The sequence below is a fragment of the Streptomyces sp. Inha503 genome (assembly GCF_047215865.1).
Lineage (GTDB): Bacteria > Actinomycetota > Actinomycetes > Streptomycetales > Streptomycetaceae > Streptomyces > Streptomyces lycopersici.
In genome coordinates, this window is sequence record NZ_CP178360.1 from 9,579,972 (window position 1) to 9,810,657 (window position 230,686).

Consider the following 230,686-nt stretch of genomic DNA (forward strand, 5'->3'; position numbering starts at 1 on the left):
ATCGCCGTGCAGGGTCCAGCCCACGCCGAGGCCCATGACTGCTCCACTTCATCGCTGCGGGGGATTCGCAGCAATGTTAGTTGGCCGAAAATATGTGTCTTGCAGCTATGTGGGATCGGCCGTGGTGAAGTCGTCGGCCAGTGACCGCGCCTCGGCGTAGCCGGGCAGGTCGGCGGCCTGCTCGACAGGGGCTTGGGCGTCCGGGTGGGCGATCGACCACGCCAGCTCGACGGCATGGTCCAGGGCGGCCCGGAAGAGCAGCGAACCGCAGCTGATCCGTCGCACCCCGAGTTCCGCCAGCCGCTCGTAGGTGTGGCGGCCGGGTGTGAAGAGGATGTTCAGCGGGGTCTCGCCGAGGTCGTCGGCCAGCGCGCCGATGTTCTGCTCGTCGATGAGCGCGGGTACGAAGATCCCGTCCGCGCCCGCCCGCACATACGCCTCGATGCGCTCGGCGGTGGTGGCCAGCGAGGGCGGGGTGCCACCACCGATCGCGGCGAGCCAGTGGGTGTCGGTCCGGGCGTTCACGAACAGCCGGGGCACCCGCTCCTTGACGGCCTCGATCATCGCGCACTGCCGGGCCAGCGGCGCGAGGGTGCCGTCGGGGCGTCCGTCCTCGATGTTCACGCCGACCACCCCGGCCCGGTCCAGCTCGGCCGCGACCGCCGCGACCTCCTCGGGCCGTTCGCCGAACCCGCCCTCGATGTCGACGGTCACCAGCGCCGGGAGCCGGGCGATGCCTCGGGCGAGGGCGAGGGTGCCGTCGCGGGCGGCGCCAGTCGCGTCCGGCAGCCCGGCCGCCGCGGCCACGCCGAGGCTGGTGGTGCCGATGGCGGGGAAGCCGCGCCGGACCAGGGCGGCGGCCGAGGCGTGGTCCCACGCGTTGGGCAGCAGCAGGGGCCGGTCGCCGTGGTGGAGCCGGCGGAAGGCGGTGTGGCGGTCGGGGGCCGGGCCGTCGCTCGTATCGCTCATATCACCGACCGTACGGCCGGATCCTTACGGCGCTCACCGAACAATGGCGGTTCCGGAGCCGGACGGTGACCGTGCAGGAACCGACCGACGGCCGTGTCGGAACCGACCGACGGCCGTGTCGGAACCGACCGACGGCCGTGCGGGAGCCGGACCATGGCGGTGCCGGAGCCGGCGCACCGCCCCGGGCTCGCCCCCGTCAGGGGAGCGTGGCCCGGGACGTCGACGGGTCGGGGTGCGGGGCGGAGCCCGCGGCGTCCGTCCCCGCCCGGGGCCGCAGCACCCCGGCCCCCGCGACCAGCCCCAGCGCCAACGTCGTGACCAGGCAGAACGAGATCGTCAGCGAGGTCAGATCCGCGATCGAGCCCATCGCCGCCGGAGCGATCAGCCCCGAGGTGTAGGTGATCGTGGCGACGCCCGCGATGGCCTGGCTCGGGGCCGGGCCGCTGCGCCCGGCGGCGGCGAAGGCCAGCGGCACCACGACCGCGATGCCGAGGCCGATCAGGCCGAATCCGGCGATGGCGAGGGCGGGTCCGGAGGCGGTGACCACGAGGACGCCCCCGGCGGTGGCGAGGACGCCGCCGGTCCGTACGGTCCGCACCGGTCCGAAGCGGCCCACCACCGCGTCCCCGACGAGCCGGGCGCCGGCCATCGTGCAGGAGAAGGCGGTGGTGCAGGCGGCGGCGAGGCCGGGGGAGGTGTCCAGGACGTCGCGCAGATAGACGGCCGACCAGTCCAGGCTCGCCCCCTCCGCGAAGACCGCGCAGAATCCCACGGCGCCGATGATCAGCGCGGAGCGGGGCGGCAGGGCGAAGCGGGGCGGCGGGTGCTCCTCGGGGGCGCTGCGCAGATCCAGCACCCAGTGGCAGGCCACCGCGCCGAGCACCGTGAGGACCCCGGCGGCGATGGTGAGGTGGAGCCGGGCGTCGGCCTCGGCGTGCGCGGCGACCGTGCCCGCCGCCGAGCCGGTGAGCGCGCCGACGCTCCACATGCCGTGCAGCCCGGACATGATCGAGCGGCCGAGGCGGTTCTCGATCTCCACGCCGAGGGCGTTCATCGCGACGTCGGACATCCCTGCGGTCGCGCCGAAGATGAGCAGCGCACCGCACAGCCAGACCAGTCCGGGCGCGAGCGGGGGCATCACCAGCCAGATGGTCCACAGGGCGAGCAGTCCGCGCAGCGCCGTGCGGGCGCCGAAGCGATGGCTGATCCGCCCGGCCAGGGGCATCGCGACCGAGGCCCCGATGGCGGGGAAGGCGAGCGCGAGGCCGAGTTGACCGGCGCTCAGGTCCAGCCGCTCCTGGACCCAGGGGATACGGGTGGCGAAGTTGCCCGTCACCGCGCCGTGCACGGCGAAGACCGCCGCCACGGCGATCCGCGCCCGCCGTACCGGGCGCATCTCGGACGCCCCGGCCTCCTTGAGCCTGCCCATGCTTGTCGCACCCTCCCCGTAGCGCCGACCCGTGTGCGTACCCGTGTGCCTACCCGTGTTCTTGGTCTGTGCCGTTGTTCTTGGTCTGTGCCGTTGTTCTTGGTCTGTGCCGTTGTTCTTGGTCTGTGCCGTGGCCCACCGGAAACTATCAGGAAGGCTCCCTGATAGATAGAGCTTTTCCGACGGCCTTCTGGAAGGATCCCGGCATGACCTCGACGAGCGTGTCCGTGGCGGGCCGCACCGCCTCTCCGAGTACGGCGCGGGCCATCAACGACCGCCTCGCCCTGCACCTGCTCAAGGACAAGGGGCCGTTGACCGCGGGGGAGCTCAAGTCGCTGACCGGGCTGTCCCGTCCCACCATCGCGGACCTGGTCGAGCGGCTGCGGCAGACCGGTCTCGTGGCGGTCGTGGGGGAGTCGGGGGCGGAGCGCCGGGGGCCCAACGCCCGGGTGTACGGGCTCGTCGCCGACAGCGCGCATGTGGCCGGGGTGGACGTCCGTACGGACGGTGTCGCCGTGTGCGTGGCCGATCTGCTGGGCCGGACCGTGGCGGAGGAGTCGCTTCCGGTGGCCCCGGACGTGGATCCGGCGCATACCGTGGCGGCCGTGGTGGCCCTGGTGGAGCGGGCCGCCGAGCGGGCCGGGGCGGCGCGGCTGCACCACATCGGGATCGGGGTGCCCGGCCTCATCGACCCGGCCACCGGGGAGCTCAACTCAACGGGCGGGCTGCCCTCCTGGCACCGGGAGCTGGCCACCGCGCTGCATGGCGGCCTCGCGGCACCGGTGCTGCTGGAGAACGAGGTCAATCTCGCGGCCGTCGCCGAACAGCGGCTGGGCGCGGCGCGGGACCGCGACACCTTCGTACTGCTGTGGCTCGGCCACGGCATCGGCGCGGCCGTGGTGCTCGACCGGGTGCTGCGGCGCGGTGCGTCCGGCGGCACCGGGGAGATCGGCTTTCTGCCGGTGCCCGGCACCGTAGGGCTGCCCTCCGCCACCGGCTGCGACGGCGGGTTCAACTCCCTGGTGGGCAGTGCGGCGGTCTGTGAACTCGCCCGGCAGCACGGCCTGGAGACCGCTGCGGGCGGTTTCGGTGGGGACGGGGCGGAGGGTTCCGGCGCGGCGGAGGCGGTGATCCGAGCGGCCCTGGCGGCGGGGGAGCGGGGCGAGGCGTTCCTGGACGCGCTGGCGGCCCGTATCGCGCTGGGCGTCGCCGCGATCTGCGCGGTGCTCGACCCGGGGTGCGCGGTGCTCGGCGGCGAGGTCGGCCGGGCCGGGGGCGAGGGGCTCGCCCGGCGGGTGGAGGAGCATGTGGCCCGGCTGTCGCCGCTGCGGACGTGGGTGCGCGCGGGGGTGGTGGGCGGTGGCGGGGTGTTGCGGGGCGCCGTGCTGACGGCGCTGGACGCGACGCAGAACGAGCTGTTCGGCGCCCCGTAGCCCTTCGGCGCGCCGCATCGGTGCCGCATCCGTGGGGTGAGGGCATTCCTGTGCGATCTCTTGTCGTGCCCATGGAGCCGTCTTACCCTGAGCCCGATCTCAATTCTGAATAGCGTTCAGCTATCTGATTGGAGTGCTCGATGGGTGCACCTCCAGCGGGACGCGGGCGGATCGCCCGGGCGATCGTCGCCGCAGCCGCCCTCCTGGCCGTCCTGGCGATCCCCGCCGCCCCCTCCGCGCAGGGCGCCGAGCGCGTCCGGCATTCCGGCCCGGTGCCCCGTACGGTGGTGCTGGATGGGCCCCGACTGTCCCTCACCAAGCTGAAACTCCAGCTCGGGGACCGAAATCTGCGGCGGACCGTACGCGATCTGACCGCCCAGGCCGACCAGTGGATGAAGCAGGGGCCCTGGACGGTCACCGACAAGGACCAGGTGCCGCCCAGCGGCGACAAACACGACTACTTCAGCCAGGCCCCCTACTGGTGGCCCAGCAAGCCCAAGACCCAGGACAACCCGTATGGCTGCCCCTACGTTCAGAAGGATGGCCAACGGAACCCCGACGTGGACAAGATGACGGACCGTCCCGAGGTCGGGAAGGTCTTCGAGTCCGCCTACGAGCTCTCCCTGGCCTGGTACTACACCGGTAAGCGGGCCTACGCCGAACACGCCGCGGACATCCTGCGCACCTGGTTCATCACCCCGGAGACCCGGATGAACCCGAACCTGAACCACGCGCAGTTCATCCCCTGCATGTACGACGGCCGCTCAATCGGGATCATCGACTTCTCCCAGGCCTTCACCAGCCTCCTCGACGCCGCAGCGCTCCTCGACACCGGCGCCCCCGGCTGGTCCGACAGCGACCACGCGGGCTTCCGCACCTGGAACAAGCAGTTCCTGGACTGGCTGGTGAACAGCGACTTCGGCAAGGAGGAGGGCGCCGCCGAGAACAACCACGGCACCTTCTACGACATGCAGGTCGCCGCCATCGCCACCGCCGTGGGCGACCGGGACCGCGCCCGCCAGGTGCTCCGCGACGCCCGCACCAAGCGCATCGACACGCAGATCGCGGCCGACGGCACGCAGCCGCAGGAGCTGGAGCGCACCCGGAGCTTCCACTACTCGACCTTCAACCTGGTCGCGTACACCCGGATGGCCGCCATCGGGAAGCACGTCGGGGTGGACCTGTGGCACTACACCGGGCCCGACGGGGCGAACCTCTTCACGGCGGTCGACGTCCTGCTCCCGGCGGCCACGGGCGCCGCGCCCTGGCCGTACCCGGAGCTCGACTTCCGCGCCTACGCGGCGAGCGACATCGTCCACGCGGCGGCCGACGCGGGTGATCGCAAGGCCCGAGCGGCGCTGCCCAAGCTCCAGACCCCGCCCGGCGGCGACCTGTGGGCCCTGCGGCCGGCGGTGGAACAACTCGACAGCATCGCCCAGGGCTGACCAATCCGGCGGCAAGCCCCCGACCCCGCCACCGCACGGGCGGCAGGGGGGCGTGGCGAGTCGGTGGTCGGTGATCGGTGGTTGCGACGGTGCCGGGTGCGTTTCTCCCCGCCCCGCCCCGACCCTTCCCGAACCGGGGGCAGGCCCCCGGCCCCGGGACCGGGGACGGTCTCCGCGTCGAGGCATCCGGCCGCCGGGGACCGGGTGCCCTGCGAGCGGTACCGGGCCCACCTGCGGGGCGCCGGGGCCTCGGTGGACCTCCACGGTGTGAAGGGCGCCCCGAACGGGGCTCGGGGGCTTGCCCCCGATTCGGGAAGGGGCGGGGTGGGGGATCCGCTCCCGGGTCCGGGCGGGGGAAACCCCTCCCGACCGGGATGGGGAAACCGCTCCGGACCGGAGGGATCCACCCCGACCGGGGTGGGGACCCGGCCCGGACCTGGGTGGGATCCGGTCCGGAGCGGGGGGAGGGGGCTCGCCGGAGGGTGGGTGGGTGAGGGAGGCCACATGGGGGTCGCCTCCCACCTGCGCCGATGGCCATGGCACACTGAGTCCGTACCAGTGACGTCAGCGCACTCCGGGGTCGGTGAAAATCCGAACCGGCGGTTACAGTCCGCGACCCGTCCGCCGCCAGCGGCCGGTTGACCAGGTGAAATTCCTGGACCGACGGTGAAAGTCCGGATGGGAGGCAGTGCGCGGCGGTAGCGACATCACCGGTGCGCCGCCTCGGCGGTCCGCCCTCGGGTACGAGGGATGCGGACCTTCGCCGATCCCGGCGCGCTGGCGGCGGCGTTCCCGCTTCCGTGTCATCTCGACAGCCCCGGAGTCCGTGCCCGAAGAGGCAGGAGGACCCGGTGGCCACCGCAGCCGAAGCCCAAGCGATGCGCCATGCCGTCGCGCTCGCCGCCCGCGGCCTCGGCCACACCAGCCCCAACCCCGTCGTCGGCTGCGTCATCCTCGACGCCGGTGGCCGCGTCGTCGGCGAGGGCTGGCACCAGCGGGCCGGCGGTCCGCACGCCGAGGTCCACGCGCTGCGCGCGGCGGGGGAGCGGGCCCGTGGCGGCACCGCCGTCGTCACCCTCGAACCCTGCGACCACACCGGCCGCACCGGCCCCTGCTCGCAGGCCCTGATCGCCGCCGGGATCGCCCGCGTCCACTACGCCGTCGCCGACCCCACCGCCCAGGCCAAGGGCGGCGCCGCGACCCTGGCAGCCGCCGGGGTCGAGGTCGACGCCGGGCTGCTGGCCGACGAGGCCGAGGCGGTCAACGAGCCCTGGCTGACCGCGATGCGCCGCGGTCGCCCCTTCGTGCTGTGGAAGTTCGCCGCGACCCTGGACGGCCGCAGTGCCGCCGCCGACGGCACCAGCCGCTGGATCACCTCCGCCGAGTCCCGCGCCGATGTGCACCGGCTGCGCGCGGAGGCCGACGCCGTCGTCGTAGGCTCCGGCACCCTGCGCGCCGACGATCCCCACCTGGCCGTACGGAACCGGGAGGGCACCACCCAGCCGCTGCGGGTCGTCGTGGACACGGGCGCCACCATCAAGCCCGGTGCCCGGATCCTGGACGACGCCGCGCCCACGCTGATCGCCGTCGCCGAGGACGCGGGCATCGCGCATCTGCCGCGGCGGCCGGGCGTGGAGACCGTAAGGCTGCCGCGCGCGGAAACCGGCCTCCGGATCCCCGCGCTCCTGGCCGAGCTGCACGGCCGCGGGGTGCGCTCCGTCCTGCTGGAGGGCGGACCCACCCTCGCCGGGGCGTTCCTCGCCGCGGGCGCCGTCGACAAGGTCGTCGGCTATCTCGCCCCCGTCCTGCTCGGCGCCGGCCCCGCCGCCCTCGCCGACGCCGGAATCACCACCATCGCGCAGGCGTTGCGCCTCGAGACGGCCGATGTGACCCGGCTCGGTCCCGATCTGCGCGTCACCGCCGTCCCCATCGCCGTTCCCGCCGCCCCCGCCCCCCTCGCCGAGGAGAACTGAAGTGTTCACCGGAATTGTCGAAGAACTGGGTGAGATCGTCGCCATCGAGCACCTGGGCGACGCGTCCCGCTTCCAGGTACGCGGCCCCGTCGTCACCGAAGGGGCGAAGCACGGCGACTCCATCGCCGTCAACGGCGTCTGTCTCACCGTCGTCGACATCATCGAGGACGCGGAGTCCACCCGGTTCAGCGCCGACGTGATGGCCGAGACCCTGAACCGCTCCAGTCTCGGCGCGCTCGACATCGGCTCCCGGGTCAACCTGGAGCGCCCGATGGCGCTGGGCGGGCGGCTCGGCGGCCACATCGTGCAGGGCCATGTGGACGGCACCGGCGCCATCCTGGACCGCAAGCTCTCCGAGCACTGGGAGATCGTGAAGATCTCGCTGCCCGCCGAACTCGGCCGCTATGTCGTCGAGAAGGGCTCCATCACGGTGGACGGCATCAGCCTCACCGTCGTGGACGCGGGCCCCGACTACTTCACCGTCAGCCTCATCCCGACGACCCTCGCGCTCACCACGCTCGGGGTCAAACAGGCCGGTGACCCGGTCAACCTCGAGGTGGACGTGCTCGCCAAATACGTCGAGCGGCTGCTCGGACGGGACAACGGCACGCAGGACAAGGAGGCCACATCATGAGTGAGGCATACGCGGTGACCGACCCGCAGCCGAGCGGCCCGGCCGCCCCTCTGCGAGCCGCGCACTGGCCCGACGAACTGGCGCTCGACCCCATCGAGCGCGCCATCGCCGACATCGCCGCGGGCCGCCCCGTGGTCGTCGTGGACGACGAGGACCGGGAGAACGAGGGCGACCTCGTCGCCGCCGCCGAGACGATCACCCCCGAGACCGTCGCCTTCATGATGAACGAGTGCCGTGGGCTGATCTGCGCGCCCATGGAGGCCGCCGACCTCGACCGGCTGCGGCTTCCGCAGATGGTCGAGGAGAACACCGAGTCCATGCGGACCGCCTTCACCGTCTCGGTCGACGCCACCGCCGACCACGGCGTCAGCACCGGTATCTCCGCCGCCGACCGGGCCACCACCCTGCGGCTGCTGGCCGACCCGGACACCACCCCCGGCGACCTCGTCCGGCCCGGCCACATCTTCCCGCTGCGCGCCCGCCCCGGCGGGGTGCTCGAGCGCGACGGCCACACCGAGGCCGGGGTCGATCTCGCCCGGCTGGCCGGACTGCGCCCGGCGGCCGTGATCTGCGAGATCGCGGGGGAGGACGGCGCCATGCTGCGCCTGCCCGACCTGGTGGCCTTCGCCCACAAGCACGACCTGGCGATCGTCTCCATCGCCGATCTGATCGCGTACCGCAGGCCCGCCGAGCCGCTTGTGCGGCGCGAGGCCGAGACCCGGCTGCCCACCGCCTTCGGCGACTTCCGGGCGTACGGCTACCGCGCGGCCGACGGCGTCGAGCACATCGCTCTGGTCCAGGGCGATATCCGGGACGGCGAGGACGTGCTGGTCCGCGTCCACTCCGAATGCCTCACCGGCGATGTCTTCCACTCGCTGCGCTGCGACTGTGGCCCCCAACTGCACGCCGCGCTGGAGCGGGTCACCGCCGAGGGCCGGGGCATCGTCCTGTATCTGCGCGGCCATGAGGGGCGCGGGATCGGACTGCTGTCCAAGCTGCGCGCGTACGAGCTCCAGGAGCTGGGCCGGGACACCCTGGACGCCAATCTGGAGCTCGGCCTGCCCGCCGACGCACGGGACTACGCCGCGGGCGCGGAGATCCTCGCCGACCTCGGCGTGCGCTCGCTGCGGCTGATGACCAACAACCCCGAGAAGACCACGGCGCTGGTCCGGCACGGGCTGCGGGTCACCGGCCGGGAGCCGATGCCCGTCCAGGCCGGGGAGCACAACCTCCGCTACCTCCGCACCAAGCGGGACCGGATGGGGCATGACCTGCCCTGGCTGGACGGCGACCGCGCCGAGCCCATATCGGCCTGCGGCAACCAGTAGCCACACGGAACCAGTAGCCGTACCAACGCACATCCACGCACCACCACAGAAACACCGAGGAGAGACGTGAGCGGTAAGGGCGCCCCCGAACTGTCCGTGAAGAACTGCGGGGACCTGCGCGTCGCCGTCATCGCCGCACAGTGGCACGAGAAGGTGATGGACGGGCTGCTCGACGGCGCCCTGCGCGCGCTGGGCGAGCTCGGCATCGACGAGCCCACCGTGCTGCGGGTGCCGGGCAGCTTCGAACTGCCGGTGGTCGCCAAGGTGCTCGCGGGCCGCGGCTATGACGCGATCGTCGCCCTGGGCGTCGTCATCCGCGGCGGCACCCCGCATTTCGACTATGTGTGCCAGGGCGTCACCCAGGGGCTGACCCAGGTCAGCGTGGACACCGGTGTGCCCATCGGCTTCGGCGTGCTGACCTGCGACACCGAGGAGCAGGCCCTGGACCGGGCCGGGCTCGCGGGCTCCAGCGAGGACAAGGGCCACGAGGCGGTCACCGCGGCCGTCGCCACCGCCACCACCCTGCGCTCGGTCGCCGAACCCTGGCGCTGAGGGGCGTCGCACGACCCAAGTAGGATGACGGACACGATGCCCAAGAAGACGTTCGAGGAGCTCTTCGCCGAGCTCCAGCAGAAGGCCGCCACGGCCGACCCCGCCACTTCCCGCACCGCCGAGCTGGTCCACTCCGGTGTGCACGCCATCGGCAAGAAGGTCGTGGAGGAGGCCGCCGAGGTGTGGATGGCCGCCGAGTACGAGAGCGACGAGGCGACCGCCGAGGAGATCTCCCAGCTCCTGTACCACCTTCAGGTGATGATGGTCGCCAAGGGGCTGACCCTCGACGACGTCTACGCCCACCTCTGAACACCCCCGTCAGACACCCGCACCCTCGCTACCGAACCAGCCGAGCCACCGAGCCAGCCGAGCCACCGAGCTACCGAGCTACCGAGCCACCGAAGGAAAGAGCACTCATGCTGCGCATCGCCGTCCCCAACAAGGGTTCACTGTCCGAGCCTGCGTCGGCGATGCTCCATGAGGCGGGCTACCGGCAGCGCAAGGACCGCAAGGAGCTGGTCCTGGTCGACGCGGAGAACGAGGTGGAGTTCTTCTTCCTCCGCCCCCGCGACATCGCCGTCTACGTGGGCTCCGGCCGGCTCGACATCGGCATCACCGGCCGCGATCTGCTGCTGGACTCCGGCTCCCAGGCCGAGGAGATCATGCAGCTCGGCTTCGCCGGGTCCACCTTCCGCTACGCGACCCGTCCCGGCACGGCCAAGGACGTCAGCGAGTTCGGCGGGATGACCGTGGCCACCTCCTTCGCCGGACTGGTCACCAAGCACCTCGCCGACAACGGTGTGGACGCCGCCGTGGTCCACCTCGACGGCGCCGTCGAGACCGCCATCCAGCTCGGTGTCGCCGAGGTCATCGCGGATGTGGTCGAGACCGGCACCACCCTGCGCAACGCCGGGCTGGAGATCATCGGCGAGCCGATCCTGGAGTCCGAGGCGGTCGTCATCCGCCGCACCGGCGACCCCAGCGACGACCCCAAGGTCCAGCAGTTCCTCCGCCGGATGCAGGGCGTCCTGGTGGCCCGGCGCTACGTGATGATGGACTACGACATCCGGGTGGAGCAGGTGGAGCGCGCCGTGGCCCTCACCCCGGGCCTGGAGTCGCCCACCGTCTCCCCGCTGCACCACGAGGGCTGGGTCGCGGTCCGCTCGATGGTCCCAGCCAAGGACGCCCAGCGGATCATGGACGAGCTCTACGACCTGGGGGCGCGGGCCATCCTCACCACCGGCATCCACGCCTGCCGCCTCTGACGGCCCGCCCCGTCCCTGCCCCACGTCCCGTTCCCTCCCATCCGAGAGGCCGACCAGGTGTCCGCCGCCGCGCCCACCCCCGCCCTGCCCGTCACCTTCCGGCCGACCAGGACCCGGGCCGTCCTGATGACCGTCGGTGTCGCCGTCCTGGTCGTCCTCACGGCCGTGGCCCTGCTGCTGGAGCGGCTGGGGCCGGGGGAGCGGGCCAGCTTCATCCTCACCGGACTGCTCTTCTTCGGGGGGCTGATGCTGCTCAGCCGCCCCAAGGTGGTGGCCGAGGAGGGCGGTGTGACGGTGGTCAACCTCACCACCAGGCGCCGGCTGGAGTGGGCGGAGGTGCTCCGGGTCAATCTGCGCCCCGGCGACCCCTGGGTCTATCTGGACCTCGCCGACGGCACCAGCCTGCCCGCGATGGGCATCCAGCCGGGCATCGCCAAGGCGCACGCCATCAACGACGCGCGGGCCCTGCGCGCCCTCGCCGAGCGGCACGGGACGGGCCGTGTCACGGATTGAGCCACCCGGCGGGACCGCCCGGCCCCAGCGGCGTTGAGCAGCCCCTTCACATCCACTTCCGCCCCCTGCCGGGCGAGCCCCACGGACCGGCCGACGAGCGGATCGGCACTCCAACGGCGTGAGGGGCCTGCCCGTCATGCCCCATCCTTGATTACTCTGTTGCCGGGGCCGAACGGTGCCCCGCCCCGCCTCTCCAGCGCGCACGCCCGCGTGCGCCCCTGGCGGGCTCCCCTGCGACCCGAGGAGTGACTCCCTCAGCAGATGGACGGATCGTCCTGTAGTACCTGCGCCGCCGCCGACCACGAGGCGGCGGCATGAGCATCACCCTTTCCCTCCTGCTGCTGTCCGCGGCACTCGTCCTGATCCTCGCCAACGGCTTCTTCGTGGCCGCCGAATTCGGCCTGGTCACCGTCGAGCGGCCGGACGCCGAGCGAGCCGCCGACGAGGGCGACAAGCGCGCCCGTACCGTCGTCGAGGCGCTGCGCGAGCTGTCCTTCCAACTCTCCGGCACCCAGCTCGGCATCACCATCACCTCGCTGATCGTCGGCATGCTGGCCGAGCCCGCGCTGGGCCATCTGCTGACCACGCCGCTGGAGGCGGCCGGACTGCCGCACGGCGCCGTCTCCGGTGTCGCCATCGTGCTCGGCATGCTGCTGGCGTCCGCCATCCAGATGGTCATCGGCGAGCTGGTGCCCAAGAACTGGGCGGTCTCCCGGCCGTTGCAGGTCGCCCGCTTCGTCGCGGGCCCGCAGTACGCCTTCGCCCGCTTCTTCCGGCCCGTGATCGCCCTGCTCAACACCGTGGCCAACCGGCTGGTGCGGGCGCTGGGCGTGGAGCCCACCGAGGAGCTGGCCTCCGCCCGTACCCCCGGTGAGCTGGTCTCGCTCGCCCGCCATTCGGCGCGGGCCGGTGCGCTCGAGCAGGACACGGCCGATCTGTTCGTCCGCACCCTCTCGCTCGGCGAGCTGACCGCCCAGCATGTGATGACCCCGCGGGTGCGGGTCAGCGCGCTGCACTCCACGGCGACCGCCGTGGACGTGCTCAATCTCACCCGGGCCACCGGGCTGTCCCGCTTCCCCGTCTACCGCGACCGGCTGGACGAGGTCATCGGGATGGTGCACCTCAAGGACGCCCTCGCGGTGCCGTCCGACGACCGGCTGCGCACCCCCGTCAGCCGGATCGCCCAGTCCCCGGTGCTGGTCCCCGAGACGCTGCCGGTGCAGCCGTTGCTGGAGCGGCTGCGCAGCGAGCAGCCGATAGCCGTGGTCGTCGACGAGTACGGCGGCACGGCCGGTGTGGTCACCCTGGAGGACATCGTCGAGGAGCTGGTCGGCGAGGTGCGCGACGAGCACGACGACGAGGCCGCGGAGACCCCCGACCTGGTGCAGACCCTCACCGATGACGGCCGCACCGTATGGGACGCCGACGGCGCCTGCCGCGTCGACACCCTGCGCCGGATCGGCCTCGACGCGCCCGACGGGCCGTACGAGACCGTGGCCGGGCTGGTGGCCGATCTGCTGGCGCGGATCCCCGCCCCCGGCGACATCGCCGAGCTGCCCGGCTGGAAGCTGGCCGTCCGGCAGGTCGGCCACCACCGGGCGGAACTGGTGCGCATCGTCCGTACGAAGCCGGGTACGCCCCCCGTTCAGATGGCTGCCCCTGCCGTGGCCGGGAAGGGGAGCGGACGATGAGCCTGGTACAGCTTCTCTTCGCCCTTCTGCTGGTCCTGGCCAACGGCTTCTTCGTGGGCGCCGAGTTCGCCCTGGTCTCGGTGCGCCGCAGCCAGATCGAGCCGCGCGCGGCCGAGGGCTCCGGACGCGCCCGTACGGTGCTCACGGGCCTGGAGAACCTGCCGCAGATGATGGCGGCCGCCCAGTTCGGCATCACCGTCTGCTCGCTGACCCTCGGCGCGGTCGCCGAGCCGACCGTCGCCGAACTGCTGGAGCCGGTCTTCCACGCCGTCCATCTGCCCGAGCAGCTGATCCATCCGCTCGGCTACGCCATCGCGCTCGCCCTGGTGGTCTTCCTCCATCTGGTCATCGGCGAGATGGTGCCGAAGAACCTGGCCATGGCGGCGCCGGACAAGACCGCGCTGTGGCTCGGCCCCGGGCTGGTCGCCTTCGCGCGGCTGTGCCGGCCGGTCACCGCGCTGTTGGGGGCTTGTGCCCGGCTGGTGCTGCGGCTGTTCCGGGTGGAGCCCAAGGACGAGGTCGAGGCCGTCTTCACCAGCGAGCAGCTGACCCATCTGGTCGAGGACTCCCGGCAGGCCGGGCTGCTCGACCCCGGGGAGCAGGAGCGGCTCGCGGACGCCCTGGAGCTGGGCAGCCGCCCGGTCACCGACGTCCTCCTGGACCCGGCGGGCCTGGTCACCGTGGACCCCTCGGTCACCCCCCGGCAGATCGAGGAGCTGACCGTGCGCACCGGCTACTCGCGCTTCCCGGTGCGCGGCCCCGGCGGCGCCTTCATGGGCTATCTGCATGTGAAGGACGTCCTGGAGCTGGAGTTCCCGGAGCGGGCCGTGCCGCAGCGGGTCTGGCATCCGATCGAGACGCTCCGCGCGGAGCTCCCGCTGGACGACGCCCTCACCGCGATGCGCCGGGCCGCCTCCCATCTGGCGGCCGTCGCCGACGCGTCGGGCACGGTGCTGGGGCTGGTGGCCCTGGAGGACGTCCTGGAGAAGCTGGTCGGCGAGGTCCACGATCCGGCGCACCGGGGTGGGGCCCGGGACCGGGTGGCCGAGCCCAGGGGCGCCGAGCCAAGGGGCGCCGAGGAGGAGCGGGCGATGGTCGGCTGACCACGCTGCGGTCACGCCTGCGGCGGGCTTTTCCCCTACCCGCCCCTTCCCACAACCGGGGCTCCGCCCCGGACCCCGCTCCTCAAACGCCGAGGGGCTGATTTCAGCCCGGAGGGGCTGTTTTCAGCCCGTCCGGCGATTGAGGACACGCCCGAAGGGCGTCCGGGGTCCAGGGGCAGAGGCCCATGGTTCGGGAAGGGGCGGGTAGGGGAAGGCCCGCCGCAGGCGCGCGCTACCCCAGGGGCGGGTCCTGGGGATCGCGGTACATCGGCCCGCGACCCGACAGAACCTCCCCGTACGCCTGCATCAGATCCGGCAACCGCAACGTCGCGAGGTCATCGCGGCTCGGAGTGCCACTCCACCCCGACAACCGCAGATCCCGGTAAGCGCAACTCTTCTCGTACAGCGTGCGCAAGAACCGCCCGTTCCCCAGCTCGTCGATCCACCCCTGGTCCACCACATGGCCGCTGATACTGCGCAGCTCCTCCACGGCCTCCTCGTCCCACACATCCCCGTTCTCCGCCGCCAGCACCTCCCCGATCCGGGTGAGCTCCAGCGGCCGGTAGCTGGGGAAGTCGACGCGGGTGGTGAAGCGCGAGCCGAGGCCGGGGTTGGCGGCCAGCAGCCGGTCCATGCCCTCGGGGTAGCCGGCGAGGATCACCACGAGCCGGTCGCGGTTGTCCTCGGCCCGCTTGAGCAGCACCTGAAGCGCCTCGTCGCCGTACGCGTCGCCCTTGCTGTAGCCCGAGTTGGACAGGCTGTACGCCTCGTCGACGAAGAGCACCCCGCCGAGCGCCGAGTCGATCAGCTCATTGGCCTTCACCGCCGTCTGGCCCAGATACTCGCCGACCAGGTCGGCGCGCCCGGCCTCCACCAGATGGTCGCCGCCGAGCAGTCCGAGGGCGTAGAAGACCCGGCCCAGGATGCGGGCCACGGTGGTCTTACCGGTGCCGGAGGGCCCGGAGAAGACGAAGTGCCGCTTGGGCGGCTGGACCGGCAGGCCCTGCCCGGCGCGCAGCCGCGCCATGTGGAGCTGCGCCGAAAGCGCCCGCACCTGCCGCTTGACCGGCTCCAGGCCGACCATGCGCTCCAGCTCCTGGAGCGCACTCTCGAGCAGCACCGGATCGGAGGGGCCGGGCTGGGACGGCAGTCCGGCCCGGTCGCGTGTGCCGCCCGCGCCCATCACGGCGGGGCCCATCAGCGGCGGGCCCTCGGGGCCCTCGGCCGCGGCGCGCGGATCGCGGCCGTCGGCCAGCGTGTCGGCGGGGTCGGTGGCGGTGGCGTCCCGGCCGTCCGTGGCGTCCTGGCCACCGGCCCCGGCCAGCGATACGGCGGCGAGGTCCGCGGGCTCGTCAAGACCGTCGGACTCGGCTATCGCCGCCAGCCGCGCCGAGGTGTCCATGAAGGTGGAGTCGATGCGGTGCACCGCGCGGTAGAGGGGGAGCGCGGCGGCGCTGCGCCCGGTGCCCTCATGGGCGCGGGCGAGCCAGTAGCGCAGCTCCTTGCGCTGGGGCTGTTCGCTGCGACAGCGCATTAAGGCGGCGGCGAGCAGCGGTTCGGCCTGGCTGTACATCTCCAGCCGGACCCGCGCCATCCCGGCGAACAGACCGGCCTCGATGCCCAGGAACGGATCGTCCAGCAGCGGCTCGGTGTGGCGCACCAGCTGCTCCCAGTCCTTGACCAGATAGGCGCGGCAGGCGTGCAGGAAGCGGGCCTGCGGATCGGCCTCCACCGGGGGGCAGCCGGCCAGCGCCCGGTCCAGCTCGGGCACATGGCGGCCGTCGAGCCAGTGGGAGGCGTGCGCGAGCAGCAGGTCCCGGCTGGTCTCCAGCACCGGCTGGACCCACCAGCCCAGCCAGTACCAGGAGTTGAGGGCGCGGCGGTGCCGGGCGCGCTGCTCGCCGAAGCGGTCGCGGTGCCGGTACATCCGCAGCAGCGCCGCCGCCGTGTCGGCCCGCAGCGCGTGCAGTCCGAGCCAGGCGTCGGCCATTCCCGGATCGAGCCGGGTGGCGGCCCGGAACTCCTCCTCGGCCTGTGCGTACGCGCCCATCGTGTAGGCATCGACGGCTCGCAGCCAGGCGAGGTCGGCCGGGGCGTGCGAACCCTGCGTGCCGAAATTCATCACGTCCCCCACAACCGCTGCCCCCGTGGATGCCGCAGGGGCGACTGCCCCTTTCGCATCGTACCTGCGCAACTCGCATGGGCCGAGGGTGCCGCACTGTTGTTCGTCGCAATCACACAAGGCCGGACGGGTGTGCGCGGGGGCGTGTAGGGGGCGCGCAAGGTCTGGGGCGGGTCATCACCCAGAGTGAGGAAGTGGCCGCGCAAAGCAGCGGAAAACCGGCGCCAGACAGGACGAAGCCCCCGATCACGGGGGAACAACCGGGGGCTTCGCGTTGTGGGACGACTCGTACGAGTCGCACATTGAGAACGTAAGACCTGTATGGGCCCCAGGTCAAGCCGAGTTGGGGTGCGCGTCATGCCTCGGGCGGCCGCGTCGGCTCCGGTCGGGGACATCGGCTCACGCTGTGTGAGGCCAGGGGGTGTTTCCGTCGGTAGCCGCGGGTCCCGGTAGCACCTCATACCCCTCCTTCCGCTGCTGTACCAAGGCTCCTGCGTACGGACGGGACGGGTCGGCGGCGAAATGCGCACGCTCGGCGGGCAGCCATCCGTCCCAGAATGCGGACATCCCCGGGCCGTCCCGCAGCTGACCGCGCCGCCAGGAATCCCGCTCGGGCAGATCCATCCACAACAGCTGCGCCAGCCGCGGACGCATCGCGCGGCGACCGCTGCCCACGCCCTCCAGCAGCACCACCGGCGCGGGGTCCAGCCGCCGCCGGATGGTGGCGAAGCGGCGCTCCACCCAGTCGTACGGGGCGTACCGCGCCGCCGAACCCCGGGCGAGCGGGGCGAGGACGTGGGTGTGCAGCCTCTCGGCCCAGCCGAAGAGCTCCTCATGGGTGGCGAAGTCGTCCGTGTGCAGCACGGGGGCGCCGCCGAGCGCTTCGGCCAGCTGCCCGGCGAAGGTGGTCTTCCCGGAGCCCGCGTGGCCGTCCACCGCGACCAGCCGGACCGGCCCGCAGGACGGCGGCAGCGCACACAGGCGCCGCGCCAGCGCGTCCAGGCTGCCAACCGGTCGGTAAGTTCGCATCGGGGACCACCATACGGCCCTTCGGGCTCGTTCACTCCATTGGTTCACACCAATATTGATGGAGCGGGCCCTGGGGGAATCACTGGCCTGAGACCACTCGCAGCGGCCATAGTTGTGCGACTGTCGCGCACCCGCCGCCCACTGGACCGGACGACGACTGGGGGAACCCCGCATGACCAGATCTGGATCCACGCCCCGCCGCTCCGTGCTCGCCGCCGCCCTCGGCGTCGCGGGCGCCGCCGCCGTCACCACGACGGCCGCCGCGGCCGCCGGAACGGCCCGCCCGGCCCCCGCCGCGCAACAAGCCTCCGGGGACGCCGCGGCCCCGGCGGGCCCGAAGGCCGAGCCGATCGCGGAGTACCACGGCTGGACCAGCCACGCCGACTGGCTGGCCGGCGCCGCCAAGGGCGTACGCGCCGAGTCCGGCGCCCGCCCCGGCATCGTCATCTCCCGCCCCCTGGGCAGCGTGGACTACACCGATCCGCACACCGGCACCAAGGCCGCCTGGGAGTACGCCACCTGGACCTCCCCGGTGCGCACCCTCTCCGTGCCCGCGACCGAGGCCATCGTCTCCTGGAACGCCCGCACCCCGGCCGGCACCTGGGTCCAGATCGAGCTCAAGGGCACCTACACCGACGGCTCCGCGACCCCCTGGTACGTGATGGGCCGCTGGGCCTCCGACGACGGCGCCTCCTCCATCCGGCGCACCTCGGTGGACGACCAGAGCGACGACAAGAGCTCGGTGTGGACCGACACCTTCTCCATCGACGACCCGGCGAGCGGGCTGCGGCTCGCGAAGTACCAGGTGCGGCTCACCCTCCACCGCAAGCCCGGCACCACGCTCACCCCCACGGTGTGGCGGGTCGGCGCGATGGGCTCGGACGTCCCCGACCGGTTCGAGGTGCCCGCCTCCACGCCGAGTCTGGCCAAGGGGCGCGAACTCGTCGTACCGCGCTATTCGCAGGAGATCCACAAGGGTCAGTACCCGGAGTACGACAACGGCGGCGAGGCGTGGTGCAGCCCCACCTCCTCGCAGATGATCATCGAGTACTGGGGTCGCAAGCCCTCCGCGAAGGACCTCGCCTGGGTCAACCCGGACTACGCCGATCCGCAGGTCTGCCACGCCGCCCGGTTCACCTTCGACTACCAGTACGAGGGCTGCGGCAACTGGCCGTTCAACGCCGCCTACGCCGCCACCTACCGCGATCTCCAGGGCGTGGTCACCCGGCTCGGCTCGCTCACCGACGCCGAGAAGCTGATCGAGGTCGGCATTCCGCTGATCACCTCGCAGTCCTTCCTCAAGACCGAGCTGGACGGCGCGGGGTACGGCACCTCGGGCCATCTGATGACCGTCATCGGCTTCACGGCGGACGGCGACGTCATCGCCAACGACCCGGCCTCGGCCAGCAACGAGGCGGTCCGCCACATCTACAAGCGGCGGCAGTGGGAGAACATCTGGCTGCGGACGAAGCGGTACAACGCCGACGGCAAGGTGGTCTCGGGCACCGGCGGCGTCTGCTACCTCTACTTCCCGGCCAAGGTTTCCGCCGCTCAGCGGCGGGTGCTGAAAGAACTGGGCATCCGCTGAGGGGGGCCAAGCGGCGGCGGCCCGACCGCGTTACGCCGCGGCGCGCACCTCCTGCGCGGCGTCCGCGTGGAGCGCGACCCGGACCAGGGCGGCGGCCAGCCGGGGAAGGTCCTTCTCGGCCACCAGCCCCGCCAGCGACCGCGCGCTCTTCGGCAGCCCGACCCGCTCGGCGCCGTCCAGCGCCTTGCTGTCGAAGTACGGGGCGAACTCGGGCCAGACGCCCTGCACTTCGCGCAGGAAGATGTTCACCCCGGCCGGCCCGATGCCCTTGATCCCCTGGAGCAGCTTCTTCACGTCCCCGGCCTCGCGCAGCCGCCGCAGATCGCCCCCGTACTCCCGGTTCACCAGCTCGGCCGCCTCGCCCAGCTGGCTGGAGGTCCGCTCGTCGTAACGCCGGTAGCCGCCCTCGCCCAGCGCGTCGACCCGCTGCTGCCAGGTGGCCTCCGCCATCCGCCGCGGATCGCGCATCCCGGCGTCGAAGAGGGCACGGGCGGCGGCGACGGCGATGTCGGAACTGATCCGCGCGGACAGCAGATGCGCCAGGACCAGCAGCTGGTAGAGCGGGCCGGGGGTGTCACGGAGCTTGATCCCGGCCTCGGCGGCGAACGTCGTGCCCTGCTGATCGAGCAGAGCGCTCGCCACACTCTTGTTCTTGTCGCCCATTGCCCATCCCGCCTCGTGGTGTGGTGCCGTTGCGTCGGTCACGGGTGCCCGGCGACGCCCCGCTCACGGATCCCGGGCGAGACCTGGTGGGGCCATGGGGTCACTCCGTGCGTCCTTATGTGTTCCGTGCGTCATGTGTTCCGTGCGTCGTCGTGCCTCTCGACGAGACGTAACCTCCTTGCACCTCTCCTTGCGGAGATCCAGCGGCCGAGTACCCCTATTCATGGCAATTCACCGCATGAGGGCGAAAAGGCCGCACGGATTTCGAGCCGCGGGGTGCGGGGGCGGGCATGCGGCCGGGGCCGTCGCTGCCTCGGCCGCGGAGAACCCGGTGTGACGTTCAAGCGCGGCGGACGTGATGGATTTCCTAATTCGACTGCCCACGCCCGGGGTTGGCGCACCGCCAGAACGGGGCTCCCGAACGGGTTTGCCCGAGGCGCTTCCAAAGGCCCGCCCTGTGGAGGGCCGAGGTCAACACGGGGTTCGGGCCACTGGCAGATGACTCTGACAGGTGCTCGACCACCACCGGCGGCGCCCGTCTCCATGATCGGATCCGGATTACAGTTTTCCGTTTTTCCTTTCCTCATCGAACGGTTGATCAGTAATCTCGCCTCAGCAGCGGGTTGCCGTGCCGCTCTTCGTCGTGCTCCACTTCCCCGAGGACGCGGACGACCCGAGGGCGGCCCCGGAAGCCGGAAGAGGGCGAAGGAAGTGCAGGACGTGGACTGGCGGCCGGAGGGCATCGACGCCACAGGCGAGGACGCGGCAGGTTACAGGGACCCAGCCCATGGCGGCTGCCCCGGGGAGCGCACGATATGACTTCCGAATCGGGCGGGCCGAGATGTGACCGCGGCGCCGGGGACGCCGCCGGACACTCCGCCCCCGGGGAGAACGATCCGCTGAGGCGATTCGCGGGCATCTGGTGCCGGGCCGTCCACCCGCTGGCCGCCACCAAGATGACCCCCGAGGAGTTCGAGGGCTATCTGCTGCCGCTGGCCCACCGGTTGAGCGCCGCCCTGCGCTCCTCCCCCTTCGACACCGAGGCCGCGTACGAGGTCGGGGCCGCGCTGGTGGACGCCCAGTGCACCGAGCCCGACGCGCTGCCCGCCATCCTGGGCGTCATCGACACACATCTGGTGTCCTGCTCGTCGCCCGGAGTGACCTTCTCCCAGCCGTCCGGTGAACCGTTCCCCGGGCCGTCCGGTGAACCGTTCCCGGACCCGTCCGACGAGCCCTCCCACGAGCCCTTGGCCGACGAGGAGGCGCGGGCCCGCTGTGTGCGGCTCCAGCACGCCCTCGCCGCCGGGTTCGTCCGCGAGCTGCGCGAGCGCGAGCGCGATGAGCAGGAGGCCATCTCGCGGGCCGCGATGGTCGCCCGGACCGAGGCCGAGAAGGCGCTGCACGCCAGCGAGGCCAAGTTCCAGGCCGTCTTCGAGGGCGCGGTCATCGGCGTGGGCATCGCCGGACTCGACGGCGAGGTGCTCGTCGTCAACGACGCCATGGCCCGGATGTTCGGCGGGATGGACTTCTTCCGTCCCGGCCGCAAGGTCACCGAGTTCGTCCATCCCGACGACGTCCCCGGCGCCCATGAGCTCTACCGTGAGCTGGTCAACGGGGAGCGGGACCACTTCCGCATCGAGAAGCCGCACTACCGCGACGACGGCAGCGAGCTGTGGACCAATCTGACGGTCACCCTGCTGCGCGACTCCAGCGGCGCCCCGCAGTACCAGCTAGCCCTCGCCGAGGACATCACCGAGCACCGGCTGCTCCGGGAGCGGCTGCGCTACGAGGCCACCCACGACGAGCTGACCGGACTGCCCAACCGCACCCTGTTCCTGGAACGGCTGGACCAGGTGCTGGCCGCCGACGCCGACGCCGAGCGGTTCGGCGTGTGCTACCTGGACCTGGACGGCTTCAAGGCCGTCAACGACAGCCTCGGGCACGCCGTCGGCGACCGGATGCTCAAGACCGTGGCCGAACGCCTCCAGCGCTGTGTGAGGGCTCCCGCCGAGCTGCTCGCCCGGGTCGGCGGCGATGAGTTCCTCGCCCTGGTCACCGGCCCCGCGGCGCAGACCGACGGCGCCGGGCTGGCCCGCCGGATGCTGGCCGCGCTCGCCGAACCCGTCCGGATCGAGGGCCGTGAGCTGCGGGTACGGGCCAGTATCGGCGTGGTCGACGGCCGGGCCGGGGAGATCGGCCGGGCCGAGGTGCTGCGCAGCGCCGACATCACCATGTACCGGGCCAAGGCCGCGGGCGGCAACCGGTTCGAGATCGCCGACGCCGACTCCAACGCCCGGGTGATCGCCCGCCACAGCCTCACCAACGGGCTGCCCTCCGCCCTGGAGAAGGGCGAGTTCTTCATCGAGTACCAGCCGCTGGTACGGCTCACCGACGGCACCGTGCGCGGCGCCGAGGCGCTCGTACGCTGGCTGCACCCGCTGCACGGAGTGCTCGGCCCCGACCAGTTCATCCCGCTCGCCGAGGACACCGGGCTGATCGTCCCGCTCGGCCGCTGGGTCCTGGAGCAGGCCGCCCGGCAGGCGCGCGAGTGGCGCGACGCCGCCGAGGACGACGAGTCGCTGCGCGTCAACGTCAACCTCTCGCCGTGCCAGCTGAGCCATCCCACGCTGGTCTCCGACACGGTGGCGGTCCTGGAGAACGCGGGGCTGTGCCCCAGCGCGCTGTGCCTGGAGGTCACCGAGAACGACCTCATCGGCGCCGACGAGACCGCCCTGCGGCCGCTGCGGCAACTCGCCGACCTCGGCGTGGACATCGCCCTGGACGACTTCGGCACCGGCTACTCCAACCTGTCGTATCTGCGCCGGCTCCCGGTCTCCCAGCTCAAGCTGGACCGTTCCTTCACCCGGGGCATGCAGCGGGCACCCGCCGATCCGGTCGACGTCAAGATCGTCGAGGGGATCGTCTCGCTCGCGCACACGCTGGACCTCGCGGTGACGGTCGAGGGCGTGGAGACGGCCGTACAGGCCGAGCATCTGCGGGGGCTGGGCTGTGACACCGCGCAGGGGTGGTACTACGCGCGGCCGGGCCCGCCCGAGCGGCTGCACACTCTGGCGCTGGCCGACGCGAGCTGAGAGCGCGGCAACGCGGTACTCACGCTGAGGGCGCAAGGAAGTGGTGTTCACCCCCTCGTGCCCATCCGGCGGCGCGCCGCGCTCAACTCGCCATGCTCAGCTCGCCGCGCCCAACTCGCCGCGCTCAGCGCGCCGTGTCGTCCAGCAGGCGTGAGCGGATCAGGAAGCGCACGCCCTCCGGCGCCTCCAGGGAGAAGCCGCTGCCGCGGCCCGGCACCACGTCCACCGTGAGATGCGTATGGGCCCACAGCTCGAACTGCGAGGCCGACATCCAGAAGCCCACCGGCTCCTCGACCCCGTCCACCTCCAGCTCCCCGAGCAGCACATCCGATCCACCCGTACGGAACTCGCCGAGCGGATAGCACATCGGCGCGCTGCCGTCACAGCAGCCGCCCGACTGGTGGAACATCAGCGGCCCGTGATCCGCCCGCAGCTTGCGGATCAGCTCGGCCGCGGCCGGTGTCAGCGCGATACGGTCCATGGGCGATCCCTCTCCGTCATGCTGGTCATGCTCACCGAGCGGTCAGAGGTCCGGCCCAGCGAACCCCCCGCCACGTTGCGAGAACGTTGCCCTCACCATGTCACCGGCAGCTCGCGCAGCCCATAGGTGTTCTTGTCCGTACGGACGTGGATTTCGTCGAACGGAACGGCCGGCCGCAGGGCGGGGAACCGGTCGAAGAGCCTGGCGTACGAGCAGCGCATCAGCGAGCGGGCGAGCTGCTGCCCGAGGCACTGGTGAATGCCGTAGCCGAACGCGGCATGGTGGGCCGCCGGACGGGCGACGTCCAGGGTGTCGGGCGCCGCGAAGTGCTCCGGATCGCGGTTGACCGCGGGCAGCGCGAGGGTGACCGAGTCCCCGGCCCTGATCAGGTCGTCGCCGACCTGGACATCCTCCAGGGCGGTGCGGATGGGCCCGAAGTGGGTGACGGTGACATACCGCAGCAACTCCTCCACGGCGGAGTCCATCACGGCCGGGTCGGCCCGCAGCGCGGCCAGCTGCTCGGGGTTCCGCATCAGCGCGAGGGCGCCGAGGGCGAGGGTGTTGCCGGTCGACTCGAAGCCGGCGGTGAGGATGACCATGCCGATCGTCGCGGCCTCGTCCTCCGGCAGATCGGGCTCGGTGGCCAGATGCCCCAGAAGATCCTCCGCCGTCCCCGTCTTCTTCTGCCCGATCAGCTCACGGAACCGCTCATGGATCGCCTGCGTGGCGCGGGTGATCTCCTGGGCGCCGGAGTCGAGTTCGAACAGCGCCGCCGATTCCTTCCGGAACCGCTCACGGGCCTCGTCCGGCACGCCCAGCAACTCCGTGAGGAGATCGAGTGACATCGGCATGGCGAAGTCGGCCACGAGGTCGGCCGGTGGCCCCTGCCGCTCCATCGCCGCCAGCCGCCCATCGGCCAGCTGCTCGATCCTCGGGACCAGCCGGTCCATGCGGCGCACGGTGAAGTGGCGGGTGAGCAGTCGGCGGTAGCGCGTGTGCTCGGGCGGGTCCATGCGATGGAAGACACCGGGCGGCACCGCACGCCGCGACTGCTCGGCCTCGGCGGAAATCGCCACCGGCATACGGGCCAGGTCGGCCCGGTTGCTGAATCGGCTGTCGCCGAGCACCAGCCGAGCGGCCGAATATCCGGTGACCAGCCATCCCAGATGGCCGTCGGAATAGCGCATACGGCTCAGCGGGCCCTGTTCGCTGAGTTGCAGGAGTTCGGTGGGCAGTTCGAACGGACACCGACGCGTGGTGGGCACACCGGTGGGAATCGGAAGAGCGTCCGTCATCGTATCTTCCTCTATGTCCGGATCACGAGTCTTCGTGACCTTGTTCGCGGGAAGGGAAATTTCTGAGTGGCAGGATGGTGCCATTCGGGACCCCAGGCCTGCCCATGAGTCTTGTAGCGATATAGCGGCGGGGTTAGACTCCCGATGCAAAATGACATGAGTATTTCAAAAGTAATTCGGTGCTGCTGCCCGGGAAGTGACCCGATATTAAGCAATGGGTGGTGCTCGTGCAAGACGGGGGAATGAATGGGTCTCGCCATCCTCGAGGGTTTAGCAATCCTCAGGGGGCTCGCTACCCGCTATCCGCTGCCCAGCGGGAGATCTGGGTGGCGCAGCGCATCAATCCGGATGGTCTGCAATTCCAGGTAGGCCAGTATGTCGAGATCCATGGGCCTCTCAACCCCGCCCTTTTCGAATCGGCCCTGCGCCGAGCCGTCACCGAGGCCGACACCCTGCACGCGCGCTTCCCGGACATCGACGGCGACATCGGCGGAGACATCGATGGCGGCATCGACGGCGTGCCCCATCAGGTGCTCGGCCCGCCCGGCGACTGGGCACTGCGGACCCTCGACCTGAGCCACGGCCCCGATCCCCGGGCCGCCGCCGAACGGTGGATGCGCGAGGAACTCAGGACGCCGATGGACCTGGCGCACGGTCCGTTGTTCTCCTTCGCCCTCATCAAGACGGCGGCGGATCGGTTCGTCTGGTACCAGGGGTATCACCACATCGTGACCGACGGAGCGGGCAGCACGCTCTTCGCCCGCCGGGTCGCCGAACTCTACACGGCATTTCACAAAGGCGAACCCGCCGGTGAGTCCCCATTCTCTTCACTGGCCGCACTGCTCGACCAGGAAGCCGAGTACCGGAAATCCGAGGAATTCGAGCGTGACCGCCGGTACTGGCTGGAGCGTTTTGCCTCCCCGCCCCAGGCCGCGCGTCTCACCACCGAGCCCGGCACCGAACCCAGCGATTTCCTGCGCCATACCACCCTGATCGGGGCTGATGAGGCCGACCGCCTCAGAGAAGCGGCGCGCGCCGCCCGGACCCACTGGTCGGTGGTGTTGACCGCTGTTGTCGCGGTCTATCTGCACCGCTTGACCGGGGCGGCGGACATCGCACTCGGCTTCGCCGTTTCGGCGCGTAAGGACCCGATTTCCCGCCGTACTCCCGGAACGCTGGCCAACATACTTCCGCTCCGCGTGGAATTGAGCGCCGCGACGACCTGGACCGATGTCCTGCGACGCCTTTCCCGGGAAGTCCGTATGGCCTTGTCGCACCAGCGCTACCGTGGCGAGGATCTGGCCCGCGACCTCCATCTCACCGGGGGCGTTCCGGCCCTCGTGGGGCCCGAGGTCAACGTCATGTCGTTCGACTGGGACCTGGAGTTCGGCGAGTGCCGGGCCACCCACCACAACCTGGCCAACGGCCCGATCCCCGATGTGTCGGTCATGGCCTACGAACAGCCCGACGGCGGAATCCGCATCGACCTGAACGGCAACGCCGACCTCTACAGCTCCCAGGATCTGGCCGACCACCAGCGGCGCCTCTTCGCCTTGCTGGAGGCGGCGGTGGTGGATGCGGGGCGGTGTGTGGGTGGCGTGGAGTTGGTGTCGGCGGCGGAGCGTGGGGCGCTGCTGGGTTGGGGGAGCGGTGCTCCGGGGGCGGCGCCGGGGGTGTTGGGCGAGCGGGTGGTGCGGTCCGGCGGTGCTGCGGTTGCGGTGAAGTGCGGTGAAGTTGCCTTGGCCTACGAGGAGTTGGGGTCGCGGTCGGATCGGTTGGCGCGGTTTTTGGTGGGGTGTGGGGTGGGGCCGGAGCGGTTGGTGGCGGTGGCGGTGCCGCGTTCGGTGGACTTGGTGGTGGTGTTGCTGGCGGTGTTGAAGGCCGGTGGCGCGTACGTACCGGTGGACCCCGGGTATCCCGCGGAGCGGGTGCGGTTCATGGTGGCGGATGCCGGGCCGGTCTTGGTGGTGACGACGGGTGATGTGGCGGGTCGGCTGCCGTCGTTGGACGTTCCGGTGGTGGCGCTGGACGATCCGGAGACGGCGCGGGAGGTGGATGAGCTTCCGGGCGCGGCGCTGACGGACGCGGATCGTCTGGCGCCGCTGCGTCCATCGCATCCGGCGTATGTGATGTACACCTCCGGTTCGACCGGCACCCCCAAAGGCGTCGTGGTGTCCCATCAGAGCCTGGTCAACACCATCGCGTGGGCCGTCGAAACCCTGGGGACGCGAGCCCTCTCCCACGTGATGATGTCCACCTCGGCGAGTTTCGACGTGTCCGCCTTCGAGCTGTTCGCGCCGCTCGCGTGCGGTGGACGGGTGGAGATCGTGGACGACGCCGTGGCCCTGGTGGAGCGGTTGCCCCACCGGCCGGAAGCGAGCCTGGTGAGCGGCGTCCCCTCGGCCCTGGCCCAGGTCGCGAAGGCCATCGGGCCACGGGACTTCCCGGGCGTCGTGGTCTGCGCCGGGGAGGCGCTGTCGGGCCCGGGGGCCCGCACCATCGGTGACGCCCTGCCCGGCTGCCGGGTGCTCAACGCCTACGGCCCGACGGAAGCCACGGTCTACGCGACGGCGGGGTGGTATGAGGGCGAGGCCGACGGTGCCGCACCGATTGGTGGGCCGATTGCCGGTATGCGGGTGTATGTGGTGGATGGTGGGTTGGGTTTGGTGCCGGTGGGTGTGGTGGGTGAGTTGTATGTGGCGGGTGTGGGGTTGGCTCGGGGTTATGTGGGGCGTGCGGGGTTGACGGCGGAGCGGTTTGTGGCGGATCCGTTTGGTGGGGTGGGGGAGCGGATGTACCGCACTGGGGACCTGGTGCGGTGGGATGCGTGGGGTCGGTTGGTGTTCGTGGGGCGTGTGGATGATCAGGTGAAGGTGCGGGGTTTTCGGATTGAGTTGGGTGAGGTGGAGGGTGCGGTGGGTGCGCATCCTTTGGTGGGTCAGGTGGCGGTGGTGGTGCGGGAGGACCGTCCGGGGGATCGGCGGTTGGTGGCGTACGTGGTCCCTGCCGGGGCCGGGTGCGATGTGGCCGTGGTGCGGGAGTTTGTGCGGGGGCGGTTGCCGGAGTTCATGGTGCCGGGTGCGTGGGTGGTGTTGGACCGGCTGCCGGTGACGGCGAACGGCAAGCTGGACCGGCGGGCCCTGCCGGTGCCGGAGGTCCGTGGAGCTGGTTCGGGTCGTGAGCCACGTACGGCCGTGGAGCGGACGCTGTGCCGTCTGTACGCCGAGGTGCTGGGCCTGGAGCGGGCGGGGGCCGAGGACGGCTTCTACGACCTCGGCGGGGACAGCATCTCCACCATCCAGCTGGTCAGCCGGGCCAGAGCGGCTGGGCTGGTCATCACTCCGGCCGATGTGTTCGCCCACAAGACGGTGGCCCGGCTGGCGCACACGGCGACGCCCACGACCGGTTCGGCCCGTGACCAGGCGGCCGATGTCCCGATCGGACGGGTGACACCGACCCCCATCATGGAGTGGCTTCGTGAGCGGGGCGGCCCGGTCGACGGGTTCTGCCAGGCGATGCTGATGACCACACCCACCGGAGCCGGTACCCCGCAACTCGCGGACGTTCTACAGGCCCTGACCGACCACCACGACGCGCTGCGGCTGCGGTTGGCGGACCGGCCCGACGGGGCATGGTCGCCCGAGGTGACCGTGGCGGGAACCGTACGGGCCGCGCAGCGGGTGCGCCGTATCGAGACCACGGACGACCGCCCCCCGGAAAGCCTGCTGGCCGAGCAGTTCACCGCCGCCCGTGGCCGCCTCGACCCGAGGGCCGGGGTGATGTGGCAGGCGGTGCACTTCGACACCGGGCCGTGGCATCCGGGGCGGCTCCTGCTGGTCATCCACCACCTGGCGGTCGACGGTGTCTCCTGGCGCGTCCTGCTGCCGGACCTGGCGGCCGCCTGGGCGGCGGTGGCGGCGGAACGGCCCGTGGAGTGGCAACCAGTCGGCACGTCGTTCCGCCGCTGGGCCGCACTGCTGGCCGCCGAGGCGAATACGGAGGCTCGGGAGGGGGAGCTGCGCCACTGGGAGGAGGCCCTGGCCGATGTACGGCCCGTGGTGGCGGAGCGGACCAGCGGCGGCCGTGACACCTTCGGGACCGCCGGAAACATGGCGTTGCCCATGCCCGCCGAGGACACCGAGCCGTTGCTGACCCGAGTGCCCCGGGTGTTCCACGCCGGTGTGCACGACGTACTGCTCGCCGCGTTCGCCGTGGCCCTCGACACGTGGCGGGAGCGCCACGGCCGGGGCGCCGCCGGCGGGCCCGTGGTGGTGGACGTGGAAGGACACGGCCGCTCACACCCACTGGCCGAGGAGGTGGACCTCTCGCGCACCGTCGGATGGTTCACCGCCCTCTATCCCGTCCGGCTGGAACCGGGCCGAGTGGACCAGGAGGAGGTCCGGCGTGGCGGCCCCGCGCTCGGCCGTGCGGTCAAGCGCGTCAAGGAGCAGCTGCGGGCCCTCCCCGGCCAGGGACTCGGCTACGGCCTGCTGCGCTACCTCAACCCCCGCACCCGGCCCCGCCTCGCCGCGCTCCCCACGCCCGACACCCGGTTCAACTACCTCGGCCGCATCGCCGCACCGCGCGGCGCGGCGCCGTGGACACCCGCCGGGGACGGTACGAGCGGGCCGCTCATGGCGGGCGCGGACGCCGACGCGCCGCTGCCCTACGCCCTGGAGCTGAACGCCGTCACGTACGACGGTTCCGACGGCCCGCACCTCATGGCGCACTGGTCGTGGGCCCGTGGGCCGCTCACCGAGGAGGAGGTGAGCGACCTCGCGCAGGCCTGGTTCACCGTGCTGAAGGCCATCACGGCGCATGCCGAACGCCCGGACGCGGGCGGCCACACACCCTCCGACCTCCCCCTGGTGAACCTCAACCAGGACCAGATCGACCGACTCGAGGCAGCGTGGAGGAAGAAGCGATGACACAGTCAGGACTGCTCGACGTCTTGCCGCTGTCGCCCTTGCAGGAAGGGCTGCTCTTCCACGCCGTGCATACCGGAAGCGGTAGCGACGGGTACACCGTCCAGATCGTGCTCCGGCTGGACGGGCATCTGCGCCCGGCCGCACTCCGGGCGGCGGCCGAAACGCTCCTGGACCGCCACCAGAACCTCCGCGCCGCCTTTCTGCACGAAGGGATGGACCAGCCCGTCCAGGTCATCCCCCGCGAGATCGAGCTGCCGTGGGAGGAGATCGACCTCACCGCAACCGCCGAAGCCGAAGCCGAAGTTGAAGCTGAAGGTGAGGTCGAAGCCCAAGCCGAAGCCGAGCGCCACGCCGCATGCGAGCGTGTCCTGGACGACGAGCGAAACCATCGGTTCGACCCCACCGACCCCCCGTTGCTCCGCTTCGCCCTGATCCGTATCGGGGTCGACCGCCACGTCCTCGCGCTCACCAACCACCACATCCTGCTCGACGGCTGGTCCTATCCCGTCCTGCTCCAGGAACTGTTCGAGCTCTACGCCCGCGAAGGCGACGACAGCCACCTGCCGCCGGTGACCCCCTACCGGGACTACCTCGCCTGGCTCGCGGCGCGGGACCGCGCGGCCGCCGAGGAAGGGTGGCGGCAGGCTCTGGCCGGGGTCGAGGAACCCACGCTGCTGGCCCCGGCCACCAACCCGGCACGCCCGGCCCGGCGGGACCGGGCCGCACTGGAACTCCCCGGTGACCTCACCGCGCGGCTTGAAGGCTGGGCACGCGACCACGGGCTGACCCTCGGCACCGTCATACAGGGCGCCTGGGCCATCATGCTGCACCGCCTGACCGGCCGTGCCGACGTCGTCTTCGGCATCACCACGGCCGGGAGGCCACCGGAGCTCCCGGGCGTCGAGAGCATGGTCGGACTGTTCATCAACACCGTGCCGGTGCGGATCACACTCGACCAGGACGAGAGCCTGGCCGCGCTGCTCGCCCGGGTGCAGAAGGAGCACATCCGTCTCCTGGAACGCCAGTACACCGGCCTCACCGAGGTATGCCAACTGGCCGGACATCCGCGGCTCTTCGACTCGCTCGTCGTGGTGGAGAACTACCCCATGGACCCGGACGCCGTCTGCCCACCGGAAACCGGCCTCCGGGTGACCGACATCAGCGGTCACGACGGCACCCACTACCCGCTCAGCCTGGTCGTCTTCCCCGGCGAGACGCTGCGTCTCCGACTGGACTACCGCGCCGATGTGTTCGACCGCGCCACGGTCGAGAGTGTGCTGCGGCGGCTGTCCGCCTTGTTGGAGGCGGTGGTGGTGGACGCGGGGCGGTGTGTGGGCGGCGTGGAGTTGGTGTCGGCGGCGGAGCGTCGGGAGTTGTTGGGGTGGGGCGGTGGCGGGGGCGGGACGGTGCCGTCGGGGACCGTGCCGGCGGTGTTGGGTGAGCGGGTTGCCGTGGTGTGTGACGAAGCCGCCCTGTCATTTGAGGAGTTGGGGTCGCGGTCGGATCGGTTGGCGCGGTTTTTGGTGGGGTGTGGGGTGGGGCCGGAGCGGTTGGTGGCGGTGGCGGTGCCGCGTTCGGTGGACTTGGTGGTGGTGTTGCTGGCGGTGTTGAAGGCCGGTGGCGCGTACGTACCGGTGGACCCGGAGTTTCCGGCGGAGCGGGTGCGGTTCATGGTGGCGGATGCCGGGCCGGTGCTGGTGGTGGCGACAGGTGATGTGGCGGGGCGGCTACCGTCGTTGGACGTCCCGGTGGTGGTGCTGGATGACCCGGAGACCGTGCGTGAGGTGGCGGGCCATCCGGATGGCGAGGTGACCGACGCGGATCGTCTGGCGCCACTGCGTCCATCGCATCCGGCGTATGTGATGTACACCTCGGGCTCGACCGGCACCCCCAAGGGCGTTGTGATCACACAGCATGCGCTGGTGGCGCTGGCCCGCGACCAGGCGTTCGACAGCAGTGCACACCACCGCGTGTTGGTGCACTCGCCCCTCGCCTTCGACGCGTCCACCTACGAGCTCTGGGTCCCCTTGCTCCGTGGCGGCAAGCTCGTCCTGATGCCCGATGGTCCGCTCGACACCACCTCCATGGCCAAGGCGATCGCCGAGCATGGCGTCACGGGCGTCTTCGCGACCACAGCACTGTTCAACAGCCTCGCCGATGAGTCACCCGACTTCTTCGCGAACGTCCAGGAGGTGTGGACGGGCGGCGAGGCCGCCTCCCTCGCGGCGGTGCGGCGGGTGACCGACACCTGCCCCGACACGGCCGTGGTGAACGCGTACGGCCCCACCGAGACCACGATGATCGCCACCTACCACCGGGTGGCGAGGGACGGATCGGCCGCCGAGGTGGTACCGATCGGCCGTGGCACGGACAGCACGCGGGTGTATGTGGTGGATGGTGGGTTGGGTTTGGTGCCGGTGGGTGTGGTGGGTGAGTTGTATGTGGCGGGTGTGGGGTTGGCGCGGGGGTATGTGGGGCGTGTGGGGTTGACGGCGGAGCGGTTTGTGGCGGATCCGTTTGGTGGGGTGGGGGAGCGGATGTATCGGACGGGGGATCTGGTGCGGTGGGATGCGTGGGGTCGGTTGGTGTTCGTGGGGCGTGTGGATGATCAGGTGAAGGTGCGGGGTTTTCGGATTGAGTTGGGTGAGGTGGAGGGTGCGGTGGGTGCGCATCCTTTGGTGGGTCAGGTGGCGGTGGTGGTGCGGGAGGACCGTCCGGGGGATCGGCGGTTGGTGGCGTACGTGGTCCCTGCCGGGGCCGGGTGTGATGTGGGGGTGGTGCGGGAGTTTGTGCGGGGGCGGTTGCCGGAGTTCATGGTGCCGGGTGCGTGGGTGGTGTTGGACCGGCTGCCGGTGACGGCGAACGGCAAGCTGGACCGGCGGGCCCTGCCGGTGCCGGAGGTTGGTGGAACGGAGTACACCGGGCCCAGGGATGGGGCCGAGGAACTGCTGTGCCGTTTGTTCGCTGAGGTGCTGGGTGTGGAGCGGGTGGGGGTCGAGGACGGTTTCTTCGATTTGGGTGGGCATTCGTTGTTGGCGACGCGGTTGGTGTCGCGGGTGCGGTCGGAGCTTGGGGTCGAGCTGCCGGTGGGGGTGGTGTTCGAGGCGCCGACGGTGGCCGGGCTGGCTCGTCGGGTGGCCAGGGGCGCGGGTCGGGCTGGTCGGGATCGGCCGGGGCTGGTGCGGTGTGATCGGCGGCCGGAGCGGTTGCCGGTGTCGTTCGCGCAGAGTCGGTTGTGGTTTCTGTATCGGTTGGAGGGGCGGTCGGCCACGTACAACATTCCGTTGGTGGTGCGGTTGTCGGGTGAGGTGGACAGCGAGGCGCTGGCTCGGGCGCTGTGGGATGTGGTGGGTCGGCATGAGAGCTTGCGGACGCTGTTCGCCGAGGTGGATGGGGTGGCCTGTCAGCGGGTGCTGTCGGTGGAGGAGGCCGACCTGCGGTGGCCGGGGTTGGAGACGGTCACGGTGGGCGATCGGGCCGAGGCCGATCGGGCGGTGGCCGGGGTGGTGCGGCACGCCTTCGACCTGGAGGAGGAACTGCCGCTGCGGGCAGTCCTGGTACGGGAGATCGCGTCGGGTCCCGTATGCACACTGGCATTGGTCGTGCATCACATCGCGGCGGATGGGTGGTCGCTGGGGCCGTTGTGGCGGGACGTGGCGGGAGCGTATGCGGCGCGGCGGGAGGGCCGGGCGCCGGGGTGGGAGCCGATGGCGGTGCAGTACGCCGACTACACGCTCTGGCAGCGCCAGGTGCTCGGTGCGGCTGATGCGCCGGGCAGTGCGCTGGCCGACCAACTGGACTACTGGCGTACCCATCTCGCGGGGATTCCCGAACAGCTCCCGCTGCCCACCGACCGGCCCCGCCCCCCGGTGGCCAGCCACCGAGGGCGCTGGATCGCGTTCGAGGTCGGCCCCGAGACGCACGGCAAACTGGCGGCTCTGGCCCGTGAGGCCGACGCGAGTGTGTTCATGGTGCTTCAGGCGGCCGTGGCGGCCCTGCTGACCCGTCTGGGAGCCGGCACGGACGTTCCGATCGGCAGCCCTGTCGCCGGACGTCCCGACGAGGCGCTGGACGACGTCGTCGGCTTCTTCGTCAACACGCTGGTGCTGCGTGCGGACACCTCCGGCGACCCATCCTTCCGGACACTGCTCGAACGGGTCCGCGACACCGCCCTCGCGGCCTACGCGCATCAGGAGCTGCCGTTCGAGCAGCTGGTCGAAGCGCTCAATCCGGAGCGCACGCTCGCCCGCCACCCGCTGTTCCAGGTGTCCTTGGCGTTGCAGACCGCGTGGGATCGGGACTTCGCGCTCCCGGGCACCACGGTCACCTTGGAATGGCCGGAGGCGCGGACCGCCAAGTTCGACCTGGCCTTCATGGTCAACGCACGCCAGGGCCACGGCGGGACGCACACCGGACTCGACGGGGCGCTGGAGTACGCCGTCGACCTCTTCGACCAGGAGACCGCCGAACGGCTCGCCGACCGCTTTCTGCGGGTGCTGGACGATGTGGTGGCGCGCCCGGACGCGCCGATCAGCCGCATCGACATACTGGACGCCGCCGAGCGACACCGGACCCTGGTGGCATGGAATGACACGGAGCGGCCGGATCTGCCACGGCTGTCGTTCGGTGCGCTCTTCGAGGACCGGGTGCGCAGGTCCCCGGACGCCCTCGCCGTGGAGTGCGGAGGGCTCCACCTGTCGTACGCGGACCTCGACGCCCGAGCCAACCAACTCGCCCACCATCTCACCCAGCGCGGTGTCGGGCCGGAGTCGCGCGTGGCGCTGGCCTTCGGCCGTTCCGTGGACATGGTGGTCGGGGCACTCGCCGTACTGAAGACCGGCGCGGCGTATCTGCCGGTCGACCCCGCCTATCCGGCCGAGTGGATCGCCTTCGTCCTGGCCGACAGCGCGGTGAGCGCGGTGGTCACGCGGAGCGCGTTCGCGGAGTCACTGCCGAGTGCGGCCGTCTCCACCGTGGTGACGGACACGCCGGAGACGATGTCCGACATCCGCCGGCAGCCGACCACCTCCCCGGCGGTGTCGGTGCCCCTGGCCGCCGCGGCCTACGTGATCTACACATCGGGGTCGACCGGGCGTCCCAAGGGCGTGGTGGTCACCCACTCCGGCATCGCGGGGCTGGCAACCGCCCAGGTGGAACGGTTCGCTCTGGACCCCTCTGCGCGGATCTTGCAGTTGGCGTCGCCGAGCTTCGACGCCTCCGTGATGGAGTTCCTGATGGCATGGGCTTCAGGGGGCGCGCTGGTCATTCCGGAGCGGTCGGGGGTCCTGGCGGGCGAGGAGCTCGCCGGGGTGATCCGGCGATGTGGGATCACTCATGCGTTGATCTCGCCGACCGTTCTTGCCGGTATGCCGACATCCGAACTCCCCTCGTTGCGAACGCTGTTGGTCGGCGGCGAGGCATGCGGCCCTGAACTCGTCGGGCGGTGGGCGCCTGGGCGGCGGATGGTGAACGCGTACGGCCCCACCGAGGCGACGGTGTGGGCCACGGCCGGTGCCCTGGAAGCCGGACGCCATGCGCCGGCCGGTGGGGCGCCCACCATCGGCGTACCGGTCGTTGGCGCGCAGGTGTATGTCCTGGACGCGTGGTTGCGACCGCTGCCGACCGGAGTGGCGGGGGAGATCTATCTGGCCGGGGCGGGCCTGGCCAGGGGCTATCTGGGCCGTCCCGGGTTGACGGCCGGGCGGTTCGTGGCGAACCCCCTCTCTGGGGCTGGGCTTGGGGCTGGGGCTGGGCCTGGGGCTGGCTCCGGAGCGCGGATGTACCGCACCGGGGACCTGGGCCGATGGCGGTCGGACGGGTCCTTGGAGTACGTGGGGCGTGTGGATGATCAGGTGAAGGTGCGGGGTTTTCGGATTGAGTTGGGTGAGGTGGAGGGTGCGGTGGGTGCGCATCCTTTGGTGGGTCAGGTGGCGGTGGTGGTGCGGGAGGACCGTCCGGGGGATCGGCGGTTGGTGGCGTATGTGGTGGCTGCTGGGAGTGGGTGTGATGTGGGGGTGGTGCGGGAGTTTGTGCGGGGGAGGTTGCCGGAGTTCATGGTGCCTAGTGGGTGGGTGGTGTTGGACAGGCTGCCGGTGACGGTGAACGGCAAGCTGGATCGGCGTGCGTTGCCGGTGCCGGAGGCGCGGGGGGCGGGTTCGGGACGTGGGCCGCGTACGGCGGTGGAGCGGGCGTTGTGTGGTCTGTTCGCCGAGGTGTTGGGTGTGGAGCGGGTGGGGGTCGAGGACGGCTTCTTTGATCTGGGTGGGCATTCGTTGTTGGCGACGCGGTTGGTGTCGCGGGTGCGGTCTGAGCTTGGGGTCGAACTGCCGGTGGGGGCGGTGTTTGAGGACTCGACGGTGGCCGGGCTGGCTCGTCGGGTGGCCAGGGGCGCGGTGGGTCAAGCGGGCCGGGAGCGGCCGGGGCTGGTGCGGTGTGATCGGCGGCCGGAGCGGTTGCCGGTGTCGTTCGCGCAGAGTCGGTTGTGGTTTCTGTATCGGTTGGAGGGTCGGTCGGCTACGTACAACATTCCGTTGGTGGTGCGGTTGTCGGGTGAGGTGGATGGTGGGGCGCTGGGGTGGGCGTTGCGGGATGTGGTGGGTCGGCATGAGAGCTTGCGGACGCTCTTTGCCGAGGTGGATGGGGTGGCCTGTCAGCGGGTGCTGTCGGTGGAGGAAGCGTGCCAGCGGTGGCCGGGGTTGGAGACGGTCACGGTGGGCGGCCGGGTCGAGGTCGAGCGGGCGGTGGCCGGGGTGGTGCGGTACGCCTTCGACCTGGCGGAGGAACTGCCGCTGCGGGCGGTGATGGTGCGCGAGCCTGCGTTGGCGGGGGCTGAATGCACGCTGGTGTTGGTGATGCATCACATTTCGGCGGATGGGTGGTCGCTGGGGCCGTTGTGGCGGGATGTGGTTTGTGCTTATGAGGCGCGGAGGGAGGGCCGGGCACTCGGGTGGGAGCCGTTGCCGGTGCAGTATGCCGACTACACCCTCTGGCAACGGGAAATATTGGGCTCTCCTGATGTACCCGGCAGTGTGCTGGGTGGCCAGTTGGAGTACTGGCGGGTCAAGCTGGAGGGTGCTCCTGAGCAGCTTCCGTTGCCGACTGATTGGCCGCGTCCTGTGGTGGCGAGTCATCGGGGTGCGACGGTGGGGTTTGTGTGGCCGGGGTGGTTGCATGGTGGGTTGGTGGGGGTGGCGGGTGCGGAGGGTGCGACGTTGTTCATGGCGTTGCATGCGGGGCTTGTGGCGGTGTTGTCGCGGTTGGGTGCGGGTGAGGATGTGGTGTTGGGGTCGGTGATCGCGGGGCGTGGGGATGAGGTGTTGGAGGATCTGGTCGGGTTTTTTGTGAATACGTTGGTGTTGCGGGTGGATATGTCGGGGCGTCCTGGGTTTCGGGAGTTGTTGGGGCGGGTGCGGGGGGTGGATTTGGAGGCGTATGCGCATCAGGATGTGCCGTTTGAGTATCTGGTGGAGGCGTTGAATCCGGCGCGGACGTTGGCGCATCATCCGTTGTTCCAGGTGATGCTGGCGTTGCAGAACACCGGGCACAGCGGCTTTGACCTGCCGGGTGCGGAGGGGAAGGTGGAGCAGGTAGGTGCGGGCACTTCGCGGATGGATCTGCTGGTCAGCGTCGGTGAGCGTTACGCGGACGATGGCACGCCGGCTGGGTTGGACATCACGGTGGAGTACAACACGGACATCTTCACCGAGCGGACGGTCGATTCGCTCATCCAGCGGTGGCGCCGCCTGCTGGAGACGGCCCTCACCGACCCCGACCAGCCGGTCACCGACATCGACCTACTGGAAACCGGCGAGCGCACCGCACTCCTCCGCCAAGGCAACCCCGCCACGGCCCACCCTTCACCCGGCACCACCACCCTCCCCGCCCTGCTGACCGCCCAGGCCGTCCACACTCCCCACGCACCCGCCGTGGAATGGGGAGACGAATGCCTCACCTACGAGGAAGCCGACGTAAGGGCGAATCGGCTGGCTCGGTATCTGATCGGGCGTGGAGCCGGGCCGGAAGCGGTGGTGGCCGTGGCGGTGCCACGCTCGTTCGACATGGTCATCGCGGTTCTGGCGGTCCTCAAGTCGGGCGCCACCTATCTGCCGATCGACATGGCGTACCCGCCGTCCCGTATCGGCTTTACGCTGCGCGACTCGCGCCCTCTCGCGGTGGTGACGACGACCAGCCGCGCCCTCGGCGATCTGGGTTGCGAGGACGTTCCTACGGTGGTGCTCGACGACCCGGACACCGCTGACACGATCGCCGCCCTGTCTGGCTCCGATGTCACCGACGCGGACCGCGTGCACCCTCTGCATCCCCTGCACCCGGCCTATCTCATCTACACCTCCGGCTCCACCGGCACCCCCAAGGGGGTCGCCGTGCCGCATGCCGGGATCGCGAGCCTGGCACTGACACAGGCCGACCGGTTCGACGTGGGCGAGGGGAGCCGGGTTCTGCAACTGGCCTCACCCGGTTTCGATGTGTCCATGATGGAGCTGGTCATGGCCGTCGCCACCGGGGCCACGCTGATCGTTCCGCCCGCCCGGACGCTGGTGGGCGAGGACTTGGCCGTCGTGCTGCGGGACCAACGCATCAGCCACGCCGTCATGTCGCCGACCGTGCTGGGCAGCATTCCCGATGGCGCCTTCCCTGACCTCCGCACCTTGATCATCGGGATTGAGGCATGTCCGGGAGAACTGGTCCAGCGGTGGTCCGTCGGGCGGCGGATGGTGAATGCCTACGGCCCCACCGAGGCCACGGTGTACGTCACGGCCACAGGACAGCTCTCCGGTCCGGACGTGCCCCCGATCGGTGGGCCGATTGCCGGTATGCGGGTGTATGTGGTGGATGGTGGGTTGGGTTTGGTGCCGGTGGGTGTGGTGGGTGAGTTGTATGTGGCGGGTGTGGGGTTGGCTCGGGGTTATGTGGGGCGTGTGGGGTTGACGGCGGAGCGGTTTGTGGCGGATCCGTTTGGTGGGGTGGGGGAGCGGATGTATCGGACGGGGGATTTGGTGCGGTGGCGGTCGGATGGGGTTTTGGAGTTTGTGGGGCGTGTGGATGATCAGGTGAAGGTGCGGGGTTTTCGGATTGAGTTGGGTGAGGTGGAGGGTGCGGTGGCCGCCCATTCGTCGGTGGGTCAGGTGGCGGTGGTGGTGCGGGAGGATCGTCCGGGGGATCGGTGGTTGGTGGCGTATGTGGTCCCTGCTGAGGGTGGGTGTGATGTGGGGGTGGTGCGGGAGTTTGTGCGGGGGCGGTTGCCGGAGTTCATGGTGCCGGGTGCGTGGGTGGTGTTGGATCGGCTGCCGGTGACGGTGAACGGGAAGCTGGATCGGCGGGCGTTGCCGGTGCCGGAGGGTGGCGGTGGATTGGAGTACACCGGGCCGAGGGATGGGGTGGAGGAGTTGCTGTGCGGTTTGTTCGCTGAGGTGCTGGGTGTGGAGCGGGTGGGGGTCGAGGACGGTTTCTTCGATTTGGGTGGGCATTCGTTGTTGGCGACGCGGTTGGTGTCGCGGGTGCGGTCGGAGCTGGGGGTCGAGCTGCCTGTGGGGGTGGTGTTCGAGGCGCCGACCGTGGCCGGACTCGCCCGCAAGCTGGCCGGGAATGCGGAAGGACAGGCGGGCCGGGAGCGGCCCGAGCTCGTGCGGTGTGATCGGCGGCCGGAGCGGTTGCCGTTGTCCTTCGCCCAGAGTCGGTTGTGGTTTCTGTATCGGTTGGAGGGTCGGTCGGCTACGTACAACATTCCGTTGGTGGTGCGGTTGTCGGGTGAGGTGGATGGTGGGGCGCTGGGGTGGGCGTTGCGGGATGTGGTGGGTCGGCATGAGAGCTTGCGGACGCTCATTGCCGAGGTGGATGGGGTGGCCTGTCAGCGGGTGCTGTCGGCGGAAGAAGCATGGCAGCGGTGGCCCGGTCTGGAGACGGTCACGGTGGGCGGCCGGGCCGAGGCCGAGCGGGCGGTGGCCGAGGTGGTGCGGCACGCCTTCGACCTGGCGGAGGAACTACCGCTGCGGGCAGTCCTGGTGCAGGACATCACCGACCAACCACAACCGGCTTGGACATTGATGCTGGTCGCCCACCACATCGCGGCGGATGGGTGGTCGCTCGGGCCGTTGTGGCGGGACGTGGCGGAGGCGTATGTGGCGCGGCGGGAGGGCCGGGCGCCGGGGTGGGAACCGATGGCGGTGCAGTACGCCGATTACACGCTCTGGCAGCGCCAGGCCCTCGGTGCGGCTGATGCGCCGGGCAGTGTGCTGGGTGACCAGTTGGAGTACTGGCGCGCCCACCTGGCCGGTATCCCCGAACAGCTTCCCCTGCCGACTGATTGGCCGCGTCCTGTGGTGGCGAGTCATCGGGGTGCGACGGTGGGGTTTGTGTGGCCGGGGTGGTTGCATGGTGGGTTGGTGGGGGTGGCGGGTGCGGAGGGTGCGACGTTGTTCATGGCGTTGCATGCGGGGCTTGTGGCGGTGTTGTCGCGGTTGGGTGCGGGTGAGGATGTGGTGTTGGGGTCGGTGATCGCGGGGCGTGGGGATGAGGTGTTGGAGGATCTGGTCGGGTTTTTTGTGAATACGTTGGTGTTGCGGGTGGATATGTCGGGGCGTCCTGGGTTTCGGGAGTTGTTGGGGCGGGTGCGGGGGGTGGATTTGGAGGCGTATGCGCATCAGGATGTGCCGTTTGAGTATCTGGTGGAGGCGTTGAATCCGGCGCGGACGTTGGCGCATCATCCGTTGTTCCAGGTGATGCTGGCGTTGCAGAACACCGGGCACAGCGGCTTTGACCTGCCGGGCGTGGAGGGGAAGGTGGAGCAGGTCGGTGCGGGCACTTCGCGGATGGATCTGCTGGTCAGCGTCGGTGAGCGTTACGCGGACGATGGCACGCCGGCTGGGTTGGACATCACGGTGGAGTACAACACGGACATCTTCACCGAGCGGACGGTCGATTCGCTCATCCAGCGGTGGCGCCGCCTGCTGGAGACGGCCCTCACCGACCCCGACCAGCCGGTCACCGACATCGACCTGCTCACCCCCGCCGAGCGCGTCACCCTCCTCAGCCAAGGCAACTCCATCACCGTCTACCCCTCACCCGGCACCACCACCCTCCCCGCCCTCCTGGCCGCCCAAGCCGCCCGCACTCCCCACGCACCCGCCGTGAGCTACGACGGCGAAGTCATGACCTACGCGGAGCTCGATGCGCGGGCGAACAGGCTGGCCCGCGTGCTGATTGCCCGGGGAGTGGGGCCGGAGCGCGTGGTGGCCGTATGCCTGCCCCGCACCCCGGAGGCGGTCGTCGCCCTGCTGGCCGTCCTCAAAGCGGGCGGCGCCTATCTACCGGTCGATCCCGCGTACCCGGCCGAGCGGATCGCGTTCATGCTGGGTGACGCCGGGCCGGTCGTGGTCCTGGCCGACTCCGAGACTGTACGGCTCCTACCGCCGCCACCCCCGACCCCGGCCTCGACCCCGCCCCCCGTCCCCGCGCCGGTGTGCGTACTCGACTGCCCGGACATGGTGCGCGCCCGTGCCGAACAGGACGCCACCCCCGTGACGGACCGTGAGCGGCTGGGGCCGCTCACCGCCGGAAACCTGGCGTATGTCCTCTACACATCAGGGTCCACGGGAACGCCGAAGGGCGTGGCGGTGCAACACTCCTCCGTGGTCGGGCTGATGGACTGGGCCCGGGAGCGCTTTGGGCCCGAGCGGCTGTCGTCGGTGTTGTTGTCGACCTCGCTGAACTTTGACGTCTCGGTCTTCGAACTGTTCGCACCGCTGACGGTCGGTGGCCAGGTCGAGCTCGTCGAGCACCTTCCGGCGCTGGTGGAGCGGGGTGGCTGGTCCGGCGGACTGATCAGCGGGGTGCCGTCGATCGTGGCGCAGGTGCTCGGCTCCGGCGCACGGCTGGCCGCGCACGATGTGGTGTTCGCCGGGGAAGGGCTGCCGGCACGTGTGTTCAACGAGGTCAGGCAGGCCATACCGGATGCGCGAATAGCGAATGTCTACGGTCCGACCGAGGCCACGGTCTACTGCCTGGAGTGGCACTCGGCCGGGCAGGAGACGCTCACCCGCCCGGCGCTGACGGGCACACCCCTGCCGAACACCTCCGCCTACGTCCTGGACGCCGAGCTGAAACTGGTCCCACCGGGGGTCGCGGGGGAGCTGTATATCGCCGGGCCGGGGCTGGCCCGGGGCTATCTCGCCCGCGCCGGGCTGACGGCCCAGCGCTTCGTCGCCGATCCCTACGGGCCGCCCGGTACCCGCGCCTACCGCACCGGTGACCTGGTGCGATGGACCGAGGACGGCCAGCTCGACTATCTGGGCCGTGCCGATGAGCAGGTGAAGGTGCGGGGGATCCGCATGGAGCCGGGCGAGGTGGAGGGCGTGGTGGCCGCGCATCCCTCGGTGGGCCAGGTGGCGGTGGTGGTGCGGGAGGACCGGCCGGGCGACCGGCGGCTGGTGGCCTATGTGGTCCTGGCCCCGGCGGGTCTGGACGTGGCGGTCCCGGACGTGGCGGAGCTGCGCGCCTTCGTACGGGAGCGAGTGCCCGAGTACATGGTGCCCGCGGCGTTCGTCGTCCTGGACCGGCTGCCCGTCACCGCCAATGGCAAGCTCGACCGAAACGCCCTGCCCGCACCGGAGTTCACCTCCCAGGCCTCGGGCCGCGCACCACGCACGGCCGTGGAGGAGACCCTGTGTGGACTGTTCCAACAGGTTCTGGGCGTGGCAGTGGTGGATGTCGAGGACAGCTTCTTCGACTTGGGCGGCGACAGCATTTCCTCCATCCAACTGGTCAGCCGGGCGCGGTCGGCCGGGGTGGTGATCACCGCTCGGGACGTGTTCCTGCGGAAGACCGTGGCCGGGCTGGCCTCCGTCGCGGAGGTGGCGGAGGTGGCGGAGGTGGCGGAGATGGCGGGAGCGGTGGGAGCGGCAGGAGCGGCGGAAGTGGCGGAAGCGCCGGAGGGAGCCGGGGCGCTGGCTCCGATGGCGGACCGCGGGGTCGGCGACGTGGCCACGACCCCCATCATGGAGTGGCTGCGGGAACGTGGCGGCCCGGTCGGCGAGTTCTGCCAGACGATGCTGGTCACCGTGCCCGCCGGGGCGGGCTCGGACCGGCTGAGCAGGGTACTGCGGGCCGTGACCGACCACCATGACGTGCTGCGGTTGAGGGTGACGGACCGCGACGGAGGACGGTGGTCGCTCGAGGTGCCCCCGGCCGGATCCGTGGACACCGCGGCGCGGGTGCGCCAGGTGTCCGGTGGCGCGGACGGACACGTAGGGCGGCGGCTGCTCCAGGAGGAGTTCATGGCGGCCCGGGGGCGGCTGGACCCGTGGTCCGGTGTGATGTGGCAGGCGGTGTACTTCGCCGCCGGGCCGGACCGTCCGGGCCGGGTGCTGCTGGTGCTGCACCATCTGGTGGTGGACGGCGTGTCCTGGCGGATCCTGCTGCGCGATCTGCGGGCCGCCTGGGATGCGGTGGTAGCCGACCGGCCGGTGGCGCTGGAGCCGGTGGGCACGTCGTTCCGCCGGTGGGCCGCGCTGCTGACGGCCGAGTCGTGCGCTCCCGCCAGGGAGGCCGAGTCGCCGTGGTGGGAGCGGACCCTCACCGACGTACGCACCCTCACTGACGTACGCACCCTCACCGACGTACGGCCCCTTGCGGACGGGGGCGAGTCCTGGCGGGACGAGGTGGCCGCCGGGCCCGGCACCGCCAGCCTCACCCTGCGGCTTCCCGCCCCGGACACCGAGCCACTGCTGGGGCGGGTCCCCGCGGTGTTCCACGCGGGAGTGCAGGATGTGCTGCTCGCCGCGTTCGCGGTGGCGGTCGACGCCTGGCGGGTACGCCATGGGCGGGGCGTCGCGGGCGAACCGGTGGTGGTGGACGTAGAAGGACATGGCCGGTCGCACCGACTGTCCACCGACGTCGACCTGGCGCGTACGGTCGGCTGGTTCACCACCCTCTACCCCCTGCGGCTGGAGGCGGGCCCGGTGACCTGGGAAGACGTCACCGGCGCGGGCCCCGGTCTGGGACATGCGGTCAAACGTGTGAAGGAACAGCTGCGGGCCGTACCGGACCAAGGGCTGGGCTACGGTCTGCTGCGCCACCTCAACCCCCGTACCGGCCCCCGACTCGCCGCGCTCCCGACCCCGGACATCGGCTTCAACTACCTGGGCCGCTTCACCGAGGCCGACCGCGAGGAACCGTGGATGCCATCGGCCATCGACGACGGCGGGGTCCTGTCGGGGGCCGGTGATGACACCGGAATGCCACCGGCCCATGTGCTGGAGCTGAACGCGGTCACCGTCGACACCTCGCGGGGCCCCTGCCTGACGGCGACCTGGTCCTGGGCGGAGGGAGCACTCAGCCAGGGGGAGGTGGACGACCTCGCGCACACCTGGTTCCGTGTCCTCCGGGCCGTCACCGAACACGCCGGCCGGCCGGGCGCCGGAGGGCTCACCCCCTCCGATGTGAAACCGGCCGCGCTGACCCAGGGCGACATCGAACGCGTCGAAGCAGCATGCGCACCGGCCGCGCTGAGCGACATCCTGCCGCTGACACCCCTCCAGGAAGGGCTGCTCTTCCACGCCCTCTACGACGCCCGCACCACCGACGGCTACGTCGTCCAACTCGGCCTCGACCTCGACGGGCCGCTGGACCGCCACGCCCTGCGCCAGGCGGCCGAGGCGCTGTTGCGCCGCCATCCGAACCTGCGGGCGGGCTTCTGGCACGAGGGGCTGGAACGCCCGGTCCAGGTCGTGCCCGCCACCGTGACGCTCCCCTGGCGGGAGATCGACCTCCGGCAGCTGGACGGTGACGGACAGCCCAGTGGCGACAAGCAGCTCAGTGGCGACGGACAGCTCGGTGGCGATCGGCAGCTACGTGTCGACAGGCAGCGCGAGGAGCTGCGTGAGGAGCAGCGCGAGGAGCTGCGTGAGGTGGCGGCGGCCGAACGCAACCGGCGGTTCGAACCGACCAGTCCGCCACTCCTCCGCCTCACCCTGATACGGCTCGGCGACCACCGCCACCACCTCCTGCTGACACACCACCATCTGCTGCTGGACGGCTGGTCGCTGCCGGTGGTGATGCGCGATCTGTTCCAGCTGTACCGGACCCGGGGAGGCGCGGCCGAGTTGCCGCCCGTCACTCCCTACCGCGACTTCCTCACCTGGCTAGCCGAACGGGACGAGCGGGACCGGGGCGCGGCGGAGGCCGCATGGCGGCAGGCACTCGACGGAGTGGAGGGCCCGACGCTCATCGCTCCCACCGCGGGCCCGTCCGGCGCCTCGCGCCCTCCTGAGGAGGTCTTGACGGAGCTGTCCCCGGAGGCCACGTCCGCGCTGACAGCGCTCGCACGCGGCCGGGGGTGGACGGTCAACACCCTCGTCCAGGGCGCCTGGGGCATCGTCCTCGGCAAACTCACCGGAAGCGATGACGTGGTCTTCGGGGCCACCGTGTCCGGCCGTCCCCCGGAGCTGCCCGGGGTGGAGAACATGGTCGGGCTCTTCATCAACACCCAGCCGGTGCGGATCCGCCTGAACCCGGCCGAATCACTGTCCTCCCTGCTGACCAGGGCGCAGGAGCAGGCGTCCCGGCTCGTCGAGCACCAGCATCTCGGCCTGACGGACATCCACCGCCTGGCCGGTCACCCCCAGCTCTTCGACACGCTCGTACTCTTCGAGAACTACCCCCTCGACCCGGAAGCGCTGCGCTCCCCGTCCGACGGGCCGCGGTTGGCCGGAGTCGAGGGCCACGATGCCACGCACTACCCGCTGTGCCTGGTCGCCACGCAGCAGCGTTCCCTGCGTCTCCGCCTGGACTACCGCCCCGACGCCTTCGACCGCTCCACGGTCGCCTCGCTCGCCCGCCGTCTGGAACGCCTGCTCGCGGCGATGGCCGCCGACCCCGATCGGCCACTGGCCGCCATCGACCTGCTGACCGCGGCGGAACGACGGCGCCTGGCCGCGCCGAACACCACCGAGGCCGCCCTACCGTCGTCCACCGTGGCCGACCTGCTCGCGGCGCGAGCGGCGCGCACCCCGGAGGCACACGCGCTGGTGGCGGGTGGCACGGTACTGACCTACGCGGAACTCCACGCGCGGGCGAACCGGCTGGCCCGTGTGCTCATCGAGCGCGGTGCGGGCCCGGAGCGGGTCGTGGCCCTCTCGCTGCCACGGTCCGCGGACATGGTCGTGGCATTGCTGGCCGTCATGAAGACGGGGGCGGCCTATCTTCCCCTCGACCCGGATCAACCGGCCGAGCGGGCCCGCTTCATGCTCCACGACGCGGCCCCCGTCGCCCTCGTGACCACCGAGGCCGGAGTGGCGAAGCTGTCGGGTGCCGGGGCCTCGGTGCGGTGCCTCCCGCTGAATGCCGCCGAGACCGAGGCCGCTCTGCGGAACCGCTCGGACGCCGACATCGACGACGCGGAGCGGATGGCTCCGCCCCACCCGCTGAGCACGGCGTACGTCATCTACACCTCGGGCTCCACCGGCCGTCCGAAGGGTGTCGCCGTGACACAGCGGTCCCTGCTGAACCTACTGGTGGGGATGGCCGACGAGCTGGGCCTGGTACCGGAGGACCGCTGGCTCGCGGTCACCACGATCAGCTTCGACATCGCCGCGCTCGAACTGTTCGGCCCGCTGCTGGCCGGTGCCACGGTCGTCTTGGCGACCAGGGACGAGGTCCACGACCCGGCACGGCTGTCCCGGCTGCTGACCGAGAGCGGCACGACGGTCATGCAGGCCACGCCGACGCTGTGGGCGGCGCTGCTGGAACACCACCGAGCCGATCTGACCGGTGTACGGATCCTGACCGGCGGTGAGGCGCTGCCCGTGGCCCTGGCACACGAGTTGCGGGACCGTGAGGTTGATGTCGTCAACGTCTATGGCCCGACGGAGACCACTATCTGGTCCACGCTCTCCCGTTGCTCTGAGGACGGAACAACACCGACCATCGGTGGTCCGATCGCCAACACGCGGGTGTATGTGGTGGATGGTGGGTTGGGTTTGGTGCCGGTGGGTGTGGTGGGTGAGTTGTATGTGGCGGGTGTGGGGTTGGCTCGGGGTTATGTGGGGCGTGCGGGGTTGACGGCGGAGCGGTTTGTGGCGGATCCGTTTGGTGGGGTGGGGGAGCGGATGTACCGCACTGGGGATCTGGTGCGGTGGCGGTCGGATGGGGTTTTGGAGTTTGTGGGGCGTGTGGATGATCAGGTGAAGGTGCGGGGTTTCCGGATTGAGTTGGGTGAGGTCGAGGGTGCGGTGGCCGCCCATTCGTCGGTGGGTCAGGTGGCGGTGGTGGTGCGGGAGGACAGTCCGGGGGATCGGCGGTTGGTGGCGTATGTGGTCCCTGCTGAGGGCGAGTGTGACGTAGCTGTGGTGCGGGAGTTTGTGCGGGGGCGGTTGCCGGAGTTCATGGTGCCGGGTGCGTGGGTGGTGTTGGATCGGCTGCCGGTGACGGTGAACGGGAAGCTGGATCGGCGGGCGTTGCCGGTGCCGGAGGGTGGCGGTGGATTGGAGTACACCGGGCCGAGGGATGGGGTGGAGGAGTTGCTGTGCGGTTTGTTCGCTGAGGTGCTGGGTGTGGAGCGGGTGGGGGTCGAGGACGGTTTCTTCGATTTGGGTGGGCATTCGTTGTTGGCGACGCGGTTGGTGTCGCGGGTGCGGTCGGAGCTGGGGGTCGAGCTGCCTGTGGGGGTGGTGTTCGAGGCGCCGACGGTGGCCGCGCTGGCCAGCAGGCTGGAGAGTGGCGACGGTGGCAAGGGCCTCGATGTCCTGCTGCCGCTGCGGCCATACGGCAGCCGTGCACCGCTTTTCTGCATCCACCCGGCCGGTGGGATCAGCTGGCCCTATTCCGGGCTGCTGCGCCATATCGACGCCGACCACCCTGTCTACGGCCTCCAGGCACGGGGGCTGTCCGGTACGGAGACACCACACGCCACGGTCGAGGAGATCGCCGCGGACTATCTGCGCCAGATCCGTACCGTGCGGCCACACGGCCCGTACCACCTCCTCGGCTGGTCCTTCGGCGGCATCGTCGCCCATGCGATCGCGACCCGGCTCCAGGAGGAGGGCGAGGACGTGGCCTTGCTGGCCGTGCTCGACACCTACCCCCTGGCGGCCGTGCCTGCGGAGGAATCACTGCCAGAGGCGGAGGACCGCGACCTCCGGTCCATGTTCCTCGACGTCCTGGCGGATGGGGCGCACTCCCTGGACGAGGAGATCCTGACGGCGCTGTGCCACAGCCACGCGCAGCATGAGCGAGCCGCCAGGGAACACCGGCCTCGGCGGTTCCACGGGGAGATGGACCTCTTCATCGCGACGGAGGAACCCACCGACCACCGGACCGCCGCATGGGGTACGGCTGATTCCTGGGCGCCGTACGTCGAGGGAGACATCCGGACCCACGAGGTGCCCAGTACCCACGACCACCTGATGACGCAGCGGGCACTGGATCACATCGGCCCCGTTGTCGCCCGGGGTCTCGGGCGGCCGTAGCGCACCGGGGCGTGGCGCCCCGGCGCTGAGCGGCTCTCACTCCTCCAGGTCCGCCCACTCGGCTTCGAGGTCGCTCTCGATGTTGTTGATGTCGTGTTGGGTGAGGGTGAGGAGGGGGAGGTCGGAGGGGGTTCGGCTGCTGGTGTGGTGTTGGGTGTGGGTGGTGAGGGCTTTGAGTGCGGTGTGCCAGTGGTGGGCGAGTTGGGTGATGTGGTGGGTGGTGTGGTGGTGGGGGTTGTAGGTGTAGGTGGTGGTGAGTTGGGGTCCGTGGGGGGTGTCTTGGGTGTGGGCGTTGATTTCGAGGGGTGTGTGGTGGAGGAGGTTGGGGTCGGTGTTGCCGTTGAGGGGGGTGGTTTCGGGTGCGTGGGGCCAGGGTTGGGTGGTGTCTGGTGTGGTGGGTGTGGTGGGGGTGTAGCGGCCGAGGTAGTTGAAGGTGGTGGGGGGTTGGGGGAGGTGGGTGAGGTGGGTTTTGGTGGTGGGGTTGAGGTGGCGGAGGAGTCCGTAGGTGGTGCCGTGGTGGGGTGTGGTGCGGAGGGTTTCTTTGATGGTTTTGAGTGCGGTGGTGAGGTGGGGTGTGTTGTGGGTGATGTCGTGCCAGGTGGCGGGTCCGGGGTGGAGTCGGGTGGGGTGGAGGGTGGTGAACCAGCCGATGGTGCGGGTGAGGTCGAGGTGGGGGGTGAGTTCGTGGCGTCCGTGGGATTCGAGGTTGATGAGGATGCTGTTGTCGGGGTTGGGGTGGGGGTTGATGTCGGGGTGGGTGAGGGCGAGGGTGAGGGCGGTGAGGAGGATGTCGTTGATGGCGGCGTGGTAGTGGGTGGGTGTGGTGGTGAGGAGGGGTTGGGTGTGTTCGGGTGGGAGGGTGGTGGTGTGGTGGTGTAGTTGGTGGGTGGGGATGGGTGTGGGGGTTGGTGGTGTGGGGGTGTGGGGGTGGGGTTGGAGGGTGTGGGTCCAGTGGTGGAGTGTGGTGGTGTGGGTGGGGTGGTGGGCTTGTTGGGTGAGGTAGTGGGCCCAGGTGCGGTAGGAGGTGGGGACGGGTTCCAGGGTTGGTCCGGTTTTGGTGGGGTGGTGGTAGGCGTGGGTGAGGTCGGGGATGAGGATGCGCCAAGAGACGCCGTCGATGACGAGGTGGTGGGCGAGGAGGAGGAGTCGTCCGGGGGTGGTGGGTCCGAGGGTGAGGTGGACGGCTTGGAGCATGACGCCACGGGTGGGGTCCAGGCGGGCTTGGGCGGTGGCCTGGTGCTCGGTGATGGCGGCGGGGATGTCGGGGTGGCCGGTGAGGTCGGCGTGGTGGAGCAGGCTCGCAGCGTTGATGCTGCCTGGCGGCGGTATGCGCAGTTCGGGTTCTTCGCTTTCTGCACTGTTGAGGGTGAGGCGGAAGATGTCGTGGTGGTCGATCACGGTTTGCAGTGCGGTGGCGAGGCGCTGTTGGTCGAGGTCGGCGGGAACGGTCAGCAGGACCGATTGGTGGAAGGTCGTGAAGGGCCCGCCTCGTTCAAACAGCTCCCGCATGATGGGGGTGGCGGGGAGGGTGCCGGTGCCGGATTCGTGGCGGGCCGGAACGGTGGTGGGGACGAGGATTGCCGCTGTGGCTAGGGCGGCTGGGGTTTGGTGTTGGAAGACCTGGCGTGGGGTGAGGAGTAGTCCTTCTTGGCGGGCGCGGCTGACGAGTTGGATGGACAGGATGCTGTCGCCGCCCAGCGCGAAGAACCCGTCATCCGGCCCGGCCTCGGGTATGGCCAGGACGTCGGCGAACAACTGGCACAGCGTGCGTTCGTGAGCACCGGCAGGGGCTCGTCCTTGACCGCTGCCGGTGGCTGCCGGTGTGGGGGCGGGTAGGGCGGAGTGGTCGAGTTTGCCGTTGGCGGTCAGCGGCAGGCGTTCCAGTGGTACGTAGTGGGCGGGGATCATGTAGTGGGGCAGTCGGTTGGCCAGTTGGGTCCGGATCTCCGCCGCGGGCGGCGGCTCGCTCCCCGTCTGCGTTGGGGTGAGGTAGGCGACGAGGCGGCGGTCGCCGGGGCGGTCCTCGCGGACGGTCACCACGGCCTGTCCGACACCGGGATGGGCCGTCAGCGCGGCCTGGATCTCTCCGAGCTCGATCCGGAATCCGCGGACCTTGACCTGCTCATCGGCCCGCCCGCAGAACTCCAACTCCCCACCAGGTGTCCATCGCACCAGGTCCCCGGTCCGGTACATCCGCTCCCCGTCCGCCGTACCGTACGGGCAGGCCACGAACCGTTCCGCGGTCAGTCCCGGCCGTGCCCAGTACCCCCGCGCCACTCCGCACCCCGCCACGTACAACTCGCCCACCACACCCACCGGAACCAAACCCAACCCCGCATCCAGCACAAACAAGCGCGTGTTGCCGACGGGTGTGCCGATCGGTGGTGGGCCCGTGTCCTCTGGAGTGGTGAGGTGTCCCGTCGTGTCGACGGTGGTCTCGGTCGGGCCGTAGGAGTTGTGCAGCCGCGCATGCGGAAGCGTGGCGACGAAGGAGTCGCGCAGATCGGCGGTCAGCGGTTCGCCACCGCAGACGACGTGGCGTACGGAGGCGCAGAGCCGCCGTGCTCCCTCCCACTCCAGCAGCAACCGCAGCAGGGTCGGCACACAGTGCACCACCGTGACCCCGTGACGTTCGACGGCGGACAGCAGATGGCCGGGGTCTGCGTGGTGATCGGGGTCGGTGCCGATGATGCTTCCGCCGGTGAGCAGCGGGCAGAAGAGTTCCCACACCGAGACGTCGAAACTCATCGGTGTCCGCATGAGGAAGCGGTCATGTTCGGTCCAGCCGAAGGTCCCGATCCGCCACAGCAGGTTGTTGACGATGGCTCCGTGCGGGACCACGACCGCCTTGGGCGTGCCCGTCGAGCCCGAGGTGTAGATGACGTATGCCGGATGCGCGGGTGTCAGTGGTGTCGGCCGTTCGTTGTCGGACACGTTTCTCGCGGCGTGGCTTTCCGCTCGGGTGTGGGTGTCTTCGGTGTCGAGGAGGAGCCAGGGGAGGGTGGTGGCGCTGGTGGGGAGGGTGTTGGTGAGTGTGCTGGTGGTGAGGAGGAGGGTGGGTTGGCTGTCGTGGAGCATGAAGGTGATGCGGTCTGGTGGGTAGCCGGGGTCGAGGGGTACGTAGGCGGCTCCGGCTTTGGTGACGGCGAGTATGGCGGTGATCAGTTCGATGGAGCGTGGCAGGGCCAGTGCGATACGTGTTTCCGGTCCGGCGCCGTGCTCGATGAGCAGCCGGGCCAGTCGGTTGGCGCGAGCGTTGAGGTCGGCGTAGGACACCCTGTCGTCCTCGAAGACCACCGCCGTGGCCTGCGGAGTACGTGCCGCCTGTTCCTCGAACAGCCCCGGCAGCACCCGCCCCGCTCCCACCCCGGCTCCCACCCCTGCCCCGGCGCCCGCCACCGCCCCGGCGCTCGCTCCCGCCCCGGCGCCCGCCACCGAGGCACCCGTACCCCAGCCCAGCAGCCGCTCCCGCTCCACCTCGGAGCAGCCGTCGACCCGCCCGACCCTGACATCAGGGTCGAGGGCCATGGCCTCCAGCACCCGCACCAGGCGGTCGGCGATCGTCGTGACGCCCTCGTGCCCGAACAGGTCCGGACGGTAGCCGAGCCGCATGTGCAGCCGCTCGTCGGGGATGACCAGCAGGGACAGGGCGTAGTGCACGGCGTCGCGCCCAGTGATGTCGACCGTCCTCAGTTCCCTGCCTGGATCGAGCAACTGCCCTTGGTTGATGGGGTAGTTCTCGAAGACCGTCGTCGTGTCGAAGAGGTCCCCGGAGCGCACTCCGCTCAGCCGCTGGATCTCGGCGAGCCCCAGGTGCTGGTGGTCGAGCAGCTCCGTCTGCTCCTCCTGGAGCCGGGAGAGCAGCCCGCCCAAAGACTCCTGGGGATCGATGCGCAGCCGGACCGGCACGGTGTTGATGAACAGGCCCACGATGGCCTCCACACCCGGCAGCTCCGCGGGGCGGCCCGAGACCGTGGTGCCGAACACCACGTCGTCCCGCCCGGTGAGCCTCCCGAGGACCAGCCCCCACGCCGCCTGGACGAGGGTGTTCAGCGTGAGCCCCGAGCGCCTGGCGCGCTGTGAGAGCCGCGCGGTCAGCTCGGGGGACAGATCGGTGGAGTACTCTTCCGGCCACATCGCGGCACGCCCCGGAGCGGCGGGGGCGACCAGCGTGGGCTCGGTCAGCCCCTCCAGCGCCGTGCGCCAGGCGGCGCGGGCGGCCTCCCGGTCCCGACGCCCCAGCCAGGCCAGATAGTCGCGGTAGGGCACCGGCCGCGGCAGGTCCGTCGCGTCACCGGACCGTTCGTACAGCGCGAACAGCTCGCGCAGGACCAAAGGCACCGACCACCCGTCCCACAGCAGATGGTGGTTGGTGATGACCAGCCAGTGCCGGTCCGGGCCGCCACGCAGGACCGCGAAACGGACCAGCGGTGGCCGCGCCGGGTCGAACCGTACGGAGCGGTCCTCGGCCAGCCACCGCTCCACCGCCTCCCGGTGTTCGCCTTCCGCGACCGTCGTGAGGTCCACCTCCTGCCACGGCACGGACACCGCACCGGCGACGACCTGGACGGGATGGGACAGGCCGTCGTACAGAAACGCGGCGCGCAGATGCGGATGCCGGCGCAGCAGCGCGTCGGCGGCCACGCGGAACCGGCCCGCGTCGAAGGGGCCCTCCAGTTCCAGGCAGAGCTGGACGAGATACACATCCGGGGCCGTGTCGTCGTACACGGCGTGGAACAGCAACCCCTCCTGAAGCGGGCTGAGCGGCAGAACCTCCACACTGCCCGGGGCCTTCCGCTCGACGGTCTCCGACTCCGCCCGGGAGAGCCGGACGAGCGCCGCCTCGGAGCGGCCCAGCCCCTCGGCGGCCGGCTCGTCGGGCGTACGGGCCACGGTGGCGAGTGCCGCGGGCGTCTTGTACTGGAAGACCTGGCGGGGAGTGAGCACCAGCCCCTCCCGGCGGGCGCGGCTGACGAGCTGGATGGAGATGATGCTGTCCCCGCCCAGCGCGAAGAACTCCTCCTCCACTCCGACCTCGGCGAGCCCCAGCACCTCGGCGAACAGGGCGCACAGGGTCTTCTCGCGCGGTGTCGCCGCGGCCCGGCCGGTGGTTCGGCCGGTGGTTCGGTCGGCCCCGGGGTCGGGCACGGGCAGCGCGGCGCGATCGAGCTTCCCGTTCGTGGTCAGCGGCAGCGCGTCGAGCGTCATGAGGGCGGACGGGAGCATGTAGTCGGGCAGGTTCGCGGCGAGGTGGGCCCGGAGGGACGCCACGAGTCCGCCCAGCTCATGGGAGGCCCCGGGGTCGTTGGCGTACGAGCGCAGCGGACGGAGTCCCTTGCCCTGAACGGACGACGCGGACGACGTGGATGTCGCGGACGACGTGGACGTCGCGGACGTCGCGGATGGCGGCACAGACTGGTCGAGCACGCGATGGTCCACACCCGCCGCCGTGTCCACGAAGACCGCGTCGAGACAACCGTCGCTGTCGGACCAGGTGAGAGCGGCACGGTAGCCCAGACCCGCGGCGAGCTCGTGCAGGGCCTCCGGAGCGGACGCCCCGGGCTCCGGCCCCGCGGTGGCCGCCTCGCGGATGGCGTCCGGCGCCACTCCGTGCCGCAGTTGCCGCAACGCCTCCAGCTCGTCCGCGAGCCGGGCGTTGGGAATGCCGTTCACCCGCAGCATCCGGGGCCGGTGGCGCTCCAGGGCCTCCGCCACTTCGGTGGTGGTGCGCACCTCCTCGCCCCACTGCCGCGCCATCGCGTCGACCACCCGGAGCCCGGCCCCCGGTGCCTCCGGAGCAGGCGTCTTGACCAGGACCACGTCGTAACGGTGGCGGGTGAGCTCATTGCTCGCATGGCCACGTTTGATCCGCACATCGACCGCCGCCACCTCGGGCAGCCGGGACGGAAGGGTGGCGAAGAGGTCGGGGTCGACGACGAGTTCGCGCTCCTGCCGGATCGCCTTGTCGACCGTGGACCGTAGGCTCTCGTTCGTCGTGCCGCGCGCGGCCTGGGCCAGGGCGACGGCCGTGGCGAAGCAGCGGAGCAGACGGGCGTTGCGCACATCGCCGATGAAGATCCGGCCACCGGGCGCGAGCAGTCGCATCGCCCCGGCCACCACCTCGACCAGATACTCCACACTGGGGAAGTACTGGACGACCGAATTGAGCACGATGGTGTCGAACCGGCCGGTGGGCAGACCGGTGAAGTCGGCCGCGGGCTGGGAGCGCAGCCGTGTGCGGTCCGCCAGGGCCGGATCGCCCGCGATCCGCTCCCGCAGGTGACCGATGACCGCGGGCGACACATCGGTGGCCCAGTACGCCTCACAGTGCGGTGCCAGGCGAGCCATGAGCAGCCCGGTGCCAACCCCGATCTCCAGCACCCGGCACGGCTCCAGCTCCATGATCCGGTCGACGGTCGTGGTCAGCCACTCCCGCATCTCCGGCAGCGGAATGGGCCGCTGGTCATAGCTGCTGTCCCAGCCGACGAAGTCCTCCCGCAGGACGGTCGCGGCGCGGTCCCGGTACAGCGACTCGTAGACCGTGCGCCACTCCTCCACCTGCCGGCCGGCCAGGTCGCCGTCGGGGCCGGAGCGACGTGCGGGCACCGCGTAGGCCACCAGGCGCCGGTGGCCGGGACGGTCCTCGCGGACGGTGGCGGCGGCCTGCGCCACCTCGGGGTGCGCCGACAGGGCGGCCTCGATCTCACCGAGTTCGATACGGAAACCCCGCACCTTGACCTGATCGTCCGCACGTCCCACGAACTCCAGACGGCCCTCGCCGTCCCACCGCACGAGGTCGCCGGTGCGATACATCCGGGTGCCCGCCGGGCCGAAGGGATCGGCGACGAACCGCTCGGCGGTCATCGCCGCACGCCCCGTATACCCCCGCGCCAGCCCCGCCCCCGCCACATACAGCTCGCCCACCACCCCGGGCGGAACCAGCCGCAGCCCGGGATCGAGTACGTACACCGCCAGATCCGTCAGCCCCCGCCCGATGACACTCGGAGTCCCCGGTACGGCGTCCGCGTGGCCGAGTCGACGGGCGGTGACATGGACCGTGGTCTCCGTGATGCCGTACATGTTGACCACGACGGGGGCGTCGTCGCGGTGGCGGACGTACCAGCCCGCCAGCCGCGCGGGATCCAGGGCCTCCCCGCCGAGCACGATGTACCGCAGGGCCAGTTCCGACCCCAGCGAGGGCAGGTCCTGATCGGCGGCGATCAGCTGGTACAGGGCCGACGGCGTCTGGCACAGCACCGTCACCCCCTCGCTGACCAGCAGGCGCAGCAGGTCCTCGGGGGAGCGGGTCACCTCCTTGTCCGGCACCACCAGCCGGCCACCGTGCAGCAGCGCCCCCCACATCTCCCAGACGGAGAAGTCGAAGGCGTACGAGTGGAACAGACACCACACATCCGTCTCACCGAAGGTGAACTGCTCCCGGGCGGCGCCGAAGAGCCGCGCCACATTGCCGTACGGAACCTCGACACCCTTCGGGGTGCCGGTGGACCCGGAGGTGTAGATGACATAGGCCGGGTGGCGGGCGTCGAGCGGAAACGCGCGTTCGGCGTCGGACAGGTCGTGCGCGGGCAGCCCCCGCAGCCGGGCCAAGGTGCCATCCGCCCCGAGGACCAGGCGCTCCACGGACGGCGCGCCCGGCGGCAGGTCTTCGACGAGGCCGTCAGCGGTCACCAGCAGCGTGGCACGGCTGTCGGCGAGGGCGAAGGCGATGCGCTCCGCCGGGTGATCCGGATCCAGTGGTACGAACGCGGCCCCGGCCTTGAGGACGGCGAGGACGGCCACGACCATGTCGGCCGAGGGCGGAAGGGCGAGTGCCACCCGCGTCTCGGCTCCCGCTCCGGAAGCCACCAGCAGCCGGGCGAGGCGGTTGGCACGCCGGTTCACCTCCGCGTACGTCAGCCTGGTGTCCCGGTGCACCACCGCGACGGCCTCGGGAGTCCTGCGCACCTGCTCCTCGAACAGCAGCGGCGGTACCGTTTCCGCCAGCAGTGGCGCCACCGTTTCCGCCCGCTCCACGGGCTCCGTACGCGCCCCGCCCCATGTGCGCAACATCAGCTCGCGCTCGCCCGGAGCCAGCGGATCGACCGTTCCGACCCGCGGATCGGTGTCCGACACCAGCATCCGCAGCACCCGCAGCAGCCGCTCCGCGACCGACTCGACCGCCTCCCGCGCCAGCAGGTCCGGCTGGTACCCCATCCGGATGTGCAGCCGCTCTCCCGGAATCACCATGAGCGCCAGGGCGTAGTGGGTCGCGTCGTAACTCTCCACCGACAGCGTCCTGAGCTCCGTGGTGGGATCCAGCAGCCGCCCCTCGTCGAGGGGATAGTTCTCGAACACGGTGGTGGTATCGAAGATCTCGCCCGATCCGATCCCCGCCAGCCGCTGGATCTCGACGAGCCCGAGGTGCTGGTGGTCCAGGAGCCGCGCCTGCTGCTCCTGCAACCGGCTGAGCAGCGCGGACACCGGCTCACGCGGATCCATCCGCAGCCGCAGCGGAACGGTGTTGATGAACAGCCCCACCATGGACTCCACACCGGGGATCTCGGCGGGCCGCCCGGAGACCGTGGTGCCGAACACCACATCGTCCCGCCCGGTCAGCCGACCCAGCAGAATCCCCCACCCTGCCTGCACCAGCGTATTGAGGGTGAGCCCCAAACGCCGTGCCCGCAGAGTGAGTTGCTCGGCCAGCTCGGTGGGCAGGTCGAACGAGAACTCCTCCGGGGGGACCGCGGTCCGGCCGGGGGCCGCGGAGGTGAGCAGAGTGGGCTCCTCCAGCCCCGCGAGCGCCCTGCCCCACGCCTCGCGCGCCGCGTCACGGTCCTGGCGTCCACACCACTCCAGATAGGCGCGATAGGGCACCGCCCGGGGGAGCGCCGACTCATCGCCGTTGTGGTCGTAGAGGGCGAAGTACTCCTGGACGACCAGGGGCAGCGACCATCCGTCGAGCAGGATGTGATGATGCGTCAGAACCAGGTGGAAGCGGTCGTCGCCCAGCCGGAAGAGCGCGAAACGGATCAGGGGCGGACGGGTGAGGTCGAAGCGGGTGCCCCGGTCCTCGACCAGCCACCGCTGAAGCTCACCGCGCCGCTCCTCCTCGTCCAGCTCCCTGAGATCGGCCTCGTGCCAACGGAGGGGCACCTCACGCGGTACGAACTGGACGGGCTGCGAAAGGCCATGGTGGAGAAAACCCGCCCGGAGTGGCGGATGGCGCCGTACGAGTGCCTCGGCCGCCCGCCGGAACCGCGCGGGGGTGGCGGGGCCCTCGAGCTCGAAGGAGAGCTGCACCAGATAGACATCCGGCGCGGCGTCGTCGTACACGGCGTGGAACAGCAACCCCTCCTGGACCGCGGTCAGCGGGAGGACGTCTTCCAGCTCGCGCTTGTCCATCAGGCGTTCCTCCACCAGTCTTCGATGTTGTTGATGTCGTGTTGGGTGAGGGTGAGGAGGGGGAGGTCGGAGGGGGTTCGGCTGCTGGTGTGGTGTTGGGTGTGGGTGGTGAGGGCTTTGAGTGCGGTGTGCCAGTGGTGGGCGAGTTGGGTGATGTGGTGGGTGGTGTGGTGGTGGGGGTTGTAGGTGTAGGTGGTGGTGAGTTGGGGTCCGTGGGGGGTGTCTTGGGTGTGGGTGTTGATTTCGAGGGGTGTGTGGTGGAGGAGGTTGGGGTCGGTGTTGCCGTTGAGGGGGGTGGTTTCGGGTGCGTGGGGCCAGGGTTGGGTGGTGTCTGGTGTGGTGGGTGTGGTGGGGGTGTAGCGGCCGAGGTAGTTGAAGGTGGTGGGGGGTTGGGGGAGGTGGGTGAGGTGGGTTTTGGTGGTGGGGTTGAGGTGGCGGAGGAGTCCGTAGGTGGTGCCGTGGTGGGGTGTGGTGCGGAGGGTTTCTTTGATGGTTTTGAGTGCGGTGGTGAGGTGGGGTGTGTTGTGGGTGATGTCGTGCCAGGTGGCGGGTCCGGGGTGGAGTCGGGTGGGGTGGAGGGTGGTGAACCAGCCGATGGTGCGGGTGAGGTCGAGGTGGGGGGTGAGTTCGTGGCGTCCGTGGCTTTCGAGGTTGATGAGGATGCTGTTGTCGGGGTTGGGGTGGGGGTTGATGTCGGGGTGGGTGAGGGCGAGGGTGAGGGCGGTGAGGAGGATGTCGTTGATGGCGGCGTGGTAGTGGGTGGGTGTGATGGTGAGGAGGGGTTGGGTGTGTTCGGGTGGGAGGGTGGTGGTGTGGTGGTGTAGTTGGTGGGTGGGGATGGGTGTGGGGGTTGGTGGTGTGGGGGTGTGGGGGTGGGGTTGGAGGGTGTGGGTCCAGTGGTGGAGTGTGGTGGTGTGGGTGGGGTGGTGGGCTTGTTGGGTGAGGTAGTGGGCCCAGGTGCGGTAGGAGGTGGGGACGGGTTCCAGGGTTGGTCCGGTTTTGGTGGGGTGGTGGTAGGCGTGGGTGAGGTCGGGGATGAGGATGCGCCAAGAGACGCCGTCGATGACGAGGTGGTGGGCGAGGAGGAGGAGTCGTCCGGGGGTGGTGGGTCCGAGGGTGAGGTGGACGGCTTGGAGCATGACGCCACGGGTGGGGTCCAGGCGGGCTTGGGCGGTGGCCTGGTGCTCGGTGATGGCGGCGGGGATGTCGGGGTGGCCGGTGAGGTCGGCGTGGTGGAGCAGGCTCGCAGCGTTGATGCTGCCTGGCGGCGGTATGCGCAGTTCGGGTTCTTCGCTTTCTGCACTGTTGAGGGTGAGGCGGAAGATGTCGTGGTGGTCGATCACGGTTTGCAGTGCGGTGGCGAGGCGCTGTTGGTCGAGGTCGGCGGGAACGGTCAGCAGGACTGATTGGTGGTAGGTGGTGAAGGGTCCGCCTCGTTCGAAGAGCTCTCGCATGATGGGGGTGGCGGGGAGGGTGCCGGTGCCGGTTTCGTGGCGGGTGGGAGCGGTGGTGGTGGGGATGTGGGTTGCCGCTGTGGCCAGGGCGGCTGGGGTTTGGTGTTGGAAGACCTGGCGTGGGGTGAGGAGTAGCCCCTGTTGGCGGGCGCGGCTGACGAGTTGGATGGACAGGATGCTGTCGCCGCCCAGCGCGAAGAACCCGTCATCCGGCCCCGTTTGGGGAAGGCCGAGGATGTCGGCGAACAGCTCACACAGCGTGCGTTCATGCCCGTCCGCAGGGGCTCGTTCGCTGGTGCCCTCCGAGGCGGGGATGGGGAGGGCCGCGTGGTCGAGTTTGCCGTTGGCGGTCAGTGGCAGGTGGTTGAGCGGGACGTAGTGGGCGGGGATCATGTAGTGGGGCAGTCGGTTGGCCAGCTGGGTCCGGATCTCCGCCGCGGGGGGCGGCTCGCTCCCCGTCTGCGTTGGGGTGAGGTAGGCGACGAGGCGGCGGTCGCCGGGGCGGTCCTCGCGGACGGTCACCACGGCCTGCCCAATACCTGGATGTGTGGTGAGGGCGGCCTGGATCTCTCCGAGCTCGATGCGGAATCCGCGGACCTTGACCTGCTCATCGGCCCGCCCGCAGAACTCCAACTCCCCACCAGGTGTCCATCGCACCAGGTCCCCGGTCCGGTACATCCGCTCCCCGCCGGCCGTACTGTACGGGCAGGCCACGAACCGTTCCGCGGTCAGTCCCGGCCGTGCCCAGTACCCCCGCGCCACTCCGCACCCGGCCACGTACAACTCGCCCACCACACCCACCGGAACCAAACCCAACCCCGCATCCAGCACAAACACTCGGGAGTTCGGCACCGGGGAGCCGATGGGCACAGAGGTGTGTGTTGCCCCGTCGGAGTGCCACACCGTGGCGTAGACCGTCGCCTCGGTGGGGCCGTAGGCATTGGCGATGCGCGCCTCGGGGAACCGGGACTGCGCGGTGGCCAGCAGCTGGGGGGAGAGGGCTTCGCCCGCCAGGACGATCGTGTCGAGAGACGGGTCTTCGGTCTGCTGCTGGGTGGAGAGCAGACTTGCCAGGACGGAGGGAACGGCACTCAGCAGACCACCGGCACTCAGTAGCCCGGGATCGGCGGCCGCGGAGAGCAGATCGGGGACGAGTTCCACCGTGCCGCCGAGCGTGAGCGGTACGAGCAGTTCGAAGACGGAGACGTCGAAGGTGAAGGACGTCGTCGCCCTGACCTGCGCCAACCGGTCCGCGCCGAGATCGTTGCGCGCCCAGGCCACCAGGTCCACCACATTGGCGTGGGAGACGACCACCCCCTTGGGCGTGCCCGTCGAGCCCGAGGTGTAGATGACGTATGCCGGATGCGCGGGCGTGAGCGGTGTCGGCCGTTCGTTGTCGGACACGTTTCTCGCGGCGTGGCTTTCCGCTCGGGTGTGGGTGTCTTCGGTGTCGAGGAGGAGCCAGGGGAGGGTGGTGGCGCTGGTGGGGAGGGTGTTGGTGAGTGTGCTGGTGGTGAGGAGGAGGGTGGGTTGGCTGTCGTGGAGCATGAAGGTGATGCGGTCTGGTGGGTAGCCGGGGTCGAGGGGTACGTAGGCGGCTCCGGCTTTGGTGACGGCGAGTACGGCGGTGATCAGTTCGATGGAGCGTGGCAGGGCCAGTGCGATACGTGTTTCCGGTCCGGCGCCGTGCTCGATGAGCAGCCGGGCCAGTCGGTTGGCGCGAGCGTTGAGGTCGGTGTAGGACACCCTGTCGTCCTTGAAGACCACCGCCGTGGCCTGCGGAGTACGTGCCGCCTGTTCCTCGAACAGCCCCGGCAGCACCCGCCCCGCTCCCACCCCTGCCCCGGCGCCCGCCTCCGCCCCGGCGCCCGCCACCGAGGCACCCGTACCCCAGCCCAGCAGCCGCTCCCGCTCGTCGTGGCCGAGGAGGTCGATCCGGCTCAGGGTCTGGTCGGGACGGTCCGCGACGGTGTCCAGCACACGCAGCAGGCGGTCGACGATCGCCTGGGCCGTGTGCTGCTCGAAGAGGTCGGTGGCGTACTCGAGGCTGCCCTGGATGCCGTTCGGCTCCCCGCTCTCGGCGGTGTGCGTCTCCGCGAGCGCGAAGGCCAGGTCGAACTTGGCCGTGTCGGTGGCCACCTCCAGTGGCTCGGCGGCCACTCCCGGCAGGGAGAGTTCGGTCGCCCCGAGGTTCTGGAAGGTGAGCATCACCTGGAACAGCGGGTGCCGGGCCAGGGACCGGACCGGGTTGACCGCCTCCACCACCCGTTCGAACGGCACCTCCTGATGCGCGTACGCGGCTCCGTCCGTCTCCCGCACCCGTTCCAGGAGGGTCAGGAAGTCCGGGTCCCCGTTGGTGTCGGTGCGCAGCACCAGCGTGTTGACGAAGGGGCCGACCAGGTCGTGTACGGCCACCTCGTCGCGGCCGGCGAACGCGGTGCCCAGGGGGATGTCCGTCCCGGCGCCGAGTCGCGTCAGCAGGGCCGCGAGGGCGGCCTGGACCACCATGAACACGCTGGCGTCCTGGGACCGGGCCAGCCGGGTCAGCCTCCGGTGCAGCGGAGCCGGAACGGCGATGTCCACGGTCGAGCCCCGGTGCCCGGCCACCGGCGGCCGTGGCCGGTCCATCGGCAGCGGTAGCTCCTCGGGCAGCTCCGCGAGCGTCTCCCGCCAGAACGCGAGCTGCCGGGAGAGCACACTGTCATCCCGGTCCTCCGCGCCCAGCACCTGGCGCTGCCAGAGCCCGAAGTCCGCGTATTGCAGGGGCAGATCGTCGCTCCAAGGCGGTTCCGAACCGGCCGTCCGGGCCTGGTAGGCGGTGGCGAGGTCGGCGAAGAGCGGTTCCAGCGACCAGCCGTCCGCCGCGATGTGGTGGACCACCACGAGCAGCACATGCTCGTCGGCGCCCTGCGGGAACAGGCTTATGCGCAGGGGGAGTTCGACGGCCAGATGGAAGCCACGCCCGGCTTCCTCGGCCAGCGCCGCCGCGAGCACGTCGTCCGAAGCGAGCACGTCGTCCGAAGCGCGTCCGGCCGAGGCCACGGCCGCGCCCCCGGACGCGCCTCCGCCCGCGCCCCCGCCCGGGTCCGTTTCGTCGGCCACCGGCCGCACGCTCCGTACAACGGCGCGCAGTGCGGACCGGGCCGCATCCGGGCCCAGGACCCGCTGCCACGGCCGCCCGTCGTCCCCGTGCGGATAGACGGTGCGCAGCACCTCGTGCCGGGCCACGACGTCCCCCGCCGCGGCCATCAGCGCCTCCCGGTCCAGCGGGCCGCGCAGCCGCAGACCGACCACGATGTTGTAGGTCGCCGCCCGATCGCCCTCCAACTCCTCGAGGAACCACAGCCGTTGCTGGGCATACGACAGCGGCAGGCGGCCCGTACGCGCCATCGGCCCCAACGGCGGGCGAGCCACGTCCCGTTCCGCGCCCTGGATCACCTCCGCCAACCGCTCCACCGTCGGCGCCTGGAACACCGCACGGATGCCCAGGTCGACGCCGGTACGGGTACGGACCTGCCCCATCAGCCGCATCGCGAGCAGCGAATGCCCGCCCAGCTCGAAGAAGCCGTCCGCCACGCCCACCTCGGGCACGCCAAGCACCTCGGCGTACAGCGCGCACAGCAGCCGCTCCCAGGGGGAGGCCGGTGGCCGGCCGGTGCCCGGGGCGCCGACGGGGCCGGGCGCGGGCAGCGCCTTGCGGTCCAGCTTCCCGTTCGCCGTCAGCGGCAACGCGTCCAGAGGAACCACCGCCGATGGCACCATGTGCTCCGGCAACTGCTCGCGAAGCCAGGAGCGCAGTTCGGCCGGGGTCGGTTCATGGCCGGGCCGGGCGACGGAGTAGCCGACGAGCCGAGGGTCGCCCGGCCGGTCCTCGCGGACCGTCACGGCGGCCCGCGCCACATGTGGATGCGAGGCCAGCACCGCCTCGACCTCTCCCGGCTCGATCCGGAACCCCCGCAGCTTGACCTGGCGGTCGGCCCGGCTGAGGTACTCCAGCCGCCCGTCCGCGTCCCAGCGCACCAGGTCGCCGGTGCGATACATCCGTGACCCGGCCGGGCCGTACGGATCGGCCACGAACCGCTCCGCGGTCAGGCCGGGATGGTTGAAATAGCCGCGGGCCACACCCGTACCCGCGATGTGCAGCTCGCCCACCGCGCCCGGTGGCAGCAGGCCCAGGTGCCGGTCCAGGACGTACGCGCGCATGGTGTCCAGCGGCGTCCCGATCCGCGGCGCGCCATCGTCATCGGCCCGGACGACGCCCGTGGTGCACCAGACCGTGGTCTCGGTGGGCCCGTACAGGTTCACCACCTCGGCGCCCAGCGCGAGCAGCCGTCGCGCGAGCGGGGAGGGCAGCGTCTCGCCACCGCTGAGGACCCGCATCCCCGACAGCACCCCCGACGGCACCCTCGCATGGTCGTCACCGTCGGGCACCTCGCCGAGCACTGCCTGCCACAGCGTGGGCGTGGCCTGTGCCATCGACACCCCGTGGCGGCCCATCAACGCCAGCAGCGCGGCGGGATCGTGCGTCTGGGCCGCCGAGGCGAGGACGATACGGGCCCCTGCCGCGAGCGGCATGAACCACTCCACCACCACCACGTCGAACGACGGCGTGGAGGCCGCCAGCACCGCGTCCGACCCGGTGAGCGGGGTACGCCGGGCCATGGCCCGCAGGAACCGGCCGAGACCGCCCCGGGACGCCACCACACCCTTGGGCCTGCCACTCGAACCCGAGGTGTAGAAGAGGTACGCGGGGTGGTCCGGCAGCAGTGGACACCCGCGGTCCGCGTCCGTCAGGTTGGCCGCCCCCGCCTGTGCCAACCCATCCGCCGTGTCCTCCGTGTCCAGCAGCAGCCGTGGCATCGTGGCCGCCTCAGCCGGCAGGGTTTCGGCGATCGCTTCGGTCGTCACCAGGAGGGTCGGACGGCTGTCGGTGAGCATGAACGCCATGCGCCGCGGCGGGTAGTCCGGGTCGACGGACACGAAGGCGGCCCCCGCCTTGAGGACGGCCAGCGCGGTGATGAGCACGTCCGGGCCACGGGGCAGGGAGAGGGCGACCCGAGTCTCCGGGCCCGCGCCCGCCGCGACGAGCACCCGGGCCAACCGATTCGCCCGCTCGTTCAACTCCCGGTAGCTGAGCCGCTGTTCCTCGAACACCACGGCCACATCGGCCGGGGTATGCTCGGCCTGGCGCTCGAACACCTCCGGCAGCAGCACCGTGTCATCGGCTCCGGTCACGCCGGCCGAGGCGTTGCCCCACTGCCGCAGCAGGCGATCCCGCTCGGTCGGGGTCAGCACGTCGAGCCGCGCCACCGTCCGATCCGGGGTGTCCGCCACGCTCTCCAGCACCCGGACCAGACGCCGCGCGAGCTCCTGTACGGCCGAGTGGCCGAAGGCATCGGGACGGTAGCCCAGCTGGAGCCGCAGGGACTCGCCCGGAATGACGACCAGGGCCAGCGCATAGTGGGTGGCGTCCCGGCCGGTGCTGCCCACCACCCGCAGCCCGTCCTCCGGCGCGCCGACCCGCTCGGGCCGCACCGGATAGTTCTCGAAGACCAGCACCGTGTCGAAGAGTTCGCCGACCCCCGCGAGCGACTGCACCTCGATCAGCCCCAGATGCTGGTGCTCCGACAGCGCCGCCTGCCGCGCCTGCACCGCCTCCAGCAGCGCCAACAGCGTCTGGTCCGGGGCGAGTTGAACCCGTACCGGCAATGTGTTGATGCACAGGCCGACCAGCGACTCGACACCGTCCACCTCCGGTGGCCGCACCGCGGCCGTGGCCCCGAACACCACATCGTCGCGGCCGGTCAGCCGCCCCAGCAGCAGCCCCCACGCCACCTGCACCAGTGTGTTCAGCGTCAGCCCCGAGGCACGGGCGCGCCGGGTCAGCCGTGCCGTCAGCTCGACGGGCACATCCAGGCAGAACTCCCGGGGGACCACCGCCGTACTCCCGTACGCCTCCGGAGCCAGCAACGTCGGCTCCGCCACCCCGGCCAGCGCCTCGCGCCACGCCTCGCGGGCGGCGGTGGCGTCCTGCGCGGTGAGCCAGGCGAGGTAGTCGCGGTAGGCCGCCGGGCGGGGCAGCAGACGGTCGTCCCCGGCCTCCCCGTACAGGAAGAACAGCTCCTGTACGAGGACCGGGGTCGACCAGCCGTCCAGCAGGATGTGGTGGTGGGTCATGACCAGACGGCTGCGCCCACCGCCGAGGTGGAACAGCGTGAACCGCATCAGTGGCGGCCGGGTGAAGTCGAACCGCGTGGCGCGGTCCTCCGCCAGCCAGCGCTCGTACTCCCCGTCCTGCTCGGCGGGGGAGAAACCGCTGAGGTCGATCTCCTGCCACGGTGTCGGCGCATGGCGGGGCACGACCTGGACCGGCCTGGACAGGCCGTGGTGGAGGAACCCGGCCCGCAGATGGGGATGGCGGAGCAGCAGAGTGTCCACCGCCTGCCGGAAGCGGACGCTGTCGACGCCGCCCTCGAGGTCGACACCGCCCTCGAGGTCGAATGCGAACTGCACCAGATAGACGTCCGGGGCCGCCTCGTCGAACGCGGCATGGAAGAGCAGCCCCTCCTGCAAAGCCGTCAGTGGCAACGTGTCGACGGCACCGGGAAACCTCTGCTCGACCGCTGCCACGTCCTCGGTGGTGAGGGAGAGCAGCGGGGACGTGGCGGTGGCCGGACCGCCCGAGCTGGCGGGGGCGTTCGCCGGGGCCGGGGCGTCGGCTGGCGAGGTGAGGCGTGCCAGGGCGGCGACGGTCTGGTGCTGGAAGACCTGGCGGGGGGTGAACACCAGCCCCTCTCGGCGGGCGCGGCTCACCAGCTGCATGGACAGGATGCTGTCCCCGCCCAGTGCGAAGAACCCCTCCTCCACGCTCGGCTCCGGCACCCCCAGCACCTCGGCGAACAGACGGCAGAGGACCGCTTCGTGCGGGGTCGATGGCGGGCGCCCACCGGCCCCTTCGGCGCGCCGGGCGGGCGCGGGCAGCGCGGCACGGTCGAGCTTGCCGCTCGGAGTGAGGGGCAGCGCGTCGAGGACGATGACCGCGGAGGGCACCATATGGGCCGGTAGCCGCTCCGCCAGATACGACCGCAGCTCCTCCGGCGGCGTATCGCGGTGATCCGGGCTGGTGGTGGTGTAGGCGATGAGGTGTTTGTTGCCGTGGTGGTCGTGGTGGAGGGTGGTGGCGGCTTGGGTGATGTGGGGGTGGGTGGTGAGGGTGTTTTCTATTTCGGCGGGTTCGATGCGGTAGCCGTGGTGTTGGATTTGGTGGTCGGTGCGGTGGTGGTAGTGGAGTTGGTGGGTGGTGGGGTGTTGGTGTGCGAGGTCGCCGGTGCGGTAGAGGCGGGTGCCGGGTGGTCCGTAGGGGTTGGCGATGAAGTGGGTGGCGGTGAGGGTGGGGTTGTTGTGGTAGTTGCGGGCGAGGGTGGGTCCGGTGATGTAGAGCTCGCCGGGTGTGTTTGGTGGGGTGGGTTGGAGGTGGGTGTCGAGGAGGTGGGTGGTGAGGTGGGGGAGGGGGTGTCCGATGGGGCTGGGGGTGTTGGGGGTGTGGTGGGTGTTTGGGTTGAGGGGGTGGTGGGTGGCGTGGATGGTGGTTTCGGTGATGCCGTACATGTTGATGATGGTGGTGTGGGGGTGGTGTTGGTGGAAGGTGGTGAGGCGGGTGGGGTCGAGGGGTTCGCCGCCGAGGATGATGCGTTGGAGGGGGAGGGGTTGGTGGTGGTTGTGTTGGTGGGTGTTGATGAGGTGGTAGAGGGCGGTGGGTGTTTGGCAGAGGGTGGTGATGTGTTGTTGGTGGATGAGGGTGATGAGGTCGTGGGGGGAGCGGGTGGTGTTGTGGTTGGGGATGATGAGGGTGTGGCCGTGGAGGAGGGGTCCGAAGATTTCCCAGACGGAGAAGTCGAAGGCGTAGGAGTGGAATTGGCACCAGATTTGTGGGGTGGGGTGGGTGAAGTAGTGGTGGGTGGCGGTGAAGAGGTGGATGAGGTTGGTCTGGGGGATGGTGACGCCTTTGGGGGTGCCGGTGGAGCCGCTGGTGTAGATGAGGTAGGCGGGGTGGCGTGCGTCGGGCGGGGTGGGTTGTTCGGTGGGGGTGAGGTTGGTGGCGGGCAGTTGCCGCAGGCGGGTGGTGGTTTCAGGGTGGTCGAGCAGTACGCGTGGTGTGGTCTGGTTGGGTGTGGGGAGTGTGGTGGCGATGTCGGTGGTGGTGATCAGGGCGGTGGGGGCGCTGTCGGCTAGTAGGTAGGCCAGGCGTTCTTGGGGGTAGTCGGGGTCCAGTGGTACGTAGGCGGCGCCGGTTTTGAGTACGGCGAGGATTGCGGTGATGGTCTGTGCGGAGCGTGGCAGGGCCAGGGCGATTCGGTGTTCGGGTCCGGCGCCGGTCTTCAGTAGGAGTCGGGCCAGTTGGTTGGCGCGTTCGTTGACTTCGCGGTAGGTCCACCGCTGCTCGTCGCACACCACGGCCACCGTGTCCGGGGCTCGTTCCACCCACTCCTCGAACAACCCCGACAAGGACACCTTCGGGTCGGCCTCCGCGACACGGGCGTCGCGGCGCGGCACCAGCCGTTTCCGCTCGTCATCCAAGAGCACATCGATCCGATCGACGTTCCGGCCGGGATCGTCGGCGATGGCCTCCAGGACGCGGACCAGCCGCTGTGCCACCGTCCGTATGGCCGGGGCCTCGAACACATCCGGCCGGTAGCCGAGGCGCAACCGCAGCCGTTCGCCCGGGACCACGACCACCGCCAACGGGTAGTGCGTGGCGTCCTGGCCATCGGTGGCCGTCAGCCGCAGCCCGGCGCGGGCCGCCTGCGCATGGGCCCCGGCGCCCACGGGGTAGTTCTCGAAGACCACAACCGTGTCAAAGAGCTGCCCCGTCCCGGCGGCGGTCCGTAGCTCCGACAGCCCCAGATGGTGGTGTGCGGAAAGCTCGCCGTGCTGCCGTTGTACGGCCGCCAGCAACTCCTCCACCGGTCGGCCCACCGGCACCCGGACCCGTACCGGCACCGTGTTGATGCACAGCCCGACCAATGACTCGATGCCCGCCACTTCCGCCGGGCGTACCGCCACCGTCGTACCGAACACCACGTCGTCGCGGCCGGTCAGCCGGCTCAGCAGGATGGCCCACGCGGCCTGCACCAGTGTGTTGAGGGTGAGCCCCATCCGCCGGGCGCGCTGCTCGAGTTGGGCGGTCCGCTCCACCGACAGATCGACGGCCATCTCGTCGGGGGCCACGGTCGTACGGCCCGGATCGGCCGGTGCCAGCAGGGTGGGCTCCTCCACACCGGCCAGCGCCGTGCGCCAGGCGGCGCGGGCCGCGTCCCGGTCCTGCCGCCGCAGCCAGTCCAGGTACTCCCGGTAGGGCGCGATGGCGGGCAGCCCCGAGTCATCCCCGTCCCGTTCGTACAGCGTGAACAGCTCCTGGACGACGAGCGGTACGGACCAGCCGTCCAGCAGGATGTGGTGGCTGGTCATCACCACCCGGTACTGGTCCGCACCCCAACGGACGAGGGCGAAGCGGATCAGTGGCGGCCGGGTGAGGTCGAACCGCGTGGCGCGGTCCTCGGCCAGCCACCGGTCGAACGCGGCGGGGCGCTGCTCATCGGGAAGGTCGCCGAGATCCAGCTCGTGCCAGACGGAGCGGACAGCGGGCGCCACCACCTGCACGGGCTGGGACAGTCCGTGGTGATGGAAGGACGCGGCCAGGTTCGGGTGGCGGCGCAGCAGGGCGTCCGCCGCCCGTCGGAAGCGTGCGCCGCTGACCTCCCCTTCGAGGTGGAAGGTGAACTGCACCAGATAGACATCCGGGGCCGCCTCGTCGTACACGGCGTGGAACAGCAGTCCGCCCTGGAGAGGTGTCAGCGGCAACAGCTCCGCCGTATCGGTGGCGTGAGTGGCATTCGCCGACAGGCTCGCGTATTCGATCGGGGTGAGGGTCACCAAGGGCCCCGCGTTCCCGGAGGTGAGCTCCTGCGGCGGAGCCGCCGGGCCGTTCCCGGAGTGGGCGGCGGAGGCGAGGCCCTCCGGCGTCCGGTGCTGGAAGACCTGCCCCGGTGTGAGGACGAGCCCCTCCGCGCGGGCGCGGCTGACCAGCCGCATGGCGAGGACGCTGTCGCCACCCAAGTTGAAGAAGCTCGTGTCCGCGCCCACATCGGGGAGGCCGAGCACCTCGCCGAAGAGAGCACACAGCCGTGCCTCCAGTGGTGTGGCCGCCGGCCGTCCGGAAGCGAGCGCGGAGAAGTCGGGCGCGGGGAGGGCCGCGCGGTCGAGCTTGCCGTTCGCCGTGAGAGGCATCCGGTCGAGCGCGATGACCGCCGAGGGCACCATATGGGCGGGCAGCCGCTCGCTGAGATACGACCGGAACGAGGCGACTATCGCACCGTTCCCGTGTGCGAGTCCGGGCTCGTTGGCGTAGGCGGAGGCGGGACGGCGAGGTGTGGTGGAGGGTGGTGCGGCGATGTCGAGGGTCGTCTTATGCAGGTCAGTGCTGAGGCCGATGAACACACCGTCGAGGCGCCCTTCGTCGGCCGCCCAGCGCAGCGCCAGGTCGTAGCCGTGTGTCTCGGCGAGCCGGTGGAGCGCTTCCGGGTCCGTCCCGGCGCCGTTGTGCCCGGCCGTCGGGGCCATTGCCGTGAGGTGGCGCCGGGCGTCGTCCGGGTCGGCGCCGGTGTCGATCCGGCGCAGGGCGGTGAGCTCGCCGGTCAGCCGGGTGTTGGGGATACCAGACACCCGCAACGCTCGTGGGCGGCGCTCCCCCGTCAGCGCGTCGCGCAGGTCGTCCACCGTACGGATGTCCTCACCCCACCGCAGATGCGGCGCACGGTCGGTGGCGAGCAGTGTGACGGGACTCTTGGTGAGGATGACGTCGTAGCGGTGCCGGGTGAGTTCGTTGCGTGCCGAGCCGCGTTTGACGCGGATGTCGACGGCGCCGATGGCGGGCACGACGGATGTGAGGGTGGTGAAGTACTCCGGGTCCACCAGGAGTTCCCGCTCCAGGCGGATGGCGTTGTCCACGGTGGCGCGCAGGCTCTCCGGCGTGGTCCCCGCGGACGCCTGGGTGAGGGCGACCGCGGTGGCGAAGCAGCGCAGCAGGCGATGGTTGCGTACGTCCCCGATGAACAGCTTCCCGCCGGGCTTGAGGAGCGCCATGGCATGGGTGATGACATCGGTCAGGTAGTCGATGTTCGGGAAGTACTGGACGACGGAGTTGATGACGACGGTGTCGAAGCGCCCCTCGGGCAGCGTGCTGAAGTCATGGGCGGGCCGGCACTCGAGCGTCACCCGGCCGTCGCCTGCGCCCAGCGCGGAATCCTGCGCCACACGCTGTTCCAGGGCGGCGATGGCGGAGGGCGAGACGTCGGTGCCCCAGTAGCTTGCGCAGTCCGGAGCCAGATGTGACAGGAGCAGACCGGTGCCGACCCCGATCTCCAGAACATCGCGCGGGCCGAGCGCGCTGATGCGGTCCACGGTCGTGGCCAGCCACTCCCGCATTTCCCGCAGAGGGATGGGCCGCTGGTCGTAGCTGCTGTCCCAGCCGACGAAGTCCTCGCTCAGCGAAGTGGCGGCCCGGTCCCCGTAGAGGGAGTCGTAGACCGCGCGCCACTCCTCGACCTGCTGCTCCACCACGTCCGCCGCCCGGTGAACGCTCTGGCTGGTGGTGGTGTAGGCGATGAGGTGTTTGTTGCCGTGGTGGTCGTGGTGGAGGGTGGTGGCGGCTTGGGTGATGTGGGGGTGGGTGGTGAGGGTGTTTTCTATTTCGGCGGGTTCGATGCGGTAGCCGTGGTGTTGGATTTGGTGGTCGGTGCGGTGGTGGTAGTGGAGTTGGTGGGTGGTGGGGTGTTGGTGTGCGAGGTCGCCGGTGCGGTAGAGGCGGGTGCCGGGTGGTCCGTAGGGGTTGGCGATGAAGTGGGTGGCGGTGAGGGTGGGGTTGTTGTGGTAGTTGCGGGCGAGGGTGGGTCCGGTGATGTAGAGCTCGCCGGGTGTGTTTGGTGGGGTGGGTTGGAGGTGGGTGTCGAGGAGGTGGGTGGTGAGGTGGGGGAGGGGGTGTCCGATGGGGCTGGGGGTGTTGGGGGTGTGGTGGGTGTTTGGGTTGAGGGGGTGGTGGGTGGCGTGGATGGTGGTTTCGGTGATGCCGTACATGTTGATGATGGTGGTGTGGGGGTGGTGTTGGTGGAAGGTGGTGAGGCGGGTGGGGTCGAGGGGTTCGCCGCCGAGGATGATGCGTTGGAGGGGGAGGGGTTGGTGGTGGTTGTGTTGGTGGGTGTTGATGAGGTGGTAGAGGGCGGTGGGTGTTTGGCAGAGGGTGGTGATGTGTTGTTGGTGGATGAGGGTGATGAGGTCGTGGGGGGAGCGGGTGGTGTTGTGGTTGGGGATGATGAGGGTGTGGCCGTGGAGGAGGGGTCCGAAGATTTCCCAGACGGAGAAGTCGAAGGCGTAGGAGTGGAATTGGCACCAGATTTGTGGGGTGGGGTGGGTGAAGTAGTGGTGGGTGGCGGTGAAGAGGTGGATGAGGTTGGTCTGGGGGATGGTGACGCCTTTGGGGGTGCCGGTGGAGCCGCTGGTGTAGATGAGGTAGGCGGGGTGGCGCGCGTCGGGCGGGGTGGGCTGTTCGGTGGGGGTGAGGTTGGTGGCGGGCAGTTGCCGCAGGCGGGTGGTGGTTTCAGGGTGGTCGAGCAGCACGCGTGGTGCGGCATCCGCATCGCTCGGCGGGGGCAGTGTGGTGGCGATGTCGGTGGTGGTGATCAGGGCGGTGGGGTCGCTGTCGGTTAGTAGGTAGGCCAGGCGTTCTTGGGGGTAGTCGGGGTCCAGTGGTACGTAGGCGGCGCCGGTTTTGAGTACGGCGAGGATTGCGGTGATGGTCTGTGCGGAGCGTGGCAGGGCCAGGGCGATTCGGTGTTCGGGTCCGGCGCCGGTCTTCAGTAGGAGTCGGGCCAGTTGGTTGGCGCGTTCGTTGACTTCGCGGTAGGTCCACCGCTGCTCGTCGCACAGCACGGCCACCGTGTCCGGGGCTCGTTCCACCCACTCCTCGAACAACCCCGACAATGACACCCTGTTCGGATCAGTGCATACTGCAAGCGCTGTGTTCTCCACCATTCCACCCAGCCAATTCATCGTAAAGTCGCATCACGTAGAGAGACGCGTGAGGGTAGTTATCAGAATCCAGTGGTTATTTGAATCCGGCCCGGTTTTGAGTGTCCTTGCCCGCTTGTACCAGCGTCGCCGGACGACATCTCATGAGCAAGTGAATGGCAGCTTGGTGCAGTGGCGTCCACGCCGTCTTCGCCGGTCCACCTCGGCATGCTCTGCTGGCATCAACAGGGAGAACGCGCAGTTCAGAAGCGCTGTGCGGAGGGATGTCGAGAACCAGCGGAGGCACCTAGGTGCCACCTGTCCGCATTGCCGGTAATCGCCGAGAAGAATGCCCATTGGAATGTTCTGGCGTCTATTCAAGATCGTTGACGAGCTTGCCCGGCTCGGCTACGTTGAATTATTCGGACAGAGTGAATGCCCGCGTGTCCACCGCACTTCTCGTTGCCCCTTCTTCTCCTTATCCATCTCCGTGCGATCTGCGCGTAGTGCATCAGTGCGAGCGGTCCGAACAGGGGGATTCCCATGGTCCGATCCCGGATCGAAGAGCTTCTGCCGCTGACCCCGTTGCAGGAGGGGTTGCTGTTCCACGCGGTCTATGACGATGGCGCGCCGGATGTGTACATGGTGCAGCTGGTCTTCGATCTCGATGGTCCGGTGGACGCTCAGCGCCTGCGGTCGGCGGCACAGGCGATCGTCGATCGCCATATGAGTCTGCGTGCGGGATTCATGATGCGCGGAGTGCCCCGGCCGGTGCAGGCCATCGCACGGCGTGTGCGGGTGCCGTGGCGTGAGGAGGATCTGCGGGGTCTGGCGGAGGCCGAGGCACGGGACGTCTTCGAGCGGTGGCTGGCGGAGGACCGGGCCAACCGTTTCGACCTGGCGCGGCCGCCGTTGCTGCGGTTCGCGTTGTTCCGCTTCGGCGAGGACCGCTTCCGTCTCGTGATGACGAATCACCACATCCTGTTGGACGGCTGGTCCACTCAACTGCTGATGCGGGAGTTGTTCACCCTCTACCACCACCAGGAGCCCGAGGCCACCGCCTCCACTCTGGCCCCCGCTGTGCCCTGGCGTGAGTATCTCGCTTGGTATGGGTCGCGGGATCGGGGTGCGGGGGTTGCGGCGTGGTGTGGGGTGTTGGCGGGGGTGGAGGAGGCTTCGGTGTTGGGGTCGGTGGTTTCTGGTGGTGGTGGGGTGGTGCCGGGGGAGGTGTGGTGTGAGGTTTCGGAGGGTTTGACGGGGCGGTTGGTTGAGCGTGGGCGGGAGTTGGGGCTGACGTTGAACACGTTGGTGCAGGGGGCGTGGGGGATCCTTCTGGGTCGATTGACTGGTCGGGAAGACGTGGTGTTCGGGGCGACGGTGGCGGTGCGTCCGGTGGAGTTGGTGGGTGCGGAGTCGTTGGTGGGGTTGTGTATCAATACGGTGCCGGTGCGGGTCATGGCGGGGGCTGGGGTGCCGGTGGTGGGGTTGTTGTCGGGGTTGCAGGAGACGCAGGCGCGGTTGTCGGAGTATCAGTTCGTGGGGTTGCCGGAGATTCAGGCTGCGGTGGGTGCGGGGGCGCGGTTCGACACGGTGGTGATTTACGAGAACTATCCGGTGGCGCCTGAGGTCACCGGGGACGACGCTGTGCGGGTCCGGGTCAGTGAGGGCCGGGATGCGACGCATTACACGTTGGCGTTGACGGTGATTCCTGGTGAGCGGCTTCAGGTGCGGTGGGGGTATCGGCCTGATGTGTTCGACCGGGACGCGGTGGAGGTGATCGCGGCTCGTTTTGTGCGGGTGCTGGAGGCGATTGCCGCTGATCCGGGGTGTCTGGTGGGGCGGATCGATGTGCTCAGCGGGGAGGAGCGGGAGCTGCTGGAGATGTGGAGCGGCGATGAGTCTGGTGACGGCGATGCTGGTCATGGACTTTTGCCGGGGTTGTTTGAGGGGTGGGTGCGGCGTGATCGGGATGCGGTGGCGGTGGTGTGTGAGGGGTGTGAGGTGTCGTATGGGGAGGTGAATGAGCGGGCGAATCGTCTGGCTCGGGTGTTGATGGGGTTGGGGGTGGGTCCGGAGTCCCGGGTGGGGTTGGTCGTGCCGCGGTCGGTGGAGTTGGTGGTGGCGTTGCTGGCGGTGGTGAAGGCCGGCGGCGCGTACGTACCGATTGATCCGCGTTATCCGGTGAGCCGGATCGCTTTCGTGCTGGACGATGCTCGGCCGGAGGTGGTGTTGGTCACGGCGGAGACGGCCGGGCGGATCCCGCAGCGTGAGAGCGGTCGGTTGCTGGTGTTGGATGATGAGCACACGCAGCAGCTCCTGAGCCAGGCGTCGGCCACCGATCTGACAGACGGCGATTGCATCAGGCCGTTTGATGCTCGGCATCCGGCGTATGTGATCTATACGTCGGGGTCGACGGGTGTTCCGAAGGGTGTGGTGGTGTCTCGGGCGGCTGTTGAGGGGTTCTTGGCTGCGGTGGGGCAGCGGGTGCCGCTGGGGGGTGGGGATTGGTTGTTGGCGGTGACCACGGTGTCGTTTGATATTGCGGCGTTGGAGGTGTTTTTGCCGTTGGTGTGTGGGGCGGGGGTGGTGGTGGCTTCGGATGCCGAGGTGGGTGATCCGGTGGCGTTGGCGGGGTTGGCCAAGCGGTGGCGGGTGTCGGTGATGCAGGCCACGCCGACGCTGTGGCAGGCCGTCGTCTCCCAGGCCCCGGAGATGTTGCAGGGGCTGCGGGTGCTGGCCGGTGGTGAGGCACTGCCAGCCCCGTTGGCCCGGCGGTTGGGCGAGTTGGGTTCGCGGGTGGTCAACCTCTATGGTCCGACCGAGTGCACCATCTGGTCCGCCACCGCCACTGTCGATCCTGCTGATCGGGGTGTGCCGCCGTTGGGTCGTCCGTTGTCCAATACTTCGTTGTATGTGCTGGATGGTGGGTTGGGGTGGGTGCCGCCGGGTGTGGTGGGTGAGTTGTATGTGGCGGGTGCGGGGTTGGCGCGGGGGTATGCGGGGCGTGCGGGGTTGACGGCGGAACGGTTTGTGGCATGCCCGTTCGCCGGGTCCGGGGGGCGGATGTATCGGACCGGGGATCTGGTGCGGTGGCGGGGGGATGGGCGGCTGGAGTTTGTCGGCCGGGTGGATGATCAGGTGAAGGTGCGGGGCTTTCGTATCGAGTTGGGTGAGGTGGAGGCGGCGCTGGCGTCGCATCCGCAGGTGGCGCGGGCGGCGGTCGTGGTTCGCGAGGACCGTCCCGGGGATCGGCGGTTGATCGGTTATGCCGTGCCGATGGCCGGGTCCCGTCCGGTGGTGACGGAGTTGCGGGAGTTTGTGAGGGGTGTGCTGCCGGAGCATATGGTGCCTTCGGCTGTTGTCGTTCTGGAGCGGTTGCCGTTGACGGCGAACGGGAAGCTGGACCGTAAGGCGCTGCCCGCCCCGGAGTACACCCCGGCCACGGGCCGCGCGCCGGCCACCCCAACGGAAGAATCGCTGTGCGGGTTGTTCGCCCAGGTGCTTGGCCTGGCCGATGTCCCCGCCGACGCCGACTTCTTCGCGTTGGGTGGGGACAGCATCATGTCCATCCAGTTGGTGGGCCGGGCCCGCCGCGCGGGGTTGGTGTTCACCCCGCGTGAGGTGTTCCAGCACAAGACCCCCGCCGCCCTCGCCGCCACCGCCCGGGTCCTCGAGGCCCCGGCCGTTCCCACGCAATCGACGGACACCGCGCACTCCACCTCGTCTCTCCGCCCCCTGATCTCGCTGAGCCGGTCCGACCAGGAAGCCATCGAGGCGAAGATCCCCCAGCACGGTGAGGTCTTGCCCTTGGCGGCTGGACAGGAGGGGTTGCTGTTCCACGCGGTCTATGACGATGGTGCGCCGGATGTGTACATGGTGCAGCTGGTCTTCGACCTGGAGGGTTCGGTGGATGCGGTGCGGTTGCGTGCGGCCGCGGAGGGGTTGTTGCGGCGGTATCCGCAGGTGGGTGCGGGGTTTGTGCATGAGGGTGTGTCGGTGCCGGTGCAGGTGGTGCCTGGTGGGGTGCGGGTGCCGTGGTGTGAGGAGGATTTGCGGGGTCTGGGGGAGGCGGAGGCGCGGGGCCTCTTCGAGCGGTGGCTGGCGGAGGACCGGGTCGATCGGTTTGATCTGGCGCGGCCGCCGTTGCTGCGGTTCGCGTTGTTCCGTTTCGGTGAGGACCGTTTCCGTCTCGTGATGACGAATCACCACCTCCTGTTGGACGGCTGGTCCACTCCGTTGGTGGTGCGGGATCTGTTCGCCTTGTACGAGCGTCCGGGCGAGGAGTCCGCACTGCCCAGGCCGACGCCGTACCGCGACTACCTCGCGTGGTACGGATCGCGGGATCGGGATGAGGCACTGGGGGCATGGCGCGATGCCTTGGCAGGTGTCGAAAGCCCCACTCTGCTGACGCCCGCAGACCCTGGACGCCAGGCCGTAGCCCCCCAGGACGTCTCACAGCTCCTCTCGCAATCCCTCACCGCCTCTCTGACCGAGCGGGCGCGTGCGACCGGTCTCACCCTGAACACCGTGATACAGGGCGCCTGGGGCCTCCTCCTGGCCCGTATGACCGGACGCGATGACGTGGTCTTCGGAACGACGGTGGCCGTCCGGCCACCCGAGATTCCCGGCGTCGAATCCATGGTCGGGCTGTTCGTCAACACGGTGCCGTTGAGGCTTCGCCTACTCGAGGGCGAGAGTCTGGCCGCGATGCTCACCCGGCTACAGGACGAGCAATCACGCTTGCTCGACCATCAGTTCCTGAGTCTGACCGACATCCAGCAGAGCGCCTACGCCGGTACGGGACCGCTCTTCGACACCGCCACGGTCTTCGAGAACTACCCCGTGGACGACGCCGTTTTCGGCCGCACCGACAGCACACTCAAGACCACCGCCATCGCCGCCCACGACGCCACGCACTATCCCCTCGCGTTGATGGTGATTCCCGGTGAGCGGCTTCAGATGCGATGGGGATATCGCCCGGATGTGTTCGACCAGCGGGCAGTGGAGGCTATCGCGGCCCGCTTCGTACGGGTGCTGGAGGCGATCGTCGCCGATCCGGCCTGTCTGGTCGGGCGGATCGATGTACTGACCGCGGTGGAACGGGAGCAACTGACGCACTGGGGTCGAGGCGCGCCCGGTGCGGAAGACACCAGCCATGGGCTGTTGCCGGGGCTGTTCGAAGAGCGGGTGCGGCGCGATCGGGATGCGGTGGCGGTGGCGGTGGCCTGTGAGGGGCGTGAGGTCTCGTATGGCGAGGTGAATGAGCGGGCGAACCGCCTGGCGCGGGTCCTGGTGGGACTCGGGGTGGGCCCGGAGTCCCGGGTGGGGCTCGTCGTGCCCCGGTCGGTGGAGATGGTGGTGGCGCTGCTGGCGGTGGCCAAGGCGGGCGGGGCGTACGTGCCCATCGATACGCGCTATCCCGCGAATCGCATCGCCTTCATGCTCGACGACGCCGAGCCGGACGTGGTGCTCGCCACTAGGGACACGGCCGACCGGATACCCCAGCGCGAGACCACCCGGCTGCTCGTGTTGGACGACGACCACACCCGGCAGCTCCTGGCCAAGGCACCTGCCACCGACCTCACCGACCACGACCGCACGAGCCCGCTCGATCCCCGGCACCCGGCCTACGCCATCTACACCTCAGGCTCGACGGGCACCCCCAAGGGTGTCGTGGTGACGCACCAGTCCTTGCTGAACAACCTCCTGTGGCGGGTGAAGGCGTTCGGCTGGGGCGCTGAGGATCGCTTCCTCATGCGGACACCCCTGAGCTTCGACGTCTCAGTATGGGAAGTGTTCTGCCCGCTGCTGGTGGGCGGGACCATCGTGCTCGCCCACCCGGACAAGCACGCGGACCCCGGGTACCTTCTCGCGGCCGTAAGGCGCCACCAGGTGACCGTCGTCCATACCGTCCCCTCCCTCCTCCAGCATCTCCTGGAGTGGCATGAGGTGGCGGACCAGTGCCGCTCGCTGCGTGACGTCGTTTGTGGCGGGGAAGCCATGTCTGCGGCCGTCCGCGACACCTTCCACGCCACGCTTCCCCGGGCGCGGCTCTACAACTCGTACGGGCCGAGCGAAACCACCATCGACATCTCCGGCCATCCGTGCGAGCCGGGAGAGGAAGGGCCGCCGCCCATCGGGACACCGATCCAGGACACACGGTTGTACGTCCTGGACGGTGGGCTGGGGTGGGTGCCGCCAGGCGCGGTGGGTGAGTTGTACGTGGCGGGTGCGGGGTTGGCGCGGGGGTACGCGGGACGTGCGGGGCTGACGGCGGAACGGTTCGTGGCATGCCCGTTCGCCGAGCCAGGGGCGCGGATGTACCGGACCGGTGACCTGGTGCGATGGCGGCCGGACGGGCGGCTGGAGTTCGTCGGCCGGGTGGACGACCAGGTGAAGGTGCGCGGTTTCCGTATCGAGTTGGGTGAGGTGGAGGCGGCGCTGGCGTCGCATCCGCAGGTGGCGCGGGCGGCCGTCGTGGTACGCGAGGACCGCCCAGGGGACCGGCGGCTGATCGGCTACGCCGTACCCACGCGGCGCACCACATCACGGGGCGAAACGACGCCAGAAGACGCGTCACAGGAAGGCACATCGCCGGACGACACTCCACGGGGAAACACCCCACCGAGCGAAGAGTCGGCGGAGCGCCACGCGGACGAACACATCGGCCACTGGAAGAGCTTCTACGAGTCGCTGTACGGAGACCGCCCCACCACTCTCCGTGAGGACTTCATCGGCTGGGACAGCAGCTACGACGGTCGCCCCATCCCCCTCGACGAGATGCGGGAATGGCTGACGGCCACCGTGGACCGGATCTCCGCACTGGCTCCTCGACGCGTGCTCGAAATCGGTGTGGGCACCGGTCTGCTGCTACGGCGATTGGCGCCCCGATGCGACTCGTACTGGGCCACGGACTTCTCCTCCGCGGTGATCGACATGCTGCGGGACCAGGTCGATCGAGACCCGGACCTGGCTGCCCGCGTGGAGCTGTCCTCCCAGCCCGCCGACGTCTTCACCGGACTTCCGACCGGCCATTTCGACACCGTGATCATCAATTCGGTGATCCAGTACTTCCCCGGCATCGACTATCTCGTCTCCGTGATCTCCGGAGCGATGCGGCTGCTCACACCGGGTGGCTCGCTGTTCCTCGGCGATGTCCGCAACCTCCGCCTGCTCCGCTGCTTCGCCACGGCGGCCGGTCTCAGCAGGTTCGGCGGTGAACTCGCGGGCACGGACCTCCGCAAGGCGATCGAGCAGACCATCTCGCTCGAGAGGGAGCTGCTGATCGACCCGGCGTTCTTCTCGGCTCTCCAGGCAACCGTTCCGGACATCGCGGCGGTCGACGTCCGGATCAAGCGTGGGAAGAGCCGCAACGAGCTGACGCGGTACCGCTATGACGTGGTGCTCCACAAGGCGCCGATCGCCGCCGTACGCGCGGACGAGTCGGCGCCGACGGCGACCTGGGGAACCGATGTGCACCGGACCGAGGAACTGGCGGCACTGCTCTCCCGGCGCCACGACAGGCTGTGGGTGAGGGGCCTCCCCAACGCCCGGTTGATGGACGACCTGGCAGCGGTACGACAGTTCCAGGACGGCACCGCGCCGGAAACCACCGGGCAGACCAACGACACCGCGACGGCTACACCCGGCACCACACCGCGTACACCCGACGTGGCCACGGAAATATCCCATGCCACGCCGCGTACGCCCGACGTGGCCACGGAAATATCCCACGCCACGCCGCGTACGCCCGACGTGGAAACCCTGCACGAGCTGGCCGCCCGCCATGGCTACCGTGCCCATCTGACCTGGTCCGAAGAGCCCGAGCAGCTCGACGCCCTCTTCGTGCTCGGTGCCGAGGATCCGGACCAGACGGTCGTCGACCTGTCCGTCGCCGCCGCCCAGGCGAGCGCGCGACCGCTCACCGACTACGCCAACGAGCCGGGCGCCGGCCCGGAAGCCGATTCGCTGCTCCCCGCACTCCAGGCCCATCTGCGGAGCACCCTGCCGGAGCACATGGTGCCGTCGATCGTGATGGCGATCGACGAGTTGCCACTGACCCCGAACGGAAAGCTGGACCGCAAGGCGCTGCCCGCCCCGGAGTTCACCGCCGGGACCGGCAGGGCTCCGCGAACCCCGCGGGAGCGCGCCCTGTGCGGTCTCTTCGCCGAGGTGCTGGGGCTTGCCGAGGCCGGTGTGGACGACGACTTCTTCGCACTCGGCGGCCACTCCCTCCTCGCGATGCGGCTCATCGGCCGCATCCGCGCCGAGACCGGCACCGAGCTGAGCGTCCGCACACTGTTCCAGGCGCCCACGGTCGACCAGCTGATTCCACGGCTCGGTGACGGAACGAGCCCCGAGGCGACCCGGCGGCCGCCCCTGGGCCCGATGCCACGACCCGAACGGATCCCGCTGTCGTACGCCCAATGGCGCCTGTGGTTCATGCAGGAGATCCAGGGCCCCCGGTCCGCCACCTACACCATCGTGTCCGCGCAGCGGATCACCGGCCCCCTGGACCGCGAGGCGCTGGCCGACGCACTCCGCGATGTCGTGGCCCGGCACGAAGCCCTGCGGACCCTCTACCCGAAGGACGACCAGGGGCAGCCCTGGCAGCATGTGCTCGACGCCGACACCGCGCGCACCCGGCTGCCGATCAGCATGTCGCACGCCGACCCCAAGGACCTGGACGCCATGCTCGCGGCCGAGCCCGGACGGGGGTTCGAGGATCTGGCCACGGAACTGCCACTGCGCGCGGGCATCTACACAACGGCGGACCACGAGCACGTGCTGCTGCTGGTGCTGCACCACATCGCCGCCGACGGCTGGTCCATGGGCCCCCTCTTCAACGACCTCGCCCGCGCCTACACGGACCGCGCCCAAGGGCATGCCCCACAGTGGCAACCGCTCCCGGTGCAGTATGCCGACTACGCCATCTGGCAGCGGCGTGTCCTCGGTGCGGAAGACACGCCCGACAGCCTGATGTCACGCCAACTCGCCTACTGGGAACAGGCCTTGGCGGACCTGCCCGCAGAGCTCGACCTGCCCACCGACCGTACGCGCCCGGCGCTGGCGAGCCATCGCGGCGGCACCGTGGACTTGGACATCCCGGCCGCGCTTCACCAGCGGCTGGCCGATGTGGCACACGCCCACGACGTCAGCGTCTTCATGGTCGTCCAAGCCGGACTGGCCGTGCTGCTGACCCGGCTCGGCGCGGGACACGACATCCCCATCGGCACCCCGTACGCGGGCCGGGGCGAGGAAGCAGTCAACGACCTGGTGGGTTTCTTCGTCAACACCTTGGTGCTACGCGTCGACACCTCCGGCAACCCCGACATCACCACCCTCCTACGCCGCGTCCGCGACGCCGACCTCGCCGCCTACGACCACCAGGACGTGCCGTTCGAGCGGCTGGTCGACCTGCTCAATCCGGACCGCTCCCTGGCCCGGCACCCCCTGTTCCAGGTGATGCTCGGATTCCAGAACACCCACCACTCCGCCCCCGCACTGCCGGGGCTGACCATCGAACCTCTCTGGGTCGAGATGGACACCGCCAAGTTCGACCTGTCCTTCATGCTTGCCGAGTCACATGCCGATGGCGGTGGGCCGGCGGGTATCCACGGAACGCTCGAGTACGCCACCGACCTGTTCGACCGGGAGTCGGTGGAGTTGCTGGCGGCTCGCTTCACGCGGGTGTTGGAGGCGATCGCTGCCGATCCGGGGCGTGTGGTGGGGCGGATCGATGTGCTCACAGAGGCGGAGCGGGATCAGCTGAGGTGCTGGGGTGGGGGTGTGCCCGGTGCGGCCGAGGCGGGGGTTGATGTGCTCCCGGGGTTGTTCGAGGAGGGGGTGCGACGGGATCGGGATGCGGTGGCGGTGGTGTGTGACGGGCGTGAGGTGTCGTACGGGGAGATGAACGAGCGGGCGAATCGTCTGGCCCGGGTGCTTGTGGGGCACGGTGTGGGCCCGGAGAACCGGGTGGGGCTGGTGGTTTCGCGATCGGTGGAGATGGTGGTGGCGCTGCTGGCGGTGGTGAAGGCCGGCGGGGCGTACGTACCGATCGATCCCCGCTATCCCACGTCCCGGATCGGGTTCATGCTCGATGACGCCGCCCCGGAGGTGGTGCTCGCCACCAGGGACACGGCCGACCGGATACCCGAGTGTGAAACCGCCCGGCTGCTCGTGTTGGACGACGACCACACCCAGCGGCTCCTGGCTCGGGCGTCCGACGCCGACCTCACCGACCGCGATCGCACCAGCCCGCTCGATCCCCGGCATCCGGCCTACGCCATCTACACCTCAGGATCCACCGGCGCGCCCAAGGGCGTCCTGGTGACGCACACCAACGTGGTGAGGCTGCTCGAAGCGATCGCGCAGAGCTACGACTACGGCCCGGACGACGTGTGGACCATGTTCCACTCGTATGCGTTCGACTTCTCGGTGTGGGAGATCTGGGGAGCCCTGCTGAGCGGTGGCCGCCTCATCGTGGTCGACAGGGAGGTGACCCGCTCACCTTCGGACTTCCTGGAGTTGCTGGTACGGGAGAACGTCTCGGTCCTGAGCCAGACGCCCTCGGCGCTTTACCAACTGATCGCGGCCGAAGCAGAACGCGGCGGGCCACGCGTGACTACGGCACTTCGCCATGTGGTGCTCGGCGGCGAGGCCCTTGACCCCACACGCCTCGCCGACTGGTACGCCCGACACCACGAGGACGCCCCCGTCGTGGTGAACATGTACGGAATCACCGAGACCACCGTGCACGTCACCCACCAGCCGATCGACCGCGAGCTCACCGGGCCCGGCACGCGGAGCCTGATCGGCCGACCCCTCCCGCATCTGCGCACTCATGTGCTCGATGAGGGGCTGGAGCTGGTGCCGCCGGGTGTGGTGGGTGAGTTGTATGTGGCGGGTGCGGGGTTGGCGCGGGGGTATGCGGGGCGTGCGGGGTTGACGGCGGAGCGGTTTGTGGCATGCCCGTTCGCCGGGTCCGGGCGGCGGATGTATCGGACCGGGGATCTGGTGCGGTGGCGGGTGGATGGGCGGCTGGAGTTTGTCGGCCGGGTGGATGATCAGGTGAAGGTGCGGGGTTTTCGGATTGAGTTGGGTGAGGTGGAGGCGGCGCTGGTGTCGCATCCGCAGGTGGGGCGGGCGGCGGTCGTGGTTCGCGAGGACCGGCCGGGTGACCGGCGGTTGATCGGCTATGCCGTGCCGATGGCCGGGTCCCGTCCGGTGGTAGCGGAGTTGCGGGAGTTTGTGAGGGGTGTGCTGCCGGAGCATATGGTGCCTTCGGCTGTTGTCGTTCTGGAGCGGTTGCCGTTGACGGCGAACGGGAAGCTGGACCGTAAGGCGCTGCCCGCCCCGGACTACACCCCGGCCACCGGGCGCGCGCCGGCCACCCCCGCGGAAGAGCTGCTGTGCGGGTTGTTCGCCCAGGTGCTGGGCCTGCCCAACGTCCCCGCCGATGCCGACTTCTTCGCGTTGGGTGGGGACAGCATCATGTCCATCCAGTTGGTGAGCCGGGCTCGGAGGGCAGGGCTGGTGTTCACCCCGCGTGAGGTGTTCCAGCACAAGACCCCCGCCGCCCTAGCCGCCACCGCCACCCGGACCGCCGAGGCCCCGGCCGTGGAGGACAACGGAGTGGGCACACTGCCCATGACCCCGATCATGTACTGGCTGCGCGAGCGAGAAGGGGCGACCACCGGATATCACCAGTCGGTGCTGCTGGAAGTGCCACCGACGCTGACGCTCGACCGGCTGATCCCATCGGTACAGGCCGTGATCGACCACCATGACGCACTGCGACTGAGGATCGCCGACGGGGACGGTGACGGTCGACCCGGCGGCGGTGGCGCCGACGCCTGGCGGCTGGAGATCACACCGCCCGGCTCCATCGCGGCAGCCGATCTGGTACGCCGGACCGCGGTGATCGGAGGTGGCGACGAGGATCTGGAGGCGGCGGTGGCGGCCGAGAGCGCGGCGGGCCAGGCCGGACTGGACCCGCACTCCGGCGCCGTGCTGCGGGTGGTCTGGCTGGACGCGGGGGACCGACGCCCCGGCCGGCTGCTCCTGCTGGCCCACCACCTGGTGATGGACGGAGTGTCCTGGCGGGTGCTGCTGCCCGACCTCATCGCCGCGTACGAGGCGATCGAGGCCGCCCGGCCGCCCGCACTCCACCCCGTCGGCACCTCCTTCCGCCGGTGGGCGCGACTGCTCGCCGACCAGGCCGTCGACCCTGCCCGGGAAGACGAGCTGGACATGTGGACCCGTATGACCAGGGACCCCGGGCTCACCGTGGCCACCGACGCTCTCGACCCCGCCCGCGATGACGTGCGCAGCCTGCGTTCGCTCACCGTCGTCCTCGACCCGGCACATACCGAGCCCCTTCTCACGACCGTACCCGCCGCGTACCACGCGGGAGTCGACGACGTCCTCCTCACGGCCCTGGTCCTGGCCGCGGCCCACTGCTACGGCACCGCCGAAGCCACCGCCCTGCTGGTCAACGTCGAGGGACACGGCCGCGAGGACATCGCCGAGGCCCTGGATCTGACCCGTACCATCGGCTGGTTCACCAGCATGTATCCGGTACGCCTCGACGCGGGCCCCATCGACTGGACCGACGTGGCAACCGGCGCCGCCGGCCTGAGCGGTGCACTCAAACGCGTGAAGGAACAGCTCCGCGTCCCGGACCACGGCATCGGCTACGGTCTGCTGCGCTACCTCAACCCCCGCACCGGACCCCGGCTCGCGGCGCTGAACACACCGCGCATCGGCTTCAACTACCTCGGCCGGTACACCGGCAGTGGATCCGCCAACTGGCCCTACGCGAAGGAGAGTACGGCCCTCGGCGGCGGCTCCGACCCCGATCTGGCCCTCACCCACTGCCTCGACATCAACGCACTCACCGAGGACACCCCCGACGGTCCGCGCCTCACGGCGACCTGGGCCTGGGCCGGCCACCTGATGACGGAAGCGGAGGTCAGCCGGTTCGCCGAGGCATGGCGCACGGCCGTGGACGGGCTGATCGCCCATCTCAGGCATCCCACGTCCGGTGGCCGCACACCCTCCGACCTGCCACTGGTCCCGCTCGATCAAGCCGAGATCGAACACGTCGAGGCACTGATCCCCGAGGCCGACGACATCCTGCCGCTGACCCCGTTGCAGGAGGGGTTGCTGTTCCACGCGGTCTATGACGATGGTGCGCCGGATGTGTACATGGTGCAGCTGGTCTTCGACCTGGAGGGTTCGGTGGATGCGGTGCGGTTGCGTGCGGCCGCGGAGGGGTTGTTGCGGCGGTATCCGCAGGTGGGTGCGGGGTTTGTGCATGAGGGTGTGTCGGTGCCGGTTCAGGTGGTGCCTGGTGAGGTGCGGGTGCGGGTGCCGTGGCGTGAGGAGGATTTGCGGGGTCTGGGGGAGGCGGAGGCGCAGGGCCTCTTCGAGCGGTGGCTGGCGGAGGACCGGGTCGATCGGTTTGATCTGACGCGGCCGCCGTTGCTGCGGTTCGCGTTGTTCCGTTTCGGTGAGGACCGTTTCCGTCTCGTGATGACGAATCACCACCTCCTGTTGGACGGCTGGTCCACTCCGTTGGTGGTGCGGGATCTGTTCGCCTTGTACGAGCGTCCGGGCGAGGAGTCCGCACTGCCCAGGCCGACGCCGTACGGCGACTACCTCGCTTGGTATGGGTCGCGGGATCGGGGTGTGGGGGTTGCGGCGTGGTGTGGGGTGTTGGCGGGGGTGGAGGAGGCTTCGGTGTTGGGGCCGGTGGTTTCTGGTGGTGGTGGGGTGGTGCCGGGGGAGGTGTGGTGTGAGGTTTCGGAGGGTTTGACGGGGCGGTTGGTTGAGCGTGGGCGGGAGTTGGGGCTGACGTTGAACACGTTGGTGCAGGGGGCGTGGGGTGTGGTGTTGGGTCGGTTGTTGGGGCGTGAGGATGTGGTGTTCGGGGCGACGGTGGCGGTGCGTCCGGTGGAGTTGGTGGGTGCGGAGTCGTTGGTGGGGTTGTGTATCAATACGGTGCCGGTGCGGGTCAGGGCGGGGGCTGGGGTGCCGGTGGTGGGGTTGTTGTCGGGGTTGCAGGAGGCGCAGGCGCGGTTGTCGGAGTATCAGTTTGTGGGGTTGCCGGAGATTCAGGCTGCGGTGGGTGCGGGGGCCCGGTTCGACACGGTGGTGATCTTTGAGAACTATCCGGTGGCGCCCGACGCGGCTTCGGGGGCTCTGGGAGACAGTGGCGTGACCGTGCGGGCCAGCGGGGGCCGGGATGCGACGCATTACACGTTGGCGTTGACGGTGATTCCTGGTGAGCGGCTTCAGGTGCGGTGGGGGTATCGGCCTGATGTGTTCGACCGGGACGCGGTGGAGGTGATCGCGGCTCGTTTTGTGCGGGTGCTGGAGGCGATTGCCGCTGATCCGGGGTGTCTGGTGGGGCGGATCGATGTGCTCAGCGGGGAGGAGCGGGGGCAACTGACGCGCTGGGGTGGGGATGAACCCGATGCGATGGGTGAAGGTGCTGTTGATGTGCTGCCGGGGTTGTTTGAGGGGTGGGTGCGGCGTGATCGGGATGCGGTGGCGGTGGTGTGTGAGGGGTGTGAGGTGTCGTATGGGGAGGTGAATGAGCGGGCGAATCGTCTGGCTCGGGTGTTGGTGGGGTTGGGGGTGGGTCCGGAGTCCCGGGTGGGGTTGGTGGTGCCGCGGTCGGTGGAGTTGGTGGTGGCGTTGCTGGCGGTGGTGAAGGCCGGCGGCGCGTACGTACCGATTGATCCGCGTTATCCGGTGAGCCGGATCGCTTTCGTGCTGGACGATGCTCGGCCGGAGGTGGTGCTGGTCACGGCGGAGACGGCCGGGCGGATCCCGCAGCGTGAGAGCGGTCGGTTGCTGGTGTTGGATGACGAGCACACGCAGCAGCTCCTGAGCCAGGCGTCGGCCACCGATCTGGCGGATGGCGATCGGATTGGTCCGTTTGATGCTCGGCATCCGGCGTATGTGATCTATACGTCGGGGTCGACGGGTGTTCCGAAGGGTGTGGTGGTGTCGCGGGCGGCTGTTGAGGGGTTCTTGGCTGCGGTGGGGCAGCGGGTGCCGCTGGGGGGTGGGGATCGGTTGTTGGCGGTGACCACGGTGTCGTTTGATATTGCGGCGTTGGAGGTGTTTTTGCCGTTGGTGTGTGGGGCGGGGGTGGTGGTGGCTTCGGATGCCGAGGTGGGTGATCCGGTGGCGTTGGCGGGGTTGGTCAAGCGGTGGCGGGTGTCGGTGATGCAGGCGACGCCGACGCTGTGGCAGGCCATCGTCTCCCAGGCCCCGGAGATGTTGCAGGGGCTGCGGGTGCTGGCCGGTGGTGAGGCGTTGCCAGCCCCGTTGGCCCGGCGGTTGGGCGAGTTGGGTTCGCGGGTGGTCAACCTCTATGGTCCGACCGAGTGCACCATCTGGTCCGCCACCGCCACTCTCGATCCTGCTGATCGGGGTGTGCCGCCGTTGGGTCGTCCGTTGTCCAATACTTCGTTGTATGTGCTGGATGGTGGGTTGGGGTGGGTGCCTCCGGGTGTGGTGGGTGAGTTGTATGTGGCGGGTGCGGGGTTGGCGCGGGGGTATGCGGGGCGTGCGGGGTTGACGGCGGAACGGTTTGTGGCATGCCCGTTCACTGGGTCCGGGGGGCGGATGTATCGGACCGGGGATCTGGTGCGGTGGTGGGGGGATGGGCGGTTGGAGTTCGTTGGCCGGGTGGATGATCAGGTGAAGGTGCGGGGTTTTCGGATTGAGTTGGGTGAGGTGGAGTCGGCGCTGGTGTCGCATCCGCAGGTGGGGCGGGCGGCGGTCGTGGTTCGCGAGGACCGTCCCGGGGATCGGCGGCTGATCGGCTATGCCGTGCCGATGGCCGGGTCCCGTCCGGTGGTAGCGGAGTTGCGGGAGTTCGTGAGGGGTGTGCTGCCGGAGCATATGGTGCCCTCGGCTGTTGTCGTTCTGGAGCGGTTGCCGTTGACGGCGAACGGGAAGCTGGACCGTAAGGCGCTGCCCGCCCCTGACTACACCCCGGCCCCCGGCCGCGCGCCGGCCACCCCAACGGAAGAATCGCTGTGCGGGTTGTTCGCCCAGGTGCTGGGCCTGCCCAACGTCCCCGCCGACGCCGACTTCTTCGCTCTGGGCGGCCATTCCCTCCTCGCCATGCGTTTGATGGGCCGGTTGCGCGCGGAGACCGGCGCCCGGCTGGGCATGCAGGCTCTGTTCCAGGCCCCGTCCCCGGCTCGGCTCGCTCGCCTCCTGGACGACGGGGAAAGCTCACACGACTTCGACGCCGTCCTGGCCATCAGGTCCGAGTCGGACACGCCCAAGCTGTTCTGTGTGCATCCGGCGAGCGGTATCGGCTGGGCCTACCAGGCGCTGGCCGGACACGCCGTCGGCAGCTTCTCCCTCTACGCACTTCAGGCCCGTGGTCTCGATGTGTCGCGGGAGGCGGCGCCGAGCATCGACGAGATGGCGGACGACTACGTGGCCACGATGAGGTCGATCCAGCCCTCGGGCCCGTACAACCTCCTGGGCTGGTCCTTCGGCGGACTGGTGGCGCACGCCATGGCCGCACGCCTCGAGGCCATGGGGGAACGGGTCGATCGGCTGTTCCTCCTGGATGCGTATCCCATCGAGCGGCGGAGCACCGAACCGCTCTGGTACCCGTCCCGCAGGGAAGTGGTCGAGGATCTGCTGCGGGTCGCCCGGAATCAGTACGACCCGGTGGCGGACGATGAGCTGTGGCGCCCACCTCTCCTCGAGAACGTGGTCAGCGAGGAGCATGTGGACGGCATCTACCGGGCCTACCAGACGAATCTCGGCATGATGGCACGCCACACTCCTCCCGTCGTCAAGGGCGACATCATCCTGGTGCGGGCGGCCATACCGGAGAGCGACGCCAGGACGGGCGACCCCCTGGATTGGCGGCGTTATGTGGAAGGGGACATCAGGATCGTCGACATCGACTGCACCCACTCGGAGATGCTCGACACCGCGGCGGCGAACGAGATCGGCACCGTCGTCGCTCGCGATGTCGGAACACGGGAAGCATGAGGAGCGAGCGCGGGGAACACGCGGAGTACGGGGGGTGAAGACGCGGGTCACGCCGCGCGCAGCCGGCGGGACGGGGGCCGTATCAGGTGGTCGGGCAGAACCTGGGCGATCCCCAGGGCATGCATGGCCAGTACCAGGTCATGCGTGTGTCCGGGGGTTCCCAGGAGGCGGCAGTTGAGCAGGCTCTCGGCCGCGCGGAGATGGTTGCGGACCGTCTTCAGATGGACGCCGACCTTCTGCGCGGTCTGCTCCACGTTCCCGCCGCAGGCCACCCACGCCGCCAGCGTCCGCCGTAGCTCTCTGCGATCCGCGTCGAGACGTCCGAGGTAGATCCGGGCCCATTCCTGGGCACCATCGTCCGCCAGCAGATCGCCGAGGCTTCGCTCACCGGACACCGCGTTCGCCTTATGGGTCGTATGAGCCGTACGGGTCGCATGGGTCTCATAGGTCACATGGGTCGTAAGGGGCGTATCAGTCGTATGGGGCCTATGGGGAGGCAAGGCCCGGAGCTCCAGGGCGAGGCTGAGCACGGCTCGGTCGGGCAGGCGGGTGAGATCCAGGGCGAGGAGCTCGCTGACCTTCGCGATGCGCGCCGCCACCGTATTGCGATGAGAGCCGATGGCCTTCGCCACATCGAGACGGGAGAACCGCAACGACAGATCGATCGTTCGCAGAATGCCCTCCCGTACGGCGGGGGCGAGGGTGTCGAGCGGGCGGAGGAAAGCCTCTGCCCACGCCTGGCCGGCGCCCGGGTCGAGGAAGAAGGACAGACCGGGTTCCTCCCGGGCCGCCGTCACCAGCTTCTCCTGACTGTTCCCGGCCATGGTGAGGGCCCGATGTGCCTCTTGGTGTGCCTCTTCGAGGCTCGCCAGCGGTTTGGGGTGGCTGGCGCCCATCCGGAGCCCGGGAACGTCGGCCACCAGGTCGTGCAGCCGCTGGACGACACTCGTCCCGCGGTCCTCACCGGGAGAGGGCGAGGGCGAGGGCGGCCACTCGGGTGTGATGACGAAGAGCTGGTCGGAACGGAACGGCGAACGGACGACCAGGGCCTGCTGCCGCAGCGCGTTCTCCAGCTTGGAGGCCATGGCGTTCAGCTCCCGCTCACCACAGGTGATGAGGTGCACCCGGACCTGATCGGCGGAGAACAGCCCTGGGTACAGCGACTGGCCGATCTCCTGGGCGAGTTGGGTGAGGCCGTTCAGCGCCAGATGGAGCACCGCGGCCCGCATCGAGCTCATGGTCTGCTGGAGCCGGTACTGGTCGCTGTCCATCTCCTCCGCGCGGATCAGCAGGCTCAGCAGCACGGTGGAGCGCGCGATGATCTTCTCGGTGGACTCGTTGAAGTCCTGGTCGCGCACCACGATGAGAACCATGTGAGGTGGGTGATAGCCGATCGAGTAGAGCCGCACGCTGTGCTTCCCATGGTTGATGGACGCGGCTCCCACTTCCCCGCCCACGATGCGCGCCACCATGGCGGCCGGCGGCTCCACCAGCGGGCCCCCCGCGCTCAATTCGGCCGTCAGCACGGCCTTGTGCGGGTCGACCAGGCGCACCGACCCCTCCACCGCCTTGGCCAGCCGGTCGAGCAGGGTCTGGAGTCTGTGGTGCCGCTGCCTCCCCGGCCGCCGTATCTGGTCCAGCATCTCCTCCAGTTGCTGAGCGCGGTCCTCGTACTCCCGCAGTCGCTCACGGCTGACGACCTGCGCCACCTCTGATCCGCACAGCTCCTCGCTGCCGACGAGCAGTGGCACACCGTGCTTCCTGGCATTCACCAGTACGGTCTCGGGCACCTCCTGCGGAGTGGTGCGCATGATCGCGAGCCCCGCCGCGCCGCTGCGCGCCAGGATGCGGATCCGGTGCTCGGCGGCGGCCGGGTCGGTCAGCCACGGCTGATCGGACGCCACGATGACCAGCAGATCGCGCAGCCCGGTGTCCAGGAGCCGGATGTTCCTCTCCGACTCCGGATCGGACAGCCAGACACCCAGCACCGTACGGGCCCGGAAGGAATCGCGGTCGACAGCATCAAGGAAATGCAGCCCTAAGGCCGGTTTTTCGCACAGTGAACCCAAACTTGGCACCGATGCCCCCGTGACGAAGATGTTTGTTCAATGGTCCATGAAGGGTGCTGCACCGCAGCGGGAAGTGATGCGCCGCAGCAGTGATACGAGAGCGCACACGCAGGATGAGGTGCGCGGCGGACGTCGCGCTGAAGGCGCTGCTCAGGCCGGAGAATGCCCGGACGCCGACCCTGGCGGACAGAAGCACGGCGGCATGGCCGACATGATGCCGAAAGCCGCGCTGGCGAACTTCCGTAATGACCGCCCGACAGCCACTGGTCCCTGGCTGTGGCGGAAAAGGGCCGCCTTCATCTCTGGTGAGACTTCATTACTGGCACTGCACACCGCAGCAACCTCCCCGTTAACGCAGCCCCGACATCATTCTGCCGTCCCGCGCCGCCTCGGCGCCGTCTCAAGATCCGAGTGGCACTGTCCTGCCACCGGCCAGGTATGCCCGCGGATGCGTGGATGATCAGGGATCGGCGCTCCCGCGGCGCTGTACGCTCCGGGCGGTACGGCGGTACGGCGGTACGGCGGCGGTACGGCGGTACGGCGGTACGGCGGTACGGGGGCATGGCGAACTGGCGGCGCGGCGACTGGCGGCATGAAGAAGGCGCCCCGGTCGCACCCGCGGACGGGCTCTCGCCGGGGCGCCTGTTCAGGCTCCTCGTACGTCTCAGGCTCCTCGTGCGTCGGTCACCAGGCCACGGGCAGCGAGGTGAGCCCTCCCGTCAGTACGTTGTTCCTGGACACCAGCTCGTCGATCGGCACCGCGAGTCGCAGCCCGGGAAGGCGGGCGAACAGCGTCTGGTACAGCACGTCCAGCATGACCCGGACCAGCGGGGCGCCAATGCAGTAGTGCAGGCCGTAGGCGAGCGTCATATGCGGGTTCTCGTTCCGCGTGATGTCGAAACGCTCCGGCTCCCGGAAGACGCGGGGGTCACGGTTGGCCGTCTGCGGGCTCAGCGCGATCAGATCCCCTTCGGAGATCCGCGTCCCCTTGTACTCGAAATCCGCCCGCGCGTACCTGGTGATGCAGGCATCCGAAGCCGGCGCGAACCGCAGGATCTCTTCCACGGCACGGGGAGCGAGGCTGGGATCCGCCTCCAGTAGCGCCCGCTGATCCGGATTCCGCAGGAACAGCAGGGTGCCGTAGTCGGTGAACGACACACTGGTCTCGAAACCGGCGATGATCAGCGTAGATACGTACGTCTGAATGGCGTCGTCCGGCGGGAATCCCGTCTCCTGCTGCTTGAGGACCAGGTCGGTGATGACGTCGTCGGCCGGTTCGGCGCGTTTGAGCTCCATGAACTTCGCGATGTACTCACGCATTTCCAGCATGGCCGTGACGGCGAGCTGCTGGTCGCTGGTGTGGAAGGTGCCTTGCGACCAGGTACCGAGCTGCTCACGGTCTGCAAAGGGGATGCCCAGCAGCTCGCTGATGACAAACACCGGAAGCCGCTTCGCGATCTCCTCGTGGAAGTCGGCCGGCTGCGGAAGCTCGTGGAATCGGCTCAGTAGCTCATCCACCGTCCGTTGGATCCGCGGCCGCAGGGAACGCATCCGCTGGGCACTGAACGATGGAATCAGCACCTGCCGTGCCTTGGTGTGGTCGACGACCTCGGTCTCGTACTCGCCTCGCGGACCGCCGAGAATGACCGCCGCGCTGTAGCGCGGTGCGTTCGGTGGATCGAAGTGCGAGCGGCCCAAACGCGCGTCGGAGATGAGCTTCTTCACATCCTCATGCCGGGTGACCAGCCACGCCGGATCGCCGACGGGGGTGAGGACCTTGACGATGGGATCGTTCTCCCGCAGCTCGGCGAACCGGGGCGGCAACTCCATCAGACCGGACTGGTCGAAGGGCAGGCGCGGAATGCTCTCAGCGGTGCTCTCATCGGTGCTCTCGGCGGCAGACATGCGATGGTCTCCTATTCGGCACGGGCTCTCTTGACGCGGGCCTGTCTACGGTTGCTCGATGACGTGGATGCACTGCCCCGGGCACTCGTAGGCCGCCGTATCGACAGCGTCCTGGTCCTCCTCGGGGACATTCGCCTGGCATGTCTCGCCGCCCGGTTGGTCCAGCAGTCGGCCGTTCTGGCGCACATAGGCGAGACTGTCGTCCGCGATCGAGAACACGCGCGGTGCGGTTTCCTCGCACTGTCTGCTGTTGAGGCATCTGCTCTGGTCGATCCACACCTTCATGGCGCTTCTTTCCTGCTCAATGCCGTAAGGGGGCCGTTGATGCCCTGGATGGCCGCTTTGCCAAAGGGAGAAGATCGGTCCATGACAGCCCCGTAGCGGTACACGGGCGCACCGTTCACTCAACGGGCCCGTCCATGCTGCCGTGTATCCGGCCGTGGCAACGCATGCACAAGCCAAATGGCACTCTCCTGCCATCGCCCGTGAGGCGTCATACGCCGGGAAAACCGCTGAATCCGGCCTATCCGGGCCCTGTACGGAACCTCTATGCACGGAATCTCTATGTACGGAACCTCCATCCGGACCCCGGGAGGGGCGTCCGGGAAGGGGCCCGGACCGCTCGCGGCAGCGCGCCCGCATGGTCGTGTCCGCTGGTCACGACCGTCCGTGCGCCACGCACCTGTGCATCCGTGCCATGGCCACCAGTTGGCCTGTGCAGAGATGACCCTTTCTCTGGTTGGCGGATGGCTTGTAGCGTCGAAAATGTTTTTGGGCGGAGGCTGTGAAGCGGGGGTGGGTCCGTTCATCCGAGCCCTTTCGGCTACTGGCATCGGGTACCACCGTGCCGTCGCCGGAACCGGTCATTGAAGGGATGGAGCACGTGGGTGCAGCCGAGGCACGCCCTGGGCGTTGGCTTCGCCGCTTTCGGAGAGGCGAGTCTCCTCAAGACGTCCGACTGATCTGCTTTCCTCATGCGGGTGGCGCCGCCACCTTCTTCTTTCCCTTCGCAAGAGGGCTGAACGTATCGGCGGAAGTCCTGGCCGTTCAGTATCCGGGAAGGCAGGACCGTCACCGGGACGCCTGCATAGACAGCGTCGAGGAAATGGCCGACCTCATCTTCGAGGATGTGCGGGCCCTGGACGACCGCCCGCTGGCCTTCTTCGGGCACAGTATGGGCGCGGTGCTGGCATTCGAGGTGACACGACGCCTCGAAGAGAAGGACGGGATCAGCCCGCGATGGCTGTTCGCATCGGCCCGCCCTGCTCCCTCGCGACACCGTGACGAGAAGCTGCGGACGGACGACGCCCAGCTCATAGCGGACCTCAAGGCGCTGAACGGTCCAAACTCCGGGATCTTCGCCGATGAGGATGCCCTTCGCGTCATCCTGCCCGCCATCCGCAGCGACTACAAGACGATCGAAGGCTATGTGGTTACTCCCGACACCAGGGTCACATGCCCTATCTCCACGGTTATCGGTGTCTCCGATGAGCGAGTGACCTCTGATGAGGCGGAGGACTGGGGAAAGCACACCACCGGGGATTTCGAGCTGATGGTCTTCCCAGGCGGCCACTTCTACCTCACTGAGCAGCTGCCCGATGTCGCCCGTTTCGTCGCGGAGCGCATCTCTCGGTGAACGAATTCGGCGAGTCAGGCAACTGATTGAGGTCGGAGTCCAGTTGTTCCGGCCCTTTTGGCGCGACCCCTTGAGAGCCCGTTGGCCGGTTTCCGGCTGGAAGGCTGGCGGGTTGTGCACATCTGATATGGCGTAATTCCGTTGGCGTTGGAAGGGTTTGCTGTGCGGGATAGGCGAGTACTCACGGATGCTGAGCTGCGCGATCGACTCTCTGATGCGTCCGAAAAGCGGCAGTTCGAGATAGTGCTCGCCCTGGTACGTGAAGAGATCGCTCGGATACTCGGCTCACGCAGCCCAGAAGACATCGCCGAGCAGGCCTCCTTCCGCTCTCTCGGCGTCTACCGGGAGAAGCGTCAGCAGCTGATCGGCAACCTGACCGAGCGATCAGGGGTTCGCCTCCCGTCGACGGCTCTGTTCGACTACCCGAACCCGGCCGCGCTGGCGCGCTATGTGAGGTCTCGACTCGTGGGCGACGTCGCTGACGCCTCCCACGCCCCGGTTGGCGCGACGGAGGACGACGACCGGCGCGATGCCGACGACCCGATCGCCATCGTGGGTCTGGCCTGCCGCTACCCCGGCGGGGTGAGCTCCCCCGATGAGCTGTGGGACGTGGTGGCGAACGGCCGGAACACCATCTCGGACTTCCCCACCGACCGCGGTTGGGACCTGGAGAACTTGTTCGACCCGGACCCGGCGCATGCGGGCACCTCGTATGTGCGGAAGGGCGGGTTCTTGCACGACGCCGCCGACTTCGACGCGGAGTTCTTCGGAATGTCGCCGCGCGAGGCGCTGGCGGTGGACCCGCAGCAACGATTGCTGCTGGAGACGTCGTGGGAAGCGATCGAGACCGCCGGAATCAACCCCCTTGAGCTGCGTGGCACCCCGACCGGGGTCTACTTCGGAGTCATTTACAACGACTATGCCTCTCGTCTGAGCACCTTCCCGGGTGAGCTCGAGGGGTACCTGCTCAACGGCAGTCGGCAGAGTGTCGCCTCCGGCCGTGTGGCGTATGTGCTCGGTCTTGAGGGCCCGGCGCTCTCGATGGACACGGCCTGCTCGTCGTCGTTGGTTGCCCTGCACCAGGCCAGTGCGGCACTGCGCCGTGGTGAGTGCTCGATGGCCCTGGCCGGCGGCGTGGCGGTGATGTCGGCCCCGGGTCTCTTCCTGGAGTTCTCCCGGCAACGTGGCATGGCGATGGACGGCCGGTGCAAGGCGTTCGCGGACGCGGCGGATGGGACCGGGTTCAGCGAGGGCGTGGGTGTGTTGTTGTTGGAGCGGTTGTCGGATGCTCGGGCGCGGGGGCATCGGGTGTTGGCGGTGGTGCGTGGTTCTGCGGTGAATCAGGATGGTGCGTCGAATGGGTTGACGGCGCCGAATGGTCCGTCGCAGGAGCGGGTGATTCGGCAGGCGCTGGTTAACGCGCGGCTGACGACGGCGGACGTGGATGCCGTCGAGGGTCATGGGACGGGTACAACGCTCGGTGACCCGATCGAGGCTCAGGCGCTGCTTGCCACATATGGGCAGGAGCGTGGTGAGGATGGTCGGCCGTTGTGGTTGGGGTCGTTGAAGTCGAACATCGGTCACACGCAGTCAGCCGCCGGTGTGGGTGGTGTGATCAAGATGGTCATGGCCCTCAACCGTGAGGTACTGCCGCGCACGTTGTATGTGGATCGGCCGTCCTCGCATGTGGATTGGGATGCGGGGGCGGTTGAGCTGCTGACCGAGGCTGTGGCTTGGCCGCGTGGGGAGCGGGTGCGGCGGGCGGGTGTGTCTTCTTTCGGTGTGTCGGGGACCAATGCGCACGTCATTCTCGAGGAAGCGTCGGCGGAGGAATCTGCTGGTGGGGATGTGGCGCCCGTGGTGATGTCTGGGGTGGTGCCGTGGGTGGTGTCGGGGCGTAGTGCGGGTGCGTTGGCGGCTCAGGCGGGTCGGTTGCTGGAGCATGTGCGTGCTGCCCAGGCTGATGGTGGTGTGGATGTGGTGGGTGTGGGGCGGGCTTTGGTGGGTTCGCGTGCGGTGTTTGAGCATCGGGCTGTTGTTCTGGGTTCGGATGTGGAGGAGTTGGCTGCTGGGCTTGCGGCAGTGGCGCGGGGTGAGGTTGTTGGTGGTGGTGTGGTGGGTCGTGTGCGGTCGGGGGTGGGTCGGCCGGTGTTTGTGTTTCCTGGTCAGGGTGCGCAGTGGGTGGGGATGGGTGCGCGTTTGCTGGATGAGTCGGTGGTGTTCGCTGAGGGGATTGCTGAGTGTGAGCGGGTGTTGTCGCGGTGGGTGGATTGGTCCGTTCAGGCGGTGTTGCGGCAGGAGGTGGGGGCGCCGTCGTTGGATCGGGTGGATGTGGTGCAGCCGGTGTCGTTTGCGGTGATGGTGGCTTTGGCGGGGGTGTGGCGGTCGTTTGGTGTGGAGCCGGCAGCTGTCGTGGGCCATTCCCAGGGTGAGGTGGCGGCCGCCTATGTGGCGGGTCTGCTGTCGCTGGAGGATGCGTGCAAGGTGGTGGCGTTGCGGTCGCGGTTGATCGGTGAGCGCCTGGCGGGTCTGGGCGGGATGCTGTCGGTGGCTGTGTCCGAGCAGGAGGCTGTGGAGCGGATTGGGACTGGTGTCTGGGCTGGGGTGGAGGTGGCTGCGGTCAATGGTCCTGGTTCGGTGGTGGTGGCTGGGTCTGGGCAGGCGGTGGAGCGGGTGCGGGGTGTGTGTGAGGAGCAGGGGGTGCGGGCGCGGCGGATCCCGGTGGACTACGCGTCCCACACCACGCAGGTGGAGCAGATCCGTAGCGAGCTGGCCGAGGTTCTGGATGGCTTGAGTCCTCGGGATGGTGGCGAGCGGGTGCCGTTGTTGTCGACGGTGACTGGGCAGTGGGTTTCGCCCGGGGAGATGGATGGGGGGTATTGGTTCCGGAATCTGCGGCAGCGGGTGCGTTTTGCCGAGGCGGTGGATGTCCTCGTCGCCGAGGGTTATGGGGTCTTTGTTGAGGTCAGCGCGCATCCGGTGTTGACGGTGGGCGTGGAGGAGGCGGTGGAGGCCGCCGGTGGTCAGGCGGTGGTGACGGGGACGTTGCGCCGGGACCAGGACACACTCAGGCAGGTTCTGACCTCCCTCGCCCAGTTGCATGTCAACGGGGTGGCCGTTGACTGGGCACCCGCTTTGGGTGGGGTGGATGGGTCGGGTGGTGGGGTGTTGGTGTCGTTGCCGACGTATGCGTTCCAGCGGGAGCGTTACTGGCTCGATGCTCCGGCCGTGGCGGCCGATGCCAGCGGCCTGGGCCTGGAGACTCTTGAACACTCTCTTCTGGGAGCTGCGGTCCCTCTCGCCGAAGGTGGGCGGCTCTTCACCGGACGTATCTCGCTGGAGACACACCCATGGCTCGCCGACCACCAGGTTTGGGGAACCGTGCTGGTGCCGGGGGCCGCGTTGATCGAGTTGGCGATGCACGCGGTGAGGCACGTGGGTCAACAGGGCATAGAAGACATCGCCTTTGAAGCACCTCTCGCAGTCCCCGAAGGGGAGACCGTTCACCTTCAGGTAGTCGTCGGGGAGGCCCAAGAGGATGGTCAGCGCGAGTTCAGCATTCACTCGCGGATGGATTCCGATGATGCCGATCTGGGCTGGAAGCGCCATGCGACCGGGTCCAGTCGCGCGGCGGTCGATGTGGAGCCCGTCTCCGGCGCGCTCAGCGGAGCTAGTTGGCCTCCTCCTGGGGCCGCTCCCGTGGACGTTGACGAGCTTTATGCGGGGTTTGCTGGTCGGGGTTATGAGTATGGGCCGTTGTTCCAGGGGGTGCGGGCGGCGTGGCGGTTGGGTGATGTGGTGTTTGCGGAGGTGTGTTTGCCGGAGGGGGTTGATGGTGGGGGGTTTGGGGTTCATCCGGCGTTGTTGGATGCGGCGTTTCAGGCTTTGTTGATTGCGGGTGAGCAGGGTTCGGAGCAGGTCAAGTTGCCCTTCGCCGTGAGTGGTGTGCGGTTGGAGGGGCGGGGCGCTGTTCGGTTGCGGGTGGGTGTGCGGTTGGTGGGTGTGGATGAGGTTGCGGTTGATCTGGCGGATGAGCATGGGCGGTTCGTAGGTGCCGTGGAGTCGTTGATGGTGCGGTCGGTGTCGGTGGGGCAGTTGGCGGCGGTGGGTGCGGGTCGGGATTGTTTGTTTGAGGTGGAGTGGGAGCGGGTTGCGGCGGATGCGGTGCGGAGTGCGGTGGTGGGTCCGGTGGTGGCGTCGTTGTCGGGTGGCGATGTGGTGGCTTTGGAGCGGTTGGCGGGGTGTGGGGTGGTGCCGGATGTGGTGGTTCTGACTGTTCCCGGGGATGTGGATGAGGGGTCTGGTGGTGTGGTGGGTGGGGTTCATCGGGTGGTGGGGGAGACGGCGGCGGTGTTGGGGAGGTTTGTCACCGATGAGCGGTGGTCGGGGAGTCGTTTGTTGGTGCGGACCAGTGGTGCGGTGGTGGTGGAGTCGGGTGAGTCGGTGGGCAGTTTTGCGGGTGCGGCGGTGTGGGGTCTGGTGCGTAGTGCCCAGGCCGAGCATCCGGACCGGTTCCTGCTGGTCGATGTCGTCGCGGACGACCGTGATGGTGGTGCGGGCCTTGATGCTGGTGTCGTGGGCGGGTTGGCGGCGTGTGGCGAGCCCCAGCTCGCGGTGCGCGGGGATGTGGTGCGGTGCGCCCGCCTGGCACGGGTGAGTGGAGCTGGCGCTGCGGCCGTAGAGCGGGTCGGCGGGTGGCAGGGCCCGGGGACGGTATTGATCACTGGTGGTACGGGAACGCTGGGCGGTTTGGTGGCTCGCCATCTGGTCGCCGAGCACGGGGTCGAGCATGTGCTGTTGGTCAGCCGTCGAGGCCTGGATGCGCCGGGAGCACCGGAGCTGTGTGAGCAGATTGAGGAGCTGGGCGGCCGGGTGACGATCCGGTCCTGTGACACCAGTGATCGTGATGCGGTGGGTGAGCTGCTGGCCGGTATTCCGGCGGAGGCGCCGTTGCGGGGTGTGGTGCATGCAGCGGGTGTGCTGGATGACGCGACGGTGGAGGGCCTGGGCCAGGAACAAATTGAGCGAGTGCTGGCTCCGAAGGTGGATGCGGCCTGGCATCTGCATGAGCTGACTCAGGACATGGACTTGGCGGCGTTCGTTCTGTTCTCCTCGGCGGCGGGTGTGTTGGGCAATGCCGGGCAGGCCAATTACGCCGCGGCCAATACTTTCCTGGACGCTCTGGCTCAGCACCGCCGGGCCCAGGGCCTGCCTGCGGTGTCCCTGGCGTGGGGGTTGTGGGCACAGGACAGCGGGATGACCGGCCACCTGGGCCATGAGGACCACGCGCGCCTGAACCGCACCGGCATCACCCCCATGACCACCGAAGAGGGCCTGTCTCTGCTCGACGTGGCGGTCGACGGCGATCGCCCTTCGCTCCTCCTGGCCCGCCTCTCTCTTACGGCGGTTCAGAGGCATGTGGCGAACGGTGGCACCCTCTTGAGCCTGTACCGAGGATTGGTGAAATCCTCGGTACATCGCGCGGGTGCCACGGCGGCGGCGACTCTTCAGCAGCGGGTGGCGGATCTCGACGACGCCGACCGGTACGACCTCATCCTCGCCACCGTTCGTACTCACATCGCCAAGGTGCTGGGCCACTCGACCGCGGACACCGTGGATGGCGATCGCGCGTTGAAGGATCTGGGCTTTGACTCCCTGACCGCGGTGGAACTGCGTAATCAGCTTGGGGCGGCCACCGGGCTTCGACTCCCGACCACCTTGGTCTTCGACTATCCGACGCCTTCGGCCATCGCCAGGTATCTGGACGGTCGGCTGGGCGCGGACGAGCGCTCGAATGGCGCTGTTGTGGCGCCCGCTGTGGTGGGCGTGGACACGGAGCCGATTGCGATTGTGGGGGTGGGCTGCCGGTATCCGGGTGGTGTGGCCTCGCCGGAGGAGTTGTGGGAGTTGGTGGCCGGTGGGACGGACGCCATTTCCGGCTTCCCGGTCGATCGTGGCTGGGACCTGGAGGCCCTGTACGACCCGGACCCGGACCGCGCGGGGAAGAGTTACGCCATCGACGGTGGCTTCCTGAACGATGCCGCGGACTTCGATGCGGAGTTCTTCGGGATGTCGCCGCGTGAGGCGTTGGCGGTGGATCCGCAGCAGAGGTTGTTGTTGGAGGCGTCCTGGGAGGCGATGGAGCGGGCCGGGATCGATCCGGCTGAGCTGCGTGGGTCGGCCACGGGCGTGTTCATGGGCGTGATGTACAGCGACTACGCCTCCAGGCTGAGGAAGTTCCCGGGTGAGCTCGAGGGCTACCTGGTCTCCGGCAGTGCGGGAAGCGTGGCGTCGGGGCGCCTGGCGTACACCTTCGGGCTCGAAGGCCCGGCGGTGACGGTGGACACCGCGTGTTCGTCGTCGTTGGTTGCCCTGCACCAGGCGAGTGCTGCGCTGCGTAGCGGTGAGTGCTCGATGGCCCTGGCCGGTGGAGCGACGGTGATGTCCACCCCGGGTCTCTTCCTGGAGTTTTCCCGCCAGCGGGGCCTGTCGGCGGACGGCCGGTGCAAGGCGTTTGCCGAGGGGGCGGATGGCACGGGGTTCGGCGAGGGTGTGGGTGTGTTGTTGTTGGAGCGGTTGTCGGATGCTCGGGCGCGTGGGCATCGGGTGTTGGCGGTGGTGCGTGGTTCTGCGGTGAATCAGGATGGTGCGTCGAATGGGTTGACGGCGCCGAATGGTCCGTCGCAGGAGCGGGTGATCCGGCAGGCCCTGGCCAATGCGCGGTTGTCGGCGGCGGATGTGGATGCTGTCGAGGGTCATGGGACGGGGACCCGGTTGGGGGATCCGATTGAGGCTCAGTCGCTGTTGGCCACGTATGGGCGGGAGCGTGGTGAGGGTGGTCGGCCGTTGTGGTTGGGGTCGTTGAAGTCGAACATCGGCCATGCGCAGGCTGCTGCTGGTGTGGGTGGTGTGATCAAGATGGTCATGGCCTTGAACCGGGAGATGTTGCCGCGCACGTTGCATGTGGATGAGCCGTCTTCGCATGTGGATTGGGGTGCGGGTGCGGTTGAGCTGCTGACTGAGGCTGTGGCTTGGCCGCGTGGGGAGCGGGTTCGGAGGGCAGGTGTGTCTTCTTTCGGCGTCTCGGGGACCAATGCCCACGTTCTCCTTGAGGAAGCGCCGGTGGATGAGGCCTCGAGTGTGGAGGTGGTTTCCGCTGGTGGTGGTGTGACGCCGTGGGTGGTGTCGGGGCGTAGTGCGGGGGCGTTGGCGGCTCAGGCGGGTCGGCTGCTGGAGTATGTGCGGTCGGCGCAGGCTGGCGGTGGTGGCGTGGATGTGGTGGGTGTGGGGCGTGCTTTGGTGGGTTCGCGTGCGGTGTTTGAGCATCGGGCTGTTGTTCTGGGTTCGGATGTGGAGGAGTTGGCTGCTGGGCTTGTGGGTTTGGCGCGGGGTGGGGTTGTTGGTGGTGGTGTGGTGGGTCGTGTGCGGTCGGGGGTGGGTCGGCCGGTGTTTGTGTTTCCTGGTCAGGGTGCGCAGTGGGTGGGGATGGGTGCGTGTTTGCTGGATGAGTCGGTGGTGTTTGCTGAGGGGATTGCTGAGTGTGAGCGGGTGTTGTCGGGGTGGGTGGATTGGTCCGTTCAGGGGGTGTTGCGGCAGGAGGTGGGGGCGCCGTCGTTGGATCGGGTGGATGTGGTGCAGCCGGTGTCGTTTGCGGTGATGGTGGCTTTGGCGGGGGTGTGGCGGTCGTTTGGGGTGGAGCCGGCAGCTGTCGTGGGCCATTCCCAGGGTGAGGTGGCGGCCGCCTATGTGGCGGGTCTGCTGTCGCTGGAGGATGCGTGCAAGGTGGTGGCGTTGCGGTCGCGGTTGATCGGTGAGCGTTTGGCGGGTCTGGGCGGGATGCTGTCGGTGGCCGTGTCTGAGCAGGAGGCGATGGAGCGGATTGAGGCTGGTGTTTGGGGTGGGGTGGAGGTGGCTGCGGTTAATGGTCCTGGTTCGGTGGTGGTGGCTGGGTCTGGGCAGGCGGTGGAGCGGGTGCGGGGTGTGTGTGAGGAGCAGGGGGTGCGGGCGCGGCGGATCCCGGTGGACTACGCCTCCCACACCGCACAGGTCGACCAGATCCGCACCGAGCTGGCCCAAGCTCTGGGCGGCCTGGCCCCGGCCGCTCCCCAAGGGCGTGGGGTGCCGTTGTTGTCGACGGTGACTGGGCAGTGGGTTTCGCCCGGGGATATGGATGGGGGGTATTGGTTCCGGAATCTGCGGCAGCCGGTGCGTTTCGCCGAGGCGGTAGATGTCCTCGTCGCCGATGGCTACGGGGTCTTCGCTGAGGTGAGTGCGCATCCGGTGTTGACGGTGGGTGTGGAGGAGGCGGTGGAGGCCGCTGGTGGTCAGGCAGTGGTGACGGGGACGTTGCGCCGGGAGCAGGACACACTTGGGCAGGTTCTGACCTCCCTCGCCCAGCTCCACGTCCACGGGGTGGCCGTCGATTGGAAGTCTGTCCTCGGCGCGGTGGCCACTGACGACAGCACAGCGGCAGACGGCCGTGCACCAATGCTGGATCTGCCCACGTACGCCTTCCAGCGAGAGCGCTACTGGCTCGACGCTCCGCCGGCCGCAACTGACGCCACAGGCCTCGGCCTGGAAACCGTTGAACACCCGCTCCTCGGAGCCGCAGTCGACGCTGCTGGCAGCGAGGCGGTCCTGCTTACCGGTCGGCTGTCGCTACAGACACATCCGTGGCTGGTCGACCACCAGGTGATGGGGGCGGTACTGGTGCCGGGGGCGGCGCTGGTGGAGATGGCGACCCGCGCCGGTGAACACATTGGTTGCAATCGGCTGGAGGAGCTGACGCTGGAGACCCCGCTGGTTCTGCCCGAGCAGGGCGGTGTCCAGGTCCAGGTCGCCGTTGAAGAAGCCGATGCATCGGGCTTCCGGCCGGTTTCTGTCCACTCCCGCGTCGAGACCGGGGAAACGTCTGCCGAGTCCGCATGGACGCGGAACGCCAGCGGTCTGCTCGGCGTCCCGCACCAGGACGAGCAGCACCAGGCGGTGCTCGAACAGTGGCCGCCGACCGGTGCCCAGCCGATGGCGTTGGATCCGGATGAGCTTTATGCGGGGTTTGCTGGGCGGGGTTATGAGTATGGGCCGTTGTTTCAGGGGGTGCGGGCGGCGTGGCGGTTGGGTGATGTGGTGTTTGCGGAGGTGTGTTTGCCGGAGGGGGTTGATGGTGGGGGGTTTGGGGTTCATCCGGCGTTGTTGGATGCGGCGTTTCAGGCTTTGTTGATTGCGGGTGGGCAGGGTTCGGGTGAGGGGTTGGGCGAGCAGGTCAAGTTGCCGTTTGCGGTGAGTGGTGTGCGGTTGGAGGGGCGGGGTGTGGTGCGGTTGCGGGTTCGGGTACGGCCGGTGGGTGTGGATGAGGTCTCGGTTGATCTGGCGGATGAGCATGGCCGGTTCGTAGGTGCCGTGGAGTCGTTGATGGTGCGGTCGGTGTCGGTGGGGCAGTTGGCGGCGGTGGGTGCGGGTCGGGATTGCTTGTTTGAGGTGGAGTGGGAGCGGGTTGCGGCGGATGCGGTGCGGGGTGGGGTGGTGGGTCCGGTGGTGGGGTCGTTGTCGGGTGGCGATGTGGTGGCTTTGGAGCGGTTGGCGGGGTGTGGGGTGGTGCCGGATGTGGTGGTTCTGACCGTTCCGGCGGATGTGGATGTGGATGTGGATGAGGGGTCTGGTGGCGTGGTGGGTGGGGTTCATCGGGTGGTGGGGGAGACGGCGGCGGTGTTGGGGAGGTTTGTCACGGATGAGCGGTGGTCGGGGAGTCGTTTGTTGGTGCGGACCAGTGGTGCGGTGGTGGTGGAGCCGGATGAGTCGGTGGGCAGTTTTGCGGGTGCGGCGGTGTGGGGTTTGGTGCGTAGTGCGCAGGCTGAGCATCCGGACCGGTTCCTGCTGGTCGACGTTGTCGCGGACGACCGTGACGGTGGTGCGGGCCTTGATGCTGGTGTCGTGGGCGGGTTGGTGGCGTGTGGCGAGCCCCAGCTCGCGGTGCGCGGGGATGTGGTGCGGTGCGCCCGCCTGGCACGGGTGAGTGGAGCTGGCGCTGCGGAGTTGACCGACCGGTGGCGGGGCCCGGGGACGGTGTTGGTCACCGGTGGTACGGGGACCCTGGGCGGTTTGGTGGCCCGGCACCTGGTCGCCGAGCACGGGGTCGAACATCTGCTGCTGGCTGGTCGCAGGGGCCCGGATGCGCCGGGGATGGCGGAGTTGGTGGCCGAGCTGGAGGCGGCTGGGGCGTCGGTCACCGTGGCCGCGTGTGATGTGGCCGATCGTGATGCGGTGCGTGAGTTGCTGGCTGGTGTTCCGGCGGAGGTGCCGTTGCGGGGTGTGGTGCATGCCGCGGGTGTGTTGGATGACGCGACGGTGGAGGGCCTGGGCCAGGAGCAGATTGAGCGAGTGCTGGCTCCGAAGGTGGATGCGGCCTGGCATCTGCATGAGCTGACCCAGGAGATGGACTTGGCGGCGTTCGTCTTGTTCTCCTCGGCGGCGGGTGTGTTGGGCAATGCCGGGCAGTCCAATTACGCCGCGGCCAATACCTTCCTGGACGCTCTGGCTCAGCACCGCCGGGCTCAGGGTTTGCCTGCGGTGTCCTTGGCCTGGGGGTTGTGGGCACAGGACAGTGGGATGACCGGCCACCTGGGCCATGAGGGCCACGCGCGCCTGAACCGCACCGGCATCACCCCCATGACCACCGAAGAAGGCCTCGCTCTTTTCGATGTCGCTCAGGGTGTGGGGCGTGGTGTGGTGTTGCCGGTGCGTGTGGATGTGCGGGCGTTTCATGGGCGTGGTGGTGTGTCGGTTCCGGCGTTGTTGCGGAATGTGGTGCGGGGCGGGGTGCGTCGGGTTGCGGTGGGGCGGGATGGGTCTGGTGGGTGGCGGGATCGGTTGGCGGGTGTGGCGTCGCAGGAGCGCGCGCGGTTGTTGCTGGAACTGGTTCGTTCTCATGTGGCGACGGTGCTGGGACATGCGGACCCCGCTGGAATCGACGCCGACCGCGCGTTGAGGGACCTGGGCTTTGACTCCTTGACCGCGGTCGAACTGCGTAACCAGCTCGGGGCGGCCACCGGGCTCCGACTCCCGACCACCTTGGCGTTCGACCATCCCAGCCCACGCGCTGTCGCCTCTTACCTCGACCAGGAGTTGGGTGCGGGTGTGCGGTCGGATGCCGCTGTTGTGGTGCCGGCTGTGGTGGGTGTGGATGCGGAGCCGATTGCGATTGTGGGGGTGGGGTGTCGGTATCCGGGTGGTGTGGCGTCGCCGGAGGGGTTGTGGGAGTTGGTGGCGGGTGGGACGGACGCTATTTCCGGTTTCCCGGTGGATCGTGGTTGGGATTTGGAGGGGTTGTATGACCCGGATCCGGGGCGTGCGGGGACGTCGTATGTGCGGTCGGGTGGGTTTTTGCATGATGCGGCGGATTTTGATGCGGAGTTTTTTGGGATGTCGCCGCGTGAGGCGTTGGCGGTGGATCCGCAGCAGCGGTTGTTGTTGGAGGCGTCGTGGGAGGCGATGGAGCGGGCCGGGATTGATCCGGCTGGGCTGCGTGGGTCTGATACGGGTGTGTTTATGGGGGTGATGTATAACGACTATGCGTCGCGGTTGTCGGTGCTTCCGGCGGATCTTGAGGGTTATTTGGGGTCGGGGAGTGCGGGGAGTGTGGCGTCGGGGCGTGTGGCGTATGTGTTTGGGCTTGAGGGTCCTGCGGTGACGGTGGATACGGCGTGTTCGTCGTCGTTGGTGGCGTTGCATCAGGCGAGTGTGGCGTTGCGTGGTGGTGAGTGTTCGATGGCGTTGGCCGGTGGTGTGGCGGTGATGTCGACTCCGGGGACGTTTGTGGAGTTCTCCCGGCAGCGTGGTCTGTCGGTGGACGGCCGGTGCAAGGCGTATGGCGAGGCGGCGGATGGTACGGGTTGGGGTGAGGGTGTGGGTGTGTTGTTGTTGGAGCGGTTGTCGGATGCTCGGGCGCGTGGGCATCGGGTGTTGGCGGTGGTGCGTGGTTCTGCGGTGAATCAGGATGGTGCGTCGAATGGGTTGACGGCGCCGAATGGTCCGTCGCAGGAGCGGGTGATTCGGCAGGCGCTGGCCAATGCGCGGTTGTCGGCGGCGGATGTGGACGCTGTCGAGGGGCATGGGACTGGGACGAAGCTCGGTGACCCGATTGAGGTGCAAGCGCTGCTGGCCACGTATGGGCAGGGCCGGGAGGACGGTCGGCCGTTGTGGCTGGGGTCGCTGAAGTCGAACATCGGTCACACCCAATCGGCCGCCGGTGTGGGTGGTGTGATCAAGATGGTCATGGCCTTGGAGCAGGAGGTGCTGCCGCGCACGTTGCATGTGGATCAGCCGTCTTCGCACGTGGACTGGGACTCGGGCGCTGTTGAGTTGCTGGCTGAGGCTGTGGCTTGGCCGCGTGGGGAGCGGGTCCGGCGGGCTGGGGTCTCTTCCTTCGGTGTGTCGGGGACCAATGCCCACGTCATCATCGAGGAAGCACCGGCAGAGGAATCTGCTGGCGGGGATGTGGCGCCCGTGGTGATGCCTGGGGTGGTGCCGTGGGTGGTGTCGGGGCGTAGTGCGGGGGCGTTGGCGGCTCAGGCGGGTCGGCTGCTGGAGTATGTGCGGTCGGCGCAGGCTGGCGGTGGTGGTGTGGATGTGGTGGGTGTGGGGCGTGCTTTGGTGGGTTCGCGTGCGGTGTTTGAGCATCGGGCTGTTGTTCTGGGCTCGGATGTGGAGGAGTTGGCTGCTGGGCTTGCGGCAGTGGCGCGGGGTGAGGCTGTTGGTGGTGGTGTGGTGGGTCGTGTGCGGTCGGGGGTGGGTCGGCCGGTGTTTGTGTTTCCTGGTCAGGGTGCGCAGTGGGTGGGGATGGGTGCGCGTTTGCTGGATGAGTCGGTGGAGTTTGCCGACGGTATTGCTGAGTGTGAGCGGGTGCTGTCGCGGTGGGTGGATTGGTCCGTTCAGGCGGTGTTGCGGCAGGAGGCTGAAGCGCCGTCGTTGGATCGGGTGGATGTGGTGCAGCCGGTGTCGTTCGCGGTGATGGTGGCTCTGGCCAAGGTGTGGCGGTCGTTTGGGGTGGAGCCGGCAGCTGTCGTGGGCCATTCCCAGGGTGAGGTGGCGGCCGCCTATGTGGCGGGCCTGCTGTCGCTGGAGGACGCGTGCAAGGTCGTGGCGCTGCGGTCACGGCTGATCGGCGAGCGCCTGGCGGGCCTGGGCGGGATGCTGTCGGTGGCTGTGTCCGAGCAGGAGGCTGTGGAGCGGATCGGGACTGGTGTCTGGGGTGGGGTGGAGGTGGCTGCGGTTAATGGTCCTGGTTCGGTGGTGGTGGCTGGGCCTGCGCAGGCGGTGGAGCGGGTGCGGGGTGTGTGTGAGGAGCAGGGGGTGCGGGCGCGGCGGATCCCGGTGGACTACGCCTCCCACACCGCACAGGTCGACCAGATCCGCACCGAGCTGGCCCAGGCCCTGGACGGCCTGGCTCCCCAGCGTGGCGGCGAGCGCGTGCCGTTGTTGTCGACGGTGACCGGGCAGTGGGCCTCGCCCGGCGAGATGGACAGTGAGTACTGGTTCCGGAATCTGCGGCAGCGGGTGCGTTTCGCCGAGGCGGTGGATGTCCTCGTCGCCGAGGGTTATGGGGTCTTTGTTGAGGTCAGCGCGCATCCGGTGTTGACGGTGGGTGTGGAGGAGGCGGTGGAAGCCGCTGGTGGTCAGGCGGTGGTGACGGGGACGTTGCGCCGGGACCAGGACACACTCAGGCAGGTTCTGACCTCCCTCGCCCAGTTGCACGTCCACGGGGTGGCCGTCGACTGGAAACCTGCCCTCGGCGCCGTGGCCACGGACAACAGCACAGCGGCAGACGGCCGCGCACCGATGCTGGACCTGCCCACGTACGCCTTCCAGCGAGAGCGCTACTGGCTCGACGCCCCGCCGGCCGCAACCGACGCCACCGGCCTCGGCCTGGAAGCCCTTGAGCACTCCCTCCTCGGGGCCGCAGTCCCCCTGGCGGATCAAGGACATGTCCTCACCGGACGCATCTCGTTGGAGACCCATCCGTGGCTGGCTGACCACCGAGTCTTGGGGGCGGTCCTGGTGCCACCGGCTGCGCTGGCCGAGTTGGCGCTGACCGCCGCGAATCGCGCGGGATGCGAGGGAATCCAGGATCTCACTCTCGGGAATCCGTTGTCCCTTCCGGAGCAGGGTGGTGTCCAGCTTCAGGTTGTGGTCGGCGAGGCGGGACAAGACGGTTTGCGCAGTGTCTATGTGCAATCTCGCCTCGAATCGGCCGATGCGGTGTGGGTTCGCCATGCCACGGGTTCGTTGGTGGCGGGGGAGTCGGTTGGTGGTGGGGTGGTGTTGGAGCAGTGGCCGCCGGTGGGTGCGGAGTCGGTGGTGGCTGATCTGGATGCGTTCTATGAGCGGTTTTCCGAGCGTGGGTTTGATTATGGTCCGGCGTTTCGGGGGTTGGAGGCGGTGTGGCGGCGTGGTGAGGAGGTGTTTGCTGAGGTTCGTCTTCCGGGGGAGCGGGTTGGTGAGCTGGAGCGGTTTGGGGTGCATCCGGCGTTGCTGGACGCTGTTTTGCATGCGGTGGCGTTGATTGCTTCGGAGGAGGATGAGCAAGCCGTGCGTGTTCCGTTTGCGTGGTCGGGGGTGCGGTTGCATGCCTCGGGCGCGTCGGTGGTGCGGGTGCGGCTGACCCGGGCGGGGGCGGACGCTGTAGCGCTGGAAGTGGCGGATGCTGCGGGCCAGCCGGTGGTGTCCATCGAGTCCCTGGCTTTGCGGCCGATCTCGGCTGAGCAGTTGCAGGCGGCTCAGGCCAGCCGTTACGACTCGCTCTTCCATCTGGACTGGCAGCCCCTGGACTTCTCCGGCGCATCGAATGTGTCCGGTGGTTCGTGGGCGGTCGTGGGGTCGGATGCCGGGTTGGGTGAGGCGGTGGGCCGTGCGGGCGGGGCGTGTGCCCGGTACGAAGACCTGTCCGCGTTGATCAGCGCCTTCGATGAGGGTGGGGCGGTGCCGGAGACGGTGGTGTTGTCCTGCCCGGTGAGCGGTGGTGATGGCGATGTGGCTGCCGGGGTCGGGGAGTCGCTTTCCGTTGCGCTGTCTGAGGTGCAGTCGTGGCTGGGTGAGGAGCGGTTGGCTGCTTCGCGTCTGGTGGTGGTCACTTGTGGTGCGGTTGCCACGGAGGTGGGGGAGGATGTGGTCGATCTGGTGCAGGCTCCGGTGTGGGGTCTGTTGCGGTCGGTGCAGACGGAGAATCCCGGCCGGTTCCTCCTGCTGGACCATGACCCTGAGCACGGTGACGAGATCAATGCTGTTGTGGCAGATGCGGTGGTGCGGGCCATCGCCGCTGGTGAGGAGTCCCAGCTGGCGGTGCGGGGCGGTACTGTCCTGGTCCCGCGCTTGTCTCGGGTGGCCAAGTCCGCAGCGGCCTCCGAGGTGTCTGGGCGGTTGGTCTCGGGTGGGACGGTGTTGGTGACGGGGGCGTCGGGTGTGCTGGCGGGTGTGGTGGCTCGGCATCTGGTGGCTGAGCGCGGGGTGGAGCATTTGCTGCTGGCCAGCCGTAGGGGGTCGGACGCTCCGGGGGCGGCGGAGTTGGTGGCCGAGTTGGAAGCGGCCGGGGCGTCGGTCACCGTGGCCGCGTGTGATGTGGCCGACCGGGAAGCGGTACGTGAGCTGCTGGCCGCGATCCCGTCGCAGCTTCCGCTGCGGGGTGTGGTGCACACCGCGGCCGTGGTGGATGACGGTGTGGTCGAAGGGCTGAGTGATGAGCGTGTCCGGCGGGTGTTGGCGCCGAAGGTGGATGCGGCCTGGTATCTGCATGAGCTGACCCGGGACATGGGCCTGGAGGCGTTCGTGTTGTACTCCTCCGTCGCGGCCACCCTCGGTGCCGGTGGGCAGGGGAGCTATGCGGCGGCCAACGCCTTCCTCGACGCCCTGGCCCAGCACCGCCACGCCCATGGTCTGCCTGCACTCTCTCTCGCCTGGGGCCTGTGGGCACAGGCCAGTGGAATCACCCAGAACCTCAACGAGACAGACCTCGCCCGTATGGACAGGTTGGGGATCATTCCGATGGCCACTGAGGATGCCCTGGCGCTGTTTGATCGGTCGATGCATGCCGACCGTGCTGCGGTGCTGCCGGTACGGCTGGACCTCAAGGCGTTCGGGGACCGGTCGATGCCCGTCCCACCGGTGCTGCGTCAGTTGGTGCGCAGGCCGATCCGGAAGGCCGTGGCCGGGGATGGCAGTGGCCCGGGCACCGAGTGGCGCGACTGGGTCGCCACGGTCGTTCCGGAAGAGCGGGAGGCGCTGGTGCTGGACCTGGTCCGTACCCACGTCGCCACCGTGCTGGGACGAACCGATCCGTACGGTATCGAGGAGAAGCGAGCACTCAAGGAGTTGGGCTTCGACTCCCTCACCGCGGTCGAGCTCCGAAACCAGCTCAGCAACATCACTGGACTGCGTCTGCCGACCACTCTGGTCTTCGACCATCCGACTCCAGCGGCCATCGCCAACGTTTTGCTCAAGCAGATCGACGGGGCTCCGCAGACCACCGCGCAGGGCATCATGGGCGAGATCGACAAATTGGAAGCGGCCCTTGCCGGCATTGACTGGGCCGATGCCGAGTCGGCCGTCGTTTCCACGCGCCTACGCGGACTCCTCACTAAGTGGGGCAGGAATTCCGGGACGGATACCGAAGACCTCGGAACTGCGTCGGCTGATGAGCTATTCAGCATTCTCGACGGCGAGCTGGAACGTTAAGGATCTCCGGGCTAAAGGAAGGCGGGATAGAACCATGTCGGTTGACGAGAAGACTCTCGATTATCTGCGGCGTGCTACGGCCGACCTTCGCGATGCCCGTGGGCGTCTGCGTGAGTTGGAAGACCGTGCACACGAACCGATTGCCATCGTCGGCATGGCCTGCCGGTATCCGGGGAATGCCGCGTCACCGGATGAGCTCTGGACTCTGCTGGCCAACGGCACAGACGCGCTCTCCGGCTTCCCCGCCGACCGTGGGTGGGGACTGGCGGATCTGTACGATCCGGATCCGGGTCGGCCTGGGAAGACCTATGCCGTGAGCGGCGGGTTCCTGCATGATGCGGCGGATTTCGATGCCGAGTTCTTCGGTATTTCTCCGCGTGAGGCGCTGGCGATGGATCCGCAGCAGCGGCTGCTGCTGGAGACGTCCTGGGAGGCTATAGAGGCTGCCGGGATCGACCCTTCCGAGCTGAGCGAATCACCAGTCGGGGTATTCATCGGAGCCAATGGTCAGGATTATCTTTCGCGGTTCCAGCACGACGCCGAAGATGGTGATGGGTACCTTCTGACGGGTAACACGGCCAGTGCCATGTCCGGCCGTCTTGCCTATGTGTTCGGCCTTGAGGGTCCTGCGGTGACGGTGGATACGGCGTGTTCGTCGTCGCTGGTGGCGTTGCATCAGGCGAGTGTGGCGCTACGCAGTGGTGAGTGCTCGATGGCTCTGGCTGGTGGGGCGACAGTGATGTCCACACCCATCGCATTCGTGGAGTTCTCCCGGCAGCGTGGTCTGGCGGCCGACGGCCGCTGCAAGGCGTTTGCCGAGGCGGCGGATGGCACCGGTTGGGGTGAGGGTGTCGGTGTGTTGTTGTTGGAGCGGTTGTCGGATGCTCGGGCTCGGGGGCATCGGGTGTTGGCGGTGGTGCGTGGCTCGGCGGTGAATCAGGATGGTGCGTCCAATGGGCTGACGGCGCCGAATGGTCCGTCGCAGGAGCGGGTGATCCGGCAGGCACTGGCCAACGCCCGGCTGTCGGCGGCGGACGTGGACGCCGTCGAGGGCCACGGCACCGGCACGAAACTTGGCGATCCCATCGAGGCACACGCGCTGCTGGCCACCTACGGGCAGGGTCGGGAAGACGGTCGGCCGTTGTGGCTGGGAGCGTTGAAGTCGAACATCGGTCACACGCAGGCTGCTGCTGGTGTGGGTGGTGTGATCAAGATGGTCATGGCCTTGAACCGGGAGATGTTGCCGCGCACGTTGCATGTGGATCAGCCGTCTTCGCATGTGGATTGGGGTGCGGGTGCGGTTGAGCTGCTGACTGAGGCTGTGGCTTGGCCGCGTGGGGTGCGGGTGCGGCGGGCCGGTGTGTCCTCCTTCGGCGTGTCTGGGACCAACGCCCACGTCGTCCTCGAGGAAGCGCCGGTGGATGAGGCCTCGAGTGTGGAGGTGGTTTCCGCTGGTGGTGGTGTGCCATCTGGGGTGGTGCCGTGGGTGGTGTCGGGGCGTAGTGCGGGGGCGTTGGGGGCTCAGGCGGGTCGGTTGCTGGAGTACGTGCGTGCTGCCGAGGCTGTTGGTGGTGGCGTGGATGTGGCAGGTGTGGGGTGTGCTCTGGTGAGTTCGCGTGCGGTGTTTGAGCACCGTGCTGTGGTTCTGGGCTCGGATGTGGAGGAGCTGACCGCTGGGCTCGCGGGGCTGGTGGAGGGCAAGTCCGTCGGTGGTGCCGGTGGTGGTGTGGTGGTGGGGCGTGTGCGGTCGGGTGGTCGTGTGGCGGTGTTGTTTTCCGGTCAGGGGAGTCAGCGGGCGGGGATGGGGCGGGAGTTGTATGAGGCCTTTCCGGTGTTCGCGGCGGCTTTCGATGAGGTGTGTGCGGGGTTTGATGGGTTGCTGGAGCGGCCGTTGAGGGAGGTGGTCTTTGCCGATGAGGCTGCTGCTCTTGAGGGTGGTGGGTTGTTGGATCGGACGGTGTTTACGCAGGCGGGGTTGTTTGCGTTGGAGGTGGCGCTGTTTCGGTTGATGGGGTCTTTTGGGGTGCGGGTGGATTTCTTGGTGGGGCATTCGATTGGTGAGGTGGTGGCGGCGTATGTGGCGGGGGTGTGGTCGTTGGAGGATGCCTGCACGCTGGTGGCCGCTCGTGGGCAGTTGATGCAGGATCTGCCTGGTGGTGGGTCGATGGTCTCGGTACAGGCTTCGGCACAGGAGATGGGGCAGGTTCTGGGGGACTTGCGGGCCGAGTCCGGCGGGCTTGTGGGTGTGGTGGAGGTTGCGGCGGTTAATGGGCCGGATCAGGTGGTGGTCTCCGGTGAGGAGGCTGCGGTGGCCCGGGTGGCTGAGCATTGGCGTGGTGTGGGTCGGAAGGTGAAGGGTTTGCGGGTGGGGCATGGGTTCCACTCGGCGTTGATGGAGCCGATGCTGGACTCCTTCCGGCAGGTGTTGGAAGGACTGTCCTTCGCTGCCCCTCGGCTGACGGTGATCTCCAATGTGACGGGTAGGCCCGCAGCGGCGGAGGAGATGTGTTCGCCGGAGTACTGGGTGCATCATGTCCGGCACGCGGTGTTGTTCGGCCCCGGTGTGGAGTGGCTGGCCGGGGACGGTCAGGTGACACGGTTCGTGGAACTGGGACCCGATGGCGTCCTGAGCGCCATGGCCCACAACTGCCTCGCCCACCACACCGATGCCGACAGCGAGGACGGCTCTGGTGCTGAGCCGGAGGTCATCGCCTCCCTGCGCCGGGATCAACCTGAGGTCAATGCCGTACTCGCCTGCCTGGCACGGCAGTTCACCACCGGCACCCCCATCGACTGGACCCCCGTACTCGGCGACCGCGACAGCGACGCCCCGCAGGCCCGCCCGGATCTGCCCACGTACGCCTTCCAACGTCAACGCTACTGGCCCGAGGCCCAGGCGAAGGTCGTCGAAGGCCCGACCGCGACGGCGTCGGCCAAAGAGTCGCGCTTCTGGTCTGCCGTGGATGAGCAGGACGCCGAGGCGGTGTCCGCCCTTCTGGGACTGGCAGGTGACGAACGTGAGCCCGGGTTCCATGAGGCTCTGCCCGTGCTGGCGGATTGGCATCGTAGGGAGAACCGGCGCTCCACGGTCAACGACTGGCGCTATCGGGTCGTATGGAAGCCGATCGTTGAGTCCGGAGCGAGTGGCGGTGCCGACCCGAAGCTCACGGGGACATGGCTTGCTGTTGTGCCTGCTGGATCCGACGCCATGACGACGTGGGTTCACGACGCCCTCACCGTATTGGCCCGGAGCGGGGCGTCCGTGGTGCCCCTCGAGGTCTCCGCCGGTGCTGGAGCCGACCGGGCGGCCCTGGCCGAGGACATTCGTGCCGCCGTCGACCGCCATGACGCCGAGGAAGGCACCGAGGGCGGTACGACCTCGGCGGTGGCCGGGGTGCTGTCCTTCCTCGCCTTGGAGGAAGGACCGGAACCCGTTTTCCAAGCGGCTCCAGCCGGCGCGGCGGCGACGCTGACCCTGGTCCACGCGCTGAGCGACCTCGCTATGGACCTGCCCCTTTGGCTGATGACCAGGGGCGCTGTCGCGGTCGGCCGTTCCGATGCGCTGCCCTCGCCAGTGCAGTCGATGGTGTGGGGACTCGGCCGGGTCATCGGACTGGAACACCCGCAGTGGTGGGGTGGTCTGATCGACCTCCCCGATGTCCTGGATGATCGAGCGGCCCGGCGATGGCTTGCCGCCCTCTCTCCCTCCGCCGGTGAGGACCAAGAGGACCAGGTCGCTATCCGGACGTCGGGAGCCTTCGTACGGCGCCTCGTGCGGGCCCGGGCCGGAGAGCCGAGCGCCGCGCTCGGCGGGGCGTGGCGGCCGCGCGGCACGGTGCTGATCACAGGTGGCACCGGCGCGTTGGGCGGGCATGTCGCTCGTTGGCTGGCCGAGGCGGGAGCGGCACACCTTCTCTTGGTCAGCAGGCGTGGACCCGCGGCTCCAGGAGCAGCCGAGTTGGTGGCCGAGCTGGAAGCCGCGGGAGCCTCCGTGACCGTGGCCGCATGCGATGTCGCCGACCGGGAAGCGGTACGTACTCTGCTGGCCGCTCTTCCCGACGAACGCCCGCTGTCCGCGATCGTGCACACCGCCGGATCAGGCGGCGACCTTCGACCGGTGGTCGAGACCGGCTTGGAGAGCTTCGCCGATGTGCTCGATGCGAAGGTGACGGGCGCGCGATGCCTCCATGAGCTGACTCGGGAGATGGAACTCGACGCCTTCGTGCTGTTCTCCTCGGCCGCCGCTACCTGGGGGAGTGGCGGGCAGGGCAGTTACGCGGCCGCCAACGCCTACCTCGATGCTCTGGCCGAACACCGCAGGGCTCTCGGACTGGCCGGGACCTCGATCGCATGGGGTGCATGGGCCGACGCCGGTATGGCTGTGGTCGACGCCGCCGAGGAGATGGTGCGCCGTCGCGGACTGCGATCGATGCCACCGGAACTGGCTGTCGTGGCGTTGCAGCAGGCATGGGACGCGGATGAGGCATCGGTGACCGTGGCCGATGTGGACTGGGAGCGCTTTGTCCCGGGATTCACCGCCGCGCGCACTCGCCCGCTGCTGATGGATCTGCCGGAGGCGGCGCGGGCGCTGGAAGAGACTCGTCCGTCGGCGCGGCAGAATACGTCTGCCTGGCTGACGCAGCTCACCGAGGCTTCTGCTGAGGAACGGGAGCGGTTGCTGGTCGAGCTGGTTCGCACACACATCGCGGCCGTTTTGAACTATGGCGACGCCGGAGACATCGCCACGAACCGCGCTCTGAAGGACCTTGGATTCGATTCCCTGACGGCGGTCGAGCTGCGTAACCGGCTCAATGCCGTTACCGGGTTGGCCCTGCCCACCACAGTGGTTTTCGACCATCCCACCCCTGCTGCTCTTGTCGCCCATCTTCGGGTGCAACTCTTCGGAGGAGACGAGGGTGAAACCGCGGGCAGGCGGCGCCTGGCCACGACTCCAGGAGGTCAGGCGGAGGACGACGCAGGCACTGACCCCGTCGTCATCGTGGGGGCAGCGTGCCGGTACCCGGGTGGTGTGGGTTCGCCCGAGCAGTTGTGGGATCTGGTAGCCGGTGGGGTGGACGCGATCTCAGGGTTCCCCTCCGACCGTGGCTGGGACCTTGAGAACCTCTACGACCCGGATCCGGATCGGTCCGGCAAGACCTACGCGATGAACGGCGGATTCCTCGACGACGCGGCGGGCTTCGATGCGGAGTTCTTCGGTATTTCTCCGCGTGAGGCGCTGGCGATGGATCCGCAGCAGCGGCTGCTGCTGGAGACCTCTTGGGAGGCCATAGAAACCGCTGGGATCAACCCTTCCGAACTGACGGGAACGCCCGTCGGCGTGTTCATCGGAGCCAATAACCAGGACTACCTGGCTCGCTTCTCGACCGTGCCGAGCGGCGCTGACGGATATGTGATGACAGGCAATACGGCCAGTGTGATGTCCGGGCGGGTGGCGTATGTGTTTGGGCTTGAGGGTCCTGCGGTGACGGTGGATACGGCGTGTTCGTCGTCGTTGGTGGCGTTGCATCAGGCCAGCGTGGCGTTGCGTGGTGGTGAGTGTTCGATGGCGTTGGCCGGTGGTGTGGCGGTGATGTCGACTCCGGGGACGTTTGTGGAGTTCTCCCGGCAGCGTGGTCTGGCGGTGGATGGCCGGTGCAAGGCGTATGGCGAGGCGGCGGATGGTACGGGTTGGGGTGAGGGTGTGGGTGTGTTGTTGTTGGAGCGGTTGTCGGATGCTCGGGCGCGGGGGCATCGGGTGTTGGCGGTGGTGCGTGGTTCTGCGGTGAATCAGGATGGTGCGTCGAATGGGTTGACGGCGCCGAATGGTCCGTCGCAGGAGCGGGTGATTCGGCAGGCACTGGCGAATGCGCGGTTGTCGGCGGCGGATGTGGATGCTGTCGAGGGGCATGGGACGGGGACGACGCTCGGTGACCCGATTGAGGCTCAGGCGCTGTTGGCCACGTATGGGCAGGAGCGTGGTGCGGGTGGCCGGCCGTTGTGGTTGGGGTCGTTGAAGTCGAATATCGGTCATACGCAGGCTGCTGCTGGTGTGGGTGGTGTGATCAAGATGGTCATGGCTCTGAACCGGGAGATGCTGCCGCGCACGTTGCATGTGGATCAGCCGTCTTCGCATGTGGACTGGGATACGGGCGCTGTGGAACTGCTGGCTGAGCGTGTGGCTTGGCCGCGTGGGGAGCGGGTGCGGCGGGCTGGTGTGTCTTCCTTTGGCGTCTCGGGGACCAATGCCCACGTTCTCCTTGAGGAAGCGCCGGTGGATGAGGCCATGAGTGGGGAGGTGGTTTCCGCTGGTGGTGGTGTGCCGTCTGGGGTGGTGCCGTGGGTGGTGTCGGGGCGTAGTGCGGGGGCGTTGGGGGCTCAGGCGGGTCGGTTGCTGGAGTACGCGCGTGCTGCCGAGGCTGATGGTGGTGGTGGCGTGGATGCGGTGGGCGTGGGGCGTGCTCTGGTGAGTTCGCGTGCGGTGTTTGAGCACCGTGCTGTGGTTCTGGGTTCGGATGTGGACGAGCTTGAGGCTGGGCTTAAGGGCCTGGTGGAGGGCGAGGCCACCGGTGGTGGTGTGGTGGTGGGGCGTGTGCGGTCGGGTGGGCGTGTGGCGGTGTTGTTTTCCGGTCAGGGGAGTCAGCGGGCGGGGATGGGGCGGGAGTTGTATGAGGCCTTTCCTGTGTTCGCGGCGGCGTTCGATGAGGTGTGTGCACGGTTCGACGTGCTGCTGGAGCGGCCGTTGAAGGGGGTGGTCTTTGCCGAGGTTGCTGCTTGTGGTGGTGAGGGTGGTGGGTTGTTGGATCGGACGGTGTTTACGCAGGCGGGGTTGTTTGCGTTGGAGGTGGCGCTGTTTCGGTTGATGGAGTCCTTTGGGGTGCGGGCGGATTTCCTGGCGGGGCATTCGATTGGTGAGGTGGTGGCGGCGTATGTGGCGGGGGTGTGGTCGTTGGAGGATGCCTGCACGCTGGTGGCCGCTCGTGGGCAGTTGATGCAGGATCTGCCTGGTGGTGGGGCGATGGTCTCGGTCCAGGCCTCGGCACAGGAGATGGGGCAGGTTCTGGAGGGCTTGCGGGCCGAGTCTGGGTTCAGCGGTGTGGTGGAGGTTGCGGCGGTTAATGGGCCGGATCAGGTGGTGGTCTCCGGTGAGGAGGCTGCGGTGGCCCGGGTGGCTGAGCATTGGCGTGGTGTGGGTCGGAAGGTGAAGGGTCTGCGGGTGGGGCATGGGTTCCACTCGGCGTTGATGGAGCCGATGCTGGACTCCTTCCGGCAGGTGTTGGAGGGGCTGTCGTTTGCTCCGCCGCGGGTGACGTTGGTCTCGAATGTGACGGGTCGACCGGCTGGGGCGGAGGAGGTGTGTTCGCCGGAGTATTGGGTGCGTCATGTCCGGCAGGCGGTGCTGTTCGGCCCCGGTGTGGAGTGGCTGGCCGAGGACGGTCAGGTGACACGGTTCGTGGAACTGGGACCCGATGGCGTTCTGAGCGCCATGGCCCACAACTGCCTCGCCCACCACAACGATCCTGGTTCCGGCAATGAGCCGGAGGTCATCGCCTCCCTGCGCCGGGACCAGCTCGAGGTGAACGCCGTGCTGACCTGTCTGGCACGGCAGTTCGTCACGGGCGCGTCTATCGACTGGGCCCCCGCGCTCGGCGAGTGCAACGCCCCGGGTGCTCACCTGGACCTGCCCACCTACCCCTTCCAACGGCAGCGCTACTGGCTCGAGGCCCCGCACCACACGGTCGACGCGACCGACCTCGGCCTGGAAACCGTCGAACACCCACTGCTCGGAGCCGCTCTGGAGTCGCCCGCCGGCGACGGGGCCTTCCTCACTGGACGCCTGTCGCTGGAGACGCATCCATGGCTGGCTGATCACCGAGTGCTGGGAACGGTACTGGTGCCGGGAGCGGCACTGGTCGAGTTGGCTCTGAGCGCCGCGGCTCATGTGGGCTGTGAAGCGGTGGACGAATTCACGCTTCAGGATCCGCTGATCCTTACGGAGCGGGGCGGCGTCCACCTTCAAGTTGTGGTCGGCGAGGCAGAAGAGGACGGGCGTCGCAGCGTACAGGTGCGGTCTCGTCCAGATGTGGTCGACGGGGTGTGGAGCTCTCATGCGAGCGGGTTGCTGGTGGCGGGGGAGTCTGCTGCTGGTGGTGGGGTGGTGTTGGAGCAGTGGCCGCCGGTGGGTGCTGAGGTGGTGATGTCGGATCCGGAGGGGTTTTATGCCGGGTTCGTTGAGCGTGGGTTTGGTTATGGACCGGCGTTTCGGGGGTTGGAGGCGGTGTGGCGGCGTGGTGAGGAGGTGTTCGCCCAGGTTCGTCTTCCGCAGGAGTGTGTGGGTGAGGTGGAGCGGTTCGGGGTGCATCCGGCGTTGCTGGACGCCGTTTTGCATGCGGTGGCGTTGACAGGCTTCGAGCAGCAGCCGGATGTGGAGTTGGGGTCGGGTTCGGTGCGTGTTCCGTTTGCGTGGTCGGGGGTGCGGTTGCATGCCTCGGGTGCGTCGGTGGTGCGGGTGCGGTTGACCCGGGCGGGGTCGGATGCGGTGGCATTGGAGGTGGCGGACGCTGCGGGCCAGCCGGTGGTGTCCATCGAGTCCCTGGCTCTGCGGCCGATCTCGGCTGAGCAGTTGCAGGCCGCCCAGACCAGCCGTTACGACTCCCTCTTCCAGCTGGACTGGCAACCTCTGGATTCTCCCCGTACATCGGCTGCTGGGAGTTCGTGGGCGCTCGTAGGGCCGGATGCCGGGCTGGGCGAGGCCGTGGGTCGTGCGGGCGGGTCGTGTGCCCGGTACGAGGACGTGTCCGCGTTGATGACCGCGCTCGATGAGGGCGAGGCCATACCCGGGACCGTAGTGCTGTCCTGCCCGACGAGCGGTGGCGAGGACGTGGTTGCGGGGGTGAGGGAGTCGCTCTCCGCTGTGCTGTCCTCGGCGCAGCGGTGGCTGGATGAGGAGCGGTTGGTTGCTTCTCGTCTGGTGGTGGCCACCTGTGGTGCGGTCGCACCTGGGATGGGCGAGGGCGTTGCGGGCCTGACGCAGGCTCCGGTGTGGGGTCTGCTGCGGTCGGTGCAGACCGAGAATCCCGGCCGGTTCCTCCTGCTGGACCACGACCCCGACCGCGGCAACGAGATCAGCCCTGTTGCGGCGGACGCGGTGGTGCGGGCGCTCGTCGCTGGTGAGGAGTCCCAGCTGGCGGTGCGGGGCGAGATCGTCCTGGTTCCACGCTTGACTCGCGTGATCAAGCCCGTGACGGCCTCCGAGGCGTCTGCGCCGTTGGTCTCGGGTGGGACGGTGTTGGTGACGGGGGCGTCGGGTGTGCTGGCGGGGCTGCTCTCTCGGCATCTGGTGGTTGAGCGCGGGGTGGAGCATCTGCTGCTGGCCAGCCGCAGGGGTGCGGACGCCCCGGGGACGGCGGAGCTGGTGGCCGAGCTGGAGGCGGCCGGGGCGTCGGTCACCGTGGCCGCGTGTGATGTGGCCGACCGGGAAGCGGTACGTGAGCTGCTGGCTGGTGTTCCGGCGGATGCGCCGCTCAGGGGCGTGGTGCATACGGCGGGGGTCGTCGACGACGGCGTCGTGGAGGGGCTGACCGAGGAACGTGTCCAGCGGGTGCTGGCGCCGAAGGTGGATGCGGCCTGGTATCTGCATGAGCTGACTCAGGGCATGGGTCTGGAGGCGTTCGTGTTGTACTCCTCCGTCGCGGCCACCCTCGGTGCCGGTGGGCAGGGGAGTTACGCGGCGGCCAACGCCTTCCTCGACGCCCTGGCCCAGCACCGCCACGCCCACGGCCTGCCCGCCCTCTCTCTCGCCTGGGGCCTGTGGGCACAGGCCAGCGGGATGACCCAAAACCTCAGCGCCGCTGATGCGGCCCGTGCACATCGCTCGGGAATCGTTCCGATGGCTACTGAAGATGCCTTGGCGCTGTTGGATCGGTCGATGCAGGTTGGTCGCGCTGCGGTGATGCCGGTGCGGATGGACCTGAAGGCGTTGGGGGATCGGCCGGTGCCGGTACCGCCGGTGCTGCGTCAGTTGGTGCGCAGGCCGGCCCGGAAGGCAGCGGCCGGGCACGGTGGTGGCTCGGGCACCGAGTGGCGCGAGCGGATCGCCATGGCCGTTCCCGAAGAGCGGGAGCAACTGCTGCTCGACCTGGTCCGTACCCACCTTGCCACCGTGTTGGGACGAACCGACCCACACGGCATCGATGCAGAGGGCGGGCTCCTCGAAATGGGCTTGGATTCCCTCACCGCGGTGGAACTACGTAATCACCTCGGTACGGCAACAGGTCTTCGGCTGCCTACTACCGTGGTCTTCGATCACCCGACTCCCATAGCTCTCGCGAAGTATCTGGTCTCACGCCTGGGCGACAGTGTCTCGAAAACGGAACGGAACAGCGCACACGGCGTGCTGGCGGAAATCGAGAAGCTCCACGCGACCCTCGGCAACGTTTCTCTCGCCGACGAGGAGCATTCCATGGCGGCTGGTCGATTGACGGATGTTTTGACTCAGTTCAAGAAGCGCGGCACGGGTGACGTCGCCGACGCCGAGAGCATCGAAGCAGCGACTGATGAGGAGCTGTTCGAACTCCTCGACGGCGACCTGTAACACAACACGTATAGCTCCTCTGGACCCTTGGCCCACATCTTCTAGGAAGGCAATTCCTCGATGGCGGACGCGGCGCAGCTACGTACGTACCTCAAGCGAGCCACCGTTGACCTGCGTGAGGCTCGGGGGCGCCTGCGCGAGGTCGAGGAGCGCGCGCGGGAGCCGATTGCGATTGTGGGGGTAGGTTGCCGGTATCCGGGTGGTGTGGCCTCGCCCGAGGGGTTGTGGGAGTTGGTGGCGGGTGGGGTGGATGCGGTCTCGGACTTTCCGGTGGATCGTGGTTGGGATTTGGAGGGGTTGTATGACCCGGATCCGGGGCGTGCGGGGACGTCGTATGTGCGGTCGGGTGGGTTTTTGCATGATGCGGCGGATTTTGATGCGGAGTTTTTTGGGATGTCGCCGCGTGAGGCGTTGGCGGTGGATCCGCAGCAGCGGTTGTTGTTGGAGGCGTCGTGGGAGGCGATGGAGCGGGCCGGGATTGATCCGGCTGGGCTGCGTGGGTCTGATACGGGTGTGTTTATGGGGGTGATGTATAACGACTATGCGTCGCGGTTGTCGGTGTTTCCGGCGGATCTTGAGGGTTATTTGGGGTCGGGGAGTGCGGGGAGTGTGGCGTCGGGGCGGGTGGCGTATGTGTTTGGGCTTGAGGGTCCTGCGGTGACGGTGGATACGGCGTGTTCGTCGTCGTTGGTGGCGTTGCATCAGGCCAGTGTGGCGTTGCGTGGTGGTGAGTGTTCGATGGCGTTGGCCGGTGGTGTGGCGGTGATGTCGACGCCGGGGACGTTTGTGGAGTTCTCCCGGCAGCGTGGTCTGGCGGTGGACGGCCGGTGCAAGGCGTATGGCGAGGCGGCGGATGGCACCGGTTGGGGTGAGGGTGTGGGTGTGTTGTTGTTGGAGCGGTTGTCGGATGCTCGGGCGCGTGGGCATCGGGTGTTGGCGGTGGTGCGTGGCTCGGCGGTCAACCAGGACGGTAAGAGCAGCCAACTCACGGCGCCGAATGGTCCGTCGCAGGAGCGGGTGATTCGGCAGGCACTGGCCAATGCGCGGTTGGCGGCGGCGGATGTGGATGCGGTCGAGGGTCATGGGACGGGGACGACGCTTGGTGATCCGATCGAGGCGCAGGCGCTGTTGGCCACGTATGGACGGGAGCGTGGTGAGGGTGGTCGGCCGTTGTGGTTGGGGTCGTTGAAGTCGAACATCGGCCATGCGCAGGCTGCTGCTGGTGTGGGTGGTGTGATCAAGATGGTCATGGCCCTGAACCGGGAGATGCTGCCGCGCACGTTGCATGTGGATCAGCCGTCATCGCATGTGGATTGGGATGCGGGCGCGGTGGAGCTGCTGACCGAGGCTGTCGCCTGGCCGCGAGGGGAGCGGGTCCGGCGGGCTGGAGTGTCCTCTTTTGGGGTTTCGGGGACTAACGCTCACGTTCTCCTTGAGGAAGCGCCGGTGGATGAGGCCTCGAGTGTGGAGGTGGTTTCCGCTGGTGGTGGTGTGACGCCGTGGGTGGTGTCGGGGCGTAGTGCGGGGGCGTTGGCGGCTCAGGCGGGTCGGTTGCTGGAGTACGTGCGTGCTGCCCAGGCTGATGGTGGTGGCGGCGTGGATGTGGCAGGCGTGGGGCGTGCTCTGGTGAGTTCGCGTGCGGTGTTTGAGCACCGTGCTGTCGTTCTTGGCTCGGATGTGGAGGAGGTGACCGCTGGACTCGCAGGGCTGGTGGAGGGCAAGTCCGCTGGTGGTGGTGTGGTGGTGGGCCGTGTGCGGTCGGGTGGGCGTGTGGCGGTGTTGTTTTCCGGTCAGGGGAGTCAGCGGGCGGGGATGGGGCGGGAGTTGTATGAGGCCTTTCCGGTGTTCGCATCAGCTTTCGATGAGGTGTGTGCGGGGTTTGATGGGTTGCTGGAGCGGCCGTTGAAGGGGGTGGTCTTTGCCGATGAGGCTGCTGCTCTTGAGGGTGGTGGGTTGTTGGATCGGACGGTGTTTACGCAGGCGGGGTTGTTTGCGTTGGAGGTGGCGCTGTTTCGGTTGATGGAGTCCTTTGGGGTGCGGGCGGATTTCTTGGCGGGGCATTCGATTGGTGAGGTGGTGGCGGCGTATGTGGCGGGGGTGTGGTCGTTGGAGGATGCCTGCACGCTGGTCGCCGCTCGTGGGCAGTTGATGCAGGATCTGCCTGGTGGTGGGGCGATGGTCTCGGTCCAGGCTGGTGTGGAGGAGATGGGGCAGACTCTGGGGGACTTGCGGGCCGAGTCCGGCGGGCTTGTGGGTGTGGTGGAGGTTGCGGCGGTTAATGGGCCGGATCAGGTGGTGGTCTCCGGTGAGGAGGCTGCGGTGGCCCGGGTGGCTGAGCATTGGCGTGGTGTGGGTCGGAAGGTGAAGGGTTTGCGGGTGGGGCATGGGTTCCACTCGGCGTTGATGGAGCCGATGCTGGACTCCTTCCGGCAGGTGTTGGAAGGACTGTCCTTCGCTGCCCCTCGGCTGACGGTGATCTCCAATGTGACGGGTAGGCCCGCAGCGGCGGAGGAGATGTGTTCGCCGGAGTACTGGGTGCATCATGTCCGGCACGCGGTGTTGTTCGGCCCCGGTGTGGAGTGGCTGGCCGGGGACGGTCAGGTGACACGGTTCGTGGAACTGGGACCCGACGGGGTCCTGAGCGCCATGGCCCACAACTGCCTGGCCCACCACATCGATGCCGACAGCGAGGACGGCCCTGGCACTGAGCCGGAGGTCATCGCCTCCCTGCGTCGGGACCAGCCGGAGGTACAGGCGCTGTTGACCTGTCTGGCACGGCAGTTCGTCACTGGTGCGTCTATCGACTGGTCACTCGCGCTGGGCACGGTCACCAATACCTCGGTGCCTCGCTTGGACCTGCCCACCTACGCCTTCCAACGGCAACGGTACTGGCTCGATGCTCCGATCCAAGCAGTTGACGCCACCGGCATCGGGCAGGGGCATGTTGACCATTCGCTGCTCAGTGCGATGTTGAAATCCGCGGCACACAATTCGGTCTATCTCACGGGCCGGCTGTCGCTGGAGACGCACCCGTGGCTGGCTGATCACCGGGTGCTGGAATCGGTGTTGGTCCCGGGAACTGCGCTGGTCGAGTTGGTGATCCGTGCGGGCGATCAGGCCGGTTGCGGTCGGGTGGAGGAGCTGACGCTGGAGGCGCCGTTGGTCATGCCTGAGCGGGGTGGGGTCCAGGTTCAGGTGATGGTCGAGGAGCCGGATGCGGCTGGTGTGCGGCCGGTTGCGGTCTACTCACATCTTGAGGATGCGGCGAGCGCGGACGATGCGGTGTGGAACTGCCATGCGCGTGGGTTGTTGGCCGCGGAGGAGCCGTCGTCTGCTGGTGGTGGTGGGGTGTTGGAGCAGTGGCCGCCGGTGGGTGCTGAGGTGGTGATGTCGGATCCGGAGGGGTTTTATGCCGGGTTCGTTGAGCGTGGGTTTGGTTACGGTCCGGCGTTTCGGGGGTTGGAGGAGGTGTGGCGGCGTGGTGAGGAGGTGTTCGCCCAGGTTCGTCTTCCGCAGGAGTGTGTGGGTGAGGTGGAGCGGTTCGGGGTGCATCCGGCGCTGCTGGACGCCGTTTTGCATGCGGTGGCGTTGATCGCTTCGGACGAGGACGACCAAGCCGTGCGTGTTCCGTTTGCGTGGTCGGGGGTGCGGTTGCATGCCTCGGGTGCGTCGGTGGTGCGGGTGCGGTTGACCCGGGTGGGGTCGGATGCTGTGTCGTTGGAGGTGGCGGATGCGGCGGGACAGCCGGTGGTGTCCATCGAGTCTCTGGCTTTGCGGCCGATCTCGGCTGAGCAGTTGCAGGCGGCTCAGACCACTCGTTATGACTCGCTGTTCGAGCTGGACTGGCAGCCCGTGGCCACGTCGGCTTCGGCTGCTGCTGGGGGTTCGTGGGCGGTCGTGGGGCCGGATGCCGGGTTGGGTGAGGCGGTGGTCCGCGCGGACGGGTCGTATGCCCAGTACGAGGACGTGTCCGCGTTGATCAGCGCGCTCGATGAGGGCGAGGCGGTGCCGGAGACGGTGGTGCTGTCCTGCCCGGCGAGCGGTGGTGATAGCGATGTGGCTGCTGGGGTCGGGGAGTCGCTTTCCGTTGCGCTGTCTGCGGTCCAGCGGTGGTTGGGTGAGGAGCGTTTGTTCGGGTCTCGTCTGGTGGTGGCCACTTGTGGTGCGGTTGCCACGGAGGTGGGGGAGGATGTGGCCGATCTGGTGCAGGCTCCGGTGTGGGGCCTGTTGCGGTCGGTGCAGACCGAGAATCCCGGCCGGTTCCTCCTGCTGGACCACGACCCTGAGCATGGCGACGAGATCAGCGCCGTTGCGGCGGACGCGGTGGTGCGGGCCATCACCGCTGGTGAGGAGCCGCAGTTGGTCGTCCGGGGCGAGACCGTCCTGGTTCCGCGCTTGTCTCGCGTAGCCAAGCCCGCGACGGTCCCCGAGGCGTCTGCGCCGTTGGTCTCGAGTGGGACGGTGCTGGTGACGGGGGCGTCGGGTGTGCTGGCGGGTCTGCTCGCTCGGCATCTGGTGGTCGAGCGCGGGGTGGAGCATTTGCTGCTGGCCAGCCGTAGGGGGCCGGAGGCGCCGGGGATGGCGGAGCTGGTGGCTGAGCTGGAGGCGGCTGGGGCGTCGGTCACCGTGGCCGCGTGTGATGTGGCTGACCGCGATGCGGTGCGTGAGTTGCTGGCTGGTGTTCCGGCGGAGGTGCCGCTCAGGGGTGTGGTGCATACCGCGGGGGTCGTTGATGACGGTGTCGTGGAGGGGCTGAGTGATGAGCGTGTCCGGCGGGTGTTGGCGCCGAAGGTGGATGCGGCTTGGTATCTGCATGAGTTGACCCGGGACATGGGCCTGGAGGCGTTCGTGCTGTACTCCTCTGCCGCGGCCACCCTGGGGGCCGGTGGGCAGGGGAGTTACGCGGCGGCCAACGCCTTCCTCGACGCTCTGGCCCAGCATCGCCACGCCCACGGCCTGCCCGCACTCTCCCTGGGTTGGGGGCTGTGGGCGCAGGCCAGCGGAATCACCCAGAACCTCAGCGAGACCGACCTCGCTCGCATGGCTCGCGGCGGCACCACCGGACTCACCACCGAGGAGGGTCTCGCCCTTTTCGATGTCGCTCAGGGTGTGGGGCGTGGTGTGGTGTTGCCGGTGCGTGTGGATGTGCGGGCGTTTCATGGGCGTGGTGGTGTGTCGGTTCCGGCGTTGTTGCGGAATGTGGTGCGGGGCGGGGTGCGTCGGGTTGCGGTGGGGCGGGATGGGTCTGGTGGGTGGCGGGATAGGTTGGCGGGTGTGGCGTCGCAGGAGCGTGAGCGGTTGTTGCTGGAGCTGGTTCGTTCGCATGTGGCGACGGTGCTGGGGCATGCGGACCCCGCTGGAATCGACGCCGATCGCGCGCTGAAGGATTTGGGCTTCGACTCCCTCACTGCGATCGAACTGCGCAATCAGCTTGGGGCGGCCACCGAGCTTCGACTCCCGACCACGCTGATCTTTGACTATCCGACGCCTTCGGCCATCGCCAGGTATCTGGACGGTCGGCTGGGTGCGGGTGTGCGGTCGGATGCCGCTGTTGTGGTGCCGGCTGTGGTGGGTGTGGATGCGGAGCCGATTGCGATTGTGGGGGTGGGGTGTCGGTATCCGGGTGGTGTGGGTTCACCGGAGGGGTTGTGGGAGTTGGTGGCGGGTGGGACGGACGCTATTTCCGGTTTCCCGGTGGATCGTGGTTGGGATTTGGAGGGGTTGTATGACCCGGATCCGGGGCGTGCGGGGACGTCGTATGTGCGGTCGGGTGGGTTTTTGCATGATGCGGCGGATTTTGATGCGGAGTTTTTTGGGATGTCGCCGCGTGAGGCGTTGGCGGTGGATCCGCAGCAGCGGTTGTTGTTGGAGGCGTCGTGGGAGGCGATGGAGCGGGCCGGGATTGATCCGGCTGGGCTGCGTGGGTCTGATACGGGTGTGTTTATGGGGGTGATGTATAACGACTATGCGTCGCGGTTGTCGGTGCTTCCGGCGGATCTTGAGGGTTATTTGGGGTCGGGGAGTGCGGGGAGTGTGGCGTCGGGGCGGGTGGCGTATGTGTTTGGGCTTGAGGGTCCTGCGGTGACGGTGGATACGGCGTGTTCGTCGTCGTTGGTGGCGTTGCATCAGGCCAGCGTGGCGTTGCGTGGTGGTGAGTGTTCGATGGCGTTGGCCGGTGGTGTGGCGGTGATGTCGACTCCGGGGACGTTTGTGGAGTTCTCCCGGCAGCGTGGCCTGTCGGTGGACGGCCGGTGCAAGGCGTATGGCGAGGCGGCGGACGGCACCGGCTGGGGTGAGGGTGTGGGTGTGCTGTTGCTGGAGCGGTTGTCGGATGCTCGGGCGCGTGGGCATCGGGTGTTGGCGGTGGTGCGTGGTTCTGCGGTGAATCAGGATGGTGCGTCGAATGGGTTGACGGCGCCGAATGGTCCCTCGCAGGAGCGGGTGATCCGGCAGGCACTGGCCAACGCCCGGCTGTCGGCGGCGGATGTGGACGCTGTCGAGGGGCATGGGACCGGGACGAAGCTCGGTGACCCGATCGAGGCTCAGGCGCTGCTGGCCACGTATGGGCAGGACCGGGAGGACGGTCGGCCGTTGTGGCTGGGGTCGCTCAAGTCCAACATCGGGCATACGCAGGCTGCTGCTGGTGTGGGTGGTGTGATCAAGATGGTCATGGCCTTGGAGCAGGAGGTGCTGCCGCGCACGTTGCATGTGGATCAGCCGTCTTCGCACGTGGACTGGGATGCGGGTGCGGTTGAGTTGCTGGCTGAGGCTGTGGCTTGGCCGCGAGGGGAGCGGGTCCGGCGGGCTGGGGTCTCTTCCTTCGGTGTGTCGGGGACCAATGCCCACGTCATCGTGGAGGAAGCACCGGCGGTCCAGGCGCTGGTGGAGCACACCCCGGCTGGTGAGCTGCCCGATGGTGAGGGCGTAGCGCCTGGGGTGGTGCCGTGGGTGGTGTCGGGGCGTAGTGCGGGGGCGTTGGCGGCTCAGGCGGGTCGGTTGCTGGAGTATGTGCGTGCTACCCAGGCTGATGGTGGTGTGGATGTGGTGGGTGTGGGGCGGGCTTTGGTGGGTTCGCGTGCGGTGTTTGAGCATCGGGCTGTTGTTCTGGGTTCGGATGTGGAGGAGTTGGCTGCTGGGCTTGCGGCAGTGGCGCGGGGTGGGGTTGTTGGTGGTGGTGTGGTGGGTCGTGTGCGGTCGGGGGTGGGTCGGCCGGTGTTTGTGTTTCCTGGTCAGGGTGCGCAGTGGGTGGGGATGGGTGCGCGTTTGCTGGATGAGTCGGTGGTGTTCGCTGAGGGGATTGCTGAGTGTGAGCGGGTGTTGTCGCGGTGGGTGGATTGGTCCGTTCAGGCGGTGTTGCGGCAGGAGGTGGGGGCGCCGTCGTTGGATCGGGTGGATGTGGTGCAGCCGGTGTCGTTTGCGGTGATGGTGGCTTTGGCGGGGGTGTGGCGGTCGTTTGGTGTGGAGCCGGCGGCGGTGGTGGGGCATTCGCAGGGTGAGGTGGCGGCTGCGTATGTGGCGGGTCTGCTGTCGCTGGAGGATGCGTGCAAGGTGGTGGCGTTGCGGTCGCGGTTGATCGGTGAGCGCCTGGCGGGTCTGGGCGGGATGCTGTCGGTGGCTGTGTCCGAGCAGGAGGCTGTGGAGCGGATTGGGACTGGTGTCTGGGCTGGGGTGGAGGTGGCTGCGGTCAATGGTCCTGGTTCGGTGGTGGTGGCTGGGTCTGGGCAGGCGGTGGAGCGGGTGCGGGGTGTGTGTGAGGAGCAGGGGGTGCGGGCGCGGCGGATCCCGGTGGACTACGCCTCCCACACCGCACAGGTCGACCAGATCCGCACCGAGCTGGCCCAAGCTCTGGACGGCCTGGCCCCGGCCGCTCCCCAAGGGCGTGGGGTGCCGTTGTTGTCGACGGTGACTGGGCAGTGGGTTTCGCCCGGGGAGATGGATGGGGGGTATTGGTTCCGGAATCTGCGGCAGCGGGTGCGTTTTGCCGAGGCGGTGGATGTCCTCGTCGCCGATGGCTATGGGGTCTTTGTTGAGGTGAGTGCGCATCCGGTGTTGACGGTGGGTGTGGAGGAGGCGGTGGAGGCCGCTGGTGGTCAGGCGGTGGTGACGGGGACGTTGCGCCGGGACCAGGACACACTCGGGCAGGTTCTGACCTCCCTCGCCCAGTTGCATGTCCACGGGGTGGCCGTTGACTGGGCACCCGCTTTGGGTGGGGTGGATGGGTCGGGTGGTGGGGCGTTGGTGTCGTTGCCGACGTATGCGTTCCAGCGGGAGCGTTACTGGCTCGATGCTCCGGCCGTGGCGGCCGATGCCACCGGCCTGGGCCTGGAGACCCTTGAACACTCCCTTCTGGGAGCTGCGGTCCCCCTCGCCGAAGGTGGGCGGCTCTTCACCGGACGCATCTCGCTGGAGACACACCCATGGCTCGCCGACCACCGTGTCTTGGGCTCGGCGCTGGTGCCACCAGCCGCGCTGGTCGAGTTGGTCATACGTGTGGGCGATCAGGTCGGTTGCGTTCGGGTGGAGGAGCTGACGCTGGAAGCACCGTTGGTTCTGCCCGAACAGGGCGGTGCCCAGGTTCAGGTGGTGGTCGAGGAGCCGGATGCGGCTGGTCTGCGGCCGGTTGCGGTTTACTCGCACTTCGAGGATGCGACGGGCTCCGATGACGTGGTGTGGAGCTCTCATGCGAGCGGGTTGCTGGTGGCTGGGGAGCCTGCTGCTGGTGATGGGGTGGTGATGGAGCAGTGGCCTCCGGTGGGTGCTGAGGTGGTGATGTCCGATCCGGAGGGGTTCTATGCCGGGCTCGCTGAGCGTGGGTTTGGCTATGGTCCGGCGTTTCGGGGGTTGGAGGCGGTCTGGCGGCGTGGCGAGGAGGTGTTCGCTCAAGTCCGTCTTCCGCAGGAGCGGGTTGGTGAGGTGGAGCGGTTCGGAATGCATCCCGCACTGCTGGACGCGATCCTGCATGCCGTGGCCTTCGCGGACTTCGAGCAGCAGCTGGATGTGGAGTCAGAGTCGGGTTCGGTGCGTGTTCCCTTCGCGTGGTCGGGGGTGCGGTTGCATGCCTCGGGTGCGTCGGTGGTGCGGGTGCGACTGGCCCGGGTGGGGTCGGACGCTGTGTCGTTGGAGGTGGCGGATGCGGCGGGACAGCCGGTGGTGTCCATCGAGTCTCTGGCTCTGCGGCCGATCTCGGCTGAGCAGTTGCAGGCGGCTCAGACCACTCGTTATGACTCGCTGTTCGAGCTGGACTGGCAGCCTGTGGCCACGTCGGCTTCGGCTGCTGCTGCTGGGGGTTCGTGGGCGGTCGTGGGGTCGGATGCCGGGGTGGGCGAGGCGGTGGTCCGCGCGGGCGGATCGTACGCCCGCTATGCGGATGTGCCCGCGCTGATCAGCGCGCTCGATGAGGGCGAGTCGGTACCCGAGACCGTGGTCCTGTCCTGCCCGACGAGCACTGGCGACGGCCTGGCCACTCGGGTGCGGGAGTCGCTTTCCGCTGTGCTGTCTGAGGTGCAGTCGTGGCTGGGTGAGGAGCGGTTGGCTGCTTCGCGTCTGGTGGTGGTCACTTGTGGTGCGGTTGCCACGGAGGTGGGGGAGGATGTGGTCGATCTGGTGCAGGCTCCGGTGTGGGGTCTGTTGCGGTCGGTGCAGACCGAGAACCCCGGCCGATTCCTCCTGCTGGACCACGACCCCGAGCATGGCAACGAGATCAGCCCGGCCGCAGCGGACGCGGTGGTGCGGGTCCTCGTCGCTGGTGAGGAGCCGCAGCTGGCGGTGCGGGGTGGCACGGTCCTGGTCCCTCGCTTGTCCCGCGTGGCCAAGCCCGCAGCGGCCTCCGAGGCTTCTGAGCGGCTGGTTTCCGGTGGGACGGTGTTGGTGACGGGTGCGTCGGGTGTGCTGGCGGGTGTGGTGGCTCGGCATCTGGTGGCTGAGCATGGGGTGGAGCATCTGTTGCTGGCCAGCCGTAGGGGGCCGGATGCGCCGGGTATGGCGGAGTTGGTGGCCGAGTTGGAGGGGACTGGGGCGTCGGTCACGGTCGCCGCGTGTGATGTGGCCGACCGGGAAGCCGTGCGTGAGCTGCTGGCTGGTGTTCCGGTGGAGGTGCCGCTCAGGGGTGTGGTGCACACCGCGGCCGTGGTGGATGACGGTGTGGTCGAAGGGCTGACCGATGAGCGTGTTCAGCGGGTGTTGGCGCCGAAGGTGGATGCGGCCTGGTATCTGCATGAGCTGACCCGGGACATGGGTCTGGAGGCGTTCGTGCTGTATTCCTCTGCCGCCTCCGCCCTGGGTGCCGGCGGGCAGGGGAGTTACGCGGCGGCCAACGCCTTCCTCGACGCCCTGGCCCAGCACCGCCACGCCCACGGCCTGCCCGCACTCTCCCTCGCGTTGGGCCACATCGCACAGGAGAGGTTGGCCGACCTACTTGACGCTGCCTTGGCAATGGAGCGGCCCCATGTGTTGTCGACGAAGGTGGACCTGAAGGCGACCAGGAAGCGCGCCGACGCGGTTCCAGCATTGATGAGGGGACTGATTCGAGCACAGTATCGCAAGGTCGCGGCCGGTCAGCAGAGTGCGGCGGCGTGGAAGGGGCAGATGGCTCTGGCCGCGCCGGAGCAACGCGAGCAGCTCTTGTTGGATCTGGTCCTTACCCACGCCGCGTCCGTCCTGGGGCACAGCGGTCACACCGGAATAGACCCTGACCGAGCATTGAAGGAGCTGGGCTTCGACTCGCTTACCGCGGTCGAGCTCCGCAACCAGCTCAGCACAGCCACGGGGATGCGTCTGCCGGCGACGCTGGTCTTCGACCATCCGACACCGCTTGCGGTCGCGCACTACCTGGATTCTCAGATTCGTGGCGTTGGCCAGAGCGAAACGAAAATGTCCGCACGTACTGTGCTGGCTGAATTCGACAAGCTGGAAGTCACTCTCTCTCGGCTGCCCTATCGAGAGGACGAGAGGGCTCAGATCTCAGCACGCCTCAAGGGGCTCATTCTGGCATTGGGGGATTCACGGCTGGACGATGGCGCGCAGGCACGGAGTGACGACTTGGAATCAGCCGATATGGACCAAGTTCTCAAGCTGCTCAATGACGAACTTGGAACTTTCTAAGTGAATCAGTGACTCTCCAGTGAAAGGGCAGGGCCCATGGAAGACTCCACGGTACTTGAACACCTCAAGCGCGCCACAACCGGCTTGCGTGAGGCTCGCGCTCGTTTGCGTGAGGTTGAGGAGCGGGCACGCGAGCCGATAGCCATTGTCGGCATGTCTTGCCGGTATCCAGGTGAGGTGAGTTCACCGGATGACCTGTGGCGACTCGTGGCGGACGGCGTGGATGCCATCTCCGCGTTCCCCGCCGATCGTGACTGGTCGGCCGGGGTCCTGGACGACAAGGACTCGGATCAGGAGTCGGCTCCAGCCGAGCTGCGCGGTGGTTTCTTGCATGATGCGGCCGATTTCGACGCTGAGTTCTTTGGGATTTCTCCGCGTGAGGCACTGGTCATGGATCCGCAGCAGCGGCTGCTGCTGGAAGCGTCCTGGGAGGCCATGGAGAGCGCGGGAATCAATCCGGCCGATGTGCGTGGCACCGAGACCGGCGTGTTCGTCGGAACTCAAGGGCAGGATTACCTGTCACGGTTCCAGCAGCATCCAGAGGGCAGCGACGGCTATGTGCTGACAGGTAACACGGCCAGTGTGATGTCCGGGCGTGTGGCGTATGTGTTCGGCCTTGAGGGTCCTGCGGTGACGGTGGATACGGCGTGTTCGTCGTCGCTGGTGGCGTTGCATCAGGCCAGCGTGGCGCTGCGCAATGGTGAGTGTTCGATGGCGTTGGCCGGCGGTGTGGCGGTGATGTCGACGCCGGGGACGTTTGTGGAGTTCTCCCGGCAGCGTGGTCTGGCGGCCGATGGCCGCTGCAAGGCGTTCGCGGACGCGGCGGATGGGACCGGGTTCAGCGAGGGCGTGGGTGTGTTGTTGTTGGAGCGGTTGTCGGATGCTCGGGCGCGTGGGCATCGGGTGTTGGCGGTGGTGCGTGGTTCTGCGGTGAATCAGGATGGTGCGTCGAATGGGTTGACGGCGCCGAATGGTCCGTCGCAGGAGCGGGTGATCCGGCAGGCCCTCGCTGGTGCCCGGTTGTCGGCGGCGGATGTGGATGCTGTCGAGGGTCATGGGACGGGGACGACGCTTGGTGATCCGATCGAGGCGCAGGCGCTGTTGGCCACGTATGGACGGGAGCGTGGTGAGGGTGGTCGGCCGTTGTGGTTGGGGTCGTTGAAGTCGAACATCGGCCATGCGCAGGCTGCTGCTGGTGTGGGTGGTGTGATCAAGATGGTCATGGCCCTGAACCGGGAGATGCTGCCGCGCACGTTGCACGTGGATCAGCCGTCATCGCATGTGGATTGGGATGCGGGCGCGGTGGAGCTGCTGACCGAGGCTGTCGCCTGGCCGCGAGGGGAGCGGGTCCGGCGGGCTGGAGTGTCCTCTTTTGGGGTTTCGGGGACTAACGCTCACGTTCTCCTTGAGGAAGCGCCGGTGGATGAGGCCTCGAGTGTGGAGGTGGTTTCCGCTGGTGGTGGTGTGACGCCGTGGGTGGTGTCGGGGCGTAGTGCGGGGGCGTTGGCGGCTCAGGCGGGTCGGTTGCTGGAGTACGTGCGTGCTGCCCAGGCTGATGGTGGTGGCGGCGTGGATGTGGCAGGCGTGGGGCGTGCTCTGGTGAGTTCGCGTGCGGTGTTTGAGCACCGTGCTGTCGTTCTTGGCTCGGATGTGGAGGAGGTGACCGCTGGACTCGCAGGGCTGGTGGAGGGCAAGTCCGCTGGTGGTGGTGTGGTGGTGGGCCGTGTGCGGTCGGGTGGGCGTGTGGCGGTGTTGTTTTCCGGTCAGGGGAGTCAGCGGGCGGGGATGGGGCGGGAGTTGTATGAGGCCTTTCCGGTGTTCGCATCAGCTTTCGATGAGGTGTGTGCGGGGTTTGATGGGTTGTTGGAGCGGCCGTTGAGGGAGGTGGTCTTTGCCGAGGCTGCTGCTCTTGAGGGTGGTGGGTTGTTGGATCGGACGGTGTTTACGCAGGCGGGGTTGTTTGCGTTGGAGGTGGCGCTGTTTCGGTTGATGGGGTCTTTTGGGGTGCGGGCGGATTTCTTGGTGGGGCATTCGATCGGTGAGGTGGTGGCGGCGTATGTGGCGGGGGTGTGGTCGTTGGAGGATGCCTGCACGCTGGTCGCCGCTCGTGGGCAGTTGATGCAGGATCTGCCGTCCGGTGGGGCGATGGCCTCGGTCCAGGCTTCGGCACAGGAGATGGGGCAGGCTCTGGAGGGCTTGCGGGCCGAGTCTGGGTTCAGCGGTGTGGTGGAGGTTGCGGCGGTTAATGGGCCGGATCAGGTGGTGGTCTCCGGTGAGGAGGCTGCGGTGGCCCGGGTGGCTGAGCATTGGCGTGGTGTGGGTCGGAAGGTGAAGGGTCTGCGGGTGGGGCATGGGTTCCACTCGGCGTTGATGGAGCCGATGCTGGACTCCTTCCGGCAGGTGTTGGAAGGACTGTCCTTTGCTGCCCCTCGGCTGACGGTGATCTCCAATGTGACGGGTAGGCCCGCAGCGGCGGAGGAGATGTGTTCGCCGGAGTACTGGGTGCGTCATGTCCGGCAGGCGGTGCTGTTCGGCCCCGGTGTGGAGTGGCTGGCCGGGGACGGTCAGGTGACACGGTTCGTGGAACTGGGACCCGATGGCGTTCTGAGCGCCATGGCCCACAACTGCCTCGCCCACCACACCGATGCCGACAGCGAGGACGGCCCTGGCACTGAGCCGGAGGTCATCGCCTCCCTGCGCCGGGACCAGCCCGAGGTCGAGGCCGTGCTGGCCTGTCTGGCGAGGCAGTTCACCACAGGCGCGTCCATCGACTGGACTCCCGTACTCGGCGGTAGCGACAGCAGTGCCCCGGGGGCCTACCTGGGCCTGCCCACCTACGCCTTCCAACGGCAGCGCTACTGGCTCGACGCCCCGCACCACACTGCCGACGCTACCGACCTCGGCCTGGAAACCGTCGAACACCCACTGTTGGGAGCGGCCGTTCCCCTCGCTGAGGGAGGGCGGGTGTTCGCGGGCCGTGTGTCCCTGCGTACGCATCCGTGGCTCGTCGACCACCAGGTGCTCAAGACCGTATTGGTGCCCGGGACCGTCCTCGTCGAGATGGTGGTTCGTGCGGCGGATCGGGTCGGTTGCGGTCGGGTGGATGAGCTGGCGCTGGAGGCACCGCTGATCCTGACGGAGGAAGGTGGCGTCCAGCTTCAGGTAGTGGTGGAGGAGCCGGATGAGTCGGGTGTCCGGCCGGTCGCGGTGTACTCACGCCCGGAGGATCAAGAGTTTGCCGGTGATGCGGTGTGGGTTCGCCATGCCACGGGTTCGTTGGTGGCGGGGGAGTCGGTTGGTGGTGGGGTGGTGTTGGAGCAGTGGCCGCCGGTGGGTGCGGAGTTGGTGGTGGCTGATCTGGATGCGTTCTATGAGCGGTTTTCCGAGCGTGGGTTTGATTATGGTCCGGCGTTTCGGGGGTTGGAGGCGGTGTGGCGGCGTGGTGAGGAGGTGTTTGCTGAGGTTCGTCTTCCGGGGGAGCGGGTTGGTGAGGTGGAGCGGTTTGGGGTGCATCCGGCGTTGCTGGATGCGGCTGTGCATGCGGTGGCGTTGATTGCTTCGGATGAGGAGGAGGGTGAGGAGGCTGCGCGTATTCCGTTTGCGTGGTCGGGGGTGCGGTTGCATGCCTCGGGCGCGTCGGTGGTGCGGGTGCGGCTGACCCGGGCGGGGGCGGACGCTGTAGCGCTGGAGGTGGCGGATGCTGCGGGTCAGCCGGTGGTGTCCATCGAGTCCCTGGCTTTGCGGCCGATCTCGGCTGAGCAGTTGCAGGCGGCTCAGACCAGTCGTTACGACTCGCTCTTCCAGCTGGACTGGCAGCCGGTGGCCACGTCGGCTTCCGTTGTTGGGGGCCCTTGGGCGGTCGTGGGCTCGGATGCCGGGTTGGGTGAGGCGGTGGTCCGCGCGGACGGGTCGTATGCCCAGTACGAGGACGTGTCCGCGTTGATCGGCGCGCTCGATGAGGGCGAGGCGGTGCCGGAGACGGTGGTGCTGTCCTGCCCGGCGAGCGGTGGTGATGGCGATGTGGCTGCTGGGGTCGGGGAGTCGCTTTCCGTTGCGCTGTCTGCGGTCCAGCGGTGGTTGGGTGAGGAGCGTTTGTTCGGGTCTCGTCTGGTGGTGGCCACTTGTGGTGCGGTTGCCACGGAGGTGGGGGAGGATGTGGTCGATCTGGTGCAGGCTCCGGTGTGGGGTCTGTTGCGGTCGGTGCAGACCGAGAACCCCGGCCGGTTCCTCCTGCTGGACCATGACCCTGAGCACGGTGACGAGATCAGTTCCGTCGCAGCCGACGCGGTGGTGCGGGCCATCGCCGCTGGTGAGGAGTCCCAGCTGGCGGTGCGGGGCGGTACTGTCCTTGTCCCGCGCTTGTCTCGGGTGGCCAAGTCCGCAGCGGCCTCCGAGGTGTCTGGGCGGTTGGTCTCGGGTGGGACGGTGTTGGTGACGGGGGCGTCGGGTGTGCTGGCGGGTGTGGTGGCTCGGCATCTGGTGGCTGAGCGCGGGGTGGAGCATTTGCTGCTGGCCAGCCGTAGGGGGTCGGACGCTCCGGGGGCGGCGGAGTTGGTGGCCGAGTTGGAAGCGGCCGGGGCGTCGGTCACCGTGGCCGCGTGTGATGTGGCCGACTGGGAAGCGGTACGTGAGCTGCTGGCTGGTATTCCGGCGGATGCGCCGCTCAGGGGTGTGGTGCACACCGCAGCTGTGGTGGATGACGGTGTGGTCGAAGGGCTGAGTGATGAGCGTGTCCGGCGGGTGTTGGCGCCGAAGGTGGATGCGGCCTGGTATCTGCATGAGCTGACCCGGGACATGGGCCTGGAGGCGTTCGTGCTGTACTCCTCCGTCGCGGCCACCCTCGGTGCCGGTGGGCAGGGGAGCTATGCGGCGGCCAACGCCTTCCTCGACGCCCTGGCCCAGCACCGCCACGCCCATGGTCTGCCTGCACTCTCCCTCGCCTGGGGCCTGTGGGCACAGGCCAGCGGAATCACCCAGAACCTGAGCCAGACCGATATCGCCCGTATGGCCCGCGGCGGCACCACCGGACTCACCACCGAAGAAGGTCTCGCCCTCTTCGACACCGCCCAAAGTGTGGGACGTCCGCATGTGATGCCGGTGCGCATGGACCTGGCGTCCCACCAAGCGCATCCGGAGGTGCCGGTCCCGGCAATGCTGCGGAACCTGATACGTACGCCTCTCCGCAAGGCCGCGACCGGGCAGAGCGGTGCGAAGCAATGGCGGGACCGGCTTCTGGGAGCGAGCCCGGAGGAGCGTGAGCGGCTTCTGCTGGACCTCGTCCGCATCTCGACCGCGACCGTCCTGGGGCACAGGGACTCCGGAGACATCGACCTCGAAGGCGAATTTCTCGAAATGGGGTTGGATTCCCTGACGGCCGTCGAGCTGCGGAACCAGCTCGGCAGCGCCACGGGGCTGCGGCTGTCCACGACGATGGTCTTTGACCATCCAACCCCGGCCGATCTCGCGGTTCATCTCACAGACGAACTGAATACTCTTGCGGGCACGTCTCCTGGCTCTCCCAACCCGCCCAGTTCTCCCAACTCTTCCAGTTCTCCCAGCACTCCCGGCGCCACAGAGTCCAACACCGCCGGCACCCACGCCGTACTGGCGGAGATCGAAAAGCTCCGGGAAACGCTTTCCCTCGCGTCACTGGTCAATGAGGACCGGTCCCTGGCGCTTGGCCGACTTGAGGACGTGCTCAACCAATTCGCAAAGCAGGACTAGGACCAGAGCCAAGACCAGAGCCATGACCAGGACCAAGACCAGGACCAAAACCCTGCCCTGGCGTCTCGCGGTGAAGGAGCCGAGATGAGTCCAAGCGAAGGCATCGACGTACTCAGTTGACCTGCACGGGGCCCCGTGGCCACGAGTGGCCATCTTGACCATAAGTGGCCACCGGCTCGAATTCGCAGGTCATCCGCTGTGATCAACGAAGCAGGAAGGTTATCTTTGGGCTGCGGAAAAACAGAAGTCCATTGCCTGTCGACAGCGTGCTGAAAGCGCGCCGACAGCAAGCCGACAGCGAATTATCCGGTGTCCGGCGAACCCTTGTCCGAGCCGCCTGCTCATGGTTAGAGTCGGCAGCGCGGACGCCCGAGTCACATACGACGGATTCAACGGGGAAGTGGTGTCGATGGAATTCAGCGTCTTGTACTTTGCGAACCGCGAGGTCACGGATGCGTCCGCGGAATACGACCTGCTGCTGGATACGGCGCGGTTTGCCGATGAGCACGACTTCAGCGCGCTCTGGATGCCTGAGCGGCATTTTCATCGATTCGGCGGCGCGTATCCGAATCCGGCGCTGACGGCCGCCGCCCTCGCCACCGTGACGCGCAACATACGGCTGCGCGCGGGAAGCGTGGTCGTTCCCCTCCACGATCCGCTGGAAGTCGTGGAGAACTGGTCCTTGGTGGACAACCTCTCCCGCGGCCGCGTCGATCTGGCCTTCGGTACGGGCTGGGCGCCCAACGATTTCGTCCTGGCGCCGGACCGTTATCAGGAGCGCCGGAAGCTGACGATGGATGGGATCGACGAGATCCGCGGTCTGTGGCGCGGGGAGCCGGTGAAACGGGTCAATGGGGAGGGCGACAGCGTCGAGGTCCTCAGCTACCCCCGCCCGATGCAGCCGGAGCCCGGCCTCTGGATGACGTGTTCCAGCAGCCAGGCCACGTTCGAGGAGGCCGGTGCGCGCGGCCTGAACATCCTCACCGCTCTGCTCTTCCAGAAGGTGGAGGAAGTGGCGGCGAACATCGAGGTGTATCGGGCGGCCCGCGCCAAGAGCGGTCTCGATCCGGCGGGCGGCACGGTCACCCTGATGATGCACACTTTCGCCGGTGAGAGCGACAAGCAGGTACGTGACATCGTGAAGGAGCCCTTCAAGGCGTATCTCAAGTCCTCCTTCGACCTCTGGCGCAATCAGTGGAGCGATCTGAAGGGCGTGGACCACGAGCAGGTGGTCAACTTCGCCTTTGAACGCTACTTCCGCACCGCATCGCTGTTCGGCTCCGTCGACAAGTGCGTCCGTTCCGTGGAGAAGCTGGCGCAGGCCGGCGTGAACGAAGTCGCCTGCCTCGTGGACTTCGGTGTGACCGGCGATGAGATTCGCGCGGCCCTGCCCTATCTCGACCAGGTCAGGAGCCGTGTCCAGGCGGGGACGTGAGCCAACCGGAATCCCCATCCGGAGCCAACCGAAACTCCATCCGCCCGCCATGCCACTGCCCGTCCACCCCACCGCTGCCCACCGCCGCCCACCGCCGCCCAGCGGCGCCGCCGATCCGAGGTGAAGGAAGACATGTCATACGACGCCAACGTCATCGTGGTCGGTGCGGGGCTGGCCGGTCTGGTCGCCGCGGCCGAACTGGCCGACGCGGGCCGCAAGGTCATCGTGCTCGACCAGGAGGGCGAGAACTCGCTGGGGGGTCAGGCGTTCTGGTCCTTCGGCGGCCTCTTCCTCGTGGACTCTCCGGAGCAGCGCCGCATGGGCATCCGCGACAGCCGCGAGCTGGCGCTTCAGGACTGGCTCGGAAGCGCCGAGTTCGACCGGCCGGAGGACCACTGGCCACGTCGCTGGGCGGAGGCGTACGTGGACTTCGCCGCCGGGGAGCAGCGGTCCTGGCTCAGGGAACAGGGAGTGCGTTTCTTCCCGCTCGTCAGCTGGACCGAACGAGGTGGCTACGCGGCGTCCGGGCACGGCAATTCGGTGCCGCGGTTCCACATCACCTGGGGCACCGGGCCGGGTCTGCTGGAGCCCTTCGTCCGCAGGGTCCTGGCCGCCCGGGCCCGGGGCCTGATCGAGTTGCGGTACCGCCACCGGGTCACCGGGCTTTCGCGCACCGCCGGGTCCGTGGACACGGTGTCCGGTGATCTGCTGGTGCCCGACGAGGTGCGGCGGGGGGCAGCCAGCTCACGTGAGGTGGTGGGCGCCTTCGAGCTCCGTGCCCAGGCGGTCATCGTCACCTCCGGTGGCATCGGCGGCAACGACGATCTCGTCCGCAGGAACTGGCCGGAGCGGCTGGGCAACCCCCCTCGGCGGATGATCGCCGGCGTTCCCGCCTATGTCGACGGGCACATGCTCGAGGTGACGGAGAAGGCCGGGGGGCGGGTCATCAACGGCGACCGGATGTGGCACTACAACGAGGGGGTCCAGAACTGGGATCCCATCTGGCCCCGCCACGGTATCCGCATCCTGCCGGGCCCCTCGTCCCTCTGGCTGGATGCCACGGGGAAGCGGCTGCCGGTGCCGCTCTTCCCCGGGTACGACACCTTGGGCACGCTCAAGCACATCATGAGCACGGGCTATGACTACTCGTGGTTCGTACTGACCCAGAAGATCATCGAGAAGGAGTTCGCCCTCTCGGGGTCGGAGCAGAACCCCGACCTCACGGGGAAGAGCATCCGGGGCGTGCTCGGCAGGCTGCGCCCCGGCCCACCCGGCCCCGTGGAGGCGTTCCGGCAGCACGGTGTGGACTTCGTGGTGGAGCGGGATCTGGCCTCGCTGGTGCGCGGGATGAACGCGCTGACCGACGAGGAGCTGATCGACGAGGCCGAGCTCCGCCGCGAGATCGTCGCCCGTGATCGCGAGACGGTCAACAAGTTCTCCAAGGACCTTCAGATCAACGCGATCCGGGCAGCGGGAAACTACCTCGGCGACAAGCTGGGGAAGGTGGCCCCGCTGCACAGGTTGCTGGATCCCAAGGCCGGTCCGTTGATCGCGGTGCGGCTGAACATCATCACCCGTAAATCACTCGGTGGGCTGGAGACCGACCTGTCCAGCCGGGTGCTGACCGGCACCGGCGAGCCCGTTCCGGGTGTCTACGCGGCGGGTGAGGTGGCCGGATTCGGCGGTGGCGGAGTGCACGGCTACCGCTCGCTGGAGGGGACGTTCCTCGGCGGATGTCTGCTGTCCGGCCGTGCGGCGGGCCGTGCCGCGGCACACGCCGTGGGCTGAACGCAGAAGCGCGGCGCCAGGAAGAGCGCACAGGGCAACACAGGGCGCCGGGCAAACGGCGTGACCAGCACACCACTTGGCACACCACTTGACGCATCGGAGAGGCAGTTCGGATGTCAACGGCGGCACAGAGCAATATCGCTCAAGTAGGGGATCGCTACGACGAGTTCAGCGCGCTGCACGCCGTGCTGAGCGACAGCGACCTGCCCGTGGGAAGCAATCTGCACCTCGGGTACTGGAACGACGAGCACGACGAGGCCGACCTGGCCACCGCCACCGAGCAGCTGACCCGGCAGATGCTCAAGCGGCTGGCTCCCCGGCCCGGACAGCGGATCCTCGATGTGGGCTGCGGAGTGGGCCAGCCCGCGATGAGCCTGGCCCGCGCCTGTGATGTCGAGGTGCACGGCATCTCGGTCAGCCGCCGCCAGGTGGAGCAGGCCACCGCGCGCGCGAACGAGGCCGGACTGGCGGACCGGGTGCGCTTCGAGTACGCCAACGCCATGCAACTGCCGTACCCCGACGCCTCGTTCGACGCGGCATGGCTCTTCGAGTCGCTCATCCACATGCCGGAGAAGGAGCGCGCGCTGAAAGAGGTGGCGCGGGTGCTCAAGCCGGGATCCCGGCTGGCCGTCGCCGATATGTTCCACCGCCCCGGGCATGACTGGCCGCTCGAGGGAAGTGAGATCGTCACGGCGGTCGACCTCGACGACTACCAGGAGCTGTTCGACCGGGCGGGTCTCCGGCTGCTGGAGATCGACGATGTGTCGGATCACACGATCGTGCCGTTGCCCATTCAGACCAAGCTCAAGGATCTGCTCGCGCCACATCGTGAGGCACTGGTCCGGGCGGTTGGCGAGGGGCTCGTCAATCAGCTGATCGGGCCCGAGGAGGGCGTGGAAGCGCGGCCCGGCGGAGGGCTTCCCGGTTATGTGCTGATCGCCGGAGAACGTCCATAGAGCCGAGCGGTCCACTCGCGGTCCGCGGCCGGTATCGCCCGCTCATCCCGGTTGTCATTCGTTGCGGCGCCAGGAGTCCGACGTGATAATCGAATTGACTTGGTGATCTTCTGGGGGTTGGATGCTCAAGGAACGGGGACTTGAATGGCGTGCGGTTGCCGTGTATCGGCTTTCGCTTGTTCAACCTTCACTCGATGTCGGTGAGATCGCGCGCCGACTGGACCTTTCCGAAGCCGAAGTCCGCGCGGTCCACGCGGAGCTGGCCGAACACCCGCTGGTGGCCGGGAGAGCCACCCTGACCTGCGAGGACTCCGCTCTACGAGACGGCCTCCGGGAGGGCCTCCGCGAGGGTCTCCACGAGGAGCTGGGATCCGGGGACGACCTCACGGCGCGCCGGTGGCAGATAGCGAAGGCCCGATCCATGGTCTCCTCGGTGACCCGGAATTACGAGGCCGGTGAGGAATACGTAGGCGCCGTCCGCCGGTTCGACGGGGCCGATGCCGTGCATACGCGGCTGCGCGAGTTGTGCGGACGGGCCACCAAGGAGTGCCGCATCTTCTCCTCTTCCTATGTCCAGCTTCCGAATTCCGTGGAGCAGGGAGACCAATGGGAGCGGGTGGTGGCGGAGCGCGGAATTTCCATCCGGGCCGTTCATCAGGACAGCTTCCGCGGTGATTCCACGGAGCTCGGGGCCGCCCGGTGGCTCGCCTCGCTCGGCGGGCGGATCCGTACCGTACCCGTCCTCCCCACCCCCATGGCACTGGTGGACGAGCACATCGCCCTGGTGCCACTGGATCCCGAGGACGCCACCCGCGGCGCGCTCGAGCTGAACGGGCACGAGGCGGTGGCGGCACTGCGAACGATCTTCGAACACTTCTGGGTCACGGCCACTCCCTGGGACGAGCCCGCGCAGCGGGACCGGGAGGGACTTTCGCCCCGGGAGCGCGATCTGCTGCGCCTCCTCGCCAGTGGATTCACCGACGAGTCGATGTGCCGCAAGCTGGGCATCTCGCTGCGCACCGTGCGTCGCGCGGTGGCCGATCTCATGGCACGCCTGGGCGCCCACAGCCGCTTCGAGGCGGGTGTGCAGGCGGTCCGCTGCGGCTGGCTGTGAGGGTGGCGGCCAAGGCACGCGCCGACGCACGTTCCAGACGCACATTCCATCGGCCCGGTCCGAAGACAAGCAATCGAGCGGCTCATGAAGCCCGCCCTGTCCCGAGGAGTCAGACGATGACCAATCCGTTCGACAACCCCGACGGCACCTTCCTGGTTCTGGTCAATGACGAGGGTCAGCACTCGCTGTGGCCGGCCTTCGCGGAGGTCCCGGCCGGCTGGGAGGTCGTGGTCCAGGAGACGGATCGCAAGACCTGCCTGGACTACATCGAGACCAACTGGACCGATATGCGGCCCAAGAGCCTGATCGAGGCGATGAACCGGGCGGAGCAGAGCCGGAGTTGACCCACCGGGCCCCGGTCCGGACAACACGAGCGGCGCGGAGAAAGAGCAGCAGCAGCCCGGTACCAACCATGAAAAGGGAAGTGATGGTGTGAATGGTTCGCGCAGGCTCGGCAGCGCACTCGTACTCGGTGGCGGCGTGGCCGGACTGCTCGCCGCAGCCGCCCTCATCGAGTACGTGGACACCATCACCGTCGTGGAACGGGACCGGCTGCCCGACGGGCCCGAGGTGCGCAAGGGCGTGCCTCAGGGCCGTCACCTCCACGGTCTCCAGTCCAGCGGTGTCCAGGCCATCGACACCCTGCTCCCGGGCACGCTGGAGAGCCTCTTCGCGGCCGGTGCCCACCGGATATCCATGCCGACGCATGCGCTGTTCTACGGCCCGCACGGCTGGATGCGCCAGTATCCGGGTGAACACTTCACGGTCGGAGTCACCAGACCTCTGGCCGAACACATCGTGCGCCGTGCCCTGCTGGGCCATGCGCACGTCCGGATCCTGGAAGGCGCCGAGGCCACCGGGCTGATCGGCGACGCGCGGCGGGTGTCCGGGGCCCAGATCCGCCACCGCGGCACCGGGGAGCGCGAGAGCATCGACGCGGACCTGGTCATCGACGCCACCGGCCGCGGTTCCAAGGCACCGCAGTGGCTCGGCGAACTGGGCCTGCCCGAGGTGCCCGCCACGGTGGTCGACGCGGGGCTGGCCTACGCGAGCCGTGTCATCCGCCCCCCGGACGAGGCCACCGGGCGCAGGTTCCCCCTGATCGCCTTGCAGGGCGACCCGCGGAGCGGTGGCCCGGCCCGGGTCGGGGGCATGATGCTCGTCGAGGACGGGACGTGGATGGTGACCCTGGCGGGCACCAGGGGCGCCCACCCTCCCCTGGACGAGGAAGGCTTCCTCCGCTACGCCCGCACCCTGCGCCACCCGCTCATGAGCGAACTCATCTCCCAGGGCACGCCCATGAGCCGGATCTCCGGCTTCCAGAACACCGCCAATCACCGTCGCCACTACGACAGGCTGCGGACCCGCCCCACCGGTTTCCTGGTGTTCGGCGACGCGGCCACCACCTTCAACCCGCTGTACGGCCAGGGCGTGACCGCGGCGGCGCTGAGCGCGGTCACCCTGCGCGAAGAGCTCGCGCGGGGCCCGCTCGACGAGGAGGGCTACGGCCGGACCCAGGAAGCGGTGATCCGCGCCACCGACATCGCGTGGGCGATGGCGTCCAACGAGGACCTGCGCTACCCGGGGGCGAAGGGGCCCGCGCCGTCCGCGCGGCGAAAGGTGTTGCAGCGCTGCTCGGACCGGCTGCGCATCACCGCCGCCTGTGATCCGGTCGCCTCCCAGGCGCTGTTCAAGGCGCTCACCCTCACCACCCCGCCCCGGGAGGTGTTCAACGCCCGTACGCTCAGGGCGCTGCTGCGAGGCCCTCGCCATCCCGCGCGGTACGACCTTCCCCCCGAGCACACCGGACTCCCCGCACCCACGACGGATGAGACGGGCACGGACGAGACGCATCCGGACGAGACGCACACGGACGAGACGTACGAGGGAAGGACCCCGATGGTGGAGAGCGAGACCGAGAAGAAGGCCGTGGTCGCCGTGTTGGAGCGGCTGGGCGCGGCCTGGTCGGAGCTGGACGCGCGGGCGCTGGGCGATGTGTTCACCGCCGACGCGACCATGATCGCGTTCGGATATCTGCGCAAGGGCCGGGACGAGATCGCGACCCGTATGGGGGAGGCGTTCCAGGGCCCGTACAAGGGCAGTCGGATAGTCGGTGACGTCCTGGAGGTGCGGCTGCTGGGCGACAGCGCCGCGGTGGCCGTGGTCCGCGGGGCCGTGCTGACGGCCGGGGAGACGGAGGTGACCGCGGAGAACGCCATCCGCTCCACCTGGGCGCTGGTCAAGCAGGACGGTGAGTGGCGCGTCGCCGCGTACCACAACAGCCCCGCCAAGGAGGACATGCCCGTGTGAGCTGCCAGACTGGGCCCATGAGGCCCCGTACGGGAAGCGGCGAAGCCATCGTGGTGGGGGCCGGTCCGAACGGGCTGGCCGCCGCCGTCACCCTGGCCCTCAGCGGCTTCCGGGTCACCGTGCTCGAAGCGGCGGACACCATCGGCGGCGGCACCCGCAGCGGTGAACTCGGCGTGCCCGGTGTGGTGTTCGACCACTGCTCCTCGGCGCATGTGGTGGGCGCCGGCTCGCCGTTCCTGCGCTCGCTGGACCTGAAGCCGTACGGGCTGGAGTGGCTGTGGCCCGAGGTGGACCTCGCGCATCCGCTGGACTCCGGTGGCGCGGGCGCGCTGTACCGGTCGGTCGGGAGGACGGCGGACGGGCTCGGCGCGGACGGCCACGCCTGGCGGCGGTTGTTCGGGCCCCTGGCGGCGGACGCGGAGGTGCTCGCCGACGCGGTCATGCGCCCCCTGGCACGGGTGCCCCGCCATCCGCTCCGGCTCGCCCGCTTCGGCTTCCATGCTCTTCAGCCCGCGACGCTGGTGGCCAGGCGGTTCCGTACCAGTGAGGCGCGCGGTGTTTTCGGCGGGGTGGCGGCACACCTGTTCGGCCCGTTGACCCAGCCGGTCGGGGCCGCCATCGGGCTCATGATCGTCGCGATGGGGCACCGGTTCGGCTGGCCGGCGGCCAAGGGCGGCTCACGCGCCATCACCGACGCGCTGGCCGCGCTGCTCATCGAGGCGGGCGGGCGCATCGAGACCGGTGTGCGGGTCCGCTCCCTCGAGGAGCTGCCCCCGGCCGACGCCGTCATGCTCGACCTGGTCCCGGCCGCCGCGGCGGAGGTGATCGGCGACCGGCTGCCGGATCGGGTCCGGCGGGCCTACGCCCGTTTCCGCCATGGCCCCGGGGCGTTCAAGCTGGACCTCGCCGTCGAGGGCGGGATCCCGTGGCGCGCCGAGCACTGTCGCCGGGCGGGCACCGTGCACCTGGGCGGGAGCTTCGAGGAGATCGCCCATGTTGAGCGCGAGGTGCACCGGGGCCGGATGCCGCAGCGGCCCTTCATGCTGGTCTCGCAGCAGTACCTGGCCGACCCCGGCCGCTCGTCCTGTGGCGTCCACCCCGTCTCCGCCTACGCGCATGTGCCGCACGGCTACGCGGGAGACGCCACCTCGGCCATGTTGCGGCAGTTCGAGCGCTTCGCACCCGGAACACGGGAGCGCATCGTCTCCCTGACGGCCATGTCGACCGCGGAACTGGAGCGGTACAACGCCAATTACGTCGGGGGAGACATCATCTCCGGTGCCAACACCCCGCTCCAGCTGGTGACGCGTCCCCGGATGGTCCCCGATCCGTACCGCACGGGCGTGCCGGGGGTCTTCCTCTGCTCCGCGGCCACCCCACCGGGCGCCGGTGCCCACGGCATGAGCGGCCACAACGCCGCCCGCTCCGCGCTGCGCGCGCTGGGGTGCCCGACCCCAGGGGAGCAGGCGCCCTCCGCACGGCCCTGGCGGCGGCTCGGCTACGGGGAGTCCGGCGGATCTTGACGCCTGGGGCGGGCCGCTCCCCTACCCGCCCCTTCCCGGCACCTGACGATATGCGGCTCCGCCGCGTGAATCGATATGCGGCTCCGCCGAGTGGTCCGACCGGGGCTTCATCCGCGAGGTGCGTCCGTCCTCCCCCGCGCGGCGGAGGCGGTGCGCCCCCGGGCCGATGCACTCCCGGCCCCTACGGGACAGGCTTGACCGTCGGCACCGCCAAACCGGAGGTCACGGTGACTGTTCCCGCGCGAACCCCGGCCCGCCCAGGCCCCGGACTGCCGTCCCCCGAGCCCGGGTGGCGGGTGTGGCCGCGGCGGTGGCCCCGGTGGGCGCCCCACGCCACCGCGGTGTGGGGCGTGGTGTACGCCGCCGTCCAGACGGTCTGGGCCGCCGCGGGCGCCACCGTGCCCTGGTCACCGCGTATGGCCTACCCACCCGGTGTCCAACTCGCACTGGCCGTCCTCGCCCTGCTGGCCGCCGGGGCCAGCCTGGCCACCCTCCGGCCGCTGGCCCGGCGCGGCCGGGTGGCGGTGGCGGCGGTGCTGGCCGTGGCGGTCCCCGTCTTCGCGATGGGCATGGCGAGCCTGCCCGCGTACGTCGTCACCCTGGCGTCGCTGTCGGGCGTGGAGAGCGCCACCGGCTTCGCCCATGTCCTGCTGAACACCGTGGGCCTGGCCCTGCTGCTACTGGTCGGCGTCTCCCACCGGCGGCGGCTGCGGGGCCGGTGTCCGCGGTGCGGGACCGGGCACCCCGGCGACGGCGGCGGACCGCTGGTCCACCCGCCCGCCTCCATGGCGTCCCGGCGGACCCGGATCCAGGTGTACCTGCTGATGAGCGGGGTTCTGCCGTGGGCGGTCGTCAAGACCATCTGGACGCTCGGCGGCGACGCGCTGAGCGTCACGGCGGAGAAGTGGCGCGAGGAGAACGCGGGCGGCTCGGCCGTGGCCAGGGCGCTCGCCTCAGTGGGCATCGACGTCACCGTCCTGGCCGCGCTGGCAGGGATCTTCCTGCTGCTGGGGCTGATGTACCCCTGGGGCCAGGTTTTCCCACGCTGGACGCCCCTCCCCACCGGGCGGCGGGTGCCCCGGCTCCTGCCACTCCTCCCGGCGTGGCTGTCAGCCATCGGCCTGTCGGTGTACGGCGTCGTCCTCGTGCTCTACGCCCCGCTCAGCGCCGCCGGTGCGCTGCCCCGGATCGAACCGGACGGGACGTTCACCTCCAGCGCGGGAATAACGTGGATGGTGCTCTTCGGCGGACTGGCCTTCGGCGGCCTGGGCTTCGCACTGATCACCGCGGCCCGCTCCTACGCCGCCCGCACCCGCCCGGTCTGCGCGAACGCCGCAACGGACGCGATGCCTGGGCACTGATGGGGGCACGCCCAGGGCGCCTGACGGGCATCCAGCCTGGTCAGGCGCCCTTTCGTGGTGCTCGTGGCGCTCGCGGCGCTCAGAAGAAGCCGAGCTTCTTCGGCGAGTACGACACGAGCAGGTTCTTCGTCTGCTGGTAGTGGTCCAGCATCATCTTGTGGGTCTCGCGGCCGATCCCGGACTGCTTGTAGCCGCCGAAGGCGGCGTGCGCCGGGTAGGCGTGGTAGCAGTTGGTCCACACCCGGCCCGCCTGGATGGCGCGCCCGGCGCGGTACGCGGTCGAGCCGTCCCGGGTCCACACCCCCGCGCCCAGCCCGTAGAGCGTGTCGTTGGCGATCCCGATCGCGTCGTCGAAGTCGCCGAACCGCGTCACCGCGACCACCGGGCCGAAGATCTCCTCCTGGAAGACCCGCATCCGGTTGTCGCCCTCGAAGATCGTGGGCTCGACGTAGTAGCCGCCCTCCAGCTCACCGCCGAGCTCGGCGCGGCTGCCGCCGGTGAGGACGCGGGCGCCCTCCTGCCGGCCGATGTCCAGGTACGACAGGATCTTCTCGAGCTGGTCGTTGGAGGCCTGGGCGCCGATCATGGTGTCGGTGTCCAGCGGATGCCCCTGGGTGATCTTCTCCGTACGGGCCACGGCCGCGTCCATGAACGCCTGGTAGTGGCCGCCCTGGACCAGGGCGCGCGAGGGACAGGTGCACACCTCGCCCTGGTTGAGGGCGAACATGGTGAACCCTTCCAGGGCCTTGTCCATGAAGTCGTCGTCGGTGGCCGACACATCGTCGAAGAAGATGTTCGGGCTCTTGCCGCCGAGCTCCAGGGTGACCGGGATCAGGTTCTCGCTCGCGTACTGCATGATCAGGCGGCCGGTGGTGGTCTCCCCGGTGAAGGCGACCTTGGCCACCCGGGAGTTGGACGCCAGCGGCTTCCCGGCCTCCACGCCGAAGCCGTTGACGATGTTGACCACACCCGGCGGCAGTAGATCGGCCACCAGGTTCATCCAGACGTGGATCGAGGCGGGTGTCTGCTCGGCCGGCTTCAGTACCACCGCGTTGCCCGCGGCCAGCGCCGGGGCCAGCTTCCAGGTGGCCATCAGGATCGGGAAGTTCCACGGGATGATCTGGGCGACCACGCCCAGTGGCTCATGGAAGTGGTACGCGATCGTGTCGTGGTCGATCTCGGAGAGGCTGCCCTCCTGGGCCCGGATCGCCCCCGCGAAGTAGCGGAAGTGGTCGATGGCGAGCGGGATGTCGGCGGCCAGCGTCTCCCGTACCGGCTTGCCGTTCTCCCAGCTCTCGGCGACCGCGAGGGCCTCCAGGTTCTGCTCCATCCGATCGGCGATCCTCAGCAGCACCGAGGCGCGCTCGGCGGGCGCCGTACGGCCCCAGGCAGGGGCGGCCGCGTGGGCGGCGTCCAGGGCCCGCTCGACGTCCTCGGCGGTGCCCCGGGCGATCTCGGTGAAGGGCTGCCCGTTGACGGGGGTGGGGTTTTCGAAGTAGCGGCCCTGGGCCGGCGGTACGTACTCCCCGCCGATCCAGTGGTCATAGCGCGGCTGATACGTGACGACCGAGCCCTCGGAGCCGGGGCTTGCGAAACGCGTCATGGGGCGGCCTCCCTGGTGTACGCGTGGTGGGTCCCGTTGCCGGACGCGTCGTTCGTGTGCGCGTCCAGGCTCCGCCCGCGCCGACACGGGCGGAGCCGACGGGGAGGCTAGGCGCGGCCACGTTGCGCGGACGTTGCGTCCAGGTGGCCGCCCCCTTGCCGCAGGGCTCCGTGCTCATGGCCGCCTTGGTGGCGCGGGGCTTCGCTGTCATGGCCGCTTTGGTGGCGCGGGGTTTCGCTGTCATCGCCGCTTTGGTGGCGCGGGGCTTCGCTGTCATCGCCGCTTTGGTGGCGCGGGGTTTCGCCCTCATGGCCGCCTTGGTGGGCGCCGCCCGGCAGTCCGTACAGCTCCCGCAGCCGCCGTACCCGCGCCGCCGGAGCCGCCCGCCCGGGCGCATGCGCCGGAAGGGTGGTCAGCAGCGCCTCCGCGACCTCCAGGTCGTCCTCGCCCCACGGCGTCTGCGCCCAGCGCCGCAGCAGCTCGGGATCGCCGTGGGACAGCACGGCGCGCCGCAGCCCGTCCTCCAGCACCCGCCGCATCCGGCACACCCCCGGCGCCTCCGACAGCGGCAGCAGCGGCCCGGTGTACGCCCGCACCGCCGTGTACGCGTCGCCGGAGGTCAACGCTTCGGCGGCGTCCGCCAGATCGGTGCGCACGGGCGCGCAGAGCCGGTACGGGCGCGAGCCGAGCAGCGGGCCCACCAGGCGGCGCAGCCGGGACAGCTCGGCCCGCAGCGTCACCGGGGAGCGGTCGTCGGCCCGGGGCCCGTACAGCTCGAGCGTCAGCCGGTCGCCCGACAGCCCCTCCGGATGGCCGGCCAGCAGCACCATGATCTCGCTGTGCCGCCGCCCGAGCCGCAGCCGCCGCCCGTCGACGACCAGCAGCGCCTCGTCCCGCCCCAGCGCCGTCAGCGAGATCCGCGGCTCGCGTGTCCGCGGTGCCTCCGCGCCCAGTTGGGCCTCGGCGGCGCGGGCGGTCGCCTGGACCAGGGCGAGGCTGTGCGGGGCGGCCAGATGGTCCCCGCCGGTGATGTCCACCGCGCCCAGCAGCCGCCCGGTGTGCGGATCGTGGAGCGGGGCGGCGGCACAGGTCCACGGCTGCACAGTGCGGTTGAAGTGTTCGGTGGCGAAGATCTGCACCGCGTGGTCGACGGTGAGCGCCGTCCCCGGCGCGTTGGTGCCCGCGTGGCGCTCGTCCCAGCGCGCCCCGGCCACGAAGTTCATCCCCTCGGCCCGGTTCCGTACCCCCGCGTGCCCCTCCACCCACAGCAGCCGGCCCTGCTCGTCGCAGACCGCGAGCAGATGGGCCCCGTCGTAGGCGATGGTGCCCAGCAACTCCCGGAACAGCGGCATCACCCGGGCCAGCGGATGGTCCGCGCGGTAGGTGTCCAGCGCGTCGTCCATCAGGTCGATCGGCGCCTTGCACTCCTGGGTGACCCGGGCGTCGGCCGAGCGCCGCCAGGACTCCGCGACCACCGGCCGTACGGCCGGACTCACCGCCCCCTCCGTCAGAAACGCCTCATGGGCGCGGCGCACGTCGCGGGTGCGCTCAGCGGGGTCGGTGCCTGACGCCATCGCCAGCCAGGGATTGACCATGGTGCCTCGCTCAGCGGTACGGGGAGGGGCGGTACGGGGAGGTGCGGGGTCTCAGGCTTTCACGGATCGGGCGGCGGGAGGAGTCGGCGGGTCAGGTGTGCGCGGGTCAGGTGTGCGCGGGCAGGGAGGGGGCGGGCACGACCCCGGGCGGGGAGGCATAGCCGCAGGAGTGGCAGATCTTCCACCCGTCCTGGTTCACGGCGAGTTGGCCGCCACAGCTCGGGCACTGCTCGGAGCTCATGATCGTTCCTTTGGTTCACGCGCGCGGAGTGGAGCGGGCCACCCGTGCGCTCAGATTTCCTTGTGGGGCGGATGCCCCGCAATAGCCAGAACAAGCCGCGTTGAGGTACGAGCCCCGGACGGAGCGCGTTCACGGGGGATACGCGGCGTTACCGGGGAGCGTTCTCCACATACGCTCCTCGCGCCCCCTCGTGCGCCGCTTGAACGCTTGACACCGATGGGCGGGTTGCGCGTGGGCGCGCACGACGAAGCGGGCGGGGAGCCGGTGATGGCTCCCCGCCCGCGTCGATCAGGGGCGCTGGTGTGGGGTCAGCTGATGGACTTGATCAGCTCACCGTTGGCGGTGTCGCCGCTGAGCTCCCAGAAGAAGGTGCCGCCCAGGCCCTGCTGCTGCTTGTAGTTCATCTTCCCGGCGATGGTGGCGGGGGTGTCGTAGCTCCACCACTGGTTGCCGCAGTGCGCGTAGGCCGTGCCCGCGACCGTGCCGGTCGCCGGGCAGGAGCCCTTGAGCACCTTGTAGTCCTCGATGCCCGCCTCGTAGGTGCCGGGCGCGGCGCCGGTCGCGGTGCCACCGGGGGCGTCCTGGGTGACGCCGCTCCAGCCGCGTCCGTAGAAGCCGATGCCCAGCAGGAGCTTCGAGGCCGGGATGCCGAGGCCCTTGAGCTTTTGGATGGCGGCGTCGGTGTTGAAGCCCTGCTGCGGAATGCTGTTGTAGGTTTTGAGCGGGGAGTGCGGGGCGGTGGGGCCCTGTGCGGCCCACGCGCCGAAGAAGTCGTACGTCATCGGGTTGTACCAGTCGACGTATTGCGCGGCGCCCGCGTAGTTGGCGGCCTCGATCTTGCCGCCGGAGGAGGCGTCGGCGGTGATCGCCGCGGTCACCAGGTTGGACGAACCGAACTTGGCGCGCACGGCGGACATCAGGTTCTTGAAGGCGTCCTTACCGCTGGTGTCGCAGGAGAGGCCGCAGGCGTTGGGGTACTCCCAGTCGATGTCGATGCCGTCGAAGACATCCGCCCAGCGCGGGTCCTCGACCAGGTCGTAGCAGGACTGGGCGAAGGCCGCGGGGTTCTTGGCGGCCTCGGTGAACCCGGAGGACCAGGTCCAGCCGCCGAAGGACCACAGCACCTTCAGGCCGGGGTGGAGCTTCTTGAGCTTGCGCAGCTGGTTGAAGTTGCCGCGCAGGGCGCCCGCGTCCCAGGTGTCGGCCTTGCCGTCGACGCTGCTCGCCGCGTCGTACGCCTTGTCGTAGTCGGCGTAGGCGTCGCCGATGGCGCACTTGCCGCCGGTGACATTGCCGAAGGCGTAGTTGATGTGGGTGAGCTTGGCGGCCGAGCCCGAGGTCTCGACGTTCTTGACGTGGTAGTTGCGCTGGTAGATGCCCCATTCGGTGAAGTAGCCGACCACCTTGTTCCCGGCGGCCTTCGTCGTGGGGGTCTTGGCGGCCTTGGACGTGGCCTGGGGTATGTCGGCGCTCCGGGGTTCACCGGCCGCTGCCGAGCCCGCGAGCAGGGTGGCGGTCAGGACCGCCGTACAGATCGCCGCGAGCGCGGCGGACAGTCTGCCTGGTCTGAGCATGGAATCTCCTCGGTGGGGGTGAGGGGAGAGTGAACTGCCCGACGACCTGCCCATAGCTTGACATGAACGCGCAGGACAGGGTGGGGAAAAGGTAGAAGGACTAGACCAGTGGGGTCAATGGTCTGGGCCAATTTGCTCCATGCGTGCGATGTGGTGCGACGTTGGTGGGAGTGCGTGGAGGAAGGTGGTGGGTGCCCATGTGCGAATTTGGTTGAAGATCGGGCGACCGGTACCGGAAGCCTCCGGATCGGGCATACTCCAACCGCCGCAGTGCAGGTCATCACCGCTCGCGATCCGACGGGCCGACCGGCCGGCGGCAGCATCACCGGTGGCGCCGCCTCACCCCGGCGCACGCCGCCGCAGCGCCTGACCAGGGGAGAGGAGAGCGCCGCCATGAACGATCACGGCCCGCAGCCGGTGGAGCGTGAGCTGCCCACCGAAGAGGCTCGCGACCTGATCTCGCTCGTCCGCGAGCTGATCGAACGGGAGATCAAGCCCCGGGCCGCCGAGGAGGAGGCCGCCGGGCGCTTCCCCCGCGAGCTGTTCACCCTGCTGTCCGAGTCCGGGCTGCTGGGACTGGTCCACCCCGAGGAGTTCGGCGGCGGCGACCAGCCGTACGAGGTCTACCTCCAGGTCCTCGAGGAGCTCGCCGCGGCCCGGCTGACCGTCGGCCTCGGCGTCAGCGTCCACACCCTGGCCTGCCACGCCCTCGCCGGATACGGCAGCAAGGAGCAGCTGGCCGAGTACCTTCCCGCGATGCTGGGCGGCGGACTGCTCGGCGCGTACTGCCTCTCCGAGCCCTCCTCCGGCTCCGACGCGGCCGGGCTCACCACCCGGGCCACCCGCGACGGGGACACCTGGACGCTCGAGGGCACCAAGGCGTGGATCACCCACGGCGGCATCGCCGACTTCTACACCGTGCTCGCCCGCACCGGCCCCGAGCGCACCCGCGGCATCAGCGCCTTCCTCGTGCCCGCCGACGCCCCCGGGCTCTCCGCGGCCGCACCCGAGCACAAGATGGGCATGGCCGGTTCGCCGACCGCCCAGATCCACCTCGACGGGGTGCGGGTCCCCGACGCCCGCCGCATCGGCGAGGAGGGCCAGGGGTTCGCGATCGCCCTGTCCGCCCTCGACGCGGGCCGACTCGGCATCGCGGCCTGTGCCGTCGGCGTCGCCCAGGCGGCGCTGGACGAGGCGCTCGCGTACACCGCGCAGCGGCGGCAGTTCGGCCGGCCGATAGCCGACTTCCAGGGCTTGCGCTTCATGCTCGCCGACATGGCCACGCAGATCGAGGCCGGGCGCGCCCTGTACCTGACGGCGGCACGGCTGCGGGACGCGGGGCGGCCGTTCTCCAAGCAGGCGGCGATGGCCAAGCTGTTCTGCTCGGACGCCGCGATGCGGATCACCACCGACGCCGTCCAGCTGCTGGGCGGATACGGCTACACGGTGGACTTCCCGGTCGAGCGCTATATGCGCGAGGCGAAGGTCCTCCAGATCGTGGAGGGCACCAACCAGATCCAGCGGGTGGTCATCGCCCGCGCTCTCGCGGGACCTGAGGTCGGCTGAGGCCGGTGTGTCGGCTTGGGCCGGTGTGTTGGCTCGGGCCGGTCTGTCGGCTTGGGCCGGTGTGTCGGTTGGGGGCGCGACCCGCGCCCCCGCCGTTTCGGGTACGCCCCGGCCGGGGGCACCTCCCAGCGGTAGCTGGGGGCGAGCCGAAGGGGCGCGTCGCTGTCGAAAGGGAGAGCGCGCGCAGGCCCCGAGGAACGAGGGGCCGAGCACGGTCGACCGTCGACAGCGGCTGAAGCGCCCCGGAGGCGAACCGAGCCCTAGAAAAGGCGCACCGGCCGGGAGCCGGGGCCGCCTAGGTGGGAGAACGGCTGCTTCCGCCAGTCCAGGCCCTCCGGAAGCGTGAGCAGCAGCGCGGCGTCCCGCTCGAACGCGTCCAGCGACGCGTCGGCGGGCTCGGCGTCGGCCACCCGGCGGCCGGTGCCGGCGCAGACCGTGAGCCCGAACGGGTCCCACGGGGACGAGCACAGCGCGTGCTCGGGAAGGACGTCCTCGTCGGCGAGGAGCGCGATGGGGCGCGCGCAGTCCGGGCAGATCACCCGGAACATCTCATAGGTGTCGTGGGTCTCGTGGGTATCGATGTCGCCTGCGTCGAGGCGCTCGAGATGAGGCATGAGTTTCCCCCTCGGGTGGGCTGGCCAGGCGCGTCGGCCTCGACCACAGCAAGCATTTCCCTCGCGGCCGCATAGGTAATCGCCGCATCTCATAGGACGCCCATGAGGGCATGTGGCGTTCGTCACATGCCCGGTGCAGGTGCGACGTAGCGGTGCCTATGTCCGCTGTGCCCATCCGGTGCCCACCCGTTGTGCCGGAGCCCTCCCGACCACATAAGGTGATCGGCTGTGGAGGAGTTGGACAGACAGATCGTGGAGCTGCTCGTCAAGGACGGCCGGATGAGCTACACGGACCTGGGCAAGGCCACTGGCCTGTCCACATCGGCCGTGCACCAGCGGGTTCGCCGTCTCGAGCAGCGGGGCGTGATCCGCGGCTACGCCGCCGTCGTGGACCCCGAGGCCGTCGGGCTTCCCCTTACCGCGTTCATCTCGGTCAAACCCTTCGACCCCAGCGCGCCCGACGACATCTCCGAGCGGCTCGCCGAGGTGCCCGAGATCGAGGCGTGCCACAGCGTCGCGGGGGACGAGAACTACATCCTCAAGGTGCGCGTCGCGACCCCGCTGGAGCTGGAGCACCTGCTCAGCCGGATCCGTTCGCTGGCCGGTGTCTCCACCCGCACCACCGTGGTCCTCTCCACGCCCTACGAGGCGCGCCCGCCGCGCGTCTGAACGCCCTTCCGACACCCCCCCGTCACGCCCGTCCGACATCCCTCGTCGCATACCCCCATCGAGGCAGCCCGCCGTGAACGACCCCACCCCCGCCCAGGCCCCCGAAGGCCGTACCGTCCTGCTGCGCGGAGGTGAGGTCCACAGCCCCGCCGATCCCTTCGCGACCGCGATGGTCGTCGAGCGCGGCACCGTCGCCTGGGTCGGCTCCGAAGGGGCCGCGGACGGCTTCGCGGACGGTGTGGACGAGGTCATCCAGCTGGACGGGGCACTGGTGACGCCCGCCTTCACCGATGCGCATGTGCACACCACCGCGACCGGGCTCGCCCTGACCGGGCTCGATCTCACCGGCGCCCGTACGCTCGCCGACGCGCTGGAGCGGGTGCGCGCCCACGCCGCCGCCCACCCCGCCGACCGGGTGCTGCTCGGCCACGGCTGGGACGCCGCCCGCTGGCCCGAGGGGCGGCCGCCCTCCCGGGCCGAGCTGGACCGGGCGACCGGCGGCCGCCCCCTCTATCTCACCCGTATCGATGTGCACTCCGCCGTCGTCACCACCGCGCTGCTCGACCTCGTCCCCGGCGTGTCGGACCTGGCCGGGTACCACCCCGACACGCCGCTGACCGGCGCCGCCCACCACGCCGTACGCGCCGCCGCCCACGCGGTCATCACCGAGCGGCAGCGCGCCGACGCCCAGCGGGCCGCCCTCGCCCGCGCCGCCTCGCTCGGCATCGGCACTCTCCACGAATGCGCCGGGCCCGACATCTCCTCCGAGGACGACCTCACCGGGCTGCTCGAACTCGCCGCCGGGGAGCCGGGACCGCGGGTGTACGGCTACTGGGCCGAGGCCGCGAGCAGCGCCTCCGACCTGGAGAAGGTGCGCGAACTCGGCGCCATCGGCGCGGCGGGCGACCTCTTCGTCGACGGGGCGCTCGGCTCGCACACGGCGTGTCTCCACCAGCCCTACGCCGACACGCCGCACACCGGCGCCGCCTACCTGGACGCGGCGGCCGTCGCCGCCCATGTCACCGCCTGCACCGAGGCCGGGATCCAGGCCGGTTTCCACGCCATCGGCGACGCCGCCGTCACGGCCGTCGTCGAGGGCGTACGGGCCGCCGCCGATACGGTCGGGCTGGCCCGCGTGCGCGCCGCCCGGCACCGCGTCGAACACGCCGAGATGCTCACCCCCGAGACCATCGCGGCCTTCGCCGACCTCGGCCTCACCGCCTCCGTACAGCCCGCCTTCGACGCCCTGTGGGGCGGCGAGGACGGCATGTACGCCCAGCGGCTCGGCCCCGAGCGGGCCCGCACCCTCAACCCCTACGCGGCGCTGCTGCGCGCCGGAGTGCCCCTGGCGCTCGGCTCCGACAGCCCCGTCACCCCGCTCGACCCCTGGGGCACCGTGCGCGCCGCCGCCTTCCACCGCACCCCGGAGCACCGGATCTCCGTCCGCGCCGCCTTCACCGCCCACACCCGCGGCGGCTGGCGGGCCGTCGGACGGGACGACGCGGGCGTGCTGGCGCCCGGCGCGCCCGCCGACTACGCGATCTGGCGGACCGGTGAGCTCATCGTGCAGGTGCCCGACACGCGGGTCGCCGGATGGTCCACCGACCCCCGCTCCGGCACCCCCGGACTGCCCGACCTCACTCCCGGCGGTCAACTGCCCGTCTGCGTGCGCACGGTGGTGGGCGGACGCACCGTCCACCTCCGGCCGGACGAGTGACGCGCGGGCGCCCCGTACCGCCGAACGATGAGCCCCCGGCCTGTCGTGGCATCTGAACACCGTCCGTACTGACCTGGTCATTTGAGGAAACGGCGCAGGTCATGTGGCTGTTGACAGGGTGCGGTCGGTGGCCGGTAGGTTCGGCCTCGTCCACCACAGGACGCCCGACCGGGGAATCTTCACGCAGTCGTCGAACGCCGCTGGGCCAGAGGGAGACGCGCCGCCGTGGTGCGCCACCACTGGGAGCCAGGTCCAGTGCACGGGGGCGAGGGAGGGATCGCCGGGTCGGCAGGTGCGACCCGGGAGGGGCCCGGACGCTCAGTAGACAACGGCTCTCGGTCGATCCGCAGCCAGCGGGTCCCAGGTCGGCCCGAAGGGCGTCGGGCCCCCACTCCGCACGCGCACACCGGCGGACCGCCCCCCGACGCGGGGGCGGGGCCGCCGCCGGGCGAGGGAACCCCCGCTGTGGCCGAAGCGTTTCTCTACCCCGAGGTCACAATCCGCACCTCGGGACCACTTCCGCGCGCCCGCGTTATACGGTCACCTCACCACAGCACGACCTGTAGGAAGGCCGCACCGTGCCATCGGGTTCCGACACCACCGCCGAAGCCGCCCCCACCGGGCCGGACGCAGACCGACCGGGTCAGCGGACGACCGGCTCCGCCGCCACGCCGCCCACGGAGGGCGCCGATGGCGCTGAGGGCGGTGACGCCGTGGGGGGTCGTGAGCCCGTCGAGGGCCGTGACGCCGTCGGGGGCGGCGAATCCGGCGCGACCGGGTCTGCCGCGCCTGGGGCTGCCGGCCCCGGTGCCGCCGCGTCCGGTGCCGCCTCCAGCGCTCCCGGGGCCGCTTCCGCCCCCACAGCCGCCTCCGCGCCGTCCCCCGGGGCGTCCGCCGCGTCGTCCCCCGGGGAGTGGCGGCCCGGCCGGCTGCGCCGCCTCGGCCTGCTCGCCCGCCGCGAGGCGCGGCGCAGCGGGCTCGCGGCGCTCAGCGGGCTCGCGCTCGGCCTCGCCTTCCCGCCGTTCGGGGTGTGGCCGCTGTCCCTGCTGGCCGTCGCCGCCCTGGCTCTGCTCACCCACGGCCGGACCGCCCGCCAGGGCGCCTGGACGGGCTTCGCCTTCGGGGTGCCGTTCTTCCTGCTGCTGCTGAAGTGGCTCAGCGTGGTGGGCTGGGACGCGGTGGTGGGCCTGTCCATCATCGAGGCGGCCTTCCTCGCGCTGATGGGGGCGGGCCTGGCCCTGGTCTCCCGGCTGCCCGTACCGGCCCTGTGGCCGCTGTGGACGGCCTGTCTGTGGGTCGCCGAGGAGTGGGCCCGCGACCGGGTGCCCTTCGGCGGCTTCCCCTGGGGCCGGCTGGCCTTCGCCAACACCGGCTCGCCCTACACCCCGCTCGCCGCGCTCGGCGGCGCCCCGCTGGTCACCTTCGGCGTCGCCCTGACGGGTGGAGCGCTCGCCGGTGCCGCGCTCACCCTGTGGCGGCTGCGCGGCACCGGGGGCTTCACGCCGCGCCGCGCCCTGCCCGCCGCCGGGGCCGTGGCCGTCGCGGCCGCCGTGACGGCCGCCGGATTCGCGGTGCCCATCCCCACCGCCGCCGACGATTCGGTCGACATCGCCGTCGTCCAGGGCAATGTGCAGCAGCCCGGTATGGACTTCCTGGGCCGCCCCATGATGATCCTCGACAACCATGTGAAGGCGACCCTGAACCTGGCGAAGGACGTCACGGCGGGCCGGATCGCCAAGCCCGATCTCGTCATATGGCCGGAAAACGCCTCCGACCTCGATCCCTTCCAGTATCGGGAGGCATACGCCCGGATCGACGAGGCCGTGAAGGCGATCGGCGTTCCGGTGCTGGTCGGCGCCCTGGTCGACCATCCGACCAAACAGGGCTATGTGGAGAACCAGGGCATCGTCTGGGACCCGAAGAGCGGCCCCGGCGCCTCGTACACCAAGCAGCACCCGGTGCCCTTCGGCGAGTACGTCCCCTTCCGCCAGGAGCTCAGCAAGGTCATCACCCGGCTCCAGCGGGTGCCCCGCGACTTCTACCCCGGCGACCACACCGGGGTGCTGAACGTCGGCCCGGCGCGGCTCGGCGATGTGATCTGCTTCGAGGTCGCCTACGACGAGATCGTGCGCGACACGGTCAACGCGGGCGCCCGGGCGATCGTCGTCCAGACCAACAACGCCACCTATGGACGCAGCGGCCAGCCCGAACAGCAGCTGGTCATGTCCAAGCTGAGGGCGATCGAACACGGTCGGCCGGTGATCACCGCGGCCACCAGCGGGATCAGCGCCGTGGTCTCCCCGGATGGCACGATCGAGCAGCGGACGAAAGAATTCACGCGAGACGTGCTCACCGCGCGCATCCCGCTGCGTGACGGCAAGACCCTGGCCGACCGCGTCGGTGCGACCCCCGAGTGGGTGCTCGCTATGGTGGGCGTTCTGTCCTGCGCGGCCGCGATCATGATCGGCCGTCGGGGACGTACGGACTAGAAGGGGCAGTAGCCGTGAGCGACGCACGCGAGGCCGAGGAGCCTGGCACCAAGGCCGACGAGCCGAGCGCGAAGGCCGAGGAGGCCGGCGCCGAGGCCGGGGAGCCGCGCCGTAGCAACGAGGGCCAGGACGACGGTGGCCGGCGGAAGTACGGTCCGCTCGGTACGACCTTGGTGATCATCCCGACCTACAACGAGGCGGAGAACATCAAGCCGATCGTCGCGCGGGTCCGGGAGTCGGTTCCGGACGCGCACATCCTCGTCGCGGACGACAACAGCCCGGACGGCACGGGCAAGGTCGCCGATGAGCTGGCTGCCGAGGACGACCACGTCAAGGTCTTGCACCGCAAGGGCAAGGAGGGCCTGGGCGCCGCCTATCTGGCCGGGTTCCGCTGGGGCATCGAGCACGGCTACGGCGTGCTGGTGGAGATGGACGCCGACGGCTCCCACCAGCCCGAGGAGCTGCCCCGGCTGCTCACCGCGCTCAAGGGCGCGGATCTGGTGATCGGCTCCCGCTGGGTGCCCGGCGGCCGGATCGTCAACTGGCCCAAGTCCCGCGAGTTCATCTCCCGGGGCGGCAGCACCTACTCCCGTCTGCTCCTCGACGTCCCGATCCGCGATATGACGGCGGGCTACCGGGCGTTCCGCAAGGAGACGCTCGAAGGCATCGGCATGGACGAGGTCGCCTCCCAGGGCTACTGCTTCCAGATCGACCTGGCCTGGCGGGCCATCAAGGCGGGCTTCCACGTCATCGAGGTCCCGGTCACCTTCATCGAACGCGAGCGCGGCGAGAGCAAGATGAGCCGCGACATCGTCACGGAGGCGGCCTGGCGGGTGATGTCCTGGGGCGTGGGCTCGCGGGTCAACAAGGTGCTGGGCCGCAAGGATTCCAAGGAGTCCTAGGCCCGGATCCCCCCCGCCGCCGGGCGACGCCACCGCTCGGAGTAGTCCCGCGAGCGATGTTCCGCCCCGTACCGGACACTTGAGGCGGAAGGAGGCGGAACATGGCCAAAGCGACCGCCAAGAGCGGGAAGACGTCGGGGCGCCGCATGGCGGCCCGCGGGGGCGCCAAGTCGGGCGGCATGGAGACGCGGACCAAGGAGGACCTGTACCGCGAGGCCCAGAAGGCGGGCATCGAGGGCAGATCCCAGATGTCCAAGAGCCAGCTGATCTCGGCACTGCGCCACCGCTGACCGCTGACCCATGGGACCGGGCGCGCCCCGGTCCCGGCGGCTCAGCGGACCCCCGGGACGGTCAACACCGTGAGCAGCGCCGTCCCGGCGATCAGCCAGGCGACGTAGTCGCCGATGTGCCCGGACTGTAGTCGTCGTACGGGCGCGAGTAGCGCGGCCGTCCCGGTGTGGACCGGCCGCCGCACCGCCAGTGTGGCCAGGGTGATGGCGAGGGCCGTGGAGAGCAGCCCGAGCAGGATCCCGGTCAGCTGCCAGTGCGGCGGCGGATGCGCCGGGGCGGCCGCGGCGTATCCGTCGAGGACCGTCCGACGGTAGCCGCCGGAGTCGGTGAACAGCGCCCCGGCCCGGCCGACCGCGGACCCGACGGCCGGGATCACCCCGAGGACCAGCGACGCGGCCAGCAGCGTGGCGGGCACCGCCAGCAGTGGCACCGGGATGCGCCCGAGGCGGCCCGCGGTCTCGGGCTCCTCCCCGCCGGTGGTCTCCGGGCCGCCCTCCTCCTCGTCCCGGGGCCGCCGGCCCACTCCGGCGAAGATCCGCAGCCCGGCGCGCAGCACCGCGCCCCCCGTCACCGCCGACACCAGCACGTAGAGCGCGGGCAGCCATACGGCGGTGTGCCCCGCGGCCTCCTCCGCGGCGGCCTTGCCGAGCCCGGAGCCGAACGGCGGCAGTCCGCACAGGCCCAGCCCGCCCACCGCGAACAGCGCGCCGACCACCGGCAGCTCCCGGGCCCGGCCGAACAGCTCGTACTCGTCCACGGTCGCGTACCGGTCCAGGAGCACCCCGGCGCAGGCGAAGAGCGCCGCCTTCACCCCCGCGTGGCCCAGCACATACAGCGCCGTCCCCGAGATCCCCTCCGGGGTCAGCACGGCGACGCCGATCAGGAACAGCCCGGTGTGGGCCACGGTCGAGAACGCCAGCAGCCGTTTGAGATGGCGCTGCCACCAGCACATCAGCGCGCCCAGCAGCGCCGTGAGGACGCCCAGCACCAACAGGGCGCGGGTGAAGTCGGGGTGGGAGAGCCCTCCGGGCCCGGAGAAGACCGTCCAGTAGACCCGGGCGACCCCGTAGACACCGAGCTCCACCATCACCCCGGACAGCAGCATGCACACCGGCGTCGGCGCGACCGCGTGTGCGTCGGGCAGCCAGAAGTGGAACGGAACGGCGGCCGCCTTCACCAGCAGACCGGTCGTCACCAGGACGAACGCGGCGAGCACCAGCCCGTCCGGCCCCTCGGTGTCCAGCCTCCGCCCGATCTGGGCGAACCCCAGCTCCCCGGTGCGCGCGTACAGCAGCGTGATGCCCAGCAAGGTGACGTAGCCGCCGAGGGAGTTCACCACCCCGAAGGCCAGCGCGCCCTGTAGCGGTTTGGGCTCCTCGACGCGGAAGCCGGTCAGTGCGTAGGCGACCGCGCCCATCAGCTCGAAGAAGACGAAGGCGTTGAAGAGGTCGCCGGTCAGCGCGAAACCGCACATGGCCGCCTGGAACACCAGGATCAGCGCGGGGAAGGAGCCGGTGTGACGGCGCGGCGGCTCCTCGAAGTAGCGCCAGGAGTAGACGAGGACGGCGACGACGAGCAGCGAGACCAGCGCCGCGAGCCCGGCCCCCAGCGGATCGCCGACCAGCACGATGCCCATCCGCCGCCAGCCGCCCACCCACTCCACCGGATACGTCCCCGGTCCGGGGTGACCGGCCCGGAACAGCACCAGGAGTGCCACTACGGCGGTGGCGGCGGCGAAGGCGCAGCCCACGATGTCGGAGACGAGCCGGGGCAGCCGCCGTCCGGTGGCCACCAGCACCGCCGCGCCCAGCAGCGGCACCGCCACCACCAGCGGCAGCAGTCGCGCGGTCTCCACCCGGTCAGCCCTTCAGCTCGGACAGGGCGTCCGGGTCGACCGTGCCATGGCGCTTGCGGAGCTGGACGACGAGCGCGAGCAGCAGCGCGGTCACGGTCGCGCCGACCACGATGTCGGTGAGGGCGAGCGCCTGGACGACCGGGTCGACCACGCGGCTGTCCGTGGGCGCGTCGGCGAAGACCGGGGCGGTGCCGCCGTTCCGGTAGCCGACGGCGAGCAGCAGTACATAGGTGGAGGACTGGGTGACGGCCAGGCAGCCCACGGCATGGATGAGGTTCCGGCTGGTCACCAGCCCGTACACACCGATCAGAAAGATCCACCCGGCGACCAGATACGGCAGGACCGTCACGCTGGCTCCCTCTCGTCGTCTCCATTGCCCCCGCTGTCTCCTGTGTCCCGCGGGCTCCCGTCGTCTTCGCCGGGCTCCTCGATCTCCACCGCCTGGTCCAGGAATCGGGCCAGCAGGACCACGATCCCGCTGGTGACCTCCAGGCCGACGGCCGCGTTGAGCACCATCACCGTGCCGCCGGAGGACAGGGTCGCGAGGGTGCCGAAGGGCAGGACGTTGGTCAGGAACGCCGACCCCGCGAGGACGGCCGCGAGCCCGGTGATCACATATGCCGCCTCCCCGGCGGCCTCACCGATCTCGTAGAGGGTCAGCGGGCGGACCCGCTCCAGGGCCCGGTAGTCGGCGGCGATGTAGAGCAGATGCAGCGCGGTGGCGGTCACCACCCCGCCCTGGAAGCCGCCGCCCGGGCTGATCTGGCCGTGCGCGATCACATAGAGGCCCACCAGCAGCGCGAACGGCAGCGTCAGCAGCCCGAACCGGCGCACCGGGGGATGGACCGCGGCGGGCTCGGGATCCTTACGGTGCTCGTCGCGGGCCTGGCGGAGCAGTACCACGGTGCCGAGGACGGCCGAGAAGAGGATGGTCTCCTCGCCGAGCGTGTCGAAGGCGCGCAGATCGAAGTTGACGGACGCGATGACGTTGGACGTGTGATGGCTCAGGGCGGCGCGCACGGCCCGGGCGCCGTACGGGTGCGGGACGGTGCCGAACGCCGACAGATCGAAACAGGCCGCGGCGAACAGCGCGGCGAACCCGGCGGCGCCCACCAGGAAGACCCACAGCCGGACCCGGGAGCTCATCGCTCCCGGCCCGCCGGCTTGTCCACACCGTCGCCACCGCTCCCCGGGCGGCGCCGCACCTTGCGCACGGTCAGCAGGATCATCAGTGGCGTCACCGCGGAGCCGACGGCGAGCTGCGAGAGCGCGACGTCCGGCGCCTGGAGGAAGGTGAACAGCAGGGCCAGCGTCAGCCCGAGGAAGGACAGCACCAGCGCCTGCCGTACCGGGTCCCGGTTGAGCACGGCGGCGGTGGCGGCGCCCGCGACCAGCAGCAGCGCCACGACGATCAGCACATCGGTCATGCCGTGACGCCCCCCTTGCCGCCGCGGCCGCTGGTCACCACGCTGCCCGCGATCAGCAGCGCGCCGATCAGCAGCAGCTTCACCATGGCCCGGCCGGGCCCGGTCGCCACGCACAGCGGCAGCACCGTGGCGGGCACCCCCACCAGCGCCGTCCAGCGCACCAGCCGGGAGTCGGGCAGGACGTCCAGGAAGCGGCCGTAGATCAGCGTTCCGGTGGGGCCGAGCACGCTGACCACCAGCGCCACATCGTTGTACGAGGTCCGGTGGAAGCCCTGCGCGGCCAGCAGCAGCACAAGACCGGCCAGCAGTGAGGTGAGGTTCTGGCCGATCAGCCGGTCCCGCGGCGAGCCGCAGGCGATCCGCCACAGCACCGGTACGAGCGCGAGCAGCGGCACCAGCGCCGCCGCCAGCCAGCCGTCGGAGGTGCTCACCGGTCCGTCACCGCCCGGCGCCCGGCGCGCGCGAGCACGGCGGCGGCCAGCGCGGCGGCCGACCCGACCAGGAGCTCCAGGGGGTCCACGGTGCTGATCAGCACCAGCCAGATCCCGATCAGCGCCGCCCACCACACGAGGACCTCCAGCACAGCCGTCATGCGACACCTCCGTCGGCGGCGGGTACCCGGGCCGCTGCCGCCGATACCTCGCGTTTTCGCGGATTCCGCCCGTTCTCCTCAGGGACTCCTGGACCCATCGGGGCGCCTCATGCGTTGGAACCGATGAGATCCCCTCGATCCCCTTGGCCGTGCGACCCGCGCTCCGCATCGGTCACGGGCCCGGGCACACTTGGAGGCATGATGACCGGCGCATCGCAGCAGAGCGACCCGACCCGCCCGAAGCGCTCACGCGCCCGCACCTTCGTACCGCTGGGGATCGCCGCCTGGCTGGTGCTGGAGATCTGGCTGCTGACCCTGGTGGCGGACGTCGCCGGCGGGCTGACCGTCTTCCTGCTGCTGGTCGCGGGCGTCGTGGTGGGCGGGGCCGTGGTCAAGCGCGGTGGCCGCCGGGCGTGGCAGAGCCTGGCCGGGTCGATGCGGCCGGGCGCCAAGGAGCCCGCCGCGCGGCCGGGAAGCTCCTTCGCGATGCTCGGCGGGCTGCTGCTCATGGTGCCGGGGCTGATCTCGGACGTGGCCGCGCTGGTGTGCTTGTTCCCGCCGACCCGGGCGCTGCTGCGGCGCCGCGCGGAGAGCGCGCTGTCGCGCCGGATGGGCTTCGTCCCCGGATCGCCGTCCGACCCCTTCCGCCAGGCCCGTGAGCAGTGGGAGCGCCGGGACGGGCAGGAGCGCCCGGAGCAGGGCACGGTCATCCAGGGCGAGGTGATACGGGACGGGGACGACCGGCGCCGGGACGGCGACGAAGAGCCGGGCCCCGGGCTGCGGCCGCGCGACCGGGGCTGAGCGCCTGAGCCACGGCCCAGCCGCCGCCAAGGGCGCACAGTCGCCAAGGGCGCACAAGGGCCGGGGCCACTGCTCGGCAGTGGCCCCGGCCCTCGTACTTCAGTTGTTATCTCAAGTCCGCCGCTCGGCTCAGGCAGACTTACGGGTGTCCCGCGGATGCACGGCGATGTTCATGGCACCGGAGCGCAGAACCGCCAGCCGCTCGGCCAGCACCTCCTCCAGCTCCTCGCGGGTGCGCCGCTCCATGAGCATGTCCCAATGCGTGCGCGCGGGCTTGCCCTTCTTCTCCTCTGGACCGTCGCCGTCGACCAGGAGTGCCATGGCGCCGCACGCCTTGCACTCCCACTCCGGCGGGATCTCCGCCTCTACCGAGAACGGCATCTCGAATCGATGGCCGTTCTGGCATGCGTACTCCACCGCCTGGCGCGGGGCCAGATCGATGCCGCGGTCGGTCTCGTAGCTGGTCACCACGAGTCGCGTGCCGCGAAGAGCTCGCTCACTCATGAATCGTGCCTCCCGGGCTTGTCGCCCACAGGACAGGTGTCGCTGTCGTCGTCATCCGGTCAACGTCCGGTCGGCGGTGAAGATTCCCGTATTGGGACATGCGTCGCCCGTCGTGCCGCCCCGTTGTTCTACCCACAGGCGCCCGGTTTGTCACATCTGGCAGCAGATGTCACCCAGCGTTTCTAGTACTTTAGCGCGCAGTAACGGTCCGCCTGGTAGGCCAAGGGCGTACACTACCGCCCCGACCGCCCCAGCCCTAAATCAGGTCCCGGACCTGGGTCTCGGCGCCGCCGCGCGCCACGATCCCAGAGCCCGTCCCGGCGGGTGCGGGAATCGCGAAGACACGCAGGAAGAACTGCGACAGCGGCCCGATGGCCAGCGCGAACAGCACCGTTCCCACCCCCACCGAGCCGCCCAGCGCGAAGCCGGTGGCCAGCACCGCCAGCTCGATCCCGGTCCGCACCAGCCGGATCGACCACCCGGTGCGCCGGTGCAGCCCCGTCATCAGCCCGTCCCGCGGGCCCGGTCCGAACCGCGCCGAGATGTAGAGCCCGGTGGCCGCCCCGCACAGCACGATCGCGAAGAGCAGCAGCGGAATCCGCACCGCCAGCGCCTCCGGCTCCGGTATCAGCCACAGTGTGCCGTCCATCACAGGCCCGATCACCAGCACGTTCGACACCGTGCCAAGACCCGGCCGCTGGCGCAGCGGGAGCCACAGCAGCAGCGCGGCGACGCCGACGACGACCGTCACCGTGCCGATCGACAGCGAGGTGTGCTCGGAGACGCCCTGGTGGAAGGCGTCCCACGGGTCGAGACCGAGCGTGGCACGCAACTGGAGCCCCATGGACACGCCGTAGAGCACCAGCCCCACATAGAGCTGGGCAATACGGCGTGGAAGGCGGCGGCATGGAAGGTCGGACAACGCGTGCTCCTGGTGTGAGTGGCCTGCGGCATGTCACTCTGTGGCCCGGAACCAGTCCAGTTCCACGGCCAATCTCCGAAAGGTGGACCGCATTCGATGAGTCCATGGACGTCCGCTGTCGGGGCACCCCAACTGGCCCGGCTGCTCGGGTCACAGCACACCCGCGACGGCGTGGCCGCCGGGGCCGCGGCCTCACTGACCGGGGGCCGCCGCGTCCCCGCCTACCGCTCCCTCGCCGACGGCGTACGGCTGCTCATCCTGGAGGGCCGGGTTCCGGTCGCGGCCCGCCTCCCCGCCGAGCGCGAGCTCGCCGCGGCGCTCGCGGTCAGCCGCACCACCGTCGCCGCCGCCTACGAGGCGCTGCGCGGCGAGGGGTTCCTGGAGTCCCGGCGCGGCGCCGGGAGCTGGACCGCCATGCCCGCCGGAAGCCCGCTGCCCACCCGGGGGCTCGATCCGCTCCCGCCCGAGGCCGCGGCCTCCGTGATCGACCTCGGCTGTGCCGCGCTGCCCGCCCCCGAACCCTGGCTCACCCGCGCCATGCGCGGCGCACTGGACGAACTGCCGCCCTACGCCCACACCCACGGCGACTACCCCGCCGGGCTGCCCGCCCTGCGCCAGGCGCTCGCCGACCGCTACACCGCCCGCGGCATACCGACCATGCCCGAGCAGATCATGGTCACCACCGGCGCCATGGGGGCCGTCGCCGCCGCCTGCCGGCTGATGGTCGGGCCCGGGGAGCGGGTCGCCGTCGAATCGCCCAGCTACGCCAACATCCTCCAGCTGATGCGCGAGGCGGGCGCCCGGCTCGTCCCCGTCGCCATGGCCGACCGGCTCGCGGGCTGGGACATCCCCTCCTGGCGTCAGGTGCTCAGCGCCGCCGCGCCCCGGCTGGCCTACGTCGTCGCCGACTTCCACAACCCCACCGGCGCCCTCGCCACCGAGGACCAGCGCCGCCAGCTCGTCGACGCCGCCCGCTCCGCCGGAACGGTCCTGATCGCCGACGAGACCATGGCCGAGCTGCGCCTGGACGACGAGGTGGAGCTGCCCCGGCCGGTCTGCGCCTTCGACCCGGCGGGCAGCACCGTGATCACCGTCGGCTCGGCGAGCAAGACCTTCTGGGCGGGGCTGCGGATCGGCTGGGTGCGCGCCGCGCCCGATGTCATCCGCAGCCTGGTCGCCGCCCGCGCCTACGCGGACCTGGGCACCCCGGTCATCGAACAGCTCGCCGTCGCCTGGCTGCTGAACACCGGTGGCTGGGAGGAGGCCATCGAGATCCGCCGGGCGCTCGCGCGCGGCAACCGCGACGCGCTCGTCGACGCCCTCCGGCGCCATCTGCCCGACTGGGAGTTCACCGTCCCGCACGGCGGGCTCACCCTCTGGGCCCGCACCGGCGGCCTCTCCGGTTCGCGCATCGCCGAGGCGGGCGCCCGGCTGGGGGTCCGGGTGCCGTCGGGGCCCCGCTTCGGGGTGGACGGCGCGTTCGAGGGGTACGTACGGCTGCCGTTCACGGTCGGGGGAGCGGTCGCAGAGAAGGCCGCCACCCGGCTGGCCTCGGCCGCCGACCTGGTGGCCACGGGCGCCACGACCGAGGCGGAGGCGCCGCGGACGTATGTGGCCTGACCCGCTGTACGGCGCCGTGGCCGCGGCGCCGGCCCGACCCGCCGTAACGCGCCCCGGTGCGGCGGCGCTACGGGGCCCCGCCGGCCAGGGCCCTTCTGACGGATCTCCGTGGAGGAAGGACCTAACCCCCGACGGGTGTCGGGGCCTGGGGCGCCGCCGGGTCCGGGGCCGGGAGCAGCCGGAGCACCGCCTGCCGCTCGGCCTCGCCGGCCGCCTCGTCGTACGGATCGGGCGTGGCCGGCACCTGGAGGCGGTGCACCGGGCCCGCGCCGAGACGGGCATAGCCGCGGCCCGGAGGCATCTCGGGCGTCGGCGTGGTGTGCGGCGGCGCCCCGAGGACGGCCGTGATCTGCTCGGACGAGACCGGGCCCAGCACCACCCGGGCCCGGGTATGGCTCCGTACGGCCTCGCTCAGCGCCTCCGCGGCGTCCAGCTGATCGGCCACCACCACCCGTACGTTCGCCGCCCGTCCGTGCCGCAGCGGCACGGCCAGCAGATCCTGCGGATCGGTACGGCCGTCCGCCGCCGCGAGATGGCTCATCACCGACGGCCGGTCGAGCAGGATCCACAGCGGGCGCTGGATGTCCTCCGGCGGCGCGTGCCGCAGCTGGCGGGCGCGGTTGGCGGCGATCAGCCGGCGCTCGGTCTCATGGCCCGCCCACTCCAGCGTGGCCAGCACCCCGGCCGGCCCGCACTCCACGGCCAGCACCCCCGTGCGTCCGCTCAGACACGCGTACTCGCCGGTGCCGCCGCCGTCCACCACCAGCACCTCGCCGTGGGGCAGCGCCTGAAGCGCGATGGAGCGCAGCAGGGTCGTGGTGCCGCTGCCGGGCTGGCCGAGCGCGAGCAGATGCGGTTCGGTCGAGCGCGGGCCGGTGCGCCAGACCACCGGCGGTACGTCATGGGTCTCCGGCCCGTCCCCTGCCGCCTTCTTGAGCCCGACCTCCCCCGTGCCCTCCGCGCTCTCCTCGCCCTCCTCGCCGTCCCCGCACGTCTCCGGCCCCGTCAGCACCGGAAGCGTCCGCTGCACCGACGAGGGGTCGGTGAAGCCCAGCACCGTCTCACCGGGCGCGGTGACGAAGCGCTGGGCGTGGATCGCGGTGGACAGGGCGGGCAGCACGGTCAGGGTGAGGTTGTTGGCCTCCTCGTCCCACTCGAACAGGTATTCACGGCCGCGTCCCGACTTCGCGTACAGCAGCTGCTCGATCCGGGTGCGGGCCGAGGGCTCGCCATCGGTGAAGTACGCGGGGTAGTGGAGGCGCAGCCGGGTGAGCCGTCCGCTCTCGTCGAACGCGAAGGAGTCGAACGCCTCGGACCAGTCGCCGCCGTGGCTGTAGAGCGGGCTGGGGTCCTCGGAGGCGGAGAAGTACGGCACCAGCGCCTCGTAGAGCGTGCGCAGCCGCTCGGTCCCGTCGGCGGGCGTCTCCGACGCGGCGCCGGCGCGCCCCCGCCCGGCCCAGCCCGCCGCGCCGATCAGGCTGATCGCCGCGGCCAGCGGCCCGTACGGCAGCAGGAAGAGGACGAAGCCGCAGGCGGCCACGAGAGTGAACACAGGTCCGCGGCGGTCGCCCGGCAGCTCCATCCACTTGCGCCGCCCGGCGGCGGCGAGCACACGCAATCCGCGCGAGAGCGCGACCAGCGGCTGGAGCACATCGGCGACGCCGTCGGCCGTGCTGCGGGCGAACGCCCGGCCGCGGCCGGGCGGGACGAGCGGGGTGCCCCCGGCGCTGCCGAGACGGAGGCGGGGGAGCGGTCTCCGGCCCACGTCAGATCTTGATCCCACCCAAGAGACTGGCGAGGCTCGCGCCGCCCGCCTTGATGCTCGGAGCGATCGCGGTGGACGCGAGATAGAAGCCGAAGAGCGCACAGATGACCGCGTGCGACCCCTTCAGGCCGTCCTTGCGGAAGAAGATGAAGACGATGATGCCGAGCAGTACGACGCCGGAAATGGACAGGATCATCACGGTCTCCTGGCTGATGGGGGACGGTCAGTCACCATGAGTGGTTCCAGGATCACAGCATGTATCCATCGGGCGAAAGGTGCAATTGGGTGGATTATCGGTGTAATCATCACCATGGAGGCGTGGCGCTACGAGTTCGGCCGCCCGCCGGGGCGGAGTGCCCGCCTGCTCGGGTGCGCCGGTCGCCGTCCTTAGGGTGGATGACCACATACCCAGGTAGCCAAGCCGGAGGCGACAGGCCATGACCGAATCGAACCCCGAGAGCGAGCCCGCCCACGACCCGGAGGTGCTCCAGCTGGCGGCCAAGGTCTTCGACCTGGCCCGGCAGGGTGACACCGATACGCTCGCCGCCTATGTGGACGCGGGCGTCCCGGCCAACCTCACCAACGACAAGGGCGATTCGCTGCTCATGCTCGCGGCCTACTACGGCCATCCCGCCGCGGTGTCGGCCCTGCTCGAGCGCGGCGCCGACCCCAATCGGGTGAACGAACGGGGTCAGACCCCCATCGCGGGGGCCGCGTTCAAGGGCGAGGCGGAGGTGCTGAGGGTGCTGCTGGCCAAGGGCGCCGACCCGCGCGCCGGATCGCCGTCGGCCGTCGAGACGGCGCGGATGTTCGGGCGGGAGGATCTGCTCGCGCTCTTCGAGGCCCCGGGCGCGGAGCAGTGAACGCGGAGCAGTGAGCCGTACGGCGGTCATGAGGCGGCGCCACTCAGCCGCCGTTGACCGTCAATCCACCCTTGACCGTTCAAAAAGTGAAGCGCGGGACTTCATTCAGACCGTGAGTTAAGCGATGAAACCAGTCGGCGTCAAGAGCGGCCGCGTCCGGTAGGTTCGGGCAGGGGGAAGGAGCCCGATGGGTCAGATGAACCGACGGACCGTACGCGACCTGCGGCGCGGCAACCGTTCGACGCTGCTGCGCCAGCTGTACTTCCGGGGCCCGGTGAGCCGTCAGGAACTGGGGGCGCTCACCGGGCTCAGCTCCGGTTCGGTCAGCAATGTCGTCGGTGAACTGCTCGCCGACGAACTGGTGGAGGAGGCCGGGTCCGTCGAGTCCGACGGCGGCCGCCCCCGTACGCTGCTGCGGGTCGCGCCGGGCGGCGGCCATCTCATCGGGGTCGACGTCGGCGAGACCCACGTCCGCGTTGAGCTGTTCGACCTCTCCCTGACGGAACTGGCCCGCTGGGAGCATCCGCTGACGCCCGGAGGGCTGGAGGAGGATCCGGAACCGGTCGTCGGCCACATCCTCACCGGCCTCGACGCGGTCGTCGACAAGAGCGGTGCCTCGCCGGGCGCCGTGATCGGCGTCGGGGTCGGCGTCCCCGGCGTCGTCGAACAGGGGGACGAGATCCTCGTCCACGGCCCGACCGCCGGGCGGGACGCGGTGCCGCTGGAGCGGCTGCTGCGCACCGGCACCGATCTGCCGCTGTTCATCGACAACGGCGCCACCGCGCAGGGGCAGGCCGAGATGTGGTTCGGGGCGGGCCGCGGCGCGGACAACGCGGTGATCGCGCTGATCGGCTCCGGCGTCGGCGCGGCCATCGTGACCGCGGGGGTGCCGTACCGGGGCGCGACCAGCAGCGCGGGGGAGTGGGGCCATACGGTCGTCCAGGTCGGCGGGCGCGCCTGTCGATGCGGTGCGGTCGGCTGTCTGGAGGCGTATGTCGGGGCCCAGGCGGTGCTCGACCGCTACGGGTACGGGGCGCACGGAACGGGTGCGGGCGGCGCGGGTGATGGCCGTGAGGACGGCGCGGACGGTGGCCGTGAGGACGGCGCGGACGGTGGCCGTAAGGGCGGCGCGGACGGTGGCCGTAAGGGCGGTGCGGACGGTGGCCGTAAGGGCGGCGCGGACGGTGGCCGTAAGGGCGGTGCGGACGGTGGTGCCGAGAGCGGTGCGGGCGGCGCGCACGGTGCCGGTGAGGACCAGCAGGCCGCGTTCGCCGCGATCGTGGGGGCCGCCGGGAGTGAGGCGCGGGCGCGCGAGGTGCTGGAGGAGACCGCCGCCTACCTCGGCGCCGGTATCGCCGATCTGATCAACCTCTTCAACCCCGAGCGGATCATCCTCGGCGGCTGGGCCGGACTGCTCCTCGGCGGCCGTGTCCTCCCCGGGATCCGGGCCGCCACCGCCTCCTACGCACTGCGCCGGCCGTACGCGCAGACCGAGATCGGGCTGGCCGAACTGGGGCCCGATGCCGTGGCGTTGGGCGCGGCCACACTTCCGCTGGCGCACTTCCTCGCCACTGGTGGAACGCGCTGAGGGTTCGACTTCTGTCGGTTCAGGGGGAGTTGGGTCGGACCCCGCATCAAATTCTTTGACGCAAGAAGGTCCAGACCTATTGACATGCATCGAACAGGGCTGGACATTGTGTCTCCCCGGAGGTGACCGATGACGGCCAAGGCGCAGGCAGCCCAGCCCTCTCGGACCCCGGCTCCCCACCGCCGGACACATACCTTCCCCCACCGGACCGGCACCCACCGGTCCCATCCCCCACACAGGAAGGCACCACCGTTCCATGAGAAGTACGTTGCGAAACACCGTGATCGGTCTGCTCTCCGCGACCGCACTCGCCGCCACCCCCTGGCTCACCGCTCCGGCCACCGCCACCACGGAGACCCCCAAGACCAAGGCCGCCGCGGCCGAATTCACCGACAACTTCGACGGTGCGGCGGGCAGCGCGGTCGACGGCTCCAAGTGGGGTCTGGAGACCGGCGACAACGTCAACAACCACGAGCGGCAGTACTACACCGACGGCAACAAGAACGCGGCGCTGGACGGCAACGGCAACCTCGTCATCACCGCCCGCAAGGAGAACCCGGGCAACTACAACTGCTGGTACGGCCAGTGTGAGTACACCTCCGCCCGCCTCAACACCTCCCAGAAGTTCACCACGGCCTCCGGCCATGTCGAGGCCCGGATGAAGCTGCCGCAGGGCCAGGGCATGTGGCCCGCCTTCTGGATGCTCGGCAACGACATCGGCAGCGCGGGCTGGCCCAACTGCGGTGAGATAGACATCATGGAGAACGTGGGCTTCGAGCCCAGCACCGTCCACGGCACCATCCACGGCCCCGGCTACTCCGGCTCGGGCGGCATCGGCGCCGGCTACACCCTGCCCAACGGCGGCAAGTTCTCCGACGGCTTCCACACCTTCGCCATCGACTGGTCGCCGAACAAGATCACCTGGTCCGTCGACGGCAACGTCTACCAGACCCGCACGCCCTCGGACCTCAACGGCAACCGCTGGGTCTTCGATCACCCCTTCTACATCATCCTCAACCTGGCCGTCGGCGGTTACTGGCCCGGCGACCCGGACGGCAGCACCTCCTTCCCGCAGCAGCTCGTCGTCGACTACGTCAAGGTGACGGGCGGCAGCTGACACCTGCTGCCGATGTGGAAGCCCGCTGAGCGGTGTTCTCGCCGGTGTCATCAGCAGGGGCGGACCGCCTCCGAGACCGCCGCGACGAGGGCTTCCACATCGGCACCCCACGGCACACGGCATCCACAGCGCCGTGATCCAGCGGACGCCGCCGACGTCCATGAACCTAGGCCCACCCTTCAGCGGCGACCCGACGGGTTCGTCCAGCCGCGGCAGCCCGTCGTCGAGGCCCGCCCTGTAGTGCGCAGGCACCAGGGCATGTGCGTGGCTGGTCCGGGTGCACCAGGGGAAGACGGCGGCCGGGGACGATGCCCCGTCGGGGCGACAAAGGGGAGTGTTGGGGGCGCGTCAATCCGCGTATCGCGCGGACGACAAGCAGGTTCACGCACCTGCTCGCGCCCAGCGATCAACTCGCAACCAACGATGAAAAGGACGCCATGTCCCAAGCTGTGGTTTCCCCGTCCCCGTCCCCGCCCCCATCCCGGTCCCCGGTCCGCATCGGGAGGCTGTCGATCGGTGCCCTCGGCATCCTGGCGCTCGCCCTCGGCACCCTTCAGACAGTGGTGGATCCCGCGCTCCCGCTGCTGCAACGTGAGCTGGGGGTCAGCTCCGGCGAAGGGGCACTGGTCTCCAACGCGGTGCTCATCACCGGCGCCGCCGTCGCACCCGTCGCGGGCAAACTCGGCGACCGCTACGGCGGAAAGCGGGTGCTGGTCCGGCTGATGGCCGTGGTCTCGGCCGGTGGTCTGCTGGCCGGCCTGGCGCCGAACCTGCCGGTGCTGTTGCTCGGTCAGGTATTGCAGGGCGCCATGGTGGGTGCGCTGCCCCTTTCCTTCATCCTGGTGCGCAAGCACCTCCCGGCGGGGGAGTCACAGCTGGGGATGGGTGTGGTCATGGCGCTGTTCACGGGCGGCGGCATGGTGGGAACGCTGACTGCCGGGCCGATCGCCGAAGGACTTTCCTGGCATTGGATGTTCGCGCTGCCGACGATCGCGATCATCGCGATGACGTTGGTCGTGGCTCGGCTGATGCCGCATGATCCGCCGATCGCATCGGAGTACAGGTTCGACTGGCCGGGCGTGGTCCTGCTGAGCGGCACACTGCTCGCGTTCATGCTCGGGCTCGTGCGGGTGACGGGCGACGACGGTCTGCCGCCACTCGCGGTCGGGGCCCTCGCGGTGGTCGTGGCCGCCCTCGCGACCGGATGGGTCGTCGTCGAGCGCCGGGCGGCCTCGCCGATGGTCGACCTAAGCATGCTGGCAAGGCCCGCGATGTGGCATGCGTGCATGCTCACCATCGTCATAACCACCAGTTTCGGCATGGTGAGCTTTCTGCTCCCACAGCTGTTCGGGGTACCGGGCGACGGGTACGGCTTCGGAGCCAGCACCACCGACATCGGACTGTTCCTGCTCCCCGGCGCCATCGCCGGGGCGGTGAGCGATTCGGTCGGCGGGATCACGGCGCGGCGTTTCGGCCTGCGTGCCGTGGTCGGCGTGGGCGCCGTCGTCACGGCGGCCACGATGATCGGCCTGATGTCGCTGCACACCGCGGAATGGCAGCTCGTCCTCGCGAAGGCGCTGGCCGCGATGGCCGCGGGCGTCGGTACCACGGCGTTGCTCACCAGGGCTGCCGGCGCCGTCGAGACCAAGGACACCGGCATCGCCACCAGTGTGCTCGTGGTGACACGCGTGATCGGCATCGCCCTGGGTGTCCAGATCGCCGCCGCGATCCTCGACGCGGGGGCCGACTCGACGACGGGCCTGCCCGCCGAATCGGCCTTCGTCACGGGGTTCGCCGTCGCCGGCCTCGTTGCCGCGCTGTCACTGCTCGTCGTCCGTATCACGAAGAAGGAAGCTCAGGCATGACACCCACCGGCACAGTCCTGATCTCCGGGGCCAGTATCTCCGGCCCCGCGCTGGCGTACTGGCTGCACCGGTCCGGATTCGCCGTCACAGTGGTGGAGAAGGCAGGCGCGCTGCGCGACGGTGGCTACCCGATCGACATCCGCGGTACCGCGACGGAGGTGGTCCGGCGGATGGGGATACTGCCGCGGCTGCGGGACGCGCACATCGACTCGCGTCGCTGCACCTTCCTCAACGCCGACGGCAGTGAAGTGGCCTCGGTCGACGCGCACGCCGTGGCCGGCAGTGTCGAGGGACGGGATCTCGAGGTGCGCCGCGGCGATCTGGCCGCGATCCTCTACGGAGAAGTCCGCGACGACGTGGAATTCCTGTTCAACGACTCCATCGACACCCTCGACCAGTCCGGACAAGGCGTCGACGTCACCTTCCACAGTGGGCGACGGCGCACGTTCGACCTGGTGGTCGGCGCCGACGGTATGCACTCACACACCCGGGAGTCCCTGTTCGGCCCCGAGGAACGGTTCCACCGCTACCTCGGCTACTGCTTCGCCATATTCACCATGCCGAACACCTTCGGGCTCTCCCATGAGGTCATGATGTGGAACACCCCGGGGAAAGCCGCGGCTCTCTACGCCGTCGGGGACCACGACGAGCTGCACGCCTTCCTGACCTTTCACCAACCGGAGCCGCCGTTCGACGCCCTCCGGAACCCCGACGCCCAGCGGGACCTGGTCGCCACGGTCTTCGCGGACGCGGGATGGGAGGTCCCCGGCATGGTGGGCGCCATGCGCGACGCGGATGACCTGTTCTTCGACACCGCCGGTCAGATCCGCATGCCCCACTGGTCCAGCGGGCGTGTCGGGCTCGTCGGCGACGCCGCGTACGCACCCTCGTTCCTCACCGGACAAGGCTCGAGCCTCGCGCTGGTCGGTGCCTACATGCTCGCGGGCGCCCTGGCCACGAACCGGGACCACACCGCGGCCTTCGCCGCCTACGAACGCGACGTCCGCGAGTTCGTCGCCATGAATCAGGCGCTGGTCGACAACGGCGCGGCCACGCTCTTCCCCACCACGGCGCGGGCCCTGGAGCAACGCAACACCATGCTGCGCGGGCTCGTCACCATGCCCTCCGCGACACCACGACCGGCCCACTCAGCCCTTACGCTGCCCGAATTCGCCCCGATGCGGTGACCTGACACACGGTCGAGGCGCGGCGGTGCGGGCGAGACGTCATGACGGGCGGTCCGTGCCGCCGTCGGGGGCGGCGTGGGCCAAACCGGTCTGGTAGGCGATGACGACGAGTTGCGCCCGGTCGCGGGCCTCCAGCTTCGTCATGGCGCGCTGAACGTGGGCGCGGACGGTGAAGGGGCTGAGGAACATCTGCTCGGCGATCTCCTGGTTGGACAGCCCGGTCGCGACCAGGGCCACCATCTCCCGTTCCCGCGGGGTGAGCACGGCAAGCCGTTCGGGGCGGTGCTGCGGGGTGTGGTCCGGTGTGGCCAGGAAACGGGCCACCAAGGAGCGGGTGGCGGCGGGGGACAGCAGAGTGTCGCCGGCGGCGATCGTACGCACGGCGTCCAGCAGGTCCTCGGCCCCGATGCCCTTGCCGATGAAGCCGCCGGCCCCCGCCCGCAGCGCCTGGGCGACGTACTCGTCGGTCTCGTACGTGGTGAGGATCAGGATGCGGCTGGCCCGCAGTTCCGGGTCCGCGCAGATCTCCGACGTGGCGGTGAGACCGTCCACCTCGGGCATGCGGATGTCCATGATCACCACGTCCGGGCGCAGCTCCCGGGTGAGTCTCACCGCCTCCCTGCCGTCGGCGGCCTCGCCGACCACGGTGATGTCGTCGGCGCTGTCGAGGAGCATCCGGAAGGCACCGCGCAGCAGGGCCTGATCGTCGGCGAGCAGCACCCGGAGCGTCATGGCGCACCCCCGGCCTCTCCATCGCTGATGGCCGCTGCCCCGTCAGCCCTCCGCGCCGTGTCCTTGGCGGGCGGGAGGGGCAGTTGGGCGGAGACGAGGAAGCCGCCCTCCGGGCGTCTGCCCGCGGAGAGGTGTCCCCCGACCGCGGTGGCACGTTCACGCATCCCGATCAGGCCGTAACCGGACGGACGGTCCGGGGCCGTGGAAGCGTTCGGGCCCGTGGCCGCGCCACGCCCCGCGGACGCGCCACGTCCCCCGGACGCACCCCGTCCCGTGGCCGCGGTCGGCGCTGTACGGGCGCCAACTCCGTCGTCGGCGACGGTGATGGTCACGCGATCGCGGCTCCAGGCGAGGCGCACCCGGGCGCTACCGGTACCGGCGTGCTTGGTCACGTTGGTCAGGGCCTCCTGGACGATGCGGTAGGCGGTGAGGTCCACTCCCGGCGGCAGCGGCCTGGCCGTGCCCTCCTGGTGCACCGACACCTCCAGACCCGCGCGGCGGAAGGACTCGAGGAGCGTGGGGAGCCGGGTGAGGCCGGGCGCCGGTTCGGCGGGCCCGGCCGCGTCCCCGGACTGACGCAGCAGACCGACCGTGGCCCGCAGTTCGTCGAGCGCGTGGCCGGTGGTCTCGATGAGCTCGTTCAGGCTCTTGCGGGTCTGCTCCGGGCGGGCGTCGAAGAGGTGGGCGGCGACCGAGGCCTGCGCGTTGGCCAGGGTGATCTGATGGGCCACGAGGTCGTGCAGTTCCCGGGCGATGCGCACCCGTTCCTCGGCCACCCTCCGGCGCGCCTCGCTCTCCCGGCTCTTCTCGGCCCGCTGGGCCCGTTCCTCCACGGCCGCCAGATAGGCCCGCCGGTTCTGCACCGAGTTCCCGAGTACGGCGGCCACCAGCGGGAACGCCGCCACCGCTCCCACTCTGCTCGCGTCCTTCCACGACAGGGCCCCGAACAAGGGGGTGGACGCGACCAGCAGCGCCGCCGAGGTGAGCGACACCGCGCTCGCCGCGTGCCGTTCGGTGCGCACGGTGAGCGAGTAGGCGGTGATCACGGCGGGGGCCACGATGAGCGGGCTCAGCAGGAGGCCCAGGGGCGGCACCAGCATGCCGCTCGCGGTCGTGACCGCCATGGCGGCCAGGGGCGCCCGGTGCCGCACCGGCAGCACGGCACAGGACACCACGGCGATGAAGTAGGCGGCGGCGGGTGGGGGCGACAGCGTGCTGCCGTCCTCCCGCACCACGCCGCCGAGGAGGCAGAGCACGAACGCCGTCGCCGTGATCGCTCCCTCCCGCCACCACGTGCCGCGTGGTCGCGGGCCACCGCCACCCGTGTTCGTCATGGCCGGCTCAGTGCCGGTGCCGGCCGGCGGGGAGCCGCGGCACCGCCGCGTCCGCCACGGTCGCGTCCGCCACCGCCGCGTCAATCACGGTCGCGTCCGCCACCGCCGCGGAGGCCGGGACACGCCTGCTCAGTTTCTCACCCTCGATATCCACGTTCGGCAGCACACGGTTCAGGATAGGGGGCAGCCACCAGGCCCGGTGGCCGAGCAGTGCCAGGACCGCGGGTGCGATCGCCATCCGGACCACGAAGGCGTCGAAGGCGACGGCGGCGGCCAGGCCGACGCCCATCGTCTGGATGGTCGGGCTGCTCATTCCGATGAATCCGGCGAACACGCTGACCATGATGATCGCCGCCGCGGCCACCACACGTCCGCTGTGCCGGAAACCGCCCACGATCGCCTCGCCGGGGGACGCGCCATGGACGTAGGCCTCCCGCATCCGGGTGAGGAGGAAGACCTCGTAGTCCATGGCGAGGCCGAACACGATCCCGATGATGAGAATCGGCATCAGTGACATGACCGGTCCGGTCTGCTCGATGCCGACCAGGTCCGCCGCCCAGCCCCACTGGAAGACGGCGACGAGGACGCCGAAGGCGGCACCCACCGACAGCAGGAAGCCGAGCGCGGCCTTGACCGGGACCAGGACCGAGCGGAAGACCACCATCAGCAGGAGCACCGCCAGGCCGATGACCACGGTCAGATACGGGATGAGGGCGTCGGACATGGCCTCGGAGATGTCGATGTTCATCGCGGTGGTGCCGGTCACCAGGATGACGGCGCCCGTGTCGGCCTCGACGCCGGAGACTGCCCCCCGGATCGCGTGCACCAAGTCCTTGGTCTCGCCGCTGTTCGGCGCGGTCCGCGGGACGGCGGTGAGGACGGCCGTGTCCTTGGTCCGGCTGAGCACCGGATCACCGACCGACTCGACCCCGTCCAGTCCCCGTACGGTCTTGACGACCTGGTTCGCGGTGGCCCGGGTGTCCCCGGACCCCGATGTGTCCACGACCACGGTCAACGGGCCGTTGAAGCCGGGGCCGAAGCCTTCCGACAGCAGGTCATAGGCACGGCGCTGGGTGGTCTCCACCGACTTGGACTCGTCTCCGGGCAGCCCGAGTTCGAGGCTCAGCGCCGGGAGGGCGACGGCGCCGAGACCGAGCCCGGCGATCAGCAGCACGGCCACCGGTCGGCGCAGCACGAACCGCGCCCAGCGGGTGCCCATGCCCTTCGCCGGAGTTGCCGCGATGGGCTGCCGGTCGGCCGCGGGATTGCCGTGGCTGGGCGCGAAGTTCCCCGGGCCCCTTCGGGGCGCCCCCGCGGCCCTGCGGGCGGCGCGGGACAGCACCCGGCGGCCGAAGAAGCCGAACAGCGCGGGAACCAGGGTCAGTGCGACGAGTACGGCAAGGGCCACGGCGCCCGCGCCGCCCATGCCCATCTTGGTGAGTTCGGGGATTCCGACGACCCCCAGCCCGACCAGGGCGATGAAGACGGTCGCACCTGCGAAGACGACGGCCGATCCGGCCGTGCCCACCGCCCGTCCGGCGGCCTCCTCCGGCTCGCTGCCCTGGGCGCGCTCGTCGCGGAAGCGGGAGGTGATGAAGAGTGCGTAGTCGATGCCGACCGCCAGCCCCAGCATCAGGGCCAGGATGGCGACGGTGGACGTCAGACCCAGCGGAACGGCGAGCGCGGATACCAGGCCGAAGGCGATGGCCACACCCACCAGGGCGGTCAGCAGCGACAATCCGGCTGCGACCAGCGACCCGAGGGCGAGGACCAGCACCACCGCCGCCACCGCCACGCCGATGATCTCCGTCGTACCGCCCGGTTCCTCCTCCGAGTCCAGGGCCGAGCCGCCGATCTCCACGGTCAGCCCCGCGCCCCGGGCCTGGTTCGCGGCGTCCTCCAGGGCACTCTTCGTCGGCTCGGTCAGGTCGACGGCGTCCGCGCCGTAGGTGATCGTGGAGTAGGCGATGGTGCCGTCCTCGCTGACGGCGCCGGTCTCATAGGGGTCGGTGGCCGACGCGACCTGATCGCCCCCGTCGCCCCCGTCCAGCGAGCCCAGCGCGTCCTCGACGGCCGCCTTGTTCTCCCTGGCCGTCACCCGCTGCCCGTCCGGGGCCCGGAACACCAAACGGGCCTCGGCACCCTGGGAGTTGCTCTGGGGGAAGCGCTCGTCCAGCAGGTCGAACGCCTTCTGCGACTCGGTGCCGGGCATGGAGATGTCCTCCTCCTTCCCCTCCGGCGCCATGGCCGCGGCCGCGACGGCAAGCACCAGGGCCCCCAGCCACAGACCGCCCACGAGCCGGCGCCGCCGGAAGGCCCACCGTCCGATCCGGTAAAGAAATGTCGCCACCTGTTGATCACTCCAGACACCGCTAGGCAAGGGGAACGCGCGGGATTTCACGCGCCTCCAACACTTCCCTCCGGCGCCCCGACGGGGCATCGTCCCCCGCCGCCGTCTTCCCCTGGTGCACCCGGACCAGCCACGCATATGCCCTGGTGCCTGCGCACTACAGCCGGGCCGGGGCCGGGTCGGCTGGATCGGCTCGCCGGCCCGTACGGGGGCGCGGTGGCCGCGTAGCCTCGGTTCATGGACACCTCTTGCGCCGGTGCGGCCGCGCGGACCTGTGACCGGATCGAGGCCGGGGACGGGGAGATCCAGGCCTTCGTGCCCGAGCCCGGACGGTGGGAGCGGCTGGGGCGTGAGGCGCGGGTGGCCGATGAGCGGTGGGGGGAGGCGGACGGGCGGCCGCCGCTGTACGGGGTCATGGTGGGGGTGAAGGACATCGTGCGTGTCGAGGGGCTGCCCACGCGTGCCGGGTCGGACGTTCCCGCCGAGGTGCTGGCCGGGCCGGAGGCGTCGCTCGTCGGACGGCTGCGGGAGGCGGGGGCGCTGGTGGTGGGCAAGACCGTCACCGCCGAGTTCGCCGTGACCGCCCCCGGGCCCACCCGCAATCCGCACCATCTCGACCACACCCCGGGCGGCTCCAGCAGTGGTTCGGCGGCGGCCGTGGCGGCGGGGATGGTGCCGCTGGCGGTCGGGACCCAGACGATCGGTTCGATGATCCGCCCGGCGGCCTACTGCGGGGTCGTCGGCTTCAAACCGACCCACGGGCGCGTCCCCTCCGACGGTGTGATCCCCAACGCCCCGACCTTCGACACCGTGGGCCTCTTCGCCCCCGACGTGGCGACCCTCGCCCCGGCGGCGGCCGTGCTGTGCGACGGATGGCGGCCGTCCGGCGAGGGCGGGGAGACCTCCCGTGAGGGCGGGGAGGCGTCCGGCGAGGGCTGGGCGGCGGCTGGTCGGCGGCCGGTGCTCGGCGTTCCGCTCGGGCCGTACCTCGATCGCGCCGACGCCGAGGCCAGGAGCTCCTTCGAGGAGCGGGCGGGGCGGTTGGAGGCCGCCGGGTTCACGGTCCGCCACGTGCCCTTTCCGGACGACTTCGAACGGGTGGTGGCGGAGCAGCGGGTGATCAACCGTTATGAGCTGGCGCGGAGCCACGCCGTATGGTTTCCGCGCCACGGCGGGCGGTACCGCGAGCAGACCGTCGAGGCGATCCGGGAGGGGCAGCGGATGAGCCACGACGCGTACGCCGCGGCCCTGCGCGCCCGTGCCGAGTTCCGCGAGCGGCTGGTGGCCGCCATGGACCGGGACGGCATCGATCTGTGGATCACTCCGGCGGCCACGGGCCCCGCGCCGTACGGACTGAAGAGCACCGGCGACTCCGTGATGAGCCTCCCCTGGAGCTACGCGGGAACCCCCGCCCTGGCGCTGCCCGCGGGCCGGGCGGCCAATTCCCTTCCGCTGGGCGTGCAGTGCGTGGCCCGGCCGGGAGCGGACGAGCGGCTGCTGGAGTGGGCCCCCGATGTGGAGTCGGTCCTCGTTGGGACGTCCGCACCCGTATGATGGGTATCCACTCCCGTGTACGGAGTTAGGGACGAGATGAGTGCCACATGGTGGCTTATGCAAGGTGAGGCCGCAGTCGGCGAGTTACGCCAGTACGGGGTCGACCAGCCGGTTTTTCTGTGTCACTTCACGCCGGGCCCGGCATGGGAAACGGTCCGGGCGCAGTTCGAGGCGTGGTCCGCGCTGCGCGGGCAGGATCCCGACGGAAGCCGTACCGCCCAGGTCATCCGGTCCATCATGGACCTCGGGCTGCGGCTGGTCCCCACGGACGACAGCCCGTCGATGGCGCTGTTCACCGAATGCATCCTGCGCATCGACGGCCACACCGCCCGGTTGCGCTACTGATGCTCCGCCGGGCGCGTCGGCCGGTAGCGTGCCCCCATGGACATCGGTGATGTGGTCGAGGACTTCGAACTGCCGGATGAGAGCGGCACCGTCCGTTCGCTCAGCGGGCTGCTGGCGGACGGCCCGGTGGTGCTGTTCTTCTATCCGGCGGCCTTCACCCCCGGCTGTACCAAACAGGCCTGCCACTTCCGGGACATCGCGGCGGAGTTCAGGGAGCTCGGCGCCCAGCCGGTCGGGGTCAGCGCCGATTCGGTCGAGAAGCAGGCGGAGTTCGCCCATGCGTACTCCTTCGGCTATCCGCTGCTGTCGGATCCGGAGGGGACCGTGCGGGAGCGGTTCGGGGTGAAGCGCGGGATCGCGGCGGTGCCGACCAAACGGGTCACCTTCGTGATCGATACCGATCGCAAGGTGCTGGAGATCGTCAAGAGCGAGTTCCGGATGGGCGTGCACGCGGACCGGGCGCTCGATGCCCTGCGGGGCAGGAACGGGTAAGCCGCGTAGGACCGTCCGCGTCCGGCGGAAAACACTTGCGGGGGCCGCCTCTTGGGCGGCCCCCGCTGACGTTTGCGCCCTCTAGCAAGCGCTTGCCGACACGGCGTATGGTCAGGCGGCCGACCGTAGCTTCCCCCGCCATCGGCGAACTTCCATCGCCGAACCCCTATCGCCGAATTGAGCCGAGCCGAGGAGCCTCCATGAGACGCGCCGGTACCGCACTGCTGGCCGCCACCGCCTGCCTCGCCGCCTTGCCGGTGGCCCCGGCCTGGGCCGGGGCCACCGGGCCCGACGAAAGCCCAGCCACGGCCACGGCCACGGCCGCAGTCGTCCCGCAGTGCACCGGCACCGCGCCCATCGTCTGCCATGCCGATGTCCCGCCGGGGACGTACGACGTGACGGCGGTCCTCGGTGGCGCCCTGGCGGGCAGTACCGGTGTCACGGCCGAGTCGCGGCGGACGATGCTCGCCACCACGCCGACCGCCGCCGGGCAGCGGCTCATCCGCTCCTTCACCGTGAACGTACGGGAGCCGGAGGGCGAGCCCACCGGGCCCAGCGGAAGCCCCGGGCTCGACCTCGCCTTCGGCGGTGACGCGCCGCGCCTCGCCGGTCTGAAGGTCAGCGAGGTCACCCAAGTCACCAAGGCCGGCGAGGTCACCGAAGCCGCCCCCGGCCGCCGCCACCAGCTCTTCCTCGCCGGGGACTCCACCGTGTGCGACCAGCTCACCGCCCCGTACACCGGGTGGGGCCAGCAGCTGCCGCAGTTCTTCCGGCGCGGGCTGTCGGTCGCCAACTACGCGGACTCCGGCGAGAGTTCGGGCTCGTTCCTCGCCGACCCCCGGCTCTTCGCCACCATGCGCCCGCTGATCCGCCCGGGAGACACCGTCCTCGTCCAGTTCGCCCACAACGACAAGCAGACGACCGCCGCCGACTACCGCGCCAACCTCGGCGCGCTGCTCGACGGCGTACGGGCGCGCGGCGGCAAGCCGGTACTGGTCACCCCCATCGTGCGCCGCTGGTTCAACGACGACGGCACTCTCGACAACGCCACCGCCCTGCACATCAACGGCCTCGGGGTGAACCTCCCCGCCGAGATGCGCGCGCTGGCCGCCGAGCGGGGCGTACCGCTCATCGATCTGACCGCGCTCACCAAGCGGCTCGTGGAGGGACTCGGCCCCGAGGGGTCCAAGCGGCTGTACCTCTACGACGAGGCCCGCGACAACACCCACACCTCCGCCCACGGCGCCACCGCGTTCGCGCGGCTGGTGCTCGGCGAGCTGCGTGCCCAGCGCCTCGTCCCCGCGGGGGTGCTCCGATGACCGGCCTCGCACCCCACCTCGCGCCGCACCTCATGCCAAGCCTCGCACCGCACCTCGCGCTGCCCCCGGAGGACCGCGACCTCAGCCCCCGTACCGGCTGGACCCGCGCCCACTGGGAGGCCGCCGCCGACGGACTGCTCGCCGCCGTCGCCCCGTACGCGACCCCCGGCGGCGCCCTCTACCCGCTCCCCGGCGACCGGCCGAGCTGGTCGGGCCCCCGCTCCGACGGGCTGGAAGGCTTCGCCCGGACGTTTCTGCTGGCCGCCTTCCGCGTCGCGGGCGCACGCGGCGCCGATCCCGGCGGACTGCTGGAGCGGTACGCGGACGGGCTTGCCACCGGCACCGCACGCCTCGGCACCGCACGCCTCGGCACCACACACCCCGGCACCACACACCCCGGCGGCGACGGACCCGAGGACTGGCCCCGGATCACCGACCGCGGCCAGCCGCTGGTCGAGTCCGCCTCCATCGCGCTCGGGCTCCGGCTCACCCGCCCCTGGCTGTGGGACCGGCTCGACGACGGCGTCCGGGAGCGGGTGGGAGCCTGGCTGGTGGACGCGCTCACCGCCGAACCCGTGGCCAGCAACTGGGAGCTGTTCCCCGTCGCCGTCGGCGGCTTCCTCGCCGAGGCGGGCATCGAACCGGAGGCCGCCCGCGCCGCCGTGGCGCGCGGGCTGGAGCGCATCGAGCCCTGGTACACCGGCGACGGCTGGTACAGCGACGGCGCGGGCCGCGCCTTCGACTACTACAACGGCTGGGCCCTGCACCTGTATCCGGCGCTCGAGGCATGGCTGTCCCAGGACGGCGAGCGGCTCATCCGCTACGGGCGGCGGCTGGCCACCCATCTCGCCGACTACGCCCACCTCTTCGGCGCCGACGGCGCCCCGCTGTACCAGGGCCGCTCCCTGACGTACCGCTTCGCCGCCGCCGCGCCCCTGTGGCTCGGCGCCCTCACCGGCCACACCCCGCTCGCCCCCGGAACCACCCGCCGCCTCGCCTCCGGCGCCCTGCGCCACTTCCTCGACCGGGGCGCGACGACGGACCGGGGGCTGCTCTCTCTCGGCTGGTACGGCCCCTGCGACGGCGTCGTCCAGCCCTACTCCGGCCCCGCCTCGCCGTACTGGGCCGCCAAGGGCTTCCTGGGGCTGCTGCTCCCGGCCGACCACGAGGTCTGGACGGCGCGCGAGGAGCCGGGGCCCGCCGAGCGCGCGGACGCCACCCGCGCCGTCCCCGGCCCCAACTGGCTGCTCCAGTCCACCGCGAGCGACGGTCTGGTGCGGCTCCACAACCACGGCAGCGAACATCTCCCGCCGCCCGGCGACCCCGACCAGGACGACCCCCACTACGCCCGCCTCGCCTACTCCACGGCCACCGGCCCCTTCCCGTACGGCGTCGCCCCCGACAACCACTTCGGCCTGGTCCACGGCGGCCGGATCTCCCTGCGCACCGCGCTGGAGCCGCTGGGCGCGGGCGACGGCTGGGCGGCCTCGCGCCATCGGGCGCGGCTGGTGGGGGAGGGGCCGGAGGAGGGCGAGGAGGCGTGCGTCACCTCGCTGGTGCTGGTGCGCGGCGCCGTGGAGGTCCGGATCCACCTGGTGACCGGCGCCGCGCCGGGCCGGGCCGTCCGCCAGACCGGCTGGGCGGTCGCGGATCCCCCGGCGGCGGAGGAGGGGCCGCGGTCCGAACTGCTGCCGCTCCACGGCCTGATGAGGGACGGCGCCCTGCCCGCCGCCCCCACGGCCTTCGCCCGGCGCGCCGTCTCACCCGCGCTGGCCGGGGAGACGACGGGCCGCTCCGGGGGCGACCTCTTCCTCTGCCTCGCCCGCCTCACGGCCGACCCCGCCGCGCCCCCGCTGGCCGGCCTGGTCCGCACCGCCGCGGGCCCGGCGGACGACGGGACCCATCTGGTGACGGTCAGCTGGTGGGACGGCGAGGTGCGGCGGGCGCGAGTGGGCCGCCGCGCGGTCACCGTCGGTGGTCTGGCCGAGAACGCCGGTTGACGATAAACGTCAAGCTATGAGGCGGGGGCGGGCGGCAACGTCCCGCCCAGACGCCCGGACAGGGCCTTGGTGGAGGCGAGGAGGAGCTCCCCGATCTCGGCGACGCGGCCCCGGGTGACGCGGGAGGCGGGACCGGAGACGCTGATCGCCGTGGCGACCGCCCCGCTGTGGTCGAAGACCGGCGCGGCGACGCAGCGGATCTCCTCCTCGTTCTCCACGTCGTCGATCGCGTACCCCCGCTCCCGGACGGCCGTCAGTTCGGCGTGCAGTCGCTCGGCGGTGGTGATGGTGGCCGGGGTGCGGGGTGGCATGCCCCGCGCTATCACCTGTTCCACCACGGCGGCGGAGGAGTGGGCGAGGAACGCCTTGCCGACGGCGGTGCAATACGCGGGCTGGCGGCTGCCGATGCGTGAATGCATGCGCACCGGCTGGGGGCTTTCGACCTTGTCGATATAAACGATCTCCGGTGGATCGAAGACCACCAAGTGGACCGTCTCCCCTATGCTTTCGACGAGTTCGTGCAGATGCGGGGCAGCGGCTTCACGGAAGTCCAGCCGCTCCAAATAGACTTGGCCGAGGAAGGCATTCTGAGGGCCCAGTCGATAGCGCCCGTTCTCGGCGTCCTGATCCACCAGGCGCACTTCCCGCAGCGGTGCCAGCAGCCGCAGTACGGTGCTCTTGCTCAGGCCCAGGCCCTTCGCCAGGTCGGTGAGGGTCGGCCCACGCGGATGCCCGCCGTCCTCGGCCAGGAACATCACGATGGACAGGGCGCGGCGCAGCGACGACGAGGTGTTGCGCCCAGGTCCGGACCCGGCGGGCCGGTCGTCCTGGTCGCCGTGAGCGGTGTCCGGCCGAGAAGTCATGCCGGGACGGTAGCCGACCTCGATGATTTTGCATAGCAGCATCGGATGCCAGAATTCGAAATCAACCATTGACGGCCTTGACCGGCTCGGTTAGCTTGTGCGCACCCATTACGGAATTCGATTCTGCATTGCAGAATCCCCGGAGCCCGACGGTCATCGCCGATCGCGGCCTCGATGATCTGCCCCGCTCTTTTCACCCCCGATTGGAGTCCCGCCGTGGGACGACGACGCCTTCATGCCCGCAAAATGGCCGCGATCTCCGTGAGCGCTCTCGCCGCCACCTCTCTGCTCGCCGCCTGCTCCTCCAGCCAGAGCTCGGCCACCCGGGCGCAGAACTCCACCCTCCAGAAGGTGACCCGCGGCGGCACGCTGCGGGTGGCCAGCTGTCTGACGTTCCCGCCCTTCGGCTCGACGGACAAGGCCAACAAGCCCCAGGGCTTCGACGTCGATGTCGCCAAGGCCATGGCCAAGGCGCTGGGCGTCAAGGCGAAGATCGTCGACACCACCTCCGCCAACCGCATCCCCAATCTGCGCACGCACAAGGTGGACGCCGTGATCTGCAACTTCACCACCACGGCCGAGCGTGCGAAGCAGGTCGCCTTCAGTGATCCGTACATCGTCGCCGGCGAGGTGCTGATGGTGAAGAAGTCCAGCGACATATCCGGCATAAAGGATCTTTCGGGTAAGAAGGTGGCGGTCACCAAGGGCTCCACCAACGGCGCTGCGGTGAAGGAGGGCAACCCGAAGGCGCAGATCCAGGAGTACGACACTTCGGCGGCGGCAGTGCTCGCGGTCAAGCAGGGCCAGGCCGACGCCATGGTCGAGGACTCCAACTTCCTCAACTCCCAGGCCAAGGCCGACCCCGCCCTCAAGGTCACCAAGGAATCGGTCGTACCGCTGGAGTACAACGCGATCGGGGTGAGCCAGGGCGACCCCGACTGGTCGCAGTGGATCAACACCTGGCTGCGGGAGTTCAACACCTCCGGCCAGAGCGCGGCCCTCTACAAGAAGTGGTTCGGCGTCAAGCCCGTCTACCCGCTCAACCCGTCCTACTGAGCCCTGCCGGGCGGCGGCACCCCGGCCGCCGCCCCCGTGGAGGAACCCCATGTTCGCCGACTGGACCTACGCCCTCCAGGACTGGCCCACCTACCTCGGAGCGGCCTGGCTCTCCCTGAAGCTGTCCCTCGCCGCCTTCGTCCTCGCTTGTTCCCTCGGGCTGCTGGGCGCCCTGGCCCGTCGGTCCCGCCACGCCCTCGTCCGTGCCCCGGCCGCTGTGTACGTCGAGGTCATCCGCAACACCCCGGTGCTGCTCCAGATGTTCGTCGCCTACTTCGCCCTGCCCTCGGCCGGGCTGCGGCTCAGCCCCGTACAGGCGGGCATCGCGGCGCTCGGCGTCAACGTCGGCGCGTACCTCACCGAGATTTTCCGGGCCGGCATCCAGGCCGTCCCGCGCGGCCAGAGCGAGGCCTCCCGCGTGCTGGCCCTCAGCCCCTTCCGGACCTTCCTGCACGTCGTGCTCCCGCAGGCGCTGCGCAACGTCTATCCGGCCGTGATCAACCAACTCGTCCAGATCATCCTGGGCTCGTCGCTGCTGTCGGCAATCTCCGTCCCCGAACTCACCGGCACCGCCATGGTGATCAACGCCCGCAACCTGCTCACCATCCAGGTGTTCGGCATCGCCGCCGTGCTCTACCTGGTGCTCACCAACCTGGTCGTGCTGGTGGCCGAGCTGATCGGCCGCGCGGCCTTCAAGCCGCCGCTGCGCCCGATCCGCGCCCGTCAGTCGGTCCTGGCAGGCCTGCGGACCGCGGTCCGCCGCCTCGTCCTGATGCGCAAGGAGGCGTGATGGACTGGTCCGTCCTGTGGTCCAACCGGGATCTGTACGGCTCCGGGCTGTGGTCCACCGTCGAGCTCTCCGTCGCGGCCATCGCCGCCTGTACTCTGCTCGGCCTGGTCATCGCGGCGATCCGCACCAGCCGCATCCCGGTCCTGGCCCAGCTCGCCCGCTGCTACCTGGAGGTCTTCCGGGGCACCCCGCTGCTGGTGCAGATGCTCTTCATCTACTTCGGCGCCGCCTACCTGGGCATCGGGAACATCTCCGTCTTCGGCGCCGCCCTTCTCGCGCTCACCCTCTTCCAGGGCGCCTACGTCGCGGAGATCTTCCGCTCCGGCATTGAGGCCGTCCCGCGCGGCCAGTGGGAGGCGGCGCGGGTCCTGGGCCTGACCCGCGTCCAGACCTTCGGGTCGGTCATCCTGCCCCAGACCCGGGCCATCGTGCTGCCCCCGCTGGTGGGGCAGTACCTCTCGCTCGTCAAGGACACCTCGATCGCCGTCGTCATCGGCTACGCCGAACTCCTCCGCGAGGGCCAGGCCATCGTGGACCGGGACGGCCACCCGGGCATGGCGTACCTGGCCATCGCCGTCCTGTACTTCGTCATCTGTTCCCCGCTGTCGGTCGTCGTCCGGCGCATGGAGAGAAAGGCCGTGACCGCCTGATGATCACCAAGTCCCCCATGGAGCGGACCCCCGCCACCACCGCCCAAGTCGCCCTGTCAGGCGTGCACAAGCGCTTCGGCGATCTGGAGGTCCTCAAGGGCGTCGACATCGACGTCGGTGCGGGCGAGGTCGTGGTGCTCATCGGAGCCAGCGGCTCCGGCAAGAGCACTCTGCTGCGCATCATGTGCGACCTGGAACGCGCCGACCGCGGAGAGGTCTGGGTCAACGGTGTGCCTCTGCACGACCGCAAGCGCGCACCCGAGATCTTCGGCCACGTCGGCATGGTCTTCCAGCAGTTCAACCTGTTCCCGCACCGCACGGCGCTGGGCAATGTGACCCTCGCGCTGCGCAAGGTGCGGAAGACCGGCCGCAAGGAGGCCGACGAGCGCGGCCGGGAGGCGCTGGCCCGGGTCGGGCTGGCCGACAAGGCGGACGCCTACCCGGCCCAGCTGTCCGGTGGCCAGCAACAGCGGGTGGCGATCGCCCGCGCGCTGGCCATGGACCCCGCCATCATGTTCTTCGACGAACCCACCTCGGCCCTCGACCCGGAGTTGGTGGGCGAGGTCACCGGGGTTATGCGGTCCCTGGCCGACGAGGGCATGACCATGGTGGTCGTCACTCACGAGATGCGGTTCGCCCGCGACACCGCCGACCGCGTGGTCTTCATGGACGGCGGTGTCGTACTCGAACAGGGCACGCCCCAGCGGGTCTTCGGCAGCCCAGCCGAGGCCCGCACCCAGCAGTTCCTGCACCGCGTCCTGGACACCTGACGCCTGACACCTACCCCGGGCCCGCCTGATGCCGGGCCCGCCGGGCCGTGGTTGAGTGGCGTGGGTGCCACCGACGCTCGCACACCACGGCTCCACCGGTCATTCCAGCCGTGTGAACGTGAAGGAGAACTCGGCGGGGGCCGCGTCCAGTCGGTGCTCGTCCAGCACGCCCGGGCCGCAGGACTGGCTGCCGATGCCCTGCTGGCCGTGGTCCAGGTTCACCCACACCGTCTCGTTCGACGGTTCGAGATCCGGTGTGTGCTCGGCCGCGTCCAACTGCTCGGTGGTCCAGCGGCGCGCGGTGAACCAGAAGGCCGGCTCGCCCTCGATCCGCACCCCCGAGCCGTCGGGCGCGGTCAGCCGCACCCAGCGGACGTCGATCCGGGCGCCGTTCTCCTGCGGGCGGACGTACGGCGTCTGGAGCTCGTCCACCGACAGCGCCCACCGCCCCACGCGCGCGGCGGCGCGGGTGTCCGGATACGCCTCGCCGGGGCCGCCGCCGAACCACTCGGCGTCGCCCAGCGCGGCCGGGAGCCCGAACCGCAGGCCCAGCCGCGGCAGCGGGAAGGTCCACTCGCCCAGCGGGGTGACGGAGACCGCCAGGCTCAGCCGTCCGTCCCCGTCGGCGGTCCAGCGGTAGACCGTCTCCAGGCCGATGTCCACGGCGGCGGGCGCGACGCGGGTACGGACGGTCAGCGCACCGTCCGGCGTCGTCTCCACCGCGTCGGTCCGGTGCCGCATCCGGTGCAGTCCGAACCGGCGCCAGATCTGGCCCCAGCGCTCCTCCGGCTGCCAGGACGCGCCGTTGTCGTTGTCGGTGGGCGCGCGCCAGATGTCCAGCCGGGGCGGTTCGGTGACCGGGAGCCCGCCCAGGGAGGTCAGGGCTCCGGTGGCCGCGTCGAAGACGCCGGGGCCGAGCACGATCCGGCCGCCGTCGCGTCGCGGCGCCGCCCCGGAGGCGAGGGCGCGCGCCCGGCCGGTGCCGGGCGCGGCGGCGGGGAGCTGGGCCCAGGCCACCGGATGGCCCGCCTCGGCCCACGCCGTCGCGGCCGCCAGCCGGGCCTCGACCGTCCACCACGTCTCCGCCCCGGCCTCGGCGTCGGGCGGTGCCGGGAGCTTCACGACGGCGGACTCGCCCGGCGCCAGCGGCTCCACCGCCAGCTCGCCCGAGCCGATCGCCTCGCCCTCGGCCTCATAGGTCCAGGAGAAGACGAGATGGGACAGGTCGGCGAAGTCATGGCCGTTGGTGATCCGGACGGTGCCGTCCGGCCCGTCGCCCTCGATCCGCACCGGCTCGATGACCTTCTTGTACTCGATCAGGCCGGGGGAGGGGGTGCGGTCGGGGAAGACCAGCCCGTCGCATACGAAGTTCCCGTCGTGCATCTCCTCGCCGAAGTCGCCGCCGTACACGTGGTAGAAGCGGCCGTCGGGGGCACGCCGGGTGAAGCCGTGATCGATCCACTCCCAGACGAAACCGCCCTGGCAGCGCTCATGCTCCTGGAACAGCCGCTGGTACTCGCTCAGCCCGCCGGGGCCGTTGCCCATGGCGTGCGCGTACTCGCACTCGATGAACGGCAGCCCCCGGCGCTTCGCGTCCAGCTCCGGATCGCCCCACGGCGGCTCGGCGCGCCGCCCGATCTGGTCGACCTCCTCGTGCGGCGCGTACATCCGCGAGTAGACGTCCGTGTCGGCGCAGGACAGATCGCCCTCGTAGTGGATCACCCGGGACGGGTCGCGCTCCCGGATCCAGTCGGCCATGGCCGAGAGCCCGCGCCCGGTGCCGCACTCGTTGCCCAGCGACCACATCACCACGGACGGGTGGTTCTTGTCCCGCTCGACCATCCGCTCGGCGCGGTCGAGCAGCGCCGGGGTCCAGCGGTCGTCGTCCACCGGGTTGTTCCGCCAGTCCAGGTCGACGAAGCCATGGGTCTCCAGATCGCATTCGTCGATGACCCACAGCCCCAGCTCGTCGCAGAGCCCGAGGAAGGCCGGATGCGGCGGATAGTGGCTGGTGCGCACGGCGTTGATGTTGTGCCGCTTCATCAGCACCAGATCGCGGCGCATGGTCGCGAGATCCACCGCCCGCCCGTTCTCCGGGTGGAACTCATGCCGGTTGACGCCGCGGAAGAGCACCCGCCGGCCGTTGACCTTGAGCAGCCCGTCCTCGACCACCACGGTACGGAAGCCCACCCGCAGCGAGACGCTCTCGCCCACGGTGGTCAGCCGCGCCTCGTACAGCCGGGGCGTCTCCGCGGTCCACGGCTCGACGGGGACGGTGGCGCTCTCCCCGGTGGCCAGGTCGAGACCCAGCTCGGGCACGGTGACCCGGCCGCCGGGGTCGGAGTCGATCCGAAGTGTGCCCTCGCCGGTGGTGTGGTCGTACGAGGCGTGCACGAAGTAGTCGTCGAGCGCGCCCTCGGGGCGGTGCTCCAGCGTCACCTCACGGAAGATCCCGGGCAGCCACCACTGGTCCTGGTCCTCGAGATAGGTTCCGGACGACCACTGGTGGACCCGTACGGCCAGTACGTTGCCCGACGGCTGGAGCAGGCCCCCGACCGCGAACTCGTGCGGCAGCCGGCTGCCCTTGAAGGTGCCCAGCTCCTCCCCGTTGAGCCAGACCCGGGCGCATGACTCGACGCCCTCGAAGCGCAGGACCGCGTCCCCGCCGGCCGGCCAGTCGCCGGGCAGGTCGAAGACGCGCAGATGGTCGCCGGTCGGGTTCTCGTCAGGCACCCGCGGCGGATCCACCGGGAAGGGGTAGCGCACATTGGTGTAGATCGGTGCCCCGTGGCCGTGCAGCACCCAGTGGCCGGGCACCGGGAGCTCGTCCCAGCCGCGGGCGTCGAAGCCGGGGCGGGCGAAGGAGTCGTCCTCGGCGGTGGCGGTCGGCGACAGCCGGAACGACCACGTCCCGTTCAGGCTCAGCCGCGCGGCGTCGGAGGACGGGGTCCAGGGGCGGGGCGGCAGCGCTCCCGCGCCGGGGGAGACGTCCTCGTAGTAGGGCAGTGGCGTGTGCTGCGTGGAGCTCATCGACTCTCCTCGGTCAGCCCTTGATACCGGTCTGTGCCACACCCTGCACCAGCCAGCGCTGGAGGAACACGAAGACCAGGACAAGTGGCAGGATCGATACGGCCGTTGCCATGAAGATCAGGTGGATGTTGATGGTCTGTGCGGTCATATAGGAGGACAGCGCGACCTGCACGGTCCATGAACTCTGATCCTGGCCGATGACCAGGGGCCATAGGAAGGCGTTCCAGCCGCTGATGAAGGTGATGACCGAGATCGCGGCGAAGAAGTTGAGCGAGTTCGGCACCACGATGCGCCAGTACGCGCCCCAGTAGCCGAGCCCGTCCACCCGGGCCGCCTCCTCCAGCTCCTTGGGGAAGCCCAGGAAGTACTGGCGGAAGAGGAACGCGGTGAACCCGCTGAACAGCCCCGGGATGATCAGACCGCGCAGCGAGGAGACCCAGCCGAGCGAGGACACCAGCACATAGCTCGGCACGAAGGTCACGGCCGCCGGGACCATCAGGGTGAACAGCACCGCGTACAGCACCTTGTTCGCGTGCCGGTACGGGATGCGGGCCAGGCCGTATCCGGCCAGGGAGCAGACCAGCAGGGTGCCCAGGGTGTGCAGCACGGCCACCACCGTGGAGTTCCACAGGGCCTTCGCGAACGGCACCGAGGGGTCGTCGAACAGCTCCTTGACGTTCGCCCACTGGAGGTCGGCGGGGAAGAACCGCCAGCTCTCACCGGTGATGTCCGCGTCGGTGGACAGGGCGTTGCGGACGATCAGATAGAAGGGCACCAGGAACAGCACCGTCGCCACGCCGAGGGCGAGGTACAGCCCGGTGTTGCCCATGACCGAGCGCGCGGAGCGCTTGCGGGCCCCCGTGGGTCCGGGCGTCGTGGCGGTCACTTCTCATCACCCCTTCCGAAGCCGAGGAACCGGCCCTGGGCCAGCGTCACCAGGGCGATCAGCAGGGCGAGGATCAGGGCGCCCGCGCTGGCGTGGCCGTAGTCCTGGTTGGCGCCGAGGGCCTGGAGATAGAGGTCGACCAGGGGCGGCCGGCCCCAGGTGGCCCGGCCCTCGTCGAGGATGTTGTAGAACTCGTCGAACGCCTGGTACGCCGCGATGAGCAGCAGCAGGACGACCGCGACCGAGGTGGCGCGCAGCTGCGGCAGGGTGATGTGGCGGAACGTCTGCCAGCCGGGTTTCGCGCCGTCCACGGCAGCCGCCTCGTACAGCTCACGTGGGATGTTCTGGAGCGCCGCCAGGAAGAGGATCATGTAGAAGCCGCATTGCAGCCACAGCCGGGCGGAGCAGATCACCAGCCAGTACCAGGGTGGATGCGGGGAGGCCAGCCAGGCGACGGAGTCGATGCCGAACCAGCCCAGCACGGTGTTCATCATCCCGTAGCGCAACCCGTTGAACAGCGACATCTTCCACACCAGCGAGGCCACGACGAAGCTGCACGCGGTGGGGAGGAAGAAGACCGACCGGAAGAACGCCTTCATGAAGCGGATGCGGTGGACCAGCAGCGCGAGGGTGAGGGAGAGGGCGTAGGTGATCGGCACGATGATCGCGGCGAAGATCGTGAAGTTGACCAGGCTGTCCACGAAATCGCCGTCGCCGAGCATATCGGCGTAATTGCCGAGGCCGACGAACTCGGTGGGGGTGACGGTGCCCTGGGCGTTGTGCAGGCTCAGCCAGAGGCTCCAGCCGATCGGCACATAGACGAAGACGATCAGCCCGATCAGGAACGGGCCGGTGAACAGCCAGAAGTTGAGGGTGCGGCCGCGGGAGCCGCCGAGTCCCCGCGGCCGTCGTCGGGCGGGGGCCGCTCCTCGGGGCGCTCGGCCCTTGGCGGCGCTGTGGGTGGGTGTGGTGGTCGCCATGACGGTTCCGGTCGCCGGCCTATCCGAGCTGCTTCAGCGCGCGCTCGATCTTCTTGTCGGCGCTGTCGAGTTCGGCTTCGGGATTCTTGTTGTCGCGCACCGAATTGACCACCGCGTCGAGCAGGATGTTGAACATCCCCTCGGTCCAGTACGGGTCGTCGAAGACCCCGTGGGTGTTGAACAGCTCGACCGCCTCGGCCGCCACCCCGCTCTTGAGCTTGTCCGCCCCGGCGGCGATGCTCTTGCGCGCGGGGATGTGGAAGCCGTAGTCGAGCGCCCACTCCTGCTGGTACTTCTTCTGGTCGATCCACAGCCATTTGACGAATTCCTTGGCCGCCTCGACGTCCTTGGCCTTGGCGGACACATAGGTGGACCAGCCGCCGTTGTAGACCACCTGGCGCCCCTTGGCGCCGGACTTGGGGAAGGGGAAGATCCCGAAGTCGTCGCCGAACGCCTTCTGGATCGCCGGTATCGCCCAGATGCCGCACCATTGGATGGCGCACAGGCCCTGGAGGAAGCTGGCCGGGTCCCAGACCTCGGTCGGGGCACCCAGCAGCAGTGACTTGCTCTTGTAGAGCTCCCGCGCCTTGGCGAGGGTCTCCACGAGGTTGTCGGTGTGGTAGGCGATCCTGTGGTCCGCGTCCAGATAGTGCGGGCCGGTGGACCACACCAGCGGCTTGCTGATGGTCTTGAGGTTCTGGCCGATGTAGAGCCCCTTGACCTTGCCGCTGGTGAGCTTGTGCGCGGCGTCGATCAGCTCGTCGAAGGTGGCCGGGGGCTTGACCCCGGCCTTCTCGAAAAGGGACTTGCGGTAGAAGAAGAACTGCGGATCGTCGATCATGCGGATGCCGTAGATCTTCCCGTCCACGGAATTCGCCGTGATGTCCTCCGGCAGGAAGTCGTCCTTGACATCGGCGATGATGTCATCGAGCGGAACGATCTGCCGGGAGCGCACCAGCTGGAGATCGGGGTGGTATTCGAAGACATCCGGGGCCCCCGATCCCAGCAGAGTGGTCGCCAGTTTCGACTCGTATTCGCCCGGCACCCATTCGATGGTGACCTTGGCCTTGCCGTAGGCGTCGGCGAACTTCTTCGCGGCCTGCTGGGTGCCCTGCTCTCCGTAGGCGTGGTACATCTGCTTGATCGACTTACCGCCGCCGCCCGAGCGGCTGGTGTTCGAACCGCAGGCGGCGAGTCCGCCGAGGGCCGCCACTCCGCCCATCGCGCGCAGCACGCCGCGGCGGTCCCAGTCCCTGCCTCTGCTCATGTTCGACATATGACGTCCTCGTCTCCGTCGCCGCCAGGTTCCGTCACATTCCTTGGTGCAGCGGGACGTTAGCCATAGACGAAGACTTCGGCAAGGGGTTGGACGAAGTGGGTGCGGTAAGGCTGGTGACGTTCCGTCAGGAGGCTGCCAGGTGGTTCGAGGCGTCGAACGAAAGGGGCGCGGAGCCCGCCGTGGGAACGCTCCCACGGCGTTCCTCAGACTGTGCCGCGGTTCCTCGGCGTGGTGCGGCGGTTCTTCAGGCCCACCGACGCGAGCGAGCCCTCCAGGGCGAAGGTCGCCGCGCCGAGGCTCACGGGGTTGGACGGGATCGGGCACAGCACGATCTCGGTGTTCGCCAGCGGACGGCGCAGCGCGCGCACCGCCACCGCCTCCCGCACCTCGGTGAGCAGCGGCTCACCTAGGGCCGCCGCCACCCAGCTGCTGAGCACGATCACTTCCGGGTTGAGCAGATTGATGAGATCGGCGAGGGCGGCGCCGAGGTAGCGCGCGGTGGCCCGCACGGCCTTCATGGCCACCGGATCGCCCTCCGCGAGGCCCCGGCCGAGCGCCTCGATGGTGGCCGTCTGGTCGTCCGGGTGCAGCAGCGGGCTGTCCGGGCTCAGTTCGCGCAGATTCCGCATGATGCCGGGGGCGCCGACATAGGTCTCCACACAGCCCTGGTTGCCGCAGTGGCACTGTCGTCCGTCCAGGATGAGGGTGGTGTGCCCCCACTCCCCGGCGCTGTTGCTGACCCCGCGGTGCAGGGTGCCGCCGAGCGCCAGCCCGGCCCCCACGCCCGTACCCAGGTTGACCACCACGGCGTCGTTCCGCCCGCGCGCCGCCCCGAACCACTGCTCGGCCACCGTGCAGGCGCGCAGTGGATTGTCGAGGTGGAGGGGGTGGGGGATGTGCTCGGCCAGCAGCCGCAGCAGCGGGACGTCATGCCAGTCCCAGTTGGGGGCGAAGACCGAGACCCCGCCCTCGCGGTCCACCTGGCCCGGCATGCTGACGCCGACGCCCAGCACCCGGTCCGCGGCCACGTCCGCCCGCTCGACCACCGAGGAGACGGCGGCGGCGATATGCGCCACCACCTTGGCCGGGTCGTTCTCCTCCGGGCGCAGCTCCTCGTCGGCGCGGGCCAGGACGGTCAGCGCCAGGTCGAACAGCTCGACATGGATATACGTCTCCGCCACATCCACGCCGATCAGCGCGCCCCCCGAGGAGTTGACCGCGACCAGTCCGCGCGGCCGGCCGCCGTCGGAGTCCTCGTAGCCGACCTCGACCAGCATCCCGAGGTCCAGCAGCTCCCCGACGAGATTCGCCACGGTGGCCAGGCTCAGCCCGGTGGCGGCGGCCACCTCCTGCCGGGAGACGGGGGATTGGGCCACGATATGACGCAGCACCCCGTAGCGGTTGGCGGTGCGTATATCGCGGGACGTGCGCTTCACGCCGGAATCCCCTCTGCGCGGGCGGGTACTGCTGTGTCGCGGGTGCCGCGCCAGGCTAGAGCGTGGGCCAGACCATAGACAACCCCTTCGACCAACCCCTGTACGAAGCGTCGGGGCAGCTGGGGGAGGGCTGAGCGGAAGGCTCAGCCCGCCTTGAGCACCACCCGGAAGGCTCAGTCGGCCTTGAGTACCGCCCGAAAGGCTCAGCCGGCTTTGAGCACCGCGCGGACGACGGGCCCGGCGGCATCCCCGCCGTGCCCACCGCCGGTGACCACGGCGGCGGCCGCCATATCGTTCCGGTAGGCGGTGAACCAGGCGTTGGTCTCGGGCTGGCCGTCGATCTCGGCCGAACCCGTCTTGGCGCCGATGTCGCCGGTGAGCCCGGACATCGCCCGGGCGGCGGTGCCGCTGGTCGCGGTCAGCCGCATCATGGCCTTCAGCTGCGAGACGGTGGCCGGGCCGAGGCTGCGATCGCTGGTGGCGATCTCCCGGTGGTCGACGGAGCGCGGCACGAGAACGGGCTGCTTGAAGGTGCCCGTCTGGGCCGTGGCCGCGACCGAGGCGATCGTGAGCGGGTTCATCTGGACCGTGCCCTGGCCGATCATGGCCGCGGCCTTGTCGTCGCCGCTTCCGCTCGGCACCTCGCCGTCGAAGGTGGTGACCCCCACCCGCCAGTTCAGCCCGAGCCCGAACACCGTCCGCGCCTCCTGGGCCAGCGCGCCATCGGGCACGGCCCCGGCGAGCGAGACGAACGCGGTGTTGCAGGACGCCGCGAAGTCCTGCGCGAAGGTGGCGGCCGGGTTCTCGCTGTCCTCCACGTTGTGGAACGTCATGCCCTGTGCGTACGCCGCCGTCTTCGGGCACGGCACCGGGCGGCTCGGGCTGACCTTGCCCGCCTCCAGCAGGGTGGCCGCGGTGACTATCTTGAACGTGGAGCCCGGCGCCGTCTGCCCTTGCAGCGCGGCGTTGAACTCGGCCCGGTCGGAGTTGGCCACCGCCAGGATCTCCCCGGTGCTGGGCTTGAGCGCCACCACGGAGGCACCCTCGCGGGCGGCCACCGCCTTCTCGGCCCTCCTCTGCGCCCCGGCGTCGAGAGTCGTGCGCAGCGTGCCCGGGGTGCCCTTCGTCACCACATGCAGCGTGGCCCCTGCGGTCCCGTCGGGCTTGACCGCCGAGACCTCCACCCGGGCCGTGCCACCCGCGTCGGCCCCGTATCTCGCGCGCAGCGCGATCAGCACCGGGTCGAGCGAGGGATAGCGGCCCTGCCGCAGCTCCTCGCCGTCCCGGTCCAGCACCCGGACCGGCGGATTGTCCGCCAGATCCGTCCGTACGGACTCATTGGCGCCCAGTTTGGGGTGGAGGACGGAGGGCCTCCAGTCGACCAGCGGCTTCTTGGTCGTCCGGCCGCGCACCACGGTCAGCCGTGAGGTGTAGGTCCAGCTGGATCGGGCCTTGCCGAAGACCACGTCCGCCTTGATGGTGAACGGGACCGTGGTGCCCCGCGCCGCGCCCGGGGTGGCCGTCACCCTCTTCACATGCCCGTCGTCGCGATAGCCGCTGAGGGCGCCGATGGCCGATTCGGCGTCGTTGGTGAGCCCGGCGGCGAGCATGTCATTGCCGTCCGCCCAGGCGTCCAGGAATTCGCGCGCGGTCCGCCGGGCCTCGTCCCCGGTCACCGGACCGTCATGGGCCGCGGTGGTGTCGCCGCCGGTCACGCCCGTGTAGAGGTTGTATCCGCCGTAGCCGGCGACCCCCAGGAGCCCCACCGACAGTGCTCCTAAGACGACCTTCCCCACCGACCGCATGGCGTCCCCCCGATTTTCATCTGTGGTCGGCCGCTTTCACCTTCGTGGGTGGCGCGGGCCGTTGTGCGCATCGCCCCCGTGCCGCTCAGGCGGCCTTTTCCACCTCGCCGCGCAACGCCCGTGTGTAGACCTTCAGCAACCGGCTGTACTCGGCCCGCTCCGAAGGCCGCAGTGCCCGGCCGGCGCGGGCCCGGAGGAAGACGCGTATCGCCTCGTTGGCCTGGTCGGTGGCGGGAGTGGTCAGTAAGGCAGGTTGGTGAGTAGGAGTCGGACGCATGACCACAAGAGTAGAGGCCCCTACCGACAATGGCATCGGCGTAAACCGCCCAACAGCGGTGTTACCGGCGGTATGTGAGGAAGACCGCATCCCCCGCGCAGGTGTTCCCCTCTATGTCCCCATGGCATATGCCCCGGTGCGGCGGGGATATGCCTCCTGGGCTCCCCTGGCGCCCCATCAGCTCTGACCAGCGGATTCCGGCCCGGTGAGGATCACTTCGAGGGTGCGGGGGCCGTGGACGCCTTCCACGCGGTCGAGTTCGATGTCGCTGGTCGCCGACGGTCCCGAGATCCACGTCAACGGGCGGGCCGGGTCGAGGCGTTCAAGCGCCTCGGGGACGGAGCCCACGACCTGGTCGCCGACCCGGATCACGCAGATGTGGTGGTCGGGCACCAGGGTGATACGGCGGCGTCCCTGGTCGGGGGCGGCGTCCAGGACCACGGTCCCCGTCTCGGCGATGGCCACCGCGCAGCCCGTCACCACGCTGGAGACCGCGTCCAGGTCGTGCGGGGTCAGCTCCGCCGTGTCCGAAACCCGGCGCACCGAGTCGGGCACGGCCGACAGCCACGAGTCGGGGAGGCCCGGGGGTACGGCCACGCTGGTCGCGCCGCGGTCGGCGAGGAGGCGGGCGATCAGGGCCGGGAGGGCCGACGGGGCCTCGGCGCGGTGGACGAGCGCGCGGTAGTCGGCCAGGTTCTCCGCGAGGAGGTCCGCGGTCTGTGCGGCGGTGCGGTCGCCGTGGACCCGGTGGTAGGTGCGGTCGACCGGCACCTCGCCGGGTGTCTCGGCACGCGGCACATCGGCCAGGGCACGCCGGATGCGGGCCATGACCAGGGCGCGCGAGTCCGGGCCCTGGGCGCCGGGGCCTTGGATGCCGGGGCTTTGGGCGGCGGGGCCCTGGGCGGCGGGTTGGTGCGCGCCGGGGCGGCGCCCGCCGGGGTTCCGGGAGCCGGGGTCTGGCGAGGTCATGTGGTCTTCTTCCTTCCCTCCGTGCCACTCCCGGTGCCGCTCCCGCCCCGGGTGCGTTGCCACCAGTCGCGGAACGACTCCTCCGGCACCTTCGGCAGCTCCCGCGTATCGCTCCACGCCCGCCCCGGACCGGGCAGCCGGCGCGGATGGAAGCGGCGGGTGCGGGAGGCCAGCCGCTGGCCGGTGCGCAGCAGCCGGGGGTGGTCCAGGGCCCAGCGGGCGGCGCGCATCGCGGCGCGCTCGGCGGCGTGGCCCTTGGCGGGCTTGATGACCGTACGGGTGCCACGGACGGAGGCGGGGCCGCCCTCGACCACCCGCTCGCGCAGGTGGACCAGGATCTCCGGGATGTCGATGGCGACCGGGCACACCTCGTAGCACGCCCCGCACAGGGACGAGGCGTACGGGAGCGAGGCGTCCAGCTCGCTCTGGGTGCCGCGTAGTTGGGGGGTGAGGATCGCGCCGATCGGGCCCGGGTACGCCGACCCGTACGCATGGCCGCCCGCCCGCTCGTACACCGGGCACACATTGAGACACGCCGAGCAGCGGATGCAGCGCAGCGCCTGCCGCCCCACGGTGTCGGCGAGGGTGTCGGTGCGGCCGTTGTCGAGCAGCACGAGGTGGAAGGCGCGCGGGCCGTCGGCGTCGGTGGTGCCGGTCCAGGTGGAGGTGTACGGGTTCATCCGCTCGGCGGTCGAGGAGCGCGGCAGGAGCTGGAGGAAGACCTCCAGGTCCTGGAAGGTGGGGACCACCTTCTCGATGCCGACGACGGAGATCAGCGTCTCGGGCAGGGTCAGACACATCCGGCCGTTGCCCTCGGACTCCACGACCACGAGCGTGCCGGTCTCCGCGACCATGAAGTTGGCGCCGGAGATCCCCACCTTGGCGTTCAGGAACTTCTCGCGGAGGTGGAGCCGTGCGGCCTCGGCGAGGTCGGCGGGCGCGTCGGTCAGCCCCTCCGGGGCCGGGCGCCCCCACTGGGCCATCTTCTCCGTGAAGATGTCGCGGATCTCGCCCCGGTTGCGGTGGATCGCCGGGACCAGGATGTGCGACGGGAGGTCGTCCCCGAGCTGCACGATCAGCTCCGCGAGATCGGTCTCGTACGCCGTGATCCCGGCCGTGGCGAGGGCCCCGTTCAGGCCGATCTCCTGGGTGGCCATCGACTTGACCTTGACGACCTCGCGCTCGCCCGTGGCCCGCACCAGCTCGGTGACGATCCGGTTCGCCTCGTCCGCGTCCGCCGCCCAGTGGACCTGGCCGCCGGCCGCCGTGACCGCGCTCTCCAACTGCTCCAGATACCGGTCGAGATGGCGCAGCGTACGGTCCTTGATGGCCGCGCCCGCGGCGCGCAGCCGCGACCAGTCGTCCAGTTCGGCCACGGCCGTGGCGCGCTTGGCGCGGATGGTGTGGGTGGCGTGGCGGAGGTTGGCACGCAGCTGGGTGTTCCGGGTCGAGGCGTCGGCCGCCCGCGGGAAGGCGGGCATCCCCAGATAGGTGGCCCGGTGGGTTCCGCTCACCAGACGTCTCCTTCCGTGCTGGCCAGGATCTCGGCGAGGTGGACGGGGCGGACCGTGGAGCCCTGGCGGGCCAGTGTGCCGCCGATGTGCAGCTGACAGGAGTTGTCGAGGGTGCACACCGCCTCGGCGCCGGTCGCCGTGATGTTGCGCGCCTTGTCCGCCCCCATGGCCGCCGATACGGCCGCGTTCTTGACGGCGAACGTACCGCCGAAGCCGCAGCACTCCTCGGCGCCCGGCAGCTCCACCAGGTTCAGCCCCTGCACGGCGGCGAGGAGCGAGCGCGGGCGGTCGCCGAGCTTCAGCATCCGCAGCCCGTGGCAGGTGGGGTGGTAGGTCACGGTGTGCGGGTAGTACGCGCCGACATCCGTGACCTTCAGCACGTCCGTGAGGAATTCGGTGAGCTCGTAGGTCTTGGGGACCGCCTCGGCCGCCACGTCCGCGAGCTCCTGGCCACGCCCCTCGGCGGCGGCCTTCGCGCCCATCCGGGGATAGTTGTCCCGTACCATCGCCGCGCATGACCCCGAGGGGGTCACCACGTAGTCGTAGTCGCGGAACGCCGTGGCGTAGCGGCGCATCAGGGGTTCGGTCTCATGGCGGTAGCCGGTGTTGAACTGCGGCTGCCCGCAACAGCTCTGCGCCTCCGGGAAGCCGACTTCCACGCCGAGCCGCTCGAGGAGCGTGACCACGGCTTGGCCGGTGCGCGGATAGAGGGTGTCGTTGACGCAGGTGATGAAGAGCGCTACGCGCACGGTTCCTCCTCGTCGCCCTGGCCGGTGGCGGCCCTAGCCTGGCCGGTGGCGGCCCTTGTGACCGGTGCGTCTCCGAGCCGGGCGGCTGCCCGGTCCCACGCCGAATGATCACCTGTGGGCTCATACTGCCTCAGTGGCTGGGTGCTGTGAAGCAGGGCGCGCAACTCGGGCAGACCACCGGTGATCGCCCCGGCCGTCCTGGCCTGGACCAGTACGTTTCCCAGGGCCGCCGCCTCGGCCGGGCCCGCGATCACCGGGAGGCCGCAGGCATCGGCGGTGAGCTGGCACAACAGCGTGTTGTGCACACCGCCGCCGACGATGTGTACGGCGCTGACCGTACGGCCGGACAGCCGGGCGGCGTCCTCGATCGCGCGGCGGTGGGCCAGGGCGAGGGAGTCCAGGACGCAGCGGGTGGTCTCGGCCGGGGTGCGGGGGACGGGCTGGCCGGTGCGGCGGCAGGCGTCGGCGATGCGGTCGGGCATGTGGTGGGGGGCGATGAAGGCGGGGTCGCCGGCGTCCACGACCGAGCGGAGGGGGGTGGCTCGGGCCGCCGCCCGGAGCAGGGCGGTGAGGTCTGTGCTGCCTGTGGGCGTGCCTTCGGTGTTCCAGCTGCGGACGCACTCCTGGAGCATCCACAGGCCCATGATGTTGCGCAGATAGCGGACCGTGCCGTCCACGCCCAGCTCATTGGTGAAGTTGGCCGCGCGGCTCTCCTCCGTGAGCACCGGCGCGTCCAGCTCGAGCCCGGCGAGGGACCAGGTGCCGGTGGCGATGTACGCGAAGTCGGTCGTGATGGCCGGGACGCCCACTACGGCGGACGCGGTGTCGTGCGAGCCGACGGCGGTGACGGGGAGGGGGTGCGTTATGCCCGTCTCGGTGAGAACGTCCTGGCGCAGGGTCCCGGCCGGGTCGCCGGGGCGCCGCAGGGGAGGGAAGAGCGAGAGGTCGATGCCCAGGGCCGCTGCCACCGGGGCGGCCCAGTCGCGGGTGCGGGGGTCGATCAGCTGGGTGGTGGAGGCGTTGGTCAGCTCGGTGCCCAGCTCGCCGGTCAGCCAGTACGAGATGAGGTCGGGGATGAGGAGGAGGCGGTGGGCGGCGGTGAGGGTGGGCGTGCCGTGCGCCGCGATGAGCTGGTAGATGGTGTTGAAGGGGAGGTGCTGGATGCCGGTGGCGGCGTAGAGGGCTTGGGGCGGGAGCGCGGCCGCGACCTTTTCGGCGGCGCCGGTGGTGCGGGTGTCGCGGTAGTGGACGGGGTTGGCCAGCAGGGTGCCGTCGGCGGCGAGCAGGCCGTAGTCCACGGCCCAGGTGTCGATGCCGATGCTGGTCAGGTTGCTGGTGCCGGTGTGTGCGGCAGCCGCCTTGAGGCCGTTCAGGACGCCCTGGTGGAGCGACAGGACGTCCCAGTGCAGAGTGCCCAGGACGCGGGTTGGCTGGTTGGGGAAGCGGTGCGCCTCGTGGAGGGTCAGCCGTTCCGGGGCGACCTCCCCGACGATGACGCGACCGCTGGAGGCGCCGAGGTCTACGGCGGCGAAGCGGTGTTCTGTGGTGGGCACGTGGACCTCGTCGTGGTGGGTGGTGGGTGGTGGGGTGCGTGGTGGTTGCCGTGGTTCGGACGGGGCGGGGGCCGGGGCCTTGCGACCCCGTCCCCCGCACGCGCGTATCAGCGCAGGAACGCCGCCGCGACTCCCGCGTCGACCGGCACGTGGAGACCCGTGGTGTGGGTCAGGTCGCCGCCGACGAGGGCGAAGACCGCGTTCGCCACATGGGACGGGAGCACTTCGCGCTTGAGCAGGGTGCGTTGGGCGTAGAACTCGCCCAGCTTCTCCTCGGGGACGCCGTACACGGCCGCGCGCTGTGCGCCCCAGCCGCCCGCGAAGATGCCGGAGCCCTGGACGACGCCGTCGGGGTTCACGCCGTTGACGCGGATGCCGTGCTCGCCCAATTCGGCTGCCAGGAGGCGGACTTGGTGGGCCTGGTCGGCCTTGGTCGCGGAGTAGGCGATGTTGTTCGGGCCCGCGAATACGGCGTTCTTGGACGTGATGTACACGATGTCACCGCCCATGTTCTGGGCGATGAAGGTCCTTGCCGCTTCGCGCGAGGCGAGGAAGCTGCCTCGCGCCATGATGTTGTGCTGGAGGTCCCAGTCGGCGGTGGTGGTGTCGAGGAGCGGCTTGGAGACGCTGATTCCGGCGTTGTTGACGAGGATGTCCACGCCGCCGAAGTCCAGCGCCGCCTGCTCGAACGCCGCCTTGATCTGCTCTTCCGAGGTGACGTCGGCGGTGACTGCCGTGGCCTTGTCCGGGCCACCGAGCTCCTGGGCCACGGCCTGCGCCGATTCCGCGTTGACGTCCGCGACCACGACGCACGCACCCTCGGCCACGAGGCGGTGGGCGATCGCCTTGCCGATGCCGGACCCCGCGCCGGTCACCAGGGCGATGCGGGTCGCGAGGGGCTTCGGCTTGGGCATGCGCTGGAGCTTGGCCTCTTCGAGCGCCCAGTACTCGATGCGGAACTTCTCCGACTCCTCGATGGGGGAGTAGGTCGAAACCGCTTCGGCGCCGCGCATGACGTTGATCGCGTTGATGTAGAACTCGCCTGCCACGCGGGCGGTTTGCTTGTCCTTGCCGTAGCTGAACATCCCGACTCCGGGGATCAGCACGATGGCGGGATCCGCGCCGCGCATGGGCGGGGAGTCGGGCGTGGCGTGGCGGTCGTAGTAGGCCGCGTAGTCGGTGCGGTACGCGGCGTGGAGTTCCTTGAGCCGTTCGATCGCCGTGCCGAGGGGCGCGTCCGGGGGCAGGTCCAGGACCAGCGGGCGGACCTTCGTACGGAGGAAGTGGTCCGGGCAGGAGGTGCCGAGGGCCGCCAGGCGCGGGTGTTCGGCGCGGGAGAGGAAGTCCAGGACCGTGTCGTCGTCCGTGAAGTGGCCGACCTGGGGGCGGTCCGTGGCGGCCAGCCCTCGGATCACGGGAGCCAGGGCCGCCGCACGGGCGCGACGTTCGGGCTCGGGGAGGACGGGGTGGATGACGGGGCCGAACGGGTCCGCCTTGCCGCGTGCGGTCAGGAAGTCCTCGGCGGTGCGGATGACGCGGAGCGAGTTCGCCTCGCACTCGGCGGAGGTGTCGCCCCAGGCGGTGATGCCGTGGCCGCCGAGGACGCAGCCGATGGCCTGCGGATTGGCCTTCTTGACGGCGGCGATGTCCAGGCCCAGCTGGAACCCGGGGCGGCGCCAGGGCACCCAGACGACCTGGTTGCCGAAACACTCCTTGGTGAGCGCCTCGCCGTCGGCCGCGCAGGCGAGGGCGATACCGGAGTCGGGGTGGAGGTGGTCGACATGGGCGGCGTCGACCAGGCCGTGCATGGCGGTGTCGATGGACGGCGCGGCCCCGCCCTTGCCGTGCAGGCAGTAGTCGAACGCCGCGACCATCTCGTCCTCACGGTCCACCCCCGGGTAGACCCCGGTGAGCGCCCGAAGGCGGTCCAGCCGGAGCGCGGCGAGCCCGGAGTGGGTGAGGGTACCCAGATCGCCCCCGGAGCCCTTGACCCACATCAGCTCGACGTCCTGGCCCGTGACGGGATCGGTCGCGGTGCCCTTGGCGGAGGTGTTTCCCCCCGCGTAGTTGGTATTGCGGGGGTCGGCGCCCAGCCGGTGCGAGCGCTCCAACAGCGCGCCCGCCTCGGGATGCGGTTCTGCGGTCATCAGAATTCCTTCGTGGGTACCCCGGCTTTGAGGCCGGGGAGGAAGCGGACTCCTACGGAGCGGGGCGGGAAATGCCGAATCGGCGTCAGGGCGATTCGGTGTCCACTGGCCACCGGCCGACACCGCTCACTCACATGGGAATTGATAGAATGTGAGGCATGGAGCAGCAGGTCAAGCGGGCGTTCAAGTACCGCTTTTACCCCACGGACGAGCAGGCGGCTGAGCTGTCGCGCACGTTCGGCTGTGTCCGCTTGGTGTACAACAAGGCGCTGGAGGAGCGCACGCAGGCCTGGTACGGCGAGCAGCGCCGCATCTCCTACGTGCAGTCCTCCGCCGCGCTGACGCAGTGGAAGAAGACCGAGGAACTCGCCTTCCTCTCGGAGGTGTCCTCCGTCCCCCTCCAGCAGGCACTGCGCCACCTTCAGACGGCGTTCGGGAACTTCTTCGCCAAGCATGCGAAGTACCCGCGGTACAAGTCGCGGAAGAAGTCCCGCGCGTCGGCCGAGTACACCCGTAGCGCCTTCACATGGCGCGACGGGCGCCTGACGCTGGCGAAGATGGCCGAGCCGCTGGACATCCGCTGGTCCCGTCCCCTCCCGGAGGGTTCGGAGCCGACGACGGTGACCGTGTCCCGCGACAGCGCGGGCCGCTGGTTCGTGGCGATGCTCGTCGAGGACACCATCGCCCCTGCTCCCGCCACGAGTGCGGCGGTCGGCCTGGACGCCGGGATCACCTCCCTGGTGACCCTGTCCACCGGGGAGAAGATCGCCAACCCCCGACACGAACGCCGCGACCGAGCCCGCCTGGCGAAGGCGCAGCGGGAGCTGTCCCGCAAGGCCAAGGGGTCCGCGAACCGGGAGAAGGCGCGCCGGAAGGTCGCCCGCGTGCACGCGCGCATCGCCGACCGGCGCCGCGACTTCCTGCACAAGCTGACCACTCGTCTCGTCCGTGAGAACCAAACGGTCGTGATCGAGGACCTCACCGTCCGCAACCTGCTGAAGAACGGCCGCCTCGCGCGCGCCATCTCGGACGCGGCATGGACGGACCTGCGCATGATGCTGGAGTACAAGTGCGCCTGGTACGGACGCGAGCTCGTCGTGATCGACCGCTGGTTCCCATCCAGCAAGCTGTGCGGGAACTGCGGCACGGTTCGCGAGAAGCTGCCGCTGAACGTCCGCGAGTGGACGTGCGACTGCGGCGCCGTGCATGACCGCGACGTGAACGCAGCACGCAACATCCTGGCCGCCGGGCTGGCGGCGTCTGCCTGTGGAGACGGTGTAAGACCTCAACGGGAGTCCTCCCGGACGGGGCGGTCGTCGGTGAAGCAGGAAACCCAGCGGGCGACCGCCGGACTCCCCCGCCGTTAGGCGGAGGAGGAAGTCAAGTCGTCCTCTGCGTGTCGATTGCGTGCCGACCTGCTCAGTGGGACTGGCCCCCGGGCCGGGAACCGGCGGGGTGCCACCCCGCATGCGTTACGCACCCCACCCCGCCTGCTCTCCCCCCACCCGCTCCGCCACGATCCGCTCCGCCCACCCCGACGCCCGGTACGCCGCCATCGGGTCCGGGGCGATACCCAGTTCCCCCCGGACCTCGGCCAGCAGCGGCCGTACATCGGTGTTGTACGCGTCCATCAGGACCGCGTTGGCGCCGAGCACATCGCCCTCGCGCTGGGCCGTGGCGAGGGCGTCGCGGTCGACCAGGAGGGCCTTGGCCGTGGCCTCCTGGACGTTCATCACGGAGCGGATGATCGCCGGGATCTTGGGCTCGATGTTGTGGCACTGGTCGAGCATGAAGGCGACCCCCGAGGTCAGCCCCCCACCCCGGACCACCTCGTACATGATCCGGAAGAGCTGGAAGGGGTCGGCGGCGCCGACCATCAGGTCGTCGTCCGCGTAGAAGCGGGAGTTGAAGTCGAAGGCGCCGAGCTTCTTCTCGCGCAGCAGAAGGGCGACGATGAACTCGATGTTGGTGCCGGGCGCGTGGTGGCCGGTGTCCACGCAGACCTGGGCCTTGGGGCCCAGCTTGAGGCAGTGGGCGTAGGCGGTGCCCCAGTCCGGGACGTCCGTGGTGTAGAAGGCGGGCTCGAAGAACTTGTACTCCAGCAGCATCCGCTGGTCCTCGCCGAGGCGGTCGTAGACCGCGCTCAGCGCCTCGGCGAGACGGTCCTGACGGTCCGCGATGTCGTCCTGGCCGGGGTAGTTGGTGCCGTCGGAGAACCACAGCTTGAGATCGCGCGAGCCCGTGGCGTCCATGATGTCGACGCACTCCAGGAGGTGGCCCAGCGCCTTGCGGCGGACCGCCGGGTCGGGGTGGGTGACCGAGCCCAGCTTGTAGTCGTCGTCCTGGAAGACGTTGGAGTTGATGGCGCCCAGTTTCAGACCGCGTTCCTCCGCGTACTTGGCGAGCGCCCCGTAGTCCTCGACCCTGTCCCAGGGGATGTGCAGCGCGACCGTGGGGGCGACCCCGGTCGCGGCGTGCACCTGGGCGGCGTCGTCCAGCTTCTCCTGGGGGGAGCGCGGGACACCGGGCTGGGCGAAGACCTTGAAGCGGGTTCCGGAGTTGCCGTACGCCCATGACGGCGTCTCGACCGCCTGGCTCTTGAGGGCCGCCTTCACGGCTGGAACGTCAGACATGAATCTCCTTCATGAAACGATTCAAGAAACCTAGCCGCGCGGTCCGCCACGCGTCAAGAAGTGGTGGGTCCCCGACCCCACGGCGAACACCGCGCAGCCGTCCGCCATGCGCAGCAGACGGGCGCCGGAAGCGGTCACGTCCGCCGCGCGGCGTGCCGGGACCCAGATCCGGGCCGTGGTGTTGACGGGGATGGACACCGTGAGGGTGAAGTCGTCGCCGTTGTCCCCGCCCTGCGACCAGCGGGTGGTGACCGGGCCGTAGAGCGAGTCGTAGCGGCCCTCGGCGGAGCGCACCTCGCCACCGGGGCGGGGCCGGATCAGGATCTCGCGGAAGCCGGGGGCGGCGGGGGCGATCCCGGTGATGTTCTGGTACATCCACTCGCCGACCGAGCCGTAGGCGTAGTGGTTGAACGAGTTCATCCCGACGTCCTGGAAGCTCCCGTCCGGTTTGATCGAGTCCCAGCGCTCCCACATCGTGGTCGCGCCCCGGTCGATCTGGTAGCCCCAGGAGGGGAACGTGCGCTGGTGGAGCAGGCGGTACGCGACGTCGGTGTGACCGGTCTCGGTGAGCGTCGGAAGCAGCCGCGGGGTGCCGAGGAATCCGGTGGACAGATGCCAGTCGCGGTCCTTGACGAGGGCGACGAGGCGATCGGCCGCGGGTGTGCGGAGGTCGGCCGGGAGCAGATCCATGGAGAGCGCCAGGACGTACGCGGTCTGGGTGTCGCCCTTGATCCTGCCGTCGGCGGACACGTACGCGCGGTTGAAGGCCGCCTTGATACGGGTCAGGAGGTCTTCGTACGGGGCCGGGTCCTCGCCCAGGACGTGTGCGGTGCGGGCGACGAGGTCGGTGGCGTGGGCGAAGTAGGCGGTGGCGATGACGTCCTTGGGGGTGTCCGCCTCGACGCTGAGCCAGTCGCCGTAGCCCTCGGCGGGCCGCAGCAGGCCGGTGCTGTGCTGTTCCAGGTAGGTGATCCAGCGCCGCATGGCCGGCCAGTTCTCGCGCAGCACCCGGGTGTCGCCGTACGCCTGGTAGAGGTTCCAGGGCACGGTCACCCCGGCGTCGCCCCAGCCCGCCACGCCGTTGCCGACGTCGCCGAGGTGGGGTGCCACATCGGGGAAGGAGCCCTCGTCGGTCTGGCCGTCGCGCAGGTCCTGGAGCCACTTGGTGAGGAAGCGGGCGGACTCCATGGTGTACGCGGCGGTGCTGGAGAACACGTTGATGTCACCGGTCCAGCCGAGCCGTTCGTCCCGCGCCGGGGTGTCGGTGGGGATGGACAGGAAGTTGCCGCGCAGCCCCCAGGTGATGTTGGAGTGCAGCTGGTTGAGCATCGCCGAGTCGGTGTGGAAGGACAGGGTGAACGGGGCGGCGGTGTGCATCACCCGGCCGGTGATCGCGTCGGGGGAGGGCGTTCCGGGGTAGCCCGTGACCTCGACGTAGCGGAAGCCGTGGAAGGTGAAGCGCGGCTCGTAGGTCTCCCGGCCGCCGCCCTTGAGGGTGTAGGTGTCGACGGGGCGGGCGGTGCGCAGATTGGCCGTGTAGGCGGTGCCGTCCGGGCCCAGCACCTCGGCGTGGCGGATCCGGACCTTGTGGCCGGCCGGGCCGGAGACCGTGAGGCGGACGCTGCCGACCATGTTCTGGCCCAGGTCGAAGAGGTGGACACCGGGGGTGGGTTCGGTGACCTCGACGGGTTTGAGCTCGCGTTCCACCCGGGTCGGGGCGTCGGTCTGGGCCACCACCTCGGCCGTGATGTCGGTGGCCGTGACGGCGGGGCGCCAGCCGGTGTCGTCGAAGCCCGGTGAGGTCCAGCCGGGGGTCTCCGCGCGGGCGTCGTACTCCTCGCCCATCAGCAGGTCGGCGGTGAGCAGCGGACCGGTGGCCGCGCGCCACTGCTGGTCGGTGGTGATGCGCTCGGTGCTGCCGTCGGTGTACGTGACCTCCAGCTGGGCGAGCAGGGCGGGGTGGTCGCCGTACTGGGTCTGGCCGAACCAGGCGATGTTCCCGGCGTACCAGCCGGGGGCGAGGGTCACCCCGAGGGCGTTGGTCCCCCGGCGGAGGGCGTCGGTGACGTCGTAGGTCTGGTACGCCACGCGCTTGCGGTAGTCGGTCCAGCCGGGCGCCAGCTGGTCGCGGCCGACGCGGACGCCGTTGAGGTGGGCTTCGTAGAGGCCCAGGGCCGTGGCGTAGAGCCGGGCGCGCGCCACGGGCTTGGTGAGCCGGAAGGCGCGGCGCAGCTGGGTGGGGGACTGGAGGGGGAGCACCTTGCCCCAGGGTCCGCCGCCCCAGGCCGCCAGCTTCTTGGCGGTGGCCCAGCCGCCGTCGTCGTAGTCCGGGTCCGCCCAGGCGGCCGGGGGTTCGGTGTCGGTCGTGCGCCAGGTGGCGTCGGTGTGGTGGTGGGTGGTGCCGTCCTCGGTGGTGAGCTCCAGGGTGGCCAGCAGCCCCGCCGGGCCCTTCTCGGCGTTGGTGGCCGCGATGGCGAGGGTGGCGGGCGCTTCGCTGAGGAATTCGGTCACGTCGACGGTGACCGGATGGCTCCATGCCTTGAGGACGCCCACCGCCTCGCGGGCGGCGACCTCGGTGCCGTTCACATGGGCGGTGAAGCCGTCGTCGGCCGCCACCACCAGCCGGGCCCGGCGGACACCGCCTGGGGCGCGGACGGAGGTGCGGAACCACCGGGTGGCCGCCGGGGCCTCGGTGGCCGGATCCCCCTCGGGGAACCAGATCCAGGAGGCGCCCTCCAGGGACGGGGGCGCGGTCAGCGCGGCGGGCGCGGCGATCCAACGGGCCTGCCACTGGCCGGAGTTCAGCAGCCCGGTCTCCCACCAGGCGGGGGCGGACCACGGGGAGGGGCGGCCGTGGCAGTCCCAGACCCGCACCGACCAGTGGTAGCGGGTGCGCGGACGCAGGGCCGGGCCGTCGTAGGGGACCAGGACCGACTGGCGCGAAGTCGTCTTGCCGCTGTCCCAGACGTCCGGCTCGCCGAGCCGGTCGGGGGAGGTGGCGACCCGGATGTGGTAGGCGCTCTGGAGCTGGTCGCGGGCGTCCGAGCCGAGGATCCAGCTCAGCCGGGGGCGGGCGGTGTCGAGGCCGAGCGGGTTGGGCGCGTACTCCACCGTGGTGCTCCGGACCCGCAGCCCCGCGCCGGGGCGGTCCTCGGCGGTGGCGGACGGGGTGAGGGCGGGCAGACCCGTGAGGGCCGTACCGGTGGCAGCGGTGGTGGCGAGCAGGTGCCGTCTGCTGATCACGAGCTTCCTCCAGGGCCGGGGACGGCTGGATGAAAACGATCGATGAAAACGATTCAACCCAAGGCGCCTGGACCGTAGGGCCGGGACTCCGGGTGCGTCAAGGGGGCTGAAACGATGTGGGTATATCCCGTGCATACCCCCTTGACGGCCGCATAGGGCCCCGCTAGCTTCCCGGAATCCGGCATTGAAACATTTCATTTACTGCCCCTGCGTACGCGTCAGGAGACTCCGTGAGCCAGCCTGCTTCGACCGGTGTGCCGGTCCTCGCCCTCGAGGGGGTGAACAAATCCTTCGGCGCCGTACGGGCCCTCCAGGAGGTCTCGCTCGAGCTCTTCGCCGGTGAGGCCCATGCCCTGGCCGGTGAGAACGGGGCGGGCAAGTCGACGCTCATCAAGATCCTCGCCGGGGTGCACCGGCCCGACTCCGGCCGGGTGCTGCTGGACGGCGAGCCGGTGGTCTTCCACGGCCCCGCCGACGCCCGTGACATCGGCACCGCCGTCATCTACCAGGAGCCGACGCTCTTCCCCGATCTCTCCATCGCCGAGAACATCTTCATGGGCCGTCAGCCCCGCCGCGCTCTCGGCCGGATCGACCACAAGGCCGTACGGACCTCCACCGCCGCCCTGATGGCACGGCTCGGCGTCGAACTCGACCCGGACCGGCCCGCCAGGGGCCTGTCCATCGCCGACCAACAGATCGTCGAGATCGCCAAGGCGCTCTCCTTCGACGCCCGGGTACTGATCATGGACGAGCCGACGGCGGCGCTCACCGGGAGCGAGACCGCCCGGCTCTTCTCGGTGGTCGAGACGCTGCGCGCAGAGGGCGCCGCCGTGCTGTTCATCTCCCACCGCCTGGAGGAGATCTTCGAGCTCTGCCAGCGGGTCACCACCCTGCGGGACGGCCGGCTGGTGGCGTCCGAGCCGCTGGCCGGGCTCACCCAGGACGCCCTGGTCCGCCGCATGGTCGGCCGGGACCTGGCCGAGCTCTACCCCAAGCAGGACAGCCGGGTCGGCGAGACCGCGCTGGAGGTGCGGCGGCTGACCCGTGAGGGCGTCTTCCGGGACGTCTCCTTCGAGGTGCGGCGCGGTGAGATCGTCGCGCTCGCCGGGCTGGTCGGCGCCGGACGCACCGAGGTGGCCCAGGCCGTCTTCGGCGTGGACCGGGCGGACGCGGGCGAGGTGCGGGTCGGCGGGGCGGTGCTGCGGCCCGGTTCGCCCACCGCCGCCATGGACGCCGGGCTCGCGCTCGTACCCGAGGACCGGCGCCAGCGGGGGCTGGTGATGGAGATGTCCATCGAGCGGAACATCGGGCTGACCGGCCTGGACCGGCTGGGCCGCGCGGGGCTGGTGAAACGGGCGCTGGAGCGCGGCCGCGCGGCCGACTGGGCGGTCCGGCTCCAGCTGAAGTACGGCAGTCTCGCCGACCACGTCGGGGTGCTCTCCGGCGGCAATCAGCAGAAGGTCGTGCTCGCCAAGTGGCTGGCGACCGAGCCCACGGTGCTCATCGTCGACGAGCCCACGCGCGGGATCGACGTCGGCACCAAGGCCGAGGTGCACCGGCTGCTGTCGTCGCTGGCCGCCGACGGGCTCGCGGTGCTGATGATCTCCTCCGACCTGCCCGAGGTGCTGGGCATGGCCGACCGGGTCCTGGTGATGCACGAGGGCCGGCTGGTGGCCGAGATCCCGCGCGCCGAGGCCACCGAGGAGACCGTGATGGCCGCCGCGACCGGGCTCACGGATGGCGCCGATGGCGTCGGTGTCGCCGGTGAGGCCGCCGCGACCGAGCTCCCCCGCGACGCCGACGCGATCGGGCCCACCGATGGCACCGCAGCGAGCGGGCGCACCGGGCCCACCGGCGCGAGCGGGCGCACCGGCGCCACCGGTGACACGGGCGCCACCGGGCCCACCGGCGCCACCGCAGAAGGGACCCGCAAGTGAGCGTGACCATCGAGAAACCCGATAAAACCGCCGCCGTGCCGGAGGCGGCACGCTCGGCGCGCTCGCTCGTGGACGCCGTCTTCCGCGCGCGGGAGATCAGCATCGCCGGAGCCCTCGTGCTGCTGGTGCTGTTCACCTGGATCGCCGAACCGCGCTTCCTCGACGACCAGGGCATCAAGGACCTGCTGCTCAACGCCGCCATCCTGGTGCTGCTCGCGGTCGGGCAGTCGGTCGTGGTCATCACCCGCAACATCGATCTGTCGGTCGGCTCCGTGGTGGGCCTGTCCGCCTTCGCCTGCGGGAAGTTCGTCTCCGGCACCGACCACGGGGCGCTGACGGTCCTGGCTCTCGGCCTCCTCGTCGGCGCGGGCTGCGGCATCGTCAGCGGTGCGCTGGTGAGCTTCGGACGGGTGCCCGCGCTGGTGGTGACCCTCGGGATGCTCTACATCATCCAGGGTGTCGACTACTGGTGGGCGCAAGGCGAGCAGATCAACGCCGCCGATGTGCCGCAGTCCGTGCTGGACCTCGGCAGCGGCAGTGTGCTGGGCATCCCGTATCTCCCGCTGATCGCCTTCGTGGTGCTCGCCGGGACCGCGTACGTCCTGCGCACCTACCGTGGCGGCCGTGAGCTGTACGCCATCGGCTCCAGCCCGGAGGCCGCCCGGCTGGCCGGGGTGCCGATCCGGCGGCGGGTGCTGGCCGCGTATGTGTTCTCCGGCGCCGTCTCGGGCTTCGCGGGCGCGCTGTGGCTGGCCCGTTTCGGCACCGTGGTCGCCGACAACGCCCACGGCTGGGAACTCACCGTGGTCAGCGCGGTGGTGGTCGGTGGCGTCGCCATCGTCGGCGGCACCGGCACGGTGTGGGGCGCGGCGCTGGGCGCGCTGCTGCTCACCACGATCGGCAGCGCGCTGGCCGTGCTGAAGGTCGACTCGTTCTGGCAGGACGCCATCGCCGGTGCGCTGCTGCTGGCGGCCATCAGCGTGGACCGGATCGTACGGGTGCGCATGACCCGCGCGCTGACGAAGAGGAGCGCCCGATGAAGCTCAGGTGGGACACCGCCGTCGGGGTGCTGCTGGTGGCCGTCTTCCTCACCGGCCTCGGCACCACGGACGGCTTCGCCAGCCGCGACAACCTCGCCTTCGCCTTCAACGACATCGCCGAAGTGGCGCTGATGGCGCTGCCGATGACACTGCTGGTGGTGGCCGGGCAGGTGGATCTGTCGGTGGCCTCGATGCTCGGCCTGTCCAGCGCGCTCACCGGCCAACTCTGGGACGCTGGCTGGGCGTTCGAGACCATAGTGCCGATCGTGCTGCTGGTCGGGGTGGCCGGCGGGCTGCTCAACGGCTGGCTGGTCACCCGGGTCGGGCTGCCCTCACTCGCCGTCACCATCGGCACGCTCGCGCTCTACCGGGGGCTGGCGTCGGTGGTGCTCGGCTCCAACGCCATCACCGACTTCCCCGAGACGTACGCCAAATGGGCCGTGGACACCACCACCGTGCCCGGCACCTTCCTCACCTATCCGGTGACGCTGTTCATCGTGCTGGCCGTCGTCGCCGCCGTGGTGCTGCACGCCACGGGCGTGGGCCGGTCGCTGTTCGCCATCGGCGCCCAGGAGGACGCCGCGTACTTCGCGGGCATCCGCGTCAAGCGCCTCAAGCTGCTGCTGTTCGTGGTCAGCGGGCTGATCTCGGCCTTCGCGGGGGTCGTGTTCACCCTGCGGTACGGGAGCGCGCGGGCCGACAACGGCCAGGGCTTCGAAATGCTCGTCATCGCCTCCGTCCTGCTGGGCGGCGTCGACTTCGACGGCGGCAAGGGCACACTGTTCGGCGCCGTCGCCGGGGTGCTGCTCATCGGTGTCCTGAAGAACCTGCTGACCCTCAACGACGTGGCCAACGAGGTCCAGGTGATCGTCACCGGGCTGCTGCTGGTGGCCTCCGTCCTCACCCCCCGTCTGATCACCACCGTGAGCGCCTGGCGTCACCGGCGCGCCGCCGCCTCGACCAGCTGACCCACCCACGCACCGCGAAAGGTCTTCTCATGAAGCAGCGCTTCGCCCTCCCGTCGCCCGCCACCACCCTCAAACGAGGCGCTGCGCGCCACGACCCTTTTCGAAGCCACCGCGCCGCCGCCACCGCCGCCGTGGTCTGTGCCCTGGCCGTGGCCCTGGCCGGCTGCGGCGGCACCACCAAGAAGGACAACGACAACGGCGGCGCCGCCAAGAGCGACGCCAAGGCCGACCCCGGCGCCCCCCTGAAGAAGGACCTCAAGCTGGCCTTCCTGCCCAAGCAGATCAACAACCCCTACGAGAAGCTCATCGACGAGTCGGGGATCACGGCCGCCGGGGAGTTCGGCGGCAAGGGCAAGGAGGTCGGCCCGTCCGACGCCAGCGCCTCCTCCCAGGTGTCGTACATCAACACCCTGATCCAGCAGCGCCAGGACGCCATCCTGATCGCGGCCAACGACCCCAACGCGGTGTGCGGCCCGCTCAAGCAGGCCATGAAGAAGGACATCAAGGTGGTGGCGTACGACTCGGACACCGCCCCGGCCTGCCGCCAGCTCTTCATCAACCAGGCCAGCTCCGAGGAGATCGGCCGCAGCCAGGTGCAGCACCTCGCCAAGCAGCTGGACTACAAGGGCCAGATCGCGATCCTCTCCGCCACCCAGAACGCCACCAACCAGAACACCTGGATCCGCTTCATGAAGGACGAGCTGAGCAAGCCCGCCTACAAGAACATGAAGCTGGTCAAGACGGTGTACGGGGACGACGACGACCAGAAGTCCTTCCAGGAGACCCAGGGCCTGCTCAAGGCGTACCCCAAGCTCAAGGGCATCATCGCGCCCACCACGGTCGGCATCGCCGCGGCCGCCCGCTACATCAGCGGCTCCTCGTACGAGGGCAAGGTGGTGCTGAACGGCCTCGGCACGCCCAACCAGATGCGTAAGTACGTCAAGGACGGCACCGTCGAGCAGTTCGCGCTCTGGGACCCCAAGAAGCTGGGCTACCTCGGTTCGTACGCAGCGGCCGCGCTCGCCTCCGGGCAGATCACCGGGGCCGAGGGGGAGAAGTTCAAGGCCGGGAAGCTGGGCGAGTACACGGTCGGCAAGAACGGCGAGGTCATCCTCGGCCCGCCCACCGTCTTCGACAAGTCCAACATCGACAAGTATCACTTCTGAGGCGGGCGGTCGGCGATGCGGCGGGTGTGTTTTCTGCTGAAGGTCCGCCAGGACCGGATCGAGGAGTACCGCGAGCGGCACGCCGCCGTGTGGCCCGAGATGCGGGCGGCGCTGTCGGAGACCGGCTGGCACAACTACTCGCTCTTCCTGCGCGAGGACGGGCTGCTCGTCGGCTATCTGGAGACCGAGGACTTCGAGGCGGCCCAGGCCGCGATGGCCGCCACCGAGGTCAACGCCCGCTGGCAGACCGAGATGGCGCCGTTCTTCGAGGCGCTCGACGGTGCGAAACCGGACGAGGCGATGAGGCCGCTGACGGAGGTCTTCCACCTCGCGTAAACGCTCCGCTGGAAGTGCCACGATCCGTCGTCGGCCATCCGCGGGGCCGTCGTGGCTGGTCGTGCCCACGCGGCGGAGCCGCACATCGACACAGCCCCGAGGCCCTTCGGGCGCTCGGGCTTCGGCCTCCGGCCTCGTCCCGGCCCCGGGGCCGGGGATGGCTCCGCCCCCAACAAGCGCACCAGGAAAGGAACGGACATGAGACCACTGGCCATCGCCGTCCTGGCCACCGCCCTGCTAGGCGCCGGGATCCCGAGGGCGGGCGCGGACACGAGCACAGGCGCGGGTTCCGTCGCCGCCCCCGGACCGGCCGTCAGCAAGCTCGCCGACACCCAACTCGACCCCAAGGCCCTCTACTTCGTCTCGTACGACGGCCTGGTCAACAACAACGCCTTCCAGAAGAACGGCCTGCTCACCTACAAGGGCTATCAGTACGCCGCCTGGTACACCGCCGACCGCAGCGCGGTCATCGGACGCCGCGCCCTCACCCAGCAGAGCTGGCAGACCGTCACCCTGCCGCACCGGCTCACCGCCGACGACTCCCACAACGTCATCTCCATGGGGATCTCCCGGACCGACGGCCGGCTGCACCTCAACATGGACTCCCACAGCAGCGGCTTCTTCTATGTGAAGTCCGTGGCCGGGCTGGTGGACGACCCCGCCGGACACCCCTGGACCACCGGCCAGTTCGGCGCCGTCCAGACCACCCTCGACGGCCTCGCGCTCACCTCCCAGTTCACCTACCCGCAGTTCATCGCCACCCCCGAGGGCCGACTTCAGCTCAGCTACCGCGTCGGCGTCTCCGGCAACGGCCGCAACGCGCTCGCCGAGTACGACGGCACCAAGTGGCGGGCCCTCGGCGAGTGGTCCTCCGCCACCGGCACCTACAGCAGCGAGCACGGCTCCAGCACCGCCCGCAACATGTATCTGCACGGCATCGACTACGGGCCCGACGGGCGGCTGCACGCCTTCTACACCTGGCGCGAGCAGAACAACGCGGTGATGTGCGCGAGCGGCGGTCTCACCAACCACGACACCGGCTACGTCTACAGCTCCGACCGGGGCCGCACCTGGCGCACCGCGGCGGGCGCCGCCGTCGGCACCACCGGTGGCTCCGACACGGTGGCGGTCGGCGACGCCGGAACGGTCGTCGATCCGCTCAACCCCGACCACTCGCTGATGAACCAGGAGAGCCAGGCCACCGACTCCGCGGGCGCGCCCCACGCCCTGATCAGCTATGTCCCCGGCCGCTTCGGGCAGTGCACCACCGACTACGTGGCCGACCGGACGAAAAACGGCCGTACCTTCCACGTCTTCAAGGACCCGGCGGGCGCCTGGAAGAAGACCGAGATCCCGGTGGCCCCCGGCTCCACCCAGCGCAGCCACCTGGTCTTCGACGCTTACGACAACGCCTACGCCGTGATGCCGTACGGCCGGATCGTGGCCGCCTCCAAGTCCTCTGGCTGGACGGACTGGAAGACCGTCTACGACGGCAGCGGGCTCAACGCCTTCGGCGAGGTCGTCGTGGACGACACCCGGCTCGCCCAGGACGGCGTCCTGTCGTTCATGTACCAGCGGAAGTCCAGCGGCACCACCCCCTCCGCCCTCCGCGTCGTCGACTTCGCCCTCCCCTCCTGACGATGGCACCAGGCGTGGGCATCAAGGAGGTGGCGCGCGAGGCCGGGGTCTCGGTCGGCACGGTCTCCAACGTCATCAACCGCCCGGACTCGGTGTCCGAGGAGACCCGGGCCCGGGTGCTGTCCACGATCGAGCGCCTGGGCTATGTGCGCCAGGAGTCCGCGCGTCAGCTGCGGGCCGGTCACAGCCGCATCATCGCGCTGCTGGTGCTGGACATGGCGAACCCGTTCTTCGTGGACGTCGCGCGGGGCGCGGAGCGTGCGGCGCGGGAGGCGGGTCTTGGGGTGATGGTGTGCAACAGCGCGCAGAGCCCGGAGGAGGAGGCCGACTACCTCGGCCTCTTCGCCGAGCAGCGGGTGCGCGGGGTGCTGATGACCCCGGCCGATATGACCGGGCGCAACCTCGCCTCCTTCCGGCGGCAGCCCATCCCCTTCGTCCTCGTGGACCGGGTGCTGCCCAGCGCCGAGGGGTGTTCGGTCTCGGTCGACGACGTGACCGGCGGCGAGCTCGCCGCCCGCCACCTCCTGGGTCTCGGCCACCCCAACCTCGCTTATGTGAGCGGTCCGATGCGGCTGGCCCAGTGCCGCGACCGCCGCGAGGGCGCGCTGCGCGCCCTGCGCGAGCGGGGGCTCGGCGAGTCCGCGCTGCGCCATGTCGAGGTGGACCGGCTGGATGTGACCTGCGGCCGGGACGCGGGGGCCCGGCTGCTGGGCATGTCCCCGCGCCCGACGGCGGTGTTCTGCGCCAATGACCTGCTGGCGCTGGGGGTGCTTCAGTCGCTGTACGGGGCCGGGGTTTCGGTGCCGGGGGAGGTGGCGCTGGTGGGGTACGACGACATCGAGTTCGCGGCGGCGGCCGCGGTGCCGCTGACGTCGGTGCGTCAGCCGGCGTTCCGGATGGGGCGTACGGCGGCCGAGCTGCTGATCGAGGAGACGGGGGAGCGGGGCGGGGACCACCGCCACCAGCGGATCGTCCTCCAGCCCGAGCTCGTGGTCCGCGGATCGAGCCTGGTGCGCTCCCGGGGCTGAGCCGGGCCCGGGGTCCGCCGCGGCCCGGGGGGCCGGGGCCCGCGGCGGCCCGGTCCTGCCCGACCGGTCGAACAGCGCATTACCATGTTCCCGCGACCGCGGTGGGTCGCGGGAAGGCGGAGGCCCGGGTCGTGGGACGCATGGTGGGGATCAAGGACGTCGCGCGGCAGGCGGGAGTGTCGGTCGGCACCGTCTCGAACGTGATCAACCGGCCCGAGATGGTCGCCGAGGCCACGCGCGACCGGGTGCAGGCCGTGATCGAGCGCCTGGGCTACGTACGCCAGGAGTCCGCGCGTCAGCTGCGCGCAGGGCGCAGCCGCATCATCTCGCTGCTGGTGCTGGACATGGCGAACCCGTTCTTCGTGGACGTGGCGAGCGGCGCGGAGCGTGCGGCGCGGGAGGCGGGTCTTGGGGTGATGGTGTGCAACAGCGCGCAGAGCCCGGAGGAGGAGGCCGACTACCTCGGGCTCTTCGCCGAGCACCGGGTACGCGGGGTGCTCGTCACTCCGGCCGATGTCACCGGCGCCAATCTGGAGGGGTTCCGGCGCCATGACATCCCGTTCGTCTTCGTGGACCGCGAGGTGCCCAGCGCCGAGGGGTGTTCGGTGTCGGTCGACGACATCGAGGGCGGGGCGCTCGCCGGGCGCCATCTCATCGCGCAGGGACACCGCTCCGTGGTCTACGTCAGCGGCCCGATGCTGCTCCCGCAGTGCCAGGACCGGCGCACCGGGCTGTGGGGCGCGTTCGCGGAGGAGGGGCTGCCGGAGGAGGCGATGGTGCACATCGAGGCCGAGCGGCTGGACGTGGCCTCGGGCCGGGACGCGGGCGCCCGGCTGCTGGGGATCTCACCCCGGCCGACGGCGGTGTTCTGCGCCAATGACCTGCTGGCGCTGGGGGTGCTCCAGGCCCTGTTCGCGGCCGGGGTCTCGGTGCCGGGGGAGGTGGCGCTGGTGGGGTACGACGACATCGAATTCGCGGCGGCGGCCGCGGTGCCGCTGACGTCGGTGCGGCAGCCGGCGTTCCGGATGGGGCGTACGGCGGCCGAGCTGCTGATCGAGGAGACCGGCGACGAGGCCGCCGTCCACCAGCACCGGCGGATCGTGCTCCAGCCGGAGCTGGTGGTGCGGGACTCGACGTTCGCGCCCAGGCCGGGCGCCTGACCTGGGGTTCGCGGATCCCGGCCGCGCCGGGGCCCGGTCAGACCGGTGGTTTGACCGCGACGACGGGCACGGGGCTCTCCAGCAGCAGCCGCTGGCTCACACTGCCCAGCAGCGCCTTGCCCACCGGCGATCGCCGCCGGAGGCCGATGACCAGCCGGTCGACATCCGGCCGGGCCTCGATCTCGTCCAGAACGGCGTCGACCGGGTCGCGGTCGCCGGGACCGCTGCGCTCGACGACCGTGGTCCGCAGGTCATCGGGGACCCCGGAGCGGTCCAGCGCCGACAGGCGCAGATTGACCAGCACCAGATCGGTGCCCAGCAGCCGGGCCTCGGCGATTCCCGCGGTCAGCGCGTGGTCTCCCTCGCGGCCCTCGGCGATGGCGGTCAGGACGGTCATGGTGCGGAGCCCTCCTCTCGGGGCGGGGCGGGTGAGGAGTAGCGGGCGCGGAAGTCGTCCTCCAGCTCTTCCAGCGAGCGGCCCTTGGTCTCGGGCACACAGGTCGCGATGAAGAGGAGGGCCAGCACACCGAAGGCGGCGAAGGCGAAGAAGGTGTTCGAGATCCCCATGGCCTTCACGATGGGCGGGAAGCCGAGGGCCACCAGGGCGTTCGCCATCCACAGCACGAAGATGCTGATGCCGATGGCCAGGCTGCGGATCTTCAGCGGGAACATCTCGGAGAGGATCAGCCAGACCAGCGGACCGATGGTCGCCTGCATGGAGAAGACGAAGAGCACGACGAACACGAGGATGAACCACGCCTTCGCGGTGCCCTCGGGCATCAGCAGCGCGGACAGCCCGACGAGCAGGTGGAACGTCGTGGTCAGGGCGAATCCGCCGAGCAGCATGGTGCGCCGCTTGAGCTTGTTGATGACCGACACGCCCACCGCGATGCCGATGACACTGAAGGCGCCGTTGAGGGTGTTCGCGATGATGGCGGAGTCGCCCGAGAACCCGGCATCGCCGAGCAGCTGCGTACCGTAGTACATGACGGAGTTGATGCCGGTGAACTGCTGACAGACGCCGAGCCCCGCCCCGATCAGGATGAGCACGCGCACCCATCGCACCCCGAGATCCACCCGGCCCGCGGTCTTGGCGACCCGCTCCTCCTCGGCGAGCCGGTGGACCTCGGCCATCTCCGCCTGGGCCCGCTCGGGGGTGCGGACCTGGGACAGCACCGCGAGCGCCTCCTCGTCACGGCCCTGGGATACCAGCCAGCGCGGACTCTCCGGCAGCCGCAGCATGCCGATGAACAGCCCGATCGCCGGGAGGACGGCGACGAGCAGCATCAGCCGCCAGATGCCATCGGTCTCGCCCCAGAGGTTGAAGATGACCGCGTTGATGACGAACGCGGCGAACTGGCCGGTCACGATCATCACCTCATTGCGGGTGACGATGGAACCGCGGCGTTCGACCGGGGCGATCTCGGCCAGATAGACCGGGACCGTCGCCGAGGCGCCGCCCACGGCGAGGCCGAGGATGAAGCGGAAGAGGGCGAGCACCTGCCAGCTCGGCGACAGTACGCAGCCCACGGTGCCGAGCATGAACACCAGGGCCAGCAGCAGGATGTTGTGGCGGCGGCCGTGCCGGTCGGAGAGTACTCCGCCGATCATGGCGCCGAAGGCGGCGCCGAAGATGAGGTTGCTGACGACGATTCCCTCGGTGAACGCGGTCAGCCCGAGGTCGTCGGTGAGTGGATCGAGGGCGCCGTTGACGACGCCGGTGTCATAGCCGAACAGCAGCCCGCCGAAGGTCACGATGACGGCGACCAGGCCGAGCCGTCGTGAATGGGGACCCTTGGTGTCCGGCGGCAGTTCGGGGTCTTGGTGTGTGATGCCCGAGTCCTTTGAGTCGAGTCGGGTGTTCATCGTCGTGTCTCCTCGTGGAGGCAGCGGAGGTCGTGGTGGCGTCCCGACAGGTCCGGTTGTTTCCCGATGCCGGGTGAGTGGCCGCCCAGCCAGCCACGATCGTGCGGCTGCGGAGAGCCTTTGTCTTTTTGTCAGTACAACTAGTACGTACAAGTGCCACGTACTATGGGGGCGGCGTGTGATGCATGTCAAGACATGAAGCGCGAGGAGGCAGGGATGGGGGATCCAGGGAGCACCGGCCCCTCGGTCGGGCGGGGAACCCCGGTGGGGCGTCCCAAGCGCCCCACCATGTCCGATATCGCCGCACGCGTCGGTGTCTCGCAGGCCCTGGTGTCACTGGTGTTCCGCAACCAGCCCGGGGCGAGCCCCGATACGCGCCGACGCGTCTTCCAGGCGGCCGAGGAACTGGGCTATCGTCCCGACACCGCCGCCCAGCTTCTGCGCCGCACGCGCAGTCGGCAGTTGGGCGTGCTGTTCACCATGCGTCAGCCGCACGACGTGGGCATCGTCGAGGCCCTGTACCCCGCCGCCCGGAACCACGGCTACACCCTCGTGCTCAACGCCATGGTCGACACCCGCGACGAGCGTCAGGCGATGGACGAACTGCTCGGACTGCGCTGTGAAGCCATCATCACCATCGGCACCACGTTCGAGCGGCACCACCTGGCCACGGACGTCGGCCGCCCCTCCGTCGTGGAGATCAACCCGCTGACGCGAGCCGCCGGTACGGACGTCGTCCGGACCGCCGAGCGGAACGGGATGCGCCAAGCCGTCGACCACCTCGTCGCACAAGGACACCGTGCCATCGCGCACATCGACGGCGGCGCCATGCCCGGCGCCGAGGAGAGGCGGCGCGGATACCGCGCCGCCATGCGCCACCACGGACTGGCCGACCACATCCGGGTCCACCCCGGCGACTACACCGAGGAATCCGGAGCCCGCGCGGCCCGGGACCTGCTCGCGCGGCCCGAGCTGCCCACGGCCGTCATCGCCGGGAACGACCGCTGTGCGCACGGTCTGCTCGGCACGCTCCTGCGCGCGGGCGTCAGGGTGCCCGATGACGTGTCCATCGTGGGCTACGACGACAGCCAGCTCGCCCGGCTGTCCTTCATCGACCTCACCTCCGTGCGCCAGGACGCCGCCGAGGCGGCCGAAGTCGCCGTCCGGGCGGCCGCCGAACGACTCGACGAGGGGCGCACCGCCGACCGGGACATCGTCCTCGACCCCACCCTCGTGGTCCGGGGCAGCACCGGCCCGGCCCGCCCCCGGTCAACGCCCGACGGCGACCTCCTCCGGTGACCACTGGCTGCCGTAAGGGGCACCCAGCAGCTCCTGGATCTCCCGTACGGCGGCCCGGCCCGCCCGGTTGGCGCCGACCGTACTGGCCGAGGGCCCGTAGCCGACCAGATGCACCCGGGGATCACGGACCGCCCGGGTCCCCTCGACGGCGATCCCGCCACCCCGCTCGCGCAGCCGCAGCGGGGCCAGATGGTCGATCGCGGCGCGGAAACCGGTGGCCCAGAGGATCGTGTCCGCCTCGACATGGCGCCCGTCCGCCCAGGCCACCCCGTCCGGGGTGATCCGCTCGAACATCGGCAGCCGGTCGAGTATCCCCTTCTCCCGGGCCCGCTCCATCGCCTCCGTCATGGGCAGCCCGGTCACCGACACCACACTCTGCGGCGGCAGTCCCCGCCGCACCCGCTCCTCCACCAGCGCGACGGCGGCGCGGCCCTGGTCCTGGCCGAACGGTCCGGTGCGGAAGACCGGCGGGCGGCGGGTGACCCAGGTGGTCTCCGCCGCCACCTCGGCGACCTCCAGCAGATGCTGCACCCCGGACGTACCGCCCCCGACGACGATCACCCGCTGCCCGGCGAACGCCTCGGGCCCCGGGTACCGCGCGGTGTGCAGCTGCCGCCCCCGGAAGGTCTCCTGCCCGGGGTAGCGGGGCCAGAACGGCCGGTCCCAGGTCCCGGTCGCGTTGATCAGCGCCCGCGCGGACCAGGTCCCGGCCGGGGTCTCGACCAGCAGCCGGCCGTCGTCCCCGTTCCGTACGGCGTCGACGTGCACGGGGCGGACGACCCGCAGATCGAAGGCGCGCTCGTAGCGTGCGAAGTAGGCCGGGACCACCTCGGACGAGGGCCGCTCGGGATCCGCGTCATCGCTGGTCAGCCGCATGCTGGGCAGGTCGTACATCCCGTGCACCTTGCCGTATGTCAGCGACGGCCACCGGAACTGCCACGCCCCGCCGGGCGCGGGCGCGTGGTCGAGCACCACGAAGCCGGTCCCGGGCTCGTACCCGGCCCGCCTCAGGTGATAGGCCCCGGACAACCCCGCCTGCCCGGCACCGATGACCACGACGTCCACGCTGTTGTTCATGCTTCCACTAACTCTGCTCGGCCGCGGTCTCTTCCCGGTCCTCCAGCCGCCGCCCCCGACTCTCGGCCACCCGCAGCGCGTCATGCAGCGCCTCGGCGAGCCGATGCCCCACGAAGCGGAGCTCACGGGCGTTCGCGCGGTGGTCCCGGAGCAGTGGCCGCGCATGCCCGAGAAGGTCGGTCCCGGTCCGTAGCTGCACGGCCTCCATCTCGTCGGCCAGCCGCGAGAGGTAGCTGGTGCCGGTGTCGTCGGTGACGAGGAAGCAGGGCTGACCGTTCAGTCCGGGCCAGGGCAGCAGACGAGGGCGTGATGAAGGCATGAGGGCTCCATGGCGTTCCGGGGTTCGGCTACCGCGAGTGATGAGGCGGTGGCGGAAACAGCTTCGGGTGCGCGGAAGCTGGCGCGCAAGATGACAGCTAATTTCCGCTTCAGATGGCATATGTGACCGAGTGGGCAAATGACCTGATGTGCCGGGCCGCCCTTGCCAGACTCAGAACTCGTTCGGCGGCATGGCAGGCTCGACCCAACGGGAGGCATACTCGTGGCAGCACCAACGGGACCGACGGTCCGTCGCATGCAACTCGGCTGGGAGCTCAAGAGATTGAGGGACAAGGCCGGATTCACCCTCGCGGAGGCCGTGGACGGGTTGACCTTTTCCACCACGAAGTTGTTCCGCGTCGAGAACGGTCTCTCGGCCTTGCCCAAGGTCACGGACCTGAAGGCTCTTTTGGGCCGGTACGGCGTCGAGGACGAGGACGATGTGGACTTCCTCATGCAGATCCACCGTGACTCCCTCAACCGGGGCTGGTGGTCCATCTATCGCAGTGTGCTCCCGTCGGGCATGGGGATGCACATTGGTCTGGAGAGCGGGGCCCGCACAAGCCGGACGTGGCAGCCGAACGTGGTCTTCGGTTTGCTGCAGACCGATCGCTACGCGAGGGAACTGTTCCAGGCTGCCAAGCCGGTCGAGGAGACCACGACCGAGTTCGTCGAGCGGCACATCCAGATCCGGATGGAGCGCAAAAAGGCCCTGAGGCGCAGGGACAATCCCATGGAGCTCTGGGTCATCCAGGACGAAGCCTCGTTGCGACGAGTGGTCGGCAGCTCTGAAGTGATGCGTGAGCAGTACGAGGAGATCCAGACCCTGCTGGGGCTCGACAATGTGACGGTCCAGATCCTTCCGATGGCCACCCCCGCCTATCGGCCTCATACGAACTTCAACCTGTGGGAGTTCGGCACCCCGTTGCCGTCCGTGGTGCAGAGCGACGCCGTCGACGGATCCGACATCAGCGACAAGGAAACGACGATCTGGTCCTTCTCCCGCAGGTTCGAGAACCTGCGGGCCGCGGCTCTCGCTCCTGGCGAGACATCGGCATTCCTGCAACGACTAGCACGGGAGATCTGATATGACTCACGGCATAGCAACCAACGTCGCACCCGAGGACGCCTGGTTCAAATCCTCTTACAGCGAGGCGAACGGCACCGGCTGCGTCGAGATCGCCCACCTGCCCCACACCGCCCAGGTCGGCATCCGCGACTCCAAGGACAAGAGCGGGCCCGCGCTGGTCGTTCCAGCGCGGGCCTGGGCGGAGTTCGTCGCCGCAGTGCGCAAGGTCTGACGGCGCTGTCCGCTGGGGCGGCGGGGCAGCCTCTCCCGGGTACCCCTTCAGAATGCTTGATCTGACGCAACTAATTTGTCAAACGTTTTCCAGGGGTACCCCCCGGCCGCAGTCCGGACCGGTCCTCAACATGGGCCGACGGGGGCCGCCGCCGGGCCTCGCCCCCACCGGCCCGGTGGTCGGCGACGGAGCCCGGCCAGGGCACCCCCGGACCCATGCTCA

Annotated in this window: 111 protein-coding genes, 2 pseudogenes and 1 riboswitch (1 of these 114 running past the window's edge); of the genes and pseudogenes, 63 read left to right on the top strand and 50 right to left on the bottom strand. The window is 69.9% G+C overall.

Going from position 1 to position 230,686, the window contains the following annotated elements; translation table 11 throughout:
- The 3 genes from ACJX2R_RS40705 to ACJX2R_RS40715 all read right to left on the bottom strand — a co-directional run.
- A protein-coding gene (locus ACJX2R_RS40705) for a uracil-xanthine permease family protein (RefSeq protein WP_413104155.1) crosses the window boundary here: on the bottom strand, positions 1 to 36 show its start. Its footprint begins 1,347 nt before the window's first position; the window shows 36 of its 1,383 coding nt (coding positions 1-36); the start codon lies at positions 34 to 36; its stop codon lies off the left edge, out of view.
- 69 nt (positions 37 to 105) lie between these two features.
- On the bottom strand, positions 106 to 969 hold the full coding sequence (locus tag ACJX2R_RS40710; protein WP_413104156.1) for an isocitrate lyase/PEP mutase family protein: 864 nt from the start codon (positions 967 to 969) through the stop codon (positions 106 to 108).
- A gap of 196 nt (positions 970 to 1,165) precedes the next feature.
- The gene (locus ACJX2R_RS40715) at positions 1,166 to 2,398 is read right to left on the bottom strand and encodes an MFS transporter (protein WP_413104157.1); all 1,233 of its coding nucleotides are present in this window, start codon (positions 2,396 to 2,398) and stop codon (positions 1,166 to 1,168) included.
- A gap of 206 nt (positions 2,399 to 2,604) precedes the next feature.
- Here ACJX2R_RS40715 and ACJX2R_RS40720 point away from each other — a divergent pair, with 206 nt between their 5' ends.
- The 11 genes from ACJX2R_RS40720 (at position 2,605) to ACJX2R_RS40770 (ending at position 14,335) form a co-directional block, all read left to right on the top strand.
- A complete protein-coding gene (locus tag ACJX2R_RS40720; RefSeq protein WP_413104158.1) occupies positions 2,605 to 3,831 on the top strand; it encodes an ROK family transcriptional regulator in 1,227 nt (408 codons plus the stop codon).
- 140 nt (positions 3,832 to 3,971) lie between these two features.
- Positions 3,972 to 5,276 (top strand): alginate lyase family protein, encoded by a 1,305-nt coding sequence (locus tag ACJX2R_RS40725; protein WP_413104159.1) that lies wholly within the window; start codon positions 3,972 to 3,974, stop codon positions 5,274 to 5,276.
- Between the two features lie 565 nt (positions 5,277 to 5,841).
- Positions 5,842 to 5,972, top strand: a riboswitch (FMN riboswitch).
- 155 nt (positions 5,973 to 6,127) lie between these two features.
- The gene (gene ribD, locus ACJX2R_RS40730) at positions 6,128 to 7,249 is read left to right on the top strand and encodes a bifunctional diaminohydroxyphosphoribosylaminopyrimidine deaminase/5-amino-6-(5-phosphoribosylamino)uracil reductase RibD (RefSeq protein WP_413104160.1); all 1,122 of its coding nucleotides are present in this window, start codon (positions 6,128 to 6,130) and stop codon (positions 7,247 to 7,249) included.
- 1 nt (position 7,250) lies between these two features.
- A complete protein-coding gene (locus tag ACJX2R_RS40735) occupies positions 7,251 to 7,883 on the top strand; it encodes a riboflavin synthase (protein ID WP_413104161.1) in 633 nt (210 codons plus the stop codon).
- Positions 7,880 to 9,211: a bifunctional 3,4-dihydroxy-2-butanone-4-phosphate synthase/GTP cyclohydrolase II gene (locus tag ACJX2R_RS40740; RefSeq protein WP_413104162.1), complete on the top strand. Its 1,332-nt coding sequence runs from the start codon at positions 7,880 to 7,882 to the stop codon at positions 9,209 to 9,211. Before ACJX2R_RS40735 ends, ACJX2R_RS40740 begins: the two co-directional genes overlap by 4 nt.
- 66 nt (positions 9,212 to 9,277) lie before the next feature.
- Positions 9,278 to 9,763 carry a 6,7-dimethyl-8-ribityllumazine synthase gene (gene ribH / locus ACJX2R_RS40745; protein ID WP_137980387.1) on the top strand — a complete coding sequence of 162 codons (486 nt, stop codon included), beginning with the start codon at positions 9,278 to 9,280 and terminating at the stop codon, positions 9,761 to 9,763.
- A 36-nt stretch (positions 9,764 to 9,799) separates the two neighbouring features.
- Positions 9,800 to 10,072 carry a phosphoribosyl-ATP diphosphatase gene (locus ACJX2R_RS40750; RefSeq protein ID WP_044568481.1) on the top strand — a complete coding sequence of 91 codons (273 nt, stop codon included), beginning with the start codon at positions 9,800 to 9,802 and terminating at the stop codon, positions 10,070 to 10,072.
- A 107-nt stretch (positions 10,073 to 10,179) separates the two neighbouring features.
- A complete protein-coding gene (gene hisG / locus ACJX2R_RS40755) occupies positions 10,180 to 11,028 on the top strand; it encodes an ATP phosphoribosyltransferase (RefSeq protein ID WP_137980388.1) in 849 nt (282 codons plus the stop codon).
- A gap of 57 nt (positions 11,029 to 11,085) precedes the next feature.
- A complete protein-coding gene (locus tag ACJX2R_RS40760; protein WP_413104163.1) occupies positions 11,086 to 11,541 on the top strand; it encodes a PH domain-containing protein in 456 nt (151 codons plus the stop codon).
- Positions 11,542 to 11,861: 320 nt separating this feature from the next.
- Positions 11,862 to 13,232: a hemolysin family protein gene (locus ACJX2R_RS40765; RefSeq protein ID WP_413106070.1), complete on the top strand. Its 1,371-nt coding sequence runs from the start codon at positions 11,862 to 11,864 to the stop codon at positions 13,230 to 13,232.
- Positions 13,229 to 14,335, top strand: coding sequence for a hemolysin family protein (locus tag ACJX2R_RS40770; protein WP_262700996.1), 1,107 nt, complete (start codon positions 13,229 to 13,231; stop codon positions 14,333 to 14,335). The genes ACJX2R_RS40765 and ACJX2R_RS40770 overlap by 4 nt, the downstream gene beginning before the upstream one ends.
- Positions 14,336 to 14,567: 232 nt before the next feature.
- Here the strand turns inward: ACJX2R_RS40770 and ACJX2R_RS40775 are convergent, their stop codons facing one another.
- Both ACJX2R_RS40775 and ACJX2R_RS40780 read right to left on the bottom strand, forming a co-directional pair.
- Positions 14,568 to 16,457 carry an AAA family ATPase gene (locus ACJX2R_RS40775; RefSeq protein ID WP_413104164.1) on the bottom strand — a complete coding sequence of 630 codons (1,890 nt, stop codon included), beginning with the start codon at positions 16,455 to 16,457 and terminating at the stop codon, positions 14,568 to 14,570.
- 399 nt (positions 16,458 to 16,856) lie between these two features.
- On the bottom strand, positions 16,857 to 17,486 hold the full coding sequence (locus ACJX2R_RS40780) for a uridine kinase (RefSeq protein WP_413104165.1): 630 nt from the start codon (positions 17,484 to 17,486) through the stop codon (positions 16,857 to 16,859).
- 172 nt (positions 17,487 to 17,658) lie between these two features.
- On the opposite strand from ACJX2R_RS40780, the gene ACJX2R_RS40785 reads away from it, so the two are divergent.
- Positions 17,659 to 19,074: a peptidase C39 family protein gene (locus ACJX2R_RS40785; protein ID WP_413104166.1), complete on the top strand. Its 1,416-nt coding sequence runs from the start codon at positions 17,659 to 17,661 to the stop codon at positions 19,072 to 19,074.
- Between the two features lie 30 nt (positions 19,075 to 19,104).
- Here ACJX2R_RS40785 and ACJX2R_RS40790 read toward each other — a convergent pair whose 3' ends face one another.
- Positions 19,105 to 19,737: an endonuclease gene (locus ACJX2R_RS40790; RefSeq protein ID WP_413104167.1), complete on the bottom strand. Its 633-nt coding sequence runs from the start codon at positions 19,735 to 19,737 to the stop codon at positions 19,105 to 19,107.
- Between the two features lie 815 nt (positions 19,738 to 20,552).
- Between ACJX2R_RS40790 and ACJX2R_RS40795 the strand changes: the two genes are divergently transcribed.
- Positions 20,553 to 22,829, top strand: coding sequence for an EAL domain-containing protein (locus tag ACJX2R_RS40795; RefSeq protein WP_413104168.1), 2,277 nt, complete (start codon positions 20,553 to 20,555; stop codon positions 22,827 to 22,829).
- Between the two features lie 124 nt (positions 22,830 to 22,953).
- Here ACJX2R_RS40795 and ACJX2R_RS40800 read toward each other — a convergent pair whose 3' ends face one another.
- Together ACJX2R_RS40800 and ACJX2R_RS40805 are read right to left on the bottom strand one after the other, a co-directional pair.
- Entirely contained in the window at positions 22,954 to 23,310 is a 357-nt protein-coding gene (locus tag ACJX2R_RS40800) for a DUF779 domain-containing protein (protein WP_262701002.1), read from the bottom strand.
- A 92-nt stretch (positions 23,311 to 23,402) separates the two neighbouring features.
- Positions 23,403 to 24,605 (bottom strand): cytochrome P450, encoded by a 1,203-nt coding sequence (locus tag ACJX2R_RS40805; protein WP_413104169.1) that lies wholly within the window; start codon positions 24,603 to 24,605, stop codon positions 23,403 to 23,405.
- 242 nt (positions 24,606 to 24,847) lie between these two features.
- Here ACJX2R_RS40805 and ACJX2R_RS40810 point away from each other — a divergent pair, with 242 nt between their 5' ends.
- Both ACJX2R_RS40810 and ACJX2R_RS40815 read left to right on the top strand, forming a co-directional pair.
- A complete protein-coding gene (locus ACJX2R_RS40810) occupies positions 24,848 to 29,533 on the top strand; it encodes an amino acid adenylation domain-containing protein (protein ID WP_413104170.1) in 4,686 nt (1,561 codons plus the stop codon).
- Positions 29,530 to 48,012, top strand: a complete 18,483-nt coding sequence (locus ACJX2R_RS40815) for a non-ribosomal peptide synthase/polyketide synthase (RefSeq protein WP_413104171.1) — start codon at positions 29,530 to 29,532, stop codon at positions 48,010 to 48,012. The genes ACJX2R_RS40810 and ACJX2R_RS40815 overlap by 4 nt, the downstream gene beginning before the upstream one ends.
- 36 nt (positions 48,013 to 48,048) lie before the next feature.
- On the opposite strand, the gene ACJX2R_RS40820 is transcribed toward ACJX2R_RS40815, so the two are convergent.
- Positions 48,049 to 57,417 carry an amino acid adenylation domain-containing protein gene (locus ACJX2R_RS40820; RefSeq protein ID WP_413104172.1) on the bottom strand — a complete coding sequence of 3,123 codons (9,369 nt, stop codon included), beginning with the start codon at positions 57,415 to 57,417 and terminating at the stop codon, positions 48,049 to 48,051.
- The gene (locus ACJX2R_RS40825; RefSeq protein WP_413104173.1) at positions 57,417 to 71,882 is read right to left on the bottom strand and encodes an amino acid adenylation domain-containing protein; all 14,466 of its coding nucleotides are present in this window, start codon (positions 71,880 to 71,882) and stop codon (positions 57,417 to 57,419) included. Before ACJX2R_RS40825 ends, ACJX2R_RS40820 begins: the two co-directional genes overlap by 1 nt.
- A 594-nt stretch (positions 71,883 to 72,476) precedes the next feature.
- On the opposite strand from ACJX2R_RS40825, the gene ACJX2R_RS40830 reads away from it, so the two are divergent.
- Positions 72,477 to 88,973 (top strand): amino acid adenylation domain-containing protein, encoded by a 16,497-nt coding sequence (locus ACJX2R_RS40830; protein ID WP_413104174.1) that lies wholly within the window; start codon positions 72,477 to 72,479, stop codon positions 88,971 to 88,973.
- Between the two features lie 47 nt (positions 88,974 to 89,020).
- Here the strand turns inward: ACJX2R_RS40830 and ACJX2R_RS40835 are convergent, their stop codons facing one another.
- From ACJX2R_RS40835 to ACJX2R_RS40845, 3 genes are all read right to left on the bottom strand, one after another.
- A complete protein-coding gene (locus tag ACJX2R_RS40835; RefSeq protein ID WP_413104175.1) occupies positions 89,021 to 90,961 on the bottom strand; it encodes a helix-turn-helix domain-containing protein in 1,941 nt (646 codons plus the stop codon).
- Between the two features lie 765 nt (positions 90,962 to 91,726).
- A complete protein-coding gene (locus ACJX2R_RS40840) occupies positions 91,727 to 92,947 on the bottom strand; it encodes a cytochrome P450 (protein WP_413104176.1) in 1,221 nt (406 codons plus the stop codon).
- 45 nt (positions 92,948 to 92,992) lie between these two features.
- Positions 92,993 to 93,232, bottom strand: coding sequence for a ferredoxin (locus tag ACJX2R_RS40845; RefSeq protein WP_413104177.1), 240 nt, complete (start codon positions 93,230 to 93,232; stop codon positions 92,993 to 92,995).
- Between the two features lie 589 nt (positions 93,233 to 93,821).
- Here ACJX2R_RS40845 and ACJX2R_RS40850 point away from each other — a divergent pair.
- The 13 genes and pseudogenes from ACJX2R_RS40850 to ACJX2R_RS40910 all read left to right on the top strand — a co-directional run bounded on the left by ACJX2R_RS40850 (position 93,822) and on the right by ACJX2R_RS40910 (position 149,207).
- On the top strand, positions 93,822 to 94,583 hold the full coding sequence (locus tag ACJX2R_RS40850) for a thioesterase II family protein (RefSeq protein ID WP_413106071.1): 762 nt from the start codon (positions 93,822 to 93,824) through the stop codon (positions 94,581 to 94,583).
- A gap of 243 nt (positions 94,584 to 94,826) precedes the next feature.
- Positions 94,827 to 111,002: pseudogene (locus ACJX2R_RS40855) on the top strand (type I polyketide synthase); the annotation flags it as partial.
- 160 nt (positions 111,003 to 111,162) lie between these two features.
- A complete protein-coding gene (locus tag ACJX2R_RS40860; RefSeq protein ID WP_413104178.1) occupies positions 111,163 to 121,896 on the top strand; it encodes a type I polyketide synthase in 10,734 nt (3,577 codons plus the stop codon).
- 102 nt (positions 121,897 to 121,998) lie between these two features.
- Positions 121,999 to 132,996, top strand: a pseudogene (locus ACJX2R_RS40865) (type I polyketide synthase); the annotation flags it as partial.
- 177 nt (positions 132,997 to 133,173) lie between these two features.
- Positions 133,174 to 138,720 carry a type I polyketide synthase gene (locus tag ACJX2R_RS40870; RefSeq protein ID WP_413104179.1) on the top strand — a complete coding sequence of 1,849 codons (5,547 nt, stop codon included), beginning with the start codon at positions 133,174 to 133,176 and terminating at the stop codon, positions 138,718 to 138,720.
- Between the two features lie 409 nt (positions 138,721 to 139,129).
- Positions 139,130 to 140,155, top strand: coding sequence for a MupA/Atu3671 family FMN-dependent luciferase-like monooxygenase (locus ACJX2R_RS40875; protein ID WP_413104180.1), 1,026 nt, complete (start codon positions 139,130 to 139,132; stop codon positions 140,153 to 140,155).
- Positions 140,156 to 140,287: 132 nt separating this feature from the next.
- Positions 140,288 to 141,943, top strand: coding sequence for an FAD-binding dehydrogenase (locus ACJX2R_RS40880; RefSeq protein WP_413104181.1), 1,656 nt, complete (start codon positions 140,288 to 140,290; stop codon positions 141,941 to 141,943).
- Positions 141,944 to 142,056: 113 nt separating this feature from the next.
- Positions 142,057 to 142,899: an SAM-dependent methyltransferase gene (locus tag ACJX2R_RS40885; protein WP_413104182.1), complete on the top strand. Its 843-nt coding sequence runs from the start codon at positions 142,057 to 142,059 to the stop codon at positions 142,897 to 142,899.
- Between the two features lie 277 nt (positions 142,900 to 143,176).
- Positions 143,177 to 144,013 carry a LuxR C-terminal-related transcriptional regulator gene (locus ACJX2R_RS40890; RefSeq protein ID WP_413104183.1) on the top strand — a complete coding sequence of 279 codons (837 nt, stop codon included), beginning with the start codon at positions 143,177 to 143,179 and terminating at the stop codon, positions 144,011 to 144,013.
- Positions 144,014 to 144,129: 116 nt separating this feature from the next.
- The gene (locus ACJX2R_RS40895; protein WP_262706016.1) at positions 144,130 to 144,357 is read left to right on the top strand and encodes an MbtH family protein; all 228 of its coding nucleotides are present in this window, start codon (positions 144,130 to 144,132) and stop codon (positions 144,355 to 144,357) included.
- Between the two features lie 88 nt (positions 144,358 to 144,445).
- Entirely contained in the window at positions 144,446 to 146,323 is a 1,878-nt protein-coding gene (locus ACJX2R_RS40900; protein WP_413104184.1) for an SgcJ/EcaC family oxidoreductase, read from the top strand.
- Positions 146,324 to 146,340: 17 nt separating this feature from the next.
- Positions 146,341 to 147,846, top strand: a complete 1,506-nt coding sequence (locus tag ACJX2R_RS40905; RefSeq protein ID WP_413104185.1) for a phytoene desaturase family protein — start codon at positions 146,341 to 146,343, stop codon at positions 147,844 to 147,846.
- Between the two features lie 194 nt (positions 147,847 to 148,040).
- Positions 148,041 to 149,207 (top strand): hypothetical protein, encoded by a 1,167-nt coding sequence (locus tag ACJX2R_RS40910; RefSeq protein ID WP_413104186.1) that lies wholly within the window; start codon positions 148,041 to 148,043, stop codon positions 149,205 to 149,207.
- A gap of 79 nt (positions 149,208 to 149,286) precedes the next feature.
- On the opposite strand, the gene adh is transcribed toward ACJX2R_RS40910, so the two are convergent.
- The 4 genes from adh to ACJX2R_RS40930 form a co-directional block, all read right to left on the bottom strand.
- A complete protein-coding gene (gene adh, locus ACJX2R_RS40915) occupies positions 149,287 to 150,810 on the bottom strand; it encodes an aldehyde dehydrogenase (protein ID WP_413104187.1) in 1,524 nt (507 codons plus the stop codon).
- 107 nt (positions 150,811 to 150,917) lie between these two features.
- Positions 150,918 to 152,405 (bottom strand): GAF domain-containing protein, encoded by a 1,488-nt coding sequence (locus ACJX2R_RS40920; protein ID WP_413104188.1) that lies wholly within the window; start codon positions 152,403 to 152,405, stop codon positions 150,918 to 150,920.
- A 106-nt stretch (positions 152,406 to 152,511) separates the two neighbouring features.
- Entirely contained in the window at positions 152,512 to 152,646 is a 135-nt protein-coding gene (locus tag ACJX2R_RS40925; RefSeq protein WP_262704163.1) for a hypothetical protein, read from the bottom strand.
- Positions 152,647 to 152,954: 308 nt separating this feature from the next.
- Positions 152,955 to 154,220 carry a glycoside hydrolase family 18 protein gene (locus ACJX2R_RS40930; RefSeq protein WP_413104189.1) on the bottom strand — a complete coding sequence of 422 codons (1,266 nt, stop codon included), beginning with the start codon at positions 154,218 to 154,220 and terminating at the stop codon, positions 152,955 to 152,957.
- A 393-nt stretch (positions 154,221 to 154,613) separates the two neighbouring features.
- Here ACJX2R_RS40930 and ACJX2R_RS40935 point away from each other — a divergent pair, with 393 nt between their 5' ends.
- Entirely contained in the window at positions 154,614 to 155,786 is a 1,173-nt protein-coding gene (locus ACJX2R_RS40935; RefSeq protein ID WP_413104190.1) for an acyl-CoA dehydrogenase family protein, read from the top strand.
- Between the two features lie 260 nt (positions 155,787 to 156,046).
- Here ACJX2R_RS40935 and ACJX2R_RS40940 read toward each other — a convergent pair whose 3' ends face one another.
- Complete coding sequence (locus ACJX2R_RS40940) at positions 156,047 to 156,400, bottom strand: hypothetical protein (RefSeq protein WP_413104191.1); 354 nt, start codon at positions 156,398 to 156,400, stop codon at positions 156,047 to 156,049.
- Between the two features lie 228 nt (positions 156,401 to 156,628).
- On the opposite strand from ACJX2R_RS40940, the gene ACJX2R_RS40945 reads away from it, so the two are divergent.
- The 5 genes from ACJX2R_RS40945 to ACJX2R_RS40965 all read left to right on the top strand — a co-directional run bounded on the left by ACJX2R_RS40945 (position 156,629) and on the right by ACJX2R_RS40965 (position 162,467).
- Entirely contained in the window at positions 156,629 to 157,069 is a 441-nt protein-coding gene (locus tag ACJX2R_RS40945; RefSeq protein WP_020866923.1) for an Lrp/AsnC family transcriptional regulator, read from the top strand.
- A 169-nt stretch (positions 157,070 to 157,238) separates the two neighbouring features.
- Positions 157,239 to 158,786, top strand: a complete 1,548-nt coding sequence (locus ACJX2R_RS40950; RefSeq protein ID WP_413106072.1) for an amidohydrolase — start codon at positions 157,239 to 157,241, stop codon at positions 158,784 to 158,786.
- Between the two features lie 578 nt (positions 158,787 to 159,364).
- Positions 159,365 to 161,275: an apolipoprotein N-acyltransferase gene (lnt, locus tag ACJX2R_RS40955; protein WP_413104192.1), complete on the top strand. Its 1,911-nt coding sequence runs from the start codon at positions 159,365 to 159,367 to the stop codon at positions 161,273 to 161,275.
- A gap of 170 nt (positions 161,276 to 161,445) precedes the next feature.
- Complete coding sequence (locus ACJX2R_RS40960) at positions 161,446 to 162,177, top strand: polyprenol monophosphomannose synthase (RefSeq protein WP_223864990.1); 732 nt, start codon at positions 161,446 to 161,448, stop codon at positions 162,175 to 162,177.
- Positions 162,178 to 162,278: 101 nt separating this feature from the next.
- Positions 162,279 to 162,467 (top strand): Rho termination factor N-terminal domain-containing protein, encoded by a 189-nt coding sequence (locus tag ACJX2R_RS40965; protein WP_020866919.1) that lies wholly within the window; start codon positions 162,279 to 162,281, stop codon positions 162,465 to 162,467.
- Positions 162,468 to 162,508: 41 nt separating this feature from the next.
- Here the strand turns inward: ACJX2R_RS40965 and ACJX2R_RS40970 are convergent, their stop codons facing one another.
- Genes ACJX2R_RS40970 through ACJX2R_RS40995 form a run of 6 tightly spaced genes read right to left on the bottom strand, consistent with a single transcriptional unit; the run spans position 162,509 to position 166,342 of the window.
- Complete coding sequence (locus ACJX2R_RS40970) at positions 162,509 to 164,323, bottom strand: complex I subunit 5 family protein (protein ID WP_413104193.1); 1,815 nt, start codon at positions 164,321 to 164,323, stop codon at positions 162,509 to 162,511.
- A gap of 4 nt (positions 164,324 to 164,327) precedes the next feature.
- Positions 164,328 to 164,672: a sodium:proton antiporter gene (locus ACJX2R_RS40975; protein ID WP_078639718.1), complete on the bottom strand. Its 345-nt coding sequence runs from the start codon at positions 164,670 to 164,672 to the stop codon at positions 164,328 to 164,330.
- Positions 164,669 to 165,469 (bottom strand): MnhB domain-containing protein, encoded by an 801-nt coding sequence (locus tag ACJX2R_RS40980; protein ID WP_413104194.1) that lies wholly within the window; start codon positions 165,467 to 165,469, stop codon positions 164,669 to 164,671. Before ACJX2R_RS40980 ends, ACJX2R_RS40975 begins: the two co-directional genes overlap by 4 nt.
- Complete coding sequence (locus ACJX2R_RS40985) at positions 165,466 to 165,750, bottom strand: Na(+)/H(+) antiporter subunit B (protein ID WP_262704170.1); 285 nt, start codon at positions 165,748 to 165,750, stop codon at positions 165,466 to 165,468. Before ACJX2R_RS40985 ends, ACJX2R_RS40980 begins: the two co-directional genes overlap by 4 nt.
- Positions 165,747 to 166,181: an MrpF/PhaF family protein gene (locus ACJX2R_RS40990; protein WP_413104195.1), complete on the bottom strand. Its 435-nt coding sequence runs from the start codon at positions 166,179 to 166,181 to the stop codon at positions 165,747 to 165,749. Before ACJX2R_RS40990 ends, ACJX2R_RS40985 begins: the two co-directional genes overlap by 4 nt.
- The gene (locus ACJX2R_RS40995; RefSeq protein ID WP_262704172.1) at positions 166,178 to 166,342 is read right to left on the bottom strand and encodes a hypothetical protein; all 165 of its coding nucleotides are present in this window, start codon (positions 166,340 to 166,342) and stop codon (positions 166,178 to 166,180) included. Before ACJX2R_RS40995 ends, ACJX2R_RS40990 begins: the two co-directional genes overlap by 4 nt.
- A 198-nt stretch (positions 166,343 to 166,540) precedes the next feature.
- Between ACJX2R_RS40995 and fxsA the strand changes: the two genes are divergently transcribed.
- Positions 166,541 to 167,143 carry an FxsA family membrane protein gene (fxsA, locus tag ACJX2R_RS41000; protein WP_413104196.1) on the top strand — a complete coding sequence of 201 codons (603 nt, stop codon included), beginning with the start codon at positions 166,541 to 166,543 and terminating at the stop codon, positions 167,141 to 167,143.
- A 129-nt stretch (positions 167,144 to 167,272) separates the two neighbouring features.
- Here the strand turns inward: fxsA and ACJX2R_RS41005 are convergent, their stop codons facing one another.
- Both ACJX2R_RS41005 and ACJX2R_RS41010 read right to left on the bottom strand, forming a co-directional pair.
- Positions 167,273 to 167,647: an RNA polymerase-binding protein RbpA gene (locus tag ACJX2R_RS41005; RefSeq protein ID WP_014056358.1), complete on the bottom strand. Its 375-nt coding sequence runs from the start codon at positions 167,645 to 167,647 to the stop codon at positions 167,273 to 167,275.
- 256 nt (positions 167,648 to 167,903) lie between these two features.
- A complete protein-coding gene (locus tag ACJX2R_RS41010) occupies positions 167,904 to 168,491 on the bottom strand; it encodes a YczE/YyaS/YitT family protein (RefSeq protein WP_413106073.1) in 588 nt (195 codons plus the stop codon).
- Between the two features lie 174 nt (positions 168,492 to 168,665).
- Here ACJX2R_RS41010 and ACJX2R_RS41015 point away from each other — a divergent pair, with 174 nt between their 5' ends.
- Positions 168,666 to 170,189 carry a PLP-dependent aminotransferase family protein gene (locus ACJX2R_RS41015; RefSeq protein ID WP_262704173.1) on the top strand — a complete coding sequence of 508 codons (1,524 nt, stop codon included), beginning with the start codon at positions 168,666 to 168,668 and terminating at the stop codon, positions 170,187 to 170,189.
- Positions 170,190 to 170,310: 121 nt separating this feature from the next.
- Here the strand turns inward: ACJX2R_RS41015 and ACJX2R_RS41020 are convergent, their stop codons facing one another.
- Both ACJX2R_RS41020 and ACJX2R_RS41025 read right to left on the bottom strand, forming a co-directional pair.
- Positions 170,311 to 171,954 (bottom strand): hypothetical protein, encoded by a 1,644-nt coding sequence (locus tag ACJX2R_RS41020; protein ID WP_413104197.1) that lies wholly within the window; start codon positions 171,952 to 171,954, stop codon positions 170,311 to 170,313.
- A 1-nt stretch (position 171,955) separates the two neighbouring features.
- A complete protein-coding gene (locus ACJX2R_RS41025; protein ID WP_020866907.1) occupies positions 171,956 to 172,150 on the bottom strand; it encodes a hypothetical protein in 195 nt (64 codons plus the stop codon).
- 241 nt (positions 172,151 to 172,391) lie between these two features.
- Between ACJX2R_RS41025 and ACJX2R_RS41030 the strand changes: the two genes are divergently transcribed.
- From ACJX2R_RS41030 to ACJX2R_RS41050, 5 genes are all read left to right on the top strand, one after another.
- Positions 172,392 to 172,817: an ankyrin repeat domain-containing protein gene (locus tag ACJX2R_RS41030; RefSeq protein ID WP_262704175.1), complete on the top strand. Its 426-nt coding sequence runs from the start codon at positions 172,392 to 172,394 to the stop codon at positions 172,815 to 172,817.
- A 187-nt stretch (positions 172,818 to 173,004) separates the two neighbouring features.
- Positions 173,005 to 174,405 carry an ROK family transcriptional regulator gene (locus tag ACJX2R_RS41035; RefSeq protein WP_413104198.1) on the top strand — a complete coding sequence of 467 codons (1,401 nt, stop codon included), beginning with the start codon at positions 173,005 to 173,007 and terminating at the stop codon, positions 174,403 to 174,405.
- 256 nt (positions 174,406 to 174,661) lie between these two features.
- The gene (locus ACJX2R_RS41040; protein WP_262704177.1) at positions 174,662 to 175,522 is read left to right on the top strand and encodes a glycoside hydrolase family 16 protein; all 861 of its coding nucleotides are present in this window, start codon (positions 174,662 to 174,664) and stop codon (positions 175,520 to 175,522) included.
- Between the two features lie 437 nt (positions 175,523 to 175,959).
- Positions 175,960 to 177,387 carry an MFS transporter gene (locus ACJX2R_RS41045; RefSeq protein WP_413106074.1) on the top strand — a complete coding sequence of 476 codons (1,428 nt, stop codon included), beginning with the start codon at positions 175,960 to 175,962 and terminating at the stop codon, positions 177,385 to 177,387.
- Entirely contained in the window at positions 177,384 to 178,574 is a 1,191-nt protein-coding gene (locus ACJX2R_RS41050; protein ID WP_413104199.1) for an FAD-dependent monooxygenase, read from the top strand. Before ACJX2R_RS41045 ends, ACJX2R_RS41050 begins: the two co-directional genes overlap by 4 nt.
- Positions 178,575 to 178,613: 39 nt before the next feature.
- Here ACJX2R_RS41050 and ACJX2R_RS41055 read toward each other — a convergent pair whose 3' ends face one another.
- Genes ACJX2R_RS41055 through ACJX2R_RS41065 form a run of 3 tightly spaced genes read right to left on the bottom strand, consistent with a single transcriptional unit; the run spans position 178,614 to position 182,990 of the window.
- A complete protein-coding gene (locus ACJX2R_RS41055) occupies positions 178,614 to 179,306 on the bottom strand; it encodes a response regulator (protein ID WP_413104200.1) in 693 nt (230 codons plus the stop codon).
- Complete coding sequence (locus ACJX2R_RS41060; RefSeq protein WP_413104201.1) at positions 179,303 to 180,640, bottom strand: sensor histidine kinase; 1,338 nt, start codon at positions 180,638 to 180,640, stop codon at positions 179,303 to 179,305. The genes ACJX2R_RS41055 and ACJX2R_RS41060 overlap by 4 nt, the downstream gene beginning before the upstream one ends.
- A gap of 7 nt (positions 180,641 to 180,647) precedes the next feature.
- Complete coding sequence (locus ACJX2R_RS41065) at positions 180,648 to 182,990, bottom strand: MMPL family transporter (RefSeq protein ID WP_413104202.1); 2,343 nt, start codon at positions 182,988 to 182,990, stop codon at positions 180,648 to 180,650.
- A gap of 237 nt (positions 182,991 to 183,227) precedes the next feature.
- Here ACJX2R_RS41065 and ACJX2R_RS41070 point away from each other — a divergent pair, with 237 nt between their 5' ends.
- The 5 genes from ACJX2R_RS41070 (at position 183,228) to ACJX2R_RS41090 (ending at position 188,700) form a co-directional block, all read left to right on the top strand.
- On the top strand, positions 183,228 to 184,544 hold the full coding sequence (locus tag ACJX2R_RS41070) for an amidase (protein ID WP_413104203.1): 1,317 nt from the start codon (positions 183,228 to 183,230) through the stop codon (positions 184,542 to 184,544).
- Positions 184,545 to 184,580: 36 nt separating this feature from the next.
- The gene (locus ACJX2R_RS41075) at positions 184,581 to 184,889 is read left to right on the top strand and encodes a hypothetical protein (RefSeq protein WP_044581063.1); all 309 of its coding nucleotides are present in this window, start codon (positions 184,581 to 184,583) and stop codon (positions 184,887 to 184,889) included.
- A gap of 36 nt (positions 184,890 to 184,925) precedes the next feature.
- A complete protein-coding gene (locus ACJX2R_RS41080) occupies positions 184,926 to 185,381 on the top strand; it encodes a peroxiredoxin (protein ID WP_262704184.1) in 456 nt (151 codons plus the stop codon).
- A 200-nt stretch (positions 185,382 to 185,581) separates the two neighbouring features.
- Positions 185,582 to 186,700, top strand: coding sequence for a rhamnogalacturonan acetylesterase (locus tag ACJX2R_RS41085; RefSeq protein ID WP_413104204.1), 1,119 nt, complete (start codon positions 185,582 to 185,584; stop codon positions 186,698 to 186,700).
- The gene (locus ACJX2R_RS41090; RefSeq protein WP_413104205.1) at positions 186,697 to 188,700 is read left to right on the top strand and encodes a DUF2264 domain-containing protein; all 2,004 of its coding nucleotides are present in this window, start codon (positions 186,697 to 186,699) and stop codon (positions 188,698 to 188,700) included. The genes ACJX2R_RS41085 and ACJX2R_RS41090 overlap by 4 nt, the downstream gene beginning before the upstream one ends.
- Before the next feature lie 14 nt (positions 188,701 to 188,714).
- On the opposite strand, the gene ACJX2R_RS41095 is transcribed toward ACJX2R_RS41090, so the two are convergent.
- On the bottom strand, positions 188,715 to 189,563 hold the full coding sequence (locus ACJX2R_RS41095; protein ID WP_413104206.1) for an IclR family transcriptional regulator: 849 nt from the start codon (positions 189,561 to 189,563) through the stop codon (positions 188,715 to 188,717).
- Between the two features lie 246 nt (positions 189,564 to 189,809).
- Between ACJX2R_RS41095 and ACJX2R_RS41100 the strand changes: the two genes are divergently transcribed.
- From ACJX2R_RS41100 to ACJX2R_RS41115, 4 genes are read left to right on the top strand one after another with little or no spacing between them, the layout of a single operon-like run.
- Positions 189,810 to 190,619: a transporter substrate-binding domain-containing protein gene (locus ACJX2R_RS41100; RefSeq protein WP_413104207.1), complete on the top strand. Its 810-nt coding sequence runs from the start codon at positions 189,810 to 189,812 to the stop codon at positions 190,617 to 190,619.
- 49 nt (positions 190,620 to 190,668) lie between these two features.
- The gene (locus tag ACJX2R_RS41105) at positions 190,669 to 191,409 is read left to right on the top strand and encodes an amino acid ABC transporter permease (protein WP_413104208.1); all 741 of its coding nucleotides are present in this window, start codon (positions 190,669 to 190,671) and stop codon (positions 191,407 to 191,409) included.
- Entirely contained in the window at positions 191,409 to 192,059 is a 651-nt protein-coding gene (locus ACJX2R_RS41110) for an amino acid ABC transporter permease (RefSeq protein ID WP_413104209.1), read from the top strand. The genes ACJX2R_RS41105 and ACJX2R_RS41110 overlap by 1 nt, the downstream gene beginning before the upstream one ends.
- Positions 192,059 to 192,829 (top strand): amino acid ABC transporter ATP-binding protein, encoded by a 771-nt coding sequence (locus ACJX2R_RS41115; RefSeq protein ID WP_413104210.1) that lies wholly within the window; start codon positions 192,059 to 192,061, stop codon positions 192,827 to 192,829. The genes ACJX2R_RS41110 and ACJX2R_RS41115 overlap by 1 nt, the downstream gene beginning before the upstream one ends.
- Before the next feature lie 99 nt (positions 192,830 to 192,928).
- Here the strand turns inward: ACJX2R_RS41115 and ACJX2R_RS41120 are convergent, their stop codons facing one another.
- The 12 genes from ACJX2R_RS41120 to ACJX2R_RS41175 form a co-directional block, all read right to left on the bottom strand.
- Positions 192,929 to 195,859 (bottom strand): glycoside hydrolase family 2 TIM barrel-domain containing protein, encoded by a 2,931-nt coding sequence (locus tag ACJX2R_RS41120; protein WP_413104211.1) that lies wholly within the window; start codon positions 195,857 to 195,859, stop codon positions 192,929 to 192,931.
- A gap of 13 nt (positions 195,860 to 195,872) precedes the next feature.
- Positions 195,873 to 196,688, bottom strand: a complete 816-nt coding sequence (locus tag ACJX2R_RS41125) for a carbohydrate ABC transporter permease (RefSeq protein ID WP_413106075.1) — start codon at positions 196,686 to 196,688, stop codon at positions 195,873 to 195,875.
- 53 nt (positions 196,689 to 196,741) lie between these two features.
- Entirely contained in the window at positions 196,742 to 197,725 is a 984-nt protein-coding gene (locus ACJX2R_RS41130; protein WP_413104212.1) for a carbohydrate ABC transporter permease, read from the bottom strand.
- Positions 197,726 to 197,744: 19 nt separating this feature from the next.
- Positions 197,745 to 199,001 carry an ABC transporter substrate-binding protein gene (locus ACJX2R_RS41135; RefSeq protein ID WP_413104213.1) on the bottom strand — a complete coding sequence of 419 codons (1,257 nt, stop codon included), beginning with the start codon at positions 198,999 to 199,001 and terminating at the stop codon, positions 197,745 to 197,747.
- 206 nt (positions 199,002 to 199,207) lie between these two features.
- Complete coding sequence (locus ACJX2R_RS41140) at positions 199,208 to 200,440, bottom strand: ROK family protein (protein ID WP_413104214.1); 1,233 nt, start codon at positions 200,438 to 200,440, stop codon at positions 199,208 to 199,210.
- Between the two features lie 203 nt (positions 200,441 to 200,643).
- A complete protein-coding gene (locus tag ACJX2R_RS41145; RefSeq protein WP_413104215.1) occupies positions 200,644 to 202,245 on the bottom strand; it encodes a penicillin-binding transpeptidase domain-containing protein in 1,602 nt (533 codons plus the stop codon).
- A gap of 85 nt (positions 202,246 to 202,330) precedes the next feature.
- Positions 202,331 to 202,522 carry a hypothetical protein gene (locus tag ACJX2R_RS41150; protein WP_385201666.1) on the bottom strand — a complete coding sequence of 64 codons (192 nt, stop codon included), beginning with the start codon at positions 202,520 to 202,522 and terminating at the stop codon, positions 202,331 to 202,333.
- A 177-nt stretch (positions 202,523 to 202,699) separates the two neighbouring features.
- Positions 202,700 to 203,350 (bottom strand): LutC/YkgG family protein, encoded by a 651-nt coding sequence (locus tag ACJX2R_RS41155; RefSeq protein WP_413106076.1) that lies wholly within the window; start codon positions 203,348 to 203,350, stop codon positions 202,700 to 202,702.
- Between the two features lie 137 nt (positions 203,351 to 203,487).
- A complete protein-coding gene (locus ACJX2R_RS41160; RefSeq protein ID WP_413106077.1) occupies positions 203,488 to 204,972 on the bottom strand; it encodes a lactate utilization protein B in 1,485 nt (494 codons plus the stop codon).
- 29 nt (positions 204,973 to 205,001) lie between these two features.
- On the bottom strand, positions 205,002 to 205,754 hold the full coding sequence (locus ACJX2R_RS41165) for a (Fe-S)-binding protein (RefSeq protein WP_262704193.1): 753 nt from the start codon (positions 205,752 to 205,754) through the stop codon (positions 205,002 to 205,004).
- Positions 205,745 to 207,307: a rhamnulokinase gene (locus tag ACJX2R_RS41170; protein WP_413104216.1), complete on the bottom strand. Its 1,563-nt coding sequence runs from the start codon at positions 207,305 to 207,307 to the stop codon at positions 205,745 to 205,747. The genes ACJX2R_RS41165 and ACJX2R_RS41170 overlap by 10 nt, the downstream gene beginning before the upstream one ends.
- A gap of 107 nt (positions 207,308 to 207,414) precedes the next feature.
- A complete protein-coding gene (locus ACJX2R_RS41175; protein ID WP_413104217.1) occupies positions 207,415 to 209,454 on the bottom strand; it encodes a bifunctional aldolase/short-chain dehydrogenase in 2,040 nt (679 codons plus the stop codon).
- A gap of 158 nt (positions 209,455 to 209,612) precedes the next feature.
- Between ACJX2R_RS41175 and ACJX2R_RS41180 the strand changes: the two genes are divergently transcribed.
- Entirely contained in the window at positions 209,613 to 210,821 is a 1,209-nt protein-coding gene (locus tag ACJX2R_RS41180; RefSeq protein WP_413104218.1) for an RNA-guided endonuclease InsQ/TnpB family protein, read from the top strand.
- A gap of 105 nt (positions 210,822 to 210,926) precedes the next feature.
- Here the strand turns inward: ACJX2R_RS41180 and rhaI are convergent, their stop codons facing one another.
- Together rhaI and ACJX2R_RS41190 are read right to left on the bottom strand one after the other, a co-directional pair.
- Positions 210,927 to 212,087, bottom strand: a complete 1,161-nt coding sequence (gene rhaI / locus ACJX2R_RS41185; RefSeq protein ID WP_413104219.1) for an L-rhamnose isomerase — start codon at positions 212,085 to 212,087, stop codon at positions 210,927 to 210,929.
- A 30-nt stretch (positions 212,088 to 212,117) separates the two neighbouring features.
- The gene (locus ACJX2R_RS41190) at positions 212,118 to 215,330 is read right to left on the bottom strand and encodes an alpha-L-rhamnosidase (RefSeq protein ID WP_413104220.1); all 3,213 of its coding nucleotides are present in this window, start codon (positions 215,328 to 215,330) and stop codon (positions 212,118 to 212,120) included.
- Between the two features lie 230 nt (positions 215,331 to 215,560).
- Here ACJX2R_RS41190 and ACJX2R_RS41195 point away from each other — a divergent pair, with 230 nt between their 5' ends.
- The 8 genes from ACJX2R_RS41195 (at position 215,561) to ACJX2R_RS41230 (ending at position 224,603) form a co-directional block, all read left to right on the top strand.
- The gene (locus ACJX2R_RS41195; RefSeq protein WP_413104221.1) at positions 215,561 to 217,267 is read left to right on the top strand and encodes a sugar ABC transporter ATP-binding protein; all 1,707 of its coding nucleotides are present in this window, start codon (positions 215,561 to 215,563) and stop codon (positions 217,265 to 217,267) included.
- 2 nt (positions 217,268 to 217,269) lie between these two features.
- Positions 217,270 to 218,307 (top strand): ABC transporter permease, encoded by a 1,038-nt coding sequence (locus ACJX2R_RS41200; protein ID WP_413106078.1) that lies wholly within the window; start codon positions 217,270 to 217,272, stop codon positions 218,305 to 218,307.
- Positions 218,304 to 219,275: an ABC transporter permease gene (locus ACJX2R_RS41205; protein WP_413104222.1), complete on the top strand. Its 972-nt coding sequence runs from the start codon at positions 218,304 to 218,306 to the stop codon at positions 219,273 to 219,275. The genes ACJX2R_RS41200 and ACJX2R_RS41205 overlap by 4 nt, the downstream gene beginning before the upstream one ends.
- A gap of 29 nt (positions 219,276 to 219,304) precedes the next feature.
- Positions 219,305 to 220,441 carry a rhamnose ABC transporter substrate-binding protein gene (rhaS, locus tag ACJX2R_RS41210; protein WP_413104223.1) on the top strand — a complete coding sequence of 379 codons (1,137 nt, stop codon included), beginning with the start codon at positions 219,305 to 219,307 and terminating at the stop codon, positions 220,439 to 220,441.
- A gap of 15 nt (positions 220,442 to 220,456) precedes the next feature.
- Positions 220,457 to 220,777, top strand: a complete 321-nt coding sequence (locus ACJX2R_RS41215; protein WP_413104224.1) for an L-rhamnose mutarotase — start codon at positions 220,457 to 220,459, stop codon at positions 220,775 to 220,777.
- Between the two features lie 198 nt (positions 220,778 to 220,975).
- Positions 220,976 to 222,415 (top strand): BNR repeat-containing protein, encoded by a 1,440-nt coding sequence (locus ACJX2R_RS41220; protein WP_413104225.1) that lies wholly within the window; start codon positions 220,976 to 220,978, stop codon positions 222,413 to 222,415.
- 2 nt (positions 222,416 to 222,417) lie between these two features.
- On the top strand, positions 222,418 to 223,443 hold the full coding sequence (locus tag ACJX2R_RS41225) for a LacI family DNA-binding transcriptional regulator (protein ID WP_413104226.1): 1,026 nt from the start codon (positions 222,418 to 222,420) through the stop codon (positions 223,441 to 223,443).
- 140 nt (positions 223,444 to 223,583) lie between these two features.
- Positions 223,584 to 224,603, top strand: coding sequence for a LacI family DNA-binding transcriptional regulator (locus ACJX2R_RS41230; RefSeq protein WP_413106079.1), 1,020 nt, complete (start codon positions 223,584 to 223,586; stop codon positions 224,601 to 224,603).
- A gap of 37 nt (positions 224,604 to 224,640) precedes the next feature.
- On the opposite strand, the gene ACJX2R_RS41235 is transcribed toward ACJX2R_RS41230, so the two are convergent.
- Positions 224,641 to 225,000 carry a universal stress protein gene (locus ACJX2R_RS41235; protein ID WP_198281518.1) on the bottom strand — a complete coding sequence of 120 codons (360 nt, stop codon included), beginning with the start codon at positions 224,998 to 225,000 and terminating at the stop codon, positions 224,641 to 224,643.
- The gene (locus ACJX2R_RS41240; RefSeq protein ID WP_413104227.1) at positions 224,997 to 226,469 is read right to left on the bottom strand and encodes a sugar porter family MFS transporter; all 1,473 of its coding nucleotides are present in this window, start codon (positions 226,467 to 226,469) and stop codon (positions 224,997 to 224,999) included. The genes ACJX2R_RS41235 and ACJX2R_RS41240 overlap by 4 nt, the downstream gene beginning before the upstream one ends.
- A gap of 216 nt (positions 226,470 to 226,685) precedes the next feature.
- Here ACJX2R_RS41240 and ACJX2R_RS41245 point away from each other — a divergent pair, with 216 nt between their 5' ends.
- Positions 226,686 to 227,768, top strand: coding sequence for a LacI family DNA-binding transcriptional regulator (locus ACJX2R_RS41245; RefSeq protein WP_413104228.1), 1,083 nt, complete (start codon positions 226,686 to 226,688; stop codon positions 227,766 to 227,768).
- On the opposite strand, the gene ACJX2R_RS41250 is transcribed toward ACJX2R_RS41245, so the two are convergent.
- Both ACJX2R_RS41250 and ACJX2R_RS41255 read right to left on the bottom strand, forming a co-directional pair.
- A complete protein-coding gene (locus tag ACJX2R_RS41250) occupies positions 227,739 to 228,845 on the bottom strand; it encodes an NAD(P)-binding domain-containing protein (RefSeq protein WP_413104229.1) in 1,107 nt (368 codons plus the stop codon). The two genes, ACJX2R_RS41245 and ACJX2R_RS41250, sit on opposite strands and share 30 nt — an antisense overlap.
- Positions 228,846 to 228,852: 7 nt before the next feature.
- Positions 228,853 to 229,164, bottom strand: a complete 312-nt coding sequence (locus ACJX2R_RS41255) for a hypothetical protein (RefSeq protein ID WP_413104230.1) — start codon at positions 229,162 to 229,164, stop codon at positions 228,853 to 228,855.
- A 255-nt stretch (positions 229,165 to 229,419) separates the two neighbouring features.
- Between ACJX2R_RS41255 and ACJX2R_RS41260 the strand changes: the two genes are divergently transcribed.
- Both ACJX2R_RS41260 and ACJX2R_RS41265 read left to right on the top strand, forming a co-directional pair.
- Complete coding sequence (locus ACJX2R_RS41260) at positions 229,420 to 230,250, top strand: helix-turn-helix domain-containing protein (RefSeq protein ID WP_413104231.1); 831 nt, start codon at positions 229,420 to 229,422, stop codon at positions 230,248 to 230,250.
- Between the two features lies 1 nt (position 230,251).
- Positions 230,252 to 230,464 carry a DUF397 domain-containing protein gene (locus tag ACJX2R_RS41265; protein WP_413104232.1) on the top strand — a complete coding sequence of 71 codons (213 nt, stop codon included), beginning with the start codon at positions 230,252 to 230,254 and terminating at the stop codon, positions 230,462 to 230,464.
- The last annotated feature ends 222 nt before the right edge of the window (positions 230,465 to 230,686 follow it).

Coding starts and splice junctions, on each gene's coding strand:
- ACJX2R_RS40710 (WP_413104156.1), bottom strand. CDS start 969: ATGAGCGATACGAGCGACGGCCCGGCCCCCGACCGCCACACCGCCTTC.
- ACJX2R_RS40715 (WP_413104157.1), bottom strand. CDS start 2,398: ATGGGCAGGCTCAAGGAGGCCGGGGCGTCCGAGATGCGCCCGGTACGG.
- ACJX2R_RS40720 (WP_413104158.1), top strand. CDS start 2,605: ATGACCTCGACGAGCGTGTCCGTGGCGGGCCGCACCGCCTCTCCGAGT.
- ACJX2R_RS40725 (WP_413104159.1), top strand. CDS start 3,972: ATGGGTGCACCTCCAGCGGGACGCGGGCGGATCGCCCGGGCGATCGTC.
- ACJX2R_RS40740 (WP_413104162.1), top strand. CDS start 7,880: ATGAGTGAGGCATACGCGGTGACCGACCCGCAGCCGAGCGGCCCGGCC.
- ACJX2R_RS40750 (WP_044568481.1), top strand. CDS start 9,800: ATGCCCAAGAAGACGTTCGAGGAGCTCTTCGCCGAGCTCCAGCAGAAG.
- hisG (WP_137980388.1), top strand. CDS start 10,180: ATGCTGCGCATCGCCGTCCCCAACAAGGGTTCACTGTCCGAGCCTGCG.
- ACJX2R_RS40770 (WP_262700996.1), top strand. CDS start 13,229: ATGAGCCTGGTACAGCTTCTCTTCGCCCTTCTGCTGGTCCTGGCCAAC.
- ACJX2R_RS40775 (WP_413104164.1), bottom strand. CDS start 16,457: ATGAATTTCGGCACGCAGGGTTCGCACGCCCCGGCCGACCTCGCCTGG.
- ACJX2R_RS40780 (WP_413104165.1), bottom strand. CDS start 17,486: ATGCGAACTTACCGACCGGTTGGCAGCCTGGACGCGCTGGCGCGGCGC.
- ACJX2R_RS40785 (WP_413104166.1), top strand. CDS start 17,659: ATGACCAGATCTGGATCCACGCCCCGCCGCTCCGTGCTCGCCGCCGCC.
- ACJX2R_RS40790 (WP_413104167.1), bottom strand. CDS start 19,737: ATGGGCGACAAGAACAAGAGTGTGGCGAGCGCTCTGCTCGATCAGCAG.
- ACJX2R_RS40795 (WP_413104168.1), top strand. CDS start 20,553: ATGACTTCCGAATCGGGCGGGCCGAGATGTGACCGCGGCGCCGGGGAC.
- ACJX2R_RS40800 (WP_262701002.1), bottom strand. CDS start 23,310: ATGGACCGTATCGCGCTGACACCGGCCGCGGCCGAGCTGATCCGCAAG.
- ACJX2R_RS40805 (WP_413104169.1), bottom strand. CDS start 24,605: ATGACGGACGCTCTTCCGATTCCCACCGGTGTGCCCACCACGCGTCGG.
- ACJX2R_RS40810 (WP_413104170.1), top strand. CDS start 24,848: ATGAATGGGTCTCGCCATCCTCGAGGGTTTAGCAATCCTCAGGGGGCT.
- ACJX2R_RS40815 (WP_413104171.1), top strand. CDS start 29,530: ATGACACAGTCAGGACTGCTCGACGTCTTGCCGCTGTCGCCCTTGCAG.
- ACJX2R_RS40820 (WP_413104172.1), bottom strand. CDS start 57,417: ATGGACAAGCGCGAGCTGGAAGACGTCCTCCCGCTGACCGCGGTCCAG.
- ACJX2R_RS40830 (WP_413104174.1), top strand. CDS start 72,477: ATGGTCCGATCCCGGATCGAAGAGCTTCTGCCGCTGACCCCGTTGCAG.
- ACJX2R_RS40840 (WP_413104176.1), bottom strand. CDS start 92,947: ATGTCTGCCGCCGAGAGCACCGATGAGAGCACCGCTGAGAGCATTCCG.
- ACJX2R_RS40845 (WP_413104177.1), bottom strand. CDS start 93,232: ATGAAGGTGTGGATCGACCAGAGCAGATGCCTCAACAGCAGACAGTGC.
- ACJX2R_RS40850 (WP_413106071.1), top strand. CDS start 93,822: ATGGAGCACGTGGGTGCAGCCGAGGCACGCCCTGGGCGTTGGCTTCGC.
- ACJX2R_RS40860 (WP_413104178.1), top strand. CDS start 111,163: ATGCCGAGTCGGCCGTCGTTTCCACGCGCCTACGCGGACTCCTCACTA.
- ACJX2R_RS40875 (WP_413104180.1), top strand. CDS start 139,130: ATGGAATTCAGCGTCTTGTACTTTGCGAACCGCGAGGTCACGGATGCG.
- ACJX2R_RS40880 (WP_413104181.1), top strand. CDS start 140,288: ATGTCATACGACGCCAACGTCATCGTGGTCGGTGCGGGGCTGGCCGGT.
- ACJX2R_RS40885 (WP_413104182.1), top strand. CDS start 142,057: ATGTCAACGGCGGCACAGAGCAATATCGCTCAAGTAGGGGATCGCTAC.
- ACJX2R_RS40895 (WP_262706016.1), top strand. CDS start 144,130: ATGACCAATCCGTTCGACAACCCCGACGGCACCTTCCTGGTTCTGGTC.
- ACJX2R_RS40905 (WP_413104185.1), top strand. CDS start 146,341: ATGAGGCCCCGTACGGGAAGCGGCGAAGCCATCGTGGTGGGGGCCGGT.
- adh (WP_413104187.1), bottom strand. CDS start 150,810: ATGACGCGTTTCGCAAGCCCCGGCTCCGAGGGCTCGGTCGTCACGTAT.
- ACJX2R_RS40920 (WP_413104188.1), bottom strand. CDS start 152,405: ATGGTCAATCCCTGGCTGGCGATGGCGTCAGGCACCGACCCCGCTGAG.
- ACJX2R_RS40925 (WP_262704163.1), bottom strand. CDS start 152,646: ATGAGCTCCGAGCAGTGCCCGAGCTGTGGCGGCCAACTCGCCGTGAAC.
- ACJX2R_RS40930 (WP_413104189.1), bottom strand. CDS start 154,220: ATGCTCAGACCAGGCAGACTGTCCGCCGCGCTCGCGGCGATCTGTACG.
- ACJX2R_RS40935 (WP_413104190.1), top strand. CDS start 154,614: ATGAACGATCACGGCCCGCAGCCGGTGGAGCGTGAGCTGCCCACCGAA.
- ACJX2R_RS40940 (WP_413104191.1), bottom strand. CDS start 156,400: ATGCCTCATCTCGAGCGCCTCGACGCAGGCGACATCGATACCCACGAG.
- ACJX2R_RS40950 (WP_413106072.1), top strand. CDS start 157,239: ATGGTCGTCGAGCGCGGCACCGTCGCCTGGGTCGGCTCCGAAGGGGCC.
- ACJX2R_RS40965 (WP_020866919.1), top strand. CDS start 162,279: ATGGCCAAAGCGACCGCCAAGAGCGGGAAGACGTCGGGGCGCCGCATG.
- ACJX2R_RS40980 (WP_413104194.1), bottom strand. CDS start 165,469: ATGAGCTCCCGGGTCCGGCTGTGGGTCTTCCTGGTGGGCGCCGCCGGG.
- ACJX2R_RS40985 (WP_262704170.1), bottom strand. CDS start 165,750: ATGACCGATGTGCTGATCGTCGTGGCGCTGCTGCTGGTCGCGGGCGCC.
- ACJX2R_RS40995 (WP_262704172.1), bottom strand. CDS start 166,342: ATGACGGCTGTGCTGGAGGTCCTCGTGTGGTGGGCGGCGCTGATCGGG.
- fxsA (WP_413104196.1), top strand. CDS start 166,541: ATGATGACCGGCGCATCGCAGCAGAGCGACCCGACCCGCCCGAAGCGC.
- ACJX2R_RS41005 (WP_014056358.1), bottom strand. CDS start 167,647: ATGAGTGAGCGAGCTCTTCGCGGCACGCGACTCGTGGTGACCAGCTAC.
- ACJX2R_RS41010 (WP_413106073.1), bottom strand. CDS start 168,491: ATGGGGCTCCAGTTGCGTGCCACGCTCGGTCTCGACCCGTGGGACGCC.
- ACJX2R_RS41015 (WP_262704173.1), top strand. CDS start 168,666: ATGAGTCCATGGACGTCCGCTGTCGGGGCACCCCAACTGGCCCGGCTG.
- ACJX2R_RS41025 (WP_020866907.1), bottom strand. CDS start 172,150: ATGATCCTGTCCATTTCCGGCGTCGTACTGCTCGGCATCATCGTCTTC.
- ACJX2R_RS41030 (WP_262704175.1), top strand. CDS start 172,392: ATGACCGAATCGAACCCCGAGAGCGAGCCCGCCCACGACCCGGAGGTG.
- ACJX2R_RS41035 (WP_413104198.1), top strand. CDS start 173,005: ATGGGTCAGATGAACCGACGGACCGTACGCGACCTGCGGCGCGGCAAC.
- ACJX2R_RS41040 (WP_262704177.1), top strand. CDS start 174,662: ATGAGAAGTACGTTGCGAAACACCGTGATCGGTCTGCTCTCCGCGACC.
- ACJX2R_RS41045 (WP_413106074.1), top strand. CDS start 175,960: ATGTCCCAAGCTGTGGTTTCCCCGTCCCCGTCCCCGCCCCCATCCCGG.
- ACJX2R_RS41050 (WP_413104199.1), top strand. CDS start 177,384: ATGACACCCACCGGCACAGTCCTGATCTCCGGGGCCAGTATCTCCGGC.
- ACJX2R_RS41055 (WP_413104200.1), bottom strand. CDS start 179,306: ATGACGCTCCGGGTGCTGCTCGCCGACGATCAGGCCCTGCTGCGCGGT.
- ACJX2R_RS41060 (WP_413104201.1), bottom strand. CDS start 180,640: ATGACGAACACGGGTGGCGGTGGCCCGCGACCACGCGGCACGTGGTGG.
- ACJX2R_RS41070 (WP_413104203.1), top strand. CDS start 183,228: ATGGACACCTCTTGCGCCGGTGCGGCCGCGCGGACCTGTGACCGGATC.
- ACJX2R_RS41075 (WP_044581063.1), top strand. CDS start 184,581: ATGAGTGCCACATGGTGGCTTATGCAAGGTGAGGCCGCAGTCGGCGAG.
- ACJX2R_RS41080 (WP_262704184.1), top strand. CDS start 184,926: ATGGACATCGGTGATGTGGTCGAGGACTTCGAACTGCCGGATGAGAGC.
- ACJX2R_RS41085 (WP_413104204.1), top strand. CDS start 185,582: ATGAGACGCGCCGGTACCGCACTGCTGGCCGCCACCGCCTGCCTCGCC.
- ACJX2R_RS41090 (WP_413104205.1), top strand. CDS start 186,697: ATGACCGGCCTCGCACCCCACCTCGCGCCGCACCTCATGCCAAGCCTC.
- ACJX2R_RS41095 (WP_413104206.1), bottom strand. CDS start 189,563: ATGACTTCTCGGCCGGACACCGCTCACGGCGACCAGGACGACCGGCCC.
- ACJX2R_RS41100 (WP_413104207.1), top strand. CDS start 189,810: ATGGCCGCGATCTCCGTGAGCGCTCTCGCCGCCACCTCTCTGCTCGCC.
- ACJX2R_RS41105 (WP_413104208.1), top strand. CDS start 190,669: ATGTTCGCCGACTGGACCTACGCCCTCCAGGACTGGCCCACCTACCTC.
- ACJX2R_RS41110 (WP_413104209.1), top strand. CDS start 191,409: ATGGACTGGTCCGTCCTGTGGTCCAACCGGGATCTGTACGGCTCCGGG.
- ACJX2R_RS41115 (WP_413104210.1), top strand. CDS start 192,059: ATGATCACCAAGTCCCCCATGGAGCGGACCCCCGCCACCACCGCCCAA.
- ACJX2R_RS41120 (WP_413104211.1), bottom strand. CDS start 195,859: ATGAGCTCCACGCAGCACACGCCACTGCCCTACTACGAGGACGTCTCC.
- ACJX2R_RS41125 (WP_413106075.1), bottom strand. CDS start 196,688: ATGGGCAACACCGGGCTGTACCTCGCCCTCGGCGTGGCGACGGTGCTG.
- ACJX2R_RS41130 (WP_413104212.1), bottom strand. CDS start 197,725: ATGGCGACCACCACACCCACCCACAGCGCCGCCAAGGGCCGAGCGCCC.
- ACJX2R_RS41135 (WP_413104213.1), bottom strand. CDS start 199,001: ATGTCGAACATGAGCAGAGGCAGGGACTGGGACCGCCGCGGCGTGCTG.
- ACJX2R_RS41145 (WP_413104215.1), bottom strand. CDS start 202,245: ATGCGGTCGGTGGGGAAGGTCGTCTTAGGAGCACTGTCGGTGGGGCTC.
- ACJX2R_RS41150 (WP_385201666.1), bottom strand. CDS start 202,522: ATGCGTCCGACTCCTACTCACCAACCTGCCTTACTGACCACTCCCGCC.
- ACJX2R_RS41155 (WP_413106076.1), bottom strand. CDS start 203,350: ATGGCCCGCATCCGGCGTGCCCTGGCCGATGTGCCGCGTGCCGAGACA.
- ACJX2R_RS41160 (WP_413106077.1), bottom strand. CDS start 204,972: ATGCCCGCCTTCCCGCGGGCGGCCGACGCCTCGACCCGGAACACCCAG.
- ACJX2R_RS41175 (WP_413104217.1), bottom strand. CDS start 209,454: ATGACCGCAGAACCGCATCCCGAGGCGGGCGCGCTGTTGGAGCGCTCG.
- ACJX2R_RS41180 (WP_413104218.1), top strand. CDS start 209,613: ATGGAGCAGCAGGTCAAGCGGGCGTTCAAGTACCGCTTTTACCCCACG.
- rhaI (WP_413104219.1), bottom strand. CDS start 212,087: ATGTCTGACGTTCCAGCCGTGAAGGCGGCCCTCAAGAGCCAGGCGGTC.
- ACJX2R_RS41205 (WP_413104222.1), top strand. CDS start 218,304: ATGAAGCTCAGGTGGGACACCGCCGTCGGGGTGCTGCTGGTGGCCGTC.
- rhaS (WP_413104223.1), top strand. CDS start 219,305: ATGAAGCAGCGCTTCGCCCTCCCGTCGCCCGCCACCACCCTCAAACGA.
- ACJX2R_RS41215 (WP_413104224.1), top strand. CDS start 220,457: ATGCGGCGGGTGTGTTTTCTGCTGAAGGTCCGCCAGGACCGGATCGAG.
- ACJX2R_RS41220 (WP_413104225.1), top strand. CDS start 220,976: ATGAGACCACTGGCCATCGCCGTCCTGGCCACCGCCCTGCTAGGCGCC.
- ACJX2R_RS41225 (WP_413104226.1), top strand. CDS start 222,418: ATGGCACCAGGCGTGGGCATCAAGGAGGTGGCGCGCGAGGCCGGGGTC.
- ACJX2R_RS41230 (WP_413106079.1), top strand. CDS start 223,584: ATGGTGGGGATCAAGGACGTCGCGCGGCAGGCGGGAGTGTCGGTCGGC.
- ACJX2R_RS41235 (WP_198281518.1), bottom strand. CDS start 225,000: ATGACCGTCCTGACCGCCATCGCCGAGGGCCGCGAGGGAGACCACGCG.
- ACJX2R_RS41240 (WP_413104227.1), bottom strand. CDS start 226,469: ATGAACACCCGACTCGACTCAAAGGACTCGGGCATCACACACCAAGAC.
- ACJX2R_RS41245 (WP_413104228.1), top strand. CDS start 226,686: ATGGGGGATCCAGGGAGCACCGGCCCCTCGGTCGGGCGGGGAACCCCG.
- ACJX2R_RS41250 (WP_413104229.1), bottom strand. CDS start 228,845: ATGAACAACAGCGTGGACGTCGTGGTCATCGGTGCCGGGCAGGCGGGG.
- ACJX2R_RS41255 (WP_413104230.1), bottom strand. CDS start 229,164: ATGCCTTCATCACGCCCTCGTCTGCTGCCCTGGCCCGGACTGAACGGT.
- ACJX2R_RS41260 (WP_413104231.1), top strand. CDS start 229,420: ATGCAACTCGGCTGGGAGCTCAAGAGATTGAGGGACAAGGCCGGATTC.
- ACJX2R_RS41265 (WP_413104232.1), top strand. CDS start 230,252: ATGACTCACGGCATAGCAACCAACGTCGCACCCGAGGACGCCTGGTTC.